At 56.7% G+C, this 223,076-nt stretch carries 228 protein-coding genes, 1 tRNA gene and 1 pseudogene (2 of these 230 cut by a window edge); 128 read left to right on the top strand and 102 right to left on the bottom strand.

Features of this window, described 5'->3' with window-relative positions:
* On the top strand, window positions 1-314 hold the 3' portion of the coding sequence (locus tag AC2FIM_RS04820; protein WP_496731784.1) for a carboxymuconolactone decarboxylase family protein. 295 nt of this gene lie to the left of the window's left edge; the window shows 314 of its 609 coding nt (coding positions 296-609); its start codon lies off the left edge, out of view; its stop codon occupies window positions 312-314.
* 3 nt (window positions 315-317) lie between these two features.
* On the opposite strand, the gene AC2FIM_RS04815 is transcribed toward AC2FIM_RS04820, so the two are convergent.
* Window positions 318-1,193, bottom strand: coding sequence for an alpha/beta fold hydrolase (locus AC2FIM_RS04815; RefSeq protein WP_496677910.1), 876 nt, complete (start codon window positions 1,191-1,193; stop codon window positions 318-320).
* A gap of 111 nt (window positions 1,194-1,304) precedes the next feature.
* Between AC2FIM_RS04815 and ppk2 the strand changes: the two genes are divergently transcribed.
* Both ppk2 and AC2FIM_RS04805 read left to right on the top strand, forming a co-directional pair.
* Complete coding sequence (gene ppk2, locus AC2FIM_RS04810; protein ID WP_496677909.1) at window positions 1,305-2,231, top strand: polyphosphate kinase 2; 927 nt, start codon at window positions 1,305-1,307, stop codon at window positions 2,229-2,231.
* Window positions 2,232-2,335: 104 nt separating this feature from the next.
* On the top strand, window positions 2,336-3,700 hold the full coding sequence (locus tag AC2FIM_RS04805; protein ID WP_496677908.1) for an MATE family efflux transporter: 1,365 nt from the start codon (window positions 2,336-2,338) through the stop codon (window positions 3,698-3,700).
* Between the two features lie 7 nt (window positions 3,701-3,707).
* Here the strand turns inward: AC2FIM_RS04805 and AC2FIM_RS04800 are convergent, their stop codons facing one another.
* Both AC2FIM_RS04800 and AC2FIM_RS04795 read right to left on the bottom strand, forming a co-directional pair.
* Window positions 3,708-4,109 (bottom strand): hypothetical protein, encoded by a 402-nt coding sequence (locus tag AC2FIM_RS04800; protein WP_281971859.1) that lies wholly within the window; start codon window positions 4,107-4,109, stop codon window positions 3,708-3,710.
* A gap of 11 nt (window positions 4,110-4,120) precedes the next feature.
* Entirely contained in the window at window positions 4,121-5,323 is a 1,203-nt protein-coding gene (locus AC2FIM_RS04795) for a pyridoxal phosphate-dependent aminotransferase (RefSeq protein ID WP_271947902.1), read from the bottom strand.
* 92 nt (window positions 5,324-5,415) lie between these two features.
* Here AC2FIM_RS04795 and AC2FIM_RS04790 point away from each other — a divergent pair, with 92 nt between their 5' ends.
* The 3 genes from AC2FIM_RS04790 to AC2FIM_RS04780 all read left to right on the top strand — a co-directional run bounded on the left by AC2FIM_RS04790 (window position 5,416) and on the right by AC2FIM_RS04780 (window position 6,637).
* Window positions 5,416-5,805 carry a helix-turn-helix domain-containing protein gene (locus tag AC2FIM_RS04790; protein WP_142632968.1) on the top strand — a complete coding sequence of 130 codons (390 nt, stop codon included), beginning with the start codon at window positions 5,416-5,418 and terminating at the stop codon, window positions 5,803-5,805.
* A 32-nt stretch (window positions 5,806-5,837) separates the two neighbouring features.
* Entirely contained in the window at window positions 5,838-6,062 is a 225-nt protein-coding gene (locus AC2FIM_RS04785) for a succinate dehydrogenase assembly factor 2 (RefSeq protein ID WP_271947899.1), read from the top strand.
* A 77-nt stretch (window positions 6,063-6,139) separates the two neighbouring features.
* Window positions 6,140-6,637 (top strand): MarR family winged helix-turn-helix transcriptional regulator, encoded by a 498-nt coding sequence (locus AC2FIM_RS04780; RefSeq protein ID WP_271947897.1) that lies wholly within the window; start codon window positions 6,140-6,142, stop codon window positions 6,635-6,637.
* Here the strand turns inward: AC2FIM_RS04780 and AC2FIM_RS04775 are convergent.
* The 3 genes from AC2FIM_RS04775 to AC2FIM_RS04765 are packed head-to-tail and all read right to left on the bottom strand — an operon-like array spanning window position 6,631 to window position 8,485.
* Window positions 6,631-7,359 carry a DUF1194 domain-containing protein gene (locus tag AC2FIM_RS04775; protein WP_271947895.1) on the bottom strand — a complete coding sequence of 243 codons (729 nt, stop codon included), beginning with the start codon at window positions 7,357-7,359 and terminating at the stop codon, window positions 6,631-6,633. The genes AC2FIM_RS04780 and AC2FIM_RS04775 overlap by 7 nt on opposite strands.
* On the bottom strand, window positions 7,356-8,060 hold the full coding sequence (locus tag AC2FIM_RS04770) for a DUF1194 domain-containing protein (protein WP_271947892.1): 705 nt from the start codon (window positions 8,058-8,060) through the stop codon (window positions 7,356-7,358). Before AC2FIM_RS04770 ends, AC2FIM_RS04775 begins: the two co-directional genes overlap by 4 nt.
* On the bottom strand, window positions 8,057-8,485 hold the full coding sequence (locus tag AC2FIM_RS04765; protein WP_142632976.1) for a VOC family protein: 429 nt from the start codon (window positions 8,483-8,485) through the stop codon (window positions 8,057-8,059). The genes AC2FIM_RS04770 and AC2FIM_RS04765 overlap by 4 nt, the downstream gene beginning before the upstream one ends.
* Window positions 8,486-8,660: 175 nt before the next feature.
* On the opposite strand from AC2FIM_RS04765, the gene thyX reads away from it, so the two are divergent.
* Complete coding sequence (thyX, locus tag AC2FIM_RS04760) at window positions 8,661-9,572, top strand: FAD-dependent thymidylate synthase (protein ID WP_142632978.1); 912 nt, start codon at window positions 8,661-8,663, stop codon at window positions 9,570-9,572.
* Window positions 9,573-10,007: 435 nt separating this feature from the next.
* On the opposite strand, the gene AC2FIM_RS04755 is transcribed toward thyX, so the two are convergent.
* Window positions 10,008-10,214 carry a cold-shock protein gene (locus AC2FIM_RS04755; protein ID WP_142632979.1) on the bottom strand — a complete coding sequence of 69 codons (207 nt, stop codon included), beginning with the start codon at window positions 10,212-10,214 and terminating at the stop codon, window positions 10,008-10,010.
* 216 nt (window positions 10,215-10,430) lie between these two features.
* Here AC2FIM_RS04755 and AC2FIM_RS04750 point away from each other — a divergent pair, with 216 nt between their 5' ends.
* Together AC2FIM_RS04750 and AC2FIM_RS04745 are read left to right on the top strand one after the other, a co-directional pair.
* Complete coding sequence (locus AC2FIM_RS04750) at window positions 10,431-10,748, top strand: ArsC/Spx/MgsR family protein (protein WP_142635075.1); 318 nt, start codon at window positions 10,431-10,433, stop codon at window positions 10,746-10,748.
* Window positions 10,749-10,789: 41 nt separating this feature from the next.
* A complete protein-coding gene (locus tag AC2FIM_RS04745; protein WP_142632981.1) occupies window positions 10,790-11,158 on the top strand; it encodes a hypothetical protein in 369 nt (122 codons plus the stop codon).
* Between the two features lies 1 nt (window position 11,159).
* Here the strand turns inward: AC2FIM_RS04745 and AC2FIM_RS04740 are convergent, their stop codons facing one another.
* The 5 genes from AC2FIM_RS04740 to thrS all read right to left on the bottom strand — a co-directional run bounded on the left by AC2FIM_RS04740 (window position 11,160) and on the right by thrS (window position 15,847).
* Window positions 11,160-11,678, bottom strand: coding sequence for a DoxX family membrane protein (locus tag AC2FIM_RS04740; protein ID WP_271947885.1), 519 nt, complete (start codon window positions 11,676-11,678; stop codon window positions 11,160-11,162).
* On the bottom strand, window positions 11,675-12,436 hold the full coding sequence (locus AC2FIM_RS04735; RefSeq protein ID WP_496677906.1) for an HvfC/BufC family peptide modification chaperone: 762 nt from the start codon (window positions 12,434-12,436) through the stop codon (window positions 11,675-11,677). The genes AC2FIM_RS04740 and AC2FIM_RS04735 overlap by 4 nt, the downstream gene beginning before the upstream one ends.
* Entirely contained in the window at window positions 12,433-13,290 is an 858-nt protein-coding gene (bufB, locus tag AC2FIM_RS04730; protein ID WP_271947879.1) for an MNIO family bufferin maturase, read from the bottom strand. The genes AC2FIM_RS04735 and bufB overlap by 4 nt, the downstream gene beginning before the upstream one ends.
* A gap of 74 nt (window positions 13,291-13,364) precedes the next feature.
* Window positions 13,365-13,667: a BufA1 family periplasmic bufferin-type metallophore gene (locus AC2FIM_RS04725; protein ID WP_142632987.1), complete on the bottom strand. Its 303-nt coding sequence runs from the start codon at window positions 13,665-13,667 to the stop codon at window positions 13,365-13,367.
* Window positions 13,668-13,888: 221 nt separating this feature from the next.
* Complete coding sequence (gene thrS / locus AC2FIM_RS04720) at window positions 13,889-15,847, bottom strand: threonine--tRNA ligase (protein ID WP_142632989.1); 1,959 nt, start codon at window positions 15,845-15,847, stop codon at window positions 13,889-13,891.
* 218 nt (window positions 15,848-16,065) lie between these two features.
* On the opposite strand from thrS, the gene AC2FIM_RS04715 reads away from it, so the two are divergent.
* The 4 genes from AC2FIM_RS04715 (at window position 16,066) to AC2FIM_RS04700 (ending at window position 19,239) form a co-directional block, all read left to right on the top strand.
* A complete protein-coding gene (locus AC2FIM_RS04715; RefSeq protein ID WP_142632991.1) occupies window positions 16,066-16,815 on the top strand; it encodes an alpha/beta fold hydrolase in 750 nt (249 codons plus the stop codon).
* On the top strand, window positions 16,815-17,795 hold the full coding sequence (locus AC2FIM_RS04710; RefSeq protein ID WP_271947873.1) for an alpha/beta hydrolase: 981 nt from the start codon (window positions 16,815-16,817) through the stop codon (window positions 17,793-17,795). The genes AC2FIM_RS04715 and AC2FIM_RS04710 overlap by 1 nt, the downstream gene beginning before the upstream one ends.
* 28 nt (window positions 17,796-17,823) lie before the next feature.
* Window positions 17,824-18,438, top strand: a complete 615-nt coding sequence (locus AC2FIM_RS04705) for a hypothetical protein (RefSeq protein WP_496677973.1) — start codon at window positions 17,824-17,826, stop codon at window positions 18,436-18,438.
* 84 nt (window positions 18,439-18,522) lie between these two features.
* Window positions 18,523-19,239: an alpha/beta fold hydrolase gene (locus tag AC2FIM_RS04700; protein ID WP_271947870.1), complete on the top strand. Its 717-nt coding sequence runs from the start codon at window positions 18,523-18,525 to the stop codon at window positions 19,237-19,239.
* Here the strand turns inward: AC2FIM_RS04700 and AC2FIM_RS04695 are convergent.
* Complete coding sequence (locus AC2FIM_RS04695) at window positions 19,230-19,814, bottom strand: DUF6151 family protein (RefSeq protein ID WP_271947868.1); 585 nt, start codon at window positions 19,812-19,814, stop codon at window positions 19,230-19,232. The genes AC2FIM_RS04700 and AC2FIM_RS04695 overlap by 10 nt on opposite strands.
* Before the next feature lie 5 nt (window positions 19,815-19,819).
* The gene (gene phaZ / locus AC2FIM_RS04690) at window positions 19,820-21,091 is read right to left on the bottom strand and encodes a polyhydroxyalkanoate depolymerase (protein ID WP_271947865.1); all 1,272 of its coding nucleotides are present in this window, start codon (window positions 21,089-21,091) and stop codon (window positions 19,820-19,822) included.
* Window positions 21,092-21,202: 111 nt separating this feature from the next.
* Here phaZ and AC2FIM_RS04685 point away from each other — a divergent pair, with 111 nt between their 5' ends.
* The 3 genes from AC2FIM_RS04685 to phaR all read left to right on the top strand — a co-directional run bounded on the left by AC2FIM_RS04685 (window position 21,203) and on the right by phaR (window position 24,277).
* A complete protein-coding gene (locus AC2FIM_RS04685) occupies window positions 21,203-23,005 on the top strand; it encodes a PHA/PHB synthase family protein (RefSeq protein WP_281994415.1) in 1,803 nt (600 codons plus the stop codon).
* A 134-nt stretch (window positions 23,006-23,139) separates the two neighbouring features.
* Complete coding sequence (locus AC2FIM_RS04680) at window positions 23,140-23,586, top strand: phasin family protein (RefSeq protein ID WP_142633002.1); 447 nt, start codon at window positions 23,140-23,142, stop codon at window positions 23,584-23,586.
* Window positions 23,587-23,722: 136 nt separating this feature from the next.
* Complete coding sequence (phaR, locus tag AC2FIM_RS04675; protein ID WP_281994416.1) at window positions 23,723-24,277, top strand: polyhydroxyalkanoate synthesis repressor PhaR; 555 nt, start codon at window positions 23,723-23,725, stop codon at window positions 24,275-24,277.
* 62 nt (window positions 24,278-24,339) lie between these two features.
* Here phaR and AC2FIM_RS04670 read toward each other — a convergent pair whose 3' ends face one another.
* Window positions 24,340-25,554 carry a DegT/DnrJ/EryC1/StrS family aminotransferase gene (locus AC2FIM_RS04670; RefSeq protein ID WP_496707898.1) on the bottom strand — a complete coding sequence of 405 codons (1,215 nt, stop codon included), beginning with the start codon at window positions 25,552-25,554 and terminating at the stop codon, window positions 24,340-24,342.
* A 209-nt stretch (window positions 25,555-25,763) separates the two neighbouring features.
* On the opposite strand from AC2FIM_RS04670, the gene AC2FIM_RS04665 reads away from it, so the two are divergent.
* Window positions 25,764-26,747 (top strand): formylglycine-generating enzyme family protein, encoded by a 984-nt coding sequence (locus AC2FIM_RS04665; RefSeq protein WP_496707899.1) that lies wholly within the window; start codon window positions 25,764-25,766, stop codon window positions 26,745-26,747.
* A gap of 21 nt (window positions 26,748-26,768) precedes the next feature.
* On the opposite strand, the gene AC2FIM_RS04660 is transcribed toward AC2FIM_RS04665, so the two are convergent.
* The 6 genes from AC2FIM_RS04660 to AC2FIM_RS04635 all read right to left on the bottom strand — a co-directional run bounded on the left by AC2FIM_RS04660 (window position 26,769) and on the right by AC2FIM_RS04635 (window position 34,261).
* Window positions 26,769-28,073: an NAD(P)/FAD-dependent oxidoreductase gene (locus AC2FIM_RS04660; protein WP_271947850.1), complete on the bottom strand. Its 1,305-nt coding sequence runs from the start codon at window positions 28,071-28,073 to the stop codon at window positions 26,769-26,771.
* Window positions 28,074-28,079: 6 nt separating this feature from the next.
* Window positions 28,080-29,438 (bottom strand): glutamine synthetase family protein, encoded by a 1,359-nt coding sequence (locus AC2FIM_RS04655; protein WP_142633012.1) that lies wholly within the window; start codon window positions 29,436-29,438, stop codon window positions 28,080-28,082.
* Entirely contained in the window at window positions 29,438-30,118 is a 681-nt protein-coding gene (locus tag AC2FIM_RS04650; protein WP_142633014.1) for a type 1 glutamine amidotransferase, read from the bottom strand. Before AC2FIM_RS04650 ends, AC2FIM_RS04655 begins: the two co-directional genes overlap by 1 nt.
* A 58-nt stretch (window positions 30,119-30,176) precedes the next feature.
* Window positions 30,177-31,496 (bottom strand): glutamine synthetase family protein, encoded by a 1,320-nt coding sequence (locus AC2FIM_RS04645; RefSeq protein ID WP_496707900.1) that lies wholly within the window; start codon window positions 31,494-31,496, stop codon window positions 30,177-30,179.
* A 110-nt stretch (window positions 31,497-31,606) separates the two neighbouring features.
* A complete protein-coding gene (locus AC2FIM_RS04640) occupies window positions 31,607-33,793 on the bottom strand; it encodes a molybdopterin cofactor-binding domain-containing protein (RefSeq protein WP_496677896.1) in 2,187 nt (728 codons plus the stop codon).
* A gap of 3 nt (window positions 33,794-33,796) precedes the next feature.
* Window positions 33,797-34,261 carry a (2Fe-2S)-binding protein gene (locus AC2FIM_RS04635; RefSeq protein ID WP_271947838.1) on the bottom strand — a complete coding sequence of 155 codons (465 nt, stop codon included), beginning with the start codon at window positions 34,259-34,261 and terminating at the stop codon, window positions 33,797-33,799.
* 138 nt (window positions 34,262-34,399) lie between these two features.
* On the opposite strand from AC2FIM_RS04635, the gene AC2FIM_RS04630 reads away from it, so the two are divergent.
* Window positions 34,400-35,011, top strand: a complete 612-nt coding sequence (locus AC2FIM_RS04630) for a TetR/AcrR family transcriptional regulator (RefSeq protein WP_271947834.1) — start codon at window positions 34,400-34,402, stop codon at window positions 35,009-35,011.
* A 393-nt stretch (window positions 35,012-35,404) separates the two neighbouring features.
* Window positions 35,405-37,255, top strand: coding sequence for a P-loop NTPase fold protein (locus AC2FIM_RS04625; protein WP_496677894.1), 1,851 nt, complete (start codon window positions 35,405-35,407; stop codon window positions 37,253-37,255).
* 39 nt (window positions 37,256-37,294) lie between these two features.
* Here AC2FIM_RS04625 and AC2FIM_RS04620 read toward each other — a convergent pair whose 3' ends face one another.
* The 3 genes from AC2FIM_RS04620 to AC2FIM_RS04610 all read right to left on the bottom strand — a co-directional run bounded on the left by AC2FIM_RS04620 (window position 37,295) and on the right by AC2FIM_RS04610 (window position 38,408).
* On the bottom strand, window positions 37,295-37,552 hold the full coding sequence (locus AC2FIM_RS04620; protein WP_496677893.1) for a pyocin activator PrtN family protein: 258 nt from the start codon (window positions 37,550-37,552) through the stop codon (window positions 37,295-37,297).
* A gap of 7 nt (window positions 37,553-37,559) precedes the next feature.
* Window positions 37,560-37,820, bottom strand: a complete 261-nt coding sequence (locus AC2FIM_RS04615) for a pyocin activator PrtN family protein (protein ID WP_480666713.1) — start codon at window positions 37,818-37,820, stop codon at window positions 37,560-37,562.
* A gap of 174 nt (window positions 37,821-37,994) precedes the next feature.
* Window positions 37,995-38,408, bottom strand: coding sequence for a hypothetical protein (locus AC2FIM_RS04610; protein ID WP_496677892.1), 414 nt, complete (start codon window positions 38,406-38,408; stop codon window positions 37,995-37,997).
* 159 nt (window positions 38,409-38,567) lie between these two features.
* Between AC2FIM_RS04610 and AC2FIM_RS04605 the strand changes: the two genes are divergently transcribed.
* Window positions 38,568-38,834, top strand: a complete 267-nt coding sequence (locus tag AC2FIM_RS04605) for a hypothetical protein (protein WP_496677891.1) — start codon at window positions 38,568-38,570, stop codon at window positions 38,832-38,834.
* A 16-nt stretch (window positions 38,835-38,850) separates the two neighbouring features.
* Here AC2FIM_RS04605 and AC2FIM_RS04600 read toward each other — a convergent pair whose 3' ends face one another.
* The 5 genes from AC2FIM_RS04600 to AC2FIM_RS04580 form a co-directional block, all read right to left on the bottom strand.
* Window positions 38,851-39,615 (bottom strand): hypothetical protein, encoded by a 765-nt coding sequence (locus tag AC2FIM_RS04600; protein ID WP_496677890.1) that lies wholly within the window; start codon window positions 39,613-39,615, stop codon window positions 38,851-38,853.
* Window positions 39,615-40,436: a hypothetical protein gene (locus tag AC2FIM_RS04595; RefSeq protein ID WP_496677889.1), complete on the bottom strand. Its 822-nt coding sequence runs from the start codon at window positions 40,434-40,436 to the stop codon at window positions 39,615-39,617. Before AC2FIM_RS04595 ends, AC2FIM_RS04600 begins: the two co-directional genes overlap by 1 nt.
* 12 nt (window positions 40,437-40,448) lie before the next feature.
* Window positions 40,449-42,413, bottom strand: a complete 1,965-nt coding sequence (locus AC2FIM_RS04590) for a hypothetical protein (protein WP_496677888.1) — start codon at window positions 42,411-42,413, stop codon at window positions 40,449-40,451.
* A gap of 14 nt (window positions 42,414-42,427) precedes the next feature.
* Entirely contained in the window at window positions 42,428-42,652 is a 225-nt protein-coding gene (locus AC2FIM_RS04585) for a hypothetical protein (protein ID WP_496677887.1), read from the bottom strand.
* 123 nt (window positions 42,653-42,775) lie between these two features.
* On the bottom strand, window positions 42,776-44,290 hold the full coding sequence (locus tag AC2FIM_RS04580; RefSeq protein ID WP_496707903.1) for a DNA cytosine methyltransferase: 1,515 nt from the start codon (window positions 44,288-44,290) through the stop codon (window positions 42,776-42,778).
* 85 nt (window positions 44,291-44,375) lie between these two features.
* Between AC2FIM_RS04580 and AC2FIM_RS04575 the strand changes: the two genes are divergently transcribed.
* Window positions 44,376-44,819, top strand: coding sequence for a very short patch repair endonuclease (locus AC2FIM_RS04575; RefSeq protein ID WP_496677884.1), 444 nt, complete (start codon window positions 44,376-44,378; stop codon window positions 44,817-44,819).
* Between the two features lie 272 nt (window positions 44,820-45,091).
* Here the strand turns inward: AC2FIM_RS04575 and AC2FIM_RS04570 are convergent, their stop codons facing one another.
* Window positions 45,092-46,237, bottom strand: a complete 1,146-nt coding sequence (locus AC2FIM_RS04570; RefSeq protein WP_496677883.1) for a tyrosine-type recombinase/integrase — start codon at window positions 46,235-46,237, stop codon at window positions 45,092-45,094.
* Between the two features lie 275 nt (window positions 46,238-46,512).
* On the opposite strand from AC2FIM_RS04570, the gene dusA reads away from it, so the two are divergent.
* The 4 genes from dusA to AC2FIM_RS04550 are packed head-to-tail and all read left to right on the top strand — an operon-like array spanning window position 46,513 to window position 49,944.
* Entirely contained in the window at window positions 46,513-47,538 is a 1,026-nt protein-coding gene (dusA, locus tag AC2FIM_RS04565; RefSeq protein WP_496707905.1) for a tRNA dihydrouridine(20/20a) synthase DusA, read from the top strand.
* A gap of 38 nt (window positions 47,539-47,576) precedes the next feature.
* Complete coding sequence (locus AC2FIM_RS04560) at window positions 47,577-48,401, top strand: sulfite exporter TauE/SafE family protein (protein ID WP_271947781.1); 825 nt, start codon at window positions 47,577-47,579, stop codon at window positions 48,399-48,401.
* A gap of 23 nt (window positions 48,402-48,424) precedes the next feature.
* Window positions 48,425-49,180 (top strand): phytanoyl-CoA dioxygenase family protein, encoded by a 756-nt coding sequence (locus AC2FIM_RS04555; RefSeq protein ID WP_271947778.1) that lies wholly within the window; start codon window positions 48,425-48,427, stop codon window positions 49,178-49,180.
* A gap of 35 nt (window positions 49,181-49,215) precedes the next feature.
* Window positions 49,216-49,944 (top strand): SpoIIAA family protein, encoded by a 729-nt coding sequence (locus AC2FIM_RS04550; RefSeq protein ID WP_142633029.1) that lies wholly within the window; start codon window positions 49,216-49,218, stop codon window positions 49,942-49,944.
* Window positions 49,945-50,201: 257 nt separating this feature from the next.
* On the opposite strand, the gene AC2FIM_RS04545 is transcribed toward AC2FIM_RS04550, so the two are convergent.
* Genes AC2FIM_RS04545 through ccmI form a run of 3 tightly spaced genes read right to left on the bottom strand, consistent with a single transcriptional unit; the run spans window position 50,202 to window position 52,136 of the window.
* Window positions 50,202-50,435: a DUF1289 domain-containing protein gene (locus tag AC2FIM_RS04545; protein ID WP_142633031.1), complete on the bottom strand. Its 234-nt coding sequence runs from the start codon at window positions 50,433-50,435 to the stop codon at window positions 50,202-50,204.
* Between the two features lie 16 nt (window positions 50,436-50,451).
* Window positions 50,452-50,916, bottom strand: a complete 465-nt coding sequence (ruvX, locus tag AC2FIM_RS04540; protein ID WP_271947775.1) for a Holliday junction resolvase RuvX — start codon at window positions 50,914-50,916, stop codon at window positions 50,452-50,454.
* Window positions 50,913-52,136: a c-type cytochrome biogenesis protein CcmI gene (gene ccmI, locus AC2FIM_RS04535; protein ID WP_271947770.1), complete on the bottom strand. Its 1,224-nt coding sequence runs from the start codon at window positions 52,134-52,136 to the stop codon at window positions 50,913-50,915. The genes ruvX and ccmI overlap by 4 nt, the downstream gene beginning before the upstream one ends.
* Window positions 52,137-52,331: 195 nt before the next feature.
* On the opposite strand from ccmI, the gene AC2FIM_RS04530 reads away from it, so the two are divergent.
* The 4 genes from AC2FIM_RS04530 (at window position 52,332) to AC2FIM_RS04515 (ending at window position 57,611) form a co-directional block, all read left to right on the top strand.
* Window positions 52,332-53,576, top strand: coding sequence for a sarcosine oxidase subunit beta family protein (locus AC2FIM_RS04530; RefSeq protein WP_271947765.1), 1,245 nt, complete (start codon window positions 52,332-52,334; stop codon window positions 53,574-53,576).
* 88 nt (window positions 53,577-53,664) lie between these two features.
* Window positions 53,665-53,994, top strand: coding sequence for a sarcosine oxidase subunit delta (locus AC2FIM_RS04525; protein ID WP_142633040.1), 330 nt, complete (start codon window positions 53,665-53,667; stop codon window positions 53,992-53,994).
* Window positions 53,995-54,037: 43 nt separating this feature from the next.
* A complete protein-coding gene (locus AC2FIM_RS04520) occupies window positions 54,038-57,052 on the top strand; it encodes a sarcosine oxidase subunit alpha family protein (protein WP_496731780.1) in 3,015 nt (1,004 codons plus the stop codon).
* Window positions 57,045-57,611, top strand: coding sequence for a sarcosine oxidase subunit gamma (locus AC2FIM_RS04515; protein WP_281994429.1), 567 nt, complete (start codon window positions 57,045-57,047; stop codon window positions 57,609-57,611). Before AC2FIM_RS04520 ends, AC2FIM_RS04515 begins: the two co-directional genes overlap by 8 nt.
* Window positions 57,612-57,671: 60 nt before the next feature.
* On the opposite strand, the gene AC2FIM_RS04510 is transcribed toward AC2FIM_RS04515, so the two are convergent.
* Both AC2FIM_RS04510 and AC2FIM_RS04505 read right to left on the bottom strand, forming a co-directional pair.
* Window positions 57,672-58,067 carry a hypothetical protein gene (locus AC2FIM_RS04510; protein WP_142633046.1) on the bottom strand — a complete coding sequence of 132 codons (396 nt, stop codon included), beginning with the start codon at window positions 58,065-58,067 and terminating at the stop codon, window positions 57,672-57,674.
* 100 nt (window positions 58,068-58,167) lie between these two features.
* Window positions 58,168-58,929 carry an FkbM family methyltransferase gene (locus tag AC2FIM_RS04505; RefSeq protein WP_496707907.1) on the bottom strand — a complete coding sequence of 254 codons (762 nt, stop codon included), beginning with the start codon at window positions 58,927-58,929 and terminating at the stop codon, window positions 58,168-58,170.
* 102 nt (window positions 58,930-59,031) lie between these two features.
* On the opposite strand from AC2FIM_RS04505, the gene AC2FIM_RS04500 reads away from it, so the two are divergent.
* The 3 genes from AC2FIM_RS04500 (at window position 59,032) to AC2FIM_RS04490 (ending at window position 61,178) form a co-directional block, all read left to right on the top strand.
* The gene (locus AC2FIM_RS04500) at window positions 59,032-59,631 is read left to right on the top strand and encodes a superoxide dismutase (protein ID WP_142633050.1); all 600 of its coding nucleotides are present in this window, start codon (window positions 59,032-59,034) and stop codon (window positions 59,629-59,631) included.
* A gap of 4 nt (window positions 59,632-59,635) precedes the next feature.
* A complete protein-coding gene (locus AC2FIM_RS04495; RefSeq protein ID WP_246097120.1) occupies window positions 59,636-60,517 on the top strand; it encodes a metallophosphoesterase in 882 nt (293 codons plus the stop codon).
* Window positions 60,518-60,725: 208 nt separating this feature from the next.
* On the top strand, window positions 60,726-61,178 hold the full coding sequence (locus AC2FIM_RS04490; protein WP_496707908.1) for a host attachment family protein: 453 nt from the start codon (window positions 60,726-60,728) through the stop codon (window positions 61,176-61,178).
* A gap of 36 nt (window positions 61,179-61,214) precedes the next feature.
* Here AC2FIM_RS04490 and AC2FIM_RS04485 read toward each other — a convergent pair whose 3' ends face one another.
* On the bottom strand, window positions 61,215-61,778 hold the full coding sequence (locus AC2FIM_RS04485) for an LOG family protein (protein WP_496707909.1): 564 nt from the start codon (window positions 61,776-61,778) through the stop codon (window positions 61,215-61,217).
* Window positions 61,779-61,904: 126 nt separating this feature from the next.
* On the opposite strand from AC2FIM_RS04485, the gene AC2FIM_RS04480 reads away from it, so the two are divergent.
* The 3 genes from AC2FIM_RS04480 (at window position 61,905) to AC2FIM_RS04470 (ending at window position 65,497) form a co-directional block, all read left to right on the top strand.
* A complete protein-coding gene (locus AC2FIM_RS04480; RefSeq protein ID WP_271947741.1) occupies window positions 61,905-63,158 on the top strand; it encodes a LysM peptidoglycan-binding domain-containing protein in 1,254 nt (417 codons plus the stop codon).
* A 77-nt stretch (window positions 63,159-63,235) separates the two neighbouring features.
* Complete coding sequence (locus AC2FIM_RS04475; RefSeq protein WP_142633058.1) at window positions 63,236-65,041, top strand: ABCB family ABC transporter ATP-binding protein/permease; 1,806 nt, start codon at window positions 63,236-63,238, stop codon at window positions 65,039-65,041.
* 51 nt (window positions 65,042-65,092) lie between these two features.
* The gene (locus AC2FIM_RS04470) at window positions 65,093-65,497 is read left to right on the top strand and encodes a DUF2147 domain-containing protein (protein ID WP_142633060.1); all 405 of its coding nucleotides are present in this window, start codon (window positions 65,093-65,095) and stop codon (window positions 65,495-65,497) included.
* A gap of 32 nt (window positions 65,498-65,529) precedes the next feature.
* Here AC2FIM_RS04470 and AC2FIM_RS04465 read toward each other — a convergent pair whose 3' ends face one another.
* Together AC2FIM_RS04465 and AC2FIM_RS04460 are read right to left on the bottom strand one after the other, a co-directional pair.
* Window positions 65,530-69,309 carry an efflux RND transporter permease subunit gene (locus tag AC2FIM_RS04465; RefSeq protein ID WP_496707910.1) on the bottom strand — a complete coding sequence of 1,260 codons (3,780 nt, stop codon included), beginning with the start codon at window positions 69,307-69,309 and terminating at the stop codon, window positions 65,530-65,532.
* A complete protein-coding gene (locus AC2FIM_RS04460) occupies window positions 69,306-70,538 on the bottom strand; it encodes an efflux RND transporter periplasmic adaptor subunit (RefSeq protein WP_496677874.1) in 1,233 nt (410 codons plus the stop codon). Before AC2FIM_RS04460 ends, AC2FIM_RS04465 begins: the two co-directional genes overlap by 4 nt.
* A gap of 225 nt (window positions 70,539-70,763) precedes the next feature.
* On the opposite strand from AC2FIM_RS04460, the gene AC2FIM_RS04455 reads away from it, so the two are divergent.
* The 5 genes from AC2FIM_RS04455 (at window position 70,764) to AC2FIM_RS04435 (ending at window position 76,039) form a co-directional block, all read left to right on the top strand.
* Window positions 70,764-71,435 (top strand): hypothetical protein, encoded by a 672-nt coding sequence (locus AC2FIM_RS04455; protein WP_142633066.1) that lies wholly within the window; start codon window positions 70,764-70,766, stop codon window positions 71,433-71,435.
* 38 nt (window positions 71,436-71,473) lie between these two features.
* Window positions 71,474-72,796 (top strand): PQQ-like beta-propeller repeat protein, encoded by a 1,323-nt coding sequence (locus tag AC2FIM_RS04450; RefSeq protein ID WP_271947724.1) that lies wholly within the window; start codon window positions 71,474-71,476, stop codon window positions 72,794-72,796.
* Window positions 72,797-72,844: 48 nt separating this feature from the next.
* On the top strand, window positions 72,845-74,308 hold the full coding sequence (gene der / locus AC2FIM_RS04445; protein WP_142633070.1) for a ribosome biogenesis GTPase Der: 1,464 nt from the start codon (window positions 72,845-72,847) through the stop codon (window positions 74,306-74,308).
* Between the two features lie 165 nt (window positions 74,309-74,473).
* A complete protein-coding gene (locus AC2FIM_RS04440; protein WP_496679905.1) occupies window positions 74,474-75,460 on the top strand; it encodes a fatty acid desaturase in 987 nt (328 codons plus the stop codon).
* Between the two features lie 39 nt (window positions 75,461-75,499).
* Window positions 75,500-76,039: a helix-hairpin-helix domain-containing protein gene (locus AC2FIM_RS04435; protein WP_496679903.1), complete on the top strand. Its 540-nt coding sequence runs from the start codon at window positions 75,500-75,502 to the stop codon at window positions 76,037-76,039.
* Between the two features lie 57 nt (window positions 76,040-76,096).
* Here the strand turns inward: AC2FIM_RS04435 and serS are convergent, their stop codons facing one another.
* Both serS and AC2FIM_RS04425 read right to left on the bottom strand, forming a co-directional pair.
* A complete protein-coding gene (gene serS, locus AC2FIM_RS04430) occupies window positions 76,097-77,389 on the bottom strand; it encodes a serine--tRNA ligase (RefSeq protein ID WP_496679900.1) in 1,293 nt (430 codons plus the stop codon).
* 72 nt (window positions 77,390-77,461) lie between these two features.
* A complete protein-coding gene (locus tag AC2FIM_RS04425) occupies window positions 77,462-79,120 on the bottom strand; it encodes a mechanosensitive ion channel family protein (protein ID WP_496679898.1) in 1,659 nt (552 codons plus the stop codon).
* 226 nt (window positions 79,121-79,346) lie between these two features.
* Here AC2FIM_RS04425 and yajC point away from each other — a divergent pair, with 226 nt between their 5' ends.
* The 10 genes from yajC to AC2FIM_RS04375 all read left to right on the top strand — a co-directional run bounded on the left by yajC (window position 79,347) and on the right by AC2FIM_RS04375 (window position 86,310).
* A complete protein-coding gene (yajC, locus tag AC2FIM_RS04420) occupies window positions 79,347-79,634 on the top strand; it encodes a preprotein translocase subunit YajC (protein WP_142633080.1) in 288 nt (95 codons plus the stop codon).
* A 33-nt stretch (window positions 79,635-79,667) separates the two neighbouring features.
* Entirely contained in the window at window positions 79,668-81,329 is a 1,662-nt protein-coding gene (gene secD / locus AC2FIM_RS04415) for a protein translocase subunit SecD (protein ID WP_282027340.1), read from the top strand.
* A gap of 1 nt (window position 81,330) precedes the next feature.
* On the top strand, window positions 81,331-82,305 hold the full coding sequence (gene secF, locus AC2FIM_RS04410) for a protein translocase subunit SecF (RefSeq protein WP_142633084.1): 975 nt from the start codon (window positions 81,331-81,333) through the stop codon (window positions 82,303-82,305).
* Complete coding sequence (locus AC2FIM_RS04405; RefSeq protein ID WP_271947703.1) at window positions 82,298-83,044, top strand: sulfite exporter TauE/SafE family protein; 747 nt, start codon at window positions 82,298-82,300, stop codon at window positions 83,042-83,044. The genes secF and AC2FIM_RS04405 overlap by 8 nt, the downstream gene beginning before the upstream one ends.
* 9 nt (window positions 83,045-83,053) lie before the next feature.
* Complete coding sequence (locus AC2FIM_RS04400; RefSeq protein WP_142635082.1) at window positions 83,054-83,407, top strand: Mth938-like domain-containing protein; 354 nt, start codon at window positions 83,054-83,056, stop codon at window positions 83,405-83,407.
* Between the two features lie 113 nt (window positions 83,408-83,520).
* Window positions 83,521-84,135, top strand: coding sequence for a heme ABC exporter ATP-binding protein CcmA (ccmA, locus tag AC2FIM_RS04395; protein ID WP_142633088.1), 615 nt, complete (start codon window positions 83,521-83,523; stop codon window positions 84,133-84,135).
* The gene (ccmB, locus tag AC2FIM_RS04390; RefSeq protein WP_142633090.1) at window positions 84,132-84,788 is read left to right on the top strand and encodes a heme exporter protein CcmB; all 657 of its coding nucleotides are present in this window, start codon (window positions 84,132-84,134) and stop codon (window positions 84,786-84,788) included. The genes ccmA and ccmB overlap by 4 nt, the downstream gene beginning before the upstream one ends.
* Before the next feature lie 61 nt (window positions 84,789-84,849).
* On the top strand, window positions 84,850-85,623 hold the full coding sequence (locus AC2FIM_RS04385; RefSeq protein ID WP_142633092.1) for a heme ABC transporter permease: 774 nt from the start codon (window positions 84,850-84,852) through the stop codon (window positions 85,621-85,623).
* Window positions 85,620-85,778 (top strand): heme exporter protein CcmD, encoded by a 159-nt coding sequence (gene ccmD / locus AC2FIM_RS04380; protein WP_185956600.1) that lies wholly within the window; start codon window positions 85,620-85,622, stop codon window positions 85,776-85,778. Before AC2FIM_RS04385 ends, ccmD begins: the two co-directional genes overlap by 4 nt.
* The gene (locus AC2FIM_RS04375; protein ID WP_142633094.1) at window positions 85,771-86,310 is read left to right on the top strand and encodes a DsbE family thiol:disulfide interchange protein; all 540 of its coding nucleotides are present in this window, start codon (window positions 85,771-85,773) and stop codon (window positions 86,308-86,310) included. Before ccmD ends, AC2FIM_RS04375 begins: the two co-directional genes overlap by 8 nt.
* Window positions 86,311-86,509: 199 nt before the next feature.
* Here AC2FIM_RS04375 and acnA read toward each other — a convergent pair whose 3' ends face one another.
* On the bottom strand, window positions 86,510-89,200 hold the full coding sequence (gene acnA / locus AC2FIM_RS04370; RefSeq protein WP_142633096.1) for an aconitate hydratase AcnA: 2,691 nt from the start codon (window positions 89,198-89,200) through the stop codon (window positions 86,510-86,512).
* 227 nt (window positions 89,201-89,427) lie between these two features.
* On the opposite strand from acnA, the gene AC2FIM_RS04365 reads away from it, so the two are divergent.
* A complete protein-coding gene (locus AC2FIM_RS04365) occupies window positions 89,428-90,129 on the top strand; it encodes a DUF1223 domain-containing protein (RefSeq protein WP_142633098.1) in 702 nt (233 codons plus the stop codon).
* Here the strand turns inward: AC2FIM_RS04365 and AC2FIM_RS04360 are convergent, their stop codons facing one another.
* From AC2FIM_RS04360 to purB, 4 genes are all read right to left on the bottom strand, one after another.
* The gene (locus tag AC2FIM_RS04360) at window positions 90,130-91,053 is read right to left on the bottom strand and encodes a lysophospholipid acyltransferase family protein (RefSeq protein ID WP_142633100.1); all 924 of its coding nucleotides are present in this window, start codon (window positions 91,051-91,053) and stop codon (window positions 90,130-90,132) included.
* Window positions 91,054-91,159: 106 nt separating this feature from the next.
* Entirely contained in the window at window positions 91,160-92,251 is a 1,092-nt protein-coding gene (locus tag AC2FIM_RS04355; protein WP_496676179.1) for a flagellar motor switch protein FliG, read from the bottom strand.
* A gap of 69 nt (window positions 92,252-92,320) precedes the next feature.
* A complete protein-coding gene (locus tag AC2FIM_RS04350; protein WP_142633104.1) occupies window positions 92,321-92,866 on the bottom strand; it encodes a tetratricopeptide repeat protein in 546 nt (181 codons plus the stop codon).
* Between the two features lie 182 nt (window positions 92,867-93,048).
* Entirely contained in the window at window positions 93,049-94,353 is a 1,305-nt protein-coding gene (gene purB / locus AC2FIM_RS04345) for an adenylosuccinate lyase (protein ID WP_271947679.1), read from the bottom strand.
* Window positions 94,354-94,442: 89 nt separating this feature from the next.
* Here purB and AC2FIM_RS04340 point away from each other — a divergent pair, with 89 nt between their 5' ends.
* The 5 genes from AC2FIM_RS04340 to AC2FIM_RS04320 all read left to right on the top strand — a co-directional run bounded on the left by AC2FIM_RS04340 (window position 94,443) and on the right by AC2FIM_RS04320 (window position 96,900).
* Window positions 94,443-94,775 carry a hypothetical protein gene (locus tag AC2FIM_RS04340; RefSeq protein ID WP_271947677.1) on the top strand — a complete coding sequence of 111 codons (333 nt, stop codon included), beginning with the start codon at window positions 94,443-94,445 and terminating at the stop codon, window positions 94,773-94,775.
* Window positions 94,772-95,194: a DUF6314 family protein gene (locus tag AC2FIM_RS04335; protein WP_496707912.1), complete on the top strand. Its 423-nt coding sequence runs from the start codon at window positions 94,772-94,774 to the stop codon at window positions 95,192-95,194. Before AC2FIM_RS04340 ends, AC2FIM_RS04335 begins: the two co-directional genes overlap by 4 nt.
* 75 nt (window positions 95,195-95,269) lie before the next feature.
* Window positions 95,270-95,857, top strand: coding sequence for a biotin transporter BioY (locus AC2FIM_RS04330; protein ID WP_142633110.1), 588 nt, complete (start codon window positions 95,270-95,272; stop codon window positions 95,855-95,857).
* A 136-nt stretch (window positions 95,858-95,993) separates the two neighbouring features.
* Entirely contained in the window at window positions 95,994-96,551 is a 558-nt protein-coding gene (locus AC2FIM_RS04325) for a hypothetical protein (protein ID WP_271947673.1), read from the top strand.
* 10 nt (window positions 96,552-96,561) lie between these two features.
* Window positions 96,562-96,900: a hypothetical protein gene (locus AC2FIM_RS04320; protein ID WP_271947672.1), complete on the top strand. Its 339-nt coding sequence runs from the start codon at window positions 96,562-96,564 to the stop codon at window positions 96,898-96,900.
* A gap of 6 nt (window positions 96,901-96,906) precedes the next feature.
* On the opposite strand, the gene AC2FIM_RS04315 is transcribed toward AC2FIM_RS04320, so the two are convergent.
* Window positions 96,907-98,121, bottom strand: a complete 1,215-nt coding sequence (locus tag AC2FIM_RS04315) for a bifunctional alpha/beta hydrolase/OsmC family protein (RefSeq protein WP_271947669.1) — start codon at window positions 98,119-98,121, stop codon at window positions 96,907-96,909.
* A gap of 232 nt (window positions 98,122-98,353) precedes the next feature.
* Between AC2FIM_RS04315 and AC2FIM_RS04310 the strand changes: the two genes are divergently transcribed.
* Window positions 98,354-98,536: a hypothetical protein gene (locus AC2FIM_RS04310; protein ID WP_271947667.1), complete on the top strand. Its 183-nt coding sequence runs from the start codon at window positions 98,354-98,356 to the stop codon at window positions 98,534-98,536.
* 4 nt (window positions 98,537-98,540) lie between these two features.
* Here AC2FIM_RS04310 and dddP read toward each other — a convergent pair whose 3' ends face one another.
* Window positions 98,541-99,884 carry a dimethylsulfonioproprionate lyase DddP gene (gene dddP, locus AC2FIM_RS04305; RefSeq protein WP_496676169.1) on the bottom strand — a complete coding sequence of 448 codons (1,344 nt, stop codon included), beginning with the start codon at window positions 99,882-99,884 and terminating at the stop codon, window positions 98,541-98,543.
* Between the two features lie 122 nt (window positions 99,885-100,006).
* On the opposite strand from dddP, the gene AC2FIM_RS04300 reads away from it, so the two are divergent.
* Window positions 100,007-100,750, top strand: coding sequence for a heme-dependent oxidative N-demethylase family protein (locus AC2FIM_RS04300; RefSeq protein WP_271947662.1), 744 nt, complete (start codon window positions 100,007-100,009; stop codon window positions 100,748-100,750).
* Between the two features lie 37 nt (window positions 100,751-100,787).
* On the opposite strand, the gene AC2FIM_RS04295 is transcribed toward AC2FIM_RS04300, so the two are convergent.
* From AC2FIM_RS04295 to AC2FIM_RS04275, 5 genes are all read right to left on the bottom strand, one after another.
* Window positions 100,788-101,702, bottom strand: a complete 915-nt coding sequence (locus AC2FIM_RS04295; RefSeq protein WP_246097123.1) for a hypothetical protein — start codon at window positions 101,700-101,702, stop codon at window positions 100,788-100,790.
* A 197-nt stretch (window positions 101,703-101,899) separates the two neighbouring features.
* Window positions 101,900-102,688, bottom strand: coding sequence for a lytic murein transglycosylase (locus AC2FIM_RS04290; RefSeq protein ID WP_271947660.1), 789 nt, complete (start codon window positions 102,686-102,688; stop codon window positions 101,900-101,902).
* A 65-nt stretch (window positions 102,689-102,753) separates the two neighbouring features.
* Window positions 102,754-103,398, bottom strand: a complete 645-nt coding sequence (locus tag AC2FIM_RS04285) for an MSMEG_1061 family FMN-dependent PPOX-type flavoprotein (protein ID WP_496676162.1) — start codon at window positions 103,396-103,398, stop codon at window positions 102,754-102,756.
* Window positions 103,399-103,503: 105 nt separating this feature from the next.
* Complete coding sequence (gene glnA, locus AC2FIM_RS04280) at window positions 103,504-104,910, bottom strand: type I glutamate--ammonia ligase (protein WP_142633127.1); 1,407 nt, start codon at window positions 104,908-104,910, stop codon at window positions 103,504-103,506.
* A 35-nt stretch (window positions 104,911-104,945) separates the two neighbouring features.
* On the bottom strand, window positions 104,946-105,284 hold the full coding sequence (locus AC2FIM_RS04275) for a P-II family nitrogen regulator (RefSeq protein WP_142633129.1): 339 nt from the start codon (window positions 105,282-105,284) through the stop codon (window positions 104,946-104,948).
* 169 nt (window positions 105,285-105,453) lie between these two features.
* Between AC2FIM_RS04275 and AC2FIM_RS04270 the strand changes: the two genes are divergently transcribed.
* From AC2FIM_RS04270 to tig, 3 genes are all read left to right on the top strand, one after another.
* On the top strand, window positions 105,454-107,160 hold the full coding sequence (locus tag AC2FIM_RS04270) for an NAD(P)H-hydrate dehydratase (RefSeq protein ID WP_142633131.1): 1,707 nt from the start codon (window positions 105,454-105,456) through the stop codon (window positions 107,158-107,160).
* 271 nt (window positions 107,161-107,431) lie between these two features.
* Window positions 107,432-108,556, top strand: a complete 1,125-nt coding sequence (locus tag AC2FIM_RS04265) for a porin (RefSeq protein WP_496707913.1) — start codon at window positions 107,432-107,434, stop codon at window positions 108,554-108,556.
* A 183-nt stretch (window positions 108,557-108,739) separates the two neighbouring features.
* On the top strand, window positions 108,740-110,071 hold the full coding sequence (gene tig, locus AC2FIM_RS04260) for a trigger factor (RefSeq protein ID WP_271948081.1): 1,332 nt from the start codon (window positions 108,740-108,742) through the stop codon (window positions 110,069-110,071).
* A gap of 97 nt (window positions 110,072-110,168) precedes the next feature.
* On the opposite strand, the gene AC2FIM_RS04255 is transcribed toward tig, so the two are convergent.
* The 6 genes from AC2FIM_RS04255 to rpsF form a co-directional block, all read right to left on the bottom strand.
* The gene (locus AC2FIM_RS04255) at window positions 110,169-111,026 is read right to left on the bottom strand and encodes an acyl-homoserine-lactone synthase (protein ID WP_142633135.1); all 858 of its coding nucleotides are present in this window, start codon (window positions 111,024-111,026) and stop codon (window positions 110,169-110,171) included.
* Window positions 111,027-111,122: 96 nt separating this feature from the next.
* The gene (locus AC2FIM_RS04250; RefSeq protein ID WP_185956601.1) at window positions 111,123-111,824 is read right to left on the bottom strand and encodes a helix-turn-helix transcriptional regulator; all 702 of its coding nucleotides are present in this window, start codon (window positions 111,822-111,824) and stop codon (window positions 111,123-111,125) included.
* Between the two features lie 191 nt (window positions 111,825-112,015).
* Window positions 112,016-112,492, bottom strand: coding sequence for a transglycosylase SLT domain-containing protein (locus tag AC2FIM_RS04245; RefSeq protein WP_496707915.1), 477 nt, complete (start codon window positions 112,490-112,492; stop codon window positions 112,016-112,018).
* 152 nt (window positions 112,493-112,644) lie between these two features.
* Complete coding sequence (gene rplI, locus AC2FIM_RS04240; protein ID WP_142633139.1) at window positions 112,645-113,265, bottom strand: 50S ribosomal protein L9; 621 nt, start codon at window positions 113,263-113,265, stop codon at window positions 112,645-112,647.
* A 12-nt stretch (window positions 113,266-113,277) separates the two neighbouring features.
* Window positions 113,278-113,505, bottom strand: a complete 228-nt coding sequence (gene rpsR, locus AC2FIM_RS04235; protein ID WP_005608650.1) for a 30S ribosomal protein S18 — start codon at window positions 113,503-113,505, stop codon at window positions 113,278-113,280.
* A 28-nt stretch (window positions 113,506-113,533) separates the two neighbouring features.
* A complete protein-coding gene (gene rpsF / locus AC2FIM_RS04230) occupies window positions 113,534-113,887 on the bottom strand; it encodes a 30S ribosomal protein S6 (protein ID WP_142633142.1) in 354 nt (117 codons plus the stop codon).
* A gap of 285 nt (window positions 113,888-114,172) precedes the next feature.
* Here rpsF and AC2FIM_RS04225 point away from each other — a divergent pair, with 285 nt between their 5' ends.
* Together AC2FIM_RS04225 and AC2FIM_RS04220 are read left to right on the top strand one after the other, a co-directional pair.
* The gene (locus AC2FIM_RS04225; protein WP_142633144.1) at window positions 114,173-114,691 is read left to right on the top strand and encodes a hypothetical protein; all 519 of its coding nucleotides are present in this window, start codon (window positions 114,173-114,175) and stop codon (window positions 114,689-114,691) included.
* Between the two features lie 126 nt (window positions 114,692-114,817).
* A complete protein-coding gene (locus AC2FIM_RS04220; protein ID WP_271947636.1) occupies window positions 114,818-115,390 on the top strand; it encodes a YceI family protein in 573 nt (190 codons plus the stop codon).
* 58 nt (window positions 115,391-115,448) lie between these two features.
* On the opposite strand, the gene AC2FIM_RS04215 is transcribed toward AC2FIM_RS04220, so the two are convergent.
* Window positions 115,449-116,675 carry a cytochrome b/b6 domain-containing protein gene (locus tag AC2FIM_RS04215; protein ID WP_271947633.1) on the bottom strand — a complete coding sequence of 409 codons (1,227 nt, stop codon included), beginning with the start codon at window positions 116,673-116,675 and terminating at the stop codon, window positions 115,449-115,451.
* 171 nt (window positions 116,676-116,846) lie between these two features.
* On the opposite strand from AC2FIM_RS04215, the gene fabD reads away from it, so the two are divergent.
* The 7 genes from fabD (at window position 116,847) to mltG (ending at window position 123,166) form a co-directional block, all read left to right on the top strand.
* Entirely contained in the window at window positions 116,847-117,785 is a 939-nt protein-coding gene (gene fabD / locus AC2FIM_RS04210; RefSeq protein WP_271947631.1) for an ACP S-malonyltransferase, read from the top strand.
* Window positions 117,786-117,812: 27 nt separating this feature from the next.
* On the top strand, window positions 117,813-118,550 hold the full coding sequence (fabG, locus tag AC2FIM_RS04205) for a 3-oxoacyl-[acyl-carrier-protein] reductase (protein WP_281971918.1): 738 nt from the start codon (window positions 117,813-117,815) through the stop codon (window positions 118,548-118,550).
* Between the two features lie 209 nt (window positions 118,551-118,759).
* Window positions 118,760-118,993, top strand: coding sequence for an acyl carrier protein (locus AC2FIM_RS04200; RefSeq protein ID WP_005982462.1), 234 nt, complete (start codon window positions 118,760-118,762; stop codon window positions 118,991-118,993).
* 138 nt (window positions 118,994-119,131) lie between these two features.
* A complete protein-coding gene (locus AC2FIM_RS04195; protein WP_142633154.1) occupies window positions 119,132-119,671 on the top strand; it encodes a GNAT family N-acetyltransferase in 540 nt (179 codons plus the stop codon).
* Window positions 119,672-119,791: 120 nt separating this feature from the next.
* The gene (locus tag AC2FIM_RS04190; RefSeq protein ID WP_271947626.1) at window positions 119,792-120,535 is read left to right on the top strand and encodes a 1-(5-phosphoribosyl)-5-[(5-phosphoribosylamino)methylideneamino]imidazole-4-carboxamide isomerase; all 744 of its coding nucleotides are present in this window, start codon (window positions 119,792-119,794) and stop codon (window positions 120,533-120,535) included.
* Between the two features lie 204 nt (window positions 120,536-120,739).
* Window positions 120,740-122,005: a beta-ketoacyl-ACP synthase II gene (gene fabF, locus AC2FIM_RS04185; RefSeq protein WP_496707916.1), complete on the top strand. Its 1,266-nt coding sequence runs from the start codon at window positions 120,740-120,742 to the stop codon at window positions 122,003-122,005.
* Window positions 122,006-123,166 (top strand): endolytic transglycosylase MltG, encoded by a 1,161-nt coding sequence (gene mltG, locus AC2FIM_RS04180; protein WP_142633160.1) that lies wholly within the window; start codon window positions 122,006-122,008, stop codon window positions 123,164-123,166.
* Between the two features lie 33 nt (window positions 123,167-123,199).
* On the opposite strand, the gene AC2FIM_RS04175 is transcribed toward mltG, so the two are convergent.
* On the bottom strand, window positions 123,200-124,462 hold the full coding sequence (locus tag AC2FIM_RS04175; protein ID WP_496676141.1) for a DEAD/DEAH box helicase: 1,263 nt from the start codon (window positions 124,460-124,462) through the stop codon (window positions 123,200-123,202).
* Between the two features lie 317 nt (window positions 124,463-124,779).
* Complete coding sequence (locus tag AC2FIM_RS04170) at window positions 124,780-125,316, bottom strand: winged helix-turn-helix transcriptional regulator (protein ID WP_142633164.1); 537 nt, start codon at window positions 125,314-125,316, stop codon at window positions 124,780-124,782.
* A 40-nt stretch (window positions 125,317-125,356) separates the two neighbouring features.
* On the opposite strand from AC2FIM_RS04170, the gene AC2FIM_RS04165 reads away from it, so the two are divergent.
* The 20 genes and pseudogenes from AC2FIM_RS04165 (at window position 125,357) to AC2FIM_RS04070 (ending at window position 141,198) form a co-directional block, all read left to right on the top strand.
* Window positions 125,357-125,734, top strand: a complete 378-nt coding sequence (locus AC2FIM_RS04165; RefSeq protein ID WP_271947618.1) for a VOC family protein — start codon at window positions 125,357-125,359, stop codon at window positions 125,732-125,734.
* Window positions 125,735-125,940: 206 nt separating this feature from the next.
* Complete coding sequence (locus AC2FIM_RS04160) at window positions 125,941-126,285, top strand: hypothetical protein (protein WP_271947617.1); 345 nt, start codon at window positions 125,941-125,943, stop codon at window positions 126,283-126,285.
* Window positions 126,194-127,564 carry a DNA-packaging protein gene (locus AC2FIM_RS04155; RefSeq protein WP_465160600.1) on the top strand — a complete coding sequence of 457 codons (1,371 nt, stop codon included), beginning with the start codon at window positions 126,194-126,196 and terminating at the stop codon, window positions 127,562-127,564. Before AC2FIM_RS04160 ends, AC2FIM_RS04155 begins: the two co-directional genes overlap by 92 nt.
* 119 nt (window positions 127,565-127,683) lie before the next feature.
* Window positions 127,684-128,496, top strand: a complete 813-nt coding sequence (locus tag AC2FIM_RS04150) for a class I SAM-dependent methyltransferase (protein WP_271947611.1) — start codon at window positions 127,684-127,686, stop codon at window positions 128,494-128,496.
* A 171-nt stretch (window positions 128,497-128,667) separates the two neighbouring features.
* Window positions 128,668-129,831, top strand: coding sequence for a phage portal protein (locus AC2FIM_RS04145; protein WP_496676135.1), 1,164 nt, complete (start codon window positions 128,668-128,670; stop codon window positions 129,829-129,831).
* Entirely contained in the window at window positions 129,824-130,042 is a 219-nt protein-coding gene (locus AC2FIM_RS04140) for a GTA head formation protein, RCAP_rcc01685 family (protein ID WP_142633175.1), read from the top strand. The genes AC2FIM_RS04145 and AC2FIM_RS04140 overlap by 8 nt, the downstream gene beginning before the upstream one ends.
* 14 nt (window positions 130,043-130,056) lie before the next feature.
* On the top strand, window positions 130,057-130,614 hold the full coding sequence (locus tag AC2FIM_RS04135; RefSeq protein WP_271947607.1) for an HK97 family phage prohead protease: 558 nt from the start codon (window positions 130,057-130,059) through the stop codon (window positions 130,612-130,614).
* Between the two features lie 35 nt (window positions 130,615-130,649).
* A complete protein-coding gene (locus AC2FIM_RS04130) occupies window positions 130,650-131,828 on the top strand; it encodes a phage major capsid protein (protein ID WP_496676132.1) in 1,179 nt (392 codons plus the stop codon).
* Window positions 131,829-131,999: 171 nt separating this feature from the next.
* Window positions 132,000-132,599: a head-tail connector protein gene (locus AC2FIM_RS04125; protein ID WP_271947603.1), complete on the top strand. Its 600-nt coding sequence runs from the start codon at window positions 132,000-132,002 to the stop codon at window positions 132,597-132,599.
* Complete coding sequence (locus AC2FIM_RS04120) at window positions 132,596-132,934, top strand: phage head closure protein (RefSeq protein ID WP_271947601.1); 339 nt, start codon at window positions 132,596-132,598, stop codon at window positions 132,932-132,934. The genes AC2FIM_RS04125 and AC2FIM_RS04120 overlap by 4 nt, the downstream gene beginning before the upstream one ends.
* Window positions 132,931-133,344 (top strand): DUF3168 domain-containing protein, encoded by a 414-nt coding sequence (locus AC2FIM_RS04115; protein ID WP_281994461.1) that lies wholly within the window; start codon window positions 132,931-132,933, stop codon window positions 133,342-133,344. The genes AC2FIM_RS04120 and AC2FIM_RS04115 overlap by 4 nt, the downstream gene beginning before the upstream one ends.
* 20 nt (window positions 133,345-133,364) lie before the next feature.
* Window positions 133,365-133,778, top strand: coding sequence for a phage major tail protein, TP901-1 family (locus AC2FIM_RS04110; protein WP_142633188.1), 414 nt, complete (start codon window positions 133,365-133,367; stop codon window positions 133,776-133,778).
* A gap of 2 nt (window positions 133,779-133,780) precedes the next feature.
* Window positions 133,781-134,101 carry a gene transfer agent family protein gene (locus AC2FIM_RS04105; RefSeq protein ID WP_271947598.1) on the top strand — a complete coding sequence of 107 codons (321 nt, stop codon included), beginning with the start codon at window positions 133,781-133,783 and terminating at the stop codon, window positions 134,099-134,101.
* Window positions 134,098-134,307 carry a rcc01693 family protein gene (locus AC2FIM_RS04100; protein ID WP_271947596.1) on the top strand — a complete coding sequence of 70 codons (210 nt, stop codon included), beginning with the start codon at window positions 134,098-134,100 and terminating at the stop codon, window positions 134,305-134,307. The genes AC2FIM_RS04105 and AC2FIM_RS04100 overlap by 4 nt, the downstream gene beginning before the upstream one ends.
* Window positions 134,294-134,956, top strand: coding sequence for an RcGTA-type gene transfer agent tail tape measure protein (locus AC2FIM_RS04095; RefSeq protein WP_271947594.1), 663 nt, complete (start codon window positions 134,294-134,296; stop codon window positions 134,954-134,956). Before AC2FIM_RS04100 ends, AC2FIM_RS04095 begins: the two co-directional genes overlap by 14 nt.
* 15 nt (window positions 134,957-134,971) lie before the next feature.
* Entirely contained in the window at window positions 134,972-135,604 is a 633-nt protein-coding gene (locus AC2FIM_RS04090) for a DUF2460 domain-containing protein (protein WP_271947592.1), read from the top strand.
* A complete protein-coding gene (locus AC2FIM_RS04085) occupies window positions 135,604-136,491 on the top strand; it encodes a phage/gene transfer agent baseplate hub protein (protein WP_271947591.1) in 888 nt (295 codons plus the stop codon). The genes AC2FIM_RS04090 and AC2FIM_RS04085 overlap by 1 nt, the downstream gene beginning before the upstream one ends.
* Window positions 136,488-136,934 carry a C40 family peptidase gene (locus AC2FIM_RS04080; RefSeq protein ID WP_271947589.1) on the top strand — a complete coding sequence of 149 codons (447 nt, stop codon included), beginning with the start codon at window positions 136,488-136,490 and terminating at the stop codon, window positions 136,932-136,934. Before AC2FIM_RS04085 ends, AC2FIM_RS04080 begins: the two co-directional genes overlap by 4 nt.
* Window positions 136,935-140,897: a baseplate multidomain protein megatron gene (locus tag AC2FIM_RS04075; protein WP_496676125.1), complete on the top strand. Its 3,963-nt coding sequence runs from the start codon at window positions 136,935-136,937 to the stop codon at window positions 140,895-140,897.
* 5 nt (window positions 140,898-140,902) lie between these two features.
* A pseudogene (locus tag AC2FIM_RS04070) lies at window positions 140,903-141,198 on the top strand (DUF7742 family protein).
* Here AC2FIM_RS04070 and AC2FIM_RS04065 read toward each other — a convergent pair.
* Window positions 141,179-141,538: a TraR/DksA family transcriptional regulator gene (locus AC2FIM_RS04065; protein WP_496707917.1), complete on the bottom strand. Its 360-nt coding sequence runs from the start codon at window positions 141,536-141,538 to the stop codon at window positions 141,179-141,181. The pseudogene AC2FIM_RS04070 and the gene AC2FIM_RS04065 sit on opposite strands and share 20 nt — an antisense overlap.
* Before the next feature lie 63 nt (window positions 141,539-141,601).
* Between AC2FIM_RS04065 and cysE the strand changes: the two genes are divergently transcribed.
* Window positions 141,602-142,411, top strand: a complete 810-nt coding sequence (gene cysE, locus AC2FIM_RS04060) for a serine O-acetyltransferase (protein WP_142633207.1) — start codon at window positions 141,602-141,604, stop codon at window positions 142,409-142,411.
* Window positions 142,412-142,472: 61 nt separating this feature from the next.
* On the opposite strand, the gene AC2FIM_RS04055 is transcribed toward cysE, so the two are convergent.
* The 5 genes from AC2FIM_RS04055 to AC2FIM_RS04035 all read right to left on the bottom strand — a co-directional run bounded on the left by AC2FIM_RS04055 (window position 142,473) and on the right by AC2FIM_RS04035 (window position 147,959).
* Window positions 142,473-143,777 (bottom strand): pyruvate dehydrogenase complex dihydrolipoamide acetyltransferase, encoded by a 1,305-nt coding sequence (locus tag AC2FIM_RS04055; RefSeq protein WP_271947585.1) that lies wholly within the window; start codon window positions 143,775-143,777, stop codon window positions 142,473-142,475.
* A 15-nt stretch (window positions 143,778-143,792) separates the two neighbouring features.
* A complete protein-coding gene (locus AC2FIM_RS04050; protein ID WP_271947583.1) occupies window positions 143,793-145,163 on the bottom strand; it encodes a pyruvate dehydrogenase complex E1 component subunit beta in 1,371 nt (456 codons plus the stop codon).
* 15 nt (window positions 145,164-145,178) lie between these two features.
* Window positions 145,179-146,168: a pyruvate dehydrogenase (acetyl-transferring) E1 component subunit alpha gene (gene pdhA, locus AC2FIM_RS04045; RefSeq protein ID WP_142633213.1), complete on the bottom strand. Its 990-nt coding sequence runs from the start codon at window positions 146,166-146,168 to the stop codon at window positions 145,179-145,181.
* Window positions 146,169-146,342: 174 nt separating this feature from the next.
* Window positions 146,343-146,642 carry an FtsB family cell division protein gene (locus tag AC2FIM_RS04040; RefSeq protein ID WP_185956602.1) on the bottom strand — a complete coding sequence of 100 codons (300 nt, stop codon included), beginning with the start codon at window positions 146,640-146,642 and terminating at the stop codon, window positions 146,343-146,345.
* 126 nt (window positions 146,643-146,768) lie between these two features.
* Window positions 146,769-147,959 carry a phosphoglycerate kinase gene (locus AC2FIM_RS04035; RefSeq protein WP_496676106.1) on the bottom strand — a complete coding sequence of 397 codons (1,191 nt, stop codon included), beginning with the start codon at window positions 147,957-147,959 and terminating at the stop codon, window positions 146,769-146,771.
* Window positions 147,960-148,092: 133 nt separating this feature from the next.
* Between AC2FIM_RS04035 and AC2FIM_RS04030 the strand changes: the two genes are divergently transcribed.
* Both AC2FIM_RS04030 and AC2FIM_RS04025 read left to right on the top strand, forming a co-directional pair.
* Window positions 148,093-148,599, top strand: coding sequence for a peptidylprolyl isomerase (locus AC2FIM_RS04030; protein WP_271947577.1), 507 nt, complete (start codon window positions 148,093-148,095; stop codon window positions 148,597-148,599).
* Complete coding sequence (locus AC2FIM_RS04025; protein ID WP_142633219.1) at window positions 148,592-149,140, top strand: peptidylprolyl isomerase; 549 nt, start codon at window positions 148,592-148,594, stop codon at window positions 149,138-149,140. The genes AC2FIM_RS04030 and AC2FIM_RS04025 overlap by 8 nt, the downstream gene beginning before the upstream one ends.
* Before the next feature lie 59 nt (window positions 149,141-149,199).
* Here AC2FIM_RS04025 and aqpZ read toward each other — a convergent pair whose 3' ends face one another.
* Complete coding sequence (gene aqpZ / locus AC2FIM_RS04020; protein WP_271947574.1) at window positions 149,200-149,886, bottom strand: aquaporin Z; 687 nt, start codon at window positions 149,884-149,886, stop codon at window positions 149,200-149,202.
* Between the two features lie 153 nt (window positions 149,887-150,039).
* On the opposite strand from aqpZ, the gene AC2FIM_RS04015 reads away from it, so the two are divergent.
* Window positions 150,040-150,837 (top strand): hypothetical protein, encoded by a 798-nt coding sequence (locus AC2FIM_RS04015; protein ID WP_271947572.1) that lies wholly within the window; start codon window positions 150,040-150,042, stop codon window positions 150,835-150,837.
* Between the two features lie 77 nt (window positions 150,838-150,914).
* Here AC2FIM_RS04015 and AC2FIM_RS04010 read toward each other — a convergent pair whose 3' ends face one another.
* From AC2FIM_RS04010 to AC2FIM_RS03995, 4 genes are all read right to left on the bottom strand, one after another.
* The gene (locus AC2FIM_RS04010) at window positions 150,915-151,415 is read right to left on the bottom strand and encodes a bactofilin family protein (RefSeq protein ID WP_271947570.1); all 501 of its coding nucleotides are present in this window, start codon (window positions 151,413-151,415) and stop codon (window positions 150,915-150,917) included.
* The gene (locus AC2FIM_RS04005) at window positions 151,405-152,730 is read right to left on the bottom strand and encodes a M23 family metallopeptidase (RefSeq protein WP_281994469.1); all 1,326 of its coding nucleotides are present in this window, start codon (window positions 152,728-152,730) and stop codon (window positions 151,405-151,407) included. Before AC2FIM_RS04005 ends, AC2FIM_RS04010 begins: the two co-directional genes overlap by 11 nt.
* A 210-nt stretch (window positions 152,731-152,940) precedes the next feature.
* A complete protein-coding gene (locus tag AC2FIM_RS04000; protein ID WP_496707946.1) occupies window positions 152,941-153,756 on the bottom strand; it encodes a ferritin-like domain-containing protein in 816 nt (271 codons plus the stop codon).
* An 86-nt stretch (window positions 153,757-153,842) separates the two neighbouring features.
* Window positions 153,843-154,304, bottom strand: a complete 462-nt coding sequence (locus AC2FIM_RS03995; RefSeq protein ID WP_496705946.1) for a peroxiredoxin — start codon at window positions 154,302-154,304, stop codon at window positions 153,843-153,845.
* 68 nt (window positions 154,305-154,372) lie between these two features.
* Between AC2FIM_RS03995 and AC2FIM_RS03990 the strand changes: the two genes are divergently transcribed.
* The 4 genes from AC2FIM_RS03990 to AC2FIM_RS03975 all read left to right on the top strand — a co-directional run bounded on the left by AC2FIM_RS03990 (window position 154,373) and on the right by AC2FIM_RS03975 (window position 160,920).
* Window positions 154,373-157,756, top strand: a complete 3,384-nt coding sequence (locus AC2FIM_RS03990; protein ID WP_496707919.1) for a YhdP family protein — start codon at window positions 154,373-154,375, stop codon at window positions 157,754-157,756.
* A 44-nt stretch (window positions 157,757-157,800) separates the two neighbouring features.
* On the top strand, window positions 157,801-158,847 hold the full coding sequence (queA, locus tag AC2FIM_RS03985; RefSeq protein ID WP_496707920.1) for a tRNA preQ1(34) S-adenosylmethionine ribosyltransferase-isomerase QueA: 1,047 nt from the start codon (window positions 157,801-157,803) through the stop codon (window positions 158,845-158,847).
* Window positions 158,848-158,958: 111 nt separating this feature from the next.
* A complete protein-coding gene (locus AC2FIM_RS03980) occupies window positions 158,959-160,233 on the top strand; it encodes an MFS transporter (RefSeq protein WP_271947562.1) in 1,275 nt (424 codons plus the stop codon).
* 108 nt (window positions 160,234-160,341) lie between these two features.
* Window positions 160,342-160,920 (top strand): DUF924 family protein, encoded by a 579-nt coding sequence (locus AC2FIM_RS03975; RefSeq protein WP_496676072.1) that lies wholly within the window; start codon window positions 160,342-160,344, stop codon window positions 160,918-160,920.
* Here AC2FIM_RS03975 and AC2FIM_RS03970 read toward each other — a convergent pair.
* Window positions 160,917-161,351 (bottom strand): hypothetical protein, encoded by a 435-nt coding sequence (locus tag AC2FIM_RS03970; RefSeq protein ID WP_271947558.1) that lies wholly within the window; start codon window positions 161,349-161,351, stop codon window positions 160,917-160,919. The genes AC2FIM_RS03975 and AC2FIM_RS03970 overlap by 4 nt on opposite strands.
* 214 nt (window positions 161,352-161,565) lie before the next feature.
* On the opposite strand from AC2FIM_RS03970, the gene lpdA reads away from it, so the two are divergent.
* Complete coding sequence (gene lpdA / locus AC2FIM_RS03965) at window positions 161,566-162,960, top strand: dihydrolipoyl dehydrogenase (protein WP_271947557.1); 1,395 nt, start codon at window positions 161,566-161,568, stop codon at window positions 162,958-162,960.
* Between the two features lie 109 nt (window positions 162,961-163,069).
* Here the strand turns inward: lpdA and AC2FIM_RS03960 are convergent, their stop codons facing one another.
* Window positions 163,070-164,455: a M20/M25/M40 family metallo-hydrolase gene (locus AC2FIM_RS03960; RefSeq protein ID WP_271947555.1), complete on the bottom strand. Its 1,386-nt coding sequence runs from the start codon at window positions 164,453-164,455 to the stop codon at window positions 163,070-163,072.
* A 324-nt stretch (window positions 164,456-164,779) separates the two neighbouring features.
* Here AC2FIM_RS03960 and hemA point away from each other — a divergent pair, with 324 nt between their 5' ends.
* The 4 genes from hemA (at window position 164,780) to AC2FIM_RS03940 (ending at window position 170,262) form a co-directional block, all read left to right on the top strand.
* On the top strand, window positions 164,780-166,003 hold the full coding sequence (gene hemA, locus AC2FIM_RS03955; RefSeq protein WP_271947553.1) for a 5-aminolevulinate synthase: 1,224 nt from the start codon (window positions 164,780-164,782) through the stop codon (window positions 166,001-166,003).
* Between the two features lie 128 nt (window positions 166,004-166,131).
* Window positions 166,132-167,343: a helix-turn-helix domain-containing protein gene (locus AC2FIM_RS03950; RefSeq protein ID WP_281971941.1), complete on the top strand. Its 1,212-nt coding sequence runs from the start codon at window positions 166,132-166,134 to the stop codon at window positions 167,341-167,343.
* 70 nt (window positions 167,344-167,413) lie between these two features.
* Window positions 167,414-168,535: a flavodoxin-dependent (E)-4-hydroxy-3-methylbut-2-enyl-diphosphate synthase gene (gene ispG / locus AC2FIM_RS03945; protein WP_496707921.1), complete on the top strand. Its 1,122-nt coding sequence runs from the start codon at window positions 167,414-167,416 to the stop codon at window positions 168,533-168,535.
* 305 nt (window positions 168,536-168,840) lie between these two features.
* Window positions 168,841-170,262 carry a pectate lyase family protein gene (locus AC2FIM_RS03940; protein WP_142633256.1) on the top strand — a complete coding sequence of 474 codons (1,422 nt, stop codon included), beginning with the start codon at window positions 168,841-168,843 and terminating at the stop codon, window positions 170,260-170,262.
* A 39-nt stretch (window positions 170,263-170,301) separates the two neighbouring features.
* Here the strand turns inward: AC2FIM_RS03940 and AC2FIM_RS03935 are convergent, their stop codons facing one another.
* On the bottom strand, window positions 170,302-171,060 hold the full coding sequence (locus AC2FIM_RS03935; protein WP_271947549.1) for a DsbA family protein: 759 nt from the start codon (window positions 171,058-171,060) through the stop codon (window positions 170,302-170,304).
* A complete protein-coding gene (locus AC2FIM_RS03930; protein ID WP_271948077.1) occupies window positions 171,057-172,439 on the bottom strand; it encodes a M48 family metalloprotease in 1,383 nt (460 codons plus the stop codon). Before AC2FIM_RS03930 ends, AC2FIM_RS03935 begins: the two co-directional genes overlap by 4 nt.
* On the opposite strand from AC2FIM_RS03930, the gene AC2FIM_RS03925 reads away from it, so the two are divergent.
* From AC2FIM_RS03925 to AC2FIM_RS03915, 3 genes are all read left to right on the top strand, one after another.
* Window positions 172,438-173,601 carry a pyridoxal phosphate-dependent aminotransferase gene (locus AC2FIM_RS03925; protein ID WP_496676062.1) on the top strand — a complete coding sequence of 388 codons (1,164 nt, stop codon included), beginning with the start codon at window positions 172,438-172,440 and terminating at the stop codon, window positions 173,599-173,601. The genes AC2FIM_RS03930 and AC2FIM_RS03925 overlap by 2 nt on opposite strands.
* A 66-nt stretch (window positions 173,602-173,667) precedes the next feature.
* The gene (locus tag AC2FIM_RS03920) at window positions 173,668-174,888 is read left to right on the top strand and encodes an N-acetylmuramoyl-L-alanine amidase (protein WP_496676059.1); all 1,221 of its coding nucleotides are present in this window, start codon (window positions 173,668-173,670) and stop codon (window positions 174,886-174,888) included.
* A gap of 95 nt (window positions 174,889-174,983) precedes the next feature.
* Window positions 174,984-177,473, top strand: coding sequence for a penicillin-binding protein 1A (locus AC2FIM_RS03915; protein ID WP_496731772.1), 2,490 nt, complete (start codon window positions 174,984-174,986; stop codon window positions 177,471-177,473).
* Here the strand turns inward: AC2FIM_RS03915 and AC2FIM_RS03910 are convergent.
* Window positions 177,467-178,300 (bottom strand): aminoglycoside phosphotransferase family protein, encoded by an 834-nt coding sequence (locus AC2FIM_RS03910; protein WP_496707923.1) that lies wholly within the window; start codon window positions 178,298-178,300, stop codon window positions 177,467-177,469. The two genes, AC2FIM_RS03915 and AC2FIM_RS03910, sit on opposite strands and share 7 nt — an antisense overlap.
* A 77-nt stretch (window positions 178,301-178,377) precedes the next feature.
* Here AC2FIM_RS03910 and prfB point away from each other — a divergent pair, with 77 nt between their 5' ends.
* The 4 genes from prfB to AC2FIM_RS03890 all read left to right on the top strand — a co-directional run bounded on the left by prfB (window position 178,378) and on the right by AC2FIM_RS03890 (window position 182,510).
* Entirely contained in the window at window positions 178,378-179,505 is a 1,128-nt protein-coding gene (gene prfB / locus AC2FIM_RS03905) for a peptide chain release factor 2 (RefSeq protein ID WP_142633271.1), read from the top strand.
* A 14-nt stretch (window positions 179,506-179,519) separates the two neighbouring features.
* Window positions 179,520-180,212, top strand: a complete 693-nt coding sequence (locus AC2FIM_RS03900) for a M50 family metallopeptidase (RefSeq protein WP_271947540.1) — start codon at window positions 179,520-179,522, stop codon at window positions 180,210-180,212.
* A gap of 94 nt (window positions 180,213-180,306) precedes the next feature.
* Complete coding sequence (locus tag AC2FIM_RS03895) at window positions 180,307-181,701, top strand: amidase (RefSeq protein ID WP_496707924.1); 1,395 nt, start codon at window positions 180,307-180,309, stop codon at window positions 181,699-181,701.
* 29 nt (window positions 181,702-181,730) lie between these two features.
* Window positions 181,731-182,510 carry a DUF2189 domain-containing protein gene (locus AC2FIM_RS03890; RefSeq protein WP_496676047.1) on the top strand — a complete coding sequence of 260 codons (780 nt, stop codon included), beginning with the start codon at window positions 181,731-181,733 and terminating at the stop codon, window positions 182,508-182,510.
* 16 nt (window positions 182,511-182,526) lie between these two features.
* On the opposite strand, the gene AC2FIM_RS03885 is transcribed toward AC2FIM_RS03890, so the two are convergent.
* The 4 genes from AC2FIM_RS03885 to AC2FIM_RS03870 form a co-directional block, all read right to left on the bottom strand.
* Complete coding sequence (locus AC2FIM_RS03885; RefSeq protein ID WP_496676225.1) at window positions 182,527-183,231, bottom strand: helix-turn-helix domain-containing protein; 705 nt, start codon at window positions 183,229-183,231, stop codon at window positions 182,527-182,529.
* Window positions 183,232-183,555: 324 nt separating this feature from the next.
* The gene (ilvN, locus tag AC2FIM_RS03880) at window positions 183,556-184,116 is read right to left on the bottom strand and encodes an acetolactate synthase small subunit (protein WP_142633282.1); all 561 of its coding nucleotides are present in this window, start codon (window positions 184,114-184,116) and stop codon (window positions 183,556-183,558) included.
* Between the two features lie 6 nt (window positions 184,117-184,122).
* On the bottom strand, window positions 184,123-184,527 hold the full coding sequence (locus tag AC2FIM_RS03875; protein ID WP_496731770.1) for a hypothetical protein: 405 nt from the start codon (window positions 184,525-184,527) through the stop codon (window positions 184,123-184,125).
* On the bottom strand, window positions 184,524-186,275 hold the full coding sequence (locus AC2FIM_RS03870; RefSeq protein WP_271947532.1) for an acetolactate synthase 3 large subunit: 1,752 nt from the start codon (window positions 186,273-186,275) through the stop codon (window positions 184,524-184,526). The genes AC2FIM_RS03875 and AC2FIM_RS03870 overlap by 4 nt, the downstream gene beginning before the upstream one ends.
* A gap of 422 nt (window positions 186,276-186,697) precedes the next feature.
* Between AC2FIM_RS03870 and AC2FIM_RS03865 the strand changes: the two genes are divergently transcribed.
* On the top strand, window positions 186,698-187,543 hold the full coding sequence (locus AC2FIM_RS03865; RefSeq protein WP_142633288.1) for a HalD/BesD family halogenase: 846 nt from the start codon (window positions 186,698-186,700) through the stop codon (window positions 187,541-187,543).
* Window positions 187,544-187,621: 78 nt separating this feature from the next.
* On the opposite strand, the gene AC2FIM_RS03860 is transcribed toward AC2FIM_RS03865, so the two are convergent.
* Together AC2FIM_RS03860 and AC2FIM_RS03855 are read right to left on the bottom strand one after the other, a co-directional pair.
* Window positions 187,622-188,269 carry a response regulator transcription factor gene (locus tag AC2FIM_RS03860; protein ID WP_142633290.1) on the bottom strand — a complete coding sequence of 216 codons (648 nt, stop codon included), beginning with the start codon at window positions 188,267-188,269 and terminating at the stop codon, window positions 187,622-187,624.
* Window positions 188,266-189,699 carry a cache domain-containing protein gene (locus AC2FIM_RS03855; protein WP_142633292.1) on the bottom strand — a complete coding sequence of 478 codons (1,434 nt, stop codon included), beginning with the start codon at window positions 189,697-189,699 and terminating at the stop codon, window positions 188,266-188,268. The genes AC2FIM_RS03860 and AC2FIM_RS03855 overlap by 4 nt, the downstream gene beginning before the upstream one ends.
* A gap of 245 nt (window positions 189,700-189,944) precedes the next feature.
* On the opposite strand from AC2FIM_RS03855, the gene AC2FIM_RS03850 reads away from it, so the two are divergent.
* From AC2FIM_RS03850 to AC2FIM_RS03840, 3 genes are all read left to right on the top strand, one after another.
* Complete coding sequence (locus tag AC2FIM_RS03850; protein ID WP_142633295.1) at window positions 189,945-191,027, top strand: TRAP transporter substrate-binding protein; 1,083 nt, start codon at window positions 189,945-189,947, stop codon at window positions 191,025-191,027.
* 119 nt (window positions 191,028-191,146) lie between these two features.
* Window positions 191,147-192,073: a TRAP transporter small permease subunit gene (locus AC2FIM_RS03845; protein ID WP_271947526.1), complete on the top strand. Its 927-nt coding sequence runs from the start codon at window positions 191,147-191,149 to the stop codon at window positions 192,071-192,073.
* Window positions 192,074-192,090: 17 nt separating this feature from the next.
* Window positions 192,091-194,445: a TRAP transporter large permease gene (locus tag AC2FIM_RS03840; protein WP_281971950.1), complete on the top strand. Its 2,355-nt coding sequence runs from the start codon at window positions 192,091-192,093 to the stop codon at window positions 194,443-194,445.
* Between the two features lie 135 nt (window positions 194,446-194,580).
* Here AC2FIM_RS03840 and AC2FIM_RS03835 read toward each other — a convergent pair whose 3' ends face one another.
* The 4 genes from AC2FIM_RS03835 to AC2FIM_RS03820 all read right to left on the bottom strand — a co-directional run bounded on the left by AC2FIM_RS03835 (window position 194,581) and on the right by AC2FIM_RS03820 (window position 196,794).
* Entirely contained in the window at window positions 194,581-194,970 is a 390-nt protein-coding gene (locus AC2FIM_RS03835; RefSeq protein ID WP_496676033.1) for a VOC family protein, read from the bottom strand.
* Window positions 194,971-194,976: 6 nt separating this feature from the next.
* Window positions 194,977-195,801: an arginyltransferase gene (locus AC2FIM_RS03830; protein ID WP_281971951.1), complete on the bottom strand. Its 825-nt coding sequence runs from the start codon at window positions 195,799-195,801 to the stop codon at window positions 194,977-194,979.
* A gap of 75 nt (window positions 195,802-195,876) precedes the next feature.
* Entirely contained in the window at window positions 195,877-196,308 is a 432-nt protein-coding gene (locus AC2FIM_RS03825; protein ID WP_142635100.1) for an RDD family protein, read from the bottom strand.
* Between the two features lie 63 nt (window positions 196,309-196,371).
* Window positions 196,372-196,794 carry a DUF2852 domain-containing protein gene (locus AC2FIM_RS03820; RefSeq protein ID WP_142633305.1) on the bottom strand — a complete coding sequence of 141 codons (423 nt, stop codon included), beginning with the start codon at window positions 196,792-196,794 and terminating at the stop codon, window positions 196,372-196,374.
* A 282-nt stretch (window positions 196,795-197,076) separates the two neighbouring features.
* Here AC2FIM_RS03820 and AC2FIM_RS03815 point away from each other — a divergent pair, with 282 nt between their 5' ends.
* Genes AC2FIM_RS03815 through AC2FIM_RS03800 form a run of 4 tightly spaced genes read left to right on the top strand, consistent with a single transcriptional unit; the run spans window position 197,077 to window position 201,905 of the window.
* Entirely contained in the window at window positions 197,077-199,866 is a 2,790-nt protein-coding gene (locus tag AC2FIM_RS03815) for a [protein-PII] uridylyltransferase family protein (RefSeq protein ID WP_496707926.1), read from the top strand.
* Window positions 199,853-200,125, top strand: coding sequence for a hypothetical protein (locus AC2FIM_RS03810; protein WP_271947514.1), 273 nt, complete (start codon window positions 199,853-199,855; stop codon window positions 200,123-200,125). Before AC2FIM_RS03815 ends, AC2FIM_RS03810 begins: the two co-directional genes overlap by 14 nt.
* Window positions 200,126-200,163: 38 nt before the next feature.
* Window positions 200,164-201,366 (top strand): RSP_2647 family RNA methyltransferase, encoded by a 1,203-nt coding sequence (locus AC2FIM_RS03805; RefSeq protein ID WP_271947512.1) that lies wholly within the window; start codon window positions 200,164-200,166, stop codon window positions 201,364-201,366.
* Window positions 201,363-201,905, top strand: a complete 543-nt coding sequence (locus tag AC2FIM_RS03800) for an RSP_2648 family PIN domain-containing protein (RefSeq protein ID WP_271947510.1) — start codon at window positions 201,363-201,365, stop codon at window positions 201,903-201,905. Before AC2FIM_RS03805 ends, AC2FIM_RS03800 begins: the two co-directional genes overlap by 4 nt.
* Before the next feature lie 71 nt (window positions 201,906-201,976).
* Here the strand turns inward: AC2FIM_RS03800 and AC2FIM_RS03795 are convergent, their stop codons facing one another.
* Window positions 201,977-202,663, bottom strand: coding sequence for a M48 family metallopeptidase (locus tag AC2FIM_RS03795; protein ID WP_142633315.1), 687 nt, complete (start codon window positions 202,661-202,663; stop codon window positions 201,977-201,979).
* A 171-nt stretch (window positions 202,664-202,834) separates the two neighbouring features.
* Here AC2FIM_RS03795 and AC2FIM_RS03790 point away from each other — a divergent pair, with 171 nt between their 5' ends.
* Window positions 202,835-204,319, top strand: coding sequence for an inorganic phosphate transporter (locus AC2FIM_RS03790; protein ID WP_142633316.1), 1,485 nt, complete (start codon window positions 202,835-202,837; stop codon window positions 204,317-204,319).
* Window positions 204,320-204,355: 36 nt separating this feature from the next.
* On the opposite strand, the gene AC2FIM_RS03785 is transcribed toward AC2FIM_RS03790, so the two are convergent.
* From AC2FIM_RS03785 to AC2FIM_RS03765, 5 genes are all read right to left on the bottom strand, one after another.
* Window positions 204,356-205,540, bottom strand: coding sequence for a vWA domain-containing protein (locus tag AC2FIM_RS03785; protein ID WP_496676013.1), 1,185 nt, complete (start codon window positions 205,538-205,540; stop codon window positions 204,356-204,358).
* A gap of 3 nt (window positions 205,541-205,543) precedes the next feature.
* Window positions 205,544-205,714 (bottom strand): hypothetical protein, encoded by a 171-nt coding sequence (locus AC2FIM_RS03780; RefSeq protein ID WP_185956603.1) that lies wholly within the window; start codon window positions 205,712-205,714, stop codon window positions 205,544-205,546.
* Window positions 205,715-205,730: 16 nt separating this feature from the next.
* Window positions 205,731-207,083, bottom strand: a complete 1,353-nt coding sequence (locus AC2FIM_RS03775) for a DUF2927 domain-containing protein (protein ID WP_496707927.1) — start codon at window positions 207,081-207,083, stop codon at window positions 205,731-205,733.
* On the bottom strand, window positions 207,080-207,529 hold the full coding sequence (locus AC2FIM_RS03770) for a GNAT family N-acetyltransferase (protein ID WP_271947502.1): 450 nt from the start codon (window positions 207,527-207,529) through the stop codon (window positions 207,080-207,082). The genes AC2FIM_RS03775 and AC2FIM_RS03770 overlap by 4 nt, the downstream gene beginning before the upstream one ends.
* A gap of 115 nt (window positions 207,530-207,644) precedes the next feature.
* Window positions 207,645-208,490 carry an AAA family ATPase gene (locus AC2FIM_RS03765; protein WP_271948074.1) on the bottom strand — a complete coding sequence of 282 codons (846 nt, stop codon included), beginning with the start codon at window positions 208,488-208,490 and terminating at the stop codon, window positions 207,645-207,647.
* Window positions 208,491-208,863: 373 nt separating this feature from the next.
* On the opposite strand from AC2FIM_RS03765, the gene dksA reads away from it, so the two are divergent.
* Together dksA and AC2FIM_RS03755 are read left to right on the top strand one after the other, a co-directional pair.
* The gene (gene dksA, locus AC2FIM_RS03760) at window positions 208,864-209,286 is read left to right on the top strand and encodes an RNA polymerase-binding protein DksA (RefSeq protein ID WP_271947500.1); all 423 of its coding nucleotides are present in this window, start codon (window positions 208,864-208,866) and stop codon (window positions 209,284-209,286) included.
* Between the two features lie 70 nt (window positions 209,287-209,356).
* Window positions 209,357-210,508 carry an FAD-dependent monooxygenase gene (locus AC2FIM_RS03755; RefSeq protein WP_271947498.1) on the top strand — a complete coding sequence of 384 codons (1,152 nt, stop codon included), beginning with the start codon at window positions 209,357-209,359 and terminating at the stop codon, window positions 210,506-210,508.
* 4 nt (window positions 210,509-210,512) lie between these two features.
* Here the strand turns inward: AC2FIM_RS03755 and xth are convergent, their stop codons facing one another.
* Both xth and AC2FIM_RS03745 read right to left on the bottom strand, forming a co-directional pair.
* Window positions 210,513-211,292, bottom strand: coding sequence for an exodeoxyribonuclease III (gene xth, locus AC2FIM_RS03750; protein ID WP_271947496.1), 780 nt, complete (start codon window positions 211,290-211,292; stop codon window positions 210,513-210,515).
* A 282-nt stretch (window positions 211,293-211,574) separates the two neighbouring features.
* Window positions 211,575-211,898 carry a HesB/IscA family protein gene (locus tag AC2FIM_RS03745; protein WP_142633331.1) on the bottom strand — a complete coding sequence of 108 codons (324 nt, stop codon included), beginning with the start codon at window positions 211,896-211,898 and terminating at the stop codon, window positions 211,575-211,577.
* 75 nt (window positions 211,899-211,973) lie between these two features.
* On the opposite strand from AC2FIM_RS03745, the gene AC2FIM_RS03740 reads away from it, so the two are divergent.
* A complete protein-coding gene (locus AC2FIM_RS03740; protein ID WP_271947493.1) occupies window positions 211,974-213,146 on the top strand; it encodes a deoxyguanosinetriphosphate triphosphohydrolase in 1,173 nt (390 codons plus the stop codon).
* On the opposite strand, the gene AC2FIM_RS03735 is transcribed toward AC2FIM_RS03740, so the two are convergent.
* Window positions 213,128-213,679, bottom strand: coding sequence for a putative pterin-binding protein (locus AC2FIM_RS03735; RefSeq protein ID WP_496675999.1), 552 nt, complete (start codon window positions 213,677-213,679; stop codon window positions 213,128-213,130). The genes AC2FIM_RS03740 and AC2FIM_RS03735 overlap by 19 nt on opposite strands.
* A 131-nt stretch (window positions 213,680-213,810) precedes the next feature.
* Here AC2FIM_RS03735 and argS point away from each other — a divergent pair, with 131 nt between their 5' ends.
* The 6 genes from argS (at window position 213,811) to AC2FIM_RS03705 (ending at window position 219,443) form a co-directional block, all read left to right on the top strand.
* Window positions 213,811-215,556 (top strand): arginine--tRNA ligase, encoded by a 1,746-nt coding sequence (argS, locus tag AC2FIM_RS03730; RefSeq protein ID WP_496707928.1) that lies wholly within the window; start codon window positions 213,811-213,813, stop codon window positions 215,554-215,556.
* A gap of 87 nt (window positions 215,557-215,643) precedes the next feature.
* On the top strand, window positions 215,644-216,708 hold the full coding sequence (locus tag AC2FIM_RS03725; RefSeq protein WP_496707929.1) for an SPOR domain-containing protein: 1,065 nt from the start codon (window positions 215,644-215,646) through the stop codon (window positions 216,706-216,708).
* Window positions 216,705-217,712 (top strand): beta-N-acetylhexosaminidase, encoded by a 1,008-nt coding sequence (nagZ, locus tag AC2FIM_RS03720; protein WP_496701228.1) that lies wholly within the window; start codon window positions 216,705-216,707, stop codon window positions 217,710-217,712. Before AC2FIM_RS03725 ends, nagZ begins: the two co-directional genes overlap by 4 nt.
* Window positions 217,702-218,496 carry a segregation and condensation protein A gene (locus AC2FIM_RS03715; RefSeq protein ID WP_142633343.1) on the top strand — a complete coding sequence of 265 codons (795 nt, stop codon included), beginning with the start codon at window positions 217,702-217,704 and terminating at the stop codon, window positions 218,494-218,496. The genes nagZ and AC2FIM_RS03715 overlap by 11 nt, the downstream gene beginning before the upstream one ends.
* Window positions 218,489-219,136 carry an SMC-Scp complex subunit ScpB gene (gene scpB, locus AC2FIM_RS03710; protein ID WP_281994496.1) on the top strand — a complete coding sequence of 216 codons (648 nt, stop codon included), beginning with the start codon at window positions 218,489-218,491 and terminating at the stop codon, window positions 219,134-219,136. Before AC2FIM_RS03715 ends, scpB begins: the two co-directional genes overlap by 8 nt.
* A 64-nt stretch (window positions 219,137-219,200) precedes the next feature.
* Window positions 219,201-219,443 carry a hypothetical protein gene (locus tag AC2FIM_RS03705; RefSeq protein ID WP_271947484.1) on the top strand — a complete coding sequence of 81 codons (243 nt, stop codon included), beginning with the start codon at window positions 219,201-219,203 and terminating at the stop codon, window positions 219,441-219,443.
* On the opposite strand, the gene AC2FIM_RS03700 is transcribed toward AC2FIM_RS03705, so the two are convergent.
* From AC2FIM_RS03700 to plsX, 6 genes are all read right to left on the bottom strand, one after another.
* On the bottom strand, window positions 219,444-220,523 hold the full coding sequence (locus AC2FIM_RS03700) for a 2'-deoxycytidine 5'-triphosphate deaminase (RefSeq protein WP_271947481.1): 1,080 nt from the start codon (window positions 220,521-220,523) through the stop codon (window positions 219,444-219,446). It abuts the gene before it with no gap.
* A gap of 61 nt (window positions 220,524-220,584) precedes the next feature.
* Window positions 220,585-220,661: transfer RNA gene (locus AC2FIM_RS03695), tRNA-Pro, on the bottom strand.
* 61 nt (window positions 220,662-220,722) lie between these two features.
* Window positions 220,723-221,322, bottom strand: a complete 600-nt coding sequence (locus tag AC2FIM_RS03690; RefSeq protein WP_496675986.1) for a MerR family transcriptional regulator — start codon at window positions 221,320-221,322, stop codon at window positions 220,723-220,725.
* A gap of 18 nt (window positions 221,323-221,340) precedes the next feature.
* Window positions 221,341-221,643, bottom strand: coding sequence for an integration host factor subunit alpha (gene ihfA / locus AC2FIM_RS03685; RefSeq protein WP_037316145.1), 303 nt, complete (start codon window positions 221,641-221,643; stop codon window positions 221,341-221,343).
* 96 nt (window positions 221,644-221,739) lie between these two features.
* Complete coding sequence (locus AC2FIM_RS03680) at window positions 221,740-222,711, bottom strand: beta-ketoacyl-ACP synthase III (protein ID WP_281994500.1); 972 nt, start codon at window positions 222,709-222,711, stop codon at window positions 221,740-221,742.
* Window positions 222,712-222,732: 21 nt separating this feature from the next.
* On the bottom strand, window positions 222,733-223,076 hold the 3' end of the coding sequence (gene plsX, locus AC2FIM_RS03675) for a phosphate acyltransferase PlsX (RefSeq protein WP_142633356.1). It continues 745 nt past the right edge of the window; only the last 344 of its 1,089 coding nucleotides appear in the window; its start codon lies beyond the right edge, outside the window; its stop codon occupies window positions 222,733-222,735.

The raw sequence follows: 223,076 nt of genomic DNA, 5'->3' as shown, positions 1-223,076 counted from the left end.
TGCGCGGTAATGCAATCCGTGCCGCGATCGAATCTGGGACACCTGAAAGCGCACCATTGGAGGCTGCTCAGGTTGCGGCCATGCTGTATGCGCGCAAGCTGACGCAGGCCCCTGCAGAATTGGTGGAAGGTGACATCGCCGCCCTACGCAAGGCGGGGTGGGATGATGGAGAAATCCTCGAGATCAATCAGGTCTGCGCCTATTTCGCCTATGCTAACCGCACCGTTCTGGGGCTGGGATGTTCTACCGATGGTGACATTCTGGGGCTGTCCCCCAATAACTCGGCTGATCCTGCCGATTGGGGGCATAAATAGGCCTCAGCCGTCTGTCCACTCAATGATTGCCTGTGCCATTGCTTCGGGCTTCTGGTGGTGTAACCAGTGATCCGTGCCCGGAATATCGACTCGTGTGAGGTCGGGCGCGAAATCTTCCAGACCGTCTGTCGCCTCGGGCAGCAGCGCTTTGTCATCGGAGCCCCATAGCAAAAGATGTGGGCAACGAACCATCAGCCGCTCGACCGGAAGCCGGGGCAGGTCTGTGCAGGGCTCGCCCGGTTTCGCCACAACCAGCGGAGAGGCCCGATACCAGTTCAGCATGGCATTCAGACGACCGGGACGGGCCCATTCAGTTCGATAGTCCTCCATTCGGGCATCGGACAGCCAGTCCAAGCCCATCCCGTGGCGAAAGAAACTTTCCAAGCGGGTAAAATTGTTCGCGGCAAAGTGTGTTGCGGCATCAGGGGCCCGTAGCGCGTTAATATATTGAGAGGCCGCGGATTGTGCGCCGCCCGATGCCATAGCCCGTTGGAAGGGCACCGGGTGAACGCCGTTTGCGATAATCAGACGACCGACGAGATCTGGGCGGAACATGGCCAGGCCATAGGCGACCGCGGCGCCCCAGTCATGGCCCAGAACGCTGATTGGCGTATCCAGACCTTCGACAAGTGCGATCATATCCGAGACTAGCTCGGACGTAGCATATTGGCCGACACCTTCTGGTGCCCAGCTTTGGCCGTAACCGCGTTGATCAGGGGCAATGCAATGGAAATGAGATGCCAGATGTGGCGCCAGATCGGCCCATGCCCCACCATATTCCGGAAAGCCGTGCAGCATCAGCAAGGGTGGCAGGTCGGATGACCCCCAACGGCGAATATGAAACCTCTGGCCATTCAGGATCTGAAATCGGGTTTCCATGTTTCTTGGCCTTTTCGCCGTATAAGTGAATTTGGTTTGACCCCAATCAAAGCGCGAAAGCTTCGGTTCTGCTAGCCGTTTTTTCGAACAGTGAAAAAAAGGAGAATATGTATGGATGCAGCTGCGCAACCCGAGCAAAATCTACCACGCGTGAATGACGAAACACCTGTTGCAGGTGCTGTTTCCGAGCCAAGCCCGGAAAAGATCCGCAAGGCATTCGAAAGCGGAAGATATCCCTATCATCGCAAGATGCCCCGGCGGGTCTATGAGGCCGAGAAGGCCAAACTGCAGGCTGAGTTGCTTAAGGTTCAGCTGTGGGCGCAGGAAACCGGTCAACGGTTCGTATTGCTGTTTGAAGGGCGCGATGCGGCTGGTAAAGGCGGTACAATCAAACGGTTTATGGAACACCTGAACCCCCGTCAGGCGCGCGTGGTCGCCCTTAACAAACCCACCTGGGAAGAAAAGGGCCAATGGTACTATCAGCGCTATGTGCACGAGCTTCCCACCGTTGGTGAAATGGTGTTCTACGACCGCTCTTGGTACAACCGCGCCGGGGTCGAGAGGGTGATGGGGTTTTGTTCTCCGAACGAGTACCTAGAGTTTATGCGCCAGACGCCAGAGCTTGAACGGATGTTGGTGAGGTCGGGAATTCAGCTTTACAAATACTGGTTTTCGGTCACGCAACCCGAACAACAGCGGCGGTTTCAAAGCCGTGAGACCGATCCGTTGAAGCAATGGAAACTATCTCCGATCGACAAGGCAAGCCTTGGCAAATGGGATGACTATACCGAGGCGAAAGAGGCGATGTTCTTTTATACAGACACCGCTGATGCGCCCTGGACTATCGTGAAATCGAATGACAAAAAACGCGCTCGCCTGAACTGTATGCGCCACTTTCTGTCGACACTTGAATACCCGGACAAGGATCACGGCATTGTTGGCGAGCCCGATCCTTTGATCGTGGGTCAGGCGCATCATGTGATCCACCGATCCGAGCATATTCTGGGCAACGCGCTGCATCCTGACGCCCGCTGCTAGGCCTAAGGTTCGGGGCAGGGCACCTGTCCCGGATCCATGTCTCACTCTGAAATTTCTCTGTTCCGGTCTTGTCCCGGCCTTTCGCCGGGCCTATGGCTGGTGGAATGAATAAGGTGATGACATATCAAGGCCATTTCCGTGCCATTGCCGTCCTGGGCCTGCCATTGGTTGGCGGGCATCTGGCGCAGTTCGCAATCGGTCTGACGGACACGATCATGCTTGGCTGGTACGGGGTCGAAGCTCTGGCGGCGGTCACGTTGGCCAGCAGCTTTTACTTTGTCCTGTTCCTGTTCGGGGGCGGGTTCGGTCTGGCCGTTATGCCAATGGTGGCAACAGCCGCTGCCGAAGACGATGAAACCAGCATTCGCCGTTCGACCCGCATGGGGCTCTGGTTGTCGTTGCTATATGCAGCAGTGGTAATGCCATTGCTGTGGTGGTCATACCCGATCTTGATCGCCACAGATCAGGATCCACAGGTGGCGGAAACTGCATCGGAATACCTGCGGGTTGCAGGCTGGGGTCTGTTCCCCGCTCTGGTGGTAATGGTCTTGAAGTCCTACCTTGCGGCGTTGGAGCGAACCCAGGTTGTTTTGTGGATCACTGTTGCTGCTGCGGTGGTGAACGGTCTGACCAACTATGCTTTGATCTTTGGCAACTGGGGTGCGCCTGAACTGGGCGTGATGGGCGCCGCTATCGCTTCGGTCGTGACGCAGACCGTGTCGTTAATTGCGGTTATCATCTATGCTGTAAAAGTTCTGCCCGAGCATAGCCTGTTCCAAAGGTTTTGGCGGCCCGACTGGGAGATGCTGCTGAGCGTTCTGAAGCTAGGCATACCCATCGGGCTGACCCTGCTGGCCGAAGTGTCTCTGTTCGCGATGTCGGCCTTTATGATGGGCTGGATCGGTCAGGTGCCGCTGGCGGCGCATGGGATCGCTCTGAACCTCGCCTCGGCGACATTCATGGTGCATCTGGGCCTGTCCAACGCTGCCACGATCCGGGCGGGCAATGCGCTTGGCCGCAAGGACCGCGCGCATCTGGAAAAAGGTGCCGTCGCCGTGACAGGGATGTCCCTTGTGGTGTCTATCCTGACAATCATCCTGTTCCTGACCTGCGCCGAGCCTCTGATTTCCGTATTTGTGGAACCGCAGGATCCGAAACGCCCCGAGATTCTGGCCATAGGTACCGGGTTGCTGGCCATGGCTGCGTTGTTCCAGCTGGTGGACGGTGCACAGGTGATCGCGCTGGGCCTATTGCGCGGATTGCAGGATGCCAAGGTGCCAATGGTCATGGCGGGGCTAAGCTATTGGGTCGTCGGAATTCCGGCGTCCTACTATTTTGGGTTCATCCGCGGCATGGAGGGCGTCGGTGTCTGGTTGGGCCTTGTGCTGGGTCTTGCCTGTGCCGCCGTACTGTTGATGGCGCGCTTCTGGTTGCGATCAGTGCGTATAATCGCTGAACCGGCAGCGTGAAGGCAAATTAGCCATTGTTCAGCCGGTCGGCTTTCTTCCGAACCAATACGCTGCGCAGATCATGCATCGCCAGTAGTAGCCGGTCCGTAACGTCCTCGAGCTGTTGGTCAGTCGCTTTGGACTGGGCCCACTGTGTGGTTAGGTTCAGATAGTCCACCGCGCGGTGAATATCGTCGATATCGCGCTGCGCCAGAAGATCTTTACGTTCTGCCATCCAGCGCTCGATTTCGGCCTGATCCGCCTCAGTCAGAGCGCGCTGACCCTGCGGCTTCACCTCTCCATTGCGGATGTTGATGACCGCGATCTGGTTCATTTCAATCCGACGTTGGCGGTTTTCCGTGTCGATCCGGAAAACCGCGGCACCGTTTTCGCGTATGCGGAAATAGTACTCAGGCAATTCGGCAGTCATAAGGTCTCCGATCAGGTCAGCGAAGCACAAAACCTCTGAATGCGCGTGCAGGCTTCGGTCAGCGCTTCATCTGACGTAGCATAGCTGACGCGGAAGTTGGGGGACAACCCAAACGCAGCGCCGAAGACGACTGCAACGTCAGCCTCTTCCAAAAGCGCGGTTGCGAAGGCTTCGTCTGTGTCGATCAAAGTGCCTGCAGGCGTGGTCTTTCCGATCAACCCGGAAATGGAAGGGTAGACGTAAAACGCACCTTCCGGAGTTGGGCAGGTCACTCCTTCGATCTGGTTCAGCATGCTGATGACCAGATCACGGCGGCGTTTGAACGTTTCATTGTTCGGGGCCAGAAAGGACTGTGTACCGTTCAGCGCCTCTACCGCCGCCCATTGGCTGATCGAGCAGGGGTTCGAGGTCGATTGAGACTGAACCTTGCGCATTGCCGCAATCAATTCGGCAGGCCCTGCTGCATAGCCAATCCGCCAGCCAGTCATAGCATAGGCTTTGGATACACCATTGCAGGTCAGGGTGCGGTCATAAAGCCTGGGCTCGACTTCTGCCGGTGTGCAGAACTCAAACCCGTCATAGGCCAGATGCTCGTACATATCATCCGTCATTACCCAAACATGCGGGTGCCTGATCAGGACATCGGTCAAAGCTCTCAATTCCGCACGGCTATACCCTGCACCGGTTGGGTTGGACGGAGAGTTGAAGATGAACCATTTGGTCCTTGGTGTAATTGCTGCCTCAAGCTGTTCAGCGGTTAGTTTGAAACTGTTCTCCAGGGTCGTTTCAACTGTCACAGGCGTTCCCCCGGCCAGAAGAACCATATCGGGATAGCTGACCCAATAAGGTGCAGGTATGACCACCTCATCGCCCGCGTTCATGGTGGCCATCAGCGCGTTATACAGCGTCTGCTTGCCACCGGTTCCGACCGAGATCTGAGCAGGCGAATAGTCCAGTCCATGATCACGTTTCATCTTGGCGCAAACCGCCTGCTTCAGCTCTGGTATGCCATCGGGCGCGGTGTATTTGGTCTTTCCAGCAGCGATGGCCGCCACCGCAGCATCCTTGATGTTTTGGGGCGTGTCGAAATCTGGCTCCCCGGCGCTTAGGCCGATTACGTCTCGTCCGGCTGCCTTTAATTCGGCCGCCTTGGCTGTCATCGCGATTGTTGGAGATGGTTTTACGCGTGACAGTGTCGCAGACAGGAAACTCATGGTCGGCCTCAGTTTGTATGTTTAGCCTGACTGTCATAGGGTGCGCCTGAACGACGATCAAGCGATATAAAACAAGAGATTTGGAGACCCCGATGAACGACGAAAATGACTGGTACGGACCCGACGCGGCGACATTCGGAGACCGGCTGGCAGGGGCGCGTGAAGCAGCGGGGATGACGCAGGCACATCTGGCCCGCAGGCTGGGTGTCAAGAAGTCTACGATTGCCGCCTGGGAAAATGATCTGTCTGAGCCCCGGGCCAACCGACTGTCGATGATGGCAGGCATGATCAACGTTTCGATCATGTGGCTTCTCACCGGCGAGGGCGACGGGATGGACGCCCCTGTCGAGGCTGGAGAAAACGCACCTGACCTTGCCGGAATCGTATCCGAGCTTCGTTCAATCCGAGGCGAGATGCGCGCCAGCGCCGAGCGGGCTGCAAGACTGGAGAAACGTGTGCGCATGATGCTGGAGGCGGAATAGTGGTCGAACCGCGCAATGTCAGGATCAAACGGATGAAAATGCGTTCCATGCGACGCGGCATCAAAGAGATGGATCTGATTCTGGCTGCCTATGCAGACCGCAATCTGGACTCCATGGATGCAACAGGGCTGGATGTTTACGACGCCCTGTTGCACGAGAATGATCAGGACCTGTATCAATGGGTCACCGGTCAGGTCCTGCCACCTGCCCAATTCTCGAACCTTGTTTCCGAAATCGCACAAACCTTTCAAAAATAAAGATTATCCGGCTTAACTGATTTTTCGGCTTTTCGCTTCATTCTGCCTGAAACTGCGCGAATGAATCGGAGGATCGTATGAGTTTGGAAATGCAGGTCTCCGCGCCGGGGGTCAAAGGCTTCATGACCAGCTATCTTGAGGCACTTGCTCTAGTTGAGCGGCTTCATCGTTTGTTGTTGGACGTTATCAAAGATGAGTTTGAACGGGTCGGTGTTCTTGAGATCAACGCGGTTCAAGCGTTGCTTTTGTTCAATATCGGAGATCATGAGGTTACCGCTGGTGAATTGAAAAGCCGCGGCTACTATCAAGGCAGCAATGTCAGCTACAACCTCAAAAAATTGGTCGAGATGGGGTATATGCACCACCAGCGTTGCGAAATAGACCGCCGTTCGGTGCGTGTCCGGTTGACGCCACAGGGCCGGGAAATCCGCGATATCGTCTCCGAGCTGTTTTCGAGACATGCCGAAGGTCTACAATCGCGCGGCGTGCTTGGACAGGAAGGGATCGAAGACATTACCGGAGCATTGCGGCGGGTAGAACGGTATTGGACGGACCAGATCCGCTATATCTACTGATGCTTGGTCGGCCTCTGTCCCGCATCCGATAGGGTCAGGCCTTCAAGTTCGCGGATCAGTTTACGGGTCATTGCTTCTTCGTAATCGTCAAAGCCCAGGGCAACCTCAACAAAGGCGCCGGGGCCAAGGATGACCCATGCTTTGAAATAGGCCAGCAGCTCTCCGACCTGAACATAGCGGGTGCTACCGATGTCAGGGTCGTCGGCACCGATGACCAGTCCATTGATCGTGATACCGTCGTCAGAGAGCGTCTGTTTCGCATTTCTTGGGTGCAGGCCGATATTGTGCTTTCCGTCCCCCGACAGATCCAATGTCCGCTTCCAGCAATCGGGTTTCTGGCCCAAAAGTTCGGCACCGAACAGCATGGCGGACCCGACGGCGGTTCCTTGCGGAGCGCCGCTGCGTTTCACATGGTCGAGCAGGGTGGCTATGCGCTCCAGATCGAGGTCCGATTGTACTGCGGTCCAGCCCAATAACAGGCGTTGGTGGCCGGGTTCGCTCCACTCATAAATCGCGATTTGTACCGGGTTTGCTGTGTTTGAAAGAAAGAGTTGCTTAATCTCGGGCCTGCGCAAAGCACCTGCCAAGCCGCCAAGCTGCAACCGGTATTCCGAGCTGTCGACTGATCCCGACACATCCAGGCCCAAAGCCAAAGCATGGCGGCATTCTGATGCCGCAGAGGTGGCCAATATGCTGACTATCGTTGCAAGCGCACGTATCATCGCTGGCCGGGGCCCGACAATGCGCCGATCTGCATACCTTTTAGTTCGCGTTCAAGTTTGCGCCGCATGGCGCGTTCGAAATCCTGGAACCCGTCGGCGATTTCCAGGAACGCGCCGGGGCCGTACAGGACATTGTTTTCAAAAAAGGGAATCAGATACAGCTCGCCTTCGAAGTCGGCGGCATTAATGACCAGGCCATTCACAATCGTATTCTCAAAGGGAAAATGCCGATAGGCGGAATCCGGGCCATATCCATCGTTGTTCGAACCGTCACCTGACAGATCAATGGTTTGAAAAAGACATGTCGGGGCCTGCTGCATCAGCGTCGCCCCAAAGGCCAGCGCATACCCCATCGCCGTGGCCGAGTCGCTGTCTGATCGGACCGATTGCTGTATCGTGGTCGCTGCCACCAGCAAATCGGTCTGCGTGTTGATCATCGTCCAGCCCAGTATGATATGCTGAACGTCCCGGCCGCTCCATTCATAAACAGCCAGCGCGACCGGCATCGGCGAGGAAAAGAAGGCCTCGGTCACCTCGGGGGCAACCAACGCTGCGGCAAGGCCCTGCCTTTGCAGCGCGTCCTCTTCTGCGCTTACCGATGTTGAAATGTCCATTGCCAGCGCAAGCGCAAGGCGACAGGGCTCGGCCCGCAGAGGGCTGGCTAAAAAGGCTAGGCCCAGTGTGATCAACCAGCGGATCACCAGTGCCCGGTGCTTTCCATGCTGGCCCAGGGTTCGGCCGGTTCCAGCGCATCACCGTTTTGTAGCAACTCTACCGAGATATTGTCGGGTGACCTGACAAACGCCATTCGGCCGTCGCGCGGTGGCCGGTTGATCACGACTCCATTGTCCTGCAGGTGCTGGCAGGTTTCATAAATATTGTCGACTCCATAGGCGAGATGGCCGAAATGGCGGCTGTCGTTGGGCAGATCGTCATCCCCATCCCAGTTATAGGTCAACTCGATTGGTCGATCCTCTTGCCCAGCAGGAGCCATGAAGATCAGGGAAAACCGCCCCTGTTCGCTGTCATAGCGGCGCGTTTCCTTAAGGCCCAGCAACTTGTAAAACGCCATGGATTTGTCCAGGTCCTTCACGCGAACCATGGTGTGGAGGTAAGTGAGCCCCATTGCGGGTTCCTTTCTGTTCCGGTGATGCCCTGCACCTTAGCGCGCGTACATCACGTGTCGAGAGGCCGCACGGACACAATTCTGAAAATGCAAATGTGGGCGCACATATCGCGGTTCCTGTCTTTTGATTGGCGATATATAGTGGCAGGCGACTCATTGCTGGAAAGGAAATTTCATGCCGCTGTCCTCTGACCAACTGGGCGAGATCGAAGCGCAACGGGCGCAATCGCATCCAACACGCCGTGTTGTAGCTGCGGGGATGGAGGAACACCTGTACACGGCGCATCAGGTTCTGGACCACGGTTTTGTGCGCGTGATCGACTATATGGGTGATGACGCTGCGATTTGTCAGGCCGCACGCGTGTCCTATGGCAAGGGCACCAAATCAGTGCAAAATGACGAAGGGTTGATCCGCTATCTGATGCGGCACTGGCACTCGACCCCGTTTGAGATGTGCGAGATAAAGTTGCACGTCAAGTTACCGGTTTTTGTCGCGCGACAGTGGATTCGGCACCGGACAGCGAATGTGAATGAATATTCGGCGCGCTATTCGATTTTGGACCGTGAATTCTATATCCCGGCACCCGAGCACGTGTCCGCGCAGTCCGAGATCAACAATCAGGGTCGCGGCGATACGTTGCAGGGCGAAGAAGCCGCGCGCGTCCTTGAGATTTTGAAAGCTGACAGCGCGCGTTGTTATGACAATTACGAGGCGATGATGGGTCAGGACGGGCAGCAAGGGCTTGCGCGTGAACTGGCGCGGATGAACCTTCCGGCGAATATCTACACGCAATGGTACTGGAAGGTTGACCTGCACAACCTGTTCCACTTCCTGCGTCTGCGCGCGGATCCTCATGCCCAATACGAAATTCGTGTTTACGCCGATGCCATGTGCAAGATCGTCGCTGATTGGGTGCCGGCCGCCTATAAGGCGTTTGAAGATTACCGCCTGGGTGCGGTCAATCTTTCCGCGCAGATGGTCGACAGCCTGCGTCGGATGTTGGCCGGAGAGACGGTCACTCAGGAAAACTCGGGCATGACCGGGCGGGAATGGCGTGAGTTCGAGGCGATCATCAAGGAAAGTTGAGTGCGCTTGCGGTCTGTCTATACGGGGCGTCATGAAATGGTTGCGATCGTTTCACGACACTTTCAGTTTTGATCAAAACCGGTTGTCTGACCCTGTTCCTGCCTCGCGTGGCACAGGCCGAGTCCCCCCATCGTCGATGGTGATTTGCGAACCCACGGCTACATGCACCAAAAACTTGCGCTCCAGTTCACCTCTGAGCGGGCAAGAGCCGGGATGTGCGATCCTGAACAACTGATGGAAGTGTGGACTAGATAATCCCGCAACTGGACGATGGTGGTCACCTGTGCGACCAGTACGTCCTGAATCGTGCCAAGTGGAAAAATTGAACCACGCGCCCCGAAAGCAGCGGGGCGCGAGAATAGGCACATCACTTTCGATGGCCAACGGCCTGAAATTGGCCGTTGTCCTGATTTTCGTACCCGCAGTAACGGGATTTTACAGTGGCTTCAAATCTGAAGCCATTTGTCGGCCGTCACGTCCGTCTTCTAGTTCGTAAGCGACCTTCTGATTGTCAGCGAGTCCGGTAAGACCAGATCTTTCAACGGCCGAGATGTGAACAAATACGTCCTTGCCGCCTTCATCAGGGGCAATAAACCCATAGCCTTTGGTGGTATTGAACCATTTCACGGTGCCAGTTGGCATTTCCCGTGTCTCCTTCTACTTGCACGTTGTCCCACAAAATTGGTGGGGGTAGCGATTGACGTAACCGCAACACATCACCGTCTCGTCCACACGACACGGCCCGAATTACGTGTTTCGTCTTTTTCAACATTGCACGGTGAAGTAAAAAATCAAGAAATACCGGAATACACTGGCGAATTTGCCCATTATCAAGATCGAAACAGGAGCAGCCTGAAAATGCGCGTATATGGATTGAAGACTTGCGATACTTGCCGTAAGGCTTTGAAATCGCTTGAGGGTTCGGATTTTATCGATGTTCGCGCGCAAGGTGTGCCGGATGCGGTACTGGCGCAGGCCCTAAAACGTTTCGGCGAGGCTTTGCTCAATACCAGGTCGACAACATGGCGCGGGTTGGATGCAGAGCAGCGCAAAAAAGAGCCGCTGGAACTCTTGCAGGAACACCCAACCTTAATGAAGCGACCGCTTGTTGAGAAAGACGGTGCACTTTATCTGGGCTGGACGGCTGAAACGCAGGCAGCCCTTGGCGTTGGCTGAGTGGGTACTTATGTGGTTGGTCGCAAGCTAGAGGGTTCTAAATGCGTAACGCAGCGATGATTTTAGGGGTAGTTGCCGGTCTGATCGGCATGTTGGTCGGGTTTGTTGGCTATGGATATGTCGAGTTGATCGACAGGTTTGGCGAAATCGACGGGATTGCCGAGCAGGTGGACAATGCGCAGTTGATCCGAACCGCGGCGATCCTTGCGCCTTTATTGGCTATTGCGGGCGGGGCGATGGCACATGCCCGCGCTCTGATTGGTGGCGTGTTGCTGCTGATTTCTGCGGCTGGGATGTATTATGCGTTCGGGTTCAATGTGTTCACCATGTTCCCGGTCGCCTTTGCCGCCGTGGCGGGTCTCCTTGGGCTGGCCGCGGGTAAACCGGACGAGCCCAAGGCACATTTCTGAGTTACTTCAGGCGCAGGATGCGATCGATCGAGATCGGGCCTGCTCCGTTTATCGCGATGACCAGAAACAGGAAAGTCCACATCACGCGCTGATCCATCAAAGTAAGTGCGTTGTCGAACAGGCCTCCCAATTTGACGCCATGACCGGTCACGTCGACAATGGTCTGGACCCAAACAAACCCAATCATCCCAAGGGCTGCCACCCGGGTCAGCAGGCCGACCAGCAACAAGGCTGGCAGGACGAATTCGGCGGCTGTTCCCAGAAAGATTACGGCGCGTTGGAAAAAAGTCATCTGGGTTACGTCATAAAGTACGGCCTCTGCCGCTTTGGGGAAAATCTGCCCAAACGCCCCCGCTGACGGAGAGAAAATCGATCCGTCGATTTTCAGGGTGGCTGAGTTCCAGTAGTAGACAAGCAACACGGCAACAAAGACAAGACGCGCCAGGGTTGGTGTCAGCCAGTTGGCCGAGCTGTCGATCCGTCCCAGGACGTTGTTATGAAGAGAGATCAGGGCAGTCATGTTGCCAGCCTTTCAATAGTCACAGAAGTGATAGCGCCGCCCTGTAACAGCAGCGCCAGAGTGGCCCCAAGATCAAAATCCGGGGTGGTTTCGGTAGTGTTTTCAAATGCCTGTCCGATTGTGTTTCCGGCCTTCATCGCGGCGATCCAACCCGCCCCGCCTTGCGGCAGGGCCTGAGGAACAGGATCATATTCGCGGCGCGTGATCAGGGTATCTTCAGCACCAGCTTGGGGTTTCGGTACGCCGTCTTCCGTATTGAACCGCCATATGGAAATGACTGGCCAATCCGAGCGCAAGATCTGCATCGAAGGTGCGAATTCCAATCGGGCCCGGAACAGATCTTCGGGTGGCACGGCTAATGCGTCGTCCGACGCTGGCACGCTGTCCGCCGCGTGGTAAGATCGGCGAAGGGCCAGTTCCAGTCGCGCCACATCGGGCAGGTACCCGATATGCGACAGTTGATCCATCTCGGCCAGGAAATCCGGAAACGCTTCGCCATAGAACATCATCAACGGCGAGGTTGGTGGGTGGCTGCGCAGAAAAAGCCCGGCCAACCCGTCCATGTTTTGCGAACCCAGCAACTTGGCGATCACCGGGAAGGCCTGATGCATGGCTTCGGTCAGCGAAACGGCAACATTGTTGCGATAAACACTGAAACGCCGTCCCGCCGGCTGATCCGACGCGTCCACAAGGCCCTCAGGCACCGACATGGCTGGATCCAGCAAAGCCAGGTGAAACTCTTCTTGCGACACGCTCATGCTGGAATGCGGTCCAGTGCCGCTTGGGCGCGATCGGCTTCGGTACGCAAGACAGGCCAATCAGGGACGTCTGTATCCCATTCCACAAGAACAGGTTTTGGTCCCGATTGTTCAAGCACATAGTTCAGAAGCGCCCAAACCGGATCAACCACTTCTCGCCCGTGGCTATCGATCAGCAAGGGAAGCCCGTGGTCGTCTTCATCCTCATCATGCCCGCCAAGGTGGATCTCACCGACCTTGTCCAGCGGATAGGCGTCGATATAGCTCTGCGGTGAGAAGTCGAGATTTGTCGCCGATACGAAAACGTTATTCACATCCAGCAAGAGCCCGCATCCGGTGCGGCCCGAAATTTCGCGCAGGAAGTCGGGTTCGGACCACGTGCTTTCATCAAATGCTAGATAGCTTGACGGGTTTTCAAGTAGCATCTGTCGCCCAACGACATTCTGAACTTGGTCGATATGATCGCAAATCCGTGCAAGGGTTGCGTCGGTATAGGGCAGGGGCAACAGATCATTCAGGAAGTGACTGTCATGTGTCGACCAGGCCAGATGTTCGGAAAAGCTGGCGGGGTTGAGCCAGCCGACGAGGTGTTTCAAACGGGCCAGGTGGTCGGTATCCAGCGGGCCTTCACTGCCGATGGACAGGCCAACGCCGTGGACGGAAATCGGGAAGTGTTCCGACAAGTGCCGCAGCTGTGCCAGCGGGCGGCCACCATCGCCCATGTAATTCTCGGCGTGGATTTCCAGCCATGCGACCGGTTGCGGGTGATCCAGAATCTGCTGGAAATGCTGAGGCTTATAGCCGACGCCTGGTGCCGCAGGCAGCCTGTTCGATCGGATTGTGCTGTCCAGCATCTGGTAACCTCGCGGTCTTGAAAAAAGAGGCGGGCGATTCTTGCCCGCCCCTCAGATTTGGCAAAAACTCAGGCTTATGCCGGCAGGTCGCGCTCCAGCGGCTCGAGCGATCCCTTGCGGGCAGCGCCGTCAGCTGACTGAGGCAGGTCGATATCGGCGCAGGTGCCGGCATCTACCAGCGTCCAGGCATTGCCCTGATAATCAACAGTCGAGGTGCCCGCGCACGTGGTGCCAGGACCGGCGGCACAATCGTTCTGACCGGCCAGAGAAACGCCATAGCACTTTTCTTTGGCTTGTGCGGATGCGGTTGTGGCCATGCCTGAAACGGCTGCGGCTACGGCGCTTGCGATGACAAGGGATTTAGCGGTGTTCGACATCTCGGTTATCCTTTTGATGACTGCGTATGTCTGTGTTCGACAATGACAAAGGTAATGGGTTGCAGGTCACAGTTGAATTCACGAGCCTGTGTCTCACGAGCCCGTCAATGACTGTCATGACATCTTGCAAACTAATAGTTTGTTTTAGAAGAGATAAAACGCAAATGTTTCAATCCGGCCCCTCAGGGGGGGCCGGATTTTGTGCAATTTGCCGCTGATTGTTACAGCAGGTCGGGCGGCGTAGCGGCCCGCGACAGTTCATTTGTTACAGCCTCAAGCGGCTGCACTTGTGTCTGTTTCTCACCAAGACGACGGACACTGACCGTGCGGTCCTCAACCTCACGGTGACCGACGGCCAGAATGACCGGAACTTTGCCGACCGAGTGTTCTCGAACCTTATAGTTGATCTTTTCGTTGCGGATATCCGCCTCGGCTCGGACACCTGCGGCCTTGAGTGTCTCAACCACTTCCTGCACGTAACCGTCAGCCTCGGAGGTGATCGAAGCGACCACGACCTGACGCGGGGCCAGCCAGAAGGGCAATTTGCCCGCGTGTTCTTCGATCAGGATGCCGATGAACCGTTCGAACGAACCCAGCGTTGCACGATGCAGCATGAAGGGGCGGTGCTTCGATCCGTCCGCGCCAATGAAATTGGCGTCCAGCCGCTCGGGCAGGTTGGGGTCCACCTGAAGGGTGCCGCATTGCCAGGTACGGCCGATCGCGTCGGTCAGGGTGAATTCAAGCTTGGGTCCGTAGAAGGCGCCTTCGCCTTCGAGAAGCTCATAGTCGTATCCTGCGGCCTTGCAGGCGTCACCCAGGGCTTTTTCGACCAGATCCCAGCTTTCATCCGACCCGATGCGTTTTTCCGGGCGCGTCGAGAGCTTGATGGTCCAATCATGGAAACCGAGATCGGCATAGACCTTCGACAGAAACGCGATGAATTTTGCGGTTTCAGATTCGATCTGATCTTCGGCGCAGAAAATATGCCCATCGTCCTGGGTAAAGCCGCGCACCCGCATGATACCATGCAGCGCGCCAGAGGGTTCGTACCGTGCGCAAGACCCGAACTCGGCCATGCGCAGAGGCAGATCGCGATAGGATTTCAGACCCTGATTGAACACCTGCACGTGGCAGGGACAATTCATCGGCTTCAGGGCGTTCACGGCCTTTTCACGGGCATGTTCCTCGTCGACTTCGACGATGAACATGTTTTCCTGATACTTGTCCCAGTGGCCCGAGGCTTCCCACAATTTGCGGTCAACAACCTGCGGTGTGTTGACTTCGACATAGCCGTCACGTTCCTGCATGCGGCGCATATAGTCCTGCAGGGTGGTATAGATCTTCCAGCCATTCGGATGCCAGAAGATCTGGCCCGGAGCCTCTTCCTGCATGTGGAACAGGTTCATTTCGCGGCCCAGCTTGCGGTGGTCACGCTTGGCAGCCTCTTCCAGCATGTGCAGGTGCGCTTTCAGCTTTTCCTTGCCGGTAAAAGCCACGCCATAGATGCGTTGCAGCATCGCACGGTCGCTGTCACCGCGCCAATAGGCGCCGGCGATGGACATCAGCTTGAACGCATCGCCCGGAACCTGGCCGGTATGCTGAAGATGCGGGCCACGGCACAGGTCCTGCCAGTCGCCATGCCAGTACATGCGCAATGGCTCGTCGCCCGGTATGGCGTCGATCAGTTCGACCTTATAGGGCTCGTTGTTTTCGGTGTAGAAATCAATCGCGCGCTGACGGTCCCAGACCTCGGTGGTCACGGTGTCGCGTTTGTTGATGATTTCCTTCATCTTTTTCTCAATCGCGCCGAGGTCTTCGGGCGTAAATGGCTCGGCCCGGTCGAAATCGTAGTACCAGCCGTTTTCGATGACGGGGCCGATGGTGACTTTGGTATCGGGCCAGATCTCCTGCACGGCGCGGGCCATGATATGAGCCAGGTCGTGGCGGATCAGTTCGTTTGCCTGATCTTCATCTTTCATGGTGTGCAGGGCGATTTCGGCATCAGATTCAATGGGCCATTGCAGATCCCAATGCTGGCCATTCACCGTGGCTGAGATGGCCTTTTTGGCCAGTGAGGTCGAGATGTCGGCGGCCACCTGCGCAGGGGTTACACCCACGTCATAGGATCGTGCATTGCCGTCAGGAAAAGTGAGAGAGATTGACTGTGCGTCCAAGGCCATGGCTGGCTCTCCTCGTCGGTTTGGCGCCCACTGAACGCCCGGTTGCGGGTTATGTTGTGTTCGCTTCATTTGTCAGGTGGTGGTGGACCTGTCAAGGGCCGGCGCGAGGGGCCAGCCCCTCGCGCTCCCCGAGGTATTTCTGGCCAGATGAAGGGGGATCTGGGAATTGCACTTGGGGGTGGGGCGTGCATGATATCGGAAAAAGAAAAGAGGGTGTCATGGCAGCGACGAATTTTCTGGAAACGGCGCAGGGACGGCGGCTGGCCTATCATAAAAGCGAGGGCACCGGGCCGACCATCGTGTTTCTGGGCGGGCTCAAATCCGATATGGAGGGCACCAAGGCGGTGCATTTGGAGGCTTGGGCGAAGGGGCGTGGCCATTCATTTCTGCGGTTCGACTATTCAGGTCACGGTGAAAGCGGGGGCACGTTCGAAGAAGGATGCATTGGTGACTGGCATGAGGATACGCTGGCCGCGATCACGGAATTGACGGATGGACCGCTGATTGTTGTTGGCTCGTCCATGGGGGGGTGGCAGGCGCTGCTGTTGGCCAAAGCGCTGCCAGATCGGATTCAGGGAATGGTGACCATCGCTGCTGCGCCGGATTTTACCGAGGACGGGTATTGGGCTTCATTCTCGGAAAACCAGAAACAGGCACTGGAATCTGTTGGCCATGTAGAGCTGCCTTCGGACTATATGGAGCCTTACATCGTGACCAAACGGATGATCGAAGATGGTCGCCAACATTTGGTCCTGCGCAAGCCTCTGCATCTGCCTTTTCCTGTGCGGTTTTTGCAAGGTACCGAAGACACAGCGGTTTCAACCGGAACAGCAGTGCGCCTGATTGAACATGCGTTCGGGCCCGATATGCGCCTGTCATTGATCAAGCACGCCGATCATCGCTTTTCGGATGGCCCATGCCTGGGGTTGATCGAACAAGCCGTTCTCGATGTGATGGCAGCCCAATAATGCGGATATTGGGTCGCGTTTTTCTGACATTGATCGTTGCGTTTGGCCTGATCTATTGGTTTGGCCCGCGTGAGAAGGTTGATCTGGCCCCAACATTTGACGCGCGCAAATTCGGTGAAGGGGTGCAGGTCTATTTCGAAAGTGTGGAATCTGCATTCGCCGACATCATTCCGGGGGTCGAAAAGCGAGTTATTTGGCAAGAGGGCTATAAAGAGCAGCGAACACCTGTTTCGATTCTGTATCTGCACGGGTTTTCTGCATCATCCGAAGAGATCCGACCGGTTCCCGATCTGCTCGCCGAAACGTTGGGCGCCAATCTGGTCTACACGCGGTTGCAGGGTCATGGTCGCGGGGGGGATGCAATGGGTGAGGCGACGGCCTCGGGTTGGATGCAGGATCTTGCCGAAGGGCTGGCTGCCGCACGGGCGGTTGGGGATAAGGTCGTGGTGATTTCGACATCAACCGGCGGCACGTTGGCAGCTGCGGCCGCACTGAATGAAGAACTGAGCCAAAACGTTGCAGGGATCGTATTTGTTTCTCCGAATTTCGGCGTTAAAGCGGCCGGAGCATGGATACCCGGATTGCCTTGGGCGCGCATTTGGTTGCCCCTGATTATGGGTGAAACCCGGGGCGTCGCAGGGGTGAACCCGGAAATGAACAAATTCTGGTCGGCGGTCTACCCTTGGCAGGCCGTGGTGCCGATGACAGTGCTGGTGGATGTGGTCTATGCGCTGGATTTTTCAGACGCAAGGGTTCCCGCGTTGTTCTGGTTCTCGAATGAAGATCAGGTCGTGCGTGCCGACCTGACCCACGAGATTGCCAAAGCATGGGGCGCCCCTGCGTCGGTTGTGCTGGTAACAATGGGGCCCGGGGACGATCCTAATTCCCATGTGATCGCCGGGCGGTTGATGTCTCCGGGGCAGACCGACGATGTGGTGGCTGGTATTCTGAGATGGCTGAATACCTTGGGGATCGAGTGAGGAAGAAACAATGCGCAGACCAGGCAGTATGTGGAGCCTTGAAACCCTCGGTCGTGTGCGTCTGTCCCGTCATTTTTTCATGCGCGATTTTCTGTATTCGGAAATAGGCAATTTTCACGAAAAGCAGAATTTTCCTGACGATCCCGACCTTGCCATCGAAACCGGAAAGGCGCTTTGCGAAACCCTGCTGGACCCGCTTGAGGAGACCTTTGGCCGGATTGCCGTACGATCCGGCTATCGCTCGGCATCATTGAACCGTTTCGGTAATGAAAACCGGCTGAATTGCGCGCGAAATGATAACCCGCTGGAATGTCACATCTGGGATCGCGCGGTGGGTGATGATCGGATTGCCGGTGCATCGATCGTGATCCCATGGTTTGCGGATCAATATGAGGTGGGGCGGGATTGGCGGGATTTGGCGTGGTGGATGCACGACCATCTGGAATATTCCGAAATCTGGTTCTTTCCAAAACTCTGTGCTTTCAATCTGGTCTGGAGGCCTGTGCCTCATAAGCGCATCGACAGCTATATCGCGCCGCGGGGCTGCCTTCTGCGCCCAGGAGGCACGCCTGGCGAGGGTGAACTTGAGCGGCAAAGACGATATGCGGACTTCCCCGCTTTTCGCGGTATCCGCTACCCCTGAACTTTAACTTGCCGAACCATACAAAACCTCTCATCCTGAAACTAATGACGACGATTTGAGTGACTTTTCCAAAGGAGGCGTTGTTTGATCGAGCCGTTGGTTCTTTTGCCCGGTTTGATGTGTGATGCGCGGGTATTTGAGCATCAGATGCGCGCCCTGTCACGTGATCGCGCCGTGACGGTCGCTTCGGTTTCGACTGCTGAACGGATTGAAGAGATCGCGCGGGGCCTATTGGTTCAGTTGCCACAACGCTTTGCATTGGCGGGCCTAAGCCTGGGCGCCGTAGTCGCTTTGGAAATTGTCCGATGTGCACCCGAGAGGGTGTCGCGCTTGTGTCTGATGGCTTCGGATGCGCATTCGGAATCGCCCCAGACCGCAGCCGCGCGGGAGGAGCTGCTGGTCGCCGCCAAGATGGGTCGGTTAGAGGAAGTGATGCGTCGGCTGATTGGATCGGATTCGCTGGCCCCGGGGCCTCGACGTATTCCCATTCTTGCTGATGTCATCTCGATGGCGTTGGATTTGGGCCCGCAGGTGTTCGAGCGTCAGATTCGTGCGCTGCAGCGTCGCCCGGATCAGCAGGGCAACCTGCGCCGGATCACGGCCCCGACTTTGGTGCTATGTGGGGCGCATGACACGGTTGTTCCGGTGCGAAGGCATGCGTTCATGGCGGACCTGATCCCAAATGCAGAACTGCACGTCATCAAGGATGCAGGACATTTGCCTACGTTGGAATCGCCTGAAAATGTCACCGAGGCGCTGAAGACCTGGCTCAGCGTGAAGCCTGCGCTGGATTACGCGTAGAGCGCTTTACGCTGTTCTTTGCTTAGAATGACCGGGGTTGAGATCGTCTGGCCCGTATGCTGATCAAAGAACGGGGTGTCCCTCCAGCTGCCAGAAAGCCGGGATTTTAGTACCCGCGTAACAATCCCGGCGACAGCGTAACCCAGTCGCTTGTGTTTGTGTTTTCCATCGGCCTGCGGAATGAACCCTTGGGTCGTAACCGGCCCTAAACAGTCCGGATCGGAAACTCGTTTCACATCAAAGCCCGCAAACGGAAATTTTGGAGTATTTGATGTCGTCGCCAGCGGTGCATTGCAGCAGCTGGCATACCAGCGCAGCATCCCCTTGGGGCCAAGGCGCATCGCGGCCAGGTGTTCGATGCCGCCGTCGATCCTGATTTCTTCAGGGGCCATTTGGAAAATGTCCACCGGTTCCGGCGCAGGGTCCGGTTGCCCGAAATATATCTGCGCGGCCCGGCAATCACGGCAAAAGCAGACTACATGCGTGCCGTACTGAACGCCTCTGGCTGTAATGCTGCCAAAGAGTTTTCCACAGTTGCAGGCGAAAGCCGTCTGTTTGGCGACTTTCTTTCCCATCGGCGTTAGGCCACTTTGTTGCGGTTGGCCGCTTTGCGCGAGGGTTTGCGGGCGTTGGCGTTCATAAATTCGATCACCAATGGGCGGATATTGTCGCGCCAGCTGCGGCCGGCGAAGATGCCATAGTGACCTGCGCCAGGTTCGACATGGCTGGCTTTTTTCGAATCCGGCAGCCCTGTACACAGCTCGAGCGCAGCAATGCACTGGCCAGGGGCCGAGATATCGTCATTCGCACCTTCGACTGTTTTGACAGCAACGTTTGTAATTTTGCCGATATCCACCTTGTGCCCTGCAACAACAAACTCGTTGCGCGCGATTTCGCGGTTTTTGAAGACGCGTTCGACGGTCGAAAGGTAGAACTCGGCGGTCATGTCCATGACGGCGAGGTATTCATCATAGAATCTGTTATGGGCATCGTGATCCGAAGCCTCGTCCCGCATAACCCTCTGGATCTGCTCGGAAAACGCCTGAGAATGCCGGTCCGAATTCATCGACATGAACGAGGCCAACTGCAGCAGGCCGGGATACACCATGCGCCCGACGCCCTTATACTTGAAGCCGACGCGCTGAATCATGGTTTCTTCCAGCTGCCCCATTGTCACGCGACGGCCAAAATCGGTCACGTCGGTAGGTGTGGCATCCGGGTCAACAGGTCCGCCGATCAATGTCAGCGTGCTGGGTTGGGCTTTGGGTTCGACCTCGGCCAGATAGGCTGTGGCGGCCAGAGTCAGCGGCGCCGGTTGGCAGACGGCTACAACATGGGTGTCCGGTCCCAATTCTTTCATGAAATCGACAAGGTAAAGTGTATAATCCTCTACATCAAACTTACCTTCGGACACGGGGATATCGCGCGCATTATGCCAGTCAGTGATATAAACTTCGCAATTCACCAAGAGGCTTTTTACGGTGGACCGAAGCAAAGTGGCGTAATGTCCAGACATCGGGGCGACCAGCAGCACCTTGCGGGGCTGTTCGGCGCGGCCATTGACACGAATATGTATCAAATCACCAAAAGGGCGTTCGATCACCGGGACAATATCGACCAGATGATCCTTGCCGTCTTCGCAAGTGAATGTACGGATTCCCCAGTCGGGTTTTACAACCATGCGCTGGAACGTCCGCTCAGTCACCTCGCCCCAGGCGGCCATCATGCTGAACGCAGGGTTGGGCACCATCGAAAACAGCGGATAAGAAGCCATGGCACTTGCCGTAGCACCCATCCACTGATTGGTGTTGCGCATCGTTTCCATCAGATCGTAGGTCATCATGTAGCGCATGAAATGGGCCTCCTGAGTGTCAGCCTGATAATTCGGACCATTCGTCGCTTTGCCCCCCGACGCCCACGACGTTATTCTGCATAGCAGCGAGGTTAGGGTGGAATTGTTAAAATGACAACAAGTGAAGATAACACGCCAGAGCTGTCCGAGGAACACCTTGAACGGATTAGAGAAAATATGACGAAAGTCGAAGAACTGTCGAAAAGACTGATCGAAGTGATGGCTGGAAAAGAGGCGCACACTCCCGCGTTGGACGGTCCGAATCAAGATCTTTTCGCAAGAGCAGCAACTTCGTATTTCGCCGAAGCGTGGCAGAATCCCGCCAAGCTTCTGGAACATCAGGTCGCCTTCTGGGGACAATCCGTTATGAACTTTGCTGAGGCTCAGCAGGCGCTGGCCGCCGGCGGGGTCGAGGACAGCGAACCCGGACCCAAGGATAAACGGTTCTCAAACCCTCTTTGGGACACCAACCCCTATTTCCGGTTTATTCGCCAGCAGTATCAGACAAATGCCGATGCAATCGCGCAGGCGGTTGCTTCGGTCGACGATCTGGACGGCAAGGACAAGCAGAGGCTGCATTTCTTTTCGCAACAGATCATTGACTTGATGTCTCCGACGAATTTCCTGGCCTCCAATCCCGACGCGCTGGAAAAGGCGGTCGAGACGGAAGGGCAATCGCTGATCAAAGGGCTAGAGAATCTAGTTGCGGACCTAGAAGCCAATAATGGTGAAATGGTTGTCAGACTGGCGGATGAATCCGCGTTCAAGCTTGGCGAGAATATCGCGACAACTCCGGGCGACGTGGTCTATCGCAACAGGCTTATGGAGTTGATCCAGTACAAACCCACGACCGAGACCGTACACGAGACCCCGATCGTTCTGTTTCCGCCCTGGATCAACAAATACTATATTCTGGACCTTAAGGCGCAGAACAGCCTCATCAAATGGGTGACCGAGCAAGGCTATACCCTGTTTGTTGTAAGTTGGGTTAATGCGGATGCTTCTCATGCCGAGGTCGGTATGGGCGACTATGTCGAAGAGGGATTTCTGACCGCCATCGAGACCGTCAAGTCGATCTGTAAGGTCAAGCAGGTCAATGCGGTGGGATATTGCATTGCCGGCACCACGTTGAGCTTGACGCTGTCCCTGATGAAGCAGCGTGGCGACAAATCCATCAAATCGGCGACCTTCTTCACAACCTTGACCGATTTCGGTGAACAGGGGGAATTCACGCCGTTCCTACAGAATGACTTTGTCGATGGCATTCAAGAACAAGTGACAAAAGACGGTATCCTAAAAGCATGGGTCATAGGTCGTACCATGTCGTTCCTGCGATCGAATGACCTGATCTACGGCCCTGCCATTCGAAGCTATATGATGGGCGAGACCCCTCCGGCGTTTGATTTGCTCTACTGGAACGGGGATGGCGCAAATCTTCCGGGCAAAATGGCAATCGAGTATTTGCGGGGGCTTTGCCAGAAAAATCAATTTGTGACCGACGGTTTCGATTTGCTTGGGCACAAACTGCATATCCGCGACGTTGATGTTCCTTTGATGGCCATCAGCTGTGAAACCGACCATATCGCCGCCTGGAAAGATTGTTATCGGGGTGTGCAGCAGATGGGGTCACGTTCGAAGACGTTTGTCGTTTCGGAATCCGGTCACATAGCAGGCATCGTGAACCCGCCGAGCAAGAAGAAATACGGCCACTACACCAACCCTGATTTGAATGCGGATGCCGATGCATGGATGAAAGAGGCCGATTTTCATAAAGGGTCCTGGTGGCCGCAGTGGGAAGCTTGGCTGAAGAAGAGATCCGGCAAGCAAATCCCCGCGCGCCAAGTGGGCGATTCGGGATACGCTTCCCTGGCCGAAGCACCAGGAACCTATGTTTTGGTGAAGGCAACAGATTGATTTTTAACAGTTTAGAAAAATATTGCTGCAGTGCAGCAAGAAAAAACTTGCAATGCTGCGATGCAGCAACGATATTGTCCTCAAGCTGATGAAGCCCGGGGTTGGCCCGGATCGGCAAGCAAAGGATTTGGACAATGGCAAAGACTCAAGACTTTACCGCGACCCTGAAAGACATGATGGGTGCATTCCCTGTTGACACCACCGCTCTGGAAGGTGCGTTCAACACCACCGCGACCCTGAACGAAAAGCTGTCGGGCGTTGCTCTGGAAGCGGCTGAGAAATCGGCTGAGATTTCGAACAAATGGACCAAGGAAACCCTGGCCAAACTGTCCGATATGTCGAAAGCGAAATCTGACCCTGCAGATTACGCAAAAGCTGCTACCGACTACGCAAGCGCGTCGGCTGAAGTTGCTGCTGAAAACCTGGCTGCTTTCGCTGAAATCGCGAAAAAAGTTCAGTCGGAAACCGTTGAGCTGCTGATGGCTGCTGGCAAAAACGCTGCAGAAGACGCAACTGCCGTTGTCAAAAAAGCAACCAACGACGTGTCCACTGCTGCGAAAAAAGCAGCTGGCGCCAAGTAAGGTAAGATAGCGAGGCGCACCCACTCCTCCCATTTGGTGCAATCGCGTTGGGCGGGTCGAAAGACCTGCCCTTTCTTTTTGTTCTGCACTCGCATAATCTCTGCTGCAATGCATCATTCCTTGGGGAGGGTAGACGGTGTCAGAACAAGAAAAACCGTTGCTAATCAAACGATATGCCAGCCGTCGGCTGTATAACACTGAAACCAGTGACTATGTCACGCTCGAAGATATTGCGGCATTCATACGTGACGGTCGCGAAGTTCAGATCATAGACCTGAAGACTGGGGATGATCTGACACGGCAATATCTGCTTCAAATCATTGCCGAGCATGAAAGCCGCGGTGAGAATGTCCTGCCGGTGAACGTGCTGAACGATCTTGTGCGCAGCTATATGTTGCCGGGCGGAGGAGTGATGCCGCAATTCCTGCAAAGCTCGTTCGAAATGCTGCGCGAAAGCCAAAGCAAAATGATGGAAAACATGTCTGCGATGAATCCGATGACCCAGATTCCGGGTTTCGAAGCACTGCAAGCGCAGCAAAAGGCATTTCTGAAGGCGATGACCAGCGGCATTTCCGGCAGTTGGTCCAGTTCGGAAACGGATAGCGAGGCCAAACCCCAGTCGAGTGAGGATCTGGACGACATCAAGAAGCAGTTGGCGGAGTTGCAGCAAAAGCTGTCTAAACTGAACTGAATTTGTCCACACAATGAAATAGGCCCGCCGCTGGCGGGCCTTTTCGTTTGAATTCAGCTTGTTCAGGTTCCAAATGCGATTTTCGGGGCGGTAATTTCCCCTACTGAAGCCAACAGAATATCAGCGATCACATCCAGTTCCGCGCCTGTCAGGCGTACAGGCAGGCGCACGTCGCAAGCTTTCATCAGCATGTTTCGCGTTTGTGGCAGCTCGGTCTGTTCCGGCAGGAATTGCCAGTTCCAAAAGGCACGGGCGTTGTCTTCACTCAGGCCGAATACCTGAACTTTCACCCCGCGTGCTTCGGATGCTGCGGCAAAGGCGCGGATATCATCATCGCTTAGGTCAACCAGATTGAACTGGATCGAGTCCGGCGCCCGGCGTTCTGGCCCCAGCGGGGCAGGCACGTTGATATAGGGCGATGAGTTCAGGCGCTCTGCCACATAGTCGTGGTTTTGCAACCCATCGCGGACACGGCGTGCCAATTCAGGCATCTGGGGACGGATTACTGCAGCGCTCAGGTTGCTCATCCGCAGGTTATACAGCGGCAACTGGTTCTGCCAGCGGCCAAAGGCCTCTTCGAGTTCCGATGAGTTGTCGCCACGCGGGCCTTTGTGTTTCTTCCAGTTATGTTCGTAGGCGCCGGACATGATCACGGCACGCGCCACCAGATCAGCGTCGTCGGTTATCAGAATGCCACCTTCGCCCGCATTGATCATCTTGTAGGACTGAAACGAGAAACAGCCGATCTTGCCAATCGTCCCAATATTGCGGCCATGCCAAGTTGTCCCCAGCGAATGGGCTGCGTCCTCGATCACCGGAATGTCGCGCGTGCTGCACAGGGTCATGATCGCGTCCATATCCGAAGTATGTCCGCGCATATGGCTAATGATCACGGCCTGCACGTTATCCAGTTTGGCGGCAAAGTCATCCATGTCGATGCGATAATTGTCACCCACCTCACACAATACGGGGATGCAATCCGCATGTATGACCGATGAGGGCACCGCCGCAAAGGTAAAGCCCGGTATCAGCACCCGCGCGTCCCGCGGCAAACCCAGCGCCTTGAGCGACAGGAACAGCGCTGCCGAGCAGGACGATACAGCCAGCGCGTATTTCGTGCCCAGCAGTTCCGCGAATTCCGACTCGAGCAGCGCAACCGGAGCGTCCTGCGGCGCAGTGTAGCGGAACAGGTCGCCTGACTGCATCAGGGCATCAATGGCGTCGCGGGCAGCCGCTGGGATGGGTTCGGCGTCATGGACGTTCGGAGGCAGCGTCATATTTGGCATTCCTGAATTCTATCTTTGGGAAAGATAAAGCTAATGAAGTGTCAATCCAAGCCCTTAATCTTCAGGGTGGCGAAATTTCACTATTCTGACGTAGTCAGAGAGACACAGGTTGGCTTACCCCGCGTAGCGGGGAATTCTTTTGAACTTGCAACTTTGGGGGAAGTAAGGTGGCAATGGGTCAGCTTTAACGTTGCTCTTTTATGACGGGTTGGATCACTGCATTGACTATCATTCGTTTAGGCCTTTTGGGGGCGCTTTCAATTTTTGCTTCGGCGGTTCACGCGGATTATCTTCTGTCGGATGGCACTGAAGTTGCTCCGCTTGAGATGTTTCAGGAATGCGATGTTTGCCCTGAAATGATTGTCTTGCCTTTGGGGGAGTTCACGATGGGTGGACCGCCGGGGGAATCTAAGCAGAACATCAAGTTTGATGAGGCTGGGAACTGGATACGCGTCACACCAGATGATCCGTATATCGCATTTCAAGAAGGGCCGGTTCACAAGGTCACGATAGACATGCCCGTCGCTATGGGCCGAAACGAAATCACTTACGATCAGTGGATGACGTGCGTCAACGATGGCGGATGCGGACGGCATGAGCCGCAGGATTTCATCCGGCTGCCCAAATCGCAGCGCGCGAAAATCATCGGCAAACACCCGGTCATCACTGTGTCTTATCTGGATGCGGTTTCCTATTCCGATTGGCTCAACAGCAAAGTCGGGATGGATGTCTATCGACTGCCAACCGAGGCGGAATGGGAATACGCCGCGCGCGCCGGGACGCAGACACCGTTTGCACAAGGCGAAGAAGTCACAACGGATCAAGTGAATTTTTTAGGCAGCGCAACAGAGATCATGCTGGGGGAAGTCTTCCCTGATCTTGTTTCCCGCGGAACACCTGTACCGGTGGACGCTCTGGATGCTGCAAATGCCTGGGGATTGCGCCATATGTCGGGCAATGTCGCGGAAAGAACAATGTCCTGCTGGACGGACCGGTATGCTGGTTGGAGGACATCCAGCATTTACCTGAAAAAAGCACGTGAACCCAATTGTGAACGACGCGTCACACGCGGTGGGGCATATCCTGCAGCGATGGACGGCTCACGTGTCGCTGGACGCGGCAGTGGGTTGGAGGACACCCGATCCCGGGTGTCGGGATTCCGTATCTTGAGGGAGTTTAAGTAAGTTCCTCAGGCAATTTCGAAATCAGAATCCCAGCCGGTCCCGCAGGGAGAACCATGTCATCGCCAGCACCAGCAACGGGCTGCGTAGGGCTGCGCCGCCCGGAAAGGGCAGGGCGGGTACGCGGGACATGGTGTCGAACCCTTCGGCTTGGCCCTGAATGGCCATCGCCATCAGTTGCCCGGCATGTGTAGCTGTGCCAACACCGTGACCCGAATAGCCAGAGGCTGACAGGATATTCGGGGCAACCCGTGTCAGGTAGGGCATTCGCCGCATGGTGATGCCCAGAGTACCGCCCCAGGCATAGTCGATCTTCACATCGCGCAGATGCGGGAAAATCTCGGTCATCGGTTTGCGCACCTTGGAGGCGATATCTGTCGGGAAGCGGTAGCCATAGCTTTCCCCGCCGCCGAATAGCAGGCGGTTGTCGGCGCTGAGGCGAAAATAGTTCACCACAAACTTGGTATCAGCGACGGCGACATCCCGGGTCAGGACACGGGCGGCATCGGTGCCCAAAGGCTCGGTCGCGGCGATGAAATTGTTGATCGGCATGACGCGCGACGCCACTTTGCCGTTCAGATCGCCGAGATACCCGTTGCAGGCCAATATGACGTGGTTGGCCGTCACCTTTCCCTGTGGGGTTTGCACGATGGCCAGATCGACTTCGTCGATCCCGGTGACCTCGGTACCCTCAAAGATGCGCACGCCGGCCTTGGCTGCGGCCTGCGCCAGACCCAGAGCAAAGTTCAACGGATGCAGGTGCGCCGCGCCCATGTCCAGATAACCGCCGCGATAGGTGGGCGACGGGCAGAGACCATGCGCGGCGCCTTCGTCCAGCAGCTCCATATGGTCATACCCATATCGCGCCGACAGATGCGCGGCGTGATCGTGGAGGTCTTGCTGATCCCCGGTGCTGAGGCCCAGAACCGCCACGCCCGGTTTCAGATCACAGTCGATTTTGTGCTTTTCGATCAGCGATTTGACCAGATCCTTGGCATCTTCAGCCAGATCCCACAGCTTGGCGGCATCGTCATCGCCGACCAGGCGTTCAAGGTCTTCCTGATCCATCCGCTGGGCGCTGCCCAGCTGCCCGCCATTGCGGCCTGACGCTCCGAAACCAACGCGATGCGCCTCAAGCAGCACGACGTCGAACCCGGCCTCGGCCAGATGCAGCGCGGCGGACAGGCCAGTATAGCCGCCACCGACCACACAGACATCCGCTTTGGTATCCCCAGCAAGCGCGGGAAAACGGTCGAGCGTGTTGGCCGTCGCGGCATACCAGCTGGCCGGATACTCGGCCTTGCGGTCGTTGGAATAGAGGAGATTCATCGCGGCTTAAACGTTCATGAGCAGGTGCTCACGCTCCCACGGAGAGATGACCTGTAGAAATTCTTCATACTCGGCACGTTTGACAATGCCATAGACGCGGGCAAATTCCGGACCCAGCACCTCGTGCAGGGCGGTGGCCTGATCAAACAGGTCCAGCGCATTGCCCATGACCTGCGGGATATCACCGTCACCTTCGTAGGCGTCGCCATAAAACTGACGGCGCGGACGTTCCTGCTGGGTCAGGCCGAGATAGCCGCAGGCGAGCGACAAGGCGATGCCCAGATAAGGGTTGCAGTCCATGCCTGCGATACGATTTTCAACGCGCCGCGCCTCGGGGCCGGACAGGGGAACACGGATGCCGGTCGTGCGGTTGTCACGAGCCCATTCCAGATTGATCGGCGCGGCATGGTCTTTCACATAGCGGCGGTACGAGTTCACATAAGGTGCCATGACTGCCAGGCCTGCAGGCAAGTGGTTTTGCAGCCCTGCAATGAAGTTATAGAATGCATCCGTTTCGCCGCCCTGAGGTCCGGAAAAGATATTCTGTCCGGTTTCGATCTCGGTGATCGAGTGGTGGATGTGCATGGCCGATCCGGGCTCATCCGCAATCGGTTTCGCCATGAAGGTCGCAAAGCAGTTGTGTCGCAACGCGGCTTCGCGGATCAGGCGTTTGAAATAGAACACTTCATCTGCCAACTTGACCGGATCACCATGGCGCAGGTTGATTTCAAGCTGTCCGGCGCCGCCTTCCTGGGTGATGCCGTCAATCTCGAATCCCTGATGTTCGGCAAAGTCATAGATGTCGTCGATCACCGGGCCGAATTCATCCACCGCTGTCATCGAATAGGCCTGCCGCGCGGCCGCCGGACGACCCGAACGGCCCATCATCGGTTTGATCCCCTGCGCGGGGTCGACATTGGGGGCGACCAGAAAGAACTCCATCTCTGGCGCGACAATCGGTTTCCAGCCTTTGTCGTGATACATTTTTACGACGCGCTTCAACACGTTGCGTGGGCTGAACGGGATCGGCTCTCCGTCCCGGTCATAGGCGTCGTGGATCACCTGCAGTGTCCAGTCACCCGTCCAAGGAGCAGCGGAAGCAGTCGAAAAGTCAGGCTTAAGGATCATGTCCCGTTCAATGAAGCCGTCCTCTCCGGCGGCTTCGCCCCAGTCCCCGGTGATAGTCTGGTAAAAGATACTATCGGGTAGATGGAAGTAGGACTGGCGTGCAAATTTGGTGGCCGGAACCGCTTTCCCGCGCGCGATGCCGGGCAGGTCAGAGATGATGCACTCGACCTCATCCAATCGGTGACCTTCAAAATAGGTACGGGCTGCCTGTGGCAGTTGTTCTGTCCAATCGGCCATCAGGCCCTCTCTTTCTTCAAAAACTCTGCCATGAACTGTCCGATCTTCGGACTGTCGTCGCGGGTGGGCAGGCGGTCGGCGGCGGCCTGCATCAGATTGTCTGGAACGACACCTTTGCCGCGTGTGTCCATCAGCCCTTCGATGAAGCTGTCGCCATACTCCGGGTGGGCCTGAACGGTCCAGATCGTGTCGCCATAGGCCAGCATGGCATTCTGGCAAAAGGCGTTCGAACCGGTTACTTGTGCACCGGCGGGCAGCTCTACCACCTGGTCCTGATGCCAGGCATTCAAAGTGACGGTCTGTCCGTCCAAATCGTAGTCCGTCCGCCCCACGGCCCAGCCCTGTTTGAACTTTTCAACTTTTCCGCCAAGGGCTTGCGCAATGACTTGATGACCAAAGCATATGCCGATCAGGGGTTTGCCGCTTTGATGGATGTCGCGGATCAGCGCTTCGAGCTTGCGAATCCAGGCATGGTCCTCATAGGCGCCATAGCGCGAGCCGGTGATGATCCATCCATCGGCATCGTCAAAACTTTGCGGAAAGTGATCGTCGACAACAGCATAGGTCACAAACTCAAAGCCGTTGCCATCCAGCAGCGCGCGAAACATGCCGTCATACTCACCGAACTGATCGTGCAATTCGTCAGGGGGGTGGCCGGTTACAAGGATACCGATTTTCATGGGTCACCAAATTTGATCAAATTTATTCTAGCTGAGCAGAACGAAGCGAGCAAGGGGCTCAAACCGCCTCGAGATAACTTAGCCAATGCTCCTCGGGTGGGCGTTCGTTAAAGCGCAGGATCTCTTGTCGCTTTGTCATGGCGAGATTGCTGATCAGCGGGGCGGGAAAGATGCGCGCAACTTGCGGATCGGTTTCAAGGGCGGTGATGGCTGAAGCCCAGTCGCCAGCGAGTTGCGGCAGGCCGTCGATCTCATAGGCGTTGCCCGTGATCGGAGTTGGCGGTTCAGTTCCGTCCTCGATGCCGTTCAGCGCCGCACCGAGTACGGCGCTCAGCATGAGGTAGGGATTGATGTCACCACCAGCAACACGATGTTCGATCCTGCGGGCAGAGGGCGCGCCGCCGGGAACGCGCAGCGCGGCAGTGCGATTTTCATAAGCCCAGCATGCCTCAGTTGGGGCATGGGCGCCGGGGACAAGCCGGGTGTAGGAGTTCCCGTGCGGTGCAAAAATCAGAGTTGAACCAGGCATTGCGGACAGACATCCGGCTATGGCCGAGCGCAAAAGATCAGTGCCTTCAGGCCCGCCATTGTCAAAGATATTTTGCCCATCCTGGTCGACGACCGAAAAATGGACATGCATCCCATTGCCCGCATCCTGGGCATAGGGTTTGGCCATGAAAGTTGCGGTAAACCCATGTTTGCGCGCAAGGCCACGAGTCAACACCTTGAAAAGCAACGTATCATCTGCGCAGCGCATGGCGTCCTGATGGTTCAGGTTGATTTCAAACTGGCCAATCCCGCTTTCGGAAATGGCGGTTTGAGCCGGGATGCTCATTGCCTCGCATCCGTCATAGAGGTCTGTGAAAAAGGCGTCGAACGCATCCATTTCCGCCATGGACAGGACTGCCTCGTCGACCAACCGTCGCCCCGTCAAAGGATTGATCGGAGGCACCGGCCGTGCACCTGATGAGTCCAATAGCGTGAATTCCAGCTCGGTCGCCGCAACAACAGACCAGCCACGCTCGGCATAGCGTTGCAGCACCGAGGTCAGAGCATGGCGAGGGTCGCCGGCAAAGGGCTTGCCCTGATCGTCATACAGGGACATCAACACCAGCGCTGTTTCGGTTTCAAGCCAGGGAACTGGGACGGGGCCACGCTCGGTTGGCAGTAATATGCCGTCCGCGTCGCCTGATTCAAACACAAGCGGGCTATCCTCGATATCCGCGCCCCACAGATCAACATTCAATGCTGAAAAGGGCATCCGCACCACACCTTTACTCAGCTTGTCAGCATAAGAAGGAGGCACGCGTTTGCCGCGCAGCTGACCGTTAAGGTCGCAGGCCGCTACGCGAAAACTGTGTAGGGCGTTCAGGTCCATCGGCGTCTCCATCACTCTGGTACCCCGAGGTTTAATCGACACAAAGCGCCTTGTCACGAAATTTGATCAAATTATCCCCGCGCCGTTTTTTTCGGCGCGGGGTCGGGACCTTAAGCAAAGCTTATGCCGTTCTCGGCCATCGGCAGATCGGCAATCAAGGTCCCCGACATTGCCTTGATTGCGTTCGCGAGCGCGGGGGCCGAGGGCGGCGTGCCGGGTTCGCCCACGCCCGTGGGGGCTTCGGCCGAGGGGAGGATGTGGACGTCGATTGTAGCTATATCGCCGATCCGAAGGGGCTCATAATCCGGGAAGTTGTATTGATCCACGGAACCGCCGGTCAGTGTGATCTGATCGCGCATCACATGCCCGATGCCATAGCCAATCCCACCTTCCATCTGGGCACGCACCACGTCGGGGTTCACCGCGATACCGCAATCGACAGCACAGGTGACCTTTTCGATCTTGATACCGTCATCCGGATCGCCCGAGATTTCGACCACCTCAGCCACATAAGAACCAAAGGATTTGTGCACCGCAATACCTTGCGCTCGACCGGCAGGGACGTTGCCCCAATCTGCTTTCTCGGCCGCAAGTTTCAGAACTGAGGCCTTGCGCTGTTGGTCTGCATTACCCGCATCTGCCAGATGTGCGAGACGGAACTCAACCGGGTCACGGCCCGCGGCGGTGGCGGCCAAATCCATCATTGTTTCCATCGTATAGGCAGTGTGGGTATGTCCTACCGACCGCCACCATAGGACCGATGTGGCCTTGGGTGTGTCGGTCAGTCCAAGCGCTATCCCCGGAATATCATAGGGGCTGTCTGCGATGCCTTCGATCGAGCTGTGGTCGACGCCGTCATGCACTGCAACCGCTTCGAACGGGGTGCCCTTCATGATCGATTGCCCAGCGACCTGATGCTGCCATCCGACGATATTCCCCTCCGCATTCAACCCGACACGAACTTTGTGGCCGAATGCCGGGCGGTAATACCCGCTGCGAATGTCGTCTTCCCGCGTCCAGACCAGTTTGACCGGGCGCGAGCGGTCAGTGACAACAAAGGCCAACGCGGCCTCAACCTGATAGTCCGCATCCGGTGTTGCGCGACGCCCGAAAGACCCGCCGGCCAGCATCGTTCTGATGTGGATTTTCTCGGGTGGCAGCTGAAAGATTTGCTGATACGCCATGTGCGGGCCGGTTGGCATCTGAGCGCCATCATGCAGAACGATGTCACCCTCTGCTGTCTGTTCGATTGTGCAGTTCAGTGGCTCCATCGGAGCATGGGCGAGAAGCGGGTAGTAAAAAGTTTTTTCTACGACCGTATCCGCCGCGTCGATCGCCACCGAAACCGTGGCAACATCTGCCTTGTTCACGTTATAGGCGGGCTCGGCATTCAGCGCGTCCATGATCTCGGCCTTGATCTGATCCGAGTGGCGGGTTTCAGCGCCGGACATGTCCCATTCGACCTCAAGCGCGTCACGCGCCTGAATCGCGGCCCAGGTATCTTCGGCATAGACCGCAACGCCCGCCTGATTGGGCAATGCAGCGGCGCTGATATAGCCTTTGATCTCTTTCGAGGCGCTGTCGTCAAAGCTGATGACAACACCACCGCGCGACTCCGGACGTTTGATCATCGCAACCATCTGGTTGGGCAGGTGGACATCCATGGCGTACATCGCCTGTCCGTTGCCTTTGATTGCCGAGTCCTTGCGACGCACGGCCTCGTTTCCGATCAGGCGGAATTCCGAGGGGTCTTTCAGGCGTGGCTCGGTCGGCGCTTCCATCTGCGAAGCGGCTGCCACGAAATCGGCAATCGGTGCAGATTTCTCGTCTGCTTTGACTATGCCTTCCTCAATGGTGATGCCTGATGCATCGACGCCCCATCTTTGGGCGGCGGCGTTGATCAGCATCTCACGGGCAGCAGCGCCAGCCTGACGGTATTGCAGCCAGGAATTCGCCATCGCGGTTGACCCGCCGGTGCCTTGGAAGGGGCCAAACAGCAGATTGTTATAGACTTGGGGGTTAGAGGGCGCGAATTCGTATTCGATCTGCTCCATGGATACACCGATCTCCTCGGCGATCAGCGTCGGCAGGCCGGTCGCAGGGCCCTGACCCTTTTCGAAATGCTTGACGATGGCGGTCACGGTGCCGTCGGCGTCAATTTTCACAAACGGGTTGAGTTGCGTGGTCTCAGATGAGGCCGCAGCCAGAACGCCATCGGGGCGGGAACCAACCAGCAAGACGGCACCGGTCGCAGCAGCGCCTTTCAGAAAACCACGGCGAGAGGTATTGATGGTCATGGATCAGGCCTCCAGAATTTCGGATGCGCGTTGGATACCGGCGCGGATGCGTTGATAGGTGGCACAGCGACAAGCGTTGCCAGACATGTAGTCATCGATTTCTTCAACGCTGGGCTTTGGATTCTCGGACAGCAACCCGACCGCCGACATCACCTGACCCGACTGGCAATAGCCGCATTGAACCACGTCCAGTTCGACCCAGGCCTGCTGAACAGCAGCGCCGATATCATTGTCGCCCACGACTTCAATCGTGGTGATTTCGGCATCTTCAACATCCTCGATATACGTCTGGCACGAGCGCACCGGCTCTCCGTCCAGATGCACAGTGCAGGCCCCGCAGGATGCGACACCGCAGCCGAATTTGGTTCCTGTCATCTTCAGTTCGTCCCGGATCACCCACAGCAGGGGTGTGCCGGGCTCGGCCTCGACCGTGTGGGTCTGGCCGTTCAGTTTCAATGTTAAAGCCATTGGGGGGTCTCCTGTTGGGCTGGCTACCTGAATTAGTAAACTCATGGGTTTACTCTATTTAGGCGAGGGAGGAGTGTAAACCCGAGAGTTTACCTGACGTTTGACCGGCTCATGTCAAAGGGTCTATAGCTTTGAAGCATGAATGATCTCAGCGCACCGAAAGCATCAAAGCATGCCCAGATCATCGAGGCTGCCGTGGCCGAATTCCAGGAAAAGGGATTTTCGGCGGCCAGTATGGATCGGATCTCGGCCCGGGCCGAGGTGTCCAAACGTACATTGTACAAGTATTTCGAAAGTAAGGAAAACCTGTTCCGCTCGATCGTGGTTGAGCTGTCGAACCGCTTCTCTAAGGTTCAGGATATCAGATATGAAAAGGGCAGAGATATCCGCGCGCAACTGACAGATTTGGCTTGGGCCGAGGGGCGCATTCTGATGTCACCCGAGGTGATGGCGATGTCGCGTATGGTGATCAGCGAAACCTTGCGCAATCCCGACCTTGCGGTCGCCGCGCAGGGCAAATTGGACAAAACTGCCATCTTCTCGGCCATGCTTAAAGATGCGGCAGAGGATGGTCAGCTACGCATCGATAACCCCGACATCGCGGGTCGTGAATTCATCGGATTGATCAAGAGCAGGGCATTCTGGCCCATGGTTTTTTGCGGGACCGTACTTAGTCAGGACGAAATGTCTGATACCATTCAGCGCAGCGTCGAAATGATGATTTGCCGGTACGGTGTCGACAATCGGTAACGCGGTTGGCAGACACAAGGACGGCCCCTTTCGAATATGCTAAACCCCGGGCTGCCCGATTCGATGGGCAGGAATTTGCGGTTTCGATCCGTCTGATTGGATACCGGGTGCGACGAGGACTCAGCATTGAATGACAAGGTAAGACAAGCCGCACGCCTGAGCGTCGCCCCTATGATGGATGGGAGCGACGCTTTCTGAAACCCCTTGTTTTATTGGTCTCTCGGGGGGCTATGGAATTTTGTAGCACCATTTGTAGCACCAAGGTCTTGTTATTCTGAACAATTTACCCAACTGGGACGAAGTATGAAAGTCGCCCAGAAGATACTTCGGTGGTTCAAGGAAAGAAGCGACAGGCCATACCATTCCACTGAAACGTCGAGTGGAAAAGCAATCATGGAAAAGTTGTCGTCAATGTCCCATTTGCAAGAATATTTGAGCTACTACACGACACTTACGGCTCCTGGTTATGCCGTATTGGTCACCGGAGACTGGGGAACCGGTAAGACCTACCAAGTCAAGAGCTGCCTTCCTGAAGAAGATCGACTGTATGTCAGCCTATTCGGTGTTCAGACTGTTGAACAGCTTCATTCCGAAGTATTCGCTGCCGCCGCCCCGACCATGGCGAAAGCCGAGAAGATGGTTGGCAAGGGCAGCGACATCGTCGCGGGAATGAAAGGCCCCTGGGCTTTGGCAGGTGCCATCCCGAGCGTATTCAACGCAGTTTTCAAGCGGGAAATCGAACCCACGAAAACCCTTGTGTTCGATGACCTGGAGCGCAGTGATCTGGAACTCAAGGATGTCTTGGGTGCGATCAATTCTTACGTTGAGCACTTGGGGTTTCGTGTCGTCGTTGTTGCACATGACGAAAAGCTCGCTGAGGAGTTCCTTCAGATGAAGGAGAAGACTTTTGGTCAGAGCATCCGAATTGAGCCTCAAATCGAAGATGCGCTGTCCCACTTCCTCGAGGAAATCGGAAACCCGTCAGCAAAGAAATTTGCATCCAATCACAGAGCCCAGATTCAGGACACCTTCCTTCGTTCGGAGGCCCAATCCCTCCGTGTTCTTCGTCATGTGATCGAAGATTTGACGAGGTTGCATGATGCCTTGAGGACGGAACACCTTGAAAATACAGGTGCTATGGAGGAGCTGGTAAACACCTTTGTGGCATTCCAGATCGAGGTGAGAGCGGGAAACCTGAAGGAGAAAGACCTGCGCAATCGGCATGGTGTCCGCGTGGGGTATATGATGCGAATTCAGGGGAATGCGCAGAATCCCCCTGAAACACCCCCGCTGGTGACGGCAGATGAAAAGTATCCTGAGATCGACTTGGAAACTGGGATGCTGAACAATGCCGTCTTGGCTTCTATGTTGATTGATGGACGATTTCCCAAGGAGGAAATCCGTGCTTCGATAGATAATTCACCGCATTTCATAGTTCCTGGTGACGTTCCAGCCTGGAAGGTAGTCTCCCATTTTGATGAGTTGGATGATGAAACTGTTGAAGAAGCTCGAAAGCGGATGGATCATCAGTTTGAAAATCGTGAGGTGACTGAATCCGGCGAGATGCTGCATATCTTCTGTTTGCGAATGATGATGGCTGAATTCGGAATTTCTGAACAGAAAGTGGAAGACGTAGTTTCCGAAAGCAAAATTTATATTGATGACTTGCTGAAAGTGGGGGCACTTCCTCCCCGTGGAACGGACTGGCGATGGTTTGATGGTTTTCAGGACGCTTATGATGAGTTCGTTTACTGGGGGCGAGAACGGCATGCGGCAGCTTTCAAGGAAATCTGGGATCATCTGATCGCTTGTAGGGAAACGGCTTTCCAAAGGACAATACCGGCTATCCTTGATGATCTTCTCCGGCAGGTTGCTGAGGATCCGAAGGCGTTCTTCGAGGCGGTCTCCCCAACCAATAACGGGCCTAATCCGTATGCGATGATCCCGTTACTCCAGGAAGTGCCGCCCAAAAAGTTTGTTGAAGCTTGGCTTTCAGCAGATCGCAACGGCTGGCGAAAAGTAACCTACGCTCTCGAAAATCGGTATAGCTCCAACCTGTTGGAGCGCGACCTTTCTCCGGAGAAGGATTGGGCACTACAAGTACTAAAAGAACTTGAGCGGCACGCTGATGAAGAGGTTGGCTTCCGGTCGCTGCGTATCAACAGAATTCGACCGAAGGTTCTCGTGGAATTGGCCCAGGCGGTGCAAGATGCTGAGACTGAGGCGATGTCGGATGGGGCATAGAGAGGCTGGATCTCAGAGCGGGAAAGAGGCCGCAAACGATCATTCAGCTGCATAGTCGCCCATCCTGGCTTTTGCAGCGGTGCGTCGTTGCTCAATGTAATGTGCCAAGTGGAGCAGGGGTACCTTGCTTGTGCGTAGATTCATTCGACAAGCCGGGAACTCAAAACAGATCAGTCCTTTCTTGATCTTTCGTTCAAGAGCTTCTGGTTCAAGGCCAAAGTACTCTCTCGCCATCTGTGAGAAGGAGATCTCGTCGCGCCCATCATGGCGAGCTAACAGCAGCATCAACGTCGTCATATCAGTCTCAGCCAGCATGCATTTTCAGTTCTTTCGCGGCGGCGGCCCGTCTCTCATCAACGTAGTCCGCCAAATCCATCAGATGGACGCCCTTGGCGCATTTCTGGCTTTCTTCCTCCATGAGCACGAGTGGTAGCAGAATTTCTCCAGCTCGGATCTTTTCGTGGAACTTCCCGACAGATAGTTTGAACCAATCGCGCGCGACGGTTTCCGTGTCGATAATCGCTTTTGCATTGTACATTGCCATCATCATGATCGCCGTGTTCATTGGATTTCCTCTTGTTTGACAGCCTTTTCGAAGGGGCTGCCTGGGTTGCGAAAACCGCCACCCATGGCGACGGTTTTGAGGAAATGGCTCAAATCGATTTTTGCAGAAGGATTTTTTAAGGGGGTTTGAAACCTCATTTTCTTTCGAACAATCTGGCTGCCGGGAAAACCAGTTTCAAACGTGAGCCAGCAACCTGTCTGTCACTTTGATAGCCGCTATCTTATCATCCAGCGCGCGCTTGGCGCCACGCAGCTGCCGCCAACGCCATGCGAGATTGATGAGATCAATCGCTTTCGCGTCGAAGATCTGCTCGGTCTCGATATTCTGCTGCAGCGCTCGATCACCCAGGCCTTCACGATACTGGTTGGTGAATTTTCTGATATGCTCACCCAGCAGGTGAAGGCGATCCTCATCCAATTCCTCCAATCCGCGTCGCTCATGGAGGTTCTGCAGCAGATCCTGAGTGAGTTGTTTCGTTGTGCCCAGAGGCACGAGCCCCGTTTCCTGCCATTCGCCGGCAAGCAGGCGACCATGGTAGATTGCCACCAGCGTCAGCTCGTGAACCTCGCGTTCGGTTTCGATATCCATGTTGGATCCTCCAGTTGGTGAGGCCGCCCCGTGCGGCCTCTCAAGACGCCGATGGAGGGAGGACCCCACCGGCGGGTGAGACACCTATTCAAAGATAGGAGCGATCATTCAAACAGGGCACCATTTCCTGTTCGACCACCATCGATATGGGAGAACGAATTGGCGGATTTGGAAACGAAAATCGAACACGCTCGACAGCGGCTCAGGGACCTTCACGCACAGGCGCAAAAACAGAAGCGCCGCGACGAGACGCGAAGGAAAATCATCTACGGCGCCGCCTTGCAAGAACACCTCGGGCAATTGGAAGCCTCGAAGAGGGAGGCCACCTTGGCATGGTTACACAAGAGGATTACTCGGCCCTCCGACCGGCGTTTTTTGGGGCTGCCAGATGCCTTGAAAAACGGCGATCCTGAAAAGAAAGCTTGAACCCTGTTTGCACCCGCTACTTTCTCCAGGCATCGAATTCGGCAGGTAGGAGACTGTAAACCTGTTCCTTGCTCATCGAATGCATGTCGAAATTCATTTGCAGCTGTTTCGCCACCCTGGTCGCCAAGCGTCTGGCGCTGCCAGGGGTTTCTTTGCCAAGCGCCTTTTTCTTCATAGCCCCGCTTTCGGCATCCAAGTACATTTCGACCGACACCTCCAGCAAAGCCGGTGTTGTCAGGAAATCCTTGTCGGAGGTATAGAGCTGCTCGATGGCATCGGAGTGCTCATACATGGGCCGAGACAAGAACAGGCGCGCAGCAGTCTCTCCCAGTTGCCTGTGAAGCCAGAACGAAATGAAAGCCAGATGCCTGTAGTAACGGAACTTGCTGTAGGCGAGGGGAATATACCGATAGGTACTCCATAGATCATGCGAGTTTCCCCGACTGGATCGCTTCAACAATTGAGGGAGGTAGACCGCCGATATCCAAGCCCATAGTCCCACATTCGAATACTGGACCTTGGACAATTCGACAGGAAGGGTCTCGTGAAGATAGTGGCCGAAATCGTACCTTGAATCGAAGACCATGGAGGCATCGATTGGGGCAGCTCCAGGCAGCTCTTGAACCAATTCTGAAGCCCCAGCGATTTTTTCAACCATGGAAAAGAAATCTTCGGAAACCTTCGCTGGCTGAGAAGATTTCACTTTTGCCCTCTCCGCATTCATCAATTCCTGAAAGGCGGCTACACCATCCGAATTGAACTCGCAAAGCGTTCTCTCCATTACAAGATCTCCTCGATCAGGGTTTTGCCGTCCCGCCATTTCTGACTGGTGAACACAGCAACGATCTGTTCGACGAGGTCGAGCCTATCAATGTTGTCTGCATCGTTGAGATAGGCAGCTTCTTCTCCCTCGAGGGGTATTTCGAGCCGTTGCTGAATAAAGCTCACCCACTTTGCCAAAAGGGAATCCTCGTCAATGTCCTTGATGCTGTCAAATCTCAGAAGAATTCCTGTGGCGACACTTCTCACGATCTCGGGGAATACATGTGCGGCGAACAGTGGATCGTCGACGAATTTGTGGAAATAGTCGGCGTGCACGAACACCTCGAAGTCTCCGTGCCCATCCCACCCAACCTGCCAAATGCGATCCCCGATGCTCGTTGAGGGTTTGAGATCCAAGATGCCCTGGTTCTGTTCTCCCGAGCCTTCGTCTCCACTGCCGGTATGGAGCCTTACACGCCCACCTGTTGCGGCGAGGATCTTCCCTGAAGTATCTACAGAACGTGAAATCACCTTTAGGCGAAATTCCAAGTTTGCTCCATCCGGGATCTCATCCAACTCGATTTCATCCTCGGACCTGTATTCCGGAAGCACATGTCGACGAATGTCGCCAAGCGCGAAGACATCGAGAACAAACTCCTTGGGTTCTTCTTTGTCGAGCTTGCACTCTTTCTCGATCGCGGCCCGGTCGAATTTTGCATGTATTCGGACAGTTTCCCCTTGGCGGTCAAGGAGTTGTAAAGAGAAAAGCTCGCTTTTCTGTTTGATCCGAGCTCGACCAGTGAAATTATGCGTGTCGTTGAATTCAAGCTGAATGGTCATCGGCTAACCTCATCACAATTTAATTCTCGGATGGATCAGCAAGTCCCGGTTTCCATCGAAACCTTTTGCTGAAACCCGAAACTCCGGCTGGAGCAGCTCAACGGTGAAGGTATTCTCCGACGCCGAAACAATTTTTGCTGCTCCTTTTGGCGAAATCTCGATTGGAATGGTCTTTCCAAATTGGAAATCAATTTTGCTGTAGTCCCGCCATGATCTGCTTTTTCCGAGAGCCGATACATATGCCGCTTTCACGGAAACTTCGACCGGGAAGGCAACTTCCTCTTCTTCGAACAGTTCGGCAATGTTCCCCACGGGGAGCAGGTCGAAACCCGGGATCTCTGTATCCCTTTCGACCCGAATGGCAGGCGACCTCTTCACTGGGGGGATGTCATCCGGTTCCTCCGACTTTTTCCGCTTCTGTCCACGTTTCTTCTTGGAACCAATCCCCATCGGTTCCATTACAGAGAAGATATCATCTGCGAAATTCTCGTATGTGTTCGCATCCTCATCTTCCCGAGAAAGGATGCGATACATGTATGCTGGGAGATCCATCACAAACCGCAGCGCCCAATCGGATGTGAAGCTTTTTTGTTCATTGAATCGATTCAGGAACCACCTCGTATGCGCCGGCTCTTCGGCTTCCTTGAGGTAGTCCGACATATCTCGATCTTCAGCGATCAAGAAGCAGGTGACATTCTTTGCCGGGATGTTTGAGGGTTGCCTCGATATGATGATCTGGTTCCGGATGAATTGCGCATTATCGGTCAGCTTGTAGTCATCTTTTTTGAAATATACTTCGACCAAACCGACTTGCTGCTCCCCATCAACGGTCTCGAATTTCAGGCTGAAACTGAACCCAACCAATTGACCTTTCTCGAATGCAGAAAACATCCTTCCAAGGTTGTCTTCCGAAAAACAATCCTTGGTAACTGCCCCCCGGGTGTCTCCATGGGCTGTGTGTGTCATGATCGGCTCATTACCAGCAAACCAGTTTGGCTTCCCGCCGGTCTTGAGTTCAAGGATCTCCCGCACAATTCCGACGCGGTGTTCAGTGTCCGAAACAGCTTTCCTGAGCCGCTCCCCTTGATCTGCAATATGCGTGATCACTTCTGAGAGGTTTTCCGCGCACACCGTCGTCGTCTCACCGGAAAGGCGATCGACGACTTCGACAACAAGATCACCCTTCAGGATGGGCCAGTAGTAATCGCGTACCGTCGCAAGGAGAAGCCCACCGCTGTCGACTGAACTGGGAATGCCCGGGATGAAGACCGACAAGCCGCTCTCGTCACGCTTCAAGGAGAACTCGGACAGGAACCTCTCAACGTCAGTAGTTTCCTCGATTGGCATGAACTTTTCATTGCCGCCTTCATGAACCGATTGGCCAAATCGGCCGTAGCCGAGATAACTGCTTCCGTTCACTCGATGATAGGGCAAGTTCGCAAAGCCAAGAAGGTATCTCTTCTGGTCATCGCTGCGCTTTGTCACCGCCAAAAACAGCGACATTCCGGAAATACGAGTAAGAGTAGTTTTACCAACGCCGTGACTGCCGCTGGATCCTTTACCCTTGCCACTGATCCCATCGTTCCACCAGAAGCCGACGAAGTTGGATCCCGAATGAGCGTTGCTCTTGTCAGTTTCGCCGATGAGGCCCTTGGTGCCTTCATCTTCGATAATCAAACAGCGAAGCTCCTTTCCGGCAAAACTCTCCGCGAACTTTCCGAGATCGTTGCTCGACAGGTGGTTGTCAACGGTCTCTCCTGCTTGACCAGTCCGGAGGAATGGCTCGAGGGTTTCCCATGGGAACGAGGCCAACGAAAGACGCACTCTGACCGGTTTCGTCGGATCAAGAGCGGCGTCCAATGAGTTCTGGACGGCTTCTCGAACCAGAGCCGTAGAAGCATCCTGATCATTGAAGAACTCATTCAGTTTCGAACTTGAATTGCTGTGCTCTGGGCCGGCCTTTGGAAAACTCCACATCACATCTTCCTAATTTACAATTTGAAATCTTGGTCCGAGGGGCGGGTCTGTGCAAAACGCCCCTTCAATGCTTTCATTTCATCGTCGAGCGCCTTCATGATTTTCCGAACATCACCATCATCGAACGAGTAGTTGTTCCTGTTCGAGAGGTTTCCGATGAGGCGGAGATCCTTGATCGCCTTGTTCACGCGCTTCTCGGTGAGTTCCTCAAATTTCTGTCGCTTGTCTCGTTCAACCATCGGCCGTCACCTCCAATTCGCGTGGTGCCCGACTCATATAGTTATTCAGAATTAAGAATGTCAACTATATTTGATAAATGTAGTGACCATTTTAGCTATGAAGACTATTTTCAACCTAAGTGTTTACCCTTTCGTCGCTTGTTTCAACATGCTGGAAACCGCGCTTGCGACCTGAAATGCCAGATACGGAGGCACTGCATTGCCCACCTGATGGTACTGGGCCGTTCTGCCCCCATGGAAGAAATAGTTGTCAGGGAACGTCTGCAACCTGGCTGCCTCTCGGACCGTCAAGGATCGACACTGTGTAGGGTCAGGATGAATGAAATAGTGCCCATCCTTTGAAATATGACTCGTCACCGTGGTCGAAGGACGGCTACCTACCTGAGTCCGGAATCGGTCAGCAAAGTGCCCTGTTTCACGGTTCTTATGTTCAGGTTGCAGAAAATCAGGGAACTCAGACAATTTCGGAGCCTTCTGATGCTCCTCTGCAAAGATGGAAGAGAACAGGTAACGCCCGAGATCGCCGGGGATGTGCCCCCTGGTTTCATGATGAAGGACGGCTTCCAGTTTTTCGTCCAGTAGCCATTCTTCCAGATCCTTCGGAAGCTGATGATCATCAGAGTAGGCTCGCGCCTGTCGTGCCAATGGAAGCTCATTTGTCTTGGCAATTCGTCGGGCACGTTTCCTGACTTCTTCAGGCACATCCTTTGCCTCTGAGATCTCCTTTGCCTGGTCTCGTACCGCATCGATCCAAGCTTCCAGTTGATCACCTCGGCTCAGCCCGCTCCGAACACGCGGGATCCCGGAGAGCGCTCTTTCAACGGTCGTGTGCCGATCTCGGCGCACAAGGAGAGGTTCCTCCCCGAAGTTCAACTTTTCAGAGATATCTTTCCGCACGCCGACCACGATCACCCTGTGCCGGGCTTGCGGCACACCGTGATCTTCTGCGCGGAGAATGAAGTCTCGCGCCGGAGGATGTCCCACCCCGAGATGCGGCGCAGCAGTCAGCGGAATCAGGGTGTAACCTCGTCCAGCCCCGGCAAGATCATCCAACACTCGATGGAAGATTCCCCCGCCATCAACCTTGCTCGACAGCATTCCCTTGACGTTTTCCATCACGAAGGCTGCCGGTTCGAGGCGCTCCAAGATGTTCACGTATTCCTTGTAGAGATAATGCCGGTGATCGTTTTCGAGGACATAGTCCTCCTTGCCCTTGTTGCGCGATCTGCCAGCCAGTGAATAGGCTTGGCAGGGCGGACCACCGATCAGGATGGTGTTTCCTTGGAAGTCTGTGCGAACCTTGTCGAGAACCCCTGCAATTTCGTCGAAAACACCGGAATCTCCCAGAACCAATTGCCGGACTTCCTGCTCTGCGTGTTTCCATTCTTCCGGGTAGAGCTCCGACCAGTTCGGAAATTCCACACCCTCATTCAGTGCCGCATAGTACTCCTCCGGAAACTCTTCGCCAAAGCGGCGCAGGAAGGAGCGCAGACGCAAAGTCTGCACGGCGTTGGTCTCCATTTCCACAGACAGGTGGATTTTCATGCTGACGTCGCCATCACGGCCAGCCTGAGTAAACCCCTCACCAAGGCCTCCCGGCCCCGCAAACAGGTCGATTATTGCGAATTCACTGCTCATCTACGTCCCTTCAATGTATTATTCTTTTATCTTCAAGAGTATGATCTGCGCCAGGGCAAACCTGCCGCCATGAGAATGGGATCACATGGTAGACATAGTCACACCCGAAGTACGCTCCAGGATGATGTCGCGCATTCGAGGTCGAAATACCAGGCCAGAGGTAGCTCTGCGGAAGGCCCTTCACCGCAGAGGATTTCGATTCCGGCTGAATGCCAAAAAGCTGCCTGGTTCACCGGACATCGTGCTGCCGAGGTGGAAAACTGTCCTGTTTGTCCATGGTTGCTACTGGCACCGCCACTCCGGATGCCGGAAAGCCACCACGCCTTCCAGCAACGTCGAATTCTGGGTAGAAAAATTCCGCCAGAATGTGGAGAGAGATGGGCGTAACATCCACGATCTTGAGGAGGCTGGATGGCGAGTGGGTGTCGTCTGGGAGTGTGCCATCGGGCGAGAGCCACCGTCAGGCCTCGTTGAAAACCTTGTCGAGTTCATCACAAGTGTGGAGCCAGGTCGGATGGTTTTTGAGTGATCAAGGCTTCGCCGTCAAAGACCATTTCCGGGGGCGCTCCCGAAAATACCGCCACTCCAGGCCATTCCTTCTAAATCCCCCTGTATTTACCCCTTATTTTTGAGGAATTTCCGCCTTGGCACTGTCTTCGGGACGCAGGGAAGGGAGGTTCAAACCTTCCATATTGTCCCTACTGTGAGGCCCGGGTGGCCACAATTGTTAATCCTTCGAATATCGTAAGCGATGTTGACGCCTCCCTGGCTTTCGACAGTCAAATAGTGGTTCCCTTCAAATCACAGTGGTGCTGTTACCACGTCCCACCACTTCCATCCGTCATATTTGTCGCCACGCTGTTTGATTTGTGTGTAGCGCTTGAGGCATTGCCAGGACTGATGACCGGAGATCTGAGCTACCTGGGGGATGGTCAGTCCCATCTCGAACAGGCGGGAAATTCCCTCGTGGCGAAGATCGTGAAAATGCAGGTCTTCGATCCCCAGCAGTTTGCAGGCATCGGTGAACCGACGACTGACGACATCGCTGTTGTAGGGGAAAATCCTGTCCTCAGCGCGAGGCATGGATTCGATGATCGCCCGCGCTTCCTGCTGAATGGAGAGCGTCATGTCATTTCCTTGGGTCTGCCTGGGGTGTTTCATGTTGCGGATGGTGATCTCTTCATTCTCCAGATCAAAATCTTCCCAGGTTTGCGATAGGATGGCCCCTTGGCGATGGGTTTCGAAGATCGCTGCCGGCACGATTTTGTGCATCGGTACCATGCGGGGATTTTTCCGGTATCCGTTGACGAAGTGGTTCATCAACAAGTCGAGCTCGTAGAGGGTGGGTCGACGGGTTCGTTGAGCTGATTTCGTGACGATCTTCTGATGTTGAAGGGTGCGCATGGCCTCCTCGAATTCGGCGCGTGGCATGGTGACGCCGCAGATTGGCCCGCCAAAACGGATCAGCGTGCCCAGGGTCACCATATATCCGTTGACCGTTTGCGGTTTGCGGGGTTTGAAGGTGTAATGTGCGGGCGTATCCCTTTGCGGATCAACGGGGCGCGATTGAAGCCCAGACAGAAGCTCCATTGCGATTTTTACGAAATCCCGTGCCAATAGATCTTCGATGGCAGATGCGCCAAAATCCAGTCGCTGAAAGTAACTCAGCATCTGGGACTTGGATTTGCCGAAACCTTCAGGCGAGGCATCGATGTAGTCGCTGATGCAATCGGCAACGCTTTTGCGCGTCTTTGCCTTTACGGTGCGTTCCAGGCCGCCCGGCTTTTTCAAGGCGTCTTCACGACGCTTCAACCAGCTTTTTGCAGCCTGCTCCGAGGCAAATGTCTCGACCAAGTTGAGGATGACCTTTCCGTTTTTCTTCTTGCGGATCTGGACGGTGAAGCTCGGTTTGCCATTGGCCTTGAGGCGTTCTGTGATAGTTCCCATGGGAATTCCTTTCAGTCACGGGTTTTCCATGGCCGGGACATCTGATCGTTTGATTTTTTCGGAAGCGGGTTTGACTGGGTTTGAAACCCAAATCGGGGGCGATCGAGCCGAATGGGGCAGAACTGATGGGGTAGGACGGCAGCCCGGCAGTGCTCGAACCGGAGTGCTGGAACTTGGGGCGAAAAAAGTGCTACACGGCGCCGTCGGTGCTACATTCTGTAGCACTGCACCCAAAAACGGGGCTAAATCGGGCCAAAACGGGGAAAACGGTAGAGATGACGGATTCGAAAAACCAAGAAAAATCAGGGTTTTCCGAAGTGAGGCGGGCGGCACGCCTCTCCATTGCACCCATGATGGATTGGACGGACAGGCATTGTCGCTATCTGCATCGGTTGCTGAGCACCGAGGCGCTGCTGTACACTGAAATGGTAACAGCGCCTGCGTTAGTTCGGGGTGGTGCGCTGCATTTGCTGGACCACAACCCGCAGGAGCATCCCGTGGCCCTGCAACTGGGCGGGTCGAACCCTCAGGAATTGGCACAAGCGGCCCGGTTGGGGGCGGATGCTGGTTATGATGAGATCAATCTGAATTGTGGCTGCCCGTCTGATCGAGTGCAATCTGGCACTTTTGGTGCGGTGCTGATGAAATCCCCTGACCGCGTTGCGGATTGTGTTGCCGCAATGCGCGAAGCCGTGGACGTAGATGTCACGGTCAAATGCCGCATTGGAGTCGACGACCAACAGCCCGAAGACATTTTGCCTGAGTTTCTGAGCCAGATCAGGCAAGCGGGATGCTCTCGGGTCACAATTCACGCGCGCAAAGCCTGGCTGCAAGGGCTCAGCCCCAAGGAAAACCGGGATATACCGCCTTTGGATTATGATCTCGTGCATCGGATGAAGGCGGAATTCCCGGATATGCACATCTCTATAAATGGTGGCATTGCTGATCTGGAACAGGCGCGCGGGCATCTGGATGCAGGGCTGGATGGTGTGATGATCGGGCGGGCTGCGTATCATCAGCCGTCAGATGTTCTGTCCACAGCGGATCCTGTGATTTTTGGGGTCGGTCAGGCCGCCGACCCGTTTGCTGTTGTCCGGAAAATGGTGCCTTATATCGAATGCCATCTTGCTGGCGGAGGGCGCTTGCACCAGATTACGCGACATATGCTTGGCCTGTTCGCAGGACGGCCGGGTGCGCGGGCTTGGCGACGGACCCTGTCTGAAGGTGCGGTGCATGACGGGGCGGGCCCCGAGGTTATGTTGCAGGCACTGGATCATGTCGCGCCTCTGACCGAGGCCTGAATGGTGGCAATACGGCAAAAGGTCGGTTGGGGGGAATGATGCCCGAAGTAATGTTGCTTGCTCAGATGCTGGTTCTTCTGCTGGTGATCGGAGCGCTGGCAGGCGTTTTGGCGGGTCTGTTGGGTGTCGGCGGAGGCATCGTGCTGGTCCCTGCTTTTTTCTATGCGTTTCAGACCCTTGGGTATGGCGGCCCGCAGTTGATGCAGCTGTGCCTCGCCACCTCACTGGCAACGATTATCGTAACCTCACTGCGGTCGGTTCTGGCACATAACAAAAAGGGTGCCGTTGATTGGGATATCCTGCGCAGTTGGGGTCCGGGCATCGCTATCGGTGCGGTGTTGGGCGTGATGGTGGCATCCGCTCTTCGGACCGAGGCATTGCAAGCCCTGTTCGGTGTATTGGGTATGGTGATTGGCGCCTATCTTGGTCTGGGTAAATCCGAATGGCGGCTTGGAGACGCCATGCCCAAGGGCCTGATACGCGCTCTCCTGTCGCCCTCGGTCGGCTTCCTATCCGTTCTGATGGGTATCGGCGGCGGCAGCTTTGGCGTGCCGTTAATGAGCTTGTTCAACACGCCAATTCACCGGGCTGTCGCCACGGCGGCCGGGTTTGGCGTGATCATCGCTGTGCCCTCGGTCATGGGGTTCCTGTTTCTCGAAATTGCCCCTGAACACCGCCCGCCCTTTACCATCGGCGCCGTCAATCTGATTGCCTTTGGGATTGTGGTCGCCATGACCATGATCACTGCGCCTTGGGGCGTAACGTTGGCCCATGCGATGGATCCAAAGCCGCTCAAGCGGATATTCGCGGTCTTCCTGACTCTGGTCGCCCTGAATATGTTGCGCAAGGCGTTGGGTTTTTGAGTTCTTTCGAGGAAAAGGGTTGGGTGAAATTTCCCCAAGACCGGGCTATTCTGGACTGGATATCTTATGCGCTGCCCGCAGCACGCGCTGCTGCGGCGGATCCGGAATTCGCGCAATGGCTGGACTGTGAAGGGACCTGGTTCATTGGGGTCGACGCGCTGAACAACGACACCGAGGGCAGGGTCCAGGGGTCCCCGGTTCTGACCGGGGCCGTCATGGATTTCATAGTGTCGCGTTATGGGTCGTTGCCATTGCACAAAGCCCAGGTCTCGGTCATTTACCCCGGCTACCCGTTGCCCCGACGCGGAGAGGGCGAGGCTGCTGCCCAGTATCGAGCAAAGCGGGATGCGGCCCATGTGGATGGTTTACGCCCGTCCGGCCCGGACAGGCGCCGCAGGGTCGAGGAACCGCATGCGTGGATTCTGGGCATTCCATTGACCGATGCCAGCGCGAATGCGTCCCCGATGGTTCTTTGGGAAGGTAGCCACAAGATCATGCAGGCTGCATTTGCGGATGCACTTGAAGACAAGCGCCCGGACACTCTGGATCAGGTGGACATAACAGATGTTTATCAGGCTGCCCGTCGTGAGGTCTTTGATACTTGCCGTCGCATCGTACTGCCCGCACGTCCGGGCGAGGCCTATCTGCTGCACCGCCACTGCCTGCACGGGGTAGCGCCATGGGGCAGCGGGGCTGAGGCTGGGTCGGATGGCCGGATGATCGCCTATTTTCGGCCTGAATGCGCTGGCGGTGTGGCCGAATGGATCAAATCCTCCTAACGTTCTGTCATTATACAGATTTGGAGGATTTTTTGATGATTGCTGTCCACAAAAACTCTGACGGAGCATTGATTGAAATCGAGCTTTCCGGCGAAGTGACAGGTACGGACTATTCCACAACATTGATCCCGGCGATTGAGGCCGCACTGGCCGAACACGATACAGTGCGGTTGTTGGCGATCGTGCAGCCAGAGTTCAAAGGGTACGATCTGAATGCGGTTTGGTCGGATACAAAATTGGGCCTCAGCCACTGGCGCGGCTTTGACCGAATTGGAGTGGTGGCGGATCAGGGTTGGGTTCAGACCAGTATCCGGCTTGCGGCTCCGCTTTTCCCTTGCCCTGTGCAGGTATTCGATCACGCTAATATAGAAGAAGCGCGCCGATGGTTGCGCGAATCTCTGGGCTCTATTCACGTTATGGATCTGGGCGGCCCCTGCGTGCAGGTCAGCCTGATGGGAAAACTCGACCCTGACGAATTCAAAAAGGCCGAAACCGATCTGGACTACATTTTGCAGGAGAAACAGGGGTTTCGCCTGCTGATTGATCTGTCCAAGTTTGACGGATGGCAAGGCCTTACGGCGCTTGCCTCGCATTTTCGGCTGGCCCGGGGGCATATTGGTAATCTGGATCGGGCAGCGGTTGTTGGCGACAAAGCCTGGCAACATCTGGCCCAACGGGTGGCCAGCCACATCCTTGGCACACGCACTCAGTTCTTTCCCGCCGAGGAAATTCAGAACGCCAAAACATGGCTTGCGTCTGGGTAGAAACGCAGCGGTTTGAGCCTGCTGTGACATTTACGTCAGGGCACAGAAATATCAGCGAGGATTTTTCTTGATCGATTGGTCAAAAAAGACGTACACAGATCGAACTCCTCTGCCGAACCACAGCAGAGGATCGATTGTTGAAACGCGCCGCTGTGGGTTGCCACTCACTCACCAGCTGTCAACGAACTTGACCCCCTCGTAGTTCAGACCAGCCCGCAGCGGTGCAGATTCAGCAATCACATCCTTTTGTGGAAATCTCAGGCCTTGTTGAGCCGCCCCGCCCGGCCGCCGCGCCGTTTGGCAAGCAGCGGTTTGCGAGACGGTAGGTCTGCCATGATATCGGCGCGCTCAGAGCTGTCCATTTTTGACCAGCGAGAGATTTCGTCGATCGTGCGGTAGCAACCGGTACAAATACGCTCGGTCGGGTGCACAACGCAGATCTGGATGCACGGGCTTTCGACCTCGTTCCTTTTCCAAACCATGTTCGACATCAGCGTTTTCCGATCCTTAAAGAAAGCGCATTCTGTCCAGCGCGCCTTGCAGAATATAGCCTGCCGCGACGTGGTCGATAACCTGTCCGCGACGCTTTCGTGTCGTATCCGCCTCAAGCAGTGCCTTTTCTGCCGCAACCGTGCTGAGCCGTTCGTCCCAGAACCCGATCGGAACTTCGGTCAAACGGGACAGGTTTCGGGCAAAGGCACGGGTGGACTGGCAGCGTGGCCCTTCGCTACCATCCATGTTTTTCGGCAGACCCAGTAGGATGCCCCCGATCTCACGGTCGGCTATGATTTCCAGCAGACGGGCAGAATCCAGAGTGAATTTCTTGCGCCTTACGGTCTCCAGCGGGCTAGCAACACCGCGCATCCGGTCCGAGACTGCAACCCCGATAGTCTTTTCTCCCAGATCAAGACCGATCAACGCGCTCATAGGCGCAAGCGAGCCTGCAAACTCCTCAAAAATGTCATGGATCATCGGGTCACCCCAGCCTGAGCTGCTGCCGCACCAAGGATATCCAGTGCGTTGTCATTGTCCGAGAATACGGATTGGGCTTCGGCGTAGATCGCGGTGGCCCGGTCGATGTCGCCAACCACCCCAAGGGCACCGATCAGCCGGGCCCATTCTTCGGGGGAGCCGCCTTCGGTTGCAAGCCTGTCTGACAGTTGCTCGACCATGCCAAGGATCATCTCTTGGCGCTCTTGTGCGGTCAGAGATGCAGCGGCCTCGATGTCATCCTCACCGGGGCCTGGGTTCCCTGCTGGCATAGGGGCGGCATTGAACACACCCGCACGAAAGGCCAGATCGTCCATCTGTGCGCGAATGGCCGTTGCCCAGGGGGCATTTGTCGGCGCGCTTCCAAGTGCATCCACCCAGATCCTGTAACCGATATCAGGTCGTCCGACCTGTACCATCATCTGTCCCAGGTAATACAAGGCCGGACCGTGGCGTGGATCACGCTGCAATGACTGTTTCAATGCGTCTTCAGCTTCGGGCGAGATATATCCGTTGGTAGCAAGGATCATCATCTCGGCAAGATGCGAATAGGCATCTGCGGGTGCCGTGTTCCCAGACAGTTCGATCACACGTTGCTGCGCTTTGTAGGCGGCATGGAAGTTACCTGCGTTCGCCTCGTGCTGGGCAAGAAGGATATGTCCTTGTAGGTCATCAGGACGACCGGAAACGGTTTCGCGAAGTTGCCCGAGAAGAGAGGCATAGCTTTCGTCAAGCTGTGGCAGTGGTGCGGGTGGCGTGGCGGCTTCTGCCTCGGCCTGACTGGGGCGCTCTGTGCGCAGAGCATCGGCCATTTCTAGCCGCAATGACAGGGGCTGATCGGGGAGCCCGGCTGCACCAAGCTTCAGATAAATCCAGGATCCTCCGCCAACCAGGATGGCCGCGACAAATATGGATGCCGTAACCGAGATCCATTTGGAAGGCCCTTGCGGTTCAGACAAAGATTGCATCTGCGCATCAGCCGCAAGAATGCGGCGTGAAATTTCCGTGCGAACTCGCTCGGCATCTGCGTCAGCGATGACACCACGGGCCAGGTCTCGATCTACGCTGGCCAACTGTTCACGATAGACCTGCAAGTCATACGCAGTGGATGGTTCGCGCGTATCTCGCCTACGCAGTATCGAAATCCCAAGAAAAACCGCTATCAGGACGGCGGTGGCTATGATGAGGGCCCAGAAGGTCATGATAACTCCAAGATGGCTGTCCTGACTTAGACCTGTGGCGGGGCGGAAAAAAGGGACAAATGGCCGCGAGGGGGCTTCATGTCGCAATAATAAGGGCGATGTCGCAATAGTGCGATATTATGGCGTTGCACGGCAGGGGCCAAAGGCGGTTACGCGGCATACCTGCGCCAATCACCGAACCGGATGGATTCGCTTATGAAACACTATTCAGCCTTTGCTGTGGCGCGCGAAGCGCTGCGCTATCATACCGGATGGGAACGCGCCTGGCGTTCGCCCGAGCCCAAGAAACGCTATGACGCCATCATTGTGGGGGCGGGTGGCCATGGTCTGGCAACCGCCTATTACCTGGGTAAGAACTATGGCATCCAGAATGTCGCTGTGATCGAAAAAGGCTGGTTGGGCGGTGGTAATACCGGTCGGAACACAACCATCATCCGCTCGAACTATCTGCAGGATCCGTCTGCCGCGATCTATGAAAAGGCGCGCAGCCTTTATGAGGATCTGAGCCAGGACCTGAATTATAACGTCATGTTCAGCCCGCGCGGCGTGATGATGCTGGCGCAGACCCAGCATGAAATCCGCGGCTATCAGCGCACGGCTCATGCGAATGCGCTGCAGGGTGTAAAGACTGAATGGATCACACCTGAACGGGTCAAGGAACTGGTGCCAATCATCAATCTCGAAGGCCCGCGCTATCCGGTTCTGGGTGCGCTGTGGCAGGAACGCGGTGGCACCGCCCGTCACGATGCGGTGGCTTGGGGCTATGCGCGCGCTTGTTCCGCCATGGGCATGGATATCATCCAGCAATGCGAAGTGACCGGGGTTCGGTCACAGGATGGTCGTGTTGTCGGTGTCGACACCACCAAAGGTGCGATCGACTGTGACAAGCTGGGCATCGTGGTTGCGGGCCATTCCGGTCAACTGGCCGAAATGGCGGGCTTCCGTCTGCCGCTTGAGGCGATTGCTCTGCAGGCGCTGGTGTCTGAGCCGATCAAACCCTGCATGGACGTGGTCGTGATGGCCAACACGGTGCATGGCTACATGTCGCAATCCGACAAGGGAGAGATGGTGATCGGTGGCGGCACCGACGGGTTCAACAACTACACCCAACGCGGCAGCTTCCACCATATCGAAGAAACTGTGCGCGCGCTGGTCGAGACCTTCCCGATGATCTCACGCCTGAAAATGCTGCGGCAATGGGGCGGGATCGTGGACATGACCGGTGACCGGTCTCCGATCCTGTCGAAAACACCGCTTGGGAACTGTTTCATCAACGGTGGCTGGGGCACCGGTGGCTTCAAAGCCATTCCAGGGTCCGGCTGGGGCATGGCACAGCTGATGGCCACGGGTCATTCACCGCTGACCGAGGCGTTCTCGTTGGATCGTTTCAAAGAAGGCCGCTTCATCGACGAAAGCGTCGCGGCCGGGGTGGCGCACTGATGGAGATTTTTCGGCGAAAAATCTCGCGCACCCGTTACTTAGATTTCGCATGCAGCATGGTCTCGCCTGCTGCCGAGAGGATGAACATATGCTGATCCTGAATTGCCCCTATTGCGGTGTCGATGCCGAAGAAACCGAACTGGCCGCCGGTGGCGAGGCGCATCTGAAGCGTTTCGGTCCGGGCTCATCAGATGGTGATTTCCACGATTACCTGTTCATGCGTGAAAACCCTAAAGGCGTTCATTTCGAACGCTGGCGCCATGCGAATGGATGCGGCAAGTGGTTCCACGCGGCGCGCTGCACGCAAACGCTCGAAGTTTTCGGCACCTACTCTGCCCAGGTGTTTGAGCCGCCCAAAGAAATTCGCGAGGCGATCACCGCCAAGCGCCCTGGCTGGACGTGGAGAGAATACAAATGATCCGCACCACCACCCGTAATTCCGCCTGCGAAAGGTCCGCATCATGAGCACCCGTCTCGCAAATCAAGGCCGGCTGATTGACCGGTCGAAACAGGTCACATTCTCCTTCAACGGCACTTCGATGCAGGGCTACGAAGGCGACACGCTTGCCTCGGCCTTGCTGGCTAATGATCAGATGATGATGGGCCGGTCGTTCAAGTATCACCGCCCACGTGGTGTTGTCGCCAGTGGTGCGGAAGAACCCAACGCTCTGGTCGGTCTGGGGCAGGGCAATCGGTTCGAGCCGAACCAGCGCGCCACCACGACCGAGCTGTTCAACGGTCTGACCTCAATCTCTCAGAACCACTGGCCGAACCTGGAATTTGATATCGGTGCGATCAATACGCACCTGTCGCGGTTCTTGCCGGCTGGCTTCTATTACAAGATGTTCATTCATCCCAAGCCGTTCTGGAAACATGTCTACGAGCCGTTCATCCGCCAATCTGCCGGTCTGGGCAAAGCCCCCGACAAGGACAGCCGTGATGCGGATACCTATGAGCATTTCTACAACTTCGTCGATGTGTTGGTGATCGGTGGCGGCGTGGCCGGTTTGCAGGCTGCCAAAGTGGCCGCTCAGTCCGGTGCAAAGGTCATGTTGATTGAGCAGACCGCGCATTGGGGTGGCCGTGCCCCAGTTGATGGCGGCACAATCAATGATGAGCCTGTGGATAAGTTCGTGGAACAAATTGTTTCCGAACTTGAAACAATGGACAACGTCATCTTGCGCAATCGCTGCATGGGTGCAGGGGTCTATGACCACGGCTATGTGCTGGGCTATGAACGCCTGACGGACCATAAGCCTGGCGCACAAGGCCCGCGCCATCGCCTGTGGCGTATTCGGGCGAAACAGGTCGTGACTGCTACCGGAGCGATTGAGCGTCCGTTGTCTTTTGCGGGTAATGATGTGCCGGGTGTCATGCTGGCCTCGGCCATGCGGGACTATGTCGTGAACTGGGGTGTGACACCCGGTGAAAAGGTGATTGTGGCCACCAATAATGACGACGCCTACCGGACTGCGATCACCTTGAAACAGGCCGGTGTGGATATCTTGCGTGTGGTTGACGCAAGGGCTACCTCGGGCCCTCTGGCTGAAGAGGCGCGCCAACTGGGTATCCGCGTCGATGTGGGCAAGGCTATTGCCAAAGTCAAAGGCGGCAAACGCGTCAAGAAAGTTGCCATCTGCAATCAGGACGGCATCGGTGGCGCCCGTGAAGAGGTGGAATGCGATGCGGTTGCGATGTCGGGCGGTTGGTCTCCGGTCGTGCATATGTGGTCGCACTGCGGCGGCAAGCTGATCTGGGACGATGCCAATGCGCATTTCCGGCCGGATCCTGCGCGACCCCCGCTTGGGGCCGATGGCGAAGGGTTCGTCGTAGCCGCCGGGGCATCGAATGGCCCGATGGCGCTGGGCGATGTGCTGGCCGATGCCGATGCAGCCGGTAAGGCCGCAGCCAAAGCGGCTGGATTCAAAACCAAACGCACCAAAGCGCCTGTCGGGGAAACTACGTCCGAGGCACCTATGGCTGCGGTCTGGTTGATGCCTGCGAACGCGGATATTCAACTGCGGATGAAGTCCTGGCTGGACTTCCAAAACGACGTCAAAGTTTCGGACGTGCAACTTGCCGCGCGTGAGGGGTATGAGAGCGTTGAACATACCAAGCGTTACACCACTCTGGGCATGGCAACGGATCAGGGTAAACTGAGTAACATCAACGGATTGGCGATCCTAGCCGATGCGTTGGACTCCGAAATCCCGAAGGTTGGAACAACAACGTTCCGCCCGCCTTACACCCCAATTTCAATGGCATCTATCGGCGGTGAGGCACGTGGTGAGGTGTTCCAGCCAATCCGCCAGACTCCGATGCATAACTGGCACGACAAGAACGGCGCCGATTGGGAGCCGGTCGGCCATTGGCGCCGGACCTATGCCTATGTTCGCCCGGGTGAATCCGTGCATGACGCCGTGAACCGTGAGGTGAAAAACACCCGCGAGAACCTCGGCTTGCTGGACGCCTCGACCCTGGGCAAGCTGATCGTAAAAGGGCCGGACGCAGGCAAGTTCCTGGACATGATGTACACCAACATGATGTCTACGCTGAAGATCGGCAAATGCCGCTATGGCCTGATGTGTTCCGAAAATGGCTTTCTGATCGATGACGGTGTTGTTGCCAGGATCGACGAAGACACATGGTTGTGCCACACCACCACCGGCGGGGCCGAACGTATCCACGGTCACATGGAAGAATGGCTGCAAACCGAATGGTGGGACTGGAAAGTCTATGTTGCCAACGTGACCGAGCAATATGCGCAGGTCGCCGTTGTTGGCCCCAACGCCCGCAAGGTGCTTGAAAAGCTCGGCGGCATGGATGTGTCGAAGGAGGCGCTGCCCTTCATGGAGTGGCGCGATGGCAAGATCGGCGACTTTGATTGCCGGGCCTATCGCATCTCGTTCTCGGGTGAGCTGTCGTACGAGATCGCCGTACCTGCATCCCAAGGGCAGGCCTTCTGGGATGCGCTGACAGAGGCAGGCAAGGAATTCGGCGTGATGCCCTATGGCACCGAATGTCTGCACATCCTTCGGGCCGAGAAAGGCTTTATCATGATCGGCGACGAAACCGATGGAACCGTGATCCCGCAGGATCTGGGGCTGCATTGGGCGCTGTCGAAAAAGAAAGAGGATTACCTCGGCAAGCGCGCACATTCGCGCAGCCATATGGCCGATCCCGAGCGTTGGAAACTGGTGGGTCTTGAGACTGTGGATGGTTCTGTCATCCCGGATGGGGCTTACGCAGTGGGCGAGGGTGTCAACGCCAACGGTCAGCGCAACATGATCGGTCGTGTGACCTCAACCTATTATTCGGCCAACCTGGGCAAAGGTATCGCCATGGGCTTGATCAAGCATGGTCCTGACCGCATGGGCGAGATTGTCGAGTTCCCGGGCACCGATGGCAAATCCTACAAAGCAAAGATCGTGGATCCGATCTTCTTCGACAAGGACGGGGAGAAGCAGAATGTCTGAACCCATCAGCGCACTGAACCACGCCAGCTATGAGGGCATCGCCAAGGTTGAAGAATGCGGCCTGCAGGGCATGATCACCCTGCGCGGCGACCTGTCCGACAAGGTTCTGGCCAAGGCCGTCAAAGACGCCACCGGTCAGAAAGTACCCGGCCAGCGCGAGGCATTTGTCGACGGAGACTGCGGTGTTTGCTGGATGTCCACCGACGAATTGCTTGTCCTTGTCCCATATGCCGAGGTCGAGGCCAAACTGGCCGCGATGACCAACGCGCTGAGCGGTGTGCATGCCCTGGCGGTCAACGTCTCGGATGCCCGCGCGGTGTTCAGCATCTCGGGCGCGAACGCTCGCGAAGTTCTGGGCAAACTGGCCCCGGTAGATCTGTCGGCTGACGCCTTCCAACCCGGCCAAATCCGCCGTTCGCGCTTGGCGCAGGTTGCCGGTGCGTTCTGGCTGGATGACGCCGAAACTCTCCGCGTCGTCTGCTTCCGGTCAACCGCAGACTACGTGTTCAAACTGTTGAAGGTCGCAGCGCAGCCGGGCAGTGAGGTCGGGGTTTATTAGGTTCCGAAGCTAGGAAAAAAAGCCCCGGATTTTCCGGGGCTTTTGCGGTTTAACCGAAGCTTAACCATCGATCACTTTGCATTTGCCTTGCCCTGAAGGCTTGTTGACAAAGTTGGCATTCACCCAGTTGCCTCTCAGTTTCACGGTGTTGTCAGAAGGGTCAATGCGGGCCGTGTAATTTACCCGGACTTTTTGGCCGCCAAACTCTGTCAACTCAACGCGCCAATCCAGCTTGTAACGCTTCTTTCTATCAATTTTCAGCTTAGCGGACTGCATTTCGTTGTGCCCGCTGGCTGTTTGCGCACTAACGCCGTCCTTATCAATAACAAAGATATAGCGGGGCGCGACCCACCCGGTTCCGTCGCGGTCGCGAACGGCACAATCGTAAGTAATTGTTTCCGCCGCCGCTGCCTGTGCAAAAACGGTAAAAATGGATGCTAAGAAAAGATATTTCATGGTTCCTCGTTTACTCGGTCTATCCAGAAGGGAAGACACCAAACAACGCGAGAGTTTCAAGCGCATATGCAACTAATGCACGAAAAAAATACTGCACCTTCTATTCATGCAACACAACGGCGCGATACCGCTTCAACTCTTGAGGTTGCAGCAATTCTTCGACCTTTAGCGGGCGCCCGTTTTCGTCTTGAATTTCGGTGTAGAATGAAAGGCTTTCAAGGAGTTGAGATGTCCGTGTAAGCCGGTCTTCCTCGGCCAGAAGGGGCGAGTGGAGCGAAAGATAGAGGGCCGGGCGATGCTTTTTCAGAAAGGGCAGAAGGCTCGGCAGAACCGCAAATTCTGCCCCTTCGATATCCATCTTGACCAAGGAGACACGGGACAGGTCATTTACGGCCTCGAACTGATCCCACTCGATGGTCAATGCATCTGTCCCATGCACCCCGTCATGCAACAGTGAACTGGTGGAATCCCCGGGTTCACCGCGAACGGATGCCATACGGGCCACGCCGAATTGATCCGACAATGCGACGCCAAATGCCGAAACATTGCGAATGTCGTTCAGGTCCAGATTCCACGCCAGATGCCGAAACGCGGTGGGGTCTGGTTCGAAACACCAGACGTGGCGGGCTTTGCGGGCACCGTACAGCACCGTTGGGCCAATCCATGCCCCGATGTCCAGATAGTCGCTGTCCGGCGTTAGATATCTATCCAGCACGGCAAAAGTCTCGGGCTCCCACGCGCCGGCCGAGGCCTTGCGCCAGAACTTCGAGTGGTAGGGATCCAGCCGGAAAGGCTCGCCATTCAGGCTGCCCGCATAGTATCCGCGGGCGCGGTAAAACATCTTGCGCGCCTGAGTTAGCATCGCGGACCTCCGGGTTTTATGATCTCTGCCCTTGACCTGCGGCACTTGCCAAAGCATTTAACCTTTGGAAACCGCAACATTCATTTTCAACAGGGGGCCGAGATGGCTTTTGAACTTCCTGATCTTCCTTATGCACACGACGCGCTGGCAGCCAAGGGCATGTCCGCCGAAACATTGGAATTTCACCACGACCTGCACCACAAGGCCTATGTCGACAACGGCAACAAGCTGATCGCCGGTACCGAGTGGGACGGCAAGTCGCTGGAAGAAATCATCACCGGCACCTACGACGCAAATGCCGTCGCGCAAAACGGCATCTTCAACAACATCAGTCAGCTTTGGAACCACAACCAGTTCTGGGAGATGATGGGCCCCGGCGACAACGCCATGCCTGGCGAGCTGGAAAAGGCGCTGGTCGAATGCTTTGGCTCGGTTGACGAGTTCAAGTCGCAGTTCAGCGCAGCTGGTGCCGGTCAGTTCGGCTCGGGCTGGGCGTGGCTGGTCAAGAATGCGGACGGTTCGTTGGCAGTGACCAAGACCGAAAACGGCGTGAACCCGCTGTGCTTTGGTCAGACTGCTCTGTTGGGTTGCGACGTGTGGGAGCATTCCTATTACATCGACTTCCGCAACAAGCGTCCGGTGTACCTGTCGAACTTCCTCGACAATCTGGTGAACTGGGAAAACGTCGCTTCGCGGATGTGATCCAGTGACCCGTAGAGGGTTCATAAAGGGCCTGCTGGCAGTGATGCTGGCAGGCCTTTTTGCTGCCACGTATGGTTTCTTCATCGAACCCGCGCTGCGCCTGCGTGTTCGTAAGTGGCGGATCCGGCGCGCGGACTGGACCGCACCGCCGCTGCGGATCGCGGTGCTGGCTGATCTGCATGTGGGTGAGCCCTATGTGGGGTTGAAAAGAGTCCAGCAGATCGTTCGGCGCACAAACGCTCTGTCACCTGACCTTATCCTGCTGTTGGGTGACTATGCCGCCGGGCACAGGATAAATTTACAACCGGTTAAAATTGCCGATCTGGCGCCGGTGTTGTCCGGGTTGCAGGCAAAGCATGGTGTCTATGCGGTTCTGGGAAATCACGATTGGTGGGATGACCGATCAGCCCAAAAGCGCAGGGGCGGGCCGAATCTGTACGGCGATGCGCTGAGGCGGAATGGTATCCGGGTGCTTTCAAACGAGGCCTTCAAACTGGATGGTGCCGGGATTTGGCTTGCAGGCCTCGAAGATCAGTTGGCGATTTATACGGGCAATGGTCGATACCAAGGGCTGGATGACCTGCCTGCGACGCTTGGGCAGATCACGGATGATGCCCCGGTGGTGATGATGGCGCATGAACCGGATATCTTCCCCAAAGTTCCTGATCGCGTGGCCCTGACCCTGTCAGGTCATACTCATGGAGGGCAGGTACGGCTGTTTGGCTGGTCGCCGGTGGTGCCCTCGAAATTCGGCAATCGCTATGCCTATGGTCACGTGCGCGAAGGCAATCGTGATCTGGTCGTGTCCGGGGGTATCGGATGTTCGATCCTGCCCGTGCGTTTTGGTGTAACGCCCGAAATTACGGTAATCGAACTGTTCTCCTAACCGGTGAAAACCCGCCTATAGCCGCAGTTTCGCGGTCCGGCCGGATTGTAAGACGGCGCGCAGTGCTTACTTTAAGTGTGGCGGAGGAGAGAGCCGCAAATCACTTGAAAAAATTCCAGGCGGCGCAGCGAAAAACAAAGTTGCGCAAATGGTTAGCCGTGCCTGAAAGATGAGGGATGGTCTCAGAAAACCAAATCAGGAGATCACAATGGTCGCATTAACGCAGGGAACATGGATTGTCATCGCCGACGGGGAAAAGGCGCTGTTCATGGAGAATATCACGGATGCCGAAGACCCCAATCTGGTGGTTGTCGCGGTCGAAGAAAGCGATGGCCCAGGTGCCAGGCCTTCGGATCGGGCAGGGCGGCGCTCTGACAATGGGCCCAATCAGAAATCTGCCGTTGAAGAACCCAAGTGGAAATCGCAGGCCAAGTCTCTGTTCGTGCAGGATGTGGCGAATCTGTTGAATCGCAAAGGTTTGAAGGGCGCATATAAAAGCCTGGTTTTGGTCGCCAGCCCCCATGTTCTGGGCCTTCTGCGTCGCCGCCTGCACAGCGAAGTCTTAAGGAAAGTGGTGGCCGAGGTTGATAAGGCCCTGACCAACCACCCGCTGAACAAAGTGGAACAGGTTCTGATCAGCCGTCTAAAACCAGCCAGTTGAGTATCCGGCGATCTGCGGACGGACCATACTGCCCGACTAGCCCTTATGCAGGACCAGCATCGCCCTCAGTGTCGACATAGCCGTTTCCGGGCTGTCGACCCACGTTATGAAATCGGCCAGAGATGTGTCCGCAAATCCCTGGCCGATGACCTGCTGCACAAGATCATGAAGGGCATCCCAATATCCATCAACATTCATGACCAGAATGGGTTTGTCGTGCAGACCCAACTGTCGCCATGTCAGGGCTTCGAACAATTCGTCCAGTGAACCCGGACCACCCGGTAGGACGACCACAGCATCGGCGTTCATGATCATGACCTTTTTCCGCTCGTGCATCGTTTCGGTAATCACGAAACGGGTCAGGTCGGTCTTGCCGACCTCGCGCTTTAACAGGTGAACGGGAATTACGCCGAATGTGTCGCCTCCGGCGGATTGCGCTGCGCGCGCAACTTCGCCCATCAGGCCCACATCGCCAGCACCATAGACCAGCCGCCAGTCCTCCTGCGCCAGAAGCTGGCCAAAGGACCGGGCGGCGTCGGAATAGCTGGTTTGGGCGCCATTGCGTGACCCGCAATACACACAGACGGATTTCTGAGACATCGGGAGGGTTCTCCGGGGTTGTATCTGGGGTTTTGACCCGTGATAGCGGTATTGATAGATTGGCTCAACCGTCAGGCAGATTGCGTTGCAGATAAGGCATTTGCGCTGCGGAGTGAAAGGAAGAGTATGGATTCCAATTCGGGTAGCGAAGGCTCCGGATCTTTCACCTGGGGGGTGATCGCCGGTTTGCTGGTTCTGTTAGGCGCAGGCGGCGCGTATTTTTCCGGCGCGTTTGATCGCACACCTCTGGACCCAGCGCCGCAAACAGATGTGGCGGAGGATGCGTCAGAGAACACCTCTGTAGCTTCCGACACAGGGGATGCCCCGCAGACCGACGATACGGATACGGATACGATAGAAGCCGAGGCGTCGACAGAAGGGGCGGACGAAACTGCTGAACCGGTAGCGGATGTTGCCGAAGTTGCACCTCCGGTCCTGGATCAGATCTTTGTTGAGCCTGACGGGAATGCTGTTCTGTCCGGAAATGCAGAACCCGGCGCCAAGGTGCGGGTATTGCTGGGCGGTGAGGCAGTTCACAGCTTTACCGTTGATGACAGCGGCCAGTTTGCAGAATTCGTGTCCATTCCGTTTTCCACCGCCGCACGCGGTCTGACGCTGGAAACCGATGGGGTCGATCAACCTGTACGCTCTGATGACTATCTGATTGCGGCATTGCCCGAACCTGAACCAGAGGTCGCATCGGTCGATACTGCAGAAACCACCGCAGCCGACGAATCCGCAGGCGGCGACGAAACCGAGGCGGGGCAGGTCGCTCAAACCGACGACACATCTTCCGAAGAAACGACAGATTCCACGCAAGGACAACAGGTTGCGATCCTGCGATCGGGGGAAGACGGGGTCGAGCTTGTCCAACCTGCGACGCCTCAGAGCACCGAACCTGATCAGGTTGCGTTGGATACGATCGGGTATTCAGACACGGGTGAGGTCGAGCTGACCGGCCGCGTGGCTGATGGTTCCGCGGTACGCGTGTACCTGGACAACCAACTGGTCGCCGATATGCAGCCCACGGATGATGGAAAATGGCGCAGCGAGATCGAAGGCATTGATCCCGGTGTGTATACGCTGCGTGTGGATGAGGTTGCCTCGGACGGCACGGTTAAAAGCCGTCTGGAAACCCCGTTCAAGCGTGAGCCTCTAGAAGTTCTGAGCGTGGCCGAAGTGGACGATGGGCCTGCACCCTCTCAGGAAACACCGGCCATCCGTTCGGTTACAGTACAAAAGGGTGATACGCTTTGGGCTATCTCTCGGGAACGATTTGGCGATGGTGTCTTGTATGTCAAACTGTTCGAGGCCAACCGAGGCGCGATCCGCGACCCGGATCTGATCTATCCGGGGCAGGTATTCACCATTCCGGAATAATCCTGTACCTCTGACCTTCCGGGGTCAGGGGCACTCTCTGACCGCAGTTCCGGTACGTGAAGAGACGAGTAGCCCCGATGAATTCCGACAATATCCCAAAATTGGACGCGCGCAGCTCTGGCTGGCGTACAATCCGGAAAGTTGCGCCTTATCTCTGGCCCGAGGATGAGCCCTGGGTTAAGCGCCGCGTTCTGATTGCTATGGGCATGTTGGTTCTGGCCAAGTTGATCGCGGTCTACACCCCGATTTTGTACAAAGGCGCGGTTGATAGCCTGGCGGGCGAGGGCGTTCCCCCCGTAGCGCTGGGTGCTGTTGGGTTGACGGTGGCATATGGTGTCGCGCGCATGATGACTGTTGGTTTGCAGCAGTTGCGGGATGCGGCCTTTGCTCCTGTCGGGCAGCGGGCATTGCGCGCACTGGCATTGGAAACTTTCCAGCATATCCACCAGTTGTCGATGCGCTATCACGTGACGCGGCGCACGGGCGGTCTGAGCCGTATTATCGAGCGCGGCGTAAAAGGGGTCGAGTTCCTCTTGCGTTTCCTGCTGTTTTCCATCGGGCCTTTGATCCTTGAACTGCTGCTTGTTGCGATCATTCTGATGTGGCTGTTTGATGTCTGGTATCTGGTGGTCGTCGCGGCAACGATCGCGCTGTATATCTGGTTCACATTTGCGGTGACCGAGTGGCGCGTGAAACTGCGCCGCGAGATGAATGATCAGGATACCGAGGCGAACCAGCGCGCCATCGACAGCCTGCTGAATTTTGAAACCGTCAAGTATTTCAATGCCGAAACGCGTGAAGCTGAACGGTATGATGTGTCAATGAAAGCCTATGCGGGGGCGGCTCTCAAGACGGCGTATTCTCTGGCGTTTCTAAATTTCGGGCAGTCCTTTCTGATCACCTGCGGATTGATCGGTGTAATGGTCTTGGCAGCCATTGGGGTGCAGGCCGGGACGCTGACCGTGGGCGATTTCGTTATGGTCAACGCCTATATGATCCAGATTACCGTACCGCTGAATTTTTTGGGTACGGTGTATCGGGAAATCCGCCAATCTCTGGTCGATATGGGCCAGATGTTTGACCTGTTGGAACAACCCGCCGAAGTGGTCGACAAGACCGATGCACCGGATCTAGATGTAACAGGGGGTGAGGTTACCTTGCATGATGTACAATTCGGATATGATGCTGAGCGGGAAATTCTCAAAGGTGTTTCCCTAACCATTCCTGCGGGCCAAACCGTAGCGATTGTGGGTGCGACGGGGTCGGGTAAATCCACCATCGGTCGGTTGCTGTTCCGGTTCTACGATGTCACCGGGGGTGCGCTGAAAATTGATGGGCAGGATGTGCGCGACGTCACGCAGACCAGCCTGCACGCGGCAATCGGAGTGGTGCCGCAGGATACCGTGCTGTTTAACGATACCATTCGCTATAACATTGCCTATGGACGCGACGGGGCCACGCAGGAAGATGTCGAAGCCGCCGCCCGGGCTGCCCAGATCCACGATTTCATAGTCACGTTGCCCGAAGGCTATGACACCACAGTCGGTGAGCGCGGGCTAAAGCTGTCGGGTGGGGAAAAGCAGCGGGTCGGTATTGCCAGAACGCTGCTGAAAAACCCGCCGATCCTTTTGCTGGACGAGGCAACATCGGCGCTGGACACAGATACCGAACAAGACATCAAGGATGCTTTGGCCCATGCGGGCGAGGGGCGTACGGTTCTGACGATTGCCCATCGCCTGAGCACAATCGCCGAGGCAGACAGTATTGTAGTGCTAGAGCGTGGCAAAATCCTGGAGCAGGGCACGCATGATGAATTGCTGAAACGTGAGGGGCGTTATGCCCAGCTTTGGAATCGCCAGCAATCGGATATGCAGGCGGCCTGATAGGCGGCCCAAACTATGTTACACTACAGATCACGCATCTGAGGTATTGTTATGCATAAATATTTCCGCAAGTTCATTGTGCCAGCCATAGCGGCAATTGCCACACTTACACCGGTCTATGCGCTTGGAGACCCCATCATCGGAATTTGGAAGACCGAGCCGGACCGAAAGAACCTCGTCTCTGACATCAAAATTACAGCCTGCGGTGACAAGTTCTGTGGTCAGATTTTATCTGCATATGACGCCAGCGGAAAAGCAGTACAGACGCCGAATATCGGAAAGAAACTGTTCTGGGATGTCGGCAGCCAAGGCGGTGGCAAATATGGCGGGGGTGAATTCTGGGTACCGTTAGTGGATGTTGATGCAGTTCCGCAAATGACGCTGAAGGGTGACACTCTGATGGTCAAAGGGTGTGAACATCACATTTGTGCGCATCAAACCTGGACGCGCGAGTAAAACAGGGCTGGATTGCCCAACCCTGTTGCTCTTTATTCGGCTGCTTTCAGCGGTGAACCGGTCGGTTCTTTCCCAGAACTGTCAGCGCTCGGATCGTCGGTACGCAGCTCATCATCCCAGACCATTTCGGTTGCCTGAGCATTCATCGCGGCTTTACCGATGGCCATATCCAGCGCCACCTGGCTGGATTTTCCCGCTGTAGCACGAGCCAAAATCTTACCCAACCAGATGGCATAGGTTGTCACCCAGACCCGCATAGCCAAAAGCGAAGGCGTCACGATCAGCGTCAGTACCGTCGCGATACCAAGGCCAAAGACAACTGCGGTTGCCAGCTGTTTCCACCACAGCGCTGTGGGGCTGTTGATCGAATACCCGCCGTTGATAAAGTCCAGCGACAGCCCGAACATCATCGGGGTAAGGCCAGCCATCGTGGTGAGTGTGGTCAACAGAACCGGACGAATGCGTGCCTCGGCGGTGCGTATGATCGCCTCGATCCTTGGCATGTACTGGCTATATTCCTGATAGGTGTCGATCAGAACAATGTTGTTGTTCACCACGATCCCTGCCAGAGCCACAATACCCGTTCCTGTCATGATGATCGAGAAGGGCTGTTGCATCACCATCATACCGATCAGAACACCTGTTGTGGACAGTACCACGGCCAGCAGAACTAGGATCGAATTGTAGAACGAGTTGAACTGCGCGAGCAGAATAACGAACATCAGCCCCAACGCGCCCATAAAGGCATTCACAAGAAACGCCCCGGATTCGGCCTGATCCTCCTGATCACCTGTCCATGTCCAGCTGACGGAACTGCCAAAAGGATCGGTTTCCAGCCATTCAGTCAACACAACAATCCGTTCGTTCGGGTTAATCAGACTGGTGCGCGCGTCACCGGATTCGATCAGCGTGCGCAAATCATCGGTGCTTTCTGCCTCGGTCAGCATGATCAATTCGAACTGAGTCCCATCGGGAAATGCCAATGCGGTAGCTGTTGGGATTTCATCCTCTGCGAGTTCACGCACCACTGCCAATCTTTGATCGGCGCCATCCGGTCCTGTGACCACAACATTGCTCAGGCCGGGCTCAACATCCGCCTTCACGTCAAAATAACGTTCCTGATCGACACGGTTGATTTCGGCCAGTTTGGCGACTGGTTTGCGCGAGACAAAGTTGGACAGTGGCACCAAACCATCGACCGTGCGGACCTTGAGCGTGTCAAGCGTTGACAAGACACGATCCTGATCAGGCAGGCGAACACGGATTTCGATTTCATCATCCACGTTGTCCGGGCGCATTTCGCCCAGCAAAAGGCCACGCGTAACAAGCTGTACCATCGCACCGACAGTGGCTACGTCTGCGCCAAATCGGCCTGCCTTGGCGACATCAACGTCAATCTGCCAGTCGATGCCGGGCAGGGGCAGAGTATCTTCGATCTTGATAAGGCCCGGGGTGGCGTCGAATGTCTCACGCGCGGCCAAGGTGGCTGATGTCAGCTCTTGCCAGCCATCGGCCTTGATCCGCAGATGGACAGGTTTGGAAGAGCCTGGCCCTTGCTCAAGCGGCAAGGTCTCAACGATGATCCCCGGTAGCTGCGCAAGCTCCCTGTTCAACTCTTCCAGAACATAGTCGCCGTCATAGTCTGGCGCTACTGTGTGCCGGTCCAACAATCCTCCGAAAATCGGTTCCGAGACGTTCGGTCTGTCTTCCCAAGGGATGATTTCGAACTGAACCTGACCAACGGTATCCGCCGGGGATTGGCCACCAGGTCCACCGGTGTCCAAACCACCTTCACCAGCGAATGCAAAGACGTTGATAACAGCCGGGTGCGCACTGATAATCTCTTCTGCGGCGAGTACCATCTGGTCCTTTTCGGCCAAAGAGATATTGCCGCGCGCACGGACATAGGCCGTGGCCTGCTCTGGTTCGCTTTCAACGAAGAATTCAACTCCGCGGTTGTTTTCCCCAAATGCCGTCATGACCAGATACACGGCGAAGCCAATCACAAGGATTGACACAAGCGGCATGACCGGGTTGCCCACAAGGAACTTCACCACATGCCCAAAGCGTGTGTGTTCGCGGCTGGTCTGTACATGCTCAACCGGGGCGCGTTCGATTTTTGCCGCGCTCAGGGTGACCGACCCGGCAAACGCACCTAGCATGAACAGGATCATTCCAAGAACTGAACTACCTGAATCGACCAGGTAATTCGGGTTCAGTGTCTGCATCGCCCCCAGGAAGATCAGGTATAACGACGGGGGAACCATCGCTGCCCGAACCCACCAGGCTGTTCGCGCCCTCAGCCAGTTCGACGACCGGTCAAACACGCGGCTGAGGCGGCCGGAAACGCCGCCCATCACGGGCAGGTAGATCAGTGCAACGATCAACGACGCCGACAAAACGAATATCAGCGTAACTGGCAGCATCCCCATGAATTCGCCCGGAACGCCGGGCCAAAAGAGCATAGGCAAGAAGGCGCATAATGTCGTAGCTGTCGAGGATACGATCGGCCAGAACATCCGTTGTGCGGCTTCGACATAGGCATGCATGGGACCCACGCCCTCGTTGATCCGCTTGTCGGCATATTCAACCACCACGATGGCCCCGTCGACCAGCATTCCGACCGCAAGAATCAAACCGAACATGACGATGTTCGAAATGCTGACCCCCATCACCGCAAGGAATGCAAAGCACAGCAGGAATGAGGTTGGAATCGCAAAACCCACCAGCAGGGCGGCACGGGTCCCAAGCGAGGCCAGAATGACAATCATAACCAGCGCAATAGCGGTAAGAACCGAACCCTCAAGCTGGCTGACCATCGACCCTACGATCCGGCTCTGGTCGTTCGAGGTGCCCAGTTTGATCGCCGCCTGCATCTCGGCTGGCCATTTGGATTGGGCCGCTGCGATAGAGGCTTTGACCTCGTCGACCGTGTCGATCAGGTTATAGCCTTTGCGTTTGACGACCTGCAGTGCCACGGTGGCCTCGCCGTTGAAGCGGGCGGTGCCTTCGCGATCTTCGAAAGTATAGTTGATTTGCGCCAGCTCGCCCATGGTCACGACGCGGTCGCCATTGACCTTGACGGGTAGGTCATACACGTCCTGGGCGGTCTTGAAAGACGAAGGGATCTTGACCGAGAAGGTGCCTTGATCGGTTTCCACCTCACCAGCGGCGATCAGCTGGTTGTTGTTCTGAACAACATTGATCAGCTCGGCGGCGGTAACGTTATACGCTTCCAGCCGCAGCGGGTCGATGATCACCTCTAGCAATTCGTCTCGATTGCCGGCTATCCCTGCCTCAAGCACGGAATCCAATGCTTCCAGATCATCCTGCAAGTCTTTGGCGACACGGGCCATTGTTCTTTCAGGAACAGCCCCGGTCAGATTGACAATCACAATCGGGAATTCAGAAAAGTTGATCTCGGTCAGGGTATATTGCTCAGCCCCTTCAGGAAAATCGGCCTGGGCACTGTTCATGGCGTCGCGGACATCGGCCATGATCGCCGTCTTGTCCCATCCAAAATCGAACTCCAGCGCGACACCGGCATAGCCTTCGGCAGCCGTCGACGTCATTTCTTTGAGACCGTCCAGATCAGCCAGCTCGGTTTCCATCGGCTTGACTAGCAGGTTTTCCGAGTCTTCAGCGGAAATGCCGGGGAACTGAACCGAGACGAAAAGCGCAGGGATTTCGATATCCGGCTCACCTTCTTTCGGCAGGCCAACATAGGCGTATCCACCTACGATCAAGGAAATCGCGATAAATGCCAGAACCATTCGGGCTCGGCCAGCGGCCCAGCTTACTATTCCGGTCATTGCACTGCATCCCGATAAGTTGGCTCAACCATCACGCCGCGAGTCACGAATTCTTGCCCGACAATGATGATGTCCGCCGTTTCCGGCAACCCGTCGACCCAGACACCTTCGGAGGTGTCGCGCAACAAAGTGACCGGCAGGAAATCCACAATGTTCCCATTTCCAACGGTCCGTACACCAACTTTTCCATCGTTATTCAGCGTCAGTGCGGACTGAGGCAGCAGATGTGCCTTGGTCCCTTCAGCCGAGATTCGGATGTCTGCAGTCTGACCGTCCCGAATTGTCAGGTCGGAGTTAGGAACGGTAATCTCGACCTCAAAGGTTCGGGTGGTCTCATCGGCCGACCGGCTAAGGAAGGTGACCCGCCCAGAGACCTGAAGCCCCGAGATCAGCTGGGCCGAAGCCTCGGACCCTACGATGATCCGGTTTACATCTGCCTCGGGAACAAACCCGACCAACTTGATTGGGTCCAACTGGATCACAGTCGCACACAGCGACCCTGGTTGCATCAGGCTTCCAAGCTCAGCTGTGTCACTTTCTAAGAGACCCTTGAATGGAGCTTCGATCGTCTGGCGTTCGATTTCACGTTCGGCTGCCTCGACTTCGGCTGATGCCGCTTCGATACCGGCGCGTGTTGCTTCCAGCCCGGCTTCGGCGCTTTTGATACCAGCCTGGGCTGTACTCATTTCTGCCTCGCTGGAAATCCTGCGGGTTTCCGACCCAAAACCGGTCTCTGATAGCTTTCGTGCGGCTTTCAAGTTGATTTCGGCTTCGGCTACGCGCGCATGTGCCTCCAGCAGACGCGCTTCGGCTTCGGGCACCCGGCTTTTGGCTTCAAGCTTGGCGGCTGCTGCTTCGGCCAGGCTTGCCGGACGGGTGCCTGGATCCAGCTCACATAACAAATCACCGGCTTCGACAAAACTGCCCTTGCGCTTGGGTTCTGATACGACAGTTGACGTCGTTTCGGCCAGAACTTCGACCTCGCGGTTTGCTCTGGTTTGTCCACGCAGAGTCACTGCACTGTCTACTTCGCGGGCGACAGAGCGCTGTGCAACTACACGGATTACGTGCCGATCCTCTGCGGGAATTTCAGAAGATTCTGCCTCGGACGTAGTGCCCGGGTTTGAATCATCGCGGCCGGCGAATGCTAATAATGCATCCCTTTCGAATACCAAATAGAACAAGGCAACAATCACCAAAAAGGCGTTTACGAATGAAATCAAACGCATACAGGGTCTCTCCCAGAATTCTTTGCCGACTGTCCCTCGGCGCGCATGCTTAGAAATGGGGGCGGGGCCTCATCTTTTCTACACTAAACTGAATAGTTCGGTTCACTTTTTTCTGCAAGGGTATCCGCAGGTGGGGGAATTGTATGAAATCGGACCCTTGGCTTGGCAATGGCAGCGGGGTATGACATTGCCCAATATCACAGAATACAAGCCCGGGGAGCAGGGATGAGCGACGTCGACAGTTTCATTGATGAGGTGACCGAAGAGGTGCGCCGCGACCGCCTGTTCTTGCTTTTGCGCCGTTGGGGTTGGGTTGGCGTAGTGGCGGTTGTTCTGATCGTTGGTGGTGCCGCGTTCAACGAACTGCGCAAGGCGCGCGCAACCAGTCAGGCACAGGATCTGGGAGATGCGATTCTGGCCGCTATGGCACAGAATGAGTCCGCCGATCGTGCCGATGATCTTGCCTTGGTACCTGCACCAACACCCGGTGGAGATGCGATTGTCAAGATGCTGCTTTCTGCCTCGCAGACCGAAATCGAGTCCGGGCAGGGCGCTGTTGAGAGTCTGAACGCCATTGCGGTTCAGGGTGATCTGCCTGAAATTTACCGGGCCATCGCGACCTTCAAGGCTTTGCTGCTGCAAAGCGAGACAATGCCGGTAGCAGACCGGCGTCAGCAATTCGAAGCGCTGGCCGTGCCTGGAGCCCCATTGCGGTTGCTGGCAGAGGAGCAACTGGCACTGATCGAAGTGTCCGAAGGTCAAGTCGATGCCGCCATTTCCCGTTTGCAGGCAATGCGGCAGGACGCTGAAATCGGCGTAGATCTGCAGCAACGTGCAACACAGTTGATTGTTGCGCTGGGTGGTGAACCGGAACCGCTGGTCGCACGGCAAAGCTGAACCGGTAGAAAATAAATGACAGGCAAGTTCGGAGTATCATGGTGATTAGTCTCTTCCCCCGTATTGGGTTGCCGGTCGCGGTTGTTTCCCTGACATTGCTGGCGGCTTGTCAGGAGCCCGAGGTCATCCTGCCCGGAGCTCGTGAGGACATCCGACCCACATCCGACAATGAAACGGTTGAGACCCAGGGGGCCAAGCCAATCAGCCTTCCCGCCCAGACGGCCAATGCCAACTGGTCGCAAAGCCCGGGAACCGCTGCGTATCGGACGACAAATGCCTCTTTGCGTAATACTCCACAGAAACTGTGGTCAACGTCGATCGGTGATGGAGATTCGCGCAAGCAGCGCATCACGGCCGAGCCGGTCGTTGCAGGTGGTTTGGTCTACACGCTGGATTCCGGAGCGACCGTTTCAGCGGTCTCACCGCAGGGGCAGGTTGCCTGGAGTACAGATCTAATCCCTGGCACCGACGGGGATTCGGATGCAACTGGCGGTGGATTGGCCTATGCCAATGGCGTTCTTTATGTGTCTTCTGGTTTTGGTCGCCTGACCGCTCTGGATGGCAAATCCGGTGCCATTCGTTGGCAAAAGCGCCTGAATGCTACGGGCAGCGGCTCACCTCTGATCAATGATGGCCTGCTGTATCTTGTCGCCGGAGATGAAATCGGATGGACGATTGATACAAAAGATGGGCGCATCCTCTGGCAGGTTCAGGGCACCCCAAGCGTTGGCAATGTGTTGGGCGCGCCTGCGCCGGTGATTGCCTCGGATTTCTCGGTGTTTGCATTTGGCTCGGGCGATATAGCTGCAACCTTCCGCAGAGGTGGTATTCGCCGCTGGAACGCGTCGGTTGCTGGTGGGCGTCGCGGGCGCGCCGCAGCGCAGATCGTTGACGTAACAGGCGGTCCGATGGTGGTCGGCGATACCATCTATATCGGCAACCATTCAGGCCGCACCGTGGCATTCGATTCCACTTCGGGTGAGCGGAGATGGACCGCGGATGAAGGCGCCGTTGATACGGTTTGGCCGGCTGGAAACAGCATCTTCCTGATTAGTGATCGCAGTCAGTTGGTGCGTCTGGATGCCTCGGATGGCTCGATTGTGTGGGCGCAGGACTTGCCTGGATTCGTCAAGGACAAGCCCGGTCGGCGTGGCGCAATCTATGCGCATTACGGGCCGATCATGGCTGGTGGGCGTATCGTTGTTGCATCGAACGATGGTTATCTAAGGTTCTATAACCCGCTCGACGGCACGCTGGTTCACCGCGTCGAGGTTCCCGGCGGTGCCACTACGGCGCCAGTTGTTGCCGGGCAAACCTTGTACGTCGTTTCGACCAAAGGTGAACTGCACGCTTTCCGTTGACGACAAGATGCGCTAAAGGGCGCGTCTGAGTCTTGAAAGTTGAGTAACATGTCCCTGACCCTCGCTATCGTGGGGCGCCCCAATGTGGGCAAATCCACTTTGTTCAACCGCCTCGTCGGCAAACGACTGGCATTGGTCGACGACCAGCCAGGTGTTACGCGCGATTTGCGCGAAGGCGAAGCGCGTCTGGGCGATCTGCGCTTTACCGTTATTGATACGGCGGGTCTTGAGGATGCGACAGACGACAGCCTTGAAGGCCGGATGCGACGCCTGACCGAGCGCGCCGTGGACATGGCTGATGTGTGCCTGTTCATGATCGACGCGCGTGTGGGGTTGACGCCCACAGATGAGATGTTTGCCGAGATTCTGCGCAAACGATCGAAACACGTGATCCTTGCGGCCAACAAAGCCGAAGGTTCGGCGGCTGATGCCGGTGTGCTCGAAGCTTATAATCTGGGTCTGGGCGAGCCGGTCCGCCTGTCGGGTGAACATGGCGAAGGGATGACCGATCTTTACGCACATCTGATGCCTCTGGCGGATGCTGCTGCGGAAAAAGCGATCGAAGAAGCGCCCGTGACTGATATCGAGCTTGATGAAGACGGCGAAGCCGTAACCCCGTTGATTACCGACGCCAAGCCGTTGCAAGTTGCCGTTGTTGGTCGCCCGAATGCCGGAAAATCCACCCTGATCAACAAGATCGTTGGCGAAGATCGCTTGTTGACCGGACCCGAGGCCGGGATCACACGCGATGCAATCAGCCTGCGGATCGACTGGGCCGACCCCGAGGGTGAAAGCACGCCGATGCGGATCTTCGATACGGCGGGGATGCGCAAAAAAGCCAAGGTACAGGAAAAACTTGAGAAGCTTTCTGTATCGGATGGTTTGCGTGCAGTAAAATTTGCCGAGGTTGTGGTGGTGTTGCTGGATGCGGCGATTCCGTTTGAACAGCAGGATCTGCGCATCGCGGATCTGGCCGAACGCGAGGGCCGAGCCGTCGTTGTCGCCATTAACAAATGGGATATCGAAGAGGACAAGCAGGAAAAACTGCGCGATCTGAAAGAATCGTTCGAACGTCTTCTGCCGCAGTTGCGCGGCGCGCCACTGGTCACGGTTTCCGCCAAAACAGGGCGGGGGCTTGAGCGCCTGCGTGCTGCTATCCTACGCGCCCATGATATCTGGAACCGGCGTGTGCCGACTGCTGCTTTGAACCGTTGGTTGATCGCAATGCTGGAACAGCACCCGCCGCCAGCGCCGCAGGGTCGCCGGATCAAGCTGCGGTATATGACACAGGCCAAAACCCGCCCCCCTGGATTCGTGGTTATGTGTTCGCACCCCGACAAGATGCCTGAAAGCTATAACCGTTATCTGGTCAACGGCCTGCGTGAGAGTTTCGATATGCCCGGGACCCCCATCCGACTGACCTTGCGCGGACAGGGAGACAAGAACCCTTATAAGGGACGGCGTAAGAAAAACGCAGGTGCCTTGGCCAAACATTTGAAGGGACGCGCGTAACTGCGCCAATCTGTTGCATTTTTCATCTCGGGGCGTGACAGCCCTTTGATGGCGCGCTAGCATTCGCTGGCGCGCTTTTGTTTCCAAGCGTGTCGCTTGTTTGCGGGAAGACCGCACTCATTTTTAGAATCACATTGCAACGGGCCATTGTGGGGAGCCGACGGAATGGATTTGAGAGAATACACACGTCAATACGCGGTTCAGGATAATGGATTGGCCGCGATCAGCTACTTTGGGACTTTCGCGGTCTATTTCTCATCGTTGGCATTAGCCATCATCTATGTGGACCGCTGGTATGTCATGATGCCTGCCGGAGTGGTTTTCGCGTTTTCCGCTGTTCGCCTTTACGTGCTGCAGCACGATTGCGGGCATCATTCGCTATTTGAAACGCGTGCACAGAATGAATGGGCAGGTCATGGGCTTTCCCCGTTCACTTTCGCTCCCTTCGAAGTGATGAAGCAAAATCACAACCTGCATCACTCCGGCATCGGCAATCTGGAACATCGTGAGACCGGCGAAATTCATACCATGACCGTGAGGGAATGGAATGCGGCGAACTGGTGGTCGCGGCTGTATTATCGCCTATACCGCAACCCGTTTGTGCTGGTACCGGTCGGAGCACTGTTTACTTATTTCATTCGCTACCGCTGGCCCAAGAATACGGTGCGGTTCGGCGTCAAAGGCGTGCTGCTGCACAACCTGTCGATCCTGATTTTCCTGGGCCTGCTGTATCTGATCGCCGGTGCGACCGGTATATTGGTTTGGGTGGCCTTTTCCTTCCTTGGCGGGATGCTGGGAGTTTTCCTAGTCTATCTTCAGCATAATTTCGAAGACACATACTGGGACCGTCGCCCAGATCTGGATCCGAAATTGGCTGCGCTGCAGGGGTCGTCGGCGCTGGATTTCGGCTGGTGGTTTGACAATGCGGTGGCCTGCATCACATTGCACGACATACACCACTTCAACGCGCGCATCCCGTCTTACCGGCTGCGGGAATGCCACTATAACCTGCCGTCCGAGTATACGCCGCGCCGGATCAAATTCCCCGAGGCGGTAGCGGCTTTGAATCTGAAACTTTGGGATGAGGACACCAAACGGCTTGTGCCTTTCCCTCCTAAGGATCAATCCCGGGGGCTGGCCCGTAGCAGCTAGCCGGTATTCCGGCCCGATGTGAGAAGGAAAGGAACTCTGATGACCGCAGTGACCGATGTAAAGGGTGTAGGCGAGGCGCTTGGGCAATCGTTGATTGCCAATGGCTTCAAGACCGCAGAAGACCTTGCGAGCGCGAAACCCGCAGAGCTCGTCAAAGTTCCTCGCATTGGTGTGGCACGGGCACCGGTTCTTATAGCGGCGGCGAAAGCAGCTGTTTCAGCCAAAACCACGACTGCGCGCGCGGCAACCAAGCGCCCAGCTGCTCGGAAGGGCGTTACTGCTGCCGCCCGGAAGCGGGCTGAGGAATCCGCCCAGAAGGCTGCTGAAGAGAAAGCCGCTGCTGAAGCCAAAGCGCGAAAAAAGGCCAAGGCAAAAGCCAAGGCTGAGAAAGCTGCCAAAAAACTGCTGGAAATGGAGGCCGCATTCTCAAAGGCAAAGGACAAGGTGAAAGCCAAAGCCAAAAAGGATAAAAAGTCCAAAAAGGACGACAAGAAAAAAGATCAAAAGAAACAGGACGCCAAAGAGAAAGTCGGCAAGAAGAAGAGTAAGAAAAAAGATAAGAAAAAGGCGAAGAAGTAGACCTCCTCCGCCTTTTGATTTTCTCAGGACCGGCGCAGTTGGTTAGCGCCGGTTTTCTTATGCCAGCGTGCCGTCCCGCTGTAAGGTCAGTTTGCCGCCAAGATAGGGGGCCAAAACCTTGGGCAAGGTCACGGTACCATCGGCGTTCTGACCATTTTCCAGCACGGCGATCAAGCAACGACCGACAGCCAGGCCGGAGCCGTTCAGTGTATGGACGTATTCCGGTTTGCCACCCGCTTCGGGGCGGAACCGCGCGTTCATGCGGCGGGCCTGAAAATCACCACAAGTCGAGACCGAGCTGATCTCGCGATAGGTATCCTGTCCGGGCAACCATGCCTCGATGTCATAGGTACGGCGCGCGCCAAAGCCCATGTCGCCCGTACACAGGATCACGGTGCGATAGGGTATGCCCAATTTTTCTAGAATACCTTCGGCGCAGCGTAACATGCGCTTTTGTTCCTTATCCGATTTGTCCGGATGGGTGATTGAGACCATCTCGACCTTTTCGAACTGGTGCTGGCGCAGCATCCCACGGGTGTCTCTGCCAGCGCTGCCAGCCTCGGACCGGAAGCACAGGGAATGCGCGGTATAGCGGCGAGGCAGATAGCTTTCGTCGATCAGCGTTTCATTGACGATATTGGTCAGCGACACTTCGGAGGTCGGGATCAGCCACCAGCCTTCACGGGTCTGATAGCTGTCCTCGCCAAACTTCGGCAGTTGCCCGGTGCCCTGCATCATTTCGGACAGAACCAGAACCGGGCCGTTGACCTCGGTTAGTTCGTTTTCGTTGATATGTGTGTCCAGCATGAACTGCGCCAATGCGCGGTGAATGCGGGCTACGCCACCGGACAGCAGCACAAAACGCGAGCCGGACAGTTTCGCGGCAGTCTCAAAATCCATACCGGTCTGGACGGCTTCGATCTCAAAATGCTCTTTGGGCGCAAAATCCAGCGTGGGCGGAGTGCCCCAGCGGTTGACTTCGACATTGTCGTTTTCATCCGCGCCTTCGGGCACATCTTCGGCGGGCAGGTTGGCGATGCGGATCAGTTGATCGGTCAGAAGGGCGTCCAGATCCTTGGCCTCGGTCTGCATCTGGGCGATCTCGGCCTTTTTCTCGGCGACCAGCGCGCGCAGGCGCTCGAACTCGACCTCATCGCCACGACCCTTGGCCGCACCAACCTCTTTGGACGCCTTGTTTTGCTCCGCCTGAGCGGTTTCTGCGGCCAATATCTTGGCGCGGCGGCTTTCGTCCAGGCGCAACAGGTCCGACGACACCGGCGCGTCCCCACGGCGCGCAAGGGCGGCGTCGAAGGCGGCTGGGTTTTCGCGTATGGCGCGGATGTCGTGCATGGTTCAGGTCCTTAAATGCGTGAATCACTGCAGCCGCTTATGCACCATCTGAAAGGCGGGGTGTAGAACCGGTTACGACTTATCCGTAACGTCGTGTGTTTCATGCGCCAAATGGCCATCCCAGTCTTCGAGTGGAATTTTTGGTTTTGGCGGATCGGCCATGTAAGACGGCGTCATGATCTGCACATTGTTTTCATTGAACACGGCCACGATGTTGCGATGCAGGTCCGAGAGGATCTTGGGAATGATACTGCCACGGGTCGAATACCCATTGATCTGGTAGTTGATCGCGTAGTCTGCCAGCGCGGTCCACAACACAAACGGCTCGGGTTTGGCCTTGATGCCCTTGGTGCGATTGGCCGCTTCGATCAGCATGGCCTCGACTTTTTCGGATGGTTCCTCATACCCGATTCCCACGGTCGTATGCAGCAACAGCCCGCTGCCGTCGGTTCTTTTTGAGAAATTCACCACGTCCGAGTTCATCAACTGGGCATTTGGAATAGAGATCAACTCGTTCTTGATGGATTTGAGATGCGTCTCCATCAGCTTGATCTGAACCACGTCGCCGATGTGATCCCCGATCTGAATGCGATCCCCGATCGAGGTTGACCGGCGATAGATCACGAACAGACCGGCCAGCATGTTGGACACAACCGAGTTTGCGCCCAGCGACAGCATGGCACCCACCAGAAGGGTCAGACCTTGAAACGCGGCCGAGTCCGACCCCGGAATGTAGGGCACTGCAAACACCAGAGCGATCAGGATAACAACCACGCGGGCGATATTGAACGTTGGGTTCACCCAGTGCTTTTCGAAATCGCCAAGGTCAAAAGTTCCGGCCTCAACCGCGTCAAAGAACACACGCATACCCTTGATAATATACATTGTAACCCATGTGATCAGGCCCAGCATGATCAGGTTCGGGAAATAGCTGATGATTCCCTTAAAGATCAGAAGAACGGGTTCTGTCAGATAGGTTAGCAGCAGTTGCGCGAAATATCGGGTTTCAGCAAAGGAAAGTAGGACAAAGGACAGGTAGTAGTAAAAGCCCAGAAAGAAGATGATCAGCAGTATGAAGTTCAGGCCGTAACGGACCAGTGCCGCAATCGCTTCGGCCTGTACGCTTTTGGCTGTAGCGGTCTCAACATCTTTCAGGTGGCGCTTAACAAACTTCAAGGTCCGCCGTCGGATACTGCGATGCAGCCACAAGATAACCACGACGAACACAACGAAACCAAGGGTCCAGCCCGCCGCTTCTATGGCGCCGGATACGCGGGCCTGATCGGTTCGGTTGGCTCGGTAGGCGATGATCGCCTCTTCGATGGCCTGGCCATGCAAATAGCTGAGAACATCCAGCTTTATTTGATCCAGCGCGGCGTCAGCCTCTGTGACGATGGTGACCTGTACGCCGTCGGCCCGAATGCTGGTCCCCAGCTCTGTGTCTTCAAAAGTAATCGAGACCTCTGTGCTTGTTGAGGCTTCGGCAACTTCGACGATGACCTCCTGCACCCGCTCGACACGTTCCGACGCCGGTAGCGCGCTGGACCCACGCAAGAAAAACAGCATCTCACCGTCGACAATAACCGGTGCTTTGAAGGTCTCGGACTGTTCATCATCCTCGCGGATGTCTTCCACGATATCCTGAGCTGATGCCGCGATTGGCAGGGCCAGTAGCAAGGCCGTCACGATCAGCCGGACAAACATGCCAAAGGATTGAATAAAATGCGTCATCGGACCTCCCTCATTACAACTATATCCGAGCGGGAGCATCTTCATAGAGGGTAACTGACCCGGCGCCCTTAATCCTTGGAAATGCAGAAAGACCGGCAAAGTTATCCATGTTTTTTAAAGAATAAATTCCAAGCGCCTCCTGTCCTTGCAAACAGGCATTTCAAAGAATAGGTTCTCGCCAAATTTGCGGAGCATTTTCGCAGTACCAAACCAAAAGGAATATCCCATGGAAGGTGGCGCAATCGCCCAGTTTCTCCCGCTGATCCTGATTTTTGCGATCATGTATTTCCTGCTGATCCGTCCACAGCAGAAGAAAATGAAGGAACATCAAGCCATGGTCGAGGCCGTGCGCCGGGGCGATCAGGTCGTTACCCAGGGTGGGCTGATTGGTAAAGTGGCCAAGGTCAAAGAAGGCGACAACGAGATCGAAGTCGAAATCGCCGAGGGAGTCAAAGTCCGCGTGGTTAAATCGACCATTTCGCAGGTTCTGAACAAGACTGAGCCGGCGAAGTAACTTCGCGATATAATCCCTTGAAAAGGCAGGGTAATGCTGCAAATTGATACCTGGAAGCGGGTTCTGATCTGGCTTGTCTGCGTGACTGGCTTGCTGATGGCCCTGCCGAATGCGTTTTATACGCGCGTTGAACAATCCAATGACGCCAAGGCGGCGATCGAGCTTGGCGTCGACACCCCTGAAATGCAGGCAGAGGCGGCGCAATGGCCGAACTGGCTGCCGTCGTCGCTGGTCAATCTAGGGCTGGATTTGCGTGGTGGCGCGCATCTTTTGGCCGAAGTTCGGGTGGGTGACGTCTACGAATCCCGCATGGATGCGATGTGGCCGGAAATCCGGGATGCGCTGCGGGATGAACGTGCCACTGTGGGCACCATCCGTCGCCAGGAAGCGGCGCCTGATGAGATTCGCCTTCGCATCAGTCAGCCCGAGGGCATGTCCCGCGCGCTGGAGGTTGTCCGCGGTCTGGCCCGTCAGGTGCAGACCCTCAGCGGTGTAGGGGCCACGGATATCGAGGCCCGCGCCGAAGGTGATACGATCATTGTACAACTTTCTGAGGCCGAGAAGCTGGCCTCAGACGACCGCACCGTGCGTCAATCGCTGGAAATCATTCGCCGCCGGATTGACGAGGTGGGCACCCGCGAGCCGACCATCCAAAGGCAAGGCACCGACCGTATTCTGATCCAGGTGCCAGGTATCGGCAGCGCAGGAGAGTTGAAAGAGATCATCGGCACGACCGCGCAACTGACCTTTAACCCCGTCGTTGGGCGCGGAACCGACCCCGATGCGATAGCGGGCGTTGGCGAAGAGGTGGTGCCGTCGATTGACGAAAATGGCGTCTATTACACGTTGGATGCCGCGCCGGTTGTAACGGGCGAGGAACTGGTCGATGCGCAGCCCGCGTTTGACCAGAATGGCCGCCCGGCGGTGAGTTTCCGCTTTAACACCTCTGGCGCGCGTAAATTTGGTGATTACACGCTGGAAAACATCGGGGCACCCTTCGCCATCGTTCTGGATGACGAAGTGATCTCAGCCCCGGTGATCCAAAGTCATATCCCCGGCGGGTCTGGTATCATCACCGGTAATTTCACCGTCGAGGAAAGTACAAATCTGGCTGTCCTGTTGCGCGCAGGGGCACTGCCCGCCGGGCTGGAGTTTCTGGAAGAAAGAACCATCGGCCCCGAGCTGGGCCAGGACAGTATCGACGCGGGTAAGGTGGCTACCATCGTGGCCTTTGTCGCGGTGCTGACATTCATGGCGCTCAGCTATGGCCTGTTTGGTTTCTTCGCCAATATTGCGCTGATCATCAACGTTGGCCTGTTGTTTGGTCTGCTTTCCCTGATTGGGGCGACGTTGACCCTGCCTGGGATCGCGGGGATCGTTCTGACGGTAGGTATGGCGGTGGATGCCAACGTACTGATCTTCGAGCGTATCCGAGAGGAACTGAAATCTGCCAAAGGTCCTGCCCGCGCGATTGAGCTGGGTTATGAAAAAGCGCTGTCGGCCATTCTGGACGCCAACGTGACCACCTTCATTACCGCTGTAATCCTGTTTGCCATGGGCAGCGGGCCAGTGCGCGGGTTCGCAATCACTTTGGGTCTGGGTATTCTGACCTCGGTCTTCACCGCGATCTTCGTGACGCGCCTGATGATCGTGATTTGGTTCGAACGCCGCCGTCCGAAAACGATCGAGGTTTGACATGAGACTGAAACTCGTACCCCAGAATACCTCGTTCGATTTCTTCAGTCGCTGGAAGATCTGGCTGGGTATCTCGGCCTTGATGATGATTGTCGCGTTTACGTCATTCATGCTGCAGGGCCTGAATTTCGGCATTGATTTCCGTGGAGGGACCACCATTCGGACCCAAAGCGCGCAGGAAATCGATGTCGGCACATATCGTGACGCTATTGCGCCGCTTGGACTTGGCGACGTGACGATCACCGAGATTTTCGATCCGAGCTTCGGGCCAGATCAACATGTCGCGATGATCCGCATTCAGGCGCAGGATGATGCTGAGGCTGTCAATGCGGCCACGATTGAACAAATTGGCGAAGCTCTTGCCGCAGCGGACCCCGGGTTGAAACTGCCCTTCGAAAGCGTCGAATCTGTAGGACCCAAAGTCTCGGGAGAGCTTATCCAGACCGCCGTAATCGCGGTGGTGCTCGCCATTGGGGCGGTGCTTGTCTACATCTGGCTGCGGTTTGAATGGCAGTTTGCGCTGGGGGCTGTCGCTGCGCTGGTGCATGACGTCATCCTGACTATCGGCATCTTTTCCGAACTGCAGATCCGCTTTGATCTGGCGATCATCGCTGCGCTGCTGACCATCGTGGGCTATTCGTTGAATGATACGGTGGTCGTGTTCGACCGGGTGCGCGAGAACTTGCGGAAATACAAGAAAAAGGACCTAAAGGAGGTTCTGAACATTTCGATCAACGAAACGCTCAGCCGAACAGTCATGACCTCTGTCACCACCTTGCTGGCGTTGATTTCGCTCTATGTTCTGGGCGGGGATGTGATCCGCGGGTTTGTCTTTGCTATGATTTGGGGTGTGATCGTAGGTACCTATTCGTCCGTCTTTGTGGCCTCAACCATCCTGTTGTGGCTGGGCGTCAAGCGCGACTGGTCCAAGCCATCAAACACTTCTGGCAACCAGTTTGCCAACATCGATGCCTGAGTATTTTGGCCAGTCCCCCACAGGGCTGGCCATCATAGTTTTTGCTGCCTTTCTTGGCGGTGTAGTGCGCGGCTTTTCCGGATTTGGGACCGCCCTGATATTCCTGCCAATCGCAACCCCATTCCTTGATCCTTTCAAGGCGCTGACCTGCCTGACAATCATGGATATACTGGGCCCGCTGCCCAACCTTCGCCGGGCCTGGCGCGAGGTCGACAGGGGTGATCTGGTCCGTCTGGTGGGAGGGTGCGCACTCGCTCTGCCATTGGGGCTGTGGTTGCTGACCACGGTCGATCCACATGTATTTCGCTATACAGTTAGCCTGTTGGCGTTTCTTATGCTGGCTATTCTGGTGTTCGGTCTGCGCTATCACGGTCATGTCAGTCGCAAAATGGTTTTGGGAATAGGAGGCGCTGGTGGGTTTTTGGGCGGTGTCGCGGGCCTGCCCGGACCGGCCGTTATCTTGTTCTATATGTCTCGACCTCTGCCCGTGGCCGTGATCCGTGCGACGATCCTGTTATACCTGTTCGCCTTTGATTTTCTGCTGCTCGGGTACCTGACTGGCATGGACCGTATCACGCTGCCTGCTGTGATATTGGGTCTGGTTCTGGCGGTCCCCAACCTGGCTGGTAATTGGCTGGGTGGTTGGATGTTCCGGCCCGAGCGGGAAAAGCTGTATCGTGCCGCTGCGTATCTGGCGATAGCGCTTGCAGCCTTGTCGGGCTTACCGCTTTGGGGCTAGATGCCTCCTATGCGTATGAATGAAATCTCTTATGACAATGCGGCCCCTGTTGACGGATATGGTCCTGGGTTTTTCCGCATCGGTGGTCAGGTCTATGACGGGTCGGTACTGACCGGCCCGGCAGGATCAGCGAAATGGGGCGGGTACGACGACAGGGATGGTCTGTTGAAATTGGCGGGTCAGGTCGATGTGCTGTTTATTGGAACCGGCGCTGAGCTGGCCCATATTCCTTCTGATCTGCGCGCCGCCTTGGAAGATTCGGGGATCGGGGTTGAGATCATGAACTCTCCGTCCGCGTGCCGCACATACAATATCCTGTTATCCGAAGGGCGCCGTATTGCGCTGGCGCTGCTACCGGTCTGATCGGATTCTTTTCCTCTGTCCTTGCGCTTAGATGCCACCCAAATACGTTGCTGTCGGTATGCTGCGGCAAATCCCGCCTTTTGCCTCTGACGGCAATAGGATAAGCGGGATTCATGACATTGACCGTGACCGACCTGTCGATCGCCCGAGGGGGCGTTCCTGTGCTGGAAAATCTCAGCTTTTCGCTGGAGCCCGGAAAGGCGCTTATCCTACGCGGGCCGAACGGGATCGGTAAAACAACGCTGCTGCGAACGCTGGCAGGCCTGCAGCCTCCGCTTGAGGGGCAGATCGACGGGGCTGAGGACCGGATCGCCTATGCCTCACATTCCGACGGACTCAAGCCGACTCTGACCGTGGTGGAAAACCTGTCGTTCTGGGCGCAGGTCTTCGGCAGTCACAGCATTCAACCGGCCTTGGACGCGTTTGCTTTGACTGAGCTGTCGGATCGCCATGCCGGCAATCTGTCGGCAGGCCAGAAACGTCGATTGGGGTTGGCGCGGATGTTGGTCACCGAACGACCCATCTGGATGTTGGATGAGCCCACTGTGTCGCTGGATAAGAATGCAGTGCAGATGTTTGCTGACGCGGTGCGCGCGCATCTGGGGCAGGGTGGGTCTGCCTTGATTGCCACCCATATCGACCTTGGTCTGGACGGAGAGGTCCTGGATGTGGGGCCCTACAAGGCTAAACCGAAACCTGTCGATGATCTCGACGGAGGTTTCCTGTGATCGCCCTGCTTTTACGTGATTTGAAACTGGCCTTCCGTGCGGGCGGAGGGTTTGGCCTTGGCCTGGCGTTTTTTCTTATCGTCACCGTGCTGGTGCCTTTTTCAGTTGGCCCGCAATCCGCGTTGTTGTCCACGATTGCACCTGGCGTGCTATGGCTGGGGGCACTTTTGGCCTGCCTTCTGTCACTTGACCGGCTGCTTGCGCTGGATTGGGAGGACGGCTCGCTCGACCTATTGGCGACCGCGCCCCTGCCGTTAGAAGCGGTCATAACGATCAAGTCTTTGGCGCATTGGCTGACCACGGGCTTGCCACTGGTTCTGGCTGCGCCCTTCCTGGGCGTTCTGCTTAATTTGCCTTTGCCCGGCTTTTTCTGGCTTGTCGTCTCACTTTTGATTGGCACGCCCGCGATGAGCGTCATCGGAACCTTTGGTGCCGCTCTTACGGTCGGCTTGAAACGCGGCGGATTGCTGCTGTCGCTTCTTGTGCTGCCTCTTTATGTACCGACATTGATCTTCGGGGCCGAAGTCGCGCGCCGCGGCGCAACCGGAATGGAAACGCAGACACCCTTGTTGATGCTGGCTGGGATCACTGCGGCGACGATTGCCCTGTTACCTTTTGCCAGCGCCGCCGTGTTGCGCATTAACCTACGGTGACACAGTGTAACTTTGACGGATGTCAATTGAGAATGAACCCGACTCGGACTAGATAAGGCCCATGTCTATCGCAGCCAAAGCCAATACCCTCTGGGAATATGCCAATCCGCGCAAGTTTCTTGCCACCAGTGAACGGGTGATGCCGTTCTTCTGGGGCGCGGCTTTGGTTTGCATCGTCATTGGTCTGGTGTGGGGATTTTTCTTCACACCCGATGATTACAAGCAGGGATCGACCGTCAAGATCATTTACCTGCATGTGCCCGCCGCACTGATGGCGATTAACTGCTGGCTTATGATGCTGGCGACCTCTCTGGTTTGGCTGGTTCGCCGTCATCATGTCAGTGCGCTGGCTGCGCGCGCGGCCGCACCTGTGGGCATCGTGATGACATTGATTGCGTTGGCAACCGGGGCGATTTGGGGGCAGCCCATGTGGGGCACCTGGTGGGCCTGGGATCCACGTCTGACCTCATTCCTGATCCTGTTCCTCTTCTATTTGGGCTATGTCGCCTTGTGGGAGGCGATCGAAGACCCTGATACGGCTGCCGATCTGACCTCGATCCTGTGTCTGGTGGGGTCGGTCTTTGCTATCCTCAGCCGTTATGCGGTGAATTTCTGGAATCAGGGGCTGCATCAGGGCGCTTCTGTCCTGCGGGCTGGTGCCGTGACTGGAGCGGATACCGAAGAGAAGGTCAGCAATATCTATTTCTATCCTCTGCTGCTGTGCATTGTCGGGTTCGTGTTGTTGTTCATCGCCTTGGTACTTTACCGCACGGGTACTGAAATTCGCACGCGTCGGACCAAGACTCTGCTGGCGCGGGAAAGGGCAAACGGATGATCCCTGATCTTGGAAAATATGCCGATACGGTGCTCTGGTCCTATGTGGTTTCCATCGGGCTTTTGCTGGCGCTGGTTCTGGTCAGCGTGATGAGGGGCCGCAAGAGCCAGGCTGAACTGGAAAAAGTTGAACAGAGGATAAAGCGCAATGGCTAAGATCTCGCCCCTGATGATTGCGCCTCCGTTGATATTTGGTGCCTTTGCTGTACTTGCTGGTATTGGCATGTTCCGTGATGACCCAAACGCTTTGCCCTCGGCCCGTGAGGGCCAAACCGCGCCACCGGTTGTATTAACAGATTTTGCAGGCAAGCCACAATTTGACGACGCAACGTTGCGCGATGGACAGATCAAGCTTGTGAATTATTGGGCCAGTTGGTGCGCGCCCTGCCGGGTGGAACACCCAAACCTGCAGGCCCTGTCGGATGAAGGCATTCCTGTCTACGGTATCAATTATAAGGACAAGCTGGAAAATGCCGAGGCATTCCTGAACGAACTTGGTGATCCCTATACGGGTATCGGCCGGGATGAACAGGGACGCATGGCGCTGGACTGGGGCGTTTACGGCGTACCGGAAACCTATGTGGTCGATGGCGACGGAACCATTATCCTGCGCTTTGCTGGGCCGATTACCCAGCGCGTCATCGAAGGAACTATTCGGCCCGCTTTGGAAAAGGCTAAGGCCGATTAACGCGGCAGGGTGAGGGAAGAAACACCAGTCTTCTGAATGATCTGGTCACAATCATCCATCTTGGTGCTGTCACCGTCGCCCCTCTGGTTGGGCAGAACCAAGTGGGAGGTCGGTGAAAAAGCCAGGCACAGTATCCTGGCGCAAATGGAACGTAAAAAGGGCGCCCGACCGGGCGCCCTTTTTAGATTGCTCAGAGATCTTAGTCGGTCTTGGCCAGGTTCCGCAGCACGTAATGCAGCACGCCACCGTTTTCGATATATTCGATTTCGGGCGCGGTATCGATGCGGCACTTAAGGGTTATGGTTTTCTCAGAACCGTCACCGTAGGTGATGGTGCAGGGCACCTCTTGCAGCGGCTGGATCGTATCCAGACCGTGGATCGAGACGGTTTCATCACCCTTCAAGCCCAGCGTCTTGCGCGAGTCGCCACCGGTGAATTCGAACGGTACAACGCCCATGCCAACCAGGTTCGAGCGGTGGATACGCTCAAAACTTTCGGCGATTACCGCTTTGACACCCAGCAGAGCCGTGCCTTTGGCCGCCCAGTCGCGCGACGATCCGGCGCCGTATTGCTCGCCACCGAATACAACCAGCGGCGTGCCCTGTTCCTGATAGGCCATCGACGCGTCATAGATTGAAGTCTGCTCTCCATCGGGGCCTTTTGTATAGCCGCCTTCAACCGCGTCCAGCATCTCGTTCTTGATGCGGATATTGGCAAAGGTGCCGCGCATCATGACCTCGTGGTTGCCACGGCGCGACCCGTAAGAGTTGAACTCGCGCGGTTGCACCTGACGGTCGGTCAGATACTTGCCAGCCGGTGTTGTCGTGGCAAACGAGCCTGCAGGCGAGATGTGGTCAGTGGTGACCATATCGCCCAGAATGGCCAGAACCTTGGCGTCTTCGATGTTCGAAATTGTGCCCGGCTCGGTCCCCATGCCCTGGAAGTAGGGCGGGTTCTGGATATAGGTCGAGGTCGGTGGCCAGTCATAGGTTTCGGCATCGGTGGTATCGACCGCTTGCCATTTCTCGTCGCCTTTGAAGACGTCTGCATATTTCGACAGGAACGCCTCACGGGTGACCGTCTGTTCGACCAATTCCGCCACTTCTTGCTGGGTTGGCCAGATGTCTTTCATGAAGACATCATTGCCGTCCTTGTCCTGACCGATCGGTTCTGAGGTCAGGTCGATATCCATCGTACCGGCCAGCGCATAGACCACGACCAGCGGCGGTGAGGCCAGGTAGTTGGCGCGAACATCCGGACTGATACGGCCTTCGAAGTTGCGGTTACCCGACAAGACCGACGTGGCTACCAAATCGCCCTCGGCAATCGCCTCAGAGAGCTCTTTCTGGATTGGACCCGAGTTGCCGATACAGGTGGTGCAGCCGTAGCCGACAAGGTTGAAGCCGATCTTGTCCAGATCTTCCTGCAGGCCAGCGGCCTCAAGATAAGCAGAAACAACCTGCGATCCCGGTGCGAGCGAAGTTTTGACCCAAGGCTGACGGTTCAGACCCAAGGCTGCGGCTTTGCGGGCCACAAGACCAGCGCCGATCATGACATACGGGTTCGAGGTGTTGGTGCAGGAGGTGATCGAGGCGATCACAACCTTGCCCGATTCCAGGGTATAGTCTTCGCCTTTGACGGCGACTTCCTTACCCATGGGTCGCTTGAACGTCTCGGCCATTTCCCTGGTGAACGCCGCCTTGGCACCGGTCAGAGCAACATAATCCTGGGGGCGCTTTGGGCCCGAGATCGCGGGAACGATGGTGCGCATGTCCAGCGACAGGGTGTCGGTGTAGATCGGTGCGTAATCTGCGTCGCGCCAGAAGCCGTTTTCCTTGGCATAGGCTTCGACCAGCGCGATGCGGTCTTCGTCACGGCCGGTATTGCGCAGATAGCGCAGCGTCTCGCCGTCAATCGGGAAGAAACCACATGTCGCGCCATATTCCGGGGCCATGTTGGCGATGGTTGCCCGGTCGGCCAGCGGCAGACGGTCCAGACCTTCGCCGAAAAATTCGACGAATTTGCCCACAACACCCTTTGCGCGCAGCATTTCGACGACCTTCAGAACCAGATCGGTTCCGGTCGTACCTTCAACCAGATCTCCGGTCAGCTCAAAGCCGACAACCTCGGGGATCAGCATCGAGATCGGCTGACCCAGCATAGCGGCTTCGGCCTCGATCCCGCCGACGCCCCAGCCCAGAACGGCCATGCCGTTGACCATGGTGGTGTGGCTGTCGGTGCCGACCAGCGTGTCGGGATAGGCAACCTCGTTGCCATCCTGATCCGTGTCGGTCCAAACGGTCTGCGCCAGATATTCCAGGTTCACCTGGTGACAGATCCCGGTTCCGGGGGGCACAACGCGGAAGTTGTTGAAGGCGCCCTGACCCCATTTCAGGAACTGATACCGTTCCATGTTGCGTTCGTATTCGCGGTCAACGTTCATCTGGAACGCGCGCGGGTTGCCGAATTCGTCAATCATGACCGAGTGGTCGATGACCAGATCAACGGGGTTCAACGGGTTGATCTTCTGCGCGTCACCGCCCAGAGCCTTGATACCATCGCGCATGGCGGCCAGATCGACCACCGCCGGAACGCCGGTGAAATCCTGCATCAACACGCGGGCAGGGCGATAGGCGATCTCGCGGGGGTTCTTGCCACCTTTGGCGCCCCATTCGGCAAACGCCTTGATGTCGTCGACCGAGACGGAAAATCCGTCATCTTCGAACCGCAACATGTTTTCCAACACCACCTTCAGGGCGGCGGGCAGTTTCGAGAAATCACCCAGGCCGGCCTCTTGCGCGGCGGGGATCGAGTAATACGAGATGGACTTGCCATTCACGCTCAGGCTGCGGCGTGTCTTGGCGGTATCCTGTCCGACTTTGATGGGCATCTGTGGCCTCCCTCTCAAATGACGTGGAATATGGGATTCGCTGAGGGCTATCTGCATCACCCAAGCGCGCGGTTCAAGGTCCAACAGACCAGGTGCGGCAATTTTTGTATACCATTGCACACATTTTTGCGAAAACCTTGTGTCACCGGTCTCAAGAAACCTTGATTGGTGCTTGATCAGCGTTCCGTCTAAACCAGTAATGCACCCCATGAAACCCGAGAGCAAACATGTTCAAATCTGCAACCGCAACCGCGTTGGCGTCCCTGTTCCTGGCTACTTCGGCCATTGCAGAAAGCGGACCCGTAGTGGTGGAGCTGTTCACCTCGCAAGGATGTTCGTCCTGCCCCCCGGCTGACCGGATCATGCACGATCTGGCCAATCGGGATGACGTCATCGGGTTGGCGCTGCATGTGGATTATTGGGACTATATCGGATGGGAGGATGAATATGCCGACCCCACCCATACTGAGCGTCAGCGCAGCTATGCCGGAAATTCCGGGCGTACGGTGATCTATACGCCTCAGATGGTAGTGAATGGTCAGCAGGATATTGTAGGGGCAGATACGGCAAAGCTGGATTACCTGATAGGCGACCATTCCAAGGCCGCTCCGCTGGCGTCGGTTTCGGCCTCGCGTACAGGAGATAACGTAACTGTCGACGTTTCCTCGATCAGTTTGCCACCGGATCAGGTCTATGACATCCGGGTGGTGCAATACACGCCGATGCGCCATGCCTCGATCCGGCGCGGAGAGTTGGCCGGACAAGAACTGGATTATGCCAATGTGGTCGAGGCCTGGACAGTAGCCGGGCAATGGGACGGGACAGCGCCTAAGACCTATAAGGTATCTTTGACGTCAGATTTGCCGGCCGTTGTGTTGGTGCAAGGGGTTGGCCATGGGCCGATTATTGCGGCAGCACGCGTTCGCTGATCAGGGCATGTCTTTGGCTTGGACGCCTAGCCCGTTCCAGGTTTTCCAGCGACGATGAATCCAGAACCACTGACCCATATGCTGTCGGACAACCGCCTCGAGGTCATCATTGGTGAACTGGGTCATCGTCTTTGGATCCGTATGTGGGACCGGTTCGTGCAGGATGATTTCGAAATCAACCCCATTGGGCTGACGCACCGCATAGCACGGAATCAGGACGGCTTTGTATTTCATTGCCAGTTCAGCATTCAAAACCGACGTCACGGCCGGTTTGCCGAAAAAAGTCAGCTCTTCCCCGCCATGTGCGTGCAGGTCTGACACAATAGCGATGATCCCGCCTTTTTTGAGTGTCCGCACCATTTCGACCATCCCGCGACGGCCTTGTTCGAACATCGGGGCGCCGGTTTTGTAGAACGCATCGACATACATGTCGTTGAAGTAGGGGTTCGCCATTCGACGGTAGAGGCAGCCAATAGGCTGACCGCTGCGTTCTTGAAGGGCGATACGCGCGGCCAGGTAATGGCCGAAATGCGCAGTGATCATCATCACAGGTCGCCCCTCCGCCAAGGCGGAATCAAAGGCGGCAAGACCCGTACCCGTGACTTTGGCAAAGCGTTGGCGTTCTGTGAAATCCTCGGGCGAGAAGTGCTCCATGATCGCGCGCCCGGCGTTGTCAGGAACGGCCTTGCAGATGCGTTTCACTTCGGATTCAGTCAGGTCCGGGCAGGTGAGTTTCAGATTGCTGCGTACTCTTTTCGAGAACCCGACCAACGGTGCAAGGTTTCTCGCTATGGCGCCCATTGTGGCAATGCGTGTCTCATAGGGCAGCAACCGTAACGCTTTGATAACGCCTTTCAGGAACATGCCGGATACATAGTATTTGCCAAGCTCGGACCTGCTTAGTTCAGACTTTTCAACGGGCATCAGAAGGTCTCGGCGTCTGTTGTGAATTGCCGGGTCAGACATACAAGCCGATCGCGGTAACCACAAGCTTTCTGCTCGGCCAGAGATTTAGGCGCGCTTACTCTCTTTATTCGTCACCGTCATCATCCCGGAGCGTGATGGTTCCCTCATCGACAAGTGTCCGGATGGCGCCAATGATCTGGGTCATCGCCTCCTCGGCATCGGGTTGTTTGATTTTTCCGACCTCATCCATTTCTTCGCGCAGGTTTTCGGCCATACGCGACGACATGTTGGACAACAGGTAGTCAACCGATGCCCTGTCTCCTTCCGTTTCTGCACCGGCGAGCGCTGTAACCAGGACGGGTTGTTCCACACCGCGTAGAATGGCCGGTACATCACGGGGCAGAATGCGGGACGGGATATGGGCGAAGGTGAAAATGGATTGGCGAACTATGGTGGCAAAATCGGCGTCCTCTTCTTCTAATGCACTCAGCAGGCCGTCCCGGGTCGAAGCAGCGGACTGATTCAGTATCGCGCCAACGCGGGCACCCGGTCCGTCGGCAAACGCTGTGGCCGGGCGCTGATCCATCTGAGCCGCCAGCGACCACCCGATCCGCTCGACGGACTCTGGGCTGACATTTGCAGTTTTCGAAACCGCATAGGTAATACGCCGAGCAACTGGGCCGGGAAGGTGCCCTAGCAGTTGCGCAGCTTTGGCGGTTTCAAGTTTCGATAGCATCACGGCCGCAATCTCGGTGCTTTCGGCCTGCGCCATTTCGGCCAGATCTTCTGTAGGGATCTCTCGCAATCGCTGCCAAGGATCGCCGATCTGGCGTATGCCGGCCACTTTACGCAAACGCGCCGCAGTGGCCGGGGCGATTTTGCCGTTCACCACATCCAAAGCGCCCGCCAGACCATGTGGAAAGGACAGGCCAACACTGTCCAGCGCATCTGCAAATTCACCGGCAACTGCGTCCAAGGTAACCCGGTCGACAAGGCCCATTTTGCCCAGTTGGTGGGTTAGCTTTTCCTGTAAATCGTCGGGGAGCTCTTCCAGCGGAATGTCCGCCCCATCATTCAGCAAGAGACGCACAACCACCGCCGCCTTTTGTCGGCTGCTGAGGCTGCGGGCCACCAAGCGAAGGTCGTCATCGTTTTCTTTGGCCAGCTGGGCAGAAGCCCCCGGGGCCACCTGTACCAATGTATTTGTGTTCTGCATCTGCCTGCGGTGCCAAAGTTCCTGTTCCACAGGCAGATTACAGAGAGTCGGGTAAAGAAAAGCTGAAGTTTAGTAGTTGTAGGTCAGTCCGGTGCGGATCGCCTCGCGCAGGGAAACTTCTGCCCAGGTTCCTTCGCCGCCACGTGCTTTGATTTCACGCCACTGCGCAATCGCCAGATCAGTTTTGCCCTCGGCGACAAAGCCTTGCGCCATATAGGAACGTGCCAGAATATTGTCGGGATTTGCGTTAATTGCACCTTCATAGAACAGGTTCGCCAGTTCCAGCTTGCCCATCTTCCGATAGGTAAAGCCCCAATAGGTCATGACGCGATCGTCATTCTGGTCCATCACGCGCAGCACGCCTTGGGCGTTTTTGAACTGCCCGTCATAGGCCAGTTCACGCACGGCGTGGTACAGTTGATCCTGAGTGAAATTGGTGTTGCTGGGCTTTACGCATTTGCCCGCGGCCTCATCATAGACCCGTCCGAACAGACATTTCTTGGTGGTGTTTGTTGTTTTTGGCGGCGTCGATCCCCCGCCGCCACCTGCGGCATGAACCATGGGGGCAAATGTAAGGGCCTGAATTGCAATAACCGAAGCTAGGATGAGGCGCATAATTGGTCTCCGTTCGTAGGGCTGCTCAGAATAAGCATAGCGCGTTCTATACAAAAGCTAACAACTGATCGCGCGAATTTATTCACAAGTTAGAAAGCGGGAATGATCCTGCCGTGATCAAGCAAAGAAAAACCCGCACAAAGATTTTGAGCGGGTCAGTATTGCAGAGTCTTTACGAAATTTTACTCGCCAAACACCCGGGCAAAGATCGTATCGACATGTTTGGTGTGATAGCCGAGGTCGAATTTCTCTTCGATCTCCTCCTTGCTCAACGCGGCGGTCACGTCAGTATCCGCCAGAAGTTCTTCTTTGAAGTCTGTGCGGTGTTCCCAGACCTTCAACGCGTTGCGTTGAACCATGGCATAAGCCTCTTCACGGCTGACCCCTGCCTGCGTCAGCGCCAGCAGAACCCGCTGGCTCATCACTAGACCGGGGAACTTGTTCATGTTCTCCATCATGTTCTCGGGGAAGATCAGCATTTTGTCGATCACGCCCGTCAGTCGAGCCAGAGCAAAATCCAGTGTGATCGTGGCGTCCGGCCCAATCATGCGTTCCACCGAGGAGTGTGAGATGTCGCGTTCGTGCCAGAGCGCCACATTCTCCATCGCCGGGATCACCGCCGCGCGCACCATGCGCGCCAGCCCGGTCAGGTTCTCGGTTAGTACAGGGTTCTTCTTGTGCGGCATCGCCGAAGACCCTTTCTGCCCCATCGAGAAGAACTCGGCCCCCTCAAGAACCTCGGTCCGCTGCATGTGACGGATTTCAATGGCAACGTTTTCGATGCTGCTGGCGATCACGCCCAACGTGGCAAAGAACGCGGCATGGCGGTCGCGGGGGATGACCTGCGTGCTGATCGGTTCGGGCACCAGTCCCAGCTTGTCGCAGACATGCTCTTCGACCTGAGGGTCGATATTGGCAAAGGTGCCGACCGCGCCGCTGATCGCACCTGTTGCAATCTCGGCCCGTGCGTCGCGCATGCGGGACAGGTTGCGATCCATCTCGGCATAGAAGCGCGCGAATGTCAGGCCCATTGTGGTGGGCTCGGCGTGGATGCCGTGGCTGCGGCCGATGCGGACAGTGTCCTTATGTTCGATCGCGCGGCGTTTCAGAGCGGCCAGCAAACTTTCGAGGTCGGCGATCAGGATGTCGGCAGCGCGGGTCAGTTGAACGTTGAAACAGGTATCCAGCACGTCCGAGCTGGTCATGCCCTGATGCACGAAACGCGCCTCATCACTTCCGACATGCTCGGCCAAGTGGGTCAGAAAAGCGATGACATCGTGTTTGGTGACGGCCTCAATCTCATCAATGCGGGCCACATCGAATTCCACATTCTTGGCCTTCCACACGGCCTCGGCGTTTTCACGCGGGATCACGCCCAGATCGGCCATGGCGTCACAGGCATGGGCCTCGATCTCGTACCAGATGCGGAACTTCGTCTCGGGCGACCAGATGGCGACCATGTCGGGGCGGGAATAACGTGGAATCATTGGCAGCGGCACCTTTTTATGATTTGGCAGAGGTCGTTGCGGCGCGGTTTAAACCCAGCCGCCCTACGGAACAAGGCGCGAGTGCGGTGATGAGACGGTTTGCCCTGATTTTGTCCCTTTGGCCTGGTGTTGCGGCAGCGACAGAGTTCTGCCCGCTGACGGGTGATGAAATTGCCGAAGCCTTGTCGGGCAAAAAACTAACTTATGGCGACGGCATCTGGCAAACATTCGACCAAAGCGGGGTGACCCATTATTTTTCGGGTCGTCCCAGCACCGGAAAGTGGGCCGTGCAGGGCGATCAGTATTGCTCGGTTTGGCCGCCTTCGGGTATCTGGGCGTGTTATGATGTTCTGCAAAGCGGTGTCATCATTCGATTTATTGACGACGCAGGCGAGATCACAGACGGGTATTATCCCGAATGACCTTTCCAAACGAACTGACCGACTTCGAAGGGGACTGGAGCCTGTCACGCACCATTCGGGATGCGTGGGCCGGGCAGGTGGTTTTGGCCGATGGCTCTGCGCGATTCACCAGGTCCAAAGACGGTCTGATCTATGACGAGACGGTAACTCTGCGCATTCCGGGCCAGCCCGAGATGATGGGAACGCGCCGATACCTGTGGCACGACAAGGGCGAAAGCGTTGCGGTGCATTTTGATGACGGGCGTTATTTCCACGTTCTCAAGCTGGGCCAGGCGCAGGCTGCGGATCACCATAATTGCCCGCCGGACAGCTATGACGCAGTCTATGATTTCTCGGGCTGGCCCTGCTGGAGGGTCCGTTGGACCGTGTCCGGCCCCCGGAAATCATACGAAATGAATACGGAATACATGCTGCGGTAGCGTAATCATCTTGCAGATGCGGCGCTGACAGGGCATTCCTGTTGCAGAATCTCGGTCCGTTTAGGGAGAAACAACATGAATGCGAACGTATTGGCCAATGCATTTGGCCCACGTGAAGGGACGGCGCTGCGCGTCAAACAGGTGGTTTTGGTTGCTTTGGGCATCGTTGCCTTGGCAGTCGCCGCCAAGATTAAAGTGCCGATGTGGCCAGTTCCAATCACCATGGGTACATTTGCGGTTCTGACCATCGGCACCGCCTATGGCGCACGGCTGGGTCTGGTAACCATGATGGGCTATCTGCTGATCGGCGCGCTGGGCTTTGACGTATTCGCGGGCTCTTCGGCTGAAAAATTCGGCCTTACTTACATGATGGGTGGCACAGGCGGCTACCTAGTCGGATATGTGCTGGCAACCCTGATGCTGGGTACGCTGGCCGCGCGCGGCTGGGACCGTTCGGTCGTGAAAATGGCGCTGGCGCTGGTACTGGCCAACGTTCTGATCTATGTCCCCGGCCTGCTGTGGCTGGGCCAGCTCTATGGCTGGGACCAGCCGATCCTGGCATGGGGCCTGACACCATTCCTGGTGGGTGATGCGATCAAGCTCGCGCTGGCCGCGCTGCTGATCCCCGGCCTGTGGAAGCTGGTGGGCGACGCCCGCACCTAAACCACAGTCAACCTGGTTGACATGAACCGCGCCCGGAGCGATCCCGGCGCGGTTTTTTGTTGCGCCAACAAGAGGCTGGACAAAACCGGTCGACACAGTTCAAGCTGTAGCAATAGAAACAACAGGTTATTCAGATATGCCTAATCTATTGAGGGCTGTAACCCTTTCCTGCGCGGTTGTTTGCGCCGGGGCAGGGAGTGCAAAAGCCGAAACACCGATCACCTATACTGATGAAGGGCGCGCCTTGTTCAGCTTTGCGGTACCAGATTTTTGGTCGGTTCGTACTGGCGGCCCGCGTGAGGTCGATGACACCGAGCTGAACGATCCCCGCGCGGTTGCCCGAGTCATGGGGATCAAACCGGTAACGGATGACAACGTATGGATTGGATTTGTCTCGCCATCTGGTGTGTCATCCATCGACGGTGGCCTGCGATACCTTCAGGATATCGACAAGTTTCTAGTCAAAGATCCGATCGTTTCGGAAACAGTCGCAACCCAGATCGGAGGTCTGCCAGCGCGGGTTATCCGCGGTACCGGCACCCGTGATCGGCGGGGGATAAATTTTACGGCCACAGTGATTGACTTGCCGCGTGATCGCGTGGCTGTCGCAGTGGCCGTATTAAGAGACGGCGCCGATCCTGGCTATGTGGACGACCTGAATGCCGTATTCGCGTCATTCCGGTCGCTTCAGTGAGGAGGTTTGGATGACTCGAAAGCTGATGAAACGGTCGATCGCCGCGCTGGTATTCGGTTTGACCAGTATCACCTTGTCTGCCTGCGACGGCGTGACGGTTGGTGTGGGATACGGATATGATCCGTTCTATGACTCGATGCTTTGGAACGACTACTATCACGACGTTGATGTGGACATTGATGTAAATCGTCCACCGCAGGGTAAGCCTCCGGTCAAACCCAAACCTCCGGTCACCAAGCCCCCGGCGCGCCCACGCCCCCCTGTCGCCAAGCCCCCCGCACGTCCACCGGTTGCCCGGCCACCAGTTGCCCGGCCGCCTATTCACCGCCCGTCACCGCGGCGGCGCTGATGCGGATCAGGACAGCAATTCCGTCGTGATTTTCGCTGTTCCTTCAAGTGTCCTGTGAACAGGGCACTTGTCGGCGATTTCAAGCAGACGTGCGCGCTGATCCTGATCCAAGGGGCCCTCGAGCCGGATTTTGCGGCGGAACAGATCGACCTTGTTGTCAGTGATCAGACCCGCATCCTGTGCGTGGACCTTGTTATGGCAAACATCGACAGTGATGCCTGTTAGTGGCCAGCCCTTGCGCCGCGCATACATCCGGATTGTCATCGAAGTACAGGCTCCCAGACCCGATGACACAAAGCCATAGGGCGACATACCGCGGTCGGTGCCTCCATATGAGGCCGGTTCGTCCGCAACAGCATGATGCTTGGGGCCGGACTGAATGTCTTGCTGGAATCCGTTGGGATCGGCCTCTGTCACCCGCACTACGCCTTCGGGCGCACCCGGTGGTGGGGCAGGCGGGCGCAGCACCACATAGCGCGTAACCCAAGCCGCTATTACATCTGCAGCATATTCCGCATCTGCCGCGCGTGTAATCAGGTGATCAGCGTCGTCCAGCGTCACAAAGCTTTTGGGATGTTTGGCTGCCAGAAAGATCGCGCTTGCATTGTCAATACTAACCGTTTCGTCGCGTGGCGCATGAAGTATCAGCAGCGCGGCCTTCAGATCCGCAATCGCAGGGGTTAGCGCGGATTGGGCGATATCTTCGACGAACGCTTTGCCAATACGGAACGGGCGACCACCCAAAGTGACCTCGGCCGATCCCTTTTGTTGGATTTCCGACAGTGCGGCGTCGAAATGGTGCGAGACATGCCCTGGATCGGCAGGCGCGCCCAGCGTAACAACGGCCTTAACACTCGAAATACCAGCTCGGGCGCGCAGAACCGCTGCCCCTCCGAGAGAATGCCCGATCAGCAGAGACGGGGACATGTTCCGTCCAGCCAGATACCGTGAGGCGGCGATCAGATCCTCAACATTCGAGGTGAAAGTGGTGTTTGCAAATTCGCCGTCTGAATGACCCAAGCCTGTGAAATCAAACCGCAATACCGCGATACCCATTGCTGCCAGACGGGCTGCGATCCTGCGCGCGGCCGGGATATCTTTTGAACAGGTAAAGCAATGGGCAAACAATGCCGTAGCAAGGACAGGCCCGTCCGGCAGGTCGAGGCGTGCAGCCAGTTGGTGGCCGTCGTGACCGGCAAAGGTGATGCGTTCGGTGGGCATGGCAATTCCTTACGTCATGAGGTGCCTCAATATTGTGGCCGCCAGCGAGGGGTCTCAACCCCTATGTAAGAAGCGTCACGGGAAGGTGAGACTGGGTCAGGTGCAGGCGGAGTTCTGGTGCGATTGGTTGAATCAACTTTTGTGATGCGTTCCCAATCAAACATTCACTTTAATAAAGCGAACGCCACCCTCATCTTGAGCCTGTCGAACACAACCAGCCACGGAGGCAACAATGGTACATCTCACTTCTCAGCCACATGGCACAAATCTTCGAGTAGATTTACTGATCGCTATCGCCGTAACTGCGGTCGTCAGTTTTGCCGCGGGTCAGAACTGGACACAGCCGACATCTTTTGCCAGCGCGGAAATCGAGGACTGGCATGGGAACGTCAAACGGTCAAACTGGCCGAACTGAGGGGTCAGGCCAGCCCCATAAGCTGTGGGTCAAAGGGATAGGTGGAAAGGTTTTCATACCCATCCTCAGTGATCAGAACCTGATCTTCGAGTTTGATTGAGAAATCTCCACCTATCTCGCCAACCGCAGCTTCGACGCATAGAACCATGCCCGGTTCCAGCGGATAATCATAAGCGCCGGCGACGGCCTTGTCCGGATAGGCGACCAGAGGCCACTCGTCACACAGGCCAACGCCGTGCATCAGGCAGCCGTATTTCTGGTCCTGAAACTTGCTATCCAACCTATGGCTGTTGGCGGTCAGTTCAGGGATCATAACGCCGGGTTTCAGCATCTCCATATTTGTCATGATATGCTCATGCGCGTGCTGCATGGCATAGACCATATCCGGGCGGGGTTTCTCGTCCCCGATCCACCAAGTGCGCGAGATATCGATGCAGATGCCGTAAGACCCGATCAAATCGGTATCGAAGGCGATGATTTCATTCTTTTGCGTGATCCGGGGACCACATTCCTGAAACCACGGGTTGGTGCGTTGGCCTGAGGCCAGCAGGCGGGTTTCGATCCATTCCCCGCCGCGCCGGATGTTTTCGGCATGCAGAATGGCCCAGATGTCGTCTTCCGAGGTTCTTCCGTCTCCGACATTGGCGCGGGCGAATGCCTCCATCTCGGCGACCGAGGTCTCGCAGGCGTGATTGGCACAACGCATCGCCAGAATTTCGTCCGGGCCTTTCACGGCGCGGGACTTTTCAGTGACTTCCTCGCCTTCCATGATCTCGAACCCCTGGGCCTCAAGGGCGCGCAAACCGTGCAGCATGATCTTGTCCACGGCCAGCCGCTTGTTGCCGCCGCCATGCGCATCAATCAGCGCCCGCACTTCGTTCGAGAGCACATCCGCCGCAACATCGACCTTGTCGCCGCGATCGAAATAGAACAGGTCGGCGCCCGAACGTTGTTCCTTCACTAACAGGTTGAATTTGCTTAGAAAAGGTGAGTTTTTATAATCCCAGATCACCATATACCCGTCGGCACATAACAGCACCGCGCGGAAGGGGTTATGCGTGTTCCAGAGCTGCATGTTGGTGCTGTCTGTGGCGTATCGAATGTTCAGAGGATCAAACATCAACAAGCCACCATAGCCACGATCAACGATGGCCTTGGTCAGACGTTTCCACCTAAACTCACGCATCCTCTCAAGGTTCGGCAAGGACAGCCCGGCGGCTTCCCATTCGGCGAAGGCCAGCTGTGTGGGGCCGATCTCGATCCGGTCCAAATCATTGGGCGTGCCGTCCCCAAGCGCTGTGCCTTTGGTGGGGTCGATCTTGCGGATATCTCTATGGTGACGGTTCATAGTAGCCCTCCCTGCCTGTTTATCGAGCGTGAAGAAGCATTCTTTCAGCGTCTTGATAATTTGCGACCGCCATCCGTCGCTTTTTGACCGACAAGTCGAAGTGCCGATGTTAGGTCGGGTTCATGACGACCATTTTGCAGACCTCTACACCCTATGATCCTTTGAAACCCCGCCCGCTGCCGGGTATTCAGCCCGCCAGTATGGAAACTTGGTTGCATCAGGACGAAGCATTCGCGGCCCAGATGCAGTATCGGGAAGCGTTGCTGAAAGAGCGTCGCGCCGATGTTCTTGCGCTGGCGCCCGAAGCCGAACCAGCCGCACAAGAAGTCTTGGACCTGGTGTTGCAATATGCGTATCCCGGATGCTCAGACCTCGTCACGAGAGCCGATGGGCAGAAGGTCCAGATTGATCGGCAGGCCCCAATGGAAACCCTTTGCAGACTGGTGCAGGAGGATATCTGTATCTTGCAAAAACAAGGGGACGAACATGTTTTGACTGGCGCGGTTTTGTGTTTTCCAGCCAGTTGGCGACTGTCAGAAAAATTCATGCGTCCCCTGATCGACATCCATGTACCGGTCAACAGCTACGACGAAAGCATCGCGCGCCGTGTCCAGCGGTTGTTTGATGGAATTCAGCCCGATAAGCCGCTCTGGCGGTTTAATGCGCTGTGGTATGAGGATGCCGATCTGCATCAGCCTCGAAGCGCTACAGAACCGCGCCAGGTCAGTTCACCCGGAGCCGCACGCTATTTACGCAGCGAGAGGCAAACATTGTTGCGGCTGCCGAAAACGCGGGCTGTAGTTTTTTCGATCCACACCTATGTTCTTGAGGCTGGAAGCCTGCGCCAAAAAGAAAACCCCACCTGACGGCGGGGCTTCCTAGGAGGGTCTTATTGGAATTGGTCTACATGCCTAAAGCAGTAGCCACACCCGCAAAGGCACCGCTGGTGCTGAGCGCTGATATTGCAACCGAATAGGCAAGTACCTGAGTATTCAGGCGGAAATCTTCACCTCGGATCAGGTTGACGGCAGCCATCGAGGCTGCGATCGGGACCGACACGCTGGCCACGGCACCCGTAAGTCCCCAACTGGTAAGTCGCAGGATATCATTGGGTTTCTCGTGGTCGAGGGGGGGAGTGTCGGTCCGATCATCCGGTTTCTGCTCGATCGGTTCTGTCCGAAAAGCAATGCTAAGCAACTGCTCGTCTGACAGCTGGATTGGCCGCGCATGTGAGGTCTGCGTTTTGTTTCTTGGCTCATCCAGATCTTCTGTCTCCGTTAATTCAAGACCTGCAAACGGCCCGGAAACGGATTCGAAAATTTGTTTTCTGTCCCGCTGTTTAACGGGCGCCAGAGTGTCAAAAGCACTCATGAATTGTTCCATGGTCAGGACTGTATTCGGAGACAGCCATTCCACGCGCTGAGTCGCACAGATATCAACCATGCGATACAGGATCACAACAAGCATAAGCTCCGAGATCTCGCTGTCGTCCAGCAAGGCGGAAACAGGGGTAATTGTGACCGTCAACCGGTTTTCGGGCAGGGTCACCCGGGGTTTCGAGACGGTTCTCAAACCGGCCGCACGGTCCCGCCGTTCAAACCGGTCTTCTGTTTCAGCCAGTTGGGTATCCAGCGTAAGGCGCACGAGGTACTGACTTGAGACGATGCTCGCCTCGGTCGTGTTCAAGATCGTTTTGCGCTCAACAAGATGGCCGTAATCTTCCAGGGTTGCCGCCACGATGGCACCAAACCGCTCGATCGCGCCATTGGTCTTGCCTGTGAACTGCAGGCCGCCGTGATAGCTGTGCTTCGGAGTCACTGCGCATTCCTTTGTGCATTCCGTCAGATGACTCAAATTATCAACAGATAAGGGAAAGAATTGGGCGGAAATGGAAAAAAATGAGAAATCGGCAAGATTGATTACGCATTGGAAACCTAGGCATTTTAAGGGCTATTTAGCGTCTGTGGCGACAATGTGTCTGAATTGCGGTCGCCCTACATGACAGACCGACACAATCATCCGTCGATTCGAGCAGCCATGATTGCGATGGATTCTTGGTACACCGTCGCGGCATTCCACTGTTGAATGACCGCAAAATTCGGTTGGCCCGGTTGATATCCGCGTCCGGGCTTCCAGCCCTTTTTACGCAGGAAATTAGCGGTCGAGGCCAGCGCATCGGTCATGTTGTAGAAATCGACCTGACCGTCACCAGTGGCATCAACACCGTATTCCAAGGCATTGCCTGGCAGAAACTGTGTATGTCCCAGTTCACCGTGTTTGGCACCAACGGTGTTGGTCGTAATGCTGCCTTGATCAACCAGTTTCAGTGCTCCAATGGCGTGAGGGACAAAGAACTCGGATCGGCGACAATCGTAAGCCAAAGTAGTTATTGCTGACACAACCTGACTGTCGCCCATGAAATTCCCAAATCCTGTTTCCATTCCGTGGATAGCGATCAGGATGCCTGCTGGTACCCCATACTGACGCTCAAGCGTCGCATAGAACTGGGGGTTTCTGGCTTTGCGTTTGCGGCCTTGTGCAACGATGGTATCCGCGCCGCGGATCTGCATGAATTTATCCAGCGAATACCTAAAGCTCTTTTGGTTTCGGTCCGCGGCAATGGTTCTGGTGGCGTATTGGCTTTGGCTCAGCGCTTGCAGACCTTTCTTTTTCACACCAGCGCGCCGGGCCTGTTTGGCGAAATCCTGTTTCCAAGCCTCAAATCCGTTCCCGGTGTTGCCGCAGGGGGCCGCCGCCGCAAAACCCGGGAGAGAAAATGCCAGAATAAGAGCAAACCGAAACATCGTGTAATCCGATCCAATGAAATGACATAAGCAGCCTAGGCAGGTAAGCCGCGCCCGAAAAGGGGTTAATACAAGTCGAGTTCCCCGGTGCCCTTCAAGCTTTCGAACCACTCATCCGGCGTTTTGTCGATTTTAGCATGCTTGACCATCATAGCATTCATATTGGGGAGATCAGACGAATCCGGCCAGTTTTCAGGGTTCCACAGATCCGAGCGTATGACGCATTTGGGGCAATGTGCGAAAGCGGTCTCGACATGAATCAGAAGGGCCAGCTTAGGGGCGTGATCCTTCACCGCCAGACTGTTCAGCAGATCGGGGTCAGTACATATGCGTGCGGTTCCCCGGATGCGCAAAGTCTCCATCTTGCCGGGCACAAAGAAGATCACGCTGACGCGCGGGTCCAGGAGAATATTGTGAAACGTATCGGTCCGCTTGTTTCCGGGTCGGTCGGGAATGGCGATCAGATTATCCGAGACCACCCGGACAAACCCTTCGGGATCCCCCCGAGGAGAGATATCCAGATAGCCGCCGGGGTTGGCAGAGGCGATCAAGCAGAAGGTCGACTTGGCGATAAAGTCACGGCATATGCCGTCCAGCGCGGTCTGTTCCTTGGCGATGATCTGGGGAAGGGGCGCGCCAGTGATGCGTTCCAGCTCCTCTGTCGACGTGATGAAATCCGAAAATGGGGCGAATGCGGTTTCGGCTGACATGCGATCTCTCCTAACCGGGGTAACGGCAACTGTGAAAGATCGTGCCAAACGAAACAAGGGGCGCCCGGTGGACGCCCCTTTAGAATTTTCGACGAAAATTCTGGATCAGCAGCTGTAATACATGCCGTACTCAACCGGGTGCGGCGTGTGTTCGTAGGTTTCGACTTCGTCCATCTTCAGCGCGATGTAGCCGTCGATCTGGTCTTTGGTGAACACGTCGCCCTGCAGCAGGAAGTCGTGATCCGATGCCAGAGCTTCCAGAGCCTCACGCAGCGAGCCGCAAACGGTCGGGATGTCGGCCAGTTCTTCGGCAGGCAGATCGTAGAGGTTCTTGTCCATGGCTTCGCCCGGATCGATCTTGTTCTTGATGCCGTCCAGACCGGCCATCAGCAGAGCGGCAAACGCCAGATAGGGGTTCGCTGCCGGATCGGGGAAGCGGGCCTCGACGCGCTTGGCTTTCGGGCTTTCAGTCCACGGAATACGGACACAACCCGAACGGTTACGAGCCGAGTAAGCACGCAGGACGGGGGCTTCAAATCCGGGGATCAGACGCTTGTAGCTGTTGGTCGCCGGGTTGGTGAAGGCATTCAGTGTCTTGGCGTGCTTCAGGATACCACCGATGAAGAACAGTGCCTCGTCCGACAGATCAGCATACTTGTCGCCAGCAAACAGAGGCTTGCCGTCCTTCCAGATCGACATGTTCACATGCATGCCGGTACCGTTGTCGCCTGCGATTGGCTTCGGCATGAAGGTCGCCGATTTGCCGTATGCATGCGCCACGTTGTGGATGATGTATTTGAACTTCTGCAGCTCATCTGCCTGTTTGGTCAGGCTGTCAAAGATCAGGCCAAGCTCGTGCTGGCACGACGCAACCTCGTGGTGATGCTTGTCGACCTTCATGCCCAGACGCTTCATGGTCGACAGCATTTCCGAACGCAGATCCTGGGCTTCGTCGATCGGGTTGACCGGGAAGTAACCGCCCTTAACCCCCGGGCGGTGGCCCATGTTGCCCATTTCGTATTCGGTGTCGGTGTTCCAGGATGCATCAGTTGCATCAACTTCGTAAGATACTTTGTTGATGCTGTTCGAAAAACGCACATCGTCGAACAGGAAGAATTCTGCTTCGGGGCCCATATAGGCCACGTCGCCGATACCGGTTGCTTTCAAGTAGGCTTCGGCTTTCTGGGCGGTGCCGCGCGGGTCACGCTCATAAGCTTCACCGGTGTCGGGCTCGACAACTGAGCAATGCACGCAGATGGTTTTCTCTGCGTAGAACGGATCGACATAGGCGCTGTTGGTATCGACCATCAGTTTCATGTCCGAGGCTTCGATGGACTTCCAGCCAGCGATGGAAGAGCCATCGAACATGAAGCCTTCTTCGAGGAAGTCTTCATCTACCTGATCGGCCACCAGGGTGACGTGCTGCAGTTTGCCGCGCGGGTCAGTGAAGCGGACGTCGACATATTCGGCGCCTTCGTCCTTGATTAGCTGAAGAACTGCGTCCTTGCTCATTCTCTTGATTCCTCTGAATTGAAGATTTGGTCTTGTTACAGTGCGTCCGAACCGGTTTCGCCGGTACGGATGCGAATTGCTTGTTCGACGGGTGAGACAAAGATCTTGCCGTCGCCGATCTTGTCGGTTTTGGCGGCGGAAACGATGGCTTCGATGGCGGCATCGACCAGATCGTCGTCCAGCACAACCTCGACCTTCACCTTGGGCAGAAAGTCGACCACATATTCCGCGCCGCGGTAAAGTTCAGTGTGACCTTTCTGACGGCCAAACCCCTTGACCTCGATCACGCTGAGGCCCTGGACTCCGACGTCCTGCAGCGCCTCTTTCACTTCGTCCAGTTTGAACGGCTTGATGATCGCTTCGATCTTCTTCATACCGGGCTCCCTTTAACTCTTGTCAGGATGGCACTGACCACGTCTAAGATCGGGCGGCAATGTGAATGAGAAAATGGCGATGCCGGGTTGCATGGAAATTGGATGGCCGGTGAAATTTTGAACAGTTTGCACAAAAAATAGTCGAAATTGAATCGCGCGAGGGTTCAGCATGACAGACTTACTGACTGCAGCACAGATGCGGGCGATCGAACAAGCGGCCATTGAGTCCGGTGATGTGACCGGTCTTGAGCTGATGGAACGGGCTGGGCAGGGTGTTGTCGAGGCGATTTTCGAGGAGTGGCCAGAGTTGGACAAGCGAGGGGCCAGCCCCTCGCGTTCCCTGACGTATCCGCGGCCAGATGAAGAGGATCCGTTGCGGGCAGTTGTCTTGTGTGGGCCAGGAAACAACGGTGGGGACGGGTTCGTCGTGGCCAGGCTTTTGCGGGAGCAAGGGTGGGAGGTCGCGGTGTTTCTGTATGGCGACCTAGAGAAGCTGCCGCCGGATGCGCGGGTGAATTATGAGCGGTGGCTGGAGCTGGGTGAAGTTTCTAAGCTTACCCTGCCGACACCGACCAAACGTGAAGTTTCCAAGTTGGAGAAACACGCAGCCCGGCCGTCAAGTTCGCAAGGCCCTGATTTGATATTGGATGCTTTGTTTGGAACAGGGCTAATACGTCCGATTGGTGGATTGAAACCTGCTCTTGCCAAGCTTCAGATAGGTTCAGAGGCGGATGCCGATCCGTGGTGGCCGCGCGTCGTTTCGGTCGACATTCCGTCTGGTCTTTGCGCTGATAGCGGTAGGATTCTGGGGGACGAAGGTGTAATTGTTGGCGCCCACCTAACAGTGACGTTTCATAGCAAAAAGCGTGGACATCTTCTGGACGTAGGGGCCCAGTTCTGTGGAAAGACCGTCATAGTTGACATTGGGTTGTCTTCGCCAAGCGATCTCGGTTCGATCTCGCGCAAGTCTTTGGCTGATCTGCATAGCGAGCGACGTTTGAGGAGAGTGCTGTCTCAATTGGTAGATGAAAGTGGATTGCCACAGAATCTCAGCAAGGCTTCGTTTGGGCACAAATACTCGCACGGCCACGCCTTGATCATGACCGGAGGCCCCGGCAAAACCGGTGCTGCGCGGCTGGCAGCGCGGGGGGCGCTGCGGATTGGGGCGGGGCTGGTGACTCTGGGCGTGCCTCCTGCGGCTCAGATGGAGGTTTCGGTGCAAGTGACGGCGGTCATGTTGCAGCGGGTCGAGAGCGCGGATGGTCTGTCGAAAATCCTAGAGGATGAGCGGCTGAATGCTCTGTGTCTCGGCCCCGGTCTAGGGCTGGACCGTGCGCGCGATCTGGTGCCGGTTGCGTTGGCTGCGGAGCGCGCAACGGTTCTGGATGCTGACGCACTGACGGCTTTCGCGGATGATCCTGCAGCCCTGTTTGGGATGCTGCATGAAAACTGTGTTCTCACCCCGCATGGCGGCGAGTTTGCGCTGTTGTTCCCGGACATTGCGGAAAAACTGAAGGCGGTTCCCATCAAGGGTCCGGCCTATTCCAAAGTGGACGCCACCCGAGAGGCTGCCGGGCGGGCAGGGTGCGTGGTTCTGTTCAAGGGACCCGATACCGTGATTGCGGATCCGAACGGCCGATGCTCAGTGAATTCGGCCGTTTATGAACGTGCGGCGCCCTGGTTGGCGACAGCCGGGGCCGGGGACGTGTTGGCGGGGTTTATCACCGGGTTGCTGGCGCGGCGGTTCTCGCCCTTGCAGGCCGCGGAAACTGCGGCATGGCTGCATGTGGAATGTGCGCGATCTTTCGGGCCGGGGTTGATCGCTGAAGATTTGCCCGAACAGTTGCCACGGGTTTTGCGGGAAGTGGGTTCTTAATCGTCTCGGCGAAAATCCGCCGCTGCAGTATTCGATGTCCCAAAATGAGCGTATGATGAAATTCAGGTCAGGCGTCAGTATTGCGGCAAGCGGTCTGGGTGACTTGGATGACATATATTCTATCGTTTTGAAGTAGATCAAATTAACACCCTTCAGCTGCGGTTATATTCGCACAAGATGCGCGAGCTGAATGGGCCCGAGACAGGGGATCATAGAGAAATCGCGCACAAGCGAGCAGTGCCCGTAAATGGATCCATTATGGTGAATGACTATGACCCAGAAAGTATCAATAAGCACGATTGCGACCTGCCTGACCGCTGCATCGGCCATCCCAGCAGCGGCAGAGCTTAGATATAACAATAACAGCGGCGGTTATGTTGAGCTATATGGCCAGTTTAACCCCGTCATTGTCTCGGTTGACGACGGCGATGAAACGGAAACCCGTTTGCTGGACAATGATCTGTCAAACAGCCGGGTCGGGCTGTTCTTGATGCAACCCTATGGCAGCAATGAGTTTACCTTCCGGTTCGAATCCGGTCTGGGCCTGCCCAGCACGGGGAGCGCCAATCAGGATGGGACAAACACCGATGGCTGGAACCGCGAAGATATTCGGCATGTCGATTTTGCGCTGAAGGGGGGCTTTGGTAAGTTCTCTGCCGGGCAGGGCAGCATGGCCTCGGACGGGGCGGCAGAATCCGATCTGTCCTATGTTGGTACCGCGCTCTATTCCTTTACCAACGATGAGAACGGTGCATTTTTCTACCGTGAGGCTGATGGTATGCTCAGCGGCATTACCGTTGGTGACACCTCTGATAACTTCGATGGATCACGGCGCGGGCGCATTCGCTATGACACGCCGGATTTCAATGGGTTTTCAGCAGCCATAGCCTATGGTCAAAACATCCTGTCCAGCAGCGATGACGATGATTACTACGATGTGTCGGTGTCCTATGGAAATACCTTATCCAACGGGGTGGAGATTGCTGCATCCCTCGCCTACGCCGTGCGCGATTACGATAGCGGATCCGGGGAGAGAAAAGACACAATCGGGTCCGCCTCGGTTCTGCTGCCCAGTGGTTTCAGCGTAACCGCAGCTTTGGGTACAAGAGATGACACTTCCAGCGGTGCCAGTGACCCGAATTATTGGTATGCGAAGCTTGCGTATGAAGACGATTGGGTGTCATGGGGTAAGACTGGTATCGGCATCGACTATTTCGACGGATCTGATTTCTCGATCGACGGCTCAAGTACGAAGGCCTGGGGTATTGCTGTCGTACAGCGCATCGACAGTATCAATACCGATGCCTATTTGAAATACCGTAACCATGATTTCGATGACACCACGAGTTTCGATGACAACGAGGCTTGGGTGCTGGGTGCGCGCTGGAAGTTCTGATCCCGCGAACAATTCCTCAAGAACGCTCCGGTCAGGTCCGGGGCGTTTTTTTGGTCAAATCGGCGGCAAAACAAGGCTGATCCGGGCTTTGCCCCTTGCACGCGGGCGGCTGGGCAAATAGAAGGCCTCAAATTTGCCCGGCGCGCCGTTTTGCGCGCCCCGAATCCTATGGGGACTACCATAATGCAGGTTACCGAGACGCTGAACGAAGGTCTGAAACGCGGCTATAACATTGTCGTATCCGCAGCTGAGCTGGACGACAAAGTTAACGAGAAACTGGTCGAAGCACAGCCTGAAGTCGAGATGAAGGGCTTCCGCAAAGGCAAGGTACCGATGGCACTGTTGAAAAAGCAGTTCGGTCAGCGTCTGCTTGGCGAGGCGATGCAAGAAAGCATCGACGGTGCAATGAACCAGCATTTCGAAGACAGCGGTGAGCGTCCGGCACTTCAGCCTCAGGTGAAGATGACCAATGAGGATTGGAAAGAAGGCGACGACGTACATGTCGAGATGTCTTATGAGGCCCTGCCTGCCATCCCTGAGGTCGACCTGAAATCGGTTGAATTGGAAAAGCTGGTTGTCAAAGCCGATGACGCGGCCGTTGAAGAAGCGCTGGGCAACCTGGCCGAAACTGCGCAGGATTTCAAATCCCGCCGCAAAGGCTCGAAAGCCAAGGACGGCGACCAGATTGTGTTCGATTTTGTCGGCAAGGTTGATGGCGAAGAGTTCGAGGGCGGATCCGCTGAAGACTATCCGCTGGTTCTGGGTTCCAACAGCTTCATCCCCGGTTTTGAAGAGCAGCTGGTTGGCGTAAAGGCCGAGGAAGAAAAAGACGTAAACGTCACCTTCCCCGAAGAGTACGGTGCCGAGCATCTGGCCGGCAAAGACGCTGTGTTTACCTGCACCGTCAAGGATGTGAAAGAACCCGTCGCCGCCGAGATCAACGACGAGCTGGCCACCAAATTTGGTGCAGAAGACTTGGAAGCGCTGAAAGGCCAGATTTCAGAACGTCTGGAAGCGGAATATAGCGGTGCTTCGCGGGCGGTGATGAAGCGTGCTCTGCTGGACGCATTGGACGTGAAGGTTTCGTTTGATCTGCCACCGTCGCTGGTAGATGCCGAGGCCAAGCAGATCGCACACCAGCTGTGGCACGAAGAAAACCCGGAAGTGGAAGGCCACGACCACGATGAGATCGAGCCGACCGACGAGCACAACAAGCTGGCCGAACGCCGCGTGCGTCTTGGCCTGTTGCTGGCCGAGCTGGGCCAGAAGGCAGAAGTTGAAGTCACCGATGCCGAGATGACCCAAGCGATCATGAACCAAGCGCGCCAATACCCTGGTCAGGAACGCCAGTTCTTTGAGTTCGTGCAGCAGAACGCTCAGATGCAGCAGCAACTGCGCGCGCCGATCTTCGAAGACAAAGTCATCGACTATATCGTCGAGCTGGCCCAGGTTGCGGATAAAGAAGTCAGCAAAGACGACCTGCAGAAAGCCGTAGAGGCATTGGAAGAGGAGTAATCCTCTTCTGCCCATAGAATTCTTATGGGCACAAAAAACGGAGCCGTCTGAAAAAGACGGCTCCGTGTGGGTGGCTTTATGCTATGAGGTGAGGGGGTCAGGCCTCATGAGCAAAAGCACGGGGGGTCCTTAGTAGAGCAGTTTTCTGCTCTGGGGTGAACCGATCCGAAACTGCTTCGATCAGGTTCAATACAGCTTCGGCTTCGGCTTTTGTGGTTGCCGAATTCATCTGTTCGACAAAGTATTTTTCCATCTGGCTTAGTGGTTGGTGGTCGTAATTCGCCACACCTGTATCTGCCGGTGTTTTGTTTCTGGCATACAGATCTATTGCCTGCTCGTCCGTCAGGAATACATCGTGAGCGATGTTCGCATATTCCCGAATTCCGGAAATTCTCTCATCTGAGCAGTCCATCAAAGCGGCCATGGCTACGACTTTACCCATGGGCTTAGCACTGCCGAGGTAGTCATAAGGCGCGTTACCGGACCTTTGCAGAACGCGGTTCATAACTGGATCAATCACCGCGATCGAGTCAAGAACGCCAGCCGCTTTGGCATATTCGAAAGAGCCAATCATAACTTCGCTGGTCACATAGGATACAGAATTTTCACCGCGCCCTCGGCCCAGTTTTTTAGTATCGACACAGAACCGGGTGGCTTCCCAGACTTGCGCGCTCCGAATTGGAGGTTCTCCATCCAGGATCGAATGGAAAACATCGGACAGCATATGCGGTCCTTTGGTTTGCAGTAGTCTCATGCACCCGACAACGTCCCCCTCGTCGTCGATGCTGACTACATGTGCTGGATGCAGATCATCGAAGTGGTCGCGCTCGCGCCCATCCTCAATATTGACCTCCCAACCAAGGCGATCGCCGAAAACACGAGCGCGCAGTTTGAACATGTCATCCAAGACATCTTTGAACTTATGTTGATTAATACCATCAATAACGATGATCATTTCCATCCCCCTACAGTCTGGTTACCGTAGGGATTAGGTTAACCAAGAAATAAGCGCAGACTATTAGGGATTTCCCGTAGAAGTGCTTTTTTTTGATTAACCAGGGGCAATTAGGCCCAGGCCGATCGCACGACCAATAGCCTGTGAGGTGGTCAGTGCGCCCAACTTTTCACGCCCGGACCGCATATGAACTTCGACGGTACGGTGTGAAATGGACAAAATATCACCGATATCTTGTTGCGACTTTCCGTCAGCTACCCATTGGAGGATTTCCTGTTCGCGTGTGGACAGCGTGGGCAGGTAAAGAGCTTTGGCCAGCAAGCCGGATTGCATAACAGTATCGTGGGCTTGAACGGCAGCAAGTTGCAGATCACCCATGACATGTTTCTTTAGCTTATCCCATTCGGAATCCGAACAGTCCCGGGTAACGTTTAACAGTCCGCATTCACCATAAGGTCCTCGAACAGGAACTGTTAACCCTCTGGAACTAATGCCAAAATCATGGGCGTCACGAAATACCGCGTTGAACTTCTCGTCCTGATCAAAGCGTCCCCAATCAACGGGTGCAATGCTTAGGACAGATTGATAAAGCGTCGGATCGAAGTGATGAAAGCCCTGGCTGCCATAGTGGATTTTCCACTCATCAGGATAGTTTGCATAGCCCTGCACATCACCTTTCACAGGGTTAAAGGTGGCATAAGACGCATAGTCGAAGCCAAGCTCTTCGCAGACGGCGTTTATAACGTCAGCGGCCGACTTCTCTGTGTGGTCGACCGCGGCCAAATCTATAAGTTTCACCTGTCCAACCCTTGTGGCGGCATATCTCTCCCCCAAGACATGCCAGACTTGTCCTTAGGGGTATACGTTGCGTCAACCACAGGGCATTGTGCAAGCAAATTGTTCGCCTTGTGTAGTCATATTGCGATGTAATGGCAACAGAATGGTCCGAAACAGCATGTCTCAGATGATTCGTTTCGGGGTAAATCCGGTTATTCCGGACGTAGCCCTGTTTCGACCAGCATCCCACGTGCCTTGGCTTCGGGATAGAACCCTTTTGCGTAAAGGAATATGGAGCGTTGCTGGTCGCCGTCGGACAATAGCCAAGCGCCCCGCAGATATTTCCCGGCAAATTCGAGATTTGTGTCTGCATCCAAAAGGCCTTTGGCGTTTCCAGTATATCCCATTGAACGAGCTGTGGCCGGCAGGATTTGCAGCAAGCCATAATAGGGCCGATTCACAGCCCAAGGTCGGTGGGTGCTTTCGCGAATTGCTAGCTTGTGCACCAGTTCGCGCGGCACTTCGTAGTGGTCGGCCCATTTGTTTATGGAGGCCCGCAGTTCCGGTGTTTCGTTGGGATAGAGCGGAGGATCAAACGTGTTCTGGGTTGGGGTATCGGGCCCTCCGCACGCCGCAAAGGGTGCAATTAACAATAATGCCAATACACTGCGGCGCAGAAGAAATGTCATTGATCGTCTCCGAATAGTTATTATGCGATGATAGGAAACCTATTGATGACCGCAAGCAAAGGCCGGGGCCCAAGCTGGATTTCGCCGGGCGGAGGCATAAAAAAGGCCGCACAGATCGTGCGGCCTTTCTTGTTCAATTCGAAACCCGAGGATCAGGCTTTAGCTTCGTCTTCTTCGGCCGAAGCATCCTGAGCAACCAGATCGTCGTCGTCGGAAGCGGCGGACCCGATATCGTCGAACAGCTCGGCGATTTCGAATTCTGCGGCGGCTTCTTCTTCGGCGGCCAGTTCCTGAATCGATTTGCCAGATGCCTGTAGTTCGGCTTCTTCTTGCGAACGAGCAACGTTCATTTCGATTTTCACTTCAACCTCGGGGTGCAGTTTAACTGCGACTGTGTGCAGACCCAGGTCCTTGATCGGTGCGATCAAGGCAATCTGCTTCTTGTCGACAGTGAAACCTGCTTCGGTAGCGGCGTCTGCGGCGTCACGCGGGGTGACCGATCCGTACAGTGCGCCGGCATCCGAGGCCGAGCGAATCACGATGAATTGCTGTCCGTCCAGCTTTTCAGCCAGCGCTTCAGATTCTTTCTTGGATTCCAGGTTGCGGGCTTCAAGCTGCGCTTTCTGGGCTTCGAACGACGCGATGTTGGCGTCCGATGCGCTCAGCGCTTTGCCCTGAGGCAACAGGAAGTTGCGGGCATAACCGGACTTGACGTCAACGACGTCGCCCATCTGACCCAGTTTCGCAACGCGTTCCAGCAGGATAACTTGCATGTCAGTATCTCCTTACTTAACGGCGTAGGGCAGCAGGGCGAGGAAGCGGGCGCGCTTGATAGCACGGGCCAGTTCACGCTGCTTTTTCGCCGAAACGGCGGTGATGCGCGAAGGTACAATCTTGCCACGCTCAGAGATGTAACGCTGCAGCAGACGAGTGTCTTTATAGTCGATCTTCGGCGCGTTCTCACCCGAGAACGGGCAGACCTTGCGGCGGCGGAAAAATGGTTTTGCGGCCATGGTTTAGTGTCCTTTCTTCAGGCGTTAATCAACGGCGCTCGCGGCGGCCTTCGCGCTCGTCGCGCTTCTGCATCTGGACCGAAGGGCCCTCGTTGTGCTCGTCGACCTTGATGGTCAGAACGCGCATAACGTCGTCATGCAGGCGCATCAGGCGTTCCATTTCCTGAACGGCGCCAGCGGGAGCGTCGGTCTTGAGGAAGGAATAGTGACCCTTGCGGTTCTTGTTGATCTTGTAGGCCATCGTCTTGACGCCCCAGTACTCGCTGTCGATGACGTTGCCGCCATTGTCAGCCAGAACGGTGCCGAAATGTTCGACGAGGCTTTCTGCCTGCGCGTTGGACAAATCCTGACGCGCGATCATTACATGCTCATATAGTGGCATGTGCACTCCTGTTTCTATCAAGGCGCATTTCATAGGCGGGGCCGTTTCGTCCTTCGCGACCCTGCCACGAGAGGCTGCGCGATTCATATCGTTTGCGAAGGATGGCCCGATATACACGTTTGTACGCTGGGGGCAAGGCCTGCCACAGATGCCTTTGTGAAGTCGCGCTATTTCCTCTGCGCTGCCCAATTCCTGACGCTTTTCGGCTCAAAGTTGTTTTGTATACCGGAAATTAACCGGACTGACAAAAGTTGGAACGGCAACCTGAGAAACAGGGTACTGAAAATGACCGCGATTAACACAAATACCTTCGAGAAATCCGCCACAGGCGTAAGTTTTGAAAAGTCAGTGCCGGTGCTCATTAGCTTTGCACCAAATTGGAAAGCTCGGATGGTTCTGGCCCGTGTGGCTGGTGCGCTACTGATAGTTTCTGCCTTTTCCATGTGGTTGATGCCCAGCACGGCAATGGCCGCTGAAGTCTGGCCGATCAAATTGGCGGCTTCTCTGATGTTCCTTCTGGTAGGTGTCAGCCTTCTGACCATCGAAGTTCTGGACGCGCGTCCTGATGCGTATTTTGACCCGATCCGCCGCGAGGTCCGGGTATTGCAAAAGAATGAAAATGGCCGCCCGCAGACAGTTTTGCGCCGGAGCTATGACAGCCTGGGTGGTGCCCGTTTCATTGAAGACCAGATCGAGTTGTTCGATGTGGACGGCAGCTTGTTGATGAAATTGCCGCTTGAATCGGCGGATGTCAGCCGAGCGCTCAAAGGTCAACTTAGCGGAAGTGTAACAATTTTCGCCTGAGTTTTATTCTGTTCAATTAAGAACAGATATTGTGAAATAATATTACTTGTGTGCTGCCCTAGGGCAGCACATTTTCGTTGTCGAGCAACCCAAGAGGTTTGCATCTACAAAATTGCGGAGATTATCATGAAATCCACCCTTCTTGCAGCAGCGCTCGCGGTTTCGGCCACAACGGCATTTGCCGGCGCCGAAAAATACGTTCTGGACTCAAGCCACAGCCAGGTTCTTTTCAGCTATAACCACCTTGGCTTCTCGACCACCCATGGCATGTTCTCGGGGTTTGAAGGCGAGATCATGTTCGATCAGGAAAACCCGGCTGCATCCAGTGTTACAGTATCCATGCCAGTGGTTGAGATGATTACCGGTTGGAAGCCACGTGAAGACCACTTTATGTCCGAGGATTTCTTTGGTGTGACCGAAGGAGAAATGGTGACCTTTACCTCTACTAGTATCGAAGTCACGGGCGAAAACACTGCCAACATCACTGGCGATCTGACTATGAACGGCGTGACCAAATCGGTTGTTCTGGATGCCAAGCTGAACCAAGTGGGTGAACATCCTATGGCAGGAAAGCCCTGGGCCGGTTTCGACGCCACCACCACCTTGGTGCGTAGTGAGTTCGACCTTGGTCAGTTCGCGCCATTCGTAAGTGACGAAGTCGAACTTCAGATTTCAGTCGAAGCCCAGAAGGCCGACTAATACCATTGCAACGAGTTGAAACGAGGCCGCCGGAGTAACCCTTCGGCGGCCCATTTTTTTAGTTGCCACGTTTTGCTGTAAGATCAACTGATACTGTAACAGCAAAACCCAGCGAATCCTCGGTCGACTGCGAAGTGCCGATGTCGAAATCCAGCCGGTTCAGTTCAAGCTGTCCTGAAATAGCTGCGCTGTCATCCTGAAGGTCGAGAGTAAATGGCAACACTACGTCCACACTCTTGTCGCGAATGGTCAACGCGCCGCGCGCTTCGTACCCGTCCTCAGTTTTGAAGAGATCAGCTTTGAATTGAGCGGTTGGAAATTGCGCACTGTCGAAGAAATCAGCACCCATTGCCTGATCTGTGACTGTCCCGAGCTTGAGCGACGTTATCGCGATTGTGACATCTGCTGATCCTGCTAGGCCCGGCGTGGGCGGATCTTCGAAAGCGATTGCAGCGGTCCAATCGGAAAAGCTGCCGGTTACCGGGCTGCCCAGCTGGGTGATGGTAATGCTTAGATTGCCTTCCTGGACGTTCCAGTCGGACTGTACCTGGGTCAGTTCTGCGACCTCTGTGCTAGCTGTAGATTGGTGGTCAAACGCGCCGATTGACCATCCTCCGACCAGAACGGCACCCCAAATGGCCAAAGAGGCCAATGCGGGCGTCATTGAATGGCTTTGCTCTGGCGGTTCCGGTGCATCCGAGGCGCCCGGCATCATTCGACGCAGCGTGCTGTCTTTGTCGATAATGTGGTGTTTTAGCGCCCCGGCGACGTGCAGCGCGACTGACCCGGCCAGTGTCCAGACGAACAGCCAATGCAGGCTTCCGGTCAGCTCTGCCAGAAACTCGGATTTTGGTATAAGGGGTAGGTCCTGTCCGAAGGGCCACAAAATCGGAGCGAAACCTTCGGCGGCAGCGTGATGGGTCCAACCGGTCAGTGGGGCCAGAACCAAAGATGCGTAAAGCAGCCAATGCACGGTTTCAGCTGCAAAGGCCTCGGGCTTGTTCTCGGCGTTCAATAGGCCGGGTTTGGTCTGCGTTATCGCCCACAAGATACGCGCGAGCGCGACGAAGAAAACAGTGACCCCGACGGTTTTATGGAGAGAAAAGAGGCTGGCGGCGCGTGCAATGTCATCTTCGGTTGTGGCTATAGCAGGATCATAAATCGCATGAGCCAATCCGTTGGCGACCCACCCCAGAGGGAATGCGGTGAAGATAAGTAACGCGGTCAGCCAGTGAAAAGTTTTGGTTACGCTTCCATAGCTTGAGAAGGTGTTTGACGAAGGCATCTGAGGCTCCGGAAGGTGGATCGTATGCAACAACCTACCGCTACAAGCCTAGGACACAATAGCAAGGGATGCACAGAGCCGGTGCCAAAGTGCAGAGATCAGGCAAAGCTTGTGCCGCGCGGTCTGTCGGTTTACACCCCGCGGCAACCTAACGTCATCCAAGAGGTTGCAATGACACGAGCATTTGTTTTCCCGGGGCAAGGTGCCCAGACTATCGGTATGGGTAAGGCTCTGGCCGAGGCCTATCCGGCTGCACAGGCTGTATTCGACGAGGTGGACGAGGCGCTCGGGGAAAAGCTGAGCGATCTGATCTGGGAAGGTGATATTGCGGACCTGACCCTAACCCAGAACGCGCAGCCAGCGCTAATGGCGACCTCGATGGCTGCGATGCGAGCCCTGGAGGCCAATGGGATTTCGATTGCGGATGCTGGTTTTGTCGCTGGGCATTCGCTGGGGGAATACTCCGCGCTCGCTGCGGCAGGGGCATTGTCGGTCGCTGATACGGCGCGCCTTTTGCGCACCCGCGGGCAAGCGATGCAGAGTGCGGTTCCCGTTGGAGAGGGCGCAATGGCCGCTATTCTTGGATTGGATCTTGATGCTGTGCGCGCTGTTGCAGACCAAGCTGCCCAGGGTCAAGTTTGTCAGGCTGCCAATGACAATGATCCCACACAAGTCGTGGTATCAGGCGCAAAGGCTGCTGTGGAACGCGCCGCCGAAATCGCCAAAGAAAAAGGCGCCAAGCGCGCGGTCATGTTGCCCGTCAGCGCACCTTTCCACTGTGCATTGATGCAACCTGCAGCTGATGTCATGGCCGAAGCCCTGGCAAATGTCGAAATCAAAGCTCCTGCCGTGCCACTGGTTGCCAATGTGCGGGCCGAGGCTGTCACAGATCCCGATCTGATCCGTGGGTTGCTGATCGAGCAGGTCACAGGTTCGGTTCGCTGGCGCGAAAGCGTACTGTACATGGTTGCGCAAGGCGTGAGTGAAACTTGGGAAATCGGGGCGGGCAAAGCTCTGTCCGGTATGATTCGCAAAATTGACCGTGCGATCGTTGGTAAAGCTGTCGGTACGCCTGATGACGTGCAGAATGTGACTCAGGCCGAATCGTAAGACACCGAGCATCAAGAGGAAGACCGAATGTTTGATTTGACAGGTAAGAATGCACTGATCACCGGTGCATCGGGCGGGATCGGTGGCGAAATTGCGCGAAGTTTGCATGCAGCCGGTGCAACTGTGGCTTTGTCTGGAACGCGAGTTGAGCCGCTACAGGCTCTGGCCGAAGAATTGGGTGAACGCGCCCATGTTCTGCCCTGCAACCTGAGTGATGCCGAGGCGGTGACAGCCCTTCCGAAGCAGGCTGCTGAGGCAATGGGATCGGTTGATATTCTGGTGAATAATGCCGGGATCACGCGAGACAATCTGTTCATGCGCATGTCCGATGAGGAATGGCAGAGCGTGATCGACGTCAACCTGACATCTACTGCCCGGCTGTGCAAAGGCGTTTTGAGGGGCATGATGAAAGCGCGCTGGGGCCGGATCATTAATATCTCATCGGTGGTGGGTGCGACAGGGAACCCGGGACAGGCCAACTATGCTGCATCCAAAGCAGGCATGGTGGGCATGACCAAATCGTTGGCCTATGAGGTTGCCAGCCGTGGAATCACCGCCAATGCGGTGGCACCCGGTTTCATTACGACTGCGATGACCGACAAACTGACCGAGGATCAGAAATCTGGGATTTTGACGCAGGTTCCTGCCGGTCGTATGGGTGACCCCTCGGAAATTGCTGCGGCTGTGCTGTATCTTGCAAGTGCCGAAGCCGGATATGTTACCGGAACCACCTTGCATGTGAACGGCGGTATGGCCATGTTGTGAGCGCGGATCGAGGTGGGCGCGAAAGCGTTTGCCTCGGGCGTTGTCTGTGTTATAGGCGGCGCACATATGCAGGGGCTGGCCGGATGGTCAACCTTCTACTTACCCGGTAATCGGGGACCTAAACCGCCCAGAACGGGCACATCAAGGCCAGCCTGAGCGGGCAAGGGCAGAACCGGGCACTATGCCCTGAAATGAAATGAGGAATAGACATGAGCGACGTCGCAGATCGCGTTAAAAAGATCGTTGTTGAGCACTTGGGTGTTGAAGAAGATAAAGTGACCGAAAACGCGTCCTTCATCGACGATCTGGGTGCAGACAGCCTGGACACTGTTGAACTGGTTATGGCCTTCGAAGAAGAGTTCGGCATCGAGATTCCTGATGACGCAGCCGAAACCATCCAAACGTTTGGCGACGCCGTCAAATTCATCTCTGAAGCGTCTTAAGACCTTCTTTATCCGCTAAAACGGCGCTTCCGGGCAACGGAGGCGCCGTTTTTTTTGCCCAGCCGGAATTCGCGCTTGCCAGATAGCTATTGACCCGCAACCATTTACGCGAGGCAGGAAATTCTGAGCGGGCAGGGCATGCTACGATCCACCCCGATGATAAATACGGCACGTCTGATGCTTTGCGCTATGCGTCCCGACGACTTTAGTCGTTACGCTGAGATTTGGCGGAACCCTTGTGTTGTGCGCCATCTTGGCCGGGAACCGTTATCGCGGGGCGAAGCGTGGGAATCCTTTCTGAGGAATGCCGGCCACTGGCAGATGGCCGGTTTTGGCCAATGGGCCGTCTTTCGACAGTCGAATCGTCAGATGATAGGTCAAGCAGGCTTTTTCTATCGTAACCGAGGGTTAGGCGACGACTTCGACAGCTTTCCCGAGGCCGGATGGCTATTGGCACCAGAAGCCCAGGGGCAGGGATTTGGTCTTGAAGCGGCTCAGGCCGCACATGACTGGTTTGACAGAATAATGCCTGGACCACTGGTTTCCCTGATTGATGCTGAAAACCACGCGTCGCAGAATCTGGCGGCAAAGCTTGGTTATGAGCTCATGGCCGAGCGCGACTATATGGGAAGTCAGGTGAACCTGCTGAAAAGAAACGGGCCGCCCAAACTGGCTTAACCTTTCTCTTTGATCGTGCCGCAAATTGCCTTTGGTTTGCCGAAACTGGAAATTCTCGCCGATAGGGTTGAGGGTATGGTATCCTTTATTGACGTTGCGATTGAGCGGAGGAGCAAGCTCATGAGGATTTACCCTACGATGGAACTGCAGAACGGCCGCTGTGTCACACTGGACAAGGGTCGTCTGGATGAGGCCATGATTTGGCACGTGAATCCCGCAGAAACGGCACGCAGTTGGGCCGATGCTGGAGCCGAGTGGATGCACTTGACCGATTTTGACGCGATTGAAGGGCGCGATACCAATTCGGAGTTGGTTGAAGAGATCATCCGTTCTGCCGAAATCCCTGTGCAGTTGGCAGGTGGTATGAGATCGCGCGAGCAAGTCGAGCATTGGATCGACAAGGGCGCAGGCCGGATTGTTATCGGCACTATGGCTGCGTGGGATCCAAATCTGGTGAAAGAACTGGCCAAACTCTACCCGGACCAAATCGTTCTGGCCGTGGACGTATGGCAAGGCTCAGTGATGACCGACGGTTGGCGTAGTCAAAGTGCGTTTACACCAGAGGCCTTTATCGAAGCGTTTTCAGAAACGCCGTTTGCGGCAATTCTGGTCACTGATATCGATAGCGACATGGAAGACGTTGAGGCACAGCTGGGCCTGATCTCGGGGCTGGCAGAGACATCTCGCACACCGATCATCGCAAGCGGTGTGGTCCGCACGACAGATGATATCTCGCGGTTGGCTTATATCCCGAATATTTCGGGCGCCTTGGTTGGCCGCGCGCTGTTCAGAAAGACGCTCGAGCTTTCAGATGCGCTGAATGTTGCCAGCACAGCGCACGAACCGGTTGCGGCGTTTCAGTAAGATTTCTTCCAAAACAACAGGTTCCGCCCTTTCATGTCCAGTGAAAGGGCGGGCTTTCATCTGGCCAGGAGCCGCATTGCAAGAGTGTATACTGTAGATGTTCCGCTCAATCTGCTTGTGTGATGATTGCGCCTTGCTCTTGCCCCCGCACCCCGGCCCGGGGTATGAGCGTTTCTCAAACAGGAAGCAGGCAAGAGGCATTTTATGCGCAGAGTCGTTGTAACCGGTCTTGGGTTGGTCACTCCATTGGCCAGCGGGGTCGAGGAAACATGGTCGCGGTTGCTGGATGGGGAATCCGGTGCAGGCCCGATCACGCAATTTGATGCTGAGGCAAGTGGGGTCACCACAACGTATGCCTGCGAAGTTCCGCGAGGCGACGGCACCGACGGGACATTCAATCCTGACGACTGGATGCCGCCGAAAGAGCAGCGCAAGATCGAAGACTTCATTCTGTACTCGATTGCAGCAGCTGAAATGGCCTGCAAGGATTCCGACTGGCTGCCCGAGGATGAAGAGGCGCGCTTGCGCACTGGCGTTCTTATCGGTTCAGGTATCGGTGGGCTGGGTTCCATCGCGGCAACGGCTAACCTGATCCGCGACAAGGGCCCTCGACGGGTGTCGCCTTTCTTTATTCCAGGCGCGCTGATTAACCTGGCCTCGGGTCAGGTGTCGATCCGCCATGGATTCAAAGGCCCGAACCATTCGGTTGTGACTGCATGTTCGACCGGTGCTCACGCTATTGGTGACGCAAGCCGCATTATCCGTGCCGGTGACGCTGACGTAATGGTTGCCGGTGGTGGCGAAGGGTGCATTTGCGAAATCGGTATCGCTGGATTCAACGCTTGCAAGGCGCTGTCGACCAAATACGCGGATAACCCCAAAGCAGCCAGCCGCCCCTATGACGTCGACCGAGACGGTTTTGTCATGGGTGAAGGTTCGGGCATCGTTGTTCTGGAAGAGTACGAGCATGCAAAAGCGCGTGGCGCGAAAATCTATGCCGAAGTTCTGGGCTATGGCATGTCCGGTGATGCCTATCATATCACCGCCCCCAGCGAGGACGGCGACGGCGCAGAGCGTTCGATGAACGCGGCACTGCGCAGCGCGGGGCTGGAGCCGAAAGACCTAGATTATATCAACGCGCATGGCACATCTACCATGGCCGATACCATCGAATTGGGTGCGGTCGAGCGTATGTTGGGCGAGCATTCCGCGAATGTGACGATGAGCTCGACCAAATCGGCCACGGGCCATCTGTTGGGCGCTGCAGGCGCGATCGAAGCCATTTTCTCGATCCTCGCAATCCGCGATCAGGTTGCGCCACCGACGATCAATTTGGACAACCCAGCGGTCGAGACACCGATTGATTTGGCTCCGAATGCCAAGCGCGAGCGCAAGATTGATGTGGCGTTGTCAAACTCGTTTGGATTTGGCGGCACCAATGCAAGTGTGATCTTCGGAAAGGTCAGCTAAATGTGGCGCGCGATGGCCTCCAACATGCTGACCATCCTGGTGGTCGGCCTGTTTCTTGCCGGTGGACTGATTTTATGGGGGCAGGCGCGATACAAGAATGCGGGCCCTCTGGAAACTGCGATGTGTTTGCAGGTCGAACGTGGCTCGAACATGACGCAGGTCAGCCGACAGCTGGAGGATCAGGGCGCGATCAGCAGCGCTACTATATTCCGTATGGCGGCGGATTATACCGACAAGGCACCTCAGCTGAAGGCAGGCAGCTTTCTGGTCCGCGAGGGTGCTTCGATGGAGCAGATCATTGATGAGATTACGCGCAGCGGTGCCAGCACCTGCGGATCCGAGATTGAGTACCGGATCGGTGTAACCCGCATACAAACCCGTGTACGCGAATTGAACCCCGCAACATTGGACTTCGATGAAATCGCATCGTTCGATGTGACGGAAGAAGAAGTGCCCGCGGCTTATACCCAAAAGCGCGAAGACTCAGACACACGGTACCGGGTCTCGATTGCTGAAGGTGTTACATCCTGGCAAGTGGTCGAGGGTCTTAAGCAGATCGACGCGTTGACGGGAGATATCCCTGAAATACCGGCCGAAGGGGCGCTGGCACCGGACAGCTATGACATTGTGCGAGGTGCCGATCGGGCGGCAATCCTGCAGTCGATGCAGGATAAGCAGCAACTGCGCATTAACGCCGCCTGGGAAGGGCGGCAGGATGATTTGCCAATCAAATCCCCCGAAGAGATGCTGATTTTGGCGTCAATCATCGAAAAGGAAACTGGTGTTCCGCATGAGCGTGGACAGGTTGCCAGCGTATTTGTAAACCGGCTTGAGCGAGGCATGAAGCTGCAGACGGACCCGACTGTAATCTATGGTGTCACCAAGGGGCAGGGCGCGTTGGGCCGAGGCCTGCGCCGCAGCGAACTGCGCCGTGCAACGCCTTGGAACACTTATGTGATTGATGGGCTCCCGCCAACACCTATCGCAAATCCTGGTCTTGCAAGTCTTGAAGCCGCAGTTTCGCCCGAAGCGACTGATTTTGTTTTCTTTGTTGCAGATGGCACCGGCGGACATGCCTTTGCCGAGACACTGGATGAGCATAATCGAAACGTCGCCAAATGGCGTGAGATTGAGGCCGAGCGCCAAAGCACCGGAAACTAAAAAAGGCGCCGCTAATAGCGGCGCCTTTTAGATTTAGGCGGCGGAGGATCGACGCGGTCGCCGACGTTTTGGGCCTCCGGGATTGCCCGACTTGTTAGCTGCTTGCGGCTTTGGACCACGGCGACGGAACCCTCCGCCTTTCCGCGATTTTGCGGGTTCGGCGAACTCGGGCATTGTGCCGCTGGCGACCGGAACCTCAATTTTCATCAGTTTCTGAATCTGCTTCAGTTGATCCAGTTCATCCGGTGCACAGAAAGCGATCGCCTCGCCTTCGCGACCGGCACGGGCGGTTCGGCCAATGCGGTGGACGTAGTTATCCGGCACTTCGGGTAGGTCGTAGTTGATGACATAGGCAACGCCCGGGATGTCGATGCCGCGAGCGGCCACGTCTGTTGCCACCAAGACATTTATTTCGCCTGCGCGGAAAGCTTTGATCGCCCTGTCACGCTGTCCCTGACTTTTGTTGCCATGGATCGAGGCGGCGTTGAAGCCGTCGGCCACGAGACCCTTCATCAGCTTCTCGGCGCCATGTTTTGTACGCGAAAACACCAGCGTCAGAGCTTCTTTGTCCGCAGATAAAATCTCCCGCAGTTTGCTCGGTTTTTCCGCGCGGCTCAGGAAATGAACCGATTGGGTGATCTTGTCGGCGGCTTTACCCGGAGGGGACACTTGAATGCGTTGCGGGTTTGTCAGGTAGGCCTGGCTGAGTTCTTCCATCTGCTTGGGCATAGTGGCAGAGAACAGCATCGTTTGGCGGGGCGTGCCCAACTGCGGTGCAATCCGGCGCAGAGCATGAATAAAGCCCATGTCCAGCATCTGATCGGCTTCGTCCAGTACCAGATGACGTACCGAGCCGAGGTCGACTGCTCTGCGTTCCATCAGGTCGATCAAACGACCAGGGGTGGCAACCAGAATGTCTGTGCCGCGTGCCAGAAACGAAATCTGCCTGCTGATGGACTGACCGCCAACAACTGTCGCCACGCGCAGCTTCGTATTCGTGGTCAAATTGCGCAGGCTATCTGCGATTTGGTTGACCAGTTCACGGGTCGGAGCAAGGATCAGAGCCTTGGCGGTTTTCGGCGCAAGCTTGCCGGTCTGAGCCAGCAGGTGGTCGATCAGAGGTAGGCCAAAAGCCAGCGTCTTGCCGGTGCCGGTCTGGGCAAGGCCCAGAATATCGTGCCCCTGCAATGCCATGGGGATTGCCTGGTTCTGAATCGGAGTGGGTTGTGAAAAATTGGCGCGTTTCAAAGCGTCGTTCAGGGCCGGGGCAAGACCCAGCATATCAAAGTCGAACAAATATCATTCCTTTTTTGCCCCTGGTGACTGGATCACCACGGACGACATAAATCAGCAGCGCAATATGCGATGCCAACAGGGTTACGCTAAGACTCTGGATGCACAGGCGTTTCCTGCGGCATCCGGCCGTCGCATTCAGAACCCTGCGTGAAGGGGAACTATGGGGTGAATCGAGCGCTGTGGAGCAGGTCGGACCTGCCAATGCTCACGCGTCAGCGCTTTGTTAAGGCGCTCATGCAGGTTGCGGGGCGGAATGTCAAGCTGTGCGTTATAGATCACATCCGGCGAAAAGGATCGTTGTGGGCTGTCTGCAACCTTTAAGCAGTGAGATTGACCGCTTGGTTGATCGCAAAACCTGTTCTTACAGCTCGATATGTAGGGAAGGGCATCCGTGCGGCAGTTTCAATGTCCCGTCGGATCCAGTCGAGCGCCTCTAGCTGTTGAAGGGACGACGACAGCGCCCGATCCGTGATCGATACCAAATCCGATTTGATGGCGGAAAAGCGGTGCGGAGTGCCGGTGAGTGCCAGGATCGGGACGGTCCAGGATTTACGGACGAGCTTGAACTTGGTGTCATCCGGAACGGCGTTTACGATTGCGCTGGCCATACTGGCGGCTTCGATCCCCGGCAGGGTTAATCGGAATTCAGGGCGCAATGGGTGCCCGTGGCCCGGATTCCTTTCGATCAGGTCAAGGCGTATGAGATGGTCCAGACTTGCCGCGAAGGCAGTTCTTCCTGCGCTGGTGGCAGCAAGCAGAGCGGCCTGCCTGCCAGGAGTGCCGGAATGCATGAGTGCCAGAATATTCAGCGACCAAGCTCGGGAGGTCAGCTTGACAAGCAAATTAATGTCCATAAAGTATAGTTAATATAAATTAGCTCAAAAGGAAAGATTGATGCCCCTTGTTTCTTTGAAAAACACGATCACCCTTGCGATTTCGGTTCGGGACCGCCATGCAAGCGCCGAATGGTTCAGCGACAAATTGGGGTTTGAACTTTCCCATCACATAGATGAGGCGGGTTGGAGTGAGATGCGCACCAATGTGGATGGCGTCACATTGGGTTTAGGAGAGCAGGCCGAGCCCTCACCGGGAAACTGTGTTCCAGTGTTTGAGGTCGCCGATATCTCCACCGCGCGCAGTGCGTTAGAGGATGCAGGGGTGGCATTCGACGGTGCGACGGAAACGATCGAAGGAATGGTCAGCACGGCCACGTTTTATGATCCGGATATGAATGCGCTGATGCTGGCACAGGATTTGACTGGCAGCAGCTAAAGACGCGCGCGGGGAAGAAATTGTTAACCTGCACCGAACGTTCCCTGTTGCGTGGTTGTTGCGCAATTCATTGACTTTTCGAACTTAATTTGGTATGAGCTGTGTCATGCTAGAAGAAGTGAGCAACGGCCTCGGGGTAACATCCGGCGGCCGTTTTTCGTTTCTCTCGTGCGGAGAAAACTCACGCATGAGGTCAATACGCAAACATGACATTGATTACCCCGGAAGAGCGGATTTCCCAAACGGCTGACTTGTTGCAGTCACTTGAGACATCCATTCGCGGTCTGCGCAAAGCAGCGGAAGAACTGCGCAGGCAGATCAGTGCCGGGGAGGATGCAGATATTGCTGGTGCAGGTAAGCAACTGGGACAGCTTGAGGGGCTGATCCGAAGTTGCCAAAAAGTGGAGACAAGCCTTGTCGAACAACATCACAGACAAGCCGGAGTTGCCCAAGGGGGCTATGCGCTCGACCTTGATCGGGCACGATCTGAGATCGGGTGCAGGCTGGCTCGCCTCCGCGCCTGTTGCGGTGCAGGACAGATTTCTGAGTGAGATCGGGGAGGGGGGGCTGTGCGCCCTCCCTTTCCTGTTTGAGTTCTGGGCGCTGCCGCATCAATTGCCGCCAGAAGGTGACTGGCGGTCCTGGGTGATCATGGGCGGGCGCGGAGCCGGTAAGACCCGGGCCGGGGCTGAATGGGTGCGGTCTATGGTCGAGGGGTCTTTGCCGTTGGACACGGGTAAGGCGCGCCGGGTGGCTCTGCTTGGCGAGACGTTTGATCAGGTGCGCGACGTGATGATCTTTGGCGATAGTGGGATATTGCAATGCTCACCACCAGATCGTCGACCTATTTGGAAGGCGTCAGAGCGAAAACTAGTCTGGCCCAACGGGGCCGAGGCGCAGGCGTTCTCGGCCCATGATCCTGAGGGATTGCGCGGGCCGCAATTCGATGCGGCCTGGGTGGATGAGCTGGCTAAGTGGAAAAAGGCGGGCGAGACCTGGGACATGTTGCAATTTGCGCTGCGGTTGGGGGATCAGCCCCGGGTCTGTGTGACAACCACGCCGCGCAATGTGAAAGTTTTGAAGGATCTGCTGGCGTCGCCGTCCACGGTGCAGACCCATGCGCCGACCGAGGCGAACCGGGCCAATTTAGCGGGGTCGTTTCTAGCCGAGGTGCGCGCGCGCTATGCCGGTACACGGCTGGGGCGGCAGGAGCTGGACGGCGTTTTGCTGTCGGATGCTGAGGGCGCGCTGTGGACGGGTTCTATGCTAGAGGCAGCGCGTTGTGCCCAGGTGCCCGAGTTGGATCGCATCGTGGTGGCGCTGGACCCGGCGGTGACGGCGGGGGCGGATGCGGATGCCTGTGGGATCGTGATCGTGGGCGTGCGGTTGCAGGGGCCGCCCGAGGACTGGCGCGCCTATGTGCTGGCCGACCGGACGGTGCAGGGGGTTGGCCCGGCGGGCTGGGCGCAGGCGGCGATTGACGCGATGGATGAGTTCGGGGCCGAGCGGCTGGTGGCCGAGGTCAATCAGGGCGGTCAACTGGTGGAAGAGGTCGTGCGGCAGGTGGATCCTCTGGTCCCGTTTCGGGCTGTGCGGGCCTCACGTGGCAAGGTGGCACGGGCCGAGCCTGTGGCAGCGTTGTATGAGCAGGGGCGGGTGTCGCATGTGGCCGGGCTGGACGCGCTGGAGGAGCAGATGTGTCAGATGACCGCGCGGGGGTATCAAGGGCAGGGCTCGCCCGACCGGGTCGACGCGCTGGTCTGGGCGCTGCATGAGTTGGTTGTAGGGCCTGCGGGGGCGTATCGGCGGCCTAGGGTGCGGAGTTTGTGAGGATAAAAAAAGGCGGAGAGCGGCGATTGAAGGACTGATCGCGGTCCGAAGTGACGTAGCCAGCGATTTATGCTAGGAATACACCCTTTGCGACCACAGGGTCGGGGAGGGATTTCGTAGTGTCTACAAGTGACAAAAACTTCACCGGCTCAATTCCAGACATTTATGATGAATTTCTGGTTCCATTGATTTTCGAATCTTATGCCGCAGACTTGGCAAAGAGAGTCGCTGATACCAAACCCAAAGCTGTTTTGGAGACCGCCGCGGGTAGCGGAGTAGTAACACGTGCGTTGGCCCCGCTGCTGAGCGACGAAATTCGTTATGTGGTTACTGATTTAAATCAACCGATGTTGGACAGAGCGTCAACGCAGCAACCGAAAGCCAATCGAATAGAATGGAAGCAGGCGGATGCGTTGGCGTTGCCCTTTGAGACAAATACATTTGACGTTGTCTGTTGCCAGTTTGGGGTGATGTTTTTTCCTGACAAAGTAGCTGGTTACAAGGAAGCCCTTCGTGTTTTGAAGGATGGCGGGTGTTTTATCTTCAATGTTTGGGACAGTATCGAAGAGAACGAGTTTGCGCATTGCGTGACGAAGACGGCATCTCGGTTTTTCCCGGAAGATCCCCCAGTGTTTTTAGCAAGAACACCCCATGGGCACGGCAATATTGATTCAATTGTCGATGATCTTAAGGAAGCTGGTTTTACGGATATCGAAACACTGACCATTTCCGAGCAAAGCCGAGCGAGCAATCCGCAAGCTCCGGCAGTGGCTTACTGCCAGGGGACACCGCTTAGAAATGAGTTGGAAGAACGTGCTGCGGGCTCATTGACTGAAATTACAGACGCCGCCGCCGCCGACATCGAAAAGCTGTTTGGTAAAGGGCCGGTGTCCGGCAAAATTCAGGGGCATGTTTTTCTTGCGAGACCGTAAACGCCAAATTGATTTTTCTACCCACTCTATTCGCTTCTGCGTTGTGAATTAGTAAGAATTCCAACCCGTTGCCCTACCCCCGTACGTTCTATTCCCGAGGCATAAACTTCTCTGCGTCATAACTCCTTTCAACAAGCCGGACACAGCGGCGACAGAAAGGAGCATCTGGACATGGTATTCGATTTCTTGCGTCGTGGAGCGGCAGAGGAAGCGCCCGAAGCAAAGGCAAGTGCAGCCGGACCCGTGGTTGCATGGCAAACCGGTGGGCGCGTGGCGTGGAGCCCTCGGGACACGGTATCGCTGACGCGGACGGGGTTTTCGGGGAACCCGGTGGGGTTTCGCTCGGTCAAGCTGATTGCCGAGGCGGCGGCGGCGTTACCTTTGGTGCTGCAGGATCAGGCGCAGCGCTATGATGTACATCCGATCCTGTCCCTGATGCGCCGTCCGAATGCCGCACAGGGGCGGGCAGAGTTGATGGAGGCCTTGTTTGCGCAGTTGCTGCTGTCGGGCAATGCCTATGTTGAGGCGGTTCAGGCCGAAGAAGGGCTGCCGGTTGAGCTGCATGTCTTGCGATCCGACCGGATGAGCGTGGTGCCGGGAGCGGATGGCTGGCCCAAGGCGTATGATTACGCTGTGGGCGGCAAGAAACACCGGTTTGCGGCGGAAAACATCTGTCATATCAAATCGTTCCACCCGCAAGATGATCACTACGGGTTCTCGCCGATGCAGGCTGCGGCGATGGCGATTGATGTGCACAACAGCGCGTCTCGGTGGTCAAAATCGCTGCTCGACAATGCAGCGCGACCTTCGGGGGCGCTGGTTTGGAAGGGCGGTGATGGCCAAGGGGTGATGGCCGAGGATCAGTTCCGGCGTCTTTCCGATGAGATCGAGCAGAACTATCGCGGGGCGCGCAATGCTGGTCGTCCGATGGTTCTTGAAGGGGGGTTGGATTGGAAGCCGATGGGCTTTTCGCCCTCGGACATGGAGTTTCAAAAGACCAAGGAAGCCGCCGCCCGCGAGATCGCGCTGGCCTTTGGGGTCCCGCCGATGTTGCTGGGGATCCAGGGCGATGCGACCTATTCGAACTATCAGGAGGCCAACCGGGCGTTTTACCGCCTGACCGTGCTGCCCCTGGTGACGCGGGTGGCGGCGGTGGTGTCGGCGTGGTTGGCCGGCTTTACCGGTGAGGAATTGGTGCTGAAGCCCGATCTGGATCAGGTGCCTGCGCTGTCGGCGGAACGGGACGCGCAATGGGCGCGGGTCAATGGGGCCGAATTCCTGAGCGATGCCGAAAAGCGCGCCTTGCTGGGGCTGCCGGAGCGTGCGGATGGCTGAAGGATATCCGCCATTCGATTGCGCGCCAGGCTTGCGGCTGGCCGCGCATGAGCGGGTGGCCGAGATCCAGCATGAACATCTGTGCAGGCGGCTGGATCAGATCGAAGAGATGATGGAGCGGCTGGAGAGGCGGTTGTGGCTGACGGTGTATGGCGTGGCAGCGGTGATCCTAGCGCAGGCGTTTCAGTCATTCCTTTCAGTAACACCATGAATTCAGCAGGTTACATGGAGAAGATTATGGATTTGGAGCATAAGTTCGCACGGTTCGGAGAGGGCCTTTCGGTGACCCAGGACGCGGTGATCGAAGGTTATGCCAGCCTGTTTGGACAGGTGGATCAGGGCAGTGACGTGGTGCAGAAAGGTGCGTATCGCGGTTCCCTTGAGGGGCTGGCTACAGCGGGCCAAAGGGTCAAGATGCTGTGGCAGCACGATCCGGCGCAACCCATCGGGGTTTGGGACGAGGTGCGCGAGGACGACCGGGGCCTGTGGGTCAAGGGCCGTCTGCTGAAAAGCACGCAAAAGGGCCGCGAGGCGGCCGAGTTGATCCGGGCGGGCGCAATGGATGGCCTGTCGATTGGCTATCGTACCAAGCGCGCCGTGAAGAATGACAAGGGCCAGCGGGTCCTGACCGAACTGGAGCTGTGGGAGGTGTCGCTGGTGACGTTCCCGATGCTGCCCAGTGCGCGGGTGGCGGCAAAGGGGGTGGACCCCGAGGCCGAGAACACCTGGCGCAGTATTGCCGAGGTGTTTGATCACGCCCGGCAGGAGCTGGCGCGAACCTAGCGCGCCGAAACCTCACCCCCAAAAAGGAAGTGCTGATGAGCAAGACCGAAACCCCGGCCTTGACCGGAGAGGGTGTGCCCCTGGTTCAGGAGGTGAAGCAGGCGATGACTGGCTTCGTGAACGAATTCAAGGGCCTGAAGGCTGAAGTTAAAACCAAATTGCAACAGACAGAAGAGCGACTGACCATGCTGGATCGTAAATCAACCATCGCGGCACGCCCGCATCTTGCGGCCTCAATCGAGGACGGTGCACCGCATCAGAAGGCCTTTGATGCCTATGTGCGTTCGGGTGAGGATGACGGCCTGCGTGGGCTTGAGATGGAGGTGAAATCCCTCTCGAGCGCTGTGAACAGTGACGGTGGGTACCTGATTGACCCGCAAACCGCCGAGATCATCAAATCGGTGCTGAAATCTACGGCCTCTATCCGCTCGATTGCTTCGATCGTAAATGTCGAGGCGAACTCGTTCGATGTTTTGATCGACCACACGGATATCGGTGCGGGCTGGGCAGATGAAAATGCTGCGGCGAGCGAAACCAGCACCCCGTCGATTGACCGGATATCGATCCCGCTGCACGAGCTGAGCGCACTGCCCAAAGCCTCGCAGCGACTGCTGGATGACAGCGCGTTCGATGTCGAGGGTTGGCTGGCCGGTCGTATCGCGGACAAGTTTGCACGCGCCGAGGCCTCGGCCTTTATCAACGGCGACGGCGCGGACAAACCCAAGGGTATTCTGAACCACGCCAAGGTCGACAACGATGTCTGGGATTGGGGTAACATTGGCTATGTCCCCACCGGTACCGATGGCGGTGTCGAAGCGGATGCCATTGTGGACGTGGTCTATGCGCTGGGCGCGCAGTACCGGGTCAACGGGACCTTCGTCATGAACTCGAAAACTGCTGGTCTGATCCGCAAGCTGAAAGACAGCGATGGCCGCTTCTTGTGGTCGGACGGTCTGGCTGCTGGTGAGCCGGCGCGGCTGATGGGCTATCCGGTGCTGATCGCCGAAGATATGCCGGATGCGGGAACCGACAGCTTTTCGATTGCTTTCGGTGACTTCCAGGCGGGCTATACCATTGCCGAGCGTCCGGACCTGCGCGTATTGCGTGATCCCTTCAGCGCCAAACCGCATGTTCTGTTCTATGCGACCAAGCGCGTCGGCGGCGATGTCAGCGACTTTGCTGCGATCAAACTCGTGAAATTCGGCACCGCCTAAAGCGGGCTGAATCCCGGGGGGCCTTCGCCCCTCGGGGCGGCGGGCGCGGGTCGGGGCGAGATCCCTGCGTTGTCTAGCTGCTCCCCTCCGTCCGAGCAACGTGGGGCGGCGCGTGCCCGTCAATTCCTGAAGTTACGGCCCCGGAGGGGTCCGAGATTGCGGAGTGAATGGATGATGTTGATCGAAGAAACCGCCATCGCGGATGCGGCGCTGCCGGTGGATCAGTTCAAGGCGCATTTGAGGCTGGGAACAGGCTTTACTGGTGCCAGCGTGCAGGATGAAGTGCTCAAGGGCTTCTTAAGGGCGGCGATTGCTGCGATTGAGGCGCGTACCGGGAAGGTACTTATCACGCGTGAGTTTTCCTGGAGCCTTAACAGTTGGCGTGACCCTGCGGGCGAAGTGCTGCCTGTGGCGCCGGTCTCGACCATCAATACGGTCAGTTTGACGGATGCAGCGGGTACTGAAACCGCCGTTTCGTCTGACAGATACAGATTGGATCGCGATAGCCAGCGCCCGCGGATACGCCCTGCCGGGGCTGTCTTGCCCGCTATTTCGACCGGCGGATCCGTGAAGATCGCGTTTATCGCCGGTATTGCCGGGGAATGGTCAAACTTGCCGGCAGATCTTGGGCAGGCGGTTCTGTTGTTGGCCGCGCATTACTATGAATACCGGGATGAGACCACGTTGGGTGCCGGCTGTATGCCCTTTGGCGTGACCAGCCTGATCCAACGCTATCGTGTGGTTCGTTTTGGTGCAGGGGTGACCCAATGAAGGCACCCCGGCTGAATAGAAAACTGTTGCTTGAATCCTCTGTGCGCACCGCTGATGGCGCCGGTGGGTATCTGGAAACATGGGTCGCCTTGGGCTCGGTTTGGGCCGAAGTCACTGCGCGCAGCGGGTCAGAGAGAAATGTTGCAGGGTTGCCGGTTTCGCGTGTCGGCTACCGGATTGTGGTTCGTGGCAAGCCAGAAGGATCGAGCATGCGCCCCTCGCCGGATCAGCGGTTTGCGGAAGGCACACGCCGTTTCGTTATCCGCGCCGTCGCCGAGCGAGACCCGCGCGGCCAGTACCTGATCTGCTTTGCGGATGAGGAGGTGGCGGTATGAGCTATGGCGTTTCAGCCGCGTTGCAGGCGGCAATCTACCAGAAATTGTCGGAAGACACACAGATCAGCACTCTTTCAGGTGGAGCGATCTATGACGCCGTTCCAGCGGGTTCAGTTCCGCAAACCTATGTGACGCTGGGCCCGGAAGAGGTGCGCGATGCCTCGGACCGATCGGGGACCGGTGCCGTCCATCGTTTCACGGTGTCCGTCGTGTCCGAAGCTGCCGGGTTCGGTGCAGCAAAAACGCTGGCGGGGGCGATTTGTGACGCCTTGGACAGTGCAGGGCTGACCCTGGATCGAGGCCGATTGGTCGGGCTGTGGTTCGAACGTGCCTCGGCCCGTCGGACCGGAACGGGCGGCGCGATCCGCCAGATCGACCTGAGATTCCGCGCCCGCGTGGAAGACGATTAAGTAATCAACGGAGAGAGCAAATGGCTGCCCAGAACGGAAAAGACCTGTTGGTCAAAGTGGATATGAACGGCTCAGGCCTGTTCGAGACCATTGCGGGGCTGCGTGCCACGCGGGTCAGTTTCAATGCGGAAAGTGTCGATGTCACCAGCCTGGAAAGCCAGGGTGGCTGGCGCGAGCTATTGTCGGGCGCGGGGGTCAAGTCGGCCTCGATCTCGGGCTCGGGCGTATTCAAGGACGCGGGAACGGATGAGCGCGCGCGACAGCTGTTCTTTGACGGTGAGACACCTGGTTTTCAGATCATCATCCCGGATTTCGGGATTGTTGAAGGTGCGTTCCAGGTGACCGGCATCGAATATGCGGGCTCTCACAATGGCGAAGCGACCTATGAAATGAGCATGGCAAGCGCCGGTGCTCTGACCTTTACGGCGCTGTAACGATGGCCAATCCGTGGACGGGAGAGGTGGCACTGACCATCGATGGAGAGCAACGGGTTCTGAAGCTGACGTTGGGCGCTTTGGCGGAACTGGAACGGGAGTTGGGCACAGGGACACTGGTTGAACTGGTGCAACGGTTCGAAGGCGGCGCCTATTCCAGCGGTGATGTTCTGGCGCTTATCGTCGCCGGGCTGCGGGGGGGCGGGGCCAATGTCACCCGCGCCGATCTGCTGAGTGCCGAGATTGAGGGCGGGCCAATGCACGGCGCACGTGCTGCGGCCGAGTTGTTGGCAAGGGCCTTCATGGTGCCGGGGCAGGCATGAGCGGGTTCGACTGGCCCGCATTGATGCGGGTCGGATACCTCAGCCTACGCCTGACACCGGATCAATTCTGGAGCCTTACCCCGGCCGAGTTGCGGCTGATGCTGGGGCATGGCGCGGGCATGCCTTCGATGAACAGAATGGGTCTGGACGCGTTGCTGGCGGCCTATCCGGACAAGACAAAAGGAGAGCGTGATGACGGATCGTAACGGGTTGGAAGACCTGCAGGAGCGGGGCGAGGCGCTTGGCGACTCGTTGGGTGATGCGGCATCGATGGCTGCGGCATTTGATGGGCAGATGAAGCGCATCAAAGCAGCCTTTGAGGAAACGGGCAAGGATGTTGCAACGCTGGAGCGTGGCATGTCCGGTGGCCTGCGACGGGCGTTCGATGGTGTCGTGATGGACGGAATGAACTTGTCCGATGCGCTGGACGTGTTGAAGAACTCGATGATCCGCACCGCTTATTCTGCTGCGATCAAACCGGTCACGGATCATTTCGGCGGCCTTCTAGCCAATGGGATCGGAGGTTTTGTGAAGGGCATTCTTCCTTTTGCTGACGGCGGCAGCTTCAGCCAAGGACGGGTGATGCCCTTTGCCAACGGTGGAGTGATCAGCGGTCCAACCACGTTTCCAATGCGTGGGGGCACCGGGCTGATGGGCGAGGCTGGCCCCGAGGCCATCATGCCGCTGGCCCGCGGTACCGATGGGAAATTAGGTGTGCGCATGTCTGGCGGCGGCTCTGCGGTGAACGTGGTGATGAACATCACGACCCCGGACGTGCAGGGTTTTCGTCGAAGCCAAAGCCAGATCGCGGCCCAGATGAGCCGCGCGCTGGGCCGTGGCAATCGCAATAGGTAGATCAGGGAGCAGACCATGAATTTCCACGAAGTGAGATTTCCGGCCAGCCTGAGTTTTGGTTCGGTCGGTGGGCCCGAGAGGCGCACGGATATTGTGACGCTGGCAAACGGGTTCGAAGAGCGCAATACCCCTTGGGCGCATTCGCGGCGTCGCTATGATGCCGGTCTGGGTATGCGATCCTTGGATGACATCGAAACGTTGGTCTCGTTCTTCGAGGCGAGGCAGGGGCAGATGTTTGGATTTCGCTGGAAAGACTGGTCCGATTTCAAATCCGGTGCGGCTACGGGCGAAGTTGCCCAAGGCGACCAGATCATTGCGGAAGGTGATGGCGTAGCGACAGAATTCCAGCTGGTAAAGACCTATTCCTCGGGTGGATTCAGTTATGTAAGGCCGGTCGTCAAACCCGTATTGGGAACCGTCCGCGTAGGCGTCGAGCAGGATGAGATGCGTGAAGGTGTCGACTTCGAGGTGGATCTGAACTCGGGGTTGGTCACGTTCTATTCGCCTCCGCCTGAACGGGTTGATATCACCGCCGGCTTTGAATTCGATGTGCCAGTGAGGTTTGACACCGACAAGATCCAAACAAGTGTCGCGAGTTTTCAGGCAGGGGACGTTCCGAACGTGCCAGTGGTCGAGGTGCGTGTCTGATGGCTGGTGACAAACAGGCCCTGCAGGCCCATCTGCAGAGCGGTCTGACAACGACCTGTCGGTGTTGGGCGATTAGGCGCACAGACGGTGTTCAGCTTGGCTTTACCGACCATGACCTGAAGCTGAGCTTTGAAGGCCTGGACTTCAATGCAAGTTCGGGTCTGACGGCGGCCGCGATCGAGCAGGCAACGGGGCTGTCCATTGATAACTCGGAAGCAATGGGTGCGTTATCGGATGTCGCAGTAACCGAAGAGGATATCGAATCCGGTCGCTTCGACGGGGCCGAGGTGCGGGCATGGCTTGTGAACTGGGCCGATCCATCGCAGCGAATGTTGCAGTTCCGCGGATCAATTGGTGAATTGCGACGGGCAGGTGGGGCTTTTCATGCCGAACTGCGGGGCCTGACAGATAAGTTGAACCGACCTTTGGGCCGGATTTACCAAAAGCCCTGCACAGCCGTGCTGGGCGACAAGGCGTGCGGGTTCAACACCGATGCCCCGGGATATTCTGACGAAGCCGAAATCGTCGGTTTGACGGAGGGCAGTATTTTGCAGCTGCGAGGGGCGGAAACTCACCTTGAGGCATGGTTTGAACGTGGACGACTTGATGTGGTGACAGGCCGTGCGGCTGGGCTGTGGCGGGCGGTCAAGAAGGACCAAAAGACTGACGATGGCCGTTCGATCATACTGTGGTCCGCAATCAGCGGAGGATTGGCCGAAGGCGACAGGGTGAGGCTGACCGCAGGTTGCGACAAGCGCATGACGACCTGTCGCGTGAAGTTCAATAATATCACTAATTTCCAAGGTTTTCCTGACCTGCCTTCCGAAGATTGGGTGATGGCCGTTCCCAAGAACAACGGGGCGAACCGCGGAGGCAGCAGACGATGATCCCGATAAAGCAAAGCATTGTTGATGAGGCCCGAAGCTGGCTTGGTACCCCCTATGTTCATCAAGCTTCTGTCAAAGGGGTCGGAACAGACTGTCTGGGCCTGCTGCGCGGCGTATGGCGGGCGGTGCTTGGGCACGAACCTGAGGCCGTCCCGATCTATAGCATGGATTGGTCTGAACCACAGGGCGAAGAGCGTATGTGGGCCGCAGCACGCCGCCATCTTATCGAGAAAGACCCGGCATGGTTTTCTGTCGGAGACGTGTTGCTGTTTCGTATGCGGGAAAGTGGCGTTGCCAAGCATTTGGGGATTGTCAGCACCTGTCGAGACATCCCTCGGTTCATTCACGCTTATTCCGGACATGGCGTTGTTGAAAGCGCCCTGAGCGACCCGTGGCGACGGCGGGTTGTTTCTTGTTTTGAGTTCCCCACGGAGGATATCTAGATGGCGACGATATTACTGTCTGCGGCGGGTGCCGCAGTTGGCGGAGCCATTGGCGGCACGGTTGCAGGGCTGTCTACGGCAGTTATCGGCCGTGCCATTGGTGCCACTCTTGGGCGTGTCATCGACCAGCGTTTGATGAGCCAGTCGGTCATGGGCAGCGGCAGCGAAGTTGTAGAAACAGGCCGATTGGACCGTTTTCGCCTTACTCAGACGGGCGAGGGCGCCGCTGTCGCCAACATCTTTGGTCGAATGCGTATCGGGGGGCAGGTTATCTGGGCTTCGGATTTTTTGGAAACCCGCAGCACCAGCTCTACCACGCAATCGGTTGGGGGTGGCAAGGGATCCCCCAAGCAGCCCGAGGTTACAACGACCACCAACAGCTACAGCTATTCAGTTTCATTAGCGGTCGCGTTGGGCGCGGGGCAAATATCTGACGTGCCGCGTGTCTGGGCGGATGGCGAAGAGATTGAGCGCAGCAGTTTGAATATGCGCGTCTATCCTGGCACCGACGATCAGCTGCCCGATCCGTTGATCGAAGCAATCGAAGGTACTGGAAATGTCCCGGCCTATCGTGGCACCGCCTATATTGTGATCGAGGATTTGAAGCTGGGCGCTTTTGGAAACCGCGTCCCGCAGTTCTCGTTCGAGGTCGTACGGCAAGAGCAGCCTGGTTTGCCTGATACCGAAAATTCCCTGTCACGTATTGTACGAGGCGTGGCGCTAATGCCTGGGACCGGTGAATATGCACTGGCGTCCCAGCAGGTGAATTACACAAAAGGCCGCGGCCGCAGTTGGGCGGCCAATGTGAATTCGACCTCTGGTTTGCCTGATCTCGTGACGTCCACACAAGCCTTGAAAAGTGAACTTCCGGACTGTGAAGCCGCCTCTTTGGTTGTGTCCTGGTTCGGAAGTGATCTGCGATGCGGTCAATGCAAGATACAACCAAAGGTTCTGCAAAATGGTATCGAAGGCAAAAATATGCCCTGGGGTGTCGCGGGGCTGACAAGGGCAACCGCCCAGATCGTTCGTCAGGAAAATAACGAGCCCGTCTATGGCGCGACACCAGCGGACGCGTCGGTTATTCAAGCGATCCAACACCTTAAGCAAGAGGGGAAGCGGGTCATGTTCTACCCGTTTATCCTGATGGATCAGATCGGTGGAAACGGATTGCCCGACCCGTGGTCTGATGCCAGCGATCAGCCGCACCTTCCCTGGCGCGGTCGCATCACTCTGAGCGTTGCGCCTGGGCGAGACGGGTCTCCCGACCAGATGGCTGAGGCCAATGTTCAGGTGTCCGATTTCTTTGGTCAGGCGCGAGCGGATGATTTTGTTATCGGAAACGGCACTGTTTCCTACTCTGGCCCGCAGGAATGGGGGTTGTGCCGATTTATTCTTCACTACGCTGCCTTGTGTAAGGCGGCAGGTGGGGTGGACTCCTTCTGTATCAGTTCGGAAATGCGTGGTCTTACCCAGATTCGTGGCCTAAACGGATTTCCGGCCGTTGAGCAGCTGCGCGTTTTGGCAGGGCAAGTGCGTAGTATTCTGGGGCCAGACACAAAGATCGGTTATGCGGCGGACTGGAGCGAGTATTTCGGCTACCAGCCAAATGATGGCAGTGGGAATCGCTACTTTCACCTCGATCCGCTTTGGGCGGATGACAACATAGATTTCGTCGGTATCGACAACTACATGCCTCTGTCCGACTGGCGGGACGGTGAAGATCACGTGGATGCGGATGCCGGCGCAAAATCCATCTACGATCTTTCCTATCTGCGTGGGAACATCGAAGGTGGCGAAGGCTATGACTGGTATTATGCCTCGCCCGAAGAAGAGGCGGCACAAATCCGTACGCCGATCGGAGATGGTTCACATAACGAGCCGTGGATCTGGCGTTATAAGGACGTTCGCAACTGGTGGTCACAACCGCATCACGAGCGAATCAATGGTGTGCGTAGCGATAACCCGACTCTTTGGTTGCCAGAGTCCAAGCCCATCTGGTTCACTGAGCTCGGTTGTGCGGCAGTAGACAAAGGCACCAACCAGCCCAACAAGTTTCTAGACCCTAAATCTTCAGAATCCGGGTTGCCGAAATATTCAAACGGGCTTCGGGACGACTTTCTGCAGACGCAATACCTCAGGGCGGTTCTTGGCTATTGGTCGGACGCAGATATCAATCCAGTTTCATCCAGCTATGGCGGCCCGATGGTGGACGTGTACAATGCCTATGTCTGGGCGTGGGATGCGCGGCCCTATCCGACCTTTCCAAACCTGCGCAGCCAGTGGAGCGATGGGGCCAACTATGCCCGCGGCCATTGGCTTAATGGGCGTTCCGGCTCACGAACGCTGGCCTCTGTTGTGACCGAGCTTTGCCATGCTGCCGGTGTTACCGAGATTGATGTCTCGGGCCTTTACGGTTCCGTTCAGGGCTATGCGGTTGAACAGGTTTCGGATGCCCGTTCGGCATTGCAACCGCTCATGCTGCGGTATTGTTTCGATGCGCTTGAACGCGAAGGAAAACTGATCTTTCAGATGCGGGATGGCGCACGTGCCCTGACCCTGAATGAAGAGCAGTTGGCCATCACTTCGGACATTGACGGACACGTGGAATATCGCCGCGAGGCTGAGGCGGAAATGTCCGGCCGTGTCAGGCTGCGCTTTGTTCAGTCTGATGCTGACCATGAAATAGCCTCGGAAGAGGCTGTGTTGCCTGATGATGAAACCCATTCGGTATCGGTAAATGAGATGCCGTTGTCCATGACGCGGGCCGAGGGGCGTCAAACGGTGGAACGCTGGCTGAGTGAGGCGCGTGTCTCGCGCGAAACGGCCAGATTTGCATTGCCGCCATCGCTTTTGAATGTCGGGGCAGGGGATGTTGTGCAGCTGGTCAGCGGTGGGCAGGATGCGCGCTATCGTATCGACAGACTGGAACAGGCTGAAATGCAACTGGCCGAGGCGGTCCGGATTGAGCCCGGCGTTTACACGCCCCCGGATGCCCCCGCTGATGAGGTTTCTGCGAAGCCATTCATCGCTCCGGTGCCGGTGCTGCCGGTATTCTTGGACCTGCCTCTGATCACCGGTTCCGAAGTGCCGCATGCGCCATATCTTGCGGTTGCAGCAGACCCCTGGCCAGGAAGCGTTGCGGTGTACGCCGCATCAAGCGATGAGGATTACGCGTTGCAACAGGTGATTACAGGGCAGGCCATAATAGGCTTCACCGAAAGCCCGATGCGAAGGGCCAGTGCCGGACTTTGGGACGAGGGCGATGCCTTGCAGGTCAATCTGGTAGATGGCCTGTTGGAATCTCGTCCACGGTCTGCCTTGTTAAGCGGGGCAAATCTTGCGGCGATTGGCGACGGAACGCCGGACAACTGGGAGGTGTTCCAATTCGCGGATGCGGCTTTGCAATCCACGGGCGTCTACAGCCTGTCCGGGCGGTTGCGCGGTCAGCTGGGGACAGATGCGATTATGCCCGATCTCTGGCCCGAAGGATCAATGTTCGTGTTGTTGGACGAACGTGTCTTCCAGACAGGGTTGTTGCGGTCGGAACGTGGCCTGACCAAACATTACCGCATTGGCCCCGCAACCAGAGGGTACGAAGATCCCTCTTACGAGCATCTGGTCGAGGCCTTTGAAGGCAATGGTTTGCGGCCCTATGCCCCCTCTCATCTTCGCGTGCAGCAATCCAGCTCGAGGGACGTGTTCTCATGGGTGCGGCGGACACGTCTGGATGGCGATGACTGGTCCGGGCTGGATGTGCCGTTGAATGAAGAAACCGAAGCCTACCTTGTTCAGGTCCGGCAGAATGGTAGCCTGATCCGCGAAGAGGTCGTTGCCCAGCCGGATTGGAATTACACGTCGTCCATGAAGGCCGGTGACGCTGCAACTGGGTCTTATGAGGTGTCGGTTTCGCAGATATCTGCGGCTTACGGACCTGGATTGCCTGTCAGGCTGCAGGTCGGATAGGCGCGGTGCGGCCCGTATTGCACGGAGATGTCAGCGCGGCGGCGCGTGTTTTGTTGAACGCGCCGCCCGATCAGCGTGAACGCTTATGCCGACGTATGATTGCCGAAGCTGAAACGGCTGATGGCCATGTAAGTAAACAGGGCGGCTACACCCGTTGTTCGGCAACGGTTCGTTAATGGCTGCGGCGCGAAACCGGCGCCTTGCCGCCGAACCCGCATTCGATGATCTGCAGTATTGCCGGTGTTTTGAGACGGTGCTGCGTCATTTGATCCGGTTCCGCATCAACCAGAAGCACAGCTGACACATCTGGTTGCGGCGAGGTCGAATTCAAGTCGGCCATTTGGAATCGGCTCGCCGCAATCTTCGCAGAATCCGTATTCTTGACTTTCAATCCGCTTCAACGCGGCCAAAAGGCGTCGGTATTCAAGGTCCCGATTGACTTGGTGCGCCTTGGCCATGGCCTGGTTCTGTAGCGCATCCATCCGGCTCAGACGACCGATAGATTGTTGATCCAGTTCAACAACAGATTGCGCATCTTTCCCGGCCTGCGACTGGCGCGCCAATTCGTCCAGCCTGGCACGGATTTTCTCGTTGATCTGCTTCAGGTCAGCCTCATTCATTTTCGTTGCTTTGCCGATCACGGGTTTGCGTTTGGCGTTTTAGCCACTAAATGGCATTCTAGGCGCAGCAAAGGATCAAAAGCCATGTTGGAAAAGCGCAGTCATGTCACACCTGTAGATCCCGTTTGGGATCGCATCACGACCGAGGCTCAGGCCGCGGTCGAGAATGAACCACTGATGGGTGGATTGGTGCACGCCTGTATTCTGCATCATCGCAGCCTGACCAGAGCATTGTCCTATCGCGTTTCCGCAAAACTATGTTCGAACGAAATGTCGATGATGGTTCTGCGCGAGATCGTGGACGAAGCTTATGCTGACGATCCCCATTTGATTGAGGCCGCCCGCGCAGACCTGATGGCGGTCTACGAGAGGGACCCGGCCTGCCACCGTCTTCTGCAACCGATTCTGTATTTCAAGGGTTATCAAGCGATGCAGGCCTACCGCGTCGCCCATTGGCTATGGCTCAAGGGGCGATATGATCTGGCCTATTTCTTCCAGATGCGGTCCTCCGAAATCTTCGGCATCGACATTCACCCGGCTGCCAAAATCGGTAAGGGGATCATGATCGACCATGCTCATTCCATCGTGATCGGTGAAACGGCCATCGTTGGCGACAATGTTTCGATGTTGCATTCGGTCACGCTGGGCGGGACCGGAAAAGAAGAGGAGCAACGTCACCCCAAGATTGGTGATGGCGTTTTGATCGGCGCCGGCGCCAAAGTCTTGGGCAATATCAAAGTGGGCCATTGTAGCCGGATTGCCGCCGGTTCGGTGGTGCTGCAAGAGGTGCCACCATGCAAAACTGTTGCCGGTATTCCGGCCAAGATCGTCGGTGAAGCAGGATGTGACCAGCCCTCGATCTCGATGGATCATATGCTGGGCAAAGATCACTAGATCTGAAGGTTCTTAAAGAAAAAGGCCGCCCAGTAGAGGGCGGCCTTTTTTTAGCCAGATATCAGGCCAGCATGACCATCGGGTTTTCCAGATTGTCGACGATCGCCTGCAGCAGCTGCGCACCGAGGGCACCGTCGATGACCCGGTGATCGACCGACATCGTAACCGACATGACTGTTGCAACCGTCAGTTCGCCATCGTCACCAACAACTGGTTTCTTTGCGCCAGTGCCGACGGCCAGAATGCCCGCATGCGGTGGGTTCACGATAGCGTCGAAATTGTCGATGCCGAACATGCCCAGGTTCGAGACCGCAAATGTGCCGCCCTGATACTCATGCGGGGCCAGCTTGCGTTCGCGGGCACGGGCAGCCAGGTCCTTCATCTCGGTTGAAAGCGCTGACAGCGACTTGGTGTCAGCGTCTTGCAGGACCGGCGTGAACAGGCCACCTTCGATCGCGACGGCAACGGCCACGTCCGAGGGTTTCAGCTGCAGAACCCGATCTCCCGCCCAGACGGCGTTGCATTCGGGCACCTGTTGCAGCGCATTGGCCAGGGCCTTGATGATGAAGTCATTGACGCTGAGCTTGACGCCGCGGGCCTCAAGTTGCTTATTCAACTGACCGCGGAATTTCAGCAGTGCATCCAGCTTGATATCCCGGCGTAGATAGAAATGCGGGATTGTTTGTTTGGCCTCGGTCAAGCGCGCGGCGATGGTTTTGCGCATCCCGTCCAGCTTAACCTCTTCGTAATCGCGGGATTCGTACATCCGCATGACCATATCCGTCGAGGGGCCGGTTGGCGCGGCTATGGAGGCTGGTGCTAATGCGGCCTGTACAGGGGCAGCCGCCACAGCAGGGGCTGCGGTTGCGCTTTCGACATCCGCCTTGACGATACGCCCATGTGGGCCGGATCCACTGATTTGCGCTAGGTCGAGACCTTTTTGCGCAGCGATGCGACGAGCCAGGGGCGAGGCGAAGATACGACCGCCATCTGCCTTGACCGGCGCTGCCGGGGCGGGGACGGGCGCTTCGGACGCCGCTGGAGCGGAGGCCTCGTTGCCCGTGGCGGCTGGCGCCGCCGCCGGAGCCGCTGCAGGCGTTGCACTGATATCATCAGCGCTTTCGCCTTCTTCCAGCAAAACCGCGATGGCGGTGTTGACCTTGACCCCTTCGGTTCCTTCAGGGATCAGGATTTTGCCGATTGTGCCTTCGTCAACGGCCTCGAACTCCATCGTGGCCTTGTCGGTTTCGATTTCGGCGAGCAGATCTCCGGAGGAGACTGTGTCGCCCTCTTTGACCAGCCATTTGGCAAGCGTGCCTTCCTCCATGGTCGGCGACAGGGCGGGCATCAGAATTTCGGTGGGCATCTGTCTGTTGCTCCCTTACCGGTAGGTCACTTGTTTGACGGCTGCGATCACCTCGTCGGTGGTCACCAGCGCCAGTTTTTCGAGGTTCGCTGCATAGGGCATCGGAACATCCTTGCCGGTGCAGTTGATGACAGGCGCGTCGAGGTAATCAAACGCTTCCTGCATCACCACCGATGAAATGTAGCTGCCGACCGAGCCTTGCGGCCAGCCTTCTTCGACGGTCACAAGACGGTTGGTTTTCATCACCGAATTGATGATTGCGCCTGTGTCCATCGGGCGGATGGTGCGCAGGTCGATCACTTCGGCGCTGATGCCGTCCTCGGCCAGTTTATCGGCGGCTTCCAGTGCGAACTGCATGCCGATCCCAAAGCTGACGATGGTCACGTCTGTGCCCTCGCGCCAGATGCGGGCCTTGCCCAACGGAATGCTCAGGTCATCCACCTGCGGCACTTCGAATGAGCGGCCATAGAGGATTTCGTTTTCCAGGAAGATCACCGGGTTCGGGTCACGGATCGCGGATTTCAGCAAGCCTTTGGCGTCGGCCGCTGAATAGGGCATGACGACCTTGAGGCCGGGGATCTGCATATACCAGGCTGCATAGTCCTGGCTGTGCTGGGCTGCCACGCGGGCGGCGGCACCGTTCGGACCCCGGAACACGATGGGACAGCCCATCTGACCGCCGGACATATAGAGCGTTTTCGCGGCCGAGTTGATGATCTGGTCAATCGCCTGCATGGCGAAGTTGAAGGTCATGAACTCGACAATCGGTTTCAACCCGCCAAAGGCCGAACCAACTGCGATCCCGGCAAAACCATGTTCGGTGATCGGGGTGTCGATTACGCGCTTGGCGCCAAATTCATCCAGCAAACCTTGCGAGATTTTATAAGCGCCCTGATACTCCGCGACTTCTTCACCCATGAGGTAGACGTCACCGTCATTGCGCATTTCTTCGGCCATGGCGTCGCGCAGGGCTTCACGCACGGTTTCGGACTTCATCTCGGCATCAGCTGGCCAATCTGGGGACAGATCTACCTTAGGTGCGGCTGGGGCAGAGACAGGAGTAGGGGCCTCAACCGCAGCAGGGGCGGCTTCGGTCGTCGCTGCTGCTGCGGGTGCAGCCGCGGGCAGGGCGGAGGCGTCTTCGCCTTCTTCGACGAGGATGGCGATAGGGGTATTTACTTTGACCCCTTCGGTGCCTTCAGCGATCAGGATCTTGCCCATGATCCCTTCATCAACGGCTTCAAACTCCATCGTGGCCTTATCTGTTTCGATTTCGGCCATGATATCGCCGCTTGATACGGTGTCGCCTTCCTTGACCAGCCATTTGGCCAGGGTGCCCTCTTCCATCGTGGGGGAAAGGGCGGGCATGAGAATTTCGGTTGCCATGTCTTAATCGTCCTCTCAGGCGTAGATATCTGTCCAAAGCTCGTCCAGCGACGGCTCGGGGCTTTCTTTCGAGAATTCAGCGGCTTGATTGACGATCTCTTTGATCTCTTTGTCGATCGCCTTCAGGTCATCCTCGGTCGCGTGTTTGCCGGAAAGCAGCAGCTCGCGGACATGTTCGATCGGGTCGCTTTGTTCGCGCACCTTCTGAACCTCTTCGCGGGTGCGGTACTTGGCCGGGTCGGACATCGAGTGTCCGCGATAGCGATAGGTTTTGATTTCCAGAATGTACGGACCTTTGCCCGCGCGGCAATGAGCGACAGCCTTTTCGCTGGCCTCTTTGACCGCTAGCACATCCATGCCGTTGACGATCTCGCCAGGGATGCCGAACGCCTCGCCCCGGTGGTAGATATCCTTGGTCGAAGTCGACCGCGCCTGGGATGTCCCCATCGCGTATTGGTTATTCTCGATCACGAAGATCACCGGCAGTTCCCAGATGGCGGCCATGTTGAAAGTCTCATAGACCTGACCCTGGTTGGCGGCACCGTCCCCGAAATAGGTGAAGGTGACGCGGCCGTTTTCCTGATACTTGTCGGCAAAGGCCAGCCCGGCACCCAGAGGAACCTGCGCCCCGACGATGCCGTGACCGCCATAGAAATGCTTCTCTTTCGAGAACATATGCATCGAACCGCCTTTGCCCTTGGACAATCCGCCCTCGCGCCCGGTCAGTTCTGCCATTACGCCGCCCGGATCCATGCCGCAGGCCAGCATATGCCCATGATCGCGATAAGAGGTGATCCGCTTGTCACCTTCTTCGGCGGCTGCTTCCAGTCCCACAACAACTGCCTCTTGACCGATATACAGGTGGCAGAAACCACCGATCAGACCCATGCCGTATAGCTGGCCAGCCTTTTCTTCGAATCGGCGGATCAGCAACATTTCACGGTAATAGGTCTTGAGTTCTTCCGCAGAAACGTTTGGTTTCTTTGTGGTTTTTCGCGCAGCCATTGTGGCGATCTCCCCCTCTCGGCAAGATAGTTTAGCGTTAAACTATCTAATAGAACATTTGAGGCTTTCTGGCGAGTGGAAATATTGCGCTGTGGTTTGACACGCGGAAACCGTTCAGGTAGGGACGTATGCGTTACCACAGCAGGGATTTCCGACGAAGAATTTTGGCCCCGCTCAGCGGATGACAATCTCATCCGAGCGGATCATACCAAGGATCGAGCGCGCCTGCTGATCCAGTAAATCGAGGTCAAGATAGGTGTCTGAAAGCCTGCGGGTCAGATTTTCCATTTCGGCGATTTCGGTGCTCAACGCTGCAAGGTCGCGCGACAGAGCATCCCGTTCCGCTGCAATCTCGACCCGTCGAAACAGGCCATAGTCACCTTGGACGGCAGCAAAGGTGAAATACACACCCAGCATGAAAGCCACCGAGAAAAAAGCAACTGAGCCCAAACCGGGCCGATGGGAACGGGACACTCTGTTTACCGCCGTATGAAGTCTGCCTCAATGTCGTGCCATTATGCTTGGCATCTGACTGCACTATGTCACAGGTGATTCGGCTTGTGAATCCCCCGATTCGCAAAATTACCCGTGCAGCTGAATTTATTGTTCCAGCGCGGCGACGCCGGGAAGGGTTTTTCCTTCCATCCATTCCAGGAATGCGCCGCCTGCTGTCGAGATATAGGTGAAATCCCGCGCCGCGCCGGACGCGTTCAGGGCGGCTACGGTATCACCACCGCCCGCGACCGAGACCAACTGGCCCGAACGGCTGAGCGCGGCAGCTTTCAGTGCGGCCGCATTCGTTGCTGCATCGAACGGTTCCAGTTCAAAGGCGCCCAAAGGGCCGTTCCAGATCAGGGTTCGGCTTTGGCTGATGACTTCAGTGATAGCGGCGACACTCTCGGGGCCTGCATCCAGGATCATGCCGTCTTCGGGGCATTGGTCTGCGGGCAAAACCTGATGCGGCGCATTGGCCTGGAAGGTTTTTGCAACAACCACGTCACACGGCAGAACGATCTGGCAACCAGAGTTTTCCGCCTTGGCAAGAATCTCTGCGGCAGTGTCTTTCATCGCGGTTTCCGCCAGCGATTTGCCGACTCTGATACCTTGTGCCACTAGGAAGGTGTTGGCCATGCCACCGCCGATGATCAGGTGATCCACCTTGTCGATCAGGTTGCCCAGCAGCTCCAGCTTGGTTGACACTTTTGCCCCACCGACCACTGCTGTTACCGGACGCTCGGGCGCGCCAAGAGCGCTTTCAAGTGCTTGCAGCTCGGCCTGCATCAGCCGACCAGCGCAGGCAGGCAGCAGGCGAGCGATAGCTTCGGTTGAGCTGTGGGCGCGGTGCGCAGCGGAAAAGGCGTCGTTGCAATAGACCTCGCCCAGTTTGGCCATGCCAGCAGCCAGATCAGGATCATTCTTGGTTTCAGCAGCATGAAAACGGGTGTTTTCCAACAGCAATACTTGCCCGGCTTGCAGAGTGTCTGCGACAAGCTCGGCCTCGGTTCCGACGCAATCGGCTGCGAACAGAACTTGCGCGCCAAAGGCGCTTTCCAGTGTGGGAATAAGTTGTTTCAGCGACAGGCTTTCGCGCCGCTCTCCGCCCGGGCGTCCGAAATGGGCTAGAAGGATAGGCTTGCCACCTGCGGCGAGAATATCGCGTACTGTGGGTACGATGCGCTGAATCCGGGTAGCGTCGGTCACGACCCCATCCACCACGGGCACATTGATATCCACGCGCACCAGCACGCGTTTACCGTTCAGGTCCATATCGTCCAGTGTTTTCCAGCCCATCGCGCGATCCTCGTGTTTGGCAACCGATCTAGGCGGTTCTTTTCCTGCATTTTGCCCTCAGGTCAATGCGTCACTTGGCTTTCGCGTGCGTGGCGCATAGGTATTTGCGCAAGACAAACGACAGGAGGGCCACATGGCCGAGATCAAGGATCCCGAAAACACAATCATCATCGAGCTGAAGGGCGGCAATGTCGTCATCGAGCTGCTGCCAGATGTGGCCCCGCAGCATAGCGCTCGGATGAAGGAACTGGCGCGCAGCGGTGAATATGACAACGTGGCATTTCACCGTGTGATCGACGGTTTCATGGCGCAAACCGGTGACGTGCAGCACGGCGATATGGAAGACGGATTCAACCTGCGCAGTGCAGGCACAGGCGGGTCATCGCTGCCGAATGTTCCGGCAGAGTTTTCGAAACTGCCGCATGATCGCGGCACGTTGGGCGCGGCTCGGTCGCAGAATCCGGACTCGGCCAATTCGCAGTTTTTCATCAACTTTAGCGACAACCACTTCCTGAACGGCCAATACACGGTCTATGGCCGTGTCATCGACGGGATGGAGCATGTGGACGCCATCGTTCGGGGCGAGCCGCCCGCAAGCCCGGATCGTATGATCAGCGTCAAGGTGGCTGCCGATGTATAAGCTGGCCGCCGCATTTGTCCTGCTGGCCGGTCCTGCACTGGCCACGGGCCTTGAGATCGAGATTGAGGGCGAGGGGGCCAATGGCACCGTAACCGTTGATCTGTTTGACGATATTGCCCCCAAGCATGTTGAACAAATTAGCGCCCTTGCCGCTGCTGGTCAGTATGATGGCGTGGTGTTTCACCGCGTGATCGACGGCTTCATGGCTCAGACCGGTGACGTTGAACACGGTCGGGTGGGTGGCGATATGCGTCGTGCCGGTACTGGTGGTTCGGATCGGCCGGATCTGCCAGCTGAGTTCTCGGACTATAACTTTGATCGTGGTGTTATTGGCATGGCGCGGGCGCAGGATCCCGACAGTGCCAACTCGCAATTCTTCATAATGTTTGAACCTGGGCCGTTCCTGAACGGTCAGTATACGGTTGTCGGTCAGGTCACTGACGGTATGGACGTTGTTGATGCGATCAAGCGAGGCGAAGGCCCGAACGGAGCCGTAATCGGCCAGCCGGATGCGATGAAAAAGGTCACCGTGACCGAATAGATAAAAGGACCCCGGTGCCTGGTCAGGTGCCGGGGTCTTTTTGTAAGCGTGCGCTTGGGTCAGTCGTCAGACATGGCCTTCCAGATCAGCGCACCAATCGCGCCACCAATCAGCGGGGCAACCCAGAACAACCATAGCTGAGCCAGCGCCGGCCCATCGGCAAACAGGGCAACACCGGTTGACCGTGCCGGGTTGACAGATGTGTTGGTCACCGGGATCGAGATCAGGTGGATCAGCGTCAGCGCCAGACCGATGGCAATCGGCGCGAACCCTGCCGGAGCACCGCTTGAGGTCGCGCCCAGAATGATCAGGATGAAAAATGCCGTCAGCACGATCTCGATCACCAAGGCGGACATCATCGAATAGCCCATGGGTGAAGCCTCGCCATAGCCATTGGACGCAAAGCCTCCGACCCCGGCGAAATCTGGTGCGCCGCTGACGATCAGATACAGAACAGCCGCTGCTGCAATGGCTCCGATAACCTGAGCAATCCAATAGGGCAGCAGATCCTTAGCCGGGAACCGTCCGCCGATCATTAAACCCAGACTGACTGCCGGATTGAAATGCCCGCCTGAAATGTGGCCAACGGCAAATGCCATAGTCAGCACTGTTAGGCCAAAGGCGAAAGATACGCCCAACCAGCCGATACCGACATCCGCGACGCCAGCCGCTAAAACAGCGCTGCCGCAACCGCCAAGCACCAACCAGAATGTACCGAAAAATTCAGCCATGAGTTTTGTTGACATGAAAAGTCCTCCGAAAACCAACGGGCTGTAGTGTAATCCAAAACACAGAAATATCGAAGCTACTCATCACACATAGAAATTCGGCGGAGAATGAAGGGGTATTTGAGCGCGCTTGCCACGTCAAAAGTGGGCAGATAGACCTATGGGTGTGGCATGGAAATATGGGTTCAGCCTACGATGACGTCAAAGACGAATAAGCCGGTTAAGGCCAAGTTATTGCCGGATGATCCGTTCTTCCCGCTCATTCAGGATGCTTATCGCGTTTTTAAACGTCCAAAGCCAAGCAATATCGAGGTCTGCGAAGGGTGCTGCATGGAACCGGATATCGAGGCTGATTTCTTTCACCCGCCCATTCAGGAACTGCCGTTGCACTATCTTCAGGACTGGTTTTTTGCAGCGAGTGATCCGGAAGGGATTGCCAAGAATACCTGGGCCTATCTTTTGCCGCGTGTGCTAGAGGTCTTGGCCTGTGGCGAAGAGGTAAGCTCTGTCGGGATCGAAGTCAGCCTGAGCCGGTATCCGACGGGACAGGCCCGGAACTGGTCGTCGGAGGAGTGGCGTGTCCTGGACGATTTCCAGAAACGTTTTCTTCTGAAGGCGATCGAAGGGGGCTCAGAAGAATGTCTGGACGATACGCTATGCATGTTTCGCCTCGGGGGTTGGCCAATGGATGGCCTTTTGGCGCAAGTAGCCGCAGTTAAAACGGCGACTTTGGCAGAACGGTTCTGGCAGGACTGGTGTTACGGGTATGCACCCTCGGTTTGGATCACGGCCTTCTGGGAAAGCCCGGACGGCACGGCTGCATTTGATTTTTACACGTCTGAAGTCATGTATCGAAGAATGCAGCAGCTTGCCTTTGATGATGGCACGCCACCAGAATTGTCCGAAAAGGCGCTGATGGTCGCAGAAGTGATCGAGGCCAATGCGACCTGGAACCAACCTGATCAGTGAAAGCCTTTCGGTCAGAATTGCAAAAGAAAACGCCGCAGGCTGTCCCGCGGCGTTTGTTTCCTGTCAGTCTGTCAGGATTACTGTTTGACGTCAGCAGCCGGGTTAGCGCCCGGTTTTCCGCTGCGGCCAGGGTTCAGAGGATCGTCCTGACGCTGAACGGAGCCTTCGAAATGCGCGCCGCTTTCGATGGCGATTGTCTTGTGAATGATGTCGCCTTCGACCCGTGCGGTCGAGGTCAGGCGCACTTTCAGGCCACGCACGCGGCCAACGATACGGCCGTTGATGACAACGTCATCTGCAGTGACTTCGCCCTTGATGGTCGCCGTTTCACCGATGGTCAGCAGATGCGCACGAATGTCACCTTCCACCGTACCTTCGACCTGAATGTCACCCGAGGTTTTCAGGTTTCCGGTGATGTGCAGATCCGAAGACAGGACCGATGCGGGTGGCTTGGGTTTGGGCGCGGTGCTGGCCTTGGTTTCCGTCGGTGCAGGGGTTGCCGGAGTGGCCGGAGCGGCAGGCTTGGCGGCCTCTGGGGCATTGGTTCCGGGCTCGTTGATTTTGCTCTTAGAAAACATTTCTTGCAGCCTTGATGTAAGTCATTGGGTTAACAGGTTTTCCGTTTACGCGGACCTCATAGTGCAGGTGCGTTCCGGTCGACCGTCCGGTGTTACCCATATCAGCAATATGATCCCCGCGCGAGACCCTTTGGCCAACCTTAACCCGTAACTTGGTGTTATGAGCGTAAAGTGTCTCAATTCCGAAGGCGTGCCGGATTTTGACCAGACGCCCGAAACCCGATTGCCAGCCCGCATGGGTGACAACGCCGTCGGCGGTCGCAAAGATATCAGTTCCAAGTGCACCGGCGAAATCGGAACCGTTATGCATGCGGCGACCGCCCGTTTTTGGGTCACGGCGCGTGCCGAAGCCACTGGTAAAGCGGACAGCCGCTTTCACCGGGCTGGCAAACGGGGCCTTTTCTGCTGCGATACGATAGAGGTTCAGCTGGTCCATCTGTTGCAACAGAGTGTTCGCGCGGATCTCGTCGGGGGTCAGGTCCTCACCGCGCGTGCTGAAGGAAATTGGGGTGAGGGGGCCACCCATGCCGCTATAGCCACGCCGTACTTCTTCAATGATACGGTCAGTTGGCATACCTGCCTGTCGGAACATCTTGTCGAGCGGTTCGACCGAGATGATCATTGCTTCTTCTAGCTGACGGAAAATTTCGTCGCTGCGTTCCTGCATCAGCCGGATCTCAAGCTCGAGATCGTCCCGCTGATCCAGTGCGTTCCGGGCGTCGGCTGCGATCTGATCACGCTCTTGCGCGGTGCGGGTCAGAGCAACGGTCATAAATTCCATCTGTTCGGGGCTGGCAGTGTTTGCCAACGTGAGCCCATCATCGGAATCTGATTGTTGCAGCGCCGCAAGCTCCTGACGGGCAGATTCCCGTTGTTTCATGGTGGTGCGCAGGGTGGACTGGATAACCTCGATCCCCGTTTCCAACTCACGGCGGCTGTTTTCGGACGCCAGCAGCTCGGACTGCATCGCAGAAATCTGTTCAAGCGCAGCGTTGAACCGGTCCTGAGCCATCAGAGCCTCATGAGCGCGCACGTCACGCTCTGCTGACAGGATATTCAGCCGCTCCTGATATGTCGCCTGATCGCGCTTGGCCTGTTCCCGGAAGTTGCCTGATCCGATGCTGTCCATCAACAGGATTGCCGTAGTGACCGCAGTCCAGCCAACAAACAGGGCAACACCAGCAACTGCAAAGATTTGTGTCTCTGAGCTGAGCCGGATGAACCGTGTGTCATTGTCAGATTTCAGAAAGACCCGGCGTTCCGGGAAGTGCTGCTCAAGCAGCGAATGTAGTTTGATTGCCAGACGTGCTCGCACGCGCCTTACCTCTCGATCCCCAAATTCGGGATCGGTTGTGAGTGGTCTCCGTCCCTTGGGGCAACTGAATAGAGGGGACGTCCGATTTGGGCAAGTTTGTTAACTAGTTCACACGACAAACAGGGTTAATCCCGCCAATTCTCGGCGAGAAATTGCCGATTACATCAACTGGAGGATGTTTCAAAGTCTGCTATGACCGTGCATGCCGACCTAGCGGGCAGAGCCGGGCGGCGGCAGGCCTTCGGTCAGCGGCCAATAGAAATCCGGCGGTAACCCGGCTTCGGCCCGCTTTTCTTCGTTGAAGGGCGGTTTAAGAACGCCATGAAAATAGCGCCGGACCAGATCGTGAAAGATACCCTTTGGGTCAGTGTTCTCGCGCCCGCACAGAAAGTGGAACCACTTGGAACCATAGGCAACATGGGCGACCTCTTCGGCATAGATCACCTTAAGCGCGGCAATGGCCTGTTCAGCCTTTGCCTTGCGGAAGATGTCAATCATGCCGGGGGTCACATCCAGACCCCGCGCCTCAAGCACCATTGGCACTACGGCCAAACGGCCCATCAAATCTTCTGCTGTATCTTCGGCCGCGCGCCACATACCCGCATGGGCGGGCAGTGCGCCGTAATGACTGCCCATCTGTTCCAGGCAATCGCAGACCATTTCGAAGTGGCGCGATTCCTCTTCGGCGCATTTGACCCAGTCGTCGTAGAAACCGATAGGCATAGGGACATGGCCAAATCGGGCGATGATATCCCAATGCAGATCAACCGCGTTCAGTTCGATATGGGCGACCGCGTGTAGCAGGGCGATGCGCCCAGCCTCGGAGCCGGGGCGGCGCCTTGGGACATCCCGGGGGGACAGCAAATCTGGTTTGTCCGGTCGGGCTGGATTCAACGGCGGTGTTGCGGTGCCCACTTCAATCGCAGGAGCGTCCCCTGATCGCGCCGCAAACCAAGCGGCGGCATGGCGCTTGGACAGGGCGGTCTTTTCGCGCCCGTCTGCTGTGGTCAGAACTTCGGTTGCCATTTGGGTCAGTGTTTTCGACACCGGGATATCTCCGCTTTCAAGATTTGTTCGGGTAATAATCCGGATGACGACCGCGGTGAAGAGAGTTACAGCGCGCGCACGGCTTCCAGTACCTCTTCCACATGGCCGGGCACTTTGACCTTTCGCCAGATGCGAGCGATCTTACCGTCGGCGTCAATCAGAAAGGTTGAACGCTCGATCCCCATCGACTTGCGCCCGTACATGTTCTTCTCGACCCACACACCGTAATCCTCGCAAACGGTCGAGCCTTCGTCGGACAAAAGTGGCGTCGTAAGACCGTGTTTGGCGACGAATTTGTCATGCTTAGCCACCGTGTCGCGCGAGATGCCGAAAACCTGGGCGCCGGCATCAGCAAAGGCTTGAAGTTGTTCCGAGAAACCGATGGATTCCTTGGTGCAGCCCGGCGTATCATCACGGGGATAGAAAAACAAAACGACGGCGCTGCCTTGCAGGTCTGACAGCGTAACCTCACCACCGCCGTCGCGGGGCAAAGTGAAACCGGGGGCGATGTCTGTAACGTCGGGCATTGGAAACTCCGCTAAAGGTTTTTAAGTGCTGCCTGACATCATGGTGCGGTGCAAGCAGGTAATAGGGCGTGGGTCGGAAATTGGCGCGGCAAGAAGATACACAAGAAGGCCCGGACGGGAAACCCCGCCGCCGTCGGTCACGCCGCCGCATCGCTGCGTGGGGGATCGTCGGAACCTTCCTGTTGCTTTGCCTGCTGGCCTTTGGCGGCTGGTTCTTTCTGATTGGCAAACAGCTGCACGCACCCGACTGGATGCGGGCCCAGGCCGAAAAACGGCTGGATCAAAGCCTTGGGGGGATCAAGATCCGCTTTGGCGATGCTAGCTTTATCGTCAACGAAAACTGGTTGCCACGTTTGCGACTGACGGATGTGACCATAAGCGACGCGGCGGGACAACAGATCGCGCAAGTGGCGGATATGCGCACACGGTTGTCGATGCGGTGGCTGCTACGGGGGAAAATCCGGCCGCGCACGATTACCCTGCGCGATGCCCAAATCGCATTGACCCGCGGATTGGACGGGGCGCTTTCGTTGACAGTCGGTTCTGGCAGTGCACCGGTTCAGCGGGCGCGGACATTGATCGAGTTGATCGAGGAATCTGACGATGTCTTTTTGTCACCGCTGCTGTCGGGCCTGCGGTCGGTCGAGCTTGAGTCGTTGACGCTGGACTATCAGGATTTGCGCCTGTCGCGCGCCTGGGTTTTCGACGGCGGACATATTTCGATCATCCGTACCGGTGACGAAATGCGCATGTCCACCGGGTTCTCTGTTCTGACAGGGCGCGATTATGCCAGTTCGATTGAGGTAAATTATACCAGCGTACTTGGAACGCCCCAGGCAAGCTTTGGCTTTGCCATAACCGACCTGCCTGCCGAGGATATTGCAAGTCAAAGCCTTGCCTTGTCATGGTTACAGGTCCTTGACGCTCCGATCTCGGGCGCGGTGCGCGGCAGTGTTGATGGCAACGCGGCGCTGGGGCCGTTATTTGCGACCCTGAACCTTGCGGCAGGCGCGGTGCAAGCCAACCAAGAGACAAAACCGATCCCGTTTGAATCCGCCAGGGCTTATTTCAGCTATGACCCAAGGCGGCAGGAGCTGGATTTCGACGAGGTTTCTGTAGTCTCCGCCTGGGGGTCCGTTCAGGCCGAGGGAAGGGCCTTTTTGAGAGGTATCGAGAATGGACTGCTGGAAAGCCTGACCTCTCAACTCCGCCTCAGCAGCATCGACATCAACCCGGCTGGGCTGTTTCCGGAACCCCTCAAGTTGGCGCGTGCCGACCTTGATCTGAAGATGAAGCTGGCCCCGTTCGAGTTGCGCCTCGGACAGATGACGGTTGAAGACGAAAACCTAACGCTGCGTGCTAGGGGTAATCTGAATGGTGAAGCCGAAGGTTGGTCGGGGTACCTCGAGGCTCATCTGGACGAGTTGGAGTCAGGCCAGTTGCTGAGATACTGGCCCCAATTACTTGCCGAAAAGCCGCGTAAATGGGTGTCCGACAATTTATATGAAGGCCGGCTCTCGGATGTCGATTTTGCATTGCGGTTGAAGCCGGACACCAAGCCGGACATTTACTTGGACTTCGGGTTCGACGACGCCAAAGTCCGCTTTGCCAAAACTTTACCTCCGGTCCAGGACGCTCAGGGGCAGGCCAGCCTGATCAACCAACGGTTTACCGTGACAGCCGAGAAAGCGGTTGTCATTGCCGATCAGGGCGGCCCGATAGACGGGTCAGGAACATCCTTCATTATTCCGGATACGTCGATCAAAAAGCTTTCGCCGGCGATTGTGCGCGTCAAGGCCAAGGGCTCGGCAACGGCCGCCTTGTCTTTGATGGATCGTCCCCCTCTGCAGCTGATGACAAAGGCAAATTTGCCCGTGGATGTGGCCTCTGGCGATGTGGAACTGTCAGGCACCTTATCTCTGCCGATGAAGAAGCGGCTGAAGTTCGATGAAACCCAGTTTCACTTTACTGGTAAGATTGGTGATGTGTACAGTGATCGCTTGGTCAAAGGTTTTGTCGTCAGCGCGCCTCAGTTGACTATCTCAGGTGACCAATCCGCTGTCGAAGTCGGCGGCGACGGATATTTCGGCGACGTGCCCCTGCAGGCAACCTGGCGCCAGCCTATTGGGGGCCGAGAACCGAAACCCAGTGAACTGAAAGGGCAGATCGAGATTTCGCCCCGGTTGGTGACCGAGCTGCGTGCCGGGTTACCAAAGGGTATGCTGACTGGAAAAGGCGTTGCCGAAATAACCTTGGGCATCGGTGCTGGCCGCCCCCCGAAACTGACGGCGACATCGGATCTGGAAGGCGTAGTGCTGTCTATCCCCGAGCTCGGGTGGCGCAAAGGCGCTGGTACCAAGGGGTCGATGGATGTCGAGGCAACGCTGGGCGATCAGATGCGCGTGGATACACTTCGGCTGGATGCGGCGGGGTTGAGAAGCCTGGCCTCCATTAATTTCAAAAATGGTGCTTTCGATCGTGTTGAGTTCAGCTCATTCGAACTAGGGAACTGGCTTGCGGTTCCGGCGGAGCTGATTTCACGGGGGTCAGCCTTGCCCGACATCAGGGTTTTAGGGGGCGTGATGAATCTGGGGGGCGCGACCTTTGGATCCTCCGAAGGTGGTGGCGGTGGTTCCGGGCAGGGGCCCGAGCTGGATGTAGTGTTGGATCGCCTCCAGATTACAGAGACGATCGCCCTGACCGGGTTCAAGGGAAAATTTGCGACAACTGGCGGTGTCAGCGGCGCGTTCACGGCGAATGTAAACGGCGGTGCTGCTGTGCGCGGACAGGTGACCCCGCGCGGAGGGCGCAGTGCAGTCAATCTAATCTCTGGTGATGCAGGCGACGTTCTGAGATCGGCCAAAATGATAACCCAGGCGCGCGGTGGCAAACTGGACCTGCAACTGGAACCGGTCGGCGGGGCCGGGAACTTCGATGTCATCATGAAGATCGTGAACACCCGAATTCATGACGCCCCGGCCATGGCTGCCTTGCTGAACGCAATCAGCCTTGTTGGGCTTGTGGATGAAATGGCTGGGCAAGGCATCTTTTTCTCGAGCATCGAAAGCCGAATGCGGATTACGCCGACCGAAATCAAGGTTCTCAGCGGCAGCGCCGTCGGTCCTTCGATGGGATTGTCCTTCGACGGGACAATCAACACGGTTAGCGAAATGCTGAACTTGCGTGGCGCGATTTCCCCAATCTATCTGGTGAATGCGATTGGAAGTGTCTTCACCAAAAAAGGTGAAGGTGTGATCGCGTTCAATTATACTCTGACCGGCCCTTTGAAATCACCCTCTGTCTCGGTCAACCCTCTGTCAGGGCTTGCGCCATTGTTCTTGCGCAACCTTCTAAGGGAGCCCGCGCCGAAGGTTCAGGATGGGCCAAATGCACAGAAAGCCAAGCCGGATGAGCCCAAGCGCACCTTTGGATCGCCGCCAAAAGACAACTGAACAGGGATATAGCCGAATCTGATACGACCCTGTAAGGCGCGCCCATGAAACTCAGCGATTTCGATTTCCACCTGCCCGAAAATTTGATTGCCACCCGGCCTGCCAACCCGCGGTCTTCGGCGCGTTTGCTTGTGGCCGAGGGCGATGCAATCTCGGATGCGCACGTCTTTGACCTGCCAGACTGGCTGCGACCCGGTGACCGGCTGGTGTTGAATGATACGCGGGTCATCCCGGCACGCCTCAGCGGGCGGCGTCATCGCGACAGTGCGCAAGGGCCGGTGTCTGCGTCGATCGAAGCGACGTTGCTTGATCCGCAGGCAGACGGCACCTGGGCCGCGTTGATCAAACCGCTCAAGAAGGTCAAGACAGGTGAGGTTATCCGGTTTTCGGATCAACTGAGCGCTGAGTTGGATAGGGTGGCGGACGGGCAGGCCTTTCTGCGGTTTAACCTTACGGGGCAGGATTTCGATGCTGCGCTGGAACAGGCCGGCGCGATGCCGCTGCCGCCTTATATTGCCGCCAAGCGTCCTGCCGATGCGCAGGACAAGACGGATTACCAGACGATCTGGGGGCGCAACTCCGGGGCCGTGGCCGCGCCCACCGCGTCGCTGCATTTTGACGAAGCGCTGATGGAGGCGCTTACCGCGCGCGGCGTTTCTGTTTCCTACGTTACGCTTCATGTCGGTGCCGGAACGTTTCTGCCAGTCAAGGTCGAGGATGTGACGACCCATAAGATGCATGCAGAATGGGGCAGGGTCAGTGCGGAAGCCGTCAGTGAAATTCGTGAAACCAAAGCCATAGGTGGCCGTGTCATTCCGGTGGGCACAACCGCGCTGCGATTGATCGAAAGCGCCGCCCGCAGTGGGCAGATCGTACCCTGGGAGGGCGATACCGACATCTTCATCTATCCGGGCTTTCAGTTTTACGTCACGGATGCGCTGATCACCAATTTCCATCTGCCGAAATCCACGCTGCTGATGTTGGTTTCAGCTTTGATGGGGCAGGATCGGATGCAAGAGGTTTATGAGCACGCGATTGCGCAGAACTATCGGTTCTTTTCATATGGGGATGGGTCGCTTTTGATCCCTTGAGCGGCGTGTTGTCGGGATCGTTGCGTTTCGATGTCGTAGACAAGCTGGTTCAAAGCCGTTTTTGATATAAAAACGAATCTCTAGTTCAGGTTAGCAATCTCGGAGGCCTCTATGCTTCAGGTCATTACCAGCGCGTGGTCACTTCTTCTTGGCATGGGCCTGCTTATGATTGGCAATGGTCTACAGGGCACAATCCTGGGCGTCCGAGGCGAGATCGAAGGGTTTTCGACCCTTCAGATGTCTGTTGTGATGTCAGCTTATTTCGTAGGTTTCCTCGGAGGTTCTCGCCTTGCACCGGAGATGATACGGCGGGTTGGACATGTGCGGGTCTTTGCTGCGCTCGCTTCTTTTATTTCGGCCGTGATGATCATGTATCCGATGTTGACCGAGCCAGTCGCGTGGGCTTTGGGGCGTGTCGTGATCGGGTTTTGTTTCTCGGGAGTGTATGTCACCGCCGAAAGCTGGCTGAACAACGCGGCCAATAACGAGAACCGGGGCCAGGCGCTTTCGCTTTATATGATCGTACAGATGACTGGGATCATCACCGCTCAGGGGCTTATGCTGGTTGGCGATCCTGCTGGTTACGAAACCTTTGTGATCGCATCCATTCTGGTTTCGGTTTCCTTTGCTCCGATTCTGCTGTCGATTTCACCGACACCGGCATTTGACACGACCAAGCCCATGACATTGCGTGAACTGATGGGGAAGTCGCCGTTGGGCTGCGTGGGCATGTTCCTGCTGGGCGGAGTGTTCTCGGCCCAGTTTGGTATGTCGGCGGTCTATGGCGCGCGCGCTGGGCTGACACTGGTTGAGATTTCGACCTTCGTGGCGGCTTTCTATGTCGGGGCAATACTGCTGCAATATCCGCTGGGTTGGTTCTCGGACCGGATGGATCGCCGGTTCCTGATCATGCTGGCGGGCATCATTGGTGCTTGCGGGGCGGCCACTGCGATGATGTTCGGGTCGACTTCATTTCCGTTCCTTCTGGCCTCGGCCTTTGTGATTGGCGGCATGTCTAACCCGCTGTATTCGCTGCTGATTGCGCATACGAATGACTTTCTGGAGCATGAGGATATGGCGGCGGCCTCTGGCGGTCTGGTCTTCATCAATGGACTGGGCGCCATTGCTGGCCCGCTGATTACCGGTTGGTTGATGGGCGATGACGTGTTCGGACCGTCGGGCTTTTTCCTGATCATCTTTGCACTGCTTGCAGCCACTGCTGTCTATGCGATGTATCGCATGACACAGCGTGCGGCGATTCCTGTGGATGAGACGGGCACCATGTCTCCGCTTTACCCAACGGCCTCGCCGGTGGCGTTCGAATTGGCGCAAGAGGTGGCTATCGAAGCCGCCGAAGCCGATCAGGAAACGCAAGATGTAGCCTAGGACACGAAATTATGTCGCAAGTGTTGCAAATTTTTACTGTCACAAATCTGTAAATCTGCCTTAAATGACGTTACGTCCCTGGGGAGGGCAAAACGACGGAGCAAGGCAATGGTAGGGCCTGAAGAAGTATTGAGTTTTTGGCTGGATCAAGTGTGTCCAGATGGTTGGTATATTGAGGATGAAGCGCTAGACGCAGAGATCCGCGAAAAATTTCTTTCCACATGGGAAATTGCTAATGAGGGAAAGTTCTCTCTCTGGCTGACATACCCCAGCGGGGCACTCGCCTATATTATTCTTATGGATCAATTCCCTAGGAACATGTTCCGCGGCAGCGGCAAGGCGTTCGCCACTGACAGGGCAGCCTTGTCTGCAGCGAAATGCGCCATCGACAAGGGTTGGGATATGAAGATTGACGAGCCCGCGCGGCAGTTCTTTTATCTTCCACTGATGCACTCAGAAAATCTGTGTGACCAAGAGCGTTGTGTACGCCTGATGTGCCAGAATATCGACGGAGCCAAGTCAACCAACCTGCTGCATGCAAGGGCGCATAGGGAGGTGATCCGAAAGTTCGGCCGTTTCCCCTATCGTAACGAAGCATTGTCGCGCCCCATGACCGAACATGAGGCCGCCTATGTAAACATGGGCGGGTACGGGTCCACCGTCCGAGAGCTTCAGGCCGCAGGTTAGCCTTCGACCGAACATCCTTTGATTGTGATAATACGGTCGGCCACAGTGTCGGCCGTTTTTTCTATTGCGGTGCTGATAAAGGCGTCAGGCGTTTCGGCAACCGCAACAATACGAGACTGCGCCACCTGTAGCGTATCTTCGATTTGGCTCAGGCGGTCGAGCGTTTGCGAGACCCGTTGGGCGGTGGCGGTGTCGGCAAGCCCGCCATTGACTTGTATAGTTGCGAGTTCAGTGCGAAGTGCTGCCAATTCACTGCGCACCCCTTGAACCTCTTCGCGCAAAGGGGCGACGATCTGAACCTTCTGTGAAAAATCAGACATCAGGGACTGTGCTGTTGTGGTCAGCTTCCAGCCCAAAAACAAACACAAGGCCACCAGGATAAGCGTGGCGTTGATTAGGGCGAGGACCAGATCTTTCAGCGTTTTAGCCATGTTATGCCTTTCGCGTAAATGGATTTAGAATGGAGCAACTGGGATACTTAGCTATCTTCTAGCGTTTTGAACGGGTGCGGTATAGGCTCGAACCTCTGCAATCCGTATGGGTTTACCCTGCGTAGCTTTTGTCGCGGGGACTAAGTGTTGAAGGGTGGCTGATATTAGTTTAATGGTAAACTAATTTGGAAATGACCTGCTCCGAGAGGGAAACATGGCAGCACAATCTTTTGATCTGATCGTAATCGGCGCTGGTCCTGGCGGGTATGTCGCAGCCATTCGCGCAGCACAGCTTGGTTTGAAAACCGCCGTGGTCGAGCGCGAACATCTCGGGGGGATATGTCTTAACTGGGGCTGCATCCCAACAAAGGCGCTGCTGCGGTCTTCAGAAGTGTTTCACCTGATGGAGCGCGCAAAGGATTTTGGGCTGAAGGCCGAGAAGATCGGATATGATCTGGATGCTGTGGTCAAGCGATCGCGCGGTGTCGCCGGGCAACTTTCGGGCGGTATCGGTCACCTGCTGAAAAAGAACAAAGTGACGGTTGTCATGGGCGAGGCGACGATCCCGGCCAAGGGCAAGGTCTCCGTCAAGACCGACAAGGGCAGCGAAGAGTTGACAGCCAAGAACATCGTTCTGGCAACCGGCGCGCGCGCCCGCGAGCTTCCCGGGCTGGAAGCGGATGGTGATCTGGTTTGGACTTACAAACACGCCCTGCAGCCGCCGCGGATGCCAAAGAAATTGCTGGTCATCGGGTCGGGTGCAATCGGGATCGAGTTCGCTAGCTTCTACAATACGCTCGGTGCAGATACGACGGTGGTTGAAGTCATGGACCGGGTTCTGCCCGTCGAGGATGCCGAGATCAGCGCCTTCGCCAAGAAAGCCTTTATCAAACAGGGCATGAAGATCATGGAAAAGGCGATGGTCAAGCAGTTGGACCGCGCTAAGGGTAAAGTCACCGCGCATATCGAGGTGAAGGGAAAGGTTGAAAAGCACGACTTTGACACTGTGATTTCTGCCGTGGGCATCGTCGGCAATATCGAAAATCTGGGGCTTGAGGCTTTGGGTGTCAAAATCGACCGGACCCATGTTGTGACTGACGAATTCTGTCGCACCGGTGTCGATGGCCTATACGCCATCGGTGACATTGCCGGAGCGCCATGGCTGGCGCATAAAGCAAGCCATGAGGGTGTCATGGTGGCCGATCTGATCGCCGGGAAACATGCCCATCCGGTCAAACCCGAAAGCATCGCGGGCTGCACCTATTGCCATCCGCAGGTTGCGTCGGTCGGCTATTCCGAGGCAAAGGCGAAAGAGCTTGGCTATGACATCAAGGTCGGCCGTTTTCCCTTCATCGGCAACGGCAAGGCAATCGCGCTTGGAGAGCCCGAAGGGCTGGTCAAAACAGTCTTCGACGCCAAAACCGGAGAGCTGTTGGGCGCCCACATGATTGGCGCGGAAGTCACTGAGTTAATTCAGGGGTATGTGGTCGGGCGCCAGCTTGAAACCACCGAAGAGGATCTGATGAACACAGTGTTCCCGCATCCGACTTTGTCCGAGATGATGCATGAAAGCGTTTTGGACGCTTACGGGCGCGTGATCCATATGTAACTCAGGGCAGGGGGTGCCCCTGCCGATCTGCGGGACGTTACCAAAAGTATCTTTGGCCAGATGAAGCAGCGAGCCAAGCTTCATCTGGCCTTTTGATTCCCGGATTTGCTTATCGGGTCAGCGCGTCGAGAATGCGTGCCCAGGACCGGATGCCCTTGTGAAAGCTTTTGACGTCATATTTCTCATTCGGTGAGTGAATGGCGTCGTCATCATTGGCAAAGCCCACCAGCATGGAATCCATGCCCAGCTCCGTGTTGAAATAGCCGACCACAGGGATCGATCCGCCCATTCCGGTAAAGACAGCCTCGCGCCCCCATTCATCGGACAATGCGCCTCGGGCGGCTTCGAATTCGGGGCGGTTGATATTCATGACGGATGCGGGCGAGCCTTCAAGATCGTTGTCCCACTGTACTTTCGCGTCGGGTGACAGGCGGTCTTCTACATGCTTGCGAATCTGGTCGCGCAAGGCGTCAGGGTTCATGTCACCCACCAGACGGCAGGTGATCTTGCAATGCGCCTGTGAGGGAATGACCGTCTTCGAACCGGCGCCGTTATAACCGCCCCAAAGCCCGTTTACCTCAAGCGTCGGGCGCGCCCATTGTTGCTGCAATGTCGAATATCCTTTTTCGCCATGTGGCTGAGAATACCCCACCGAGTTCAGATAATCCGCCTCATCGAACCCGCAGTTTTCCCATTGGCGCAACTGTTCGGCCGGGACCTCATGAACCCCGTCATAAAAGCCTTCGACAGCGACGCGACCGGTTTCGTCGTCATAGAACGAGGCGACGATCTTGGAGAGCTCTCGCAGCGGGTTTAGCCCCGGTCCGCCGTAATGGCCCGAGTGCAGGTCGATCCGCGGACCGATGATGGTGAATTCGTCCTTGAGCATCCCGCGCAGCTGAGACGCGATTGATGGCACCCCACGCGACACCATCGAAGTGTCGCATACCAATGCCAGATCCGCTTTCAACTCGGCCACGTTTTCACGCAGGAACGGGACCAGCGACGGCGAACCGGATTCTTCTTCGCCTTCGAAGAAGAAGGTGATGCGGCAGGGCAGGGTGCCATGGACGGCCTTCCATGCGCGGCACGCTTCGACGAAGGTCATCAACTGTCCCTTATCGTCCGAAGAGCCCCGACCCCGGATAACTGGCCCATTTTCGGTTTCTTCAATGGCCGGATCGAACGGATCCCGGTTCCACTGGTTCAGCGGGTCAACGGGTTGAACGTCATAATGGCCGTAGAACAGAACATGGGGCGCGCTGTTGTCCTCACCTATATGCCCGACCACCATGGGATGTCCGGTGGTTTCACGTTTTTCAGCCTGAATTCCTATGTTTTTCAGGTCAGATACCAGCCAGTCAGCTGCCTGGTTGACCTGTTGGTCAAAGGCCGGATCGGTGGAAATTGACGGAATGCGGAGCAGTTCCATCAGGCGGTCGATTGAGGTTGGCAAATCGGCGTCGATGCGGTTCAGAACAGCGTCCAGCGACATAAGAGGGCTCCTGCTTGATTTGGATTTTCCGGAACCCTATCAGCGCCACTTTTGCCGTCTAGCCCGCAAGGACAGGAATCTGGTATAATATCGGAAACCCGGATGAGATAATGTGCTGTGCCTGCGTCGTTTCCTCGCGTCCAGGGGGCGTAACTTTACTTGTCGGTCAGGGTCAGAGCGGATATTTGATGCAAATCAAATAAGCGTTCACTGTGCTTGCGGTATCAAGCAGGCAGTGGGAAATGCTCTGGTGCAGATTCGTATCCTGCGCAGAAGAAGACGTTCGGTCGCCGTAATATCGGTCGGGCAACTAAGGAGAAACCGGTGGATTATACTGCTCAGCTTGATTCAGCGATCGCAAGGCTGCATGACGAAGGACGGTACCGGACCTTCATTGATATCGAACGTCGCAATGGTCATTTCCCGCATGCGGTGCGCACGCGCCTCGATGGATCGCAGCAAGATATCACCGTCTGGTGCGGCAACGACTATCTTGGCATGGGGCAACACCCTGTGGTGCTGGAGGCGATGCACGAGGCCGTGGATGCCGCAGGCGCCGGATCAGGTGGAACCCGCAACATTTCGGGCACCACGGTTTACCACAAACGGCTTGAGGCCGAGCTGGCCGATCTGCACGGCAAAGAAGCTGCGTTGCTGTTCACCAGCGCCTATATCGCAAATGACGCGACACTCAGCACTTTGCCGAAACTGTTTCCTGGTCTGATCATTTATTCTGACGCATTGAACCATGCTTCGATGATCGAAGGGGTGCGCCGCAACGGCGGGTCCAAGCGCATCTTCCGCCACAATGACGTCGCCCATCTGCGCGAACTGCTTGAAGCGGATGATCCCGCAACGCCCAAACTGATCGCTTTTGAGTCGGTGTATTCGATGGACGGCGATTTTGGCCCTATTGAAGAGATATGTGATCTGGCCGATGAATTCGGTGCGCTGACCTATATTGATGAGGTCCACGCCGTTGGCATGTACGGACCGCGCGGCGGTGGCGTGACCGAGCGCGATCGTCTTGCCCATCGGATTGACATCATCAACGGCACATTGGCCAAAGCCTATGGCGTCATGGGGGGCTATATCGCGGCCAGCACTAAAATGTGCGACGCTGTGCGGTCTTATGCTCCGGGCTTCATCTTTACGACGTCCCTGCCACCTGCCGTTGCTGCGGGTGCCGCAGCTTCGGTTGCCTACCTCAAAACTGCGTCCGAATTGCGAGAGCAGCATCAGACGCAAGCAAAGATCCTCAAGCTTCGACTCAAGGGGATGGGCCTGCCACTGATTGATCACGGCAGCCACATTGTGCCCGTGATTGTCGGCAACCCCGTGCACACGAAGAAACTCAGCGATATGCTGCTGGATGACCATGGAATCTACGTTCAGCCCATCAATTTCCCCACTGTTCCGCGTGGAACAGAACGCCTGCGTTTCACACCGTCCCCGGTTCATGGACCTGACGAAATGAACCGTTTGATCCAGGCGATGGACGAACTTTGGTCACATTGTGCGCTAAATCGCGCCGAACTTGCCGGTTAACCTAACGCTAAAGTGTGCAATTCGTATGCCGCGTGCTAAAATTACGCTAACAAAACTACGGCGCGAATCATTCTTTTAATGATTCGACCACGGCGTGAAACACGCACAGGCAGAATGGGGCAGCAGGGATGATTGGGCGCAGATCACAGCGCGGATCCGAAGGCGACACTGACGTCAGGCCCAAGGGCTTTGACGACTATGAGGTGCGGCTGGGTGACAGGATGCGTGGTGAACGCGCAACAATGGGCAAATCCCTGCTGGATGTGCAGCGCGAACTGCGGATCAAAGCCAACTACATTGCAGCCATAGAAGATGCCGACCCGGACGCCTTCGATACGCCCGGATTTATCGCTGGGTATGTGCGCTCTTACGCCCGCTATCTGGGGATGAACCCCGACGAAACTTTCTTTGCGTTTTGTAAGGAAAGCGGGTTTGAGGTCGCGCATGGCATGTCGGCCGAGGCGTCAGTGGTTCGAAAGACCTCGGGCAGCTTGCCGGCTCGCGGTCCGATGGGGCGCGATCCGTTTATCTCGCCAAACACTCCCTATATTCCCGGACGGGAATCGTTGGTCAGCCAGATCGAGCCGCGTGCCATCGGGTCGTCTCTGGTTCTGTTGGCTGTGATCGGCGGTATTGGATATGGCGGATGGTCCGTCCTGAACCGGATTCAGCAAGTGCAGGTAAGCCCGGTTGAACAGGCTCCGGTTGTCTTGTCTGATTTGGACCCGCTTGAGGCGGCGCGTGGCACCACCGAAGATCAAGTCGCTCTGATCGACACCCCCTCGGCTGAGGCTCTGGATAGGCTGTATCGCCCACAGGCCCTGGATTTGCCGGTGCTCGTTGCCCGTGATGCACCAATTTCTACACTGGACCCGCGTACCGTTGGCACCTTCCAGCCGCCTGAGCCGCCCAAGGTTGAGGTTGCCGAAGTCCATACGGTTCTTCGCCCGGCATTGCCGCAGGTGGTTGAACAGATTGATACGACCCTGAAAATCGTCGCCGTTGATCCGGCGTGGATGCGGGTCACCGCTGCGGATGGAAGTATCATCTTCGAGGGTACGCTTGGAACCGTCGAACAGGGCAGTACATTCGAGGTACCGCTGACAGAAGAACCGCCTAACCTACGTGCAGGTGCCGCCGGATCTGTCTATTTCTCGATGAATGGTGACCATTTCGGCCCGGTCGGAGCACCAGGAACTGTCGCCAAAGGTGTCGTTCTGTCCAAGGATGCGGTTTCCGAACGCTATACGGTAGCTGATCTTGAAGCCGAGCAAAACGTCGCCCTCAAGCAATTGGTTGCGGAACTTCAGGCGCAAAGCTCTGCCGCACCGACAGAATGATCTGGCCATTGCAGTGGCCAGTTAGGCTGACTATTTAAAGACCAACTCAGACAGTCTTGGACCCGTCCACATGTCCCTTAATCACGTGCGCCCATGGCGCAATATCTACCGCCGCAAATCTCGTCAGATCATGGTTGGAAACGTCCCCGTCGGAGGTGACGCTCCGATTGCGGTGCAGACGATGACCAACACGCTGACGACGGATGTTGCGGCGACTGTGGCTCAGGTGCAGGCTGCCGCAGAGGCGGGTGCGGATATCGTGCGCGTTTCGGTCCCGGATGAGGCCTCGTCCAAGGCGCTGAAAGAGATCGTGCGCGAAAGTCCGGTACCTATCGTGGCGGATATCCACTTTCACTATCGCCGTGGGATCGAGGCCGCCGAGGCAGGCGCAGCATGCTTGCGGATCAACCCTGGCAACATTGGCAATGAAAGTCGGGTGAAAGAGGTCATTCAGGCTGCGCGTGACCATAATTGCTCGATCCGGATCGGGGTGAATGCGGGAAGCTTGGAAAAGCATCTGCTCGAGAAATACGGCGAGCCTTGCCCCGAAGCGATGGTTGAAAGCGGGCTAGAGCATATCCGTATTCTTCAGGACAACGATTTCCACGAATTCAAGATCAGCGTGAAAGCCAGCGATGTCTTCCTGTCGGCAGCTGCCTATCAGGGCATCGCCGAGGCCACGGACGCCCCCATCCATCTGGGTATTACCGAGGCCGGAGGACTGGTTTCGGGCACCATTAAATCGGCGGTTGGTCTGGGCAATCTGCTGTGGATGGGCATTGGCGACACGATCCGCGTCAGCCTGTCTGCGGATCCTGTCGAAGAGGTCAAGGTAGGGTTCGAGATTCTGAAATCTTTGGGCTTGCGCCATCGCGGGGTTAATATCATCTCATGCCCCTCTTGTGCGCGGCAGGGGTTCGATGTGATCAAAACAGTCGAGGCGTTGGAACAGCGTCTTGAACATATCAAAACACCAATGAGCCTATCGATCATCGGCTGTGTCGTGAACGGCCCGGGCGAAGCGTTGATGACCGATGTCGGCTTTACCGGCGGCGGTGCCGGATCGGGTATGGTGTATCTGGCGGGCAAGGCCAGCCACAAGATGTCCAACGATCAGATGGTCGACCACATTGTTGAAGAGGTCGAGAAGAAGGCCGCTGAATTGGACGCTGCGCAAGAAGCCGCTGAGTAATTTTCCAGCTTGATTGGCCGTTGAATGACCAGATCGGCGGGCATGCAGGGTCAATTCATAGGGCCTGCATGTTATTGGCCGCGTGTATCTGGTGGACCCCAATCCCAGACACCTCATTGAAAACGCGACGATGTTGGTCCACATTATTGTGAGGAATGAGATTTTCATTCCCGCTTAGATTTGTTGTTTTTGTTTCATGGGTTTCTTAGTCGTATGCCAGTAAGCGATCGTTTGAAGATTAGATTGTCTCCTGCCTCTTCGGCCCTCGATCTTTGCGGTCCGGACTCTAACAGGGGGCTTATGCAATGCGCCGTAACTTGAAAGCCTTCGGCCTGGGTGCAGTGATCGCCGGGTGTTCGGGTTTCATGGTGGCAGATAGCGTAGTGGCCGATCAGCCCGCATTTCCCGGTGCGGTGGGATATGGGCAGAACGCTACGGGTTGGCGTGGCGGCGAAGTGTTTCATATCACAACCCTGGACGATACCGGACCGGGCAGCCTGCGTGAGTGCGTCGAAAATGACGGCTCCGGACGGGTTTGCGTTTTCGATATTTCAGGGACGATCACTGTAGACACCCAGATGAAAGTGGCTTCGAACACCTATATCTCCGGACAGACCGCGCCGGGACAGGGGGTGCAGATCAAACTTGGCAAGGTTCTGGATTCACCCCTGATGATTTTTGAGGCGCAGGACGTTTTGCTGCGGAACCTCAAATTTCGGCCTGGACCCAGTTACAAGCCCTCGTCGAACGTGGACGGGCTTTCCATAGAGAGCAGTTCGAATATCTACGTTGACCGTGTCTCGATCCAATTTGCCACGGATGAGAATCTGGGCGTTGGAACGGAAAACCTGCCAAGCGAAGATATCACGATAGCCCGCAGCATCTCAGCCCTGGCTCTGGATAAGTCCACCCATACAAAGGGAAAGCATTCAAAAGGTGCTCTGCTGTGTTCCGATGATGGAACGGCAAGGCAATGTGGGCGGGTCACCCTGTATCAAAACCTGTTTGCCCATAACCGCGACAGAAATCCAGACATCCAGTCGTCACCATCTGGGCAAGTCGACATTATTAACAACGTGTTCTACGACGCGACCTCGCAATTCGGTGAGTTCTGGAACCATTACGGCGACACATGGATCGCCTATGTGGGAAACGTGGTCCTGCCGGGCCCCAGTACACGGAACAGGCCGCCCCCCGCCGCATTCGAGGTGTTCCCTTATGGCGCAGACAAAGGGTTCAGCATCTCGGTTTTCGAACAAGATAACCTGCATCTGGACAGTCGTATTGAGCTGCTATGCGACAGATCAGTGAAGGGCAAGATTGCGGATGATGCGGCGGTCGAATTCCTAGTGGCTGAACCTCACCAGCCGCTGTCGGTTGAACCTGCCGAGGTGAGCACGACATACGAAACCGTTCTTGGAACCGTGGGGGCCCGGCACGGGGATGACCAAGCTTTGGACAGTCTGGATGCGATGGTGATCGAAAACGTCCGCGGCTGTGATGGACATCGGATAAACGATCCGGGCGAGGTGGGCGGTTGGCCGGATTTGCCCATTGTTCACGCGGCAGTTGATACTGACCGGGACGGAATGTCTGATACTTGGGAAACAGGGCGGACTGGCCTGGACCCGAATGATCCCTCAGATGTCTGGGCGGACCGGGACGGCGATGGCTGGTCTAATCTAGAGGAATATCTAAGCCACCTTGCTGGCGACCCGATGCCCTGACGGAATGGCCGGCTCCTGTTGCAGAACCGGCCTGCCAAATCAGCCTTGCTCGGCGCGAACGGCATTCGCAATTTGCTGCATCTGATCTGCTTTCAGGTACCCGCGCAGCATTTCGGTGCCCAGCACAAACGAAGGCGTGCCCGAAATCTGCATCCGCTGCGCCAATTCACGGGTCTTTTGGATTTCCTCGGTGACCTGTTCGCTGTCCATTGCCGCCAGAATCGCGTCACTGTCCAAACCCAGCCCGTCCGAGATACGGCGCAAAGTAACCGGCGACGGTTCCCCGGTGAATTCGAGCAGGGCATCGTGAACCTGTTTATAGGCATCGTCCCCGGCAACATGTTTGGCGGCAACGGCAAAGCGGGATGAGATCATCGACGCGTCTCCGAGGATCGGAAACTCTTTGATCACAAGCCGAATATTGCCATCTTCGGCCAGCAGGCTGGCCACTTCGGGAACCGCACGGCGGCAATATCCGCAGCGATAGTCCATGAACTCGACCAACGTGATATCCCCGTCCGGATTTCCGCCCACCCAGCTGTACCCGTCGTTGAAAAGCTCATCAGCATTGCTGGCGACAAGCTCTTTATCCGCCTGCGCTTCTTCCACGGCGTTGCGTTGTTCCAGAATGTTGATCGCTTCGATGATGACTTCGGGGTTTTCCAGGAGGTATTCGCGTACCTGCTCTCCGAATTGTTGTTTTTCGGCGTCGGTCAGCTGGCTCAGGTCCAGGGCCTGCGCCGATCCTGCGATCAGGGAAAGCCCCAGAAGGGCTGGTGCAGCGTGTCTGAGGATCATTTCCGTTTCCTTTTCGAATTACTCTTGTTTGCTTGTTCAAACGCAATCAACACATCTTGGGCCCGTTGCCAACCCGGTGATCCGACCGGCAACTGCGCAACCGCGCGTTTCGCGTGAATACCGGCGTCATCCAAACGGCCCTGCAGGGCATATCTTTCGGCAGTAACCGCCGATGCCATACCAGTATTGCCTGTTTTGGCATAAGCTGCACCCAGGTCTTGCATCAATCTTGCGTTACGAAAATCTCTGGCCCGTGCTTTTTCAAGAATGGGCAAGGCTTCCACTGTCTTACCTTGAACCAACAGGGACCGCCCGTATCCGGCCAGGATAAGTGGGTTATTCGGCGCCAATTCAACGGCTTTGCCATATGCTGCTACCGCATCAGCCACTTGACGGTTTTCAAGCATGATCTGGCCTTTGAGGTCATAGTAATAGGGGTCATTGGGCCGGATTGCCAAAGCACCATCAATCGCAGCGCGCGCTTTGGTTAGATCACGGTTTTGATGGTGGGCTGCTGCCTCGCGCATCAGTCGTATGTCCTGGGCGGTTTCTTCTTTGGCGCGCCGCATCGTCCATGTGGGCGAGCGGATGAAGGCCGATAGTTTACCTTTCGCCCTTGCGAACCAGTAATCGGCATTCTGGCTGGGTTTGGCTTTGTCGCCGAACTCTTCCAGAAACGCCTCGGCGGCGCGCAACCTCTCGCGGCTGGTGGGGTGTGATCGCATGTATGGGTCCTGGTTGCCCGTGTTTAACAGCTCTTGCCCCGCGAATTTACGGTGCAGAGACACCATGCCACTGGGCGAGATACCGGCCCAACGTAAATAGCTTGCTGCGCTGCGATCCGCCGAGGACTCTTCAGCGCGGGTGTGGCCAAGAAAGCTGCGCAGAGCTGCCGAATTAGTACCGGCCGCAATTCCGAAAGCGGCCTCGCCGCCGCCAGCAGCTGCAGCAATCAGTGCCAAAGCCGTCCCGAGCCCGGCTTTTTGCCGTGCGGCATTCAGGTTTTCGTAGCGGCGCGATAGATGCCCGTTGGCGATATGGGCCGCCTCATGTGCGATAACCGCCTGCAACATCTCGGGGCTTTCGACTGAAAGGATTAACCCATAGTTCAGATAGATCGCATTGTAATCCAGAACGAAGGCATTGAACGTGCTGTCATTGACCACCAGTATCTGGACCCGGTTGGTATTCAGACCGGCGGCGCGCAGAACGGGAAAGGCCAGCTCTCGCAGACCGTGTTCAATATCTGGATCACGGATCAGGCTTTGGGCCTGAACAGCGCCTACGAGCCAAGTCACTGCAAACAGCAACAGGGCTGGGATTGACGCCAGCCTGGATACGCGTTCAAAAGCCATGATTGCAACATGGGAGATGGCCATGCGAAACTCAACCCGGTCCGGGGTCGATCCGTTCATCGTGATGGACGTGATGGAGGCTGCCCGCAAAGCTGAAGAAGCCGGCCGTCACATCATCCACATGGAGGTCGGCCAGCCTGGAACCGGCGCACCCAAAGGGGCGACCGAGGCATTGGCTAAGGCAATGGAGCAAGGCCCGCTGGGATATACCGTTGCATTGGGTCTGCCAGCACTGCGCCGCCGGATCGCGCAGATGTATGGCGAGTGGTATAATGTCGATCTCAATCCCGAACGGGTGGTGGTAACCCCCGGTTCGTCAGGCGGATTTCTGCTGGCGTTCACCGCGCTGTTCGACAGCGGGGATCGCGTGGGTATTGGGGCCCCCGGCTATCCGTCATATCGGCAGATATTGCGGGCCCTGGGGCTGGTCGCGGTTGATCTGCCCACCGCTCCGGAACACCGCCTGCAGCCGGTGCCAGCCGATTTCGCAGGGCTAAATTTGCAGGGGCTGATGGTGGCCTCGCCCGCCAACCCGACAGGCACCATGCTGGATCGCTCCGCAATGGGGACGCTGATCGAGGCCGCTCAGGGCCAGGGTGCGTCTTTCATCAGTGATGAGATTTACCACGGTCTGGAATACGAAGCCAAAGCCGTCACCGCGCTGGAGCTGACAGATGAGTGCTATGTGATCAACTCATTCTCCAAGTATTTCTCTATGACAGGTTGGCGCGTTGGCTGGATGGTTGTGCCTGAGGATCATGTGCGCGTCGTCGAGCGGATTGCGCAGAACATGTTTATCTGCGCGCCTCACGCCAGCCAGGTGGCAGCGCTGGCGGCGATGGATTGTGATGAGGAATTGCAGGCCAATCTTAATGTCTATCGGCGGAACCGGGCGCTGATGCTGGACGGTCTGCCCAAAGCCGGTTTCACCAATATCGCGCCACCTGATGGGGCATTCTATGTCTACGCCGATGTGTCTGACCTGACCGACGACAGCCGTGCCTTTGCGGCTGAGATTTTGGATAAGGTCGGCGTGGCGGTCACTCCGGGGCTGGATTTCGATCCTCAGCGCGGGCACGGCACCATCCGTTTTTCCTATGCACGTTCGACCGGGGATATCGAAGAGGGGCTTCGGCGACTTCAGCGTTTCACGGCTGATCGGGGCTTGATTTCTGCCCAAGCCTAAAGCGTTCACATCCAAGTGCGGGTCGGGTAGGCTGCGCTTCAATCGATCTCGGGAAAACTTGAGGCCATGAGCAGAATTATCTACGCCATCGCGCTGATCTGGGCGCTAGGCAGTACCGCAGTTGCGCAGGATTTCAGCGCACTCGCCCGTGTTTTGCCAGACCAAAGTTCGATTGTTGATGACGGGCGGTCCGGTGTAAGCATCCAGCTTGGGCTTAGCCAGGGGGTGCCTTATCGCGTTTTTACCCTGCGCGACCCGTATCGGATGATCCTGGATTTCCAGGAGGTAGACTGGACCGGTCTTGATCGTGACCGCTTTCTACAGACTGGCCGTATCAGCGGTGTGCAGTTCGGCTCTTATGTACCGGGCTGGTCCCGCATGGTACTCGAACTGGGCGCGCCTCTGGCGGTTGAGACGGCGGATATGCGAGTGGACTCTGCGACTGGGGCCGCGCATTTGACGCTTGGGCTGCAAGGGACAGATTTCGACAGTTTCGCAGCCAGCGCCGGAACGCCCCGGCAAACCGGCTGGGATTTGCCCGAACCAGCAGAGACATCGGTCGCTCCGGTGGGGCAGGGCAACGGAACTTTGCGTGTCATGTTGGACCCCGGGCATGGAGGAATTGATCCCGGCGCCGAAGTTGACGGTGATGATGAGAAAACGCTGATGCTGACCTTTGCCCGAGAGCTGCGCGAGATGCTATTGCGCACGGGCGGATACGAGGTTGAGATGACGCGGACCGATGATCAGTTCGTTTCTCTTGAACGTCGTATTGCATTGGCACACCGTGCAGGTGCAGATGTGTTCATCTCTTTACATGCCGACATTCTGACAGAAGGGCGGGCTCATGGCGCGGCCGTTTATACGCTGTCTCAAGATGCCTCGGATGTGGCAAGCCACAAACTGGCTGAGCGGCACGACCGCAGTGATTTGATTTCGGGCGTCGATCTGAGCGGTGCGGATGATCAGGTTGCAGATGTTCTGCTGGACCTTGCGCGTCAGGAAACCAGGCCGCGTACGGATGCGTTGGCACAAATGCTGGCGAATGGAATGACGCAACAGGGTGGTCCGATGAACAACAAGCCAATTCGCACAGCCTCATTTTCGGTTCTGAAGGCAGCGGATATTCCTTCCGTTCTGATTGAGCTTGGCTTCCTTTCCAGCCCTAGAGATTTGAAAAACATACGAAATCAGGAATGGCGCATGGGAATGGCGCGCGGTATTCGGGATGGGCTAGAGAAATGGCGCCAGGACGATATGGTAAAACGATCCCTGATTGGACAGTGACCCCGTGGCGCAAACCGGCTATTATTGGCCATGGTGTTTTGACCCTGCACAGGTGCGACACTATATAGGCGGCACCGCGAGCAAAAGGCAGTAACGTGATCCGTTTCATTCTTTCGATTTTCGGGGCGATATTCAGCCTCGTGACCCTGGGTATTTTTATGGCTGCGCTGGTTATCGGCGCGGTGTTCTGGATGTATGGGCGCGACCTGCCCAGTCACGAATCCCTGGCGCAGTACAAACCGCCCACGATCAGCCGGATTTATTCTGGCGAGGGTCAGCTGATCGACGAATTTGCGCAGGAACGCCGTCTGTTCACCCCGTCAGAAGAAATCCCCGAACTGGTTAAGCAGGCCTTTATTTCGGCCGAAGACAAGAATTTCTATAACCATAAGGGCTATGATCCGCGCGGGATTATTGCCGCTGGTGTCGAGGCAGTGAAATCGAAGGGCGAGAATGTACGGGGTGCATCGACGATCACACAGCAGGTAATGAAGAACTTCCTGTTGTCGGGGGACCGTCGGGCCGAGCGCAAGATCAAAGAGATCATCCTGGCCACACGGCTTGAGAATACGCTGGATAAGGAACAGATCCTAGAACTGTACATGAACGAGATTTTTCTGGGCCAGAACTCGTATGGTGTAACCGCAGCAGCGCAAACCTATTTCAACAAGACCCTTCAGGAATTGGCTCCGCATGAGGCCGCCACTTTGGCGGCTATGCCCAAGGCGCCGTCGGATTATCACCCGGTTCGGCAGAAAGAACGCCTTGTGAACCGGCGCAATTATGTGCTGCGCGAGATGAACCAAAACGGTTATATCAATACGGCGACCTATGAGGCCGAGGTCGAGATGCCTTTGCGGTCTGTCCAGAATGGTGATTTCGAAAGTTTCCGCACCGCCTTACCGCCGCGGGATTACTTCACCGACGAAATCCGCCGCCAGCTGAGCGAAGATTTCGGCGAGGGCGAGTTCTTCACAGGTGGTTTTACTGTCCGCGCCTCTGTGGACGAGGAAATGCAAGTCAAAGCCGCGCACGCCCTGCGCGAGGCGCTGCAGAAATACGACCGGTCTCGTGGAAAATGGCACGGGACCGACGAAGTGATCGCCGAAGAAATACTGGCGGATGAGGTGCAGTGGCGTGAGGCCTTGGCGATTTTGGAAATCCCCCGTGATGTGGTTCTGCCAACGCAGTGGTATCCCGCAGTAGTACTGGATGTCGGTGAGCAGGCCCTGACCGTCGGCATTGAAAATGGTCCGGCTGACGGCATCATCCCGCGCTCGGACATCAAGTGGATGCAGGGCAGCTTCTTCGACAACTTCAAACGCGGTGACGTCATTCTGGTGATGGCCGGGGAAGAAGGCCAATGGTCGGCCCGTCAGGTCCCCGAGGTTCAGGGCGGCTTTGTTGCGATGGACGTGAACTCGGGCCGGGTTTTGGCGATGCAGGGCGGATTCTCGTATCAGGATTCTGTGTTCAACCGTGCCACGCAGGCGCAGCGTCAACCCGGGTCAAGCTTTAAGCCTTTCGTCTATGCCGCTGCGTTGGACAGCGGGTATAGCCCTGCGACCATTGTGGTCGACGCTCCGATCGAAGTGAACACACCGCAGGGCCTGTGGCGACCCAAGAATTCGACCAACAAATTCTACGGGCCGACGCCATTGCGTACCGGGATTGAACAGTCGCGGAACCTGATGACCATCCGTCTGGCGCAAGAAGTCACGATGCCGGTGGTTGCCGGATACGCGGAACGCTTTGGCGTTTATGACCGGATGGGTGCTTTCCTGGCCAACTCGCTGGGGTCCGAAGAGACGACGTTGTACAAGATGGTTGCGGCCTATGCGATGTTCGCAAATGGCGGCGAGCGGGTTGAACCCACTCTGGTTGACCGTATTCAGGATCGGTTCGGCAAGACAATCTATCGCCACGATGACCGCCAGTGCCTGGATTGTAATTCGGCCTGGCTGGAACCTGATGAATCCCCCACGATCGAGACAAACCGCAGTCAGGTCATGGATGCGATTACCGCCTATCAGCTGACGTCGATGATGAAAGGTGTCGTAGATCGCGGCACGGCATCCAGAGTTATCAATCTACCTGTGCCCACCGCTGGGAAGACCGGAACAACCAATGAATCCAAAGACGCCTGGTTCATCGGCTTTACCTCGAACATTGTTGCAGGCTGCTATATCGGCTATGACCGCCCCCGCCCGATGGGCCGGGGCGCGTATGGCGGCACTTTGTGTGGACCTGTGTTCCAAAGCTTCATGGAAACCGCAGTCGAGAAATACGGTGGAGGCCCGTTCGAGGTGCCCCCAGGTGGTCACTTTATCAAAATCGATCGGTTCAGCGGCGCGCGCTTGCCATCTGATGCGTCCGGAGACTTTGTCGTGGCCGAGTATTTCCGCGATGGCGCCGACGGCTTTATCGACCGCATCTATGACGGTGGTTTTGCGATGGGTTCCGACCTGCCGCTGTTTGAAGAGGTCAACAGCTCGGGTCGTCAGGTGACCACGTCGACCGGCGACACCATCACCGTTGGCCCAAATGCCAGCCAGGGCGATTTGCAGGGCGGCGGGCTTTACTGATCCGCCGCGCGCAACAATAGGTTCAAGAGCGTTGCCTCGGGCGCAGCTGAAACTGTCCCGTGGCCGCGCCACATGATGGATAGCGCACCTTTTGCAGCGGCCCATTGGGCAAGACGTTTCCGCGACACACCTAACGCTCCGGAGTAAAGCTGGAGGCAGCGTTCGATCTGGTCGCGGCTGCGAACCAGATCGGGCATACCTTTGGGATGCCGCAATGCGTTTGCAAGTTCAAAAGCAGGATCGCCCAGATACCCCTTTGCATCAATTACCCGTGCCCCTGAAGGCGTTTGAATTACGTTATCGGTGTGAAGGTCACCATGCAGCGGCACCACCTGCGGTTGGCTCGTCAGAAGGTTTGATGCCAGTTCCGTTGCGCGGATCACATCGCGTTGTAGTGCATCAGGGCAATCGCGGGCAAACGTGCAATCAAACAGTGGATTGAATACCTCGTGCAATGGTCGCAGCTCGTCGAACGCAACCGTGGGCTTTTGGTGAAGGCGGTGGGCCATCTCCGAGAAAACCTGCAGCGCGCTTTCAGCGTTTCCGTCACGCGCGATGTCACCCAGTGTCGGACCCTCCAACCACTCCATCAATACGGCTTTGCCCGCTTCGGCATAAATGGCAACCGCGCCACGATCCTGCCAAAGCGACAAAAGCCTGGTCGAAGCAGCTTCGTTCCCGCGATCTGCGCGGTGGTATAACTTTAGCGCGGCCGACCCATAATCCCGCGCGTGAACTTTCCAGACTAACGCATGCTGGGCTTCGGCGATCAGAGTGGCACGGCATAATCCCCAGCAATCCATGATATCACCCGGAACAATATGCATTCAGGTCTCCGCTGTCTTGTGGTGGCCCCACGCTCTTGCTATCACGCAGGCCTGATTGAGCAAGTTGGGACGTAACCATGCGCGCCGAAACCCAGAATACCGTGGCGGAAATTGAAAAGTCGCTAGAGCTGCTGGCGCAGCGCATGGACTATGAAACCGCACCCCATCGCCTTGAGGAATTCAATGCCCGGGTTGAGGATCCCAACCTGTGGGACAACCCCGAGAATGCGCAAAAACTGATGCGCGAGCGGCAGATGCTGGTCGATGCTATTGAAATCTATGAATCCATCAAAACCGACCTCAGCGACAATATGGAATTGATCGAACTGGGCGAGATGGAAGAGGACGAAGAGGTCGTCACCGACGCTGAAGAGGCGATCAGAAAGCTAAAAGCCAAAGCCGCCAAGAAAGAGCTTGAGGCGCTGCTGGACGGAGAGGCCGACGGCAACGACACCTTCCTCGAGATCAATTCGGGCGCAGGCGGCACCGAAAGCTGCGACTGGGCTTCGATGCTAGCGCGGATGTATGTCCGCTGGGCCGAGAAAAAGGGCTATACGGTCGAGCTGCAATCCGAGACCTCGGGCGAAGAGGCGGGTATTAAATCCGCGGCGTACAAAATTTCTGGCCACAACGCCTATGGCTGGCTGAAATCGGAAAGCGGCGTGCATCGGCTGGTGCGAATTTCACCTTATGACTCGGCGGCCAAACGGCATACCTCGTTCAGTTCGGTCTGGGTTTACCCGGTGGTGGACGACAATATCGAGATCGAGGTCAACCCGTCCGAGATTCGCATCGACACCTACCGGTCCTCGGGGGCAGGAGGCCAGCACGTGAACACCACGGACTCGGCCGTGCGGATCACGCATATCCCGACCGGGATCGTTGTTACATCATCCGTGAAATCCCAGCACCAGAACCGTGATATTGCGATGAAAGCACTGAAATCTCGCCTGTACCAGCAAGAGCTGGACCGCCGCAATGCTGACATCAACGCAGCCCACGAGGCCAAGGGCGATGCGGGCTGGGGCAACCAGATCCGGTCGTATGTTCTGCAGCCTTACCAAATGGTGAAGGACCTGAGGACCAACCATGAAACCTCGGATACCAAGGGGGTTTTGGATGGGGATCTTGACGGGTTCATGGCCGCCACGCTGGCCTTGAACGTGGCCGGAAAAAGCCGTTCCGAAGCGCAGGGCGAAGGCTGATAGCAGCGCGTTCGATGCCCATGATGAAGCTGATCAAAGGACATTGGCAACTGATTGCGCTTGTCGCTTTGGTGTTTGTGTTCTGGTCTACGCCGATTGTGGTGCCTCTGAAGATACTCATCGTTTTCCTGCACGAGCTGTCGCACGCGATAACCGTCGTCCTAACCGGTGGTTCGGTCGAGAGCTTCTCGATCTCACCGCAGCAGGGTGGTCTTGTCACAGCGCGCGGTGGGAACAGGTTCCTCAGTCTGTCTGCCGGTTATCTCGGGTCGCTGGCGCTAGGGATGGGATTGTTGCTGATTGCATTGCGCACGCATTGGGACCGGGCGGTGTTGGGTGGTTTTGGCGGCGTGATGCTGTTGGTAACAGCGCTTTATGTTCGCGATCCCTTTGCCATGGCGTTTTGTGCAGGTGTTGGGGCGGTACTGATCGGCATGGCGTTCTATCTAAGTCGGCCGATCTGTGATCTGGCTTTGCGGGTGATCGGGCTGACCAGCGTGATCTATGTGCCTTATGATATCTTTGATGACACGATCCGGCGCTCGGGTGTCCGCTCGGATGCCTACATGCTGGCCCAAGAATTTGGCGGCACGACCATGATGTGGGGCGGGAACTGGCTTGTGTTAAGCGTCCTTTCCATCCTTTTGTGCGTAAAACACTTTCTTGGGCACGACAGCAATTTGCATTTTGGGTCTCGACCCAAGTGACCTCGGGTAGTCTTTGGTGAAAAGATGCATTCAAACTGAGGGTTTAAATGAGGATACGCTCCGGCTAGGCTGACCAAAAAGGTGGAGCCCAGGGATGGATCTAGGCCAAATAACAGCAGCCGAATTGTTGAGTGCATTGTCCTCTGGGCGTTTATCGGCGGCTGAACTGATGCAACTGACGCTAGAGCGGATCGGCGCAGTGAACGAGCGCCTGAATGCAATCGTGGCGATGCGTGATCCTGATGATTTGATGGCCGAGGCCCGTGCTGTTGATGCCGGACCAAACCGTGGTCCGCTGCATGGTCTGCCGATTGCCGTCAAAGACTTGGTGAATGTTGCGGGCGTCGTTTCGTCCCAAGGATCACCAATCCTGAATGGGTTCATTCCGGAAACAGACGATCTGTTAGCCCAGCGGATGAAAGAGGCCGGGGCAATCCTGATCGGTAAAACCAATACCCCGGAATTCGGGTTGGGCTCACATACGTTCAACCCTGTATATGGCGTCACATGCAACCCATATGACCCCGAGCGTACCTGCGGCGGTTCATCCGGTGGGGCAGCAGTTGCGCTGGCGTCTGGCATGGTGGCGCTGGCCGATGGGTCTGACATGATGGGCAGCCTGCGCAACCCTGCGGCATGGAACAACGTCTATGGCTTCAGGCCCAGTTGGGGGCGGGTGCCAAACGAACCCGACGGTGACGGGTACTTGCACCAGCTTTCTACATTGGGCCCGATGGCGCGGAGCCCCGAAGATATTGGTCTATTGCTTGATGTGATCAGCGGCACTCATCCGTCTCAACCTTTGGGTCATCCGGGGGAAGCCGTGTCTCCGGTCCAACCCGCAGATCTGACCGGAATGCGTATCGGGTGGTTGGATGACTGGGGCGGAGCCTTTCCATTCGAACCTGGTATCCGCGAGATTTGCCGTGACGCGCTCGAGGTGTTCACTCAACTCGGGGCCAAGGTCGAACCCCTCACACCGCCCTTTGACGCAGACCAGATGTGGAATAGCTGGATTACATTGCGTTCGTGGAGCGTGGCCGCCGGTCTTGCGTCTCTGACAGAACACCGCGCGTCACTGAAGGATACTGCGCAATGGGAACTGGACCGTGGTCTGGCGCTGACAGCGATGCAGGTCCATCGTGCCAGTGTTGTGCGAACCGAGTGGTTCCGACGTGCGACCGAAGTTTTCCAGGACTATGATGCGCTTATCCTGCCGTCGGCCCAGGTCTGGCCATTCGACTTGCAGCTTGCATTTCCCACCGAAATCAACGGCACCCGGATGGATACCTATCACCGTTGGATGCAGGTCGTGGTGCCGGTCAGCCTGATCGGACTGCCTTGCCTCTCGGTTCCTGTTGGATTTGGATCCGAAGGCTTGCCGATGGGGATGCAGATCTTTGGTCCGCGCGGAGCGGATTCTCGCATTTTGTCCATCGGATCTGCATATCATTCTGCCACCAGTTGGCCGCAAAAACGACCCGCCTGAAAATCGACCGGATACGAAGGATAAAAGCCATGGACAAACAGTTTGGTGTTCCGAACATGGGGCGGGTAGATGCCGAAATGCTGCACGAGGCCCTAAGGCGAGGCTGGAGCGATTTTCGCCGCGCTCCGCTCTTTGGGCTGCTCTTTTCCGGGTTTTATGTTTTGATGGGTTGGCTGATGGTTTGGGTCACTCTCACGACCGGAACGACCTATTGGCTGATTTTGGCCGCAATCGGTTTCCCGATGCTGGGCCCCTTTGCCATGGTGGGGCTGTATGAGGTATCGCGGCGCATTCAAGAGGGTGAAGGTTTGGATCCTCGGGCCATATTTGGCGTAATCCTGGGTCAAAGCCGCCGTCAATTACCTTCGATCTGCGCCATTATCGTTGTGATGTTTCTGTTCTGGTTCTTTCTTGGCCACATGATCTTTGCCCTTTTTATGGGGCTATCGACCATGACCAATGTGTCTTCGTCCCTTGAGGTGTTCCTTACATCAAACGGGTTGACGATGTTGGCGGTTGGAACAGCTGTTGGCGCGATTTTTGTGACCATCCTCTACATGATCACGGTGCTTTCAATTCCGATGCTTTTGGACCGAGAGCTGGATTTTGTGACCGCAATGATTGCCAGCTATAGCTATGTGGCCGCAAACCTCAGATTGATGCTGGGGTGGGGCGCGCTGATTGCGGTTCTGACGTTTGCCGCAATGATTCCCTGGTTTTTCGGCTTGTTGATCGTACTGCCGCTATTGGGGCACGCCAGTTGGCACCTATACTGGCTGATCTCTCAGGGCGGGGAAATCGCGGGTTAACACGCCAGGTTCGTTGTCAAGCGCGGGCCATGACTTCTGGTCGGCGTGCAATGCGCGCGGCGGCCAGGACTGTCGAGGTGTCGTCCCCTAAATGTCTGAGCATTATCCGCCGTGTCGTCGTTGCGGTAGCTGTAGTTTTTGACAGGCAAATTGCGACACCGCGCCAACAGTTTGTTTGATTTTCAATTCCACGTGTCACCAGATAGATCCTACTTTTCTGAGACGCACGACAGGACATGAGCATATAAATCTGCCGCCCGGCACAAGCCACGATACCCTGGACTTCGCGCTCTGCGACTGATGCTCCGGGTGTCTCGGAAATTGGTTCAAACCCTCTCACCAAAGTACATTGCGGTAACCTTCGGGCGTGAAAAAGCCTGTGCCTCAGGGGTTTTGTGCCATCAAGTTCTGTCTCGGTCGCATAATAGAACCCGCCGGGAAACAGAATTTCAGTCAGGGTGGCTGGGGTGGATCCTAGAAACTCAGTCAGGGCGACGGCAGCCGGGTGCTTGGACGGTTGGTCAATCTGATCCAAGGGATGGAGCAAAATCCGAGCATCAACATCAAAAAAACGGCATATTCGGTCAAGGACATCGGGTCGGGGAAAGCTTTCGCCGCCAAGATAGCGATTGAACTGAGTTCGGTTCACTCCAAGCTGGCGGCACAGCTCAGAAACTGAATTATATTGTCCAGCAAGAGTTCGCAGATTGGCGCCGAACATCCTGCGTAGGTCGTCGGGGCTGCGGCTGTCGTTCGTCATTTTCGTCCCGGTACTTGTGTGTATTCCGAATAACCGCGACACAACTGGCCAACAAACCAGGCGCTGTCTGAAATCGTACAGATGACCCAGCGGACGCATCCCAACGCCGCGCTACCCTTGAAGGCTAACGCGATGATGCACAGACGCAATAGGTTAATTCTGATTTAGCTTAAACTTTTTAGGCAAATGTGACGTTGATGTTCACGTTTGGCGTATTGTGATCTTGCAAATTGGGTATTGCCGATACCCCGCCGCCAACTGGATGCGCCGGCGGGGCAGTTTTGGTCAATCGCCGCGCAACAGGGCTGCAACGCCGGTTCGGGCGATTTCGATCAGACCCAGCGGGCGCATCAGATCGGCAAAGGCGTCGATCTTGTCAGGTGCGCCGGTGATCTCAAAAATGAACGAATTCAACGTGCTGTCCACGACATTGGCGCGAAAAATATCGGCCAGACGCAGCGCCTCGACCCGCTTGTCGCCGTCGCCGACCACCTTGATGATGGCCAATTCCCGCTCGACCGACGCGCCTTCGACCGTCAGGTCATGCACGTCGCGTACCGATACGATCCGGCCCAGCTGCGCCTTGATCTGTTCGATCACCTGCGGTGTGCCGGTGGTGACGATGGTGATGCGACTGAGGTGGCCGGTATGGTCAACCTCGGCCACGGTCAGGCTTTCGATGTTATAACCACGGCCCGAGAACAGGCCGATGACGCGGGCTAGAACCCCCGGTTCATTCTCGACCAGAACTGCAATGGTATGGCGTTCCTGCACGTCGGAAAACGTGGGTCGTAGGTTATAGGCCGAATGGCGGGTGGAGCCTTTTTTGATATGTAGGGCAGACATGCTGAGCTAGTCCTCTTCGTAGCGAAGGTTCGATACACCTTCGGCATTCTCCAGAATTTTCCAAATTGCGCCACGCAATGCATCCACCTTGGGGGCTGCGTGGTATTTCTTGAACATCTTTCTCACATGCTCAGTCTTTGGTGAGAACTGAACCAGATGGCCATCACCATAGTTTGAGCAGCCGAAAACCAGGGCAAACGGCTCGTCGTGATCAATTTCGTGATACCATCCCCAGTCCTCGGCACAGGCGAAGGAAACCTCAAACCCGGATGCGGCAAGCTCTTCACTCAGAAAGATGCTGAGTTCCTTGCCAAACACATCCGGATTGATGAAATCATCAGATTCTTCGTTCAACTCGTCCGGGGTAGGCTGGAAGCGCGTTGCGTCAAAACTGATCATCTGCGCTGTCATACCAGAACCGAACCTTTGCTATCGATCACGCCCTGCGTCTCGGCCTCGCCCAGCAGCATCTCGTTATGGGCCTTGCCCGACGGGATCATGGGGAAGCAGTTCTCGTGCTTTTCGACCAGACAGTCGAAGATCACGGGGCCGTCATAGTTGATCATCTCCATGATCGCATCGTCCAGATCGGCGGGGTCAGAACACAAGATACCCTTGGCGCCAAACGCCTCGGCGAGCTTGACGAAATCAGGCAGCGCTTCGGACCAGGAATGCGAATACCGTTCGCCATGCAGCAGTTCCTGCCACTGGCGCACCATGCCCAAGCGTTCGTTGTTCAGGATGAACTGTTTTACCGGCAGGCGATACTGCGTAGCAGTGCCCATTTCCTGCATGTTCATCAGCCACGAGGCCTCACCAGCCACGTTGATCACCAGCGCGTCGGGATGTGCCATCTGAACACCGATCGAGGCCGGGAATCCGTAACCCATCGTGCCCAGACCACCTGAGGTCATCCAGCGGTTGGGATCTTCGAAGCCAAGGTATTGAGCGGCCCACATCTGGTGTTGGCCAACCTCGGTCGTGATGTAACGGTCATGTTTTTTGGTCAGTTCTTCAAGGCGTTGCAGCGCGTATTGCGGTTTGATGGTCTTTTCGCTGTTGGTATAGGCAAGGCAGTTCACCTTGCGCCATTCGCCGATCTGTTCCTGCCATTTCGCAATAGCTGCGGTGTTGGTCTTGCGACCGCGCGATTTCCAGACCTTGAGGATGTCCTCAAGCACGTGGGCCACATCGCCAACAATCGGGATATCAACGCGGATCACCTTGTTGATCGAAGACGGGTCGATGTCGATATGCGCTTTTTTGGAATCGGGCGAGAACGCGTCGATCCGTCCAGTGATGCGGTCATCAAAACGAGCGCCGATATTGATCATCAGATCGCAATCATGCATCGCCAGATTGGCCTCATACAACCCGTGCATGCCCAGCATACCAAGCCAGTTTTTGCCCGACGCCGGATAGGCGCCCAGACCCATCAGGGTCGAAGTGATCGGGAAATCTGTTGCGTCTACCAGTTCCCGCAGCAACTGGCTGGCTGCCGGGCCCGAATTGATGACGCCGCCGCCGGTGTAAAAGACGGGTTTCTTGGCGGTCTCAATCGCAGCAACCAACTCGGTGATCTCTTCCAGATCGCCCTTCACTATCGGTTGGTAGTGCGAGGTCGAGGGCTTTGGGGCGCTATAGTCACCGGTTGCGAACTGAACGTCTTTGGGGATATCGACCAGAACCGGACCAGGGCGGCCCGAGGTGGCGACATGGAACGCCTCGTGCAGGGTATCGGACAGCGAATTCGTGTCCTTTACCAGCCAGTTATGTTTGGTGCAGGGGCGGGTGATGCCAATAGTATCAGCCTCCTGAAAGGCGTCCGAGCCGATCATGAAGGTTGGAACCTGTCCGGTCAGAACAACAATCGGGATCGAGTCCAGAAGCGCATCTGTCAGCCCGGTCACCGCATTGGTAGCGCCGGGGCCCGAGGTCACAAGTGCAACGCCGGGCTTGCCGGTCGAGCGGGCATAGCCTTCGGCGGCGTGAACCGCACCCTGTTCGTGACGCACCAGAATGTGGCGAATGTCGTTTTGCAGAAAGATCTCATCATAGATCGGTAGCACGGCGCCACCGGGGTATCCGAATACCGTGTCCACGCCCTGATCCTTGAGGGCCTGAACTACCATCTTTGCGCCGGTCATCTCACGTGTCATCTGCTTTGCTCCGTTCGCGACATGTGTCTTGCGTTTCGCATAAAAAAAGCCCCCGAGATTTTCGGAGGCGCATGGGTTCGATTATGGTTTACCGTTACCGGCCCATGCGCGTGGTTCCTACGATTACGACTAGCGTTCTCATCGCCAGAGGCTCCTTTTTGCGTGGGTTGGACATTATGGGCGGTGGAAAGGGGCGTCAACAGGCAATTGCACCAATTTTCTAACTTCTGGGTGGTATTTTGCGACATTTTATTGCGCATTTTGACGCATGTTCGGAACTTTCGGGATTTTCGCCCCTTTGCAATGCTTGGCGAGTGGCACGGAAGTGTCGAAATGCGTCATGCCGATGTCCGAAACGGGCATGATCGTGATTTTAGGCTGAGTCACGCTGGACTTAATTGCAGTGGCGAGGGAGGCCGAACATGTTGCAGGATCTGGTTGATCTCGGGCGATACCCGATAGACCGCCCCGGTTCATGGGCATATGAGCAGCTGATAGGTGATCTGAGGCGCGAGCTGGATCGGGACGGCTGTGCTGTTCTTCCAGGTTTCGTACACGAGGATGGCGTGGCGCGTTTGCTGAAAGAAGCCGATAAGACTGCCGTTGGTGCACATAGGTCATTTAGCCGAACGAATCCGTATTTCACCAAAGACGACCCGGCATTGGCGCCAAGCCATCCGGTGCGTCGATTTTATGATCGGTCGAATGCCTTTGTGCCAGCGGACAGTTTTTCCAAATCCGGACCGCTGCGACGTATTTATGAGTTCGCTGGTTTTTTACCTTTCATTCGAACGGCATTGAACGAGTCCGAAGACCGGTTCTTTCGCTACGATGATCCTTTGGCTGATGTCATCATCAACGTGGTCGAAGAAGGGCAGGGGTTTCCCTGGCATTTTGACACCAACAACTACACCGTGACGCTGGCCATTCAGAATGGAGAATTCGGTGGTGAATTCGAATATGCCCCCAACCTGCGAAGCGCCGAGGATGAGAATTTCGCGGCTGTTTCTGCGGTTCTGGGCGGTGATCGGACACGGGTGCACCAGTTGGTGTTGAACCCAGGGGATCTGCAGATTTTCAAAGGGCGCTATTCCTTGCACCGGGTCGCTCCCGTGAAAGGAGAGCGCAGACGATATGTCGGGATCTTTTCTTTTGTCGAAACCGAAGGCATGTGCGGTGGGGTGGAACGGACCCGTCAGTTATATGGGCGTGTTCTTCAGCATCACCATGACAAGGAAGGAGTCCGGCGCGACGCCCTTCTGGATTGACGGTAACTAAGAGTGCTCTCGCCCGTTGCCCGCCTGCCTGCGGCGGCTAGGCCGAGCAGCGCGTGCCGCGCTACGGGATCAGAACCCTGGGCTGGTGCCCTGTAGAACGCCGTGCTCCAGCGCATAGCGGGTCAGGCCGGCAGTTGAGGATATGCCCAATTTTCGTTTGATGTTCTTGCGATGGGTTTCGACCGTTCGCACTGAGATATCAAGTGTTTGGGCGACTTCCTTGTTCGATTTCCCTTGTGCCAGCTCCAGCAAGATCGTCTGCTCGCGCCCGGTCAAAGCCTCGCGCGTTGTGTCGCCTTTGGGTTTGAGGGAACCGCTTGCGCCCGTGCACAAGTATTGTTCACCCCGCATGACGGCATCGATGGCCTTTTTGATTTCATCCGTTGGGACGTCCTTGAGCACGTACCCTTTTGCACCATGGCTGAGAGCAGTCGAAATATATTCGGGGCTGTCATGCATGGACAGGATCAGAATGCAGGTGTCCGGTATGCGTTCAAGGATGATCTCGGTTGCGCTCAGACCGCTTAGCCCGGGCATGTTCAGGTCCATCAGGATGACGTCAGGCTTCAGATCCGCAACCTGATCAACCGCTTTCTTTCCGCTGCTGAGTGTCCCGACCACGGTGATGTCGTCATAGCTTTCGAGGATCGACTGGATCCCCTCGGCCACCATTGGATGATCGTCGACAATCAGGACCCGGATCGTCTGGTCGCTCATGTACCGGCCTTTCGGTTCGGAGTTGCGTCTTCCTGCGGCGGCAACAGGTGGCTGAGTGGCAGGCTGACCTCGATCACTGTGCCGCTGCGGTGGCCGCGTGATGACAGAATACGCAGCGATCCGTCAAGTTGCTCGATCCGTTCCTGCATGTTGCGCAACCCAATCCCGGTACTGCCCCGACCCGGAGAGTTGCGCAAACCGCGGCCATTGTCGGTTATTCGCATGGTTGCGCCTTTCTTGTGCCCGCGCAGATCGATGGTGACATGGGTGGCTCCGGAATGGCGTTCGATATTGGTCAGGGCCTCTTGGGCAATGCGATAGAGGGCGATCTTGCTATCCTGATCCAGCCGGTTGCGGAAAACAACGGTCGAGAAATCGGTCTCGATCCCGGTTCTCTCGCGGAAATCATCTGTCAGAGCCTCAAGCGCGGGGCCGAGGCCCAAATCGTCCAGCACGCCGGGGCGCAAGTCGCGACTGATGCGGCGGACCTCGCTGATGGCGGTTCCCAGATGCTCGATCCCCTTGTCCAGTGGATCATGCGCGCCCACATCATCGCCGCGCGACAGGCGACGGCGGGCGTTGTCCAACGCAAAGCGCACGCCCACAAGGATCTGACTGATCCCGTCATGAAGCTCGCGTGCCACACGGCCGCGCTCTTCCTCTTGTGCGTCGAACACCCGTTGGGTCAGCTGTTTCAGCTTGGCATCGGCCAGACGTCTTTCGCGGATGTTGAGCAACATGCCTGAGGCAAAGACAATCAGAACAGCGGCCAGAACAATGGCACCGATATACATGAAGGTACGCTGCACGCGCGCTTCAACCTCGGCCCGTGCGCTGGCAACTGCGGCAACAATGTCATCGATGAATACCCCGGTGCCCACGACCCAGCGCCAATCCTGAAGGCCGACGACATAGGCGATCATCTGCGCTTCTTCCCCGGTCGAGGGCTTTTGCCACATAAAGCTGTGCCAACCCGCACCCTGACGAGCAAGGCGAATGAACTCATTCACCACCGGCGTGCCGTCGCTGTCGGTCAGACCCTCCCAATTTCGGTTGATGAACTCAGTCTGACGGGGGCTGACCAGATTGGTGCCGTCATAGTCATAGACGAAAAAGAACCCGTCCTGCCCATAGATCATGGCCGACAGGATTTGCGCGACCTGAGTTTTGGCGGCGGTGTCATCCGGAGCCGCGCGCCCGTAGATATAGGCAAACCCATTGCGCGCCTGAGTCACATAGTTGCGCAGCTCTTCCTTCTTGGCCTGAATCAAAGAGCGTTCCAGTGCTTCAATTTCGCGCTCGGCAGTGGCGCGCGCCTCATAGGCAACCATCACCGCAATCGCGGCCACCGCCACGACCAGCGGGATCGCCGCCACCAGCGACAGCTTTTGAGCATAGGTCAACGAGACCAGTTGTCGAAGTCTTTGCATGGACGAATCGATACGCAAGCCACAGCAAAATTGCAAAAAGATTGGGCGTCTGGCGGGAAAACGGCACCAAAAATCCCTGTTTTGCTATGATTGGACCGTTATTGCCTGTGCAATTCGCGCAGAAAGCCGCGTTTCTACGCAGTAGTAGGTATTCCCTTTCACTTCCTTGTGACTAGTCTTGCCGCTGTTGAATACGACAGGCCCGGACAATCCGGGTCATGATTATGAAGGGGAGGATCACTCATATGGACCGTCGTTCATTTCTGAAAACATCCGCACTGGGCGGCTCGGCTGCTGCAGCGACCACGCTGGCGGCACCGGCCTATGCACAGGGCAAGCGCACGCTGACCATGGTCACATCCTGGGGCCGTGGCCTTGCAGGTGTGTTCGACAGCGCGCAGCGTTGCGCCGACAGCATCACCACCATGTCGGACGGCAACCTGAACGTTGAGATCAAAGCAGCCGGTGAGCTGGTTGGCGCGTTCGAAGTGTTTGACGCGGTATCATCCGGTCAGGCCGATATGTACCACGCGGCAGACTATTATTTTGTGGGTCAGCATCCGGGCTATGCATTCTTTACCGCTGTTCCGTTTGGTATGACCGCCCAGGAGCTGGTGAACTGGTACTACCATGCCGGTGGTATGGAACTGCATGACGAGCTGGGCGAAATCTTTGGCCTGAAATCCTTCCTGGCTGGTAACACCGGTGCGCAGGCAGGTGGCTGGTACTCGAAAGAGATCAACAGCCCCGAAGATTTCAACGGCCTGAAGTTCCGCATGCCGGGGCTGGGCGGTAAAGCTCTGGGTAAACTGGGCGCATCCGTGCAGAACATTCCGGGCTCCGAAGTGTATCAGGCGCTGTCATCCGGCGCGATCGACGGAACCGAGTGGATCGGTCCGTGGGCTGACGAAAAAGCCGGTTTCCAGGAAATCACCAAGACATACTACACCGCGGGCTTCCATGAGCCGGGTGCGGGTCTTTCGCTGGCAACCAACCGCGAGGTCTATGACAGCCTGTCTGCCTCGCAGCAGAAGATCATCGAGATCGCCGCAGGTGAATGCCATCAGTGGAACCTGGCGCAATTCCTGGCCAACAACGGCGCGGCGCTGCAGCGTCTGCAGGCTGGTGGCGTCAAGGTCATGGAGTTCCCGGACAGCGTTTGGGACGCGTTTGGTGCCGCAAGCCAGGAAGTCCTGGACGAGAACATGGGCGACGAGCTGTTCAAGCGCATCCACGACAGCGCGATGGAATCCATGGCCGCGTCTTCGGCCTGGAACAATCTGTCGTCGGGTGTCTACACCTCGCAGCGCGACCGCGTTCGCGGCTAAGTCACTTCGATCTTTGAAATCGGTTCCCCCGCATGTCGGGGGAGCCATTCCCGTTGCGCATCTGACGGTCGGACAAACTGTAACTCTCAAATGTGCAACTGACGCGACCTGGGGACAACATGCAGGACGAAAACGGTATCTCGTTCTTCGGCGCCCTGTGGAATGGACTGATATGGTTCATTCAGAACATTGCCGAAGCCTTCATTAATTTCGGATACGCCATCACGCATCCGCAACTCTGGCTGGACTGGTCGGACAAAGAAGCAGTCATGCGCTTTGTCTATTACGGCGGGTCGGTCGAGTTCTTCTTTGTGGTTTTCACGCTGTTTCTGGTGTTGACGGCCATTGGTCTTTACTACCGCAACTTCATGTGGGCGATGGTGCGCGGGCTAGAAGGCTTTGCCAACACGACGGGGCGTTTCTTCGCCTGGGCAGGCCTTTTGATGGTGGTTCAGCAGATCATCATCGTGTTCATGCAGCGGGTCTTTACCCGCCCGGATATGTCCTTTGGGCTGGGTATCCCGTTTCAGATGGATATCAGCTGGTTCGCGGAAGAGCTGAAACTGTATAACGCCATGGTCGTGTGCCTGTGCTGCACCTACACCTTTGTACAGGGCGGCCATGTCCGCGTTGACCTGATCTATGCCGGCATCAGCCACCGCGCCAAACGTGTGGTCGACATGTGTGGTGCCATACTGTTCATGATGCCGATGGCGGTGCTGACCTGGATGTATGGCTGGTACTTCATGTGGCGGCATCTGATCGTGCCGAAGCCCTCGGCCAGTGATACTTTGGACCGGCTGGTGGCCAAGTCCCGCGCGCTGCGCTGGAACGTGGAAACCATCGGGTTCAGCCCCAACGGATTCAACGGCTATTTCCTGTTCAAGATCTTGCTGATCGCCTTCGCAGCGATGGTGTTCCTGCACGCGATTGCATTCCTGTACCGCTCGTATCTGGAATATGTGGAAGGCCCTGAAAGTGTTGGAAAATACCTCGACAAGGACAGCCTTGGCGAGGGTGAAGAAGCCTACGAAGGCGCGCATTAGGGACGGAGAACCAGACAATGCTATTCGGACTTGATGGCGTCGAGATAGGCCTCATTATCGTATTTTTCTGCCTCTTCGGAGGTATTCTATCCGGTTTTCCGGTGGCCTTCGCCATCGGCGGGGCAGGAGTGATCTCATTCGGCATCATCGCCGCATTGGACAGCGCAGGTTTGCTGATTCACCAGGCGATCGACACCGGCTCTGCGGCGTATCAGGATCTGGTCAGCACGGGGGTTAAACCCGATACCATATCAGTGTTCCGCTTCCCGGACTTACCAAGGATTGCCGAGCCTGTTTTTGTCTCGGGCTGGGAAACCGCTCTGGACCGCAACGTGTCGTTCATCGTGAACCGCATGAACGAGCGTGTTCTGGCCGGTCAGTCCATTGAAACCCTTCTGGCGGTTTTGATGTTCGTGCTGATGGGCATCACGCTTGAACGGTCGAAGATCGCCAATGATCTGCTGACCACAATGGCGCGCGTCTTTGGACCGTTGCCGGGTGGTCTGGCCGTTTCGATTGTGGTCGTGGGGGCGTTTCTTGCGGCCTCAACCGGGATCGTGGGCGCGACCGTTGTAACCATGGGCTTGCTGGCGCTGCCAACCATGCTGCGCAACAACTATTCGCCTGAATTGGCGACGGGTGTCATTGCGGCTTCAGGTACGCTGGGGCAGATCATCCCGCCCTCGATCGTGATTGTTCTGCTGGGAACGCTGGCCGGTGACTTGTATTCGACGGCTCAAGAGACCCGCGCGGTTGACGCAGGATGCACGGACGCACTGACCTATCTGGGTGAGCCTGCGGTTGTCTCGGTCGGTACTTTGTTCCAGGCCGCCTTGCTGCCAGGGATCATGTTGGCGCTGCTATATGCGCTTTATGCCTTTGGCTATGCGCTGCTCAACCCGCATAAGGCGCCTGCGGTGCCCATGACCGGCGGCAGCGGAGAGCCCATTACCCGTTCAGAAGGTTTCACCTGGTTGCTGGGTGCGCCTGTCGCGCTGATCGTGGGTACAGTTCTGCTGGGCAATCTGGGGGTTATCGGCAGCCAGAACGTCTCGGTCTCGGCTTTCTCTGATATCGGGCAGGGCGCATCGCTGCGGACCAACGTTTCCGAAACCTGCAAAGCCTCGATGATCGAGCTGCATGGTCAATCCGCCTGGGATCAGGCCGTGGCCGAGCAAACGGCCATTGATGACGCAGGTGGTGCCGCAGAATCGACCCGTCTGACCGAGGAAGAACTGGCCACCGCGCAGCAAGAGAAGATTGCCAACGCCGCTCCGATTGGAACGGGTGTTGCGGTGATGGTTCTGTTGCTGGGTCTGACCATTGTGCTGGGTCGGGGCATTGCGCCGTCACGGTCGCCACAGCCGCTGATCCTTGGGTCCATTGGTCTGATCCTGATGTTGCTTGTCGATATTCTGTTCGTGTCGCCAACAACGTCGTCAGGTTTGACCTTTGTGATGCTGGCGTTGCCCTTTGCCTTGGCCATCTATGGCTGCAAAGAGGCTGCGGCGCGCTGTGCCACCAATGATCTGATCCGGGTGGTCTTTCCTCCGCTGGTTCTGATCATCGCGGTGCTGGGGTCGATCCTGGGTGGGGTGACCAACCCAACACCGGCGGCGGCATTGGGCGCGGGTGGTGCGATCATGCTGGCGGCCTATCGCAAGCTGCAAGATCAGGAGCGGTCCGGCAAGGTCATCATCTGGGCCACCTTCGCCGTGGTCATTGCCCTGTTGATGGGGGTCAATTTTGATCTGCGCATCAATCAGAGCAGCGCCTCGGCCGAAACCTGGATTGCCTTCATCATAGCCTATGCGGCCTATCTGTATGCCCTGTTCGGTTTGCTGTTCGGCTGCTGGGTTCTGTATTCCAGCGGCGTGCTGACCCCGGTGGTGCGGGAAACCGCCAAGGTGACCTCAATGGTGTTCACCATTTTGATCGGGTCACAGCTGTTGAATCTGGTGGTGATCTCGTTCGGCGGTGAGCACTATATCCAGCAGTTCCTCAAGAGCTTTGATAATGAATTCACGGTTTTCCTGATCGTGATGCTGGTGCTGTTCTTCCTTGGGTTCGTGCTGGATTTCCTGGAGATCATTTACATCGTGATCCCGATTGTAGGCCCGGTAATCTATGGCGGGTCTTTTGATCCGAAATGGGTGACGATCATGGTGGCGGTGAACCTGCAGACCTCGTTCCTGACACCACCTTTTGGATTTGCGCTGTTCTATCTGCGCGGGGTCGCGCCGAAAGAAGTGACCACCGGCCACATCTATCGTGGGATTGTACCGTTTGTTCTGATCCAGGTGGTAGGTATCGGAATCCTTTGGTTCTTCCCTGCGATTGTGACCATCGTGCCGGATCTGATCCCGAATTGATTAAAGATCAGGTGTTCAAATGAAAAGGGGGCCAGCTGGCCCCCATTGCTTTGTTTGTAGGTAGAAGGGGCCAGCCCCTTCTTGGCCTGCGGTCAATTCAACCCCTAGGTATTTTTGACCAGATGAAGATGCGGATCAGGTGAATTGGATCAGATCCCATCTGTTTCCGAATGGATCGCGCCAGACCGCAACAATGCCATAGGGTTCGTAGCGTGGGACTTCTTCGAAATGGACGCCTTTGGCCAGCATGGCCTTATAGTCGCGGTCGAAATTGTCTGTTTCCAGAAAGAAGCCGACTCGACCACCTGTCTGGTTGCCGATTGCGGTTCTCTGATCTGCATCGGCGGCCCTGGCGAGTAGAAGTGAGCCCCCGGTGGATCCGGGTGGGCTTACGCGGACCCATCTTTTTCCAGCGCCCAAGTCGATGTCCTGCGTCAGGGAAAAGCTGAGTGTATGCGTGAAAAAGGCGATGGCATCATCGTAATCCGGCACGACAAGCGTAACGGCGTGGAGGCTTTGTTGCATCAGGTTTTAGCCTTTGGTCGGGTGACGATCAGGCAGTTGGATGCTGGCAACCTGTTCGGCGATGGGGGCGGTGGAAAGCGGGTGGTGGCCGTCATGTGCAATGTCACAGGGATCCTTGACCCGTTTCCATTCGCCCTGACTGTACACTTCCAGCCCTGCAAAGCGGGATTTGTATCCCATTTTCGGGCTGCCAGGCACCCAGTAGCCAAGATAAATATAGGGCAGACCCGCCTCGCGTGCGATGTCGATGTGATCCAGGATCATGTACGTGCCCAGTGAATTCTGGGGCTGATCCGGGCTATAGAATGAATAGACCATGCTCAGCCCGTCATCCAAGACATCGGTCAAACTGACAGCGATCAGATTACCGGATTCGGGGTCTGAGTATTCGACCACTCGACTGCGTATGGGGGTCTCTTCGATCATGGCTGCAAATTCGAAGACGTCCATATCCGCCATGCCGCCATCCGCATGTCGGGTGTCAAGATAGGTGCGGAACAGGTCATACTGTTCGTCGGTTGCCCATGGGGAATTCGCCCGGCGTCGCAGATATGAGTTCCGCCTGACCGCGCGTTTTTGGCTTTTGCTGGGTTGAAAGGCCGAAACGTCAATCCGCGCGGACAAACACGCGGCGCAATCGGTGCAGGAAGGGCGGTATAGGACGTTCTGAGACCGTCGAAACCCTTGCTGGGAAAGGGAGTCATTCAGTTGATTCGCGCCTTCGCCCTGCAGCGCAGTGAACAGCTTACGCTCCATCTTGCCCTCAAGATAAGGGCAAGGCTGAGGGGCCGTAACGTAGAATTGCGGCGCGATTGGCAGCGTGTGTCGCATGAATGTCCTATTGTTCCTGAAACGGGATGATAACAACCGTTCCCGGAGCCGCCAAGTGATTCACGCGACAGTCTTTTAAGCGCGACGGTTGATCATAACCGTGCCGAGAAGGGTGTCGGTCAGGCCCTGGCCGCGCGCGCCGGTCAGCATCATGATGACTGAAATGATCTGCAGCACCGGAAATGCCATGCTGACAAAATAACCGGCTGTGTGCGCGACCGCTTTACCTGTGTCCATTCGTTCACCAAAAGCGTCGCGCAGTTCGACCCCCATGAAACGCATACCCAGAGTGGCCGAGCCGTTGGCGATTGTGACGACGCGATAGACAAAACTGACCACCGCATAAATCAGGGCGAGTATCAGTACGCCGAGCCCGAGGGTCAGGACGATGGCGACGGTACAAAGCAGTGAAATAAAGGCGATATCGAACAGCCAGGCCAGGAACCGTTTGGTCGTGACGGACTGGTAAAACTCGGGCTGTCGGTTCGGGTCTGGCAAGGAGTGCATACGGGTCATTCCGGTAGATGTTTCAAATACCCTGTCCCGATTGTCGGAACAGGGCAAGGTCGATCAGGCGTTATCGCCGGTTTCATCGCTTTCGCGGTTCTCGCGGACGCGTTCATCCATGAACTGGTCGAATTCGGCCTTGTCTTTCGCTTCGCGCAGGCGATGCAGGAACGCTTCGAATTCCTGTTGCTCACGCTCCAGCCGAGCCAGAGTATCTGACTTGTAGGCGTCGAATGCGCTGTTGCCCGAGGGCTTCATTGCGCTCATGTGGCTGTGCCAGGATTTGCGACGGCTGCAGGATTTGTTGAACATACGTTTGCTCCAGATCATGTAGGCCAGAAGGGCCAGGCCGACGGGCCAGAAAAAGATAAAGCCAAGGACCATGGCTGCGATCCAGGCCCCTTTGCCTTTATCGTCAAGCCAGGCTTCTGCGCGGCTGAGCCATCCCGGGTTTTCAGGGACGGCGTGTTCGGTCAATGCGGTCATAGGTGCTCTCCGGGTTAGATGTAAATTGCTTTCACATTGAATAGATGGGGGCACCAAACCCAGTTACAAGAGGTCAATGTGAAAATGATTTACATTTCTGAATTTCGGATGGTTGACCTGACATCTGAACAAGCGCAATTTCAGTCTAACGCACCACGGTTTCTTTCAAACATTGGCTGGGTTGTCTGCTGCGGCGCTGTTTTGAGTTAAGCGCCAAATTGTTGCAATGTCGGGTCAGATATTTGGCCACAGAAATTCTGAAACCACGTCATCGGAGATGAAATGACAGGACTTCTTGCCGTCAACCGTGTACCGCGCGCCTTTGATCCTTCACTTGGTTCCGAAGCGCGCGATGCAGTGGGTGGCATTACACCTGAGCAGGGGGAACTGATCGCTGGGGCTGCGGGCTCCAGCCCCTATCTCAAAGGCCTGATTGATCTGGAAGCCGACTGGCTACCGCAAGCTTTGGCGCAACCGGACGCGATGCTTGCATCCATTATGGAAACCGCAAGGGCCTTGCCTGCGGATCAACTCAGGCCGGGGCTGAGGCAGGCCAAGAGGCGTTTGGCGCTGCTGACCGCCCTAGCGGATCTGGCAGGGGCCTGGCCGTTGGAAAAAGTTACAGGGGCACTAACCGATTTCGGGGCCATGGTAGCGGATGTTGCCGCCAAGGCCGAGATTGCAACCTTGATCCGGCGAGGTAAATTGCCGGGGATGACCGAAGATGATGTCGCCTCTGCCGCGGGGATGATCATATTGGCCATGGGCAAGATGGGTGCGCATGAGTTGAACTACAGCTCTGATATCGACCTGATCGTTTTGTTTGACGAAACGCGCTATGATCCGGACGATTTCTATGAAGCGCGGCAAGGGATGGTCCGGGCGACACGGAATTTCTGCGCCACACTCAGTGACAAGACAGCGGATGGATATGTATTTCGCACCGATCTAAGGCTGCGGCCTGACCCTGCGGTGACGCCAGTTTGTCTGGCTGCGGAAGCTGCCGAACGGTACTATGAAAGTCTGGGCCGCACTTGGGAGCGCGCCGCATATATCAAAGCGCGTCCCTGCGCTGGCGATCTCGCTGCGGGGCAGCGTTTCCTGGATACGCTCCGCCCCTTCATCTGGCGAAGGCATCTGGACTTCGCGGCTATTCAGGATGCCCATGACATGCGCTTGCGTATCCGCGAAAACAAAGGGACAGGCGGTGCGCTGACCATTCCGGGTCATGATATGAAACTAGGGCAAGGCGGGATACGCGAGATTGAATTCTTCACTCAGACCCGACAGTTGATTGCCGGAGGTCGCGATACGGACCTGCGCGTGCGTGGCACTGTACCGGGTTTGGCGGCTTTGGCCGGCAAAGGGTGGGTGCCCGAGGACGTGGCTGAAAAGCTTACCGATCACTACCGCGCGCATCGCGAAGTCGAACACCGCATTCAGATGATCCATGATGCGCAGACCCATAAGATTCCGCAATCCTTGGACGGGATTGAGCGGATTGCATGCCTGAAGGGGATTGATAGCGCCGATCTGACTGCGGATCTGAAACGGCGACTGACCGAGGTTCATGAGTTGACCGAAGGTTTTTTCGCCCCCGGCCCGACAGCCCGTGCACCTTTGCCAGAAGTTGAATTTGACGAAAGCATATTGGCGCGCTGGACGACCTACCCATCACTGCGTTCTCAGCGCGGGGCGCGGATTTTCGAACGGCTGAAACCAGAGCTGCTGACGCGTCTTGCCAAAACCGCCCAACCGGATGAGGCGCTGCTGGCACTGGACGGCTTCCTTCGCGGGTTGCCTGCGGGCGTGCAGCTGTTTTCTCTGTTCGAGGCCAACCCGCAGCTTATCGACCTGCTTGTCGATATAGTAGGCACGTCGCATGCATTGGCCGCGCATTTGTCGCACAACGCCTCGGTCTTTGATGCGGTGATTGGCGGCAGCTTCTTTGACGACTGGCCGGGCCGGACGGTGCTGCAGGGCGAATTGGAGCGAGAACTCTCGCAGGAGCAGGACTACGAAAGCCAGCTTGATCTGGCGCGGCGCTGGTGCAAGGAATGGCATTTCCGGATCGGCGTTCACCATCTGCGCGGGTTGATCGACGGCGTGCAGGCCGGGCAGCAATATGCCGAACTTGCAAGCGCGGTGATCGCTGCGATCCTGCCATGTGTTGTGGACCAGTTCACCAGCAAACACGGGCCCGCACCTGGTCGCGGTGCCGCTGTGTTGGGCATGGGATCCCTGGGGGCAGGGCGGATCAACTCGCAATCTGACCTTGATATGATCGTGATCTACGACCCGCTGGATCAGGACATGTCCGAGGGCCCACGGCCTCTTGCCACGCGGACCTACTATGCCCGGTTCACGCAGGCACTGATCACCGCGCTGTCGGCTCCAATGTCGCAGGGGCGACTTTATGAGGTCGACATGCGGCTGCGCCCCTCGGGCAATCAGGGGCCGGTGGCGACCAGTTGGGCCAGCTTCACGAACTATCAGCAGAATGAGGCATGGGTGTGGGAACACCTAGCCCTGACGCGCGCAAACCCCGTCGCCGGTGAGCCCTCTCTGGCCGACGATATCGAGGGCTTTCGAACAGAGCTTGTTTCGCGCTCCCGCGATCAGGCGCAGGTTTTGCGCGAAGTTGCCGAAATGCGCGCGCGTCTGGCAGCCGCGAAAACCCCCGCCGGTATTTGGGATGCCAAGAATGGGGCCGGACGCATGATGGACATAGAGCTGATGGCCGAAACAGGCGCTTTACTGTCCGGTGTTGCAAAGCGCGATGTACATGCCGGGTTGGACGGTGCAGTCGCAGCCGCGCTTTTGGATGTCGCTCAGGCGCAAACGTTGAAGGATTGCTACGATCTATGCTGGTCTGTGCAATGCGCAGCTCGGCTGTTGTCAGGTAAGGTTATCGAGGCCGATAAAATCGGAGAGGGCGGTTCTGCCTTCCTGTGTCGGGCCACCGGGTATGAGCAGGTAGAACAGTTGCAGGCCGCGTTGCAGGAAAGCTACGATATCGCCGCCGAAATTATCGGCCGCGTGATTCAGGAGGATAAAGATGCCGCGCAATGACGATCCGAACGATCACAAAGGCCTGATCCGCGAGGCCTATCGCATCGATGGCATCACATTGCCCGAATGTCGCAGTATCTTTCTGGACTGGGCGTTAAGCCTTCCGGAGGGGCGTGATCAGAGGCAAGCCCTGTCTGACCTGCACGCCATCTATGCCAAAGATGAGGTCGATCACCCAATGACACAGGTGCTGACCGAAGGGTTGCAATCAGCTCAGGCGCCGAAACGGCGCGGTGGTTGGCGGTCTCGCAACCGCTAGGGCTTTCCCCTCGGCGCGTTCGCGACTATGAGGTCGCCATGACCCAAACTGCAGACCGTCCCCGTATCCGCCTGAAACCCAAAGCCAATGCGCGCGGCCTGCGCCATGGCTTCCCGTGGGTCTATGCCAATGACATTGTCACCGACCGTCGCACGCGCAAAATCCCTGCTGGCGCGCTGGCCGTGCTCGAGGATGAAAATCGCGCGCCGATCGCGCTGGTGGCGGTCAATCCTGAATCGAAAATCATGTGCCGTGTGCTGGACCGCGATCCTGACGCCGAGCTGACGGCTGATTGGTTCGAAACCCGTCTGCGCCGCGCGCTTGATATGCGCGAACGCCTGTTTGACTCGCCCTTTTACCGCCTGATCCATGCCGAGGCCGATGGCTTTCCGGGTGTCATCATCGACCGGTTCGGTGAGGCGTGTGTGATTCAGCCCAACGCTGCCTGGGCCGAAGCGCATCTGGATATGTTGACCGATGCACTGACCGCCGTGACCGGCGTGACGACCGTGCTGAAAAACGCCTCGGGCCGGACACGCGGTCTGGAAGGGTTGGATGATGTCAACCTGACCTTGCGCGGCACTGTCCCAGATGCGCCTTTGCCCGTGTTGATGAACGGTGCAACCTATATGGCGGATTTGGCGGGCGGTCAGAAAACCGGCCTGTTCTATGACCAACGCCCCAATCACGCCTTTGCTGCGCAGCTGGTTCAACCCAAGGCACAGGTACTGGATGTCTTCAGCCATGTCGGAGGCTTCGGGTTGGCGATGCTGGCGGGTGGCGCCGGACAGGCGCTGTCGGTCGATGGGTCGGCCGCGGCATTGGAGTTGGCCGCAAAAGGGGCCGAGGCTTCTGGCTTTGCCGATCAATTCGACACGCGCCAAGGCGATGCCTTTGATGTGTTGGCTCAATTGAACGACGAAGGCGCTAAATTTGACGTCGTTATCTGTGATCCTCCCGCCTTTGCACCATCAAGGCAGGCGTTGGATGCAGGGCTGCGGGCCTATGAACGCATTGCGCGATTGGCCGCCACACTGGTCAAGCCGGGCGGATATCTGGGCTTATGCTCTTGCTCGCACGCTGCTGATCTGGGCCGCTTCCGCGACGCCTCATCCCGTGGTATCGGGCGCGCCGGGCGCTCAGCCCAACTGATCCATACGGGCTTTGCCGGGTCTGATCACCCGCAACTGCCGCAGCTGGCAGAAAGCGGTTACCTCAAGGCCGTGTTCTACCGGTTATGAAGGCTGTACTCGATACCTGCGTCATCTATCCAACGGTGATGCGTGAGATGCTGTTGGGCACCGCCCGACTAGGTCATTTCACCCCTATATGGTCGGCGCGCATCCTCGAGGAATGGGCCCGCGCCGCACGCAAGCTGGGCCCCGAGGGCGAGGCGCAGGCCCGTGCCGAGATTGCCCTGACGCAGGTCAAATGGCCCAAGGCAGAACGCCCAGCCAATGATGGCCTGCAGGCTCGGCTCTGGCTGCCGGACGCCGCTGATATCCACGTTTTGGCCACTGCAGTAGCCGCGTCAGCGGATACCATCGTCACGGTCAACGCCAAGGATTTCCCCAGAAATATTCTTGCAGAAGAAGGGCTTGAGCGGCGCGACCCTGACAGTCTGCTGCATGGTTTCTGGTATAACGACCCGCAAGGGCTGGACCAGCTTGCACAGCAGGTACTGGCCGAAGCAAACCGCCTGTCAGGCGATACATGGACTTTGCGTGGATTGATGAAAAAAGCCCGCCTGCCGCGTCTGGGCAAAGCGCTCGCCAGCTAATTGGGGTCCCTGCTTCATCTGACTAAAATTACCTCGGAGAGCGCGAGGGGCTGGCCTCTCGCCGCCGAGCCTCAGCCACGCGCCCAACGCTGCTCAAGCACTTCCAGTGCCGCAATCCGCTCATCCGTTTTGGGATGGCTCATCAACCAGGCGGGTACAACGCCCGCGCGTTGCTGCGTCAAATCCTCAAGCTTGTGAAACAGAGACTTTTGCGGGCCGATGCCGATTCCGGCTTTGGTCAGCAGGGCGGCGGCATATTCATCTGCTTCATATTCATCCCCACGTGACAGGCGCGACGCCAAAAGCGCAGTCAGCGCATTTGCAATCATCGCACCGATGAATGGGATGAACCGGCTCAGAAGCAGCATCAAGGCTGTCCGCAACGCATTCTGCCCAGAAAAATCAATCATGCGCCGCCGAGCATGACCCAAGGCCACATGCCCCAGTTCATGTGCGATGACGCTCGCCATCTCTTCGGCGGAAACCTCGCCATTGAGGAACTTGCGATAAAACCCGCGTGTGATGAATATTCGTCCATCCGGCGCCGCAAGCCCGTTCACCGGGTCGATTTCATATATATAGACCGGAACCCTCTCGATCCCCAGCGCCGCCGCCAGCCGGTCAGTCATACGCTTGAGGGCGGGATCGGCCAGTTCGGTCGATTTCAGGTCAAGCTCGCGATGGGTGCGCCAGACCGAGATCCGGTACATCACCACGGCATACAGAACCGCCAGAAGAATCGGAGTAATTCGGAGCATGGTTCTGATATGGGGATAAGCAGACACAAGGGCAAGGCATCAGCGTTTCCGTGGGCCTGAAAGGCTTCCTAGCTGCCATGACGCAGTGGAAACTGGGTTCTTTAGGATTCTAACTGTTGAAAAACGCCGCCTGCCGCCTTATCCGCACGGGAACTCGTCGGAGAACACACAATGTCCAACAATGACCACGAAGCCCGTCACCTGGAAACGCTTGACCGCGACCTTAGACGCTTTTCTCGGCTAGAAGTGGCAACCTCCCAGGTGGGTCGCCCATTTGTCGGGTCTGGCATCGCGCTTTCTTTTATCGTTGTCGCAGGTCTTGTGGCAGCCTTCCTGTTCGGACAAGGCAACAACACGCTGATCGTAGTACTTGCGGCAATGTTTGGGGCATATATGGCGCTGAATATCGGGGCCAATGATGTTGCCAACAATATGGGACCGGCGGTCGGGGCCAATGCGCTGACCATGGGGGGCGCCATCGCGATTGCTGCCATATTCGAAAGTGCAGGCGCGCTGATCGCTGGAGGTGACGTTGTTTCCACGATCGCGAAGGGCATTATCGCTCCTGAAAGCATGGGAACGCAGACTGTATTCATCTGGGCGATGATGGCGGCTTTGTTGTCTTCGGCGCTTTGGGTCAACCTGGCGACCTGGGTCGGAGCGCCCGTGTCCACGACCCACTCGGTTGTCGGAGGCGTCATGGGGGCGGGGATCGCCGCAGCCGGTTTTGGCGCAGTAAGCTGGGGGACGATGAGCAAGATCGCGGCCAGCTGGGTTATCTCGCCGATGCTTGGCGGTCTGGTGGCGGCTGGTTTTCTTTGGTTCATTAAGGCCAGGATCATCTATCAGGACGACAAGATCGCGGCGGCCCGGAAATGGGTTCCGATGCTGGTTGGTATCATGGCGGGGGCGTTTGCAAGCTACCTGGCGCTGAAGGGTATCAAGAAGATCGTCAAGATCGACCTGAGCACTGCTCTGCTGATCGGGGCAGTCTGCGGGGCGTTGGTCTGGGCCGTGATGATTCCGGTTATTCGGCGTCAATCCGAAGGGCTGGAGAACCGCAACAAGTCCCTCAAAATATTGTTTGGCATTCCGCTGATCGTGTCCGCTGCACTTCTCAGCTTTGCACATGGGGCCAATGATGTGGCCAATGCCGTTGGTCCTTTGGCGGCCATCGTGCAAGCCTCTGCCTCAGGTGATTTCACCCAGGCGATCAGTATTCCCTATTGGGTCATGATCATCGGCGCCTTTGGCATTTCGTTTGGCCTGTTCCTGTTTGGGCCAAAACTGATCCGAATGGTTGGCAGCCAAATAACCAAACTTAACCCGATGCGTGCCTATTGCGTTGCGCTGTCCGCAGCCATCACCGTTATCGTGGCCAGTTGGCTGGGTCTTCCCGTAAGCTCGACCCATATTGCAGTGGGTGCCGTCTTTGGCGTCGGCTTCTTCCGGGAATGGGATGCTGAAAGACGGCTGCGTAAAGCCCGCATTACAGTGCCTGAGCGGACGGTTCTGGCACCGGAAGAACGCCGCCGGCGCAAGCTGGTGCGCCGCTCGCACTTTATGACGATCATAGCAGCCTGGATTATTACCGTGCCCGCGGCGGCTGTGTTGTCGGGTGTTCTGTTTCTGGGCATTCAGGCCATCGCCGGGTAATCCCGGCCTCGGCAGAACCTGATCCGCGGGCTGGCGTTATCGCGTCAGCTCGCGCATTCCTTTTTCCAGCCCGGCCAGAGTCATCGGCACCATCCGATCCTGAAAAATCTCGCGGATCATTCCGATTGAGTGGGTATATTCCCAATACTTCTCAGACACTGGGTTGATCCACAGGTTCGATGCCCATTGGTCGCGTGCCCGCTGTAGCCAGATCTGGCCAGCCTCCTGGTTCCAATGTTCATTGGCACCGCCGGGATAGGCGACCTCATAAGGGCTCATCGAGGCGTCGCCGACGAAGATGCATTTGTAATCTGGACCATAGGTGCGCAGCACCTCATGGGTCGGCGTCTGCTGGTCCCAGCGGCGGATGTTGTCACGCCAGACACCTTCGTACAGGCAGTTGTGGAAGTAGTAATATTCCAGATGCTTGAATTCGGTTCTTGCGGCCGAGAACAGCTCTTCAACCACTTTGATATGTGGGTCCATTGAGCCTCCGACGTCCAGAAACAACAGCACCTTGACGGCATTGTGCCGTTCGGGCCGGGTTTTGACGTCTAGATATCCATGCTCGGCTGTGGCGCGGATGGTGCCGTCCAGATCAAGCTCTTCCGCCGCACCCTCGCGGGCCCAGCGGCGCAGGCGCTTCAACGCGACCTTGATGTTGCGCGTGCCCAGTTCGACCGTGTCGTCCAGGTTCTTGAATTCGCGCTTGTCCCAAACCTTGACCGCGCGCTGATGACGGCTTTCCTTCTGGCCGATCCGCACACCTTCCGGATTGTACCCGTAGGCTCCGAAGGGCGACGTTCCTGCCGTACCGATCCACTTGTTGCCACCTTGATGGCGGCCTTGCTGATCCTTGAGCCGCTCTTTCAGCGTCTCCATCAGCTTGTCGAACCCGCCAAGGGCCTCGATCTCGGCTTTTTCCTCTTCGCTGAGGTGCTTCTCCGCCATCTTCGCCAGCCAATCGGCAGGGATGTCGACGGCTTCGAGGACCTGTTCGAACCCGATCTGTTCCAGCCCTTCAAAGCTGGCGGCAAAAGCGCGGTCGAACTTGTCGATATTGCGTTCGTCCTTCACCATCGACACGCGGGCGAGGTAATAGAACGCCTCGACATCATAGGTTGCCAGCCCCTTTTTCATACCCTCCAGAAAGGTCAGATATTCCCGCAGGGATACGGGGATACCGGCTTTGCGAAGGTTTTCGAAAAAGGGAACAAACATGGGCTACACCACAAAGCGAACCAGAACCAAGGACAGGATTAGCCCGACCAGCGCAAAGGCGATTCCATATCCGGCTGCATATTGCGCGATATCGGCGCCGCTGCCGTTGCGTTTGCGCGCGGTCAACGCCCCAAGGAGCGCACCCAGCACCGCCAGTCCCAGAACCACTATCATGCGTTAATCGCCCCCGTTAATTGACTGGTCCTTCTGCGACGTCCTGCATAAGCGACCGGGCCACTACATCCGAGCCAAAGCCGTATCGTGCCCATCTCAGACTGTCCAGTCTGACGGAACGTGCCTCTGCGGAACGGCCGACTTCATTCAGGACCTCGGCTTTCAGCAACAATAACGTTGCAAGCTGCGAGGCGTTCTCAGCCCGTGTCATCACGTTAATAGCGTCGTCGATTTTGGGCAGGAACTCTGGCCCATTGCCTTGCGAAAGCGCAAAGGCGCCCAGTTGGGTCGTGATGTAGGATCGATGCAATTCCGTGCCCGGTGTAGCGCGCAGAAACTGCAGGGCAATATCATATTGGCGCAACGCTTCATGCGGATCATCGAACTGTTCCATGCGGCCCATCAGGTAATGAGGGTAAGCGCGCCGGTGATCGGTCCAACCTTGTTCCTTGCCAATTCGGGCTGCCTTGCGGGCCTGCCTCATGCGCGATTGCTGGCTGCGACTGGATTGCAAGGATTTCTGAATTGCTGAAATCCAGGCTCGTGGAGTTTCCGGCATGGGCTGTACCGGCACCGCATCACCGCGCGGATTCAGGCGCGAGAGAATTTCGGGTATGGCCGTTTCGACCTGTTCACGTGTCATACCGCTGTGCAGTTGGGATGAATATGCGGCCTTCAGGATCAACATGTCGAACCCGGTCAGGACCGTGTGGATATTGTCATCGTTGAATACCGAGTCCGGAAGGCGATACAGGTCATTCAGCGGGCCAAGCGCCTGTGCAATCTCTTCGTGCAGGCAGTCACGTTTTTCCTGCGGACTTGCATCTGCGGGAATGAAGATGCCCAGTCGCTCACGGCTGCTCAGTTTGGTCCAGCTGCTTTTCTGTTTGAACCGGTCCCGGCGGTACTCCTCAAGGCTTGAGGCATTGGGCACCACGAAACATGCAGCCTGAGGCAGGATGGCCTGAATCTCTTTTTGACTGACCGCCGCGATCGTGATGTTGGCCTGACCGTCCTTGATCTGTTTGATGTCTATCCCGGCCTCGGTGCGCAGACGGGTCAGCAGGCGGCCCAGATCCTTTTGAAGCGAGGCCGTCGCAGCCCCTGTCAACCGCACCGTGATCGGGGTTTCGAACCGGGTAAAAACAGGCAGTTCCGTACCCCCTTCCAGTGCGAAATGCAGAGAGATGAAATCCGCTGCCATGTTTTCATTCGACCGCGCCGGAGGCGAGGGATATGCACGCGTAAAGGACTTGGCGGGGGGCAGGGGTGGTTCGACCTCCACAATCTCGGGTGGGCTTTCGGCAGGCTCAATCGCGGCACATGCGGTCAGGACAAAGCTGATCAAGATTGCGACCCATCGCGTCATGGGCGCTGATACTTGATGAAAGGTGTCTGTTTGCCGATCCTGTCATAGAGCTTTCGCGCGGTATGGTTGAAATCCTGCGTCAGCCAATAGACAGACGGTGCACCTTGCCGGTCCGCTTCTTCGTAAACGGCCTGAATCAAAGCGCGACCGACCCCCATGCCGCGCGCCTCGGGGCGGGCGAATAGGTCCTGCAAGTAGCACACGCTTTCTTCCTTCCAGGCATGGCGGTGGAACAGAAAGTGGGTCAAACCCACAAGCCCTCCGTCGGCCTGCGCGACGAAACAAGAAAAATCGTTCGGATCATCGCCCAGCAGTCGCGAGAATGTGCTGTCATAGACGGAATCCGGAACCGTCGTTTCATAAAACGCCAGATAGTCCCGCCACATATCCGCCCAGTCCTCGCGATCAGTCGGATGCAAGGCTCGAATTGTTACTGTTTCTGGCATTGCTGAGTCCCGTTGGGTCTGATGGTAAATTGCCCGGACAAGCCGGGCAACCCGAGACCAATGCTTGCATCCGAGACTTGCTAAGGCAAGCGGCGATCACCGAGGGTTTACCGGCTCAGCGTTTGTTGCGGGCCATGAATGCCAGGCGTTCGAACAGGTGCACGTCTTGTTCATTCTTAAGCAGCGCACCGTGCAGTTTGGGCAGGGCATTGGCGCCATCGCGCTTGAGATCTTCGGCGGTCAGGTCCTCGGCCAGCAGCAGCTTGAGCCAGTCCAGCACCTCTGAGGTTGATGGCTTTTTCTTCAGGCCCTGAGTTTCGCGAATCTCATAGAACTGGGTCAGAGCCGTTGTCAAAAGCGCATCTTTGATGCCGGGATGATGGACCTCGACGATGCGGCGCATCGTGGCCTCATCAGGGAACCGGATATAGTGAAAGAAACACCGGCGCAGGAAGGCGTCGGGCAGTTCCTTTTCATTGTTCGATGTGATGATGACGATCGGACGGTTCTTGGCGCGGATCGTTTCGCTGGTCTCGTAGACGTGAAACTCCATCTTATCGAGCTCTTGCAGCAGATCGTTCGGAAACTCGATATCGGCCTTGTCGATCTCGTCGATCAACAACACGACCTTTTCATCGGTTTCAAAGGCCTGCCACAATTTACCCTTGCGGATATAGTTCGACACGTCGTGCACGCGCTCTTCACCCAACTGGCTGTCGCGCAGACGACTGACGGCATCGTATTCATACAGCCCCTGCTGCGCGCGGGTGGTGGATTTCACGTTCCACTCGATCATCCGCAGCCCCAACGCTCCGGCCACCTGCTTGGCCAACTCGGTCTTGCCAGTTCCCGGCTCACCTTTGACCAGCAAGGGACGTTCCAGCGTCACGGCGGCATTTACCGCAATGGTCAGATCGTCTGTGGCGACGTATTCGGCTGTTCCTTGGAAACGTGCGGTCATTGGCCCCTCATCAAGTGTCGCGCGAAATGCGCCCTTGGGGTTACCGCGCAGCAGAAATTTTGACAAGCCAGGTCGCTGCGTCGCATGAAGGGAAATTGCCAAGTAACTACAATGCTTTTGGTTGATTCGTGCGCTAACCTCCGGTGCCGTCTTTTTGGCGTTGCCCTGAAATGGTCAGTTAATTTTCACAGAAAAACAAGGTTTTGTTGTTTGGTTGGACGTATTTAGATCACGCGCAATGGCGCGGCGCCGGGGCGACGTTTGCATAGTGACAATTACTGCGCTGTCAGATAAACGCTCCGCAGAAGGGGATTGCCGCATGTCAGGTAATGAGAGAGTGACCGGCGTTGCAGGCCACACCGAGGGAGCAAAAATGAAGCAGGAAGTTTTTCTGCCTGAAGATTACCGTCCAGCTGAAGACGAACCATTTATGAATGACAGGCAGCTAGAGTATTTTCGTCGCAAGCTGCTGGATTGGAAAAACGAACTAATGGCTGGCAGCCGCGATACGATCGAAGGGCTGCAGGACAATACCCGTAACATTCCGGATGTCGCTGACCGCGCAAGCGAAGAAACCGATCGCGCGCTGGAACTGCGCACCCGCGATCGTCAGCGCAAACTGGTGGCCAAGATCGACTCGGCCCTGCGCCGCATCGACGAAGGCGAGTACGGCTATTGCGAGATGACCGGTGATCCGATCTCGTTGAAACGTCTGGATGCGCGCCCAATCGCGACCATGACGCTTGAGGCGCAGGAACGGCATGAGCGTCGCGAAAAGGTCCACCGCGACGATTGATCGCTGGGAAAATCTGATAACATAGACGCCGGGGCCTTTTGCTCCGGCGTATTTGCGTTAAGCCGGTGACATGAACATCAGCGGATCGAAATTCGGCATAGTCGGAGGTGGCATTGGCGGCCTCGCGGCTGCTTTGACCCTGCGACAGCGCGGCGCCGTGGTGACCGTGTTTGAGCAGGCACCAGAATTGACCGAGGTTGGCGCGGGCCTTCAGATCAGCGCCAACGGGATGGCTGTGCTGCGTGCGCTGAAGGTTGTTGCGGACACGCCCGAGGCTGGGCTTTTGTCCCATGGAACGGTCCTTCGTGATTACCGGGCAGGGCGGCTGGTCTGCAAAATCGTGCCACCCTCTGCCGGGCCTACCTATTATTACCATCGCGCTGACCTGCTTGATCTTCTCTACAAAGCGGCGGTTCAAAAAGGGGTAGAGTTTCACCTTGGTGCGCGTGTGGAACGGGTGCGAAAGCACCCGTCCGAGGCCGAAATCATCCTCGATACGGGGGCGAGATTTCGGGTTGATTGTGCAGTCGCGGCGGACGGCGGCCAAAGTGCAATTCGTGCTGACCTGACTGGCAGGGAAACACCGAAATTCACACATCAGGTTGCCTGGCGCGCGACGATTCGATGGGACCGGCGCAACAAGAACCCTTGCGCGGTGCTAACCATGGGGCCGGGACGGCATGTAGTGACGTATCCTTTGCGCGATCAGACCCTGATGAACATCGTGGCAATCGAAGAGAGGTCTGACTGGCAGGAAGAAGGCTGGCGTCTGCGCGGTGATCCAGAAGAGCTGAAGGCGCGATTTGCAGGTTTTGGCGGCTTGGTCAAAGAGATTTTGCAAGAGGTTCAGGACCCGAATATCTGGGCATTGTTCCTGCGCCCTGTTGCTGAATGCTGGCAGAATGGGCGTGTGGCGCTTTTGGGCGACGCAGCTCATCCAACGCTGCCTTTCATGGCCCAAGGTGCTTGCCTTGCACTAGAAGATGCCTGGACTCTGGGGCGGTCTTTCGAAGAACAATCCGGCGTTTCGCAAGCACTGGCCGCCTATGAAGCGACCCGTCGCCAGCGGGCAACTCGGGTGGTCGCTGCCGCTGGAGCCAACGCGCGCAACTTCCATCTACGTGGCCCTATGCGTGTCGGGGCGCAACTGGCGTTGATGGCAGTTGGATCGCGGTTGGGCCGAAAATATGATTGGATCTATGAGTTCGATGCCACGGCTTAGCCGATTACAGATCTAGATCTATCCAAACCGGAACATGATCTGAAGGTTTTTCGTGCCCCCGAATTTCGGAATCGATTTTGCAATCGCGCAAAAGGTCAGCGGCCTGAGGGGTCAGAAGGAAATGATCAATACGAATCCCGTCATTTCGGTTCCACGCACCCGCTTGATAATCCCAGAATGAATAATGTTCCGGACCTTGCGTGCCAGCGCGAAAGGCCTCGGTGAAGCCGAGATTCAGAATTTTCCGAAATGCGGCCCGGCTTTCAGGGCGAAACAATGCATCCTCGCGCCAGGCATCGGGACGCGCTGCGTCTTCGGCCTGGGGAATGATGTTGTAATCACCTGCCATCAGAGCGGGTTCTTCACTGTTCATCAGGTCGCGGGCCCGATGATAGAGTCGCTCCATCCAGGCAAGTTTGTAGTCGTATTTTGGCCCCGGGGTGGGGTTGCCGTTTGGCAGATAGAGCCCGCAGATACGCAGTGCCTGTTTGCCGACGACCGTGGCCTCGATCCAGCGGGCCTGTTCATCCTCATCATCACCGGGCAAACCCCGCGAGACGTCCTCGAGCGGTAGCTTCGACAGAATGGCAACGCCGTTAAAGCTTTTCTGCCCGTGCGTTTCCACGTTGTACCCGCGCGCCTCAAAGATCTCTCTGGGGAAGTTATCGTCGACTGACTTGATCTCTTGCAGCAGCACAACATCGGGCTGGGCATCATCCAGCCAACGCGGCAATGCTTCGGCCCGCGCCTTGATGCCGTTGATGTTGAATGTGGCGATTTTCATGCGCGGTCCTCCGACAGTCCTTGGCAACCTATCGCCCAGAACGGGCCCAACGGCAAGGCGGAGAACAGGTTTGCGAGGCGCTGCCTCGCGCTCCGAGGTATTTTTGGCCAGATGAAGAAACGGACCGTTAACCAGAATCTCCGAAAATCAGCTGGTGGTACAGGCGAAGGCGCCGATGACCGCGCCAGGTGAAGCTCTCCGGTCTAGAAATCGGAGAGCGGATCCCTGCTTCATCTGGCTAGAAATAAATTGGAGGTGTGGGGGTGAAACCCCCACGGGTGATCACATTGAAAACGAAGTGCCGCAGCCGCAGGAGGAGGTGGCGTTTGGGTTTTCGATCACAAAGCGTGCGCCGATCAGTTCTTGCGTGAAATCAATCACCGCATTTTCAAGAAACGGCAGTGAGATTGCGTCGACAATGACCTTCTGCCCCTTACCCTCAAGAACCAAATCGTCGTCTTTGGGTTTGTCCAATGCAATTTCGTACTGAAAGCCCGAACACCCGCCGCCTTCGACAGCGACACGCAGGGCTTGACCCTGATCGGCCGCGCCGATCTCGGCAAGGCGGTCAAAGGCGCGTTCTGTAACTGTCGGGGGCAGATTCATGCCAAACTCCAAAGGTTTATTTCTTAACCACTCTACCATATAGAAAGCCCAAGGACAGGCGACAAGGACAGACCGTTGGACAGAGCAGGTTTTGCCTCGAATCCCGACCGCGCAAGAGGGCGGTTGGTGCCAGAGGAAGAAAGCAGTTTCCGGTCATGCTTTCAGCGCGACCGGGACCGGATCATTCATGCCAGCGCCTTTCGGCGGCTCAAGCACAAGACCCAAGTTTTTGTTGAGCACGAAGGGGATAGTTATCGAACGCGGTTGACCCATTCCATCGAGGTCGCGCAGGTGGCGCGGACGATTGCCGGGGCTTTGGGTTTGAATCCAGAACTGACCGAAGCGGTGGCTCTGGCCCATGATCTTGGCCACACGCCGTTCGGACATACTGGCGAGGATGCCTTGCATGAGATCATGCAGCCGTATGGCGGGTTCGATCATAACGCGCAGGCCATTCGGATCGTCACCCGGCTCGAGCGTCATTATGCCGAGTTCGATGGGTGCAACCTTACGTGGGAAACCCTGGAAGGCATTGCAAAACATAACGGACCGGTGGAAGGGGAACTGCCCTGGGCGCTGGCGGAGTGCAATGCGGCGTTTAATCTTGAACTGCACACGCACGCAAGCGCAGAGGCGCAGGTGGCGGCCTTGTCTGACGACATCGCCTATAACAATCATGACCTGTTGGACGGGCTGAGGGCGGAGTTGTTCAGCGACGAGGACATTCAGCGACTGCCGATCGTGGGCGACTGTTATTCGGAGGTGGATCGCAAGTACCCGGGCCTCGACCCCTATCGCCGTCGGCATGAGGCGTTGCGGCGGGTGTTTGGGGTTATGGTGTCGGACGTGATCGACACGTCTCGGGCTCTGATCGCAGGGTCCGGTGCCCAGAGCGTCGAAGAGATCCGGCATCTTGGCTATCCGGTCATTCAGTTCTCAACAGGCCTTTGGGCGCAACTGAAGGAAATTCGCGCTTTCCTGTTTTCGCGGATGTACAGGGCGCCGTCGGTGATGACGGTGCGCGCCGAGGTCAGCAAAGTGGTCGAGGATTTGTTTCCAATCTACCTTGGCGATCCGAAGCAAATGCCCGCGCGCTGGCACGCGGACATTGAAGAGGCTGAGGATGAGACTGCCTTAGCCCGGATCGTATCGGACTATATTGCCGGGATGACCGACAGGTTTGCGCTACAGGATCATGCCAGACTGACTGGCCACCCGATACCGGCGGATCACTCGACCCCGATATAGGCCAAAGCCCAGACTTGTTGGCCCGTCTGATCCTGCGCCGCCTCAGCGTCGTCGGTGGGTGGGAAGACGATCATCGTTGGGCCATACCCTCCGATCCCCATGGGGGCGCCGTCGGCGTGGGTGGCGAGGATAGGCTGATAGGTCGAGATACTATGCCAGGGAATTTCGGCTTGATACCCGTCCATTGCCATCGGTTTGGCCGTCTTACCTTCGGCACCGGCTATGACCATCACATCCGACAAAAGCGGGCCGCTAAAGGTGATGTCGCGCTGGTTGTCCTCGGTGCCGTAGGGAATTGTGATCTCGACCTGATCCAAACTATCCAGCAATGTCGCGTCAAAGCCAGCTGCCCCGTCATGGGTGACCTCCAGATATCCCAGCAAGCCGCCGTCCTCTGCACCGCGTGCGGGCAGGTTGGTTTTCTCAACCGAGCCGCCGAGCGTTATCAGCACATGGCCTTGCGGGGCGGGCATTTCTGCAAAAGCGGGCAGGGCGGTCGACCAGAGCAGGCACAGGGGCAGGGCAAGGCGCATAGGAATCTCCGTTTAGATAGATATGACCGACCTTAGCGGCGGCGGCTCTTATTCCAAGCGCATTCTGGCGCCGTCCATTGACCTTGCTGCACCGCGTGGTAAACCGCCGGGCAAGCAAAAGGACATTCGAAATGAACCTGTTTTCCGAGATCCGCAGCCTCGTGCTGGACGCGCTGGCACAGATGCAGTCCGAAGGCGCGCTGCCCGAAGGGCTGAGCTTTGACAACGTGGCCGTTGAACCGCCGCGCGATGCGGCGCATGGCGACATGGCGACGAATGCGGCTATGGTGCTGGCAAAGCCCACCAAGATGAAACCGCGCGACATTGCCGATGCGCTGGCCGGAAAGCTGGCCGAGGATAACCGGATCACCAGTGCCGAGGTTGCCGGGCCGGGGTTCTTGAACCTGCGGTTGGCGCCATCGGTCTGGCAGAGTGTACTGGCTGCGGTGCTGCAACAGGGCACGGACTATGGCCGCTCGACCATGGGGCATGGGCAGAAGGTCAACGTGGAATACGTCTCGGCCAACCCGACCGGCCCCTTGCATGTGGGTCATACGCGGGGCGCGGTGTTCGGAGATGCGCTGGCAAGCCTGTTGGCCTATTCCGGCCATAACGTGACCCGTGAATACTACATCAATGATGGCGGCGCGCAGGTGGATGTTCTGGCACGCTCGGCTTACGAACGGTATCGCGAGGCAAACGGGCTGAGCCCCGAGATTGCCGAAGGCCTGTATCCTGGCGACTATCTGATCCCGATTGGTGAGGCGCTGAAAGAGAAATACGGTGACAGCCTGATCGACAAACCGGAAAGCGACTGGCTGGAAGAACTGCGCGAGTTTTCGACAGACGCGATGATGGACCTGATCCGCGCCGACCTGAAGGCGCTGGGCGTTGAGATGGATGTGTTCTTCTCGGAAAAGTCGCTCTATGGCACGGGTCGGATTGAAGCTGCGTTGCAATCCCTGACCGACAAGGGCCTGATCTATGAGGGCGTGCTGGAGCCGCCCAAGGGCAAAAAGCCCGAAGATTGGGAACCACGTGAGCAGACCCTGTTCAAATCGACCGAGCATGGCGACGACGTGGATCGCCCGGTCAAGAAATCGGACGGGAGCTGGACCTATTTTGCCCCGGATATCGCCTATCACTATGACAAAGTGACCCGTGGGTTTGACGCGTTGATCGATGTGTTCGGCGCTGACCACGGTGGCTATGTCAAACGGATGAAGGCCGCAGTATCGGCTCTGTCCGATGGCAAGGTACCGCTGGATATCAAGCTAACCCAGTTGGTGAAACTGTGGAAGAACGGCGAGCCGTTCAAGATGTCCAAGCGGGCAGGGAACTTCGTCACATTGCGTGATGTGGTCGATCAGGTTGGCCCGGATGTGACCCGCTTCGTGATGCTGACCCGCAAGAATGACGCTGCCCTGGATTTTGACTTTGACAAGGTGTTGGAGCAAAGCCGCGAGAACCCCGTTTTCTACGTCCAATATGCCCATGCCCGCGTGATGAGTGTTCTGCGCCGTGCAGCTGAGGCCGGGATCGACGCGCAGGACCCAGCGCTTAAAAGCGCCGATCTGGGTAAGATCGACCATGCCTCTGAGCTGTCTGTTGCCAAGAAGCTGGCCGAATGGCCGCGTCTGGTTGAGATCGCCGCGCGTACCAATGAACCCCACCGCGTTGCCTTCTATCTGTATGAACTTGCAGGGGATTTCCACGCGCTTTGGAACAAGGGCAACGATGAAACCCAGCTGCGGTTTATTCAGGATGGCGATGTTGCCACAAGCCAGTCAAAAATCGCACTGGCCCGGTCCGTTTCTGTTGTGATTTCAGCAGGCTTGGGTATTCTTGGCGTTACTCCGGCGCAGGAGATGCGGTGAACAACACCGTCCGAACCGCCGGTACGAGGTAGGCAAGAAATGACCCGCGCGCCTTATTTTCGGCGCTAAACGGGCGGTGAGGCGGACATGGCAAGTTACGATTACCCGGGGCAAATGCGCCCCGAGCAGATGCATTATACGAATCAAGCTCATCCTCAGGATGGGTATGACCTCCCTAATGACTTGCACGGATATGACGAAACGCCCCATCCCGCAGGTTTGGGTCGTATTGTTAGTGCTCTGGGTGCCGTTGCATCATTGGCGCTGGTCGCTGGCATCGGTGTTTGGGGTTACAATTTGGTAATGCGCGATGTGAGTGGCGTGCCGGTTGTTCGGGCCTTAGATGGACCAATGCGTATTCAGCCGGATAGCCCGGGTGGCACCCCTGCGGATCATCAGGGTTTGGCCGTGAACACGGTTGCGGCAGTGGGCACAGCAGCGCCGCCTGCTGATCGGCTGATCCTTGCACCGCGCCCGGTTTCCCTGACAGATGAAGATACTCCGGTGGCACCGTTGCAACCGACACCTGCCGTACATGTGGTCGATGAAAACGTCTCTGACCGGACGGCCACACAGATGCGCCAGGGCGCGGTTGATACACTGGTTGCTGAACTGGCGGGAGAGGCGGAAAATTCCGATCAGGTTGGCGAGCAAAGTTTTCAGTTGGCCTCTTTGACCATCCCCGAGGAAGAGCCTGCTATTGATCCGGCTGATCTGGCTGCATCGCAACCGGACCCAGAACTGGCGGCTTTGCCTGGTGTGCGCCGGTCGCTGCGCCCGGTCCTGCGCCCCGCTGGCGGTGTGCGCAGCGCAATTACGTCAAACAGCACTACCGAAGACGCGATCAACGCGGCGGTCAAAGCTGCGGTCGGCTTGGATGTGGATCCTGAAACTCTGACCAAGGGCACCCGTATGGCCCAGCTTGGCGCCTATGAAAATTCGGACGTCGCGCGCTCGGAATGGGATCGCATGAATGGACGATTCGGGGATTATATGGATGGAAAACAGCGTGTTATACAGAAAACCTCAAGCGGTGGGCGAACCTTCTATCGTCTTCGGGTTCTGGGGTTTGACGATCTGAGCGACTCGCGCCAATTCTGTGCCGCTTTGCAGGCCGAAGGCGCTGATTGCATTCCGGTTGCCGCGCGGTGAGTTTCGGCGCAGTCATTACCGACGCTGAAGGTCTGCGCCTGACGTCTGACGAGAAAAAACTGTTCCGAGAGATGAACCCATTCGGGTTCATTCTGTTCGCCCGTAATATCGAGTCTGCGGATCAGGTGCGCGCCCTATGCGACGATTTCCGTGAGGCTGTGGGGCGTAACTGCCCGATCACTGTTGATCAAGAGGGTGGACGTGTGCAACGTCTGCGCACACCGCTGGCACGGGAATGGATGCCGCCGTTGGATCACGTGGCCCAGAGCGGAGAGCAGGCCGAACGTGCTATGTATCTGCGCTATCGCCTGATTGCGAATGAACTGTTCGAGCTTGGGATCGACAGCAACTGCGCCCCCATGGTGGATCTGGCCCGGAACGAGACGCATCCGTTCCTTAAAAACCGCTGCTATGGATCTGATCCCAAAATGGTTTCTCGGATCGGTCGTGCGGCTGCCGAGGGGCATTTGGATGGCGGTGTATTGCCGGTGCTCAAACACATGCCGGGTCATGGTTTGTCCACGCTGGACAGCCATCATGACCTGCCCCATGTCGATCTGACGCAAGAGGAGCTGACCGAAGCAGATTTCGGCCCGTTTCGGGATTTGAACGATCTGCCCATGGGGATGACGGCGCATCTGGTCTATGACCGGATTGACCCTCAACCTGCTACGATTTCTCGGACCATGATCAGCCTGATCCGCAAAACGATCGGGTTTGGCGGGCTGATCATGACGGACGATATCTCGATGAAGGCCCTGAGCGGAAATCCAGAAGAGATTGCCAATCAGGCGCTAACTGCAGGGTGCGATGTGGTTTTGTACTGCAATGGCTCTTTTGATGCCCGTGCTAAGGTGCTGAGCACCGCCGGAAAGATGTCCGAACAGGCACAGAAACGCGCTGAACGGGCGTTGGCGATGCGCAAAGCCCCGCAGGAACTTGACATCCAAGCCGCCGAAGCCGAACTTTCTCGCCTAATGGGCGGGCAGGTGTATGTCGGATAATCTTTTTAGCGAAGACCCCGTCTCGGTCGCGGATCGCCTTGCGGCAGAGGCATTGATCGTAGACGTCGACGGGTTCGAAGGCCCGCTCGATGTGCTGCTGATGCTGTCCCGCACACAAAAGGTTGATCTGCGCAAAATATCGGTTCTGGCGCTGGCGCAGCAATACTTGTCCTTTGTTGAAAAGGCACGGGCGCTGCGGATCGAACTGGCCGCCGACTATCTGGTGATGGCGGCATGGCTGGCCTTTCTGAAATCGCGCTTGCTGCTGCCTCCGGATCCGAATGACGAAGGCCCCTCGGGCGAAGAACTGGCTGCGCATCTGGCGTTTCAGCTAGAGCGGCTTCAGGCCATGCGCGATGCTGCCGCCCGATTGATGGGGCGCGATCAGCTAGGGCGCGATTTCTTCAAACGCGGGCAGGGCGAGGATGTCACGCGCATCCGCACCGTGACCTATTCCGCCACGCTGCTGGACCTGATGCAGGGCTATGCCCGCATTCGCACCCGTGATGAATTCCGCCCCTTTGTCATGGACCGTGACGCCGTATTCACGATGGAACAGGCGCTGGAACGTATGCGCCCGCTGATCGGCTTTGCCGGGGCCTGGACGGATATGGAGACCTATCTGCCCGAGGGCTGGGATGCCGACCCGGTGCGCAGGCGGTCCGCGACGGCGGCTACTTTTGCGGCCTCACTTGAGTTGGTGAAAGAAGGGCATATGGAAATACAGCAGAGCGAAACTTTTGCTCCAATACAACTACGCAAGAGGACCCAATCCCGTGACTGACGCGCCTCAGGAAGAAGGTACCGGCACCCTGTTCGAAGCTCCGCCTATGGCCGAGCAAGAACGCATGGTCGAGGCCGTGTTATTCGCCAGCGCCGAGCCGGTGACGATTGCCGATCTAGAAGTGCGGATGCCCCATGGCAGCGACGCGTCACAGGCGGTGGAAATGCTTAAGAAACGCTATGAAGGGCGTGGTGTTCGTGTGGTTCAGGTTGGTGAATCCTGGGCCATTCGCACTGCCCCAGACTTGGGTTTTCTGATGCAAAAAGAAACGGTTGAAACCCGCAAACTCAGCCGGGCCGCGATCGAAACGCTGGCGATCGTGGCATATCACCAACCCTGTACACGTGCCGAGATCGAAGAAATTCGCGGCGTATCGGTCTCGCGCGGGACCATCGACCAACTTTTGGAGATGGAGTGGATCAGACTGGGTCGTCGTCGCATGACGCCGGGCCGTCCGGTGACTTTCGTGGTGACTCCGCAGTTTCTGGATCACTTTGGGCTGGAGAACGCCAGGGATTTGCCGGGGTTGAAAGAATTGCGCGCTGCCGGTTTGCTGGAGAACAGACCGCCTCCGGGAACGATCCCACTGGGAGAGGGGCAGGAAGACGAAGATCAAACCGAACTGTTCGAGGAAGAGTGATCACGGGGCCCTTTTGTTGCCGCACAAATCGACTATTTAGAAGCCTGGAAATCGGAGTTGAGCAATGAATGCCAATCGTATCATTGACATGATTGTGCGACAGGTCATGCGGCGGCTTGTCACCAAAGGGGTGGACAAGGGGTTCGACATGGCCAGCCGCGTGGGCCAGAAGTCGGGGCAAGAGCAGCCGCCGCACGAGAGCTCAGGTGCCTCTGATCAGCTGCAGGCGGAGGGAAACCGCCAGCGTCAAAATATGCGTCAAGCCCAGCGAGTGGCCAATCAGATGCGCCGGTTTATCCGGTTCTGATCAGGTTACCGTTTTGAAATGCTTGGACAGTTTCAATCCTTGTCCCTGATAGTTCGAGGCGATGCCCGCACCATAAAGCTGCGTGGGCATTTCTGACATCCGCTCGTACACCAGCCGCCCGACGACTTGGCCGTGCTCCAACACAAATGGGGCCTCGTGACAGCGGACTTCCAACACTCCGCGTGATCCTTCGCCACCTGCGGCGGCATGGCCAAAACCGGGATCGAAGAAACCGGCATAATGCACCCGGAATTCCCCGACCATCGCCAGATAGGGGGCCATTTCAGCCGCATACATCGGCGGGATATGCACCGCCTCGCGGCTGACCAGAATGTAAAACGCACCGGGGTCGAGGATGATGCGCCCATCGGTGGTACGCACCTCTTCCCAATATTCCTGAGGGTCGTATTCGCCAATCCGGTCCAGATCAATGACACCGGTATGAGGCTTGGCGCGGTAGCCCACCAAATCGGTGTCGGGAAGCCGCAGGTCCACCGAGAACCCGAGCCCGTCCTGAATGACAGCGGGGCCATCGACCAGCGGGGATTCGGCGTGCAGGGCGCTTAGATCGGTATCGCTCAGCACGGCCTGTCCCTCCCGGAACCTGATCTGGTTCAGCCGCATTCCCGGACGCACCAGAACCGAGAATGAGCGGGGGCAGATCTCGGCATACAAAGGGCCGGTATAGCCTGCAGGCACCCGGTCAAACTCGGTCCCGCCATCGGTGATCGTGCGCGTCAGAAGATCCAGCCGCCCGGTCGAGCTTTTTGCATTGGCGGCCGCGCTCAGCCCCTGGGGCAGGGCCAGCGATTCCATCAACGGCACTAGATAGACACAGCCCTTTTCCAGCACGGCACCTTCAGAGATATCGATGCGGTGCATCTCAAATTCCGACAAACGTTCGGCTACGGTGCGACCTTCGCCTGCCAGAAACGAGGCACGTACCCGGTAAGCTACTGTACCTAAACGCAAATCAAGGCTGGCGGGTTGAATCTGGGCGGGGATGACCTCTGGGCTTGCGGTAATCTCACCGCGCGCGATCATCGCCTCTATCTGCTGGTTCGGGCATACGCCGGTCATTCCGATCCCCCCTGATGCCAGAGCGGGATCTGGCCTGTGTGCCATAAACGTCGGTGTGATTTGGTCGGGCTAGCAGGACTCGAACCTGCGACCTTCCGTCCCCCAGACGGACGCGCTACCAGGCTGCGCCATAGCCCGACGTTGAGGTGTTCATAAAGACTTTCCCGGCGGGGGCAAGAGGAAATCATCGCCTTTTTTCTTATCCCGCCGATCGGTTTTCTATTCGGTTCAACACGCTGCGCAGCTCTTGCGCGATGGGTGCTATCTGGCTGAGCAACTGGTCATCGAATGCGTCTCGGGTCCAGGCCAATGTCGCGATCCCACCCAACAAGGGCGAGGCGTCGGGATAAGACGGCTGGGCTTGGGCCGCAGGCTCAGCTTTTGGCGGAGCGGGGGCAGGGGTCGGTTCGGGTTTTTGCGCGTCGCCAAGATCCAGATGTATCTGCTCTTGCGGGGGGGCTGGCTTGGCCGTGAATGGCACAACGACATTTGCATCGGGTGAGGGTTCAAGATTCGCCATTTCATCCAGGCCCTGGGACACTGAAGAAACATGCGCCACGCCCTGTTCACGCAAGATGCGCTGTACGCCTTTGATGGTGATCCCATCCTCATGCAAAAGCTTCTTGATGCCGCCCAGCAGGCGCATATCGTTGGGGCGATAATATCGGCGCCCACCGGCCCGTTTTACCGGTTTCACCTGATTGAAGCGGCTTTCCCAGAATCGCAGAACATGCGGCTGCACACCCAACCAGTCCGCAACTTCACTGATGGTGCGAAAGGCGTCTGGGGACTTGCTCATATTCGTGCCGTCCTGATCTTATTTGCGGTTCCCTGCGGCGACGCGATCTTTCATCAGATGCGACGGGCGGAAGGTGAGAACACGGCGAGGCTGAATTGGAACTTCTTCGCCTGTCTTGGGATTGCGGCCGATACGAGCTGTCTTGTCCCGAACACTGAACGTTCCAAAAGACGAGATCTTCACCTGTTCACCGCGCACCAATGCGTCGGACATATGGTTCAGAACGCTCTCGACCAGTTGCGCGCTTTCATTGCGTGAAAGGCCAACTTCACGAAATACGGCCTCGCTCAGATCCATTCGGGTCAGTGTTTTGTCGCTCATGCCAATTCCCCTGTTGCTATCAGAGCATAGGGTCAGGGCAAATTCGCTGTCAATATCAATGAATTGCGGGCGAGTGTGTAAGCTGAATTGCGCTTGTTACCACCGCAAGAGGACTGAGCCCCAGGCCAATCCACCTCCGATTGCCTCTGTGACCAGCAGATCACCCTGTTTGAACTGCCCACGCTGTTTCGCAACAGACATTGCCAGGGGAATAGATGCGGCCGAGGTATTTCCGTGGTCTTGCAGGGTAACGACAACGTGTTCCATAGGAACGCCCAATTTCTTGGCTGTGCCCTGAATGATTCTAATGTTTGCCTGATGCGGTACGATCCAATCCACATCTTCATGGCTTAGCCCAGCCTTCTCGAGGCAGGTTTCTGCGGTAGAGGTCAGACGTTCAACTGCCTGCCGAAACAGCTGGTTTCCTTTCATCCGCAGATAGCCTGTGGACTGGGTCGAGACGCCTCCATCCACATAGAGCAGGTCCTTATAGCGCCCGTCCGAGTTCAGGTCGGTTGCCAGAATGCCCCGATCGTCCGAGGTTCCCGCGCCCTCATGCTGTTCAAGGATTATCGCTCCGGCGCCGTCGCCGAACAACACGCAGGTCGACCGGTCGGTCCAGTCCATGATACGAGAGAACGTCTCGGCGCCGATGACCAGCACGCGTTTGGCCTGGCCTGACACGATCAGCGCATTGGCATTGGTCATGGCATAGACGAATCCGGCGCAAACCGCCTGTACGTCAAAGGCGAAGCCTTTGGTCATGCCAAGCTGCGATTGAACCATTGTTGCGGCAGAGGGAAACGTCAGGTCAGCGGTCGATGTTGCAAGAATAATCGCATCAATATCATCTGCCTCCAGACCCGCATCGACCAGTGCGGCACTGGCAGCCTTTGTAGCCATAATCGAAGTGGTTTCGTCTTCCGCTGCAAAATGCCGGCGTTCGATCCCGGAACGTGTCCGTATCCACTCATCAGACGTATCGAGCGTTTCTTCGAACTCGGAATTCGGGACGATGCGCTCTGGCAAATAGTGCCCGACACCAACTATAATTGAACGGCCTGCCATGCTGGGGTACTGCCTTTTTTGTTATTCACCGGCCTTCGACGGCGTGTCTGCGGCATCTTGTGCAAGCTCGGCTGTCGATGCAACCCGTGCTGCCAATTTTTCGGCGAAGCCGGACTCGGCCAGGGTAAAGGCCAGCTTTACAGCGGCTGACACGCCGGTCGAGTCTGCACCACCATGTGATTTGACGACGGTTCCGTTCAGGCCAAGGAAAACCCCACCATTCACGCGCCGAGGATCAATTCGTTTCTTCAACCGCTGCAAAGATGTGATTGCAAGGATCGAGGCCAGTCGTGAGAGCGGAGAATATTTGAACGCCTCGCGCAGAAGATCTCCGATCAGGCTGGCTGTGCCTTCTCCGGTCTTGA

The sequence above is a fragment of the Ruegeria sp. CDSC052 genome (genome assembly GCF_059610685.1).
This window is presented reverse-complemented; position numbering and strand designations above follow the sequence as displayed.

Excerpts from the sequence above, each read along its gene's own strand:
- AC2FIM_RS04815 (WP_496677910.1), bottom strand. The coding sequence starts at position 1,193 with ATGGAAACCCGATTTCAGATCCTGAATGGCCAGAGGTTTCATATTCGC.
- ppk2 (WP_496677909.1), top strand. The coding sequence starts at position 1,305 with ATGGATGCAGCTGCGCAACCCGAGCAAAATCTACCACGCGTGAATGAC.
- AC2FIM_RS04805 (WP_496677908.1), top strand. The coding sequence starts at position 2,336 with ATGAATAAGGTGATGACATATCAAGGCCATTTCCGTGCCATTGCCGTC.
- AC2FIM_RS04800 (WP_281971859.1), bottom strand. The coding sequence starts at position 4,109 with ATGACTGCCGAATTGCCTGAGTACTATTTCCGCATACGCGAAAACGGT.
- AC2FIM_RS04795 (WP_271947902.1), bottom strand. The coding sequence starts at position 5,323 with ATGAGTTTCCTGTCTGCGACACTGTCACGCGTAAAACCATCTCCAACA.
- AC2FIM_RS04790 (WP_142632968.1), top strand. The coding sequence starts at position 5,416 with ATGAACGACGAAAATGACTGGTACGGACCCGACGCGGCGACATTCGGA.
- AC2FIM_RS04785 (WP_271947899.1), top strand. The coding sequence starts at position 5,838 with ATGAAAATGCGTTCCATGCGACGCGGCATCAAAGAGATGGATCTGATT.
- AC2FIM_RS04780 (WP_271947897.1), top strand. The coding sequence starts at position 6,140 with ATGAGTTTGGAAATGCAGGTCTCCGCGCCGGGGGTCAAAGGCTTCATG.
- AC2FIM_RS04775 (WP_271947895.1), bottom strand. The coding sequence starts at position 7,359 with ATGATACGTGCGCTTGCAACGATAGTCAGCATATTGGCCACCTCTGCG.
- AC2FIM_RS04765 (WP_142632976.1), bottom strand. The coding sequence starts at position 8,485 with ATGGGGCTCACTTACCTCCACACCATGGTTCGCGTGAAGGACCTGGAC.
- thyX (WP_142632978.1), top strand. The coding sequence starts at position 8,661 with ATGCCGCTGTCCTCTGACCAACTGGGCGAGATCGAAGCGCAACGGGCG.
- AC2FIM_RS04755 (WP_142632979.1), bottom strand. The coding sequence starts at position 10,214 with ATGCCAACTGGCACCGTGAAATGGTTCAATACCACCAAAGGCTATGGG.
- AC2FIM_RS04750 (WP_142635075.1), top strand. The coding sequence starts at position 10,431 with ATGCGCGTATATGGATTGAAGACTTGCGATACTTGCCGTAAGGCTTTG.
- AC2FIM_RS04745 (WP_142632981.1), top strand. The coding sequence starts at position 10,790 with ATGCGTAACGCAGCGATGATTTTAGGGGTAGTTGCCGGTCTGATCGGC.
- AC2FIM_RS04740 (WP_271947885.1), bottom strand. The coding sequence starts at position 11,678 with ATGACTGCCCTGATCTCTCTTCATAACAACGTCCTGGGACGGATCGAC.
- AC2FIM_RS04735 (WP_496677906.1), bottom strand. The coding sequence starts at position 12,436 with ATGAGCGTGTCGCAAGAAGAGTTTCACCTGGCTTTGCTGGATCCAGCC.
- bufB (WP_271947879.1), bottom strand. The coding sequence starts at position 13,290 with ATGCTGGACAGCACAATCCGATCGAACAGGCTGCCTGCGGCACCAGGC.
- AC2FIM_RS04725 (WP_142632987.1), bottom strand. The coding sequence starts at position 13,667 with ATGTCGAACACCGCTAAATCCCTTGTCATCGCAAGCGCCGTAGCCGCA.
- thrS (WP_142632989.1), bottom strand. The coding sequence starts at position 15,847 with ATGGCCTTGGACGCACAGTCAATCTCTCTCACTTTTCCTGACGGCAAT.
- AC2FIM_RS04715 (WP_142632991.1), top strand. The coding sequence starts at position 16,066 with ATGGCAGCGACGAATTTTCTGGAAACGGCGCAGGGACGGCGGCTGGCC.
- AC2FIM_RS04710 (WP_271947873.1), top strand. The coding sequence starts at position 16,815 with ATGCGGATATTGGGTCGCGTTTTTCTGACATTGATCGTTGCGTTTGGC.
- AC2FIM_RS04705 (WP_496677973.1), top strand. The coding sequence starts at position 17,824 with ATGTGGAGCCTTGAAACCCTCGGTCGTGTGCGTCTGTCCCGTCATTTT.
- AC2FIM_RS04695 (WP_271947868.1), bottom strand. The coding sequence starts at position 19,814 with ATGGGAAAGAAAGTCGCCAAACAGACGGCTTTCGCCTGCAACTGTGGA.
- phaZ (WP_271947865.1), bottom strand. The coding sequence starts at position 21,091 with ATGCGCTACATGATGACCTACGATCTGATGGAAACGATGCGCAACACC.
- AC2FIM_RS04685 (WP_281994415.1), top strand. The coding sequence starts at position 21,203 with ATGACAACAAGTGAAGATAACACGCCAGAGCTGTCCGAGGAACACCTT.
- AC2FIM_RS04680 (WP_142633002.1), top strand. The coding sequence starts at position 23,140 with ATGGCAAAGACTCAAGACTTTACCGCGACCCTGAAAGACATGATGGGT.
- AC2FIM_RS04670 (WP_496707898.1), bottom strand. The coding sequence starts at position 25,554 with ATGACGCTGCCTCCGAACGTCCATGACGCCGAACCCATCCCAGCGGCT.
- AC2FIM_RS04665 (WP_496707899.1), top strand. The coding sequence starts at position 25,764 with ATGACGGGTTGGATCACTGCATTGACTATCATTCGTTTAGGCCTTTTG.
- AC2FIM_RS04660 (WP_271947850.1), bottom strand. The coding sequence starts at position 28,073 with ATGAATCTCCTCTATTCCAACGACCGCAAGGCCGAGTATCCGGCCAGC.
- AC2FIM_RS04655 (WP_142633012.1), bottom strand. The coding sequence starts at position 29,438 with ATGGCCGATTGGACAGAACAACTGCCACAGGCAGCCCGTACCTATTTT.
- AC2FIM_RS04650 (WP_142633014.1), bottom strand. The coding sequence starts at position 30,118 with ATGAAAATCGGTATCCTTGTAACCGGCCACCCCCCTGACGAATTGCAC.
- AC2FIM_RS04645 (WP_496707900.1), bottom strand. The coding sequence starts at position 31,496 with ATGGACCTGAACGCCCTACACAGTTTTCGCGTAGCGGCCTGCGACCTT.
- AC2FIM_RS04640 (WP_496677896.1), bottom strand. The coding sequence starts at position 33,793 with ATGACCATCAATACCTCTCGCCGTGGTTTTCTGAAAGGCGCTGCTGCG.
- AC2FIM_RS04635 (WP_271947838.1), bottom strand. The coding sequence starts at position 34,261 with ATGGCTTTAACATTGAAACTGAACGGCCAGACCCACACGGTCGAGGCC.
- AC2FIM_RS04630 (WP_271947834.1), top strand. The coding sequence starts at position 34,400 with ATGAATGATCTCAGCGCACCGAAAGCATCAAAGCATGCCCAGATCATC.
- AC2FIM_RS04625 (WP_496677894.1), top strand. The coding sequence starts at position 35,405 with ATGGAAAAGTTGTCGTCAATGTCCCATTTGCAAGAATATTTGAGCTAC.
- AC2FIM_RS04620 (WP_496677893.1), bottom strand. The coding sequence starts at position 37,552 with ATGACGACGTTGATGCTGCTGTTAGCTCGCCATGATGGGCGCGACGAG.
- AC2FIM_RS04615 (WP_480666713.1), bottom strand. The coding sequence starts at position 37,820 with ATGAACACGGCGATCATGATGATGGCAATGTACAATGCAAAAGCGATT.
- AC2FIM_RS04610 (WP_496677892.1), bottom strand. The coding sequence starts at position 38,408 with ATGGATATCGAAACCGAACGCGAGGTTCACGAGCTGACGCTGGTGGCA.
- AC2FIM_RS04600 (WP_496677890.1), bottom strand. The coding sequence starts at position 39,615 with ATGGAGAGAACGCTTTGCGAGTTCAATTCGGATGGTGTAGCCGCCTTT.
- AC2FIM_RS04595 (WP_496677889.1), bottom strand. The coding sequence starts at position 40,436 with ATGACCATTCAGCTTGAATTCAACGACACGCATAATTTCACTGGTCGA.
- AC2FIM_RS04590 (WP_496677888.1), bottom strand. The coding sequence starts at position 42,413 with ATGTGGAGTTTTCCAAAGGCCGGCCCAGAGCACAGCAATTCAAGTTCG.
- AC2FIM_RS04585 (WP_496677887.1), bottom strand. The coding sequence starts at position 42,652 with ATGGTTGAACGAGACAAGCGACAGAAATTTGAGGAACTCACCGAGAAG.
- AC2FIM_RS04580 (WP_496707903.1), bottom strand. The coding sequence starts at position 44,290 with ATGAGCAGTGAATTCGCAATAATCGACCTGTTTGCGGGGCCGGGAGGC.
- AC2FIM_RS04575 (WP_496677884.1), top strand. The coding sequence starts at position 44,376 with ATGGTAGACATAGTCACACCCGAAGTACGCTCCAGGATGATGTCGCGC.
- AC2FIM_RS04570 (WP_496677883.1), bottom strand. The coding sequence starts at position 46,237 with ATGGGAACTATCACAGAACGCCTCAAGGCCAATGGCAAACCGAGCTTC.
- dusA (WP_496707905.1), top strand. The coding sequence starts at position 46,513 with ATGACGGATTCGAAAAACCAAGAAAAATCAGGGTTTTCCGAAGTGAGG.
- AC2FIM_RS04560 (WP_271947781.1), top strand. The coding sequence starts at position 47,577 with ATGCCCGAAGTAATGTTGCTTGCTCAGATGCTGGTTCTTCTGCTGGTG.
- AC2FIM_RS04550 (WP_142633029.1), top strand. The coding sequence starts at position 49,216 with ATGATTGCTGTCCACAAAAACTCTGACGGAGCATTGATTGAAATCGAG.
- AC2FIM_RS04545 (WP_142633031.1), bottom strand. The coding sequence starts at position 50,435 with ATGTCGAACATGGTTTGGAAAAGGAACGAGGTCGAAAGCCCGTGCATC.
- ruvX (WP_271947775.1), bottom strand. The coding sequence starts at position 50,916 with ATGATCCATGACATTTTTGAGGAGTTTGCAGGCTCGCTTGCGCCTATG.
- ccmI (WP_271947770.1), bottom strand. The coding sequence starts at position 52,136 with ATGACCTTCTGGGCCCTCATCATAGCCACCGCCGTCCTGATAGCGGTT.
- AC2FIM_RS04530 (WP_271947765.1), top strand. The coding sequence starts at position 52,332 with ATGAAACACTATTCAGCCTTTGCTGTGGCGCGCGAAGCGCTGCGCTAT.
- AC2FIM_RS04525 (WP_142633040.1), top strand. The coding sequence starts at position 53,665 with ATGCTGATCCTGAATTGCCCCTATTGCGGTGTCGATGCCGAAGAAACC.
- AC2FIM_RS04520 (WP_496731780.1), top strand. The coding sequence starts at position 54,038 with ATGAGCACCCGTCTCGCAAATCAAGGCCGGCTGATTGACCGGTCGAAA.
- AC2FIM_RS04515 (WP_281994429.1), top strand. The coding sequence starts at position 57,045 with ATGTCTGAACCCATCAGCGCACTGAACCACGCCAGCTATGAGGGCATC.
- AC2FIM_RS04510 (WP_142633046.1), bottom strand. The coding sequence starts at position 58,067 with ATGAAATATCTTTTCTTAGCATCCATTTTTACCGTTTTTGCACAGGCA.
- AC2FIM_RS04505 (WP_496707907.1), bottom strand. The coding sequence starts at position 58,929 with ATGCTAACTCAGGCGCGCAAGATGTTTTACCGCGCCCGCGGATACTAT.
- AC2FIM_RS04500 (WP_142633050.1), top strand. The coding sequence starts at position 59,032 with ATGGCTTTTGAACTTCCTGATCTTCCTTATGCACACGACGCGCTGGCA.
- AC2FIM_RS04490 (WP_496707908.1), top strand. The coding sequence starts at position 60,726 with ATGGTCGCATTAACGCAGGGAACATGGATTGTCATCGCCGACGGGGAA.
- AC2FIM_RS04485 (WP_496707909.1), bottom strand. The coding sequence starts at position 61,778 with ATGTCTCAGAAATCCGTCTGTGTGTATTGCGGGTCACGCAATGGCGCC.
- AC2FIM_RS04480 (WP_271947741.1), top strand. The coding sequence starts at position 61,905 with ATGGATTCCAATTCGGGTAGCGAAGGCTCCGGATCTTTCACCTGGGGG.
- AC2FIM_RS04475 (WP_142633058.1), top strand. The coding sequence starts at position 63,236 with ATGAATTCCGACAATATCCCAAAATTGGACGCGCGCAGCTCTGGCTGG.
- AC2FIM_RS04470 (WP_142633060.1), top strand. The coding sequence starts at position 65,093 with ATGCATAAATATTTCCGCAAGTTCATTGTGCCAGCCATAGCGGCAATT.
- AC2FIM_RS04465 (WP_496707910.1), bottom strand. The coding sequence starts at position 69,309 with ATGACCGGAATAGTAAGCTGGGCCGCTGGCCGAGCCCGAATGGTTCTG.
- AC2FIM_RS04460 (WP_496677874.1), bottom strand. The coding sequence starts at position 70,538 with ATGCGTTTGATTTCATTCGTAAACGCCTTTTTGGTGATTGTTGCCTTG.
- AC2FIM_RS04455 (WP_142633066.1), top strand. The coding sequence starts at position 70,764 with ATGAGCGACGTCGACAGTTTCATTGATGAGGTGACCGAAGAGGTGCGC.
- AC2FIM_RS04450 (WP_271947724.1), top strand. The coding sequence starts at position 71,474 with ATGGTGATTAGTCTCTTCCCCCGTATTGGGTTGCCGGTCGCGGTTGTT.
- der (WP_142633070.1), top strand. The coding sequence starts at position 72,845 with ATGTCCCTGACCCTCGCTATCGTGGGGCGCCCCAATGTGGGCAAATCC.
- AC2FIM_RS04440 (WP_496679905.1), top strand. The coding sequence starts at position 74,474 with ATGGATTTGAGAGAATACACACGTCAATACGCGGTTCAGGATAATGGA.
- AC2FIM_RS04435 (WP_496679903.1), top strand. The coding sequence starts at position 75,500 with ATGACCGCAGTGACCGATGTAAAGGGTGTAGGCGAGGCGCTTGGGCAA.
- serS (WP_496679900.1), bottom strand. The coding sequence starts at position 77,389 with ATGCACGACATCCGCGCCATACGCGAAAACCCAGCCGCCTTCGACGCC.
- AC2FIM_RS04425 (WP_496679898.1), bottom strand. The coding sequence starts at position 79,120 with ATGACGCATTTTATTCAATCCTTTGGCATGTTTGTCCGGCTGATCGTG.
- yajC (WP_142633080.1), top strand. The coding sequence starts at position 79,347 with ATGGAAGGTGGCGCAATCGCCCAGTTTCTCCCGCTGATCCTGATTTTT.
- secD (WP_282027340.1), top strand. The coding sequence starts at position 79,668 with ATGCTGCAAATTGATACCTGGAAGCGGGTTCTGATCTGGCTTGTCTGC.
- secF (WP_142633084.1), top strand. The coding sequence starts at position 81,331 with ATGAGACTGAAACTCGTACCCCAGAATACCTCGTTCGATTTCTTCAGT.
- AC2FIM_RS04405 (WP_271947703.1), top strand. The coding sequence starts at position 82,298 with ATGCCTGAGTATTTTGGCCAGTCCCCCACAGGGCTGGCCATCATAGTT.
- AC2FIM_RS04400 (WP_142635082.1), top strand. The coding sequence starts at position 83,054 with ATGCGTATGAATGAAATCTCTTATGACAATGCGGCCCCTGTTGACGGA.
- ccmA (WP_142633088.1), top strand. The coding sequence starts at position 83,521 with ATGACATTGACCGTGACCGACCTGTCGATCGCCCGAGGGGGCGTTCCT.
- AC2FIM_RS04385 (WP_142633092.1), top strand. The coding sequence starts at position 84,850 with ATGTCTATCGCAGCCAAAGCCAATACCCTCTGGGAATATGCCAATCCG.
- ccmD (WP_185956600.1), top strand. The coding sequence starts at position 85,620 with ATGATCCCTGATCTTGGAAAATATGCCGATACGGTGCTCTGGTCCTAT.
- AC2FIM_RS04375 (WP_142633094.1), top strand. The coding sequence starts at position 85,771 with ATGGCTAAGATCTCGCCCCTGATGATTGCGCCTCCGTTGATATTTGGT.
- acnA (WP_142633096.1), bottom strand. The coding sequence starts at position 89,200 with ATGCCCATCAAAGTCGGACAGGATACCGCCAAGACACGCCGCAGCCTG.
- AC2FIM_RS04365 (WP_142633098.1), top strand. The coding sequence starts at position 89,428 with ATGTTCAAATCTGCAACCGCAACCGCGTTGGCGTCCCTGTTCCTGGCT.
- AC2FIM_RS04360 (WP_142633100.1), bottom strand. The coding sequence starts at position 91,053 with ATGCCCGTTGAAAAGTCTGAACTAAGCAGGTCCGAGCTTGGCAAATAC.
- AC2FIM_RS04355 (WP_496676179.1), bottom strand. The coding sequence starts at position 92,251 with ATGCAGAACACAAATACATTGGTACAGGTGGCCCCGGGGGCTTCTGCC.
- AC2FIM_RS04350 (WP_142633104.1), bottom strand. The coding sequence starts at position 92,866 with ATGCGCCTCATCCTAGCTTCGGTTATTGCAATTCAGGCCCTTACATTT.
- purB (WP_271947679.1), bottom strand. The coding sequence starts at position 94,353 with ATGATTCCACGTTATTCCCGCCCCGACATGGTCGCCATCTGGTCGCCC.
- AC2FIM_RS04340 (WP_271947677.1), top strand. The coding sequence starts at position 94,443 with ATGAGACGGTTTGCCCTGATTTTGTCCCTTTGGCCTGGTGTTGCGGCA.
- AC2FIM_RS04335 (WP_496707912.1), top strand. The coding sequence starts at position 94,772 with ATGACCTTTCCAAACGAACTGACCGACTTCGAAGGGGACTGGAGCCTG.
- AC2FIM_RS04330 (WP_142633110.1), top strand. The coding sequence starts at position 95,270 with ATGAATGCGAACGTATTGGCCAATGCATTTGGCCCACGTGAAGGGACG.
- AC2FIM_RS04325 (WP_271947673.1), top strand. The coding sequence starts at position 95,994 with ATGCCTAATCTATTGAGGGCTGTAACCCTTTCCTGCGCGGTTGTTTGC.
- AC2FIM_RS04320 (WP_271947672.1), top strand. The coding sequence starts at position 96,562 with ATGACTCGAAAGCTGATGAAACGGTCGATCGCCGCGCTGGTATTCGGT.
- AC2FIM_RS04315 (WP_271947669.1), bottom strand. The coding sequence starts at position 98,121 with ATGCCCACCGAACGCATCACCTTTGCCGGTCACGACGGCCACCAACTG.
- AC2FIM_RS04310 (WP_271947667.1), top strand. The coding sequence starts at position 98,354 with ATGGTACATCTCACTTCTCAGCCACATGGCACAAATCTTCGAGTAGAT.
- dddP (WP_496676169.1), bottom strand. The coding sequence starts at position 99,884 with ATGAACCGTCACCATAGAGATATCCGCAAGATCGACCCCACCAAAGGC.
- AC2FIM_RS04300 (WP_271947662.1), top strand. The coding sequence starts at position 100,007 with ATGACGACCATTTTGCAGACCTCTACACCCTATGATCCTTTGAAACCC.
- AC2FIM_RS04290 (WP_271947660.1), bottom strand. The coding sequence starts at position 102,688 with ATGTTTCGGTTTGCTCTTATTCTGGCATTTTCTCTCCCGGGTTTTGCG.
- AC2FIM_RS04285 (WP_496676162.1), bottom strand. The coding sequence starts at position 103,398 with ATGTCAGCCGAAACCGCATTCGCCCCATTTTCGGATTTCATCACGTCG.
- glnA (WP_142633127.1), bottom strand. The coding sequence starts at position 104,910 with ATGAGCAAGGACGCAGTTCTTCAGCTAATCAAGGACGAAGGCGCCGAA.
- AC2FIM_RS04275 (WP_142633129.1), bottom strand. The coding sequence starts at position 105,284 with ATGAAGAAGATCGAAGCGATCATCAAGCCGTTCAAACTGGACGAAGTG.
- AC2FIM_RS04270 (WP_142633131.1), top strand. The coding sequence starts at position 105,454 with ATGACAGACTTACTGACTGCAGCACAGATGCGGGCGATCGAACAAGCG.
- AC2FIM_RS04265 (WP_496707913.1), top strand. The coding sequence starts at position 107,432 with ATGACCCAGAAAGTATCAATAAGCACGATTGCGACCTGCCTGACCGCT.
- tig (WP_271948081.1), top strand. The coding sequence starts at position 108,740 with ATGCAGGTTACCGAGACGCTGAACGAAGGTCTGAAACGCGGCTATAAC.
- AC2FIM_RS04255 (WP_142633135.1), bottom strand. The coding sequence starts at position 111,026 with ATGATCATCGTTATTGATGGTATTAATCAACATAAGTTCAAAGATGTC.
- AC2FIM_RS04245 (WP_496707915.1), bottom strand. The coding sequence starts at position 112,492 with ATGACATTTCTTCTGCGCCGCAGTGTATTGGCATTATTGTTAATTGCA.
- rplI (WP_142633139.1), bottom strand. The coding sequence starts at position 113,265 with ATGCAAGTTATCCTGCTGGAACGCGTTGCGAAACTGGGTCAGATGGGC.
- rpsR (WP_005608650.1), bottom strand. The coding sequence starts at position 113,505 with ATGGCCGCAAAACCATTTTTCCGCCGCCGCAAGGTCTGCCCGTTCTCG.
- rpsF (WP_142633142.1), bottom strand. The coding sequence starts at position 113,887 with ATGCCACTATATGAGCATGTAATGATCGCGCGTCAGGATTTGTCCAAC.
- AC2FIM_RS04225 (WP_142633144.1), top strand. The coding sequence starts at position 114,173 with ATGACCGCGATTAACACAAATACCTTCGAGAAATCCGCCACAGGCGTA.
- AC2FIM_RS04220 (WP_271947636.1), top strand. The coding sequence starts at position 114,818 with ATGAAATCCACCCTTCTTGCAGCAGCGCTCGCGGTTTCGGCCACAACG.
- AC2FIM_RS04215 (WP_271947633.1), bottom strand. The coding sequence starts at position 116,675 with ATGCCTTCGTCAAACACCTTCTCAAGCTATGGAAGCGTAACCAAAACT.
- fabD (WP_271947631.1), top strand. The coding sequence starts at position 116,847 with ATGACACGAGCATTTGTTTTCCCGGGGCAAGGTGCCCAGACTATCGGT.
- fabG (WP_281971918.1), top strand. The coding sequence starts at position 117,813 with ATGTTTGATTTGACAGGTAAGAATGCACTGATCACCGGTGCATCGGGC.
- AC2FIM_RS04200 (WP_005982462.1), top strand. The coding sequence starts at position 118,760 with ATGAGCGACGTCGCAGATCGCGTTAAAAAGATCGTTGTTGAGCACTTG.
- AC2FIM_RS04195 (WP_142633154.1), top strand. The coding sequence starts at position 119,132 with ATGCTACGATCCACCCCGATGATAAATACGGCACGTCTGATGCTTTGC.
- AC2FIM_RS04190 (WP_271947626.1), top strand. The coding sequence starts at position 119,792 with ATGAGGATTTACCCTACGATGGAACTGCAGAACGGCCGCTGTGTCACA.
- fabF (WP_496707916.1), top strand. The coding sequence starts at position 120,740 with ATGCGCAGAGTCGTTGTAACCGGTCTTGGGTTGGTCACTCCATTGGCC.
- mltG (WP_142633160.1), top strand. The coding sequence starts at position 122,006 with ATGTGGCGCGCGATGGCCTCCAACATGCTGACCATCCTGGTGGTCGGC.
- AC2FIM_RS04170 (WP_142633164.1), bottom strand. The coding sequence starts at position 125,316 with ATGGACATTAATTTGCTTGTCAAGCTGACCTCCCGAGCTTGGTCGCTG.
- AC2FIM_RS04165 (WP_271947618.1), top strand. The coding sequence starts at position 125,357 with ATGCCCCTTGTTTCTTTGAAAAACACGATCACCCTTGCGATTTCGGTT.
- AC2FIM_RS04160 (WP_271947617.1), top strand. The coding sequence starts at position 125,941 with ATGACATTGATTACCCCGGAAGAGCGGATTTCCCAAACGGCTGACTTG.
- AC2FIM_RS04155 (WP_465160600.1), top strand. The coding sequence starts at position 126,194 with ATGCGCTCGACCTTGATCGGGCACGATCTGAGATCGGGTGCAGGCTGG.
- AC2FIM_RS04145 (WP_496676135.1), top strand. The coding sequence starts at position 128,668 with ATGGTATTCGATTTCTTGCGTCGTGGAGCGGCAGAGGAAGCGCCCGAA.
- AC2FIM_RS04140 (WP_142633175.1), top strand. The coding sequence starts at position 129,824 with ATGGCTGAAGGATATCCGCCATTCGATTGCGCGCCAGGCTTGCGGCTG.
- AC2FIM_RS04135 (WP_271947607.1), top strand. The coding sequence starts at position 130,057 with ATGGAGAAGATTATGGATTTGGAGCATAAGTTCGCACGGTTCGGAGAG.
- AC2FIM_RS04130 (WP_496676132.1), top strand. The coding sequence starts at position 130,650 with ATGAGCAAGACCGAAACCCCGGCCTTGACCGGAGAGGGTGTGCCCCTG.
- AC2FIM_RS04125 (WP_271947603.1), top strand. The coding sequence starts at position 132,000 with ATGATGTTGATCGAAGAAACCGCCATCGCGGATGCGGCGCTGCCGGTG.
- AC2FIM_RS04120 (WP_271947601.1), top strand. The coding sequence starts at position 132,596 with ATGAAGGCACCCCGGCTGAATAGAAAACTGTTGCTTGAATCCTCTGTG.
- AC2FIM_RS04115 (WP_281994461.1), top strand. The coding sequence starts at position 132,931 with ATGAGCTATGGCGTTTCAGCCGCGTTGCAGGCGGCAATCTACCAGAAA.
- AC2FIM_RS04110 (WP_142633188.1), top strand. The coding sequence starts at position 133,365 with ATGGCTGCCCAGAACGGAAAAGACCTGTTGGTCAAAGTGGATATGAAC.
- AC2FIM_RS04105 (WP_271947598.1), top strand. The coding sequence starts at position 133,781 with ATGGCCAATCCGTGGACGGGAGAGGTGGCACTGACCATCGATGGAGAG.
- AC2FIM_RS04100 (WP_271947596.1), top strand. The coding sequence starts at position 134,098 with ATGAGCGGGTTCGACTGGCCCGCATTGATGCGGGTCGGATACCTCAGC.
- AC2FIM_RS04095 (WP_271947594.1), top strand. The coding sequence starts at position 134,294 with ATGACGGATCGTAACGGGTTGGAAGACCTGCAGGAGCGGGGCGAGGCG.
- AC2FIM_RS04090 (WP_271947592.1), top strand. The coding sequence starts at position 134,972 with ATGAATTTCCACGAAGTGAGATTTCCGGCCAGCCTGAGTTTTGGTTCG.
- AC2FIM_RS04085 (WP_271947591.1), top strand. The coding sequence starts at position 135,604 with ATGGCTGGTGACAAACAGGCCCTGCAGGCCCATCTGCAGAGCGGTCTG.
- AC2FIM_RS04080 (WP_271947589.1), top strand. The coding sequence starts at position 136,488 with ATGATCCCGATAAAGCAAAGCATTGTTGATGAGGCCCGAAGCTGGCTT.
- AC2FIM_RS04075 (WP_496676125.1), top strand. The coding sequence starts at position 136,935 with ATGGCGACGATATTACTGTCTGCGGCGGGTGCCGCAGTTGGCGGAGCC.
- cysE (WP_142633207.1), top strand. The coding sequence starts at position 141,602 with ATGTTGGAAAAGCGCAGTCATGTCACACCTGTAGATCCCGTTTGGGAT.
- AC2FIM_RS04055 (WP_271947585.1), bottom strand. The coding sequence starts at position 143,777 with ATGCCCACCGAAATTCTGATGCCCGCCCTGTCGCCGACCATGGAGGAA.
- AC2FIM_RS04050 (WP_271947583.1), bottom strand. The coding sequence starts at position 145,163 with ATGGCAACCGAAATTCTCATGCCCGCCCTTTCCCCCACGATGGAAGAG.
- pdhA (WP_142633213.1), bottom strand. The coding sequence starts at position 146,168 with ATGGCTGCGCGAAAAACCACAAAGAAACCAAACGTTTCTGCGGAAGAA.
- AC2FIM_RS04035 (WP_496676106.1), bottom strand. The coding sequence starts at position 147,959 with ATGGGCTGGAAAACACTGGACGATATGGACCTGAACGGTAAACGCGTG.
- AC2FIM_RS04030 (WP_271947577.1), top strand. The coding sequence starts at position 148,093 with ATGGCCGAGATCAAGGATCCCGAAAACACAATCATCATCGAGCTGAAG.
- AC2FIM_RS04025 (WP_142633219.1), top strand. The coding sequence starts at position 148,592 with ATGTATAAGCTGGCCGCCGCATTTGTCCTGCTGGCCGGTCCTGCACTG.
- aqpZ (WP_271947574.1), bottom strand. The coding sequence starts at position 149,886 with ATGTCAACAAAACTCATGGCTGAATTTTTCGGTACATTCTGGTTGGTG.
- AC2FIM_RS04015 (WP_271947572.1), top strand. The coding sequence starts at position 150,040 with ATGGAAATATGGGTTCAGCCTACGATGACGTCAAAGACGAATAAGCCG.
- AC2FIM_RS04010 (WP_271947570.1), bottom strand. The coding sequence starts at position 151,415 with ATGTTTTCTAAGAGCAAAATCAACGAGCCCGGAACCAATGCCCCAGAG.
- AC2FIM_RS04000 (WP_496707946.1), bottom strand. The coding sequence starts at position 153,756 with ATGGCAACCGAAGTTCTGACCACAGCAGACGGGCGCGAAAAGACCGCC.
- AC2FIM_RS03995 (WP_496705946.1), bottom strand. The coding sequence starts at position 154,304 with ATGCCCGACGTTACAGACATCGCCCCCGGTTTCACTTTGCCCCGCGAC.
- queA (WP_496707920.1), top strand. The coding sequence starts at position 157,801 with ATGAAACTCAGCGATTTCGATTTCCACCTGCCCGAAAATTTGATTGCC.
- AC2FIM_RS03980 (WP_271947562.1), top strand. The coding sequence starts at position 158,959 with ATGCTTCAGGTCATTACCAGCGCGTGGTCACTTCTTCTTGGCATGGGC.
- AC2FIM_RS03975 (WP_496676072.1), top strand. The coding sequence starts at position 160,342 with ATGGTAGGGCCTGAAGAAGTATTGAGTTTTTGGCTGGATCAAGTGTGT.
- AC2FIM_RS03970 (WP_271947558.1), bottom strand. The coding sequence starts at position 161,351 with ATGGCTAAAACGCTGAAAGATCTGGTCCTCGCCCTAATCAACGCCACG.
- lpdA (WP_271947557.1), top strand. The coding sequence starts at position 161,566 with ATGGCAGCACAATCTTTTGATCTGATCGTAATCGGCGCTGGTCCTGGC.
- AC2FIM_RS03960 (WP_271947555.1), bottom strand. The coding sequence starts at position 164,455 with ATGTCGCTGGACGCTGTTCTGAACCGCATCGACGCCGATTTGCCAACC.
- AC2FIM_RS03950 (WP_281971941.1), top strand. The coding sequence starts at position 166,132 with ATGATTGGGCGCAGATCACAGCGCGGATCCGAAGGCGACACTGACGTC.
- ispG (WP_496707921.1), top strand. The coding sequence starts at position 167,414 with ATGTCCCTTAATCACGTGCGCCCATGGCGCAATATCTACCGCCGCAAA.
- AC2FIM_RS03940 (WP_142633256.1), top strand. The coding sequence starts at position 168,841 with ATGCGCCGTAACTTGAAAGCCTTCGGCCTGGGTGCAGTGATCGCCGGG.
- AC2FIM_RS03935 (WP_271947549.1), bottom strand. The coding sequence starts at position 171,060 with ATGATCCTCAGACACGCTGCACCAGCCCTTCTGGGGCTTTCCCTGATC.
- AC2FIM_RS03925 (WP_496676062.1), top strand. The coding sequence starts at position 172,438 with ATGCGAAACTCAACCCGGTCCGGGGTCGATCCGTTCATCGTGATGGAC.
- AC2FIM_RS03930 (WP_271948077.1), bottom strand. The coding sequence starts at position 172,439 with ATGGCCATCTCCCATGTTGCAATCATGGCTTTTGAACGCGTATCCAGG.
- AC2FIM_RS03920 (WP_496676059.1), top strand. The coding sequence starts at position 173,668 with ATGAGCAGAATTATCTACGCCATCGCGCTGATCTGGGCGCTAGGCAGT.
- AC2FIM_RS03910 (WP_496707923.1), bottom strand. The coding sequence starts at position 178,300 with ATGCATATTGTTCCGGGTGATATCATGGATTGCTGGGGATTATGCCGT.
- prfB (WP_142633271.1), top strand. The coding sequence starts at position 178,378 with ATGCGCGCCGAAACCCAGAATACCGTGGCGGAAATTGAAAAGTCGCTA.
- AC2FIM_RS03900 (WP_271947540.1), top strand. The coding sequence starts at position 179,520 with ATGCCCATGATGAAGCTGATCAAAGGACATTGGCAACTGATTGCGCTT.
- AC2FIM_RS03895 (WP_496707924.1), top strand. The coding sequence starts at position 180,307 with ATGGATCTAGGCCAAATAACAGCAGCCGAATTGTTGAGTGCATTGTCC.
- AC2FIM_RS03890 (WP_496676047.1), top strand. The coding sequence starts at position 181,731 with ATGGACAAACAGTTTGGTGTTCCGAACATGGGGCGGGTAGATGCCGAA.
- AC2FIM_RS03885 (WP_496676225.1), bottom strand. The coding sequence starts at position 183,231 with ATGTTCGGCGCCAATCTGCGAACTCTTGCTGGACAATATAATTCAGTT.
- ilvN (WP_142633282.1), bottom strand. The coding sequence starts at position 184,116 with ATGTCTGCCCTACATATCAAAAAAGGCTCCACCCGCCATTCGGCCTAT.
- AC2FIM_RS03875 (WP_496731770.1), bottom strand. The coding sequence starts at position 184,527 with ATGACAGCGCAGATGATCAGTTTTGACGCAACGCGCTTCCAGCCTACC.
- AC2FIM_RS03870 (WP_271947532.1), bottom strand. The coding sequence starts at position 186,275 with ATGACACGTGAGATGACCGGCGCAAAGATGGTAGTTCAGGCCCTCAAG.
- AC2FIM_RS03865 (WP_142633288.1), top strand. The coding sequence starts at position 186,698 with ATGTTGCAGGATCTGGTTGATCTCGGGCGATACCCGATAGACCGCCCC.
- AC2FIM_RS03860 (WP_142633290.1), bottom strand. The coding sequence starts at position 188,269 with ATGAGCGACCAGACGATCCGGGTCCTGATTGTCGACGATCATCCAATG.
- AC2FIM_RS03855 (WP_142633292.1), bottom strand. The coding sequence starts at position 189,699 with ATGCAAAGACTTCGACAACTGGTCTCGTTGACCTATGCTCAAAAGCTG.
- AC2FIM_RS03850 (WP_142633295.1), top strand. The coding sequence starts at position 189,945 with ATGGACCGTCGTTCATTTCTGAAAACATCCGCACTGGGCGGCTCGGCT.
- AC2FIM_RS03845 (WP_271947526.1), top strand. The coding sequence starts at position 191,147 with ATGCAGGACGAAAACGGTATCTCGTTCTTCGGCGCCCTGTGGAATGGA.
- AC2FIM_RS03840 (WP_281971950.1), top strand. The coding sequence starts at position 192,091 with ATGCTATTCGGACTTGATGGCGTCGAGATAGGCCTCATTATCGTATTT.
- AC2FIM_RS03835 (WP_496676033.1), bottom strand. The coding sequence starts at position 194,970 with ATGCAACAAAGCCTCCACGCCGTTACGCTTGTCGTGCCGGATTACGAT.
- AC2FIM_RS03830 (WP_281971951.1), bottom strand. The coding sequence starts at position 195,801 with ATGCGACACACGCTGCCAATCGCGCCGCAATTCTACGTTACGGCCCCT.
- AC2FIM_RS03825 (WP_142635100.1), bottom strand. The coding sequence starts at position 196,308 with ATGCACTCCTTGCCAGACCCGAACCGACAGCCCGAGTTTTACCAGTCC.
- AC2FIM_RS03820 (WP_142633305.1), bottom strand. The coding sequence starts at position 196,794 with ATGACCGCATTGACCGAACACGCCGTCCCTGAAAACCCGGGATGGCTC.
- AC2FIM_RS03815 (WP_496707926.1), top strand. The coding sequence starts at position 197,077 with ATGACAGGACTTCTTGCCGTCAACCGTGTACCGCGCGCCTTTGATCCT.
- AC2FIM_RS03810 (WP_271947514.1), top strand. The coding sequence starts at position 199,853 with ATGCCGCGCAATGACGATCCGAACGATCACAAAGGCCTGATCCGCGAG.
- AC2FIM_RS03805 (WP_271947512.1), top strand. The coding sequence starts at position 200,164 with ATGACCCAAACTGCAGACCGTCCCCGTATCCGCCTGAAACCCAAAGCC.
- AC2FIM_RS03800 (WP_271947510.1), top strand. The coding sequence starts at position 201,363 with ATGAAGGCTGTACTCGATACCTGCGTCATCTATCCAACGGTGATGCGT.
- AC2FIM_RS03795 (WP_142633315.1), bottom strand. The coding sequence starts at position 202,663 with ATGCTCCGAATTACTCCGATTCTTCTGGCGGTTCTGTATGCCGTGGTG.
- AC2FIM_RS03790 (WP_142633316.1), top strand. The coding sequence starts at position 202,835 with ATGTCCAACAATGACCACGAAGCCCGTCACCTGGAAACGCTTGACCGC.
- AC2FIM_RS03785 (WP_496676013.1), bottom strand. The coding sequence starts at position 205,540 with ATGTTTGTTCCCTTTTTCGAAAACCTTCGCAAAGCCGGTATCCCCGTA.
- AC2FIM_RS03780 (WP_185956603.1), bottom strand. The coding sequence starts at position 205,714 with ATGATAGTGGTTCTGGGACTGGCGGTGCTGGGTGCGCTCCTTGGGGCG.
- AC2FIM_RS03775 (WP_496707927.1), bottom strand. The coding sequence starts at position 207,083 with ATGACGCGATGGGTCGCAATCTTGATCAGCTTTGTCCTGACCGCATGT.
- AC2FIM_RS03770 (WP_271947502.1), bottom strand. The coding sequence starts at position 207,529 with ATGCCAGAAACAGTAACAATTCGAGCCTTGCATCCGACTGATCGCGAG.
- AC2FIM_RS03765 (WP_271948074.1), bottom strand. The coding sequence starts at position 208,490 with ATGACCGCACGTTTCCAAGGAACAGCCGAATACGTCGCCACAGACGAT.
- dksA (WP_271947500.1), top strand. The coding sequence starts at position 208,864 with ATGAAGCAGGAAGTTTTTCTGCCTGAAGATTACCGTCCAGCTGAAGAC.
- AC2FIM_RS03755 (WP_271947498.1), top strand. The coding sequence starts at position 209,357 with ATGAACATCAGCGGATCGAAATTCGGCATAGTCGGAGGTGGCATTGGC.
- xth (WP_271947496.1), bottom strand. The coding sequence starts at position 211,292 with ATGAAAATCGCCACATTCAACATCAACGGCATCAAGGCGCGGGCCGAA.
- AC2FIM_RS03745 (WP_142633331.1), bottom strand. The coding sequence starts at position 211,898 with ATGAATCTGCCCCCGACAGTTACAGAACGCGCCTTTGACCGCCTTGCC.
- AC2FIM_RS03735 (WP_496675999.1), bottom strand. The coding sequence starts at position 213,679 with ATGCGCCTTGCCCTGCCCCTGTGCCTGCTCTGGTCGACCGCCCTGCCC.
- argS (WP_496707928.1), top strand. The coding sequence starts at position 213,811 with ATGAACCTGTTTTCCGAGATCCGCAGCCTCGTGCTGGACGCGCTGGCA.
- AC2FIM_RS03725 (WP_496707929.1), top strand. The coding sequence starts at position 215,644 with ATGGCAAGTTACGATTACCCGGGGCAAATGCGCCCCGAGCAGATGCAT.
- AC2FIM_RS03715 (WP_142633343.1), top strand. The coding sequence starts at position 217,702 with ATGTCGGATAATCTTTTTAGCGAAGACCCCGTCTCGGTCGCGGATCGC.
- AC2FIM_RS03705 (WP_271947484.1), top strand. The coding sequence starts at position 219,201 with ATGAATGCCAATCGTATCATTGACATGATTGTGCGACAGGTCATGCGG.
- AC2FIM_RS03700 (WP_271947481.1), bottom strand. The coding sequence starts at position 220,523 with ATGACCGGCGTATGCCCGAACCAGCAGATAGAGGCGATGATCGCGCGC.
- AC2FIM_RS03690 (WP_496675986.1), bottom strand. The coding sequence starts at position 221,322 with ATGAGCAAGTCCCCAGACGCCTTTCGCACCATCAGTGAAGTTGCGGAC.
- ihfA (WP_037316145.1), bottom strand. The coding sequence starts at position 221,643 with ATGAGCGACAAAACACTGACCCGAATGGATCTGAGCGAGGCCGTATTT.
- AC2FIM_RS03680 (WP_281994500.1), bottom strand. The coding sequence starts at position 222,711 with ATGGCAGGCCGTTCAATTATAGTTGGTGTCGGGCACTATTTGCCAGAG.